The sequence below is a fragment of the Pseudoalteromonas sp. S3776 genome (assembly GCF_005886915.1).
Lineage (GTDB): Bacteria > Pseudomonadota > Gammaproteobacteria > Enterobacterales > Alteromonadaceae > Pseudoalteromonas.
In genome coordinates this window covers 1-230,686 of sequence record NZ_PNCU01000002.1, presented here as the reverse complement: position 1 = coordinate 230,686, position 230,686 = coordinate 1, and the positions used below count along the sequence as shown (strand labels likewise).

Genomic DNA, 230,686 nt, shown 5'->3' with positions numbered 1-230,686 from the left:
AGGCTTGGTTTATCAGCCTATGGAGCTCAAACTTAACAAGGCAATGCACGCGACAAGCGCGTGATTGCGGGGTTATGAGGTGCTCTAGATAGTATGCAGAATATAAATCCATGGCTTTGGTCAGCTTTTGTTTTGTCTCTTTCAGGAATCTTTTTTAGATGGGTGTTTGGTAATACGTTTGTGAGCTTTTTTCTTGCCGTATTGCTAGCTTTAGCGATAGTGCCTTTAGTTAAAAAAATTCAGAAAAAGAATTAACAAAACACCCATTTTAAACTTTGCGTTTTTTGATGCCTACATTCTAATAGGTTAAATAAAGTGGGTGCCATTATAATTTGGTGTCTTGGCATAAATTAAAAATTATTCGTAAAGAGACCCATTAATAAAAGATAAACCCTGAATCTGTATGGCAGGTTTAGTTGCACAGTGTTGTTTGTTTTATTAAGGTGGCTACCTAGTTTATGAGATTCAGGTGGCTGTTTAGTTTATATGATTATTAGTATATTCAGCACCTTAAGTAGAGGGAAATATGTTTTTTGAATCGTGGAGTGAAATAGCGCGCATTGTTACCACAACCTTGATTATTTATCCCTTTTTAATCCTAGCGACGCATTTATTGGGTAAACGCTCATTTGCTAAAATGAACAACTTTGACTGGATAATTACCGTGGCGGCGGGCTCCATCTTGGGTTCTGCGATCTTATTGAAAGACGTGGTGATAGTTGAGGTTTTAGTCGCGGTAAGCCTACTTCTCTTTTTACAATATCTACTCACTTGGATCAGCGCCCATTTTTCGACGTTCGACAAAGTAGTCAAAACCGCTCCACAATTAGTTTTTTTCGACGGTGAATATATAGAGGCTGCTATGAAAGACACTCGTCTCACCAGCACCGAAGTGGAAGCGAGTGTTAGAAAAGCCGGTTTTGGTGATTTAAGTACAGTTATGGCGGTGGTTTTCGAGGCCGACGGTGAGTTAAGTATTGTGCCTAAAAGTGAAAACTATGATCAACTGATTATGAAGTTACGAAATCCCCGGGATTAATTGGACAGTTTTTAGCGGCCAAAGATTAGCTTCAAGCACCAAAATTAATTGGCATGGCTTTTTTACTGTATCAGACACATTGCTCAACTACTAAATAAGGTTGGCCGATTTTTAAGTTTTAACTTAGGTGCCAGGTATGTATTTACATATGTACCTTAAATCGCTTTTTTAGTATGGTTAATGAACAATAACCTACCAGTAATTTATTTTTAGCTTAAATGGATTTTCATGACTATAAAAACAAAAATAACCAATTATTTATTGCTCCCAATTTTACTACTACCAGCATTTGTAAATGCCGCACAAGAGCCGATTATACCTACTACACCTGAGCAGTGGCGCAGTATAACAGATCGCGATATTGAGGCAGCATATAGCATTACTGCACAAAATCACCCCGGTATGTTTGATGCTAACAACCCCGCGTTCCCTGACTTATTAAAAAAAGCAAAAGCAGAGGCGCTTGCACTCTCGTCACAAGCGAGCGGTCCGCAAGTTCATCTTGCGTCAATTGCACGCTTTAGTACTATTTTACAAGATGGCCACGCCGGTGCGTTTTCAAGCGTAGATAGACCCGCGCGCCGCTGGCCCGGCTTTAGAGCTGTATGGCGAGGTGATGCGCTAAAAGTGTATTACAGCGAAACCAAAAATATTAGCAAAGGCGACATTGTAAGCCAATGTGATGGGCAAAGCACTGATACCTTAATGCGTGAGAGAATATTTAAGTTTCATGGTGAAGTTGCACAACCTGGGCATTGGTGGCAGCAAGGTTGGCGGTTACTAATTGACGAGGGCAATCCATTTTTAACTCCCCTAAAAGAATGCGAATTTGTTAAAGCCAATGGCGATACCTATACACACGTATTAAATTGGTCAGTAAAGCCTAAGTCAGCAAGCAAGCATTTAGAAAATGCTTATAACGGTGATGAACTCCCCATTGATTTAACGTGGCCTGAAAAAAACATTGGTTGGATTGCTATGCCTAGCTTTTCATCAACCGATAAACAAACTGCTGCCTACAATAAAGTATTTGAAAAAATACAACAGCAGCGTAGCAAGCTACTTACTGCAAAAGCCGTGGTATTAGATTTGCGCCATAACCAAGGTGGCTCATCTTATTGGAGCTCACAAATAGCAAAAGGATTATGGGGCCAAAAAGTAGTAGAGCAAAAAGCAAATAATACTTCTCAAAACACGCAAGTATGGTGGAGAGCATCAAAAGATAATACTGACTATGTAGAGTCTTTATTTAGCGTTGTAAAAGATCAACCCGAAGTACTGAAAATAGTTAAAACTGTAGCAGCGGGTATGGCTTTATCGCTTAAAAGTGGTGAACCATTTTATGTAGAGCAAGAGACTAATACGCTAAATCACGTACCACAAGAGCCGTTAGTGAGTGATTTTAAAACTAAGGTGTTTGTTATAGTGCCGCCGCAATGTGCGAGTGCTTGTTTAGATGCGCTAGATAAGTTTAAGCTTTTTGAAAATACAACGTTATTCGGTGCACCAAGTAGCGCAGACTCACTGTATATGGAGGTACGCTTAGCTGATTTACCTTCAGGGTTGGGGAAAGTGATTGTGCCAAATAAAGTATATGTAAACAGAGCGCGTGGGGCAGGGGACTTTTACAAACCTGATGTGGCTTATAACGGCCTTGATTGGACAACTAACGTGTTGCTTGAGCAAATAAAAACGTTGTAAAAAAAGCCGCTTGTTGTAAAAAGCGGCTTAACTATTCTAACTAGGGAATAGCTTAAAACGTGTAACGGGCACCAATTGAGTAACGTGGACCGTACTGATTAGCAAATAAGAATTGCTCTTCGTAGCGGCCGTAGCCTTCTTCGGTGGCATTATTTAAGTTTATGCCATCAAAAAATACGGTTACGTTTTCGTTTACATCGTAGTTTACGCTCATATCCCATTGGCCGTAGGCTTTAGCATATTGCGGTGGCGCATCGGCTGAGCCTTGTGCTTGGCCTACACCAATTAAGTACGAGTCGCGCCATGCGTACGTAATTTTGATTGATAGGCCGTCTTTTTCGTAAAAGCCTTGGAAGTTAGCTGAGTCACTTAAACCTGTAAGCGGCGCTTGTTGGTCTAGGCTTTCGCTATCAAATTCAACGTCGCCATCTACAAACGTGGCGTTAACACCTACACCAAAGCCGGTTTCGCCAATTAAGTGCTGAACAGCCACTTCAAAACCATCTACCGATTTGCTGTCGGTGTTTTGTGGCTGGCTTATGTTCCATACCATAAGTGGGTCATCGCTATTTGGCTCAATAATGCCATTCGCATTGCCATAACCATTGCTAATCATTTGTGCAAAAATAGCGTCGGTAGTTGCTTGCTCGCCGCGCGATTCAATATCGCTTACTGCTTGTGAGTAACGTGGGCCATTTAAAATATCGTATAGGCCATCAATCGTGGTTTGCGTAATAGTTGTTTGAATAAAGTTATCTACGTCTTTTTTAAAGTAACCAACAGAGGCGTAGCTGCCTTCTGCGTAGTAATACTCTAATGATAAATCGAGGTTTGTTGATTCAAACGGCAGTAAGTTTGTATTACCTTGGCTACCCGTACGCGAACCCGGTTTTGGGCTACCAGTTAAGCTGCGGCCACCGGCTAAATCACCCAGTGGTGCACGCGACATAGTTTTACCCCAAGAAACACGGGCTACAACGTCTTCGGTTAAATCAACACTTACATCGATTGACGGTAATAATATGTCGTAATCGCCTTGCTGCTCTAAGAAGTTATCATCGCCGCCGGCTGCATATTGCATTATCCACTCTGAGGCGCTGATCCAGTTTACTTGTTCTTCAACACGTTGGCGTACTGTGCTGGTTACATCTGTTTGCTCGTAGCGCAGGCCTGCGTTTACTTTTACGTAGTAATCGCTTACATCAAACTCCCAGCTTGATTGAATATAAAAGCTGTTTGTGATTTCTTCTACGTAGCTTTCGCTATCAATACCATCCATGTAAGCATTAGCTGCGTATGCATCGCCACCGGTTACATCTGCTGTTAAATAAGCCATTTGGCGAGCTACGGCTTCATCAAAATCAAAGGTGTAGTAGTAGCTTGGTTGTAAGTCGCTGCCGCCGCCATCAAATTGATCTAAAAGGCCTGATGTATCGTGGCGAGTAAACATGCTGTCTGGGAATATTTCTGTGTACGATGGGCTAAAACCAGGACCACCCACTAGTCCACTCCATGCAGTGTAACCGCCGGTGTTTTGCTCAGTGCGTGATGCACCAAATTTTACTTTAACCAGGCCAATATCAAAGTTTTCGTTGTACCACGTGGTGTGTAGTTGCAACTGCTCAATGTTAGATTCACCTGGCGAGTGCGTAAATTGGCTAAAGTTAGAGTCAATTTCGCCTGGCGTTAATTCGCTTGTGCCGTTTAACCAGTTAACTTGAGCACTAGGGATTTCGCCTGTGCGGTAATCGTAAATTTTATTTGCTAGCTGATCAGAGCCTAAAATCACTTGGCCGGTACTGCCTAGGCCGCTGTCTGCGCCGTTATCGGTTTCGTTTTTAGAGTCGTGGTAATCAAGCTCAACGTGCCACGTGTCGTTAATTTCCCACTCTAGGTTTAAACCAATAGAGCGTGCTTTAACTTCTGTGGTGCCTTTGTTGGCTGTAAACGAGGCATCGTTACCGCTAATATCGGCGTAAACGGCTGTGCCATTTTCATCAAGCTCGTAGCCATTAATATTGCTACCAAAGTCGTTCCAAATACCCCAGCCAATACTTTCGGAGCCCGTAACCGCTTTACTTGCTGTGTAATCAAGTGTGGCTACAAAGCCATCTACTGGCTCATATTGGAAAGTTACTTGGCCGTTAGTACGTTCACGCTCTACATCTTCAATAGAGTAGTTCATGTCTTTAGGGAAGTAGTAGTTACCTGTTGGGTCAGTACGGTTATCAACCACGTTACTGCTATCTAATTCAGGTAAAGCTACGTTGGCTTGCCAACCTTGAATATTGGCACGTTGCTTTTGAAAGTCGCGTTCTTGGTGCGAAAACGAAAAACCAAAACCAAATCTGTCATCTGCAAATGTGTTGCTGTAAACCGCCGAAAGCTCAGGAGTTACATCATCACCGGCTTCGTTAGACGAGTCGTGATTTGCTTTAACTGTGGCTGAAAAATTTTGACCTGGCTTTTGAAAAGGGCGCGCAGTAGAAATATTAACTGTTGCACCTAAACCACCGCTTGGTACATCGGCGCGAGCTGTTTTAAATACTTCTAGTGCACTTACGCCTTCAGAGGCAATGTTTTCAAGGTTGTACGAACGCGTATAACCTGTGCCTGGCATTTGGCGGCCGTTTAGCGTAATTAAGTTAAACTCTGGGCCAAAACCACGTACGGTAATTTGGCTACCTTCACCGTTTGCACGGCTCACCGATACACCGGTAATGCGTTGTAATGATTCTGCTAAATTGGTATCTGGAAATTTACCCATTTCTTCAGCTGAAATGGCATCTACCACGCCTGATGAATCACGTTTCATATCCATAGAACGAATAAGTGAACCACGAATACCCTTTACTTCAATAACTTCTACATCAGGAGATGCTGCTGTGTCTGCCTCGGCGGCAATAGCCGTATTTAACGTGCTTGCAGCAATGATAAGAGACACAGAAGCCGCGAGTTGGCTCTTTTTAAAATTGAATGTGTTCATAATAGCTCTGCTTTATAAAATGTTGTTGTGTAGCAATAGGCGCCATGCGCCTATTGTAGTGTGTTTTTATGGATTCGCGATAATCACGTTATCTATGCGGTATAGTGCGCCGTTGCCCATATCCCACGTAGGAAAAACCATGATCACGTTTATAGCGCTAATATCTAGGCCCGCATCAAACAGTTGCTGAATAGGGAAGGTGTATGTTTTCCACTCACCTGTAACCGGTGTTTGGCCTTCAACGCTTTGATTTAATGCCAGCTCTACTGCGCTTGAAGCGCCAATTGATTCAATTTTAAATAACCATTGAGCATCTACATTTGAGGGTGCTGTTATTACTTTTAAATCAAACTGTACAACGCCATTTTCTAACAGGGCTGATGCATCAAACGATACGTCTTCATCGGCTAAAAAGCCCATTACAGTAGGTGTTGCATCAATGCTAAACTGTGCCACTGCGCCGTGCTGATCATCGTCGGTTTCTGTAGTCGGTGTAGAGCCGCCACAACAATCCCAAATACTCCACTGATCGGCGACTGTATCTGTAAATACGTTAAGTTCACCTGAGGCAACGGGCGCTGCATTAGGGTTGTAAATTTTAACGTTATCTACACGGTAAACCGCGCCTTCACCTGCGCCCCATGCCGGAAAAATCATAAGTACGTCAATAGTGCTTACATCAAGGCCTGCACCCGCGAGATCTGATAACTTAAACGTATAGGTTTGCCACTCGCCTGTAACTGGCGCTACACCTTCAACACTTTGTGTTAGTTCAAGCTCTGCAAACGATGTTGCGCCATTTGCTTCGACTTTAAATAACCACGGTGTAGCAGGGTCGCTAGGGGTAGACGTTACTTTTAAATCAAATTGAATAACGCCTTCATCTAAAATGCTGCTTGCATCAAACGATTCACCTGCACCACCTGCTTCAGTGCGGCTGTTAAACCCCATTACTGTAGGCTCTGCACCAATGCTAAACTCGGCAGTTAAACCGTGTTCTTCATCGTCCATTGCTTCAACAGGTGTTGAGCCGCCACAACAATCCCACATTGGCCATGCTAGGTTTTGCTCATCTTCAAAAATAGTCAGCTCGGGTGATGCACCTATGTTGTCTTGTGTAATTTCAACATCATCAATTAAAAAGGTTGCACCTTCGCCCGTGCCCCACTCAGGAAATACCATAAGTACGTCAATTGCACTTACATCCAAATCTAAGTCAGCCAGATCTGAAAGTAAAAATGTATAGGTTTGCCATTGGCCTACAACAGGCGCTTGGCCTTCAACACTATTTGAAAGCGGCATATCTGCATCGGTTGAGGCTTCTGTGCTTTCAAGTTTTACAAACCAAGGTGTGTCTGGCACGCTTGGTGCGCTTGTTACTTTCATTTTAAAGCGTACGTAGCCTTCTTCTAACATAGGTGATGCATCAAATGGCGTTGCTGCGCCGTTTTCGTCAGTAATAAACGCATCGCGGCTAATAAAACCAACCACTGTAGGCTCACTGCCTATTGTAAATTCAACAACGTCGCCTTGTACTTCATCACTTACAATTTCAGGTTTAGAGCCCGCACAGCAATCCCATGCAGGCCAGTTAGGGTTAAAGCTGTCGCCAAAAATAGTTAACGGTGTAGCAATGCCGGTAGATGGTGGGCTAGGAATAGGCGCTTCGCCCTCTAGCAGGGCATCGTCTAGGCTATCGTAACCTGGGCGAATAGTTTCACACCCTTTGCCGGTATCTGGGTTTGATGCACATTGATAAACACGTACGTAATCAACTGCAAACGTTTGGCCATTTTCAAATGCGCTTGCATCGACGCCTAACTCGTTTACGTTTTCAGGCCAATCGCCGCCTACTGCTAAATTTAATAGTAGGTGAAAGTCTTTATCATAAGGAGCGCTATCCCAATGGGTTTCAAGCTCACCAGAACCTTGTTCAAAGTACTCGGCAAACCAACCTCGATGTTTCAAACCTGCGGCTTCGCCTTTGGAATTATATAATACTTCTGATTGGCGCTGCGTTGCATATAGATAGCCATCTACGTACCAACGAATTTCACCTTCTTGCCATTCAATAGCATAGGTATGAAAGTCATCGGCTGGGTTAGTATCTTCAGGAAATTTGTACTCTTTGCCAGTGCTGCTGTTATCTGGCCATGCACGGCCGTAATGCAATGTGCCGTGAATGCTAGATTCAATACCGCCATCTTCATCAGCAGTTTTAAGGTTTACAGACTCTAATACATCAATTTCGCCTGAGCGTGGCCATGTACCGTATTCTTCATCTGTTGGCAGCATCCAAAATGCTGGCCAACTTCCTTGACCCGAAGGTAGCTTTGCACGTACTTCAAAGCGGCCATAAGTAAAATCAGCATTATAACGAGTATTTAAGCGTGCAGAGGTGTATGGCTTTTCAGCACCTTCTGTCGCTGGTAGGGCAACAATGTTTAACACACCGTCTTGTATAAAGGCGTTTTCTTCGCTGTCGGTGTAACATTGTTTTTCGTTATTACCACCGCCATCGCAGTTTAATTCAAAGTTCCATTTGTTAGTATCAATGGCTGAGCCTTCAAACTCGTCGCTCCAAACTAATTGCCAATCTGAAACTGGCTCAGAAGCGTCGATATTTTCAAAATTAGATGTTGTGGCAGAGTCGCCACCACAGCCTGCTAAAGATGCTAATGAAATAGCAGCCAGTAAGCGAGCAATGTGTGTTTTTTCAATGTTCATAGCTGAACCCCGGTTTCACAGATTGTTGTCAGAATGTGTGTTTATACTTATTTAAAAGAACTCTATTTATTTTTGTAAGCGCTTACATTTATTGTGTATTTTTGTAAGCGCTTACAAATAATATTGCGCGCTACGTAAATGGTCAACATATTTGTGTACTTTATTTACATTTAGTTTACGGTAAGACCAGTTTACCAAGCCGGCTATTTATTAAAAAATTAGTTTAATCATGGGGTTGCATTTTCACTCTAGGTTTTTTGGTCAGCTAGTATGCAACATTTTTAAAGCGCAATTAGCGGAGTAAGAGAGTCATTAGATGGGTTTTTAATCGGTACATTTGTAAGATTATAATGCGTTATTTTACCTACTTACGGTGTGTAAGCAGGTAAAATATAGTTACAGGCTAGTTATTTTTAAAAGGCATAATGAGCAACGCCCAAAGGGAGGCATTTTGTTTTTGGCTTGGATATTCTTTTAAGCCTATGTCGATGTCGTTATCGGCTTTTTGCGCTTTATTTTTGTAACTACCAAACAGTTTATCCCACCAAATAACACTAAATCCGTAGTTAGAATTGGTTTCGCTCACGCGTTGGCTGTGGTGAATTCGATGTAATATTTGGGTCATTAATATTAATCGAAGAGGCTTTTCTATTGCATTTGGCAAGCGAATATTTGCATGGTTAAACAGCGCTAAACCGTTAAGTGCTATTTCAAATATTAATACTGCAATAGCGGGCACACCTAAGGCGGTAACGGCAATCAATTTTATAAGTATGCTGAGTACAATTTCGATAGGGTGAAACCGCAAACCTGTGCTGGTATCTACGTGCGCATCGGCGTGATGCACGCGGTGCAAGCGCCACAAAATCGGCACTTGATGAAACAGCCGGTGCTGCCAATAAATAAGTATATCAAGCAGTAGCATGCTTAAAATAATGGCGACGATACTTGGTATGGCTATTTGGTTAAATAAACCGATACCGTGCTCTTGGTTATAAAGCGCTACGGCAGTTAAGCCTATTGGCACACTTAAGCGCGCAATTAATGATGAAGCAAACACCAGCCCAAAATTAGCCAACCACCGGGTGGTACTTTTTATAGGCGATTTACGTGCGGGCATTCGTGATTCTAGCAGCATCATAATAACCAAAATGCTAAAAAAGAACCCTAAACGCCACCAAATTTCATGACTCATTTGGTTGTGTAACCTTATCGGCTTCTTGGAGTTTTAGCGTGTTATAACCACCATGTATACGTGTAAAAATTGTAATAGCGCACGCAGCGGCAAAAATACTTGCCATGATGGTAAAGTGTTGCGGCCAAATACAAAAGGCAATAAACAGCGCGATGGTTTCTGTGCCTTCGGTTAAACCATTTAAATAGTAAAAGCTTTTGTATTTAAATTGAGGTTTATCGAGCTTAAATTTTTCGGCGGCTATGGCAAAGGCTAAAAAGCTTGAGCCTGTGCCTATAAAAGTGGCCAGTAATATGCTACCTGCAATGGCGTTTTGCTCGGGATTTGCCAAAATAAAGCCAAGCGGAATTGCGGCGTAAAATAAAAAGTCGAGGGTAATATCTAAAAAACCGCCAGCGCTAGAACTTAAATTTGCATAACGTGCCAACGCGCCATCAAGCCCATCTAAAATACGATTTAAAGCAATAGCCGTTAACGCTGCATACCACATTTCAAATGCAATTAATGGCACAGCTAATAGCCCTATTAAAAAACCGACCACAGTGAGTTGATCGGGCGTTATACCGCGCTTGTGCATTAACGCTACAACAGGGGTTAACAGTGGTTTTATTACCGGGGTGATGTATTTGTCTAACATGCTTGGTGCCTTGTGCTTTTACTTATTTGGCTAAATTTAAAGTGATCAGTTTGCCGTTTGCAGCCTCTGAATCGCTATGATCGTGGGTGACCATAATAGTGGGCAGTTTATGCTCGCGTATTTGGCTAAATACCAGTTCGCGGGTATCTACTCTTAATTGGGTGTCGAGCTTGCTAAATGGCTCATCAAGTAATATGGCTTTTGGTTCGCTCAAGAGCATACGCAGTAAAGCAACGCGGGCTTGTTGCCCCCCTGAGAGATTGTCGGGGTGGCGGTTTGCCATCCCTTTTAAACCTACTTGCTCAAGCGCATAGTCTATTTTTTCAAGGCGCTGTTTTTTATTGCCTTTAGGCATAGCAAAGGCAATGTTACCGCTTACCGACAAATGCGAAAATAATAACGCGTCTTGGTAAAGTACGCCTATGTGACGCAAATGAGTAGGTAAGTTATTAATGTTTTCACCGTTAAGCCACACTTCACCATTTGCGCTAAAGCCGCTGGGTAATGTGCCTGTAAGCCAGTTTAATAAACTTGATTTACCACTACCCGATGGCCCCATAATGGTGAGTATTTCGCCGCCTTTTACTTGCTCGTTTAAACTAAGTAATTGTTCGTTTTGACGATAAAGCTCACAATTTTTAATCTCTAAAGATGACTGCATTAAAAACCTTTTAATTTATGGGTTAGCGTTGTGCGCTTTTAAAAAAATATTTAGGTAAAACCCACGCCAGTATAAAGCCAATTAATGGCAATGCCATTTGCATAATGGCATACACCGCACTGGTACGCCTACTTGCGCCATTAGCAAGGGTAACCGCTTCAGTTGTTATGGTTGCAATGCGCCCGCCACCGGCTAAAAGTGTAGGTAAATATTGGCCAAAGCTAATGGCCAAACCAAGTGCTGCCGCAATTAAAATAGGGGCAAATAACTGGGGTAATTTTACGTGTAAAAACACTTTACAGGGCGTTGCGCCAAGGCTTGCTGCTACATGAGCAAAGCGAGGGTCTAATCGCCTATAACTGCTCGCAAGCGATAAAAACACATACGGTAGTACAAACAATAAATGGGTAAATACCACATTTAAAAACGCCGCTTGGTTATTTACTAGTTGTTGCAGCCACACTAGGCCGAATAAAAACGCAATACTTGGTACAAGCAGCGGTAAATAAATAATTAAACTGGTAAAGCGCGACATGGGTTTTGCACTTAATTGCTCTGACTCTAAGCACAAAAGCGTAATTATAATGGCAAACAACGTTGTTACTAATCCTATAGCAAGGGTATTAAAAAGCGGGCTTTGCATTTGCATTAGCGCGCTTTTAAAGTGAAGTAGTGTAAGCTGCTCAGGCAAAGCCGCCGGAAAGCGCCAAAAACCAGCGACAGACCACATAATTAAGCCAATTAATGAGAGCAAAATAAAGCCAATTACAAATACCGTAACTACGGTTGTTATTTTTTGCCAATAAATGCCGCCGTATTCTCGCTCGCCATTGGTGAGTAAATCATTAAATAATGCTTTTATCGCTTTTTCGCCGCAAAGCCAAAATGCTAACAACCCAGCAGTAAGCACAAGCTGCAATAACGCCCCAGCAGACGCTTTAATACGCAGGTTTAAATCAACGTCGTTAAACCAGTGCATAATCGCAACTGCGAGGGTTGGCGGGGTGTTTGGTCCCAAAATAAGAGGCATTTCTACACTTGCACTGGCATAAGCCAATACTGCGAGAATAGGTAGACGCAATAATGGGTAAAGGCTTGGCAATATTACTTTAAAAAAAGCAGTCATAGGGCAATAGCCTAAGTTAAGCGCTACTTTATGTTGCTGGCGCAGCTTTTTACCAAGTTCAGGTTGAGCAAGTACACCGAGTGCCATTAGCAGCAAAAAAGGCAGTTCTTTAAGCGTTAGCCCTAAAATTATACTAATGCCAAACGAGTCGTGAGGAAACATACCGTTAGGCGCAAGTTCCCAACCACTTAACCACGGCGATACTAAACGTGAAATCATACCCGAAGGAGCAATTAAAAAACCAACTGCGATAGCCGCTGCTGCGTGGGGTATTACCAGTATTGGGCTCAATAAGCGCTGAATATGATTAAGCCACGGGCTATTAAAAAATGCCGCTAAAATCATTAACGTAATGACAAAGGCAAGTAAGGTACTTATTAATCCGGTGCCAACACTTAGTATAACCATATGTGTTAGGCCGGGTGTTTGCATAAGCATAGTAAAGCCATGTAGGCCAAATGTTGTGTGTTCAAGTACCGGTGCATAGCCAAAAGCGGGCAATAGTACGCTGATTAATCCGCCTATTACGGGCAAAATTAGCAATGCTAGTAAAAAACGTGGGCTCAATTTTACAATGCGCGTAAACATATCGGTACTGCAATGCGTTGTAGCTTTAGTATTTACAGCTACACTTTTTGAAATAACGCTCATTGGCTTACTCCATAACGCGCTTGCCAACCTTGCATAATAGCATTTACCCAGCTCGGGTGCGGCTCACTCAATGTACGTTTTATACTGTTAAAAGGCAAAGCACTTGGATGAGGTTTGGCTGTTTTAAATAATGCTTGCTGCTGCGTATTTAAAGTTGATTGAATAAGTACTGTTTTATCGCCCCATATGTGCGCTTGTTGTTTTTGAGCTTGCGCCTCTGGGCTTAATAAAAAGTTAGCTACTATTTGAGCACTTTGCTGGTGGCTTGCGTTATAAGGAATGGCTACAAAGTGGGTGTTACTTAAGCTGCCATCTTGCATTGCGTAGCTACGAATGCTTTTTGGTAAATCATAACGCTTAACTGCGGCGGGTACTTCGGGTGCTGAAAACGTAAACGCTATGCTTAGCTCTGTGTCGCCGACTAAACGGCGCATTTGCGCACCACTTTGCATGAAATGGCTGCCATCGCGCCAAAGTGTTGGGTGCAGTTTATTTAAAAAATTCCATAATGGGTTTAATACTTGGGCTGTATTTTGTGCTGTAGCACGTTGATTTAACTGCGCTTTAAGTGTGTCATCACTTTGTTGATGTAGCATAACAAGCGCGTATTTTAAAAAGCTCATGCCTAAAAAATCAGGCGGTTTGGGGTAGCTAAAACGCCCCGGATTTTGTGCGCTCCAACTAAGTAATTGGTTTAGGGTTGTGGGTAGTGTGTTATTGGCAGTGCCGTCAATTGCTAAGCTGTCGTAGTAAAAAGTGAGTGATGCTTGGCCCCAAGGTGCTTCCATTCCATTAGTGGGTATTCCAAAATCAAAATTAACAGCGGGGTTATTGCTAGGGTCGGTGTAGCTAAAATTAGGCAGCTTATTAGCCCATTGTTTAAGTAATAATGAGTGCTCGCTCATGGTGGCAAAGTTAGCACCGTTTATCCAAATTAAATCTACGCTGCCTTTATCGTTATTGTTTGCTGATTTTTCGGCCAGAACGCGGCTTACAGCTTCGCTGGTATCACTGAGCTTTACATGTACTAAGTTTATGTTGTATCTAGCTTTTACTTGTTTTGCAGCCCATTGGATATACGCATTAATTTGCGCATCACCGCCCCACGCGTAAAAATACACGCTTTGGTTTTTACCTAAGCTTTCAACTTGATGCCAACGGCTTTGTAATTGTGTACTTGCAAGGCTTTTAAAGCTAATAACAAGGCAAATGCAAAACGCGACACAGCATAAGCTGTATCGCGATAATGTTTGCCACAATTTATTGTCGAGCATTTAAATCCCAGTCGTAATCTAAAAACTTAACCTTCATGTTATCGTTTTTAAGGGCTTTTTGCTGTGCAGGGGTTAAGTTAAGTGCTTTAGGGTATTGCAAAAAAAACTGCTGCAATGTGTTTGCACCTTTAAAACCTTGTTCAAAATCCTCGCCATACCATTTAAATATTGAAGACACACTGAGCGTGTTGTCTTGCGCTATATTACGGGTTGTGTCTGATAAAAAACGTACCGTTTGCTCTTGTAGTTGTGCTTCTAAAGTATCAGCAGTATACGCTTCTTCACGAAGTGCAGGGCAACCAATACTCGCGCAATTTACAGCAAAGTGAATACGTGGATCGTTGTATTTACCACTGCCACGTATTAAACCATGCTCAATATCATCAAGGCTGCGAGTTTTACCATGTAATGGCACAAACTCCTTGCTCCATGGTGAGCTAAAAAAGCTGCCTAAATCTTTAATCGATTTAAGATCTGGGTACTTAGTTAATATAAGCTCAACAGTAAAGGCATTATACGCATTGATTAAAAACGCAAGTTGCTTTGGTTTTTCCCACGTATCAAACTCGTTTTGTGTAACCGCCGATAACGAATCTAAATAGGTTTTAAGTTCACTGTGCTTAGCTTTAATTGCTGCATAATCAACCTCTGTGCTGTGGCCATGGTTAATAGCCACAACATGGTTGTTTAATAAAGCATTCCAGCTGTGGTGCATGTTTTGAGCGTTGCTTGCAAACGATGTTGCAAGCAATGCAGACCCTAACAAGAGCGCTTTTAAAGGTGTTTTAAACATATTAGCCTCTGCGCCATGTGTGGTATTTTTCAAGCATGTTAAGTACTTTTTCAGGTGCGTGAGCGCGTTTCCACTCACCCGCTGCGTACTTATTACCTTCAGCCCACGTAGGATAGCTGTGAATTGTGCCTAGTATTTTGTTAAGGCCTAAACCGTGTTTCATTGCCAGTACAAACTCAGCAATCAAATCGCCAGCGTGCTCAGACACCACAGTAACACCGAGAATTTTGTCTTTACCTTTAGGGGTAATTACTTTTATAAAGCCTTTGGTGGCGCTGTCGGTAATGGCGCGGTCTAGCTCTTCAAATTCAAAGCGAGTAATTTCATAATCTATGCCTTTATCAATAGCATCTTGCTCGTTTAAGCCAACACGTGCTACTTCAGGGTCAATAAATGTAGTCCACGGAATAACACGGTAATCTACTTTAAACTTTTTAAGATTACCAAATAAGCCATTTACTGCTGCGTACCAGCCCTGATGAGCGGCTACGTGCGTAAATTGATAAGGGCCTACAATATCGCCAGCGGCAAAAATGTTAGGGTAGAGCGTTTCTAGGTATTCGTTAGTGACTACAGTACGATTAGTTTCTATGCCTAGCTCTTCAAGGCCGTAACCTTTAAGGCGAGCGCTTCGGCCAACAGCACATAGTAGTTCATCGTATTCAATATCGATTTCGGTATCGTTATGTTTTACCACAATGAATTTTTTACCGTCGCGCTCCTCACAGCGCAGTGCCTGATGCGAGGTTAAAATGTTTACGCCGCTTTCGGTTAGCGCTTCATGTGCAAATTTAGATACTTCTAGGTCTTCTTTGATCATGATGCGTTCGCTCATCTCGATTTGCGTAACGCTTGAGCCTAAACGGGCAAAACTTTGAGCAAGTTCGCACCCAATTGGGCCGCCGCCAAGTACAACCAGTTTTTTAGGGGCTTCATCAAGCTCAGCAAATTTAGTCCATAACGTATCGCTTGTTACATAGCCTGTTTCTTCAATACCAGGAAGTGGTGGTACAAATGGGCGTGCGCCGGTTGCAATAACAATCGTGCGAGCGGTTAACGTTTGCGTGCCGCCATCGTTAAGTTTAATTTCTACAGTCCACGGGTCTAATAACTTCCCGTAGCCTTTAACCACATCTACACCAAGGTTTGTGTAACGCTCAACGCTATCGTGCGGTGCTACGTCGGCAATTACTTGGTGTACACGTGCCATTACTTTTTTAAACGAAAACTGCGGTGCCATGTTTTCAAGGCCGTAGTGTTCACCGTGGCGAATTTGCTCAGCAATTTTAGCACTTTTAATAACGGCTTTACTTGGCACACAACCGTAGTTTAAACAGTCGCCGCCCATTTCGCCGGCTTCAATTAGGGTTACTTTGGCTTTAACTGCCGCTGCAATGTAGCTTGTTACTAAGCCGCCAGCTCCAGCGCCAATAACAATCATGTTGCGGTCGAACTTTTTAGGTTTAGTGTAATTTTTGTATACGCGACGTTTTTTAAACACGTTTAGGATTCCTTTAGCAATAAATGGGAATACACCCAATAAAGCGAACGATAAAATAAGATCGAGCGATAAGATGCCTGATAAGCTTTCAATTTGCGCAAGTTGCGTACCTGCGTTTACAAATACAAATGTACCCGCCAGCATGCCTACTTGGCTTACCCAGTAAAAGGTCCATGCTTTAATTGCGGTAACACCCATCAATAAGTTAATTAAAAAGAACGGAAATACTGGCACTAGCCTAAGTGTAAATAGGTAAAAGCCACCTTCTTTTTCAACGCCTGCGTCAATAGCGTCTAAACGCTCAGGGAAACGTTGTTTAATTGTATCGCGCAGTAAATAACGCGATACTAAAAAGGCAAGCGTAGCACCTACAGTCGAGGCAAACGATGCAACCAATAAGCCTTCAACTAAGCCAAATAGCGCACCTGCGGCCAGGGTTAATATTGCCGCGCCCGGTAACGAGAGAGCTGTTACTACTACGTACAGTAAAAAGAAGCCACCAAAAACCAATAATGGTGATTGCTCTTTATATTGGTTAAATTGCTCCATAGAGCCTTTTAAGCCTTCAAGTGTAAGTAGCTGATGTAAATTAAAGTGAAAGAACATGCCTATTACGACCGCTGCAATCAATATCAAAAATAGTTTTTTTATCATGTTCTCTCTCTTAAAACGTTCTTAAAAATTATGTGTAAGTGTAAGTTTTGCGTTAATTGGTAACTCTGGAAAAGCCAGCGTTGCACCAAAGTAACCACCTTCAAATACAGGGCGCCAGTTTTTTTGATTAGTGACGTTGTTTACATCTAATCGCAACTTAGTGCTAGGCGTAAATGCGTAGCTAGTATTAACGTTTAGTGTGTATTGATCACGAATTTTAACTGTTGCCAAAAAGTCTAATGGGTAACTCTTTGTATATAGACCTGAAAAACCCATTTGCCATTTCGAATTAATTGAATAATTTCCATTAAAACTGAACGACTGCTCAGGAATGCCCTGAACTTGGCGGTTTGAAGGTGCAAAAGCAGTAAAGTTAGGCGCGCCAACACTGGTACCTGCGATAATATCTGGTCGCGAATTATCAAACGCGTCGACTACTTGAGCAGAATCTTGGCTGCTTGCAGAATTGTCGTAACGAGCATCTATGTAGCTGTAACCCGCACTGAGCCAATAAGGGTAAGCATCGTAAAATACTTGGCTTTCAAAACCTGTAGTACGAATACCTGTATTGCTGCCATCGCGATTACGTAAACTGCGGCGCTGACTAAATACCGCGCCATCGGCGTACCAATCGCTGTCGGTTGGGGCGTACTTTAAGCCAAACTCAACTAATGTGTTTTCGGTAGCAAAATTTTGTGCGCTAATGGTGTTATCGCTGCCAAGCGATGTACCGCCAGCCATACTGTTTGACGTTGCTTCGTTATAACTTGCTGCACCGTAAGTGGTGTAGTCGGCATTTATTTTGTAGTTAAAGCTAACTTGGCCAGAATGCAGTGTTTCGTTAATGCTATCGCTTGCAGCAACTTGGCCTTGCGGTGCTATAGGGTCGTTTGCTTCTACATCGTAAAAATCAATGCGGTAACCCACACTAGTATGAAGCTTATCACCCCAATCTGAGTCTTGTTGAATAGCAAGCCCTGTTTGCCATGAGCGTGAGTCGGTTGTGTCTGATAGGTTAAAGTCGCCGCTGCCATCGTTATCTAAATCGTATTGACCACCAGGCGATACAAACACACCTGGGCTTAGCTCTACTAACCGCGCCTTTTGTGCATCGGTTAAAGGAATGCGGCGGTTTGAAAGTGGACCTGTTAAATCAATTGGTAAATCGGCTTCGGTAGTAAATTGGCTGTAGCCGAGCACTTTATTGTAGCGCACGTCAAAAGCAAAAATTGTTTGCTGGTCACTGTTCCAGCGGTACGTAAGCTCCGTTCGGTTTTGCGCTGTATCAGCGCCGTCTATAATTTCTACAAAGCTGTTTTGGGCTATTTCTTCACGCTGTAAATGCTGAAAATACGTAATGTTTTTAAGTGAGGCATTTGCACTAAGCTCACGTTTATAAATGCTGTGAATTAAGTAGGTTGTTGCTTCGTTTTGATTATCAGGATCGGTAAGTACGGTGCTGCGATCTATTTTTACTTGCCCAGTAGGCGATACAATTGAACCCGCCGCCGGTACTGTACTGCCATTGGCTTGTACGCCTTGGCCCGTTATGTAAAGGCCATCATCAATTAAGGCTTGAGTAGGGCGATTAATACCTGCGTTATCGGTAAATTCAACTTGGTATAGTTCAAAGTTAATGTCCCAACTGCTTTTATCGTCTGGCAATATTATAACTGCTGCAAATAAGCTGTCGCTTTTAGTACCTGAATAATCGTAGTAGCTGCCTTCATCAAGGTGCTCGTAACTTACTCTTAGGCCTACTTTGTCTTGAATAATTGGCGCTGTGTAATCTACTTGTGCACTGTATTGATCCCATCGTCCCGCTGAGAGCTTAACTTTACCTTTACTTTCATCTGTAGAAGCAGTCTTTGAGTGTAAATTTACAAAACCACCGTTACGTTGGCTTGAGCCAAATAAAACAGGTGGTGCACCTTTTACTACATCTATTTGTTCTATAGAGTTGAACGATAACGGCACACCAAAGCCATTGTTACCTGCTTGACGACGCGTACCGTCTTGAAAAAGCTCTCCGAGTTGGCCACGAATAGTAGGTAAACTGGGCGCACCAAAGCCACTTGCAGAGTATGTGTTTGGGCTAACTGCAAGAACGTCTTGTAAGGTAGTGATGTTAAGTTGTTCTATTAACTCGCTTGAAATAGGCGTTACTGAACGTGCGATATCTTGCAGTGCCAAATTATCCCCGAAAGGGCCGTCTACAGTGGCGTCTTTTACAGATAAACCTTGAGATTTAAGAACTTGGCCAGCTACTTCTATATGCTCAATTGCGCTTTTAGTTGTTGCTTTTGGTTCTTCAGCTGCAAATGCTAGCAATGGTGTGTTTAATATAATGGCTAGCGTGATTGCTAATTGTGCGTGTTTCAAACGTTTTCTCTCTACGATTAAAATGTTGTTGGCGATAAAGACCGAAAGCCTTAAAAATAACTTTCAATTAATTTAGTCTTCTTTTTATTTTTTAGAACGAAAGCCAATACTCTATTAATAAATTCATACTTAAGTACCTAGTTTTAAAATATAATGTAAGCTGCTGCTTTGTATGGTTTTTTTAAGCATAGTCTATTTTAATGAAACCTGTGTGTTATTAATTTATTTTTATAAACTTAGAGGTCTATCAAACATGTATTGAAAAAAATTACTCTTTTCTGAAATAAAAGCTCAGTTATACGGTCTAGCTTACTTCAACGTTTATTAATATTTTTTAAGGAAGTTTTATGACAGGTACAATTAACTCTGATGTGCAAAACCGTTTGCAATGGTCACTCTTCTCTTTACGTTTAGGGGTGTTTATTGTAATGATAATGTGGACATTCGATAAGTTTGTTAACCCTGGACATAGCGCACGTATATTTGAACATTTTTATGGTATCAGTGGTTCTACGGATATAATTGCTTACGTTATAGGTGCTGTACAACTTGTTTTGGTTTTAGCATTTATGGCGGGCATTAAAAAGCGCCTTACGTACGGAATCATTTTTGTAATGCATGGCCTTTCTACACTTTCATCTTATAATCAGTATATTGATGGCTTTAATAATTTATTGTTTTTTACAGCGTGGCCAATGTGGGCAGCCTGTTTTGCACTTTACTTATTACGTGATCAAGACGTTAAATTTACAATTAAGTAGCAGGGCAAAAAAAATGGTTATAAGCCGTAAGGCTTATAACCAATAAGTACACAAGGGAGTGTATGGAAGTTGGTTTAAATTAAAACTAATGCATGGCATCGCTATAATGTTTAGCTAGGCTTTCTTTTTGCCCCTCAGTTAGGGCTTTACCCGCTAATTGAAATACCTCATGTTCTTCTTCATCTAAATGGTGATGTACTAAGTGGTGCAGTTTTTTAGCTGCAACTAACCACGCCGATGAACTCATTTCGGTGTCTTCAAGTTGTTCTATTAGTTCGTCAATTTCATGATGCTCGGCAACGCTGTGGCGTGCTTTTTCATGTGTTAAATCTTCAAACATAAGTGGGTTATAAAAATAACGCTCTTCAAATTTTGCGTGATCTTCTAATTCTGCTTTAAGCTTGTCCATTAGCTTGTGGCGTTCAGTTGTATCGCCGTGCGTTTGAATAAGAGCATCTACTAACTCGCGTTGTTTGTCGTGATCGTGTCGTAGTGCTTCAAAAATATTCGTAACTCTTTCCTTGCTGTAATTGCTTTATAAACTTAAAAGCAAGCGAAATGCCAAAGTTTAAGTTGTTGATATGTATGGGTTAAATGGGTTGAGAATGCTTGCTATGGAATTGCTCTGTAACTTTTACACATAAAAAGCTGCAATTTTTTCAGATTAAAAAAGAAGGTTGCTTATCACGCTACATAAGCTTACATATTTTTGCTGGTTGGGTATTTTAAAGGGGTGTTAAAGTGGCGCATTATTTAGGTACAAGTTGAAAATACTCGCCTTACATATTTTTTATAAAACTTTAGATATTAGGATAGTTAAAGGATGAACTTAAAAAGCCCCACTACAGCATTAATATTGTGCGTGTTATTAAGTGCATGTACTACAGCACCGCATTACGGTAGCAATTTATGCAGAGAAGAAGCTGAAATGACCGAGCTAAAGGGAAACCAAACAAGCTCAAAGGTTTACAATGAATGTATTAGCGCTCAAATAAAAAAAGGATGCTAAAGACGACGCTTTTATTGATGAAATTGCAGTGTTTTTTATTGATCTACTTGTTTTGATAACCGACTAACTAAGCAAACTTACAGCTATAATCTAAAGCAAAAGGGTGCATAAAATAGGATTGATGATGAAAGCGGTTTTAGCTTTATTGTTGCTGAGTATATTTTTAACGGGCTGTGCGGCAAAGCCTTATGCGGGCTCTGCAAAGTGTATGGAGCAAGCTGATATAGCTTATGAAACCAATATACATAAAAATGAGCCGCTAAATAATGAATGCAAAGCTACAAAAGTAAATACGCCTAATAAAGAGTTTGAGAATCATAGTATTGTTGATAGAAGTCTTTTACAGCTAATTGTTAGTTTTTTAAACGGTATATTTAGATAATTAAAATACAATTAAATAAGGTATGTATGCAGGGAGAACTAAAAGCAAAAATTATAGCTGTATGCGATAAAAAAATAGCAGCCAAAGGCGAAAACGTAGGCCTTTCTTTTTACGCTTTTTTTGCAAATAAAAACGACAATCCAGAGCTGCTGATGCAAGCCGCTACGTGGTGGATACACACCCATAAGTTAGATCACTTTGAAAAAGCGATAAAAATAAAACAAATGATTATAGAAGGGCAGTAATAACGTATATTTACGCGATTGCTATTTGGTTTCTGCCATTTTCTTTTGCTTTATAGAGCTGTTGGTCTGCACGTTTAATGAGCTCGCTTAGTGAGTCGCTTTTAGCATGACTTATTGCCACACCAGCACTAAAGGTAATGTGTGTTTTACTTGGCAATGCTTCAATATCGCTGCAGTATTGCGCTAACTTATTTTCAAGATTTTTGAAAAAGTTGTTTATTTTATCGCGATTTTGCGTTTTTAAAACAAATAGCCACTCTTCGCCGCCATAGCGTCCAAACTTGTCAGTAGTATTTAGAGTGTCTTTTGCTGCTTGAGCAAAGTTTATAAGTACTAAATCTCCTATATCGTGGCCAAATTTGTCGTTAATAGCTTTAAAGTAATCTAAATCGACAATAGCTATTGCTAGGCTCTGCTGGGATAAGCACTCATCAGCTTTTTGTAGTATGCCACGTCGGTTTAGGCTGTTAGTTAGGTAGTCGGTTAATGCTATAGCATGGTATTTTTTACGTTGGCGCATTTGTCGGTAAAATAAAAATAGCGATACGATCACCACAATAAAGGCAATAGATGCACTTAACCGCCAAATTATTTTTTGTTGGTGTTCTTCTGTAGCTTGCAATTTGTTTATGTTTTTTTCGTATTCTAGCTGTAAAATCTTGTCTTCTTTTTCTTTTACTTCAAATTTAACCTGCAAGGTTTTTATATTGGTTTCGCTGGTGGCTTCGTAATGTTTTATTGTATAAGCAAGCTCATCTTCAATGGCGTTAAAGGCATCCTCGGTGTAGTTAAGTTGACGCTTTAATTTATAGCGTTTGCTTAAAAAATCAGCCTTATAAATGCTGCGACTAAATTTATCGAGATTTAAAAATACCTCGTCGTTTACTTGGTTGGCTTTATTTAATAAATTTTGTTTAATGTAAATATCTGATAATAAAATCATTGAGGCTAAATGCATATCGTTAATGCCGGCGGAGCTTGCAAGTGCAATGTTTTTGTTTACAAGCATTAAAGCCGTGTCGTAATTACCCTGCAGGTATTGAATATTTGCAATAGAATATTGAGCAAAGGCTAACCCTTTTTTCATATTAACTTTACTAAAATAAGCCAGCGCTTTATTTAAGTATACAAGCGCGTTTTTAGGCTGGCCGACCTCCAGTAATACATTTCCTAAGCTCCAATAAGCCTTTGCAGTAAATAGAGCATCGCTTGTTTGCTCGTAGGCATCGACCGCTTTTTGGGCATAATAAATGGCTTTTTCTTTATCATCTTTGTAGAGGTAGTTATAAGCGTCGGCAATTTTTCTATAAAAGTAGCCCTGCGAGGCCATGTCTTCTTCTTTTATAGCAAGCTCTAATCCTATTAATGCTGCATTTAATGTTTTTTTAAGTTCGTCGGTTTCGGTGTAGTAATAGGCCATAGCACGAAAAACAATAATTTTATCGTTAGGAGCGAGCTGTTTTACCTGCACTTGAAGCTGCTTAGCAAGCGATTGCGCATTACTTAGCTCTTTGTTAATTGCATAAAGCTTAAGCTGAACCTCTAAAAGTAGCAGGTGACTACTTTTATAATTAATAAGATCAGTATTATTTAAGTACTCAAGCAAATGAGTACTCAGTGCGGTGTATTTTTCTTGCCTAAAAAGTAGCTCTGAATATAAGGCTGCCGCTTCAAGGTGCAACTGTTTGTGCTTTCTATGTTTAGTGACATTATAAGCGTAGGTTAGCTCTTTTTGGTGCAAAAGGTAATCTAGCTTGTTGGCTTTAATATCACTAAGCAGGCTTTGGATTGATTTTATATCAGATGAAGTTAGTGAAGAGCTATTGGCATATGTAGCACTACTTGTTAGTAAAAATAACAGGAGCATAAAAAAGCGAAACCACACTATATTGATTTTTATTATTATATTGTTCGTCATTTATTTTTTATTGAATCAACACCTAAAACGATATAACTAACTATAGCATTGCTTGTAAATAACAAGTTAATACTTTATTGGGAATACACCACCACATCCCTTTGAAAGTCCACTTTCCAGTAAATAAGTATGAAAAGCATTAATAAAATAATCAGGATACCCATCTAAAACTTAATTGTGACACCCATCAAAATAGTTGTATAAAACACAAGGCCTAGATTCTAATTGGAAGTGCACCACCTAATTCATTATAGACTGCCAGATTCACGCTTATAAAATCAATAGTAACTATAGTGATGAAGAGCTGGCCTCTTTTCCGTGCTCATATTCTACGGCCGAAAACATGCTATTTCGCTCAAACCCACAGCCAGGGGAAACTGTTTTAATTACGGGGGCCTCGGGCGGGGTTGGCTCTGCAGCGGTGCAATTAGCCAAAGCGCGTGGTGCTTTTGTTATTGCTATTACAAGTAAAAGTAAGGCACAGCAGCTTGAAGAGTTAGGTGCTGATAAGGTTATATTTCGTGAAGATGATTTAATTTAAGCTATAGGTAAAAACAGTGTTGATGTAGTCATTGACCTCGTTGCTGGCGAGCAATGGCCTACGCTTTTGGAAGTATTAAAGCCAAAAGGGCGTTATGCGGTGTCAGGCGCTATTGGCGGGGCATTAGTAGAGCTTGATATACGTACTTTGTACTTAAAAGATTTAACTTTTTTTGGGTGTACAGTTATAGAGCCTGAGGTATTTAAAAGCTTAGTTAACTTTATTGAACAAGAAAAAATTAAGCCTATTGTGGCAAAAACTTTTCCTCTTAATGAAATCGTGACGGCGCAAAAGGTGTTTGCACAAAAACAACACGTAGGAAAAATTGTACTAACCATCCCCCATAACGAATAGCAGTTTAAACAACACAGCCCGTTACAAAGTTAACGGGCTTATTAGTTACAACAAGCTTATAAGCTTTTTTTAGGCGGTAAAGCCACGTTTGCAAATATAAGCCCTGCTACAAGCGACATAAATATTAAAAACGTTTGCTGGCCTATATGCTCAGCATAAACAAAATCTTGGCCTTCAATAAGCGAGTTTAAGCCAATATAAGTTTTACTGCCGGGTACCAGTACAATTAAGCCCTGCATGGCAACAATGGAGGCTGGGGCATTTGCAACGCGATTAAATAAGTTACTAAACACACCGACCGAGAGCGCCCCAACAAATGTACCTAACGTGTAGTCAAGGTACATTGCCGAGCCAATACTCGTGCCATAGGCTATAAAACCAGATGCGATAGACCAACCCGCATGCTTAATTTTAGTTCTAAAAATAACAACTAAGCTGCTACAAAGCAGAAGTATTGCTAGCCAAGCTGTCCATTTAGGAAGAGGCTCTGGTTGCACAAAGTCTGCTTGGCCAAAAATGGCAAAGCCAATGCCTATGCCAATAAATGCACCAAAGTACAATTTAAACAACAGCATAAACGAGTCCATTACCCGCGCAGTTCCCGACACCAAATGCCTAGCTGCCAGTTCGGCTAAACCAAGTGCAAGGGCAAGGCCTGGTATAAATACAATAATGGCTGAAAGCACCACTAAACGTATATTAATTTCGGGGGTTATATACACACTTACCGCACAAGCTAATATAGCTGAAATAATGGCTACAAGTGGCTCAAGCATATGTGCAACACGTTTAGAGCGACTTGACCATAACACAAATAAATATACAACTAAGGTGAGTAACCCAGACCAAATAACATCTGTCCAACTGGTGCCCATTAACATAGCAAACGCGCCACCCGACGTTGCAAACGCAATACCGGTTACGAGTTTGTTGTACGGATTTGGCATGTCGTAAATGGCATCAAGCTGGGCATCAACCTCTTGTAAAGTGAGCTTGTCGTCGAGCATTTGATTTACCAAATCGTCGGTATCGGCTAGTGAGCCTAAGTCGTGATCGCCTGGGTCTACGCGTGCCACGTGGGTGTATTCGTCTTCGTGGCCATCAGTCCAAATTACAAACGTTACTGAAGTTGGCGACATAACAAAAGACGATTTAAGTCCTAAGTAGGTGGCCACTTCCATTAAATGTGCTTCTAATCGGTACGCAGGGGTGCCGTACTTGTGTAGCATTTTACCTAATTTAACGATAAATTTGCGCTTTTCAGTAAAGGTTGCAGTTTTCAAATCTTGTATGGACCAGTGAGTAAATAAATTAGCTAAAAGTATAGGCTAAAACGCCCATTTGTAATGGGCGCGATTTTAAACACAAATTTGTAGGAGTCTAGTCATTTTTAATCTAATTTTTTATTTTTTTCAGCAATCCATTGCGCCATATATTGCGTACTGCGCATAGTATGGTGTTTTAACATTTGTCCTGTGAAGTTTTTTTCCCTATGCGCTTTTAAATCCTTGCTTATTGAGTCAATTTTATTAATTAACCCCGTGCTTAATTTTACTTTGTCGTACAGGGTATTAAGTAGTGTTTTGCCAGCTTGTTGCGCGTGTTCAAAATCGGCTTGATTGGTGTAAAGCTCAACGGCTGCATTTGCAAAATCGTCGGTATTATTAGCCACTTTACCAGGCCAGGGTAAATCGTTGTGCATTCCCTCTGCACCAATATTAGTGGTAACGCTGGGCGTTTGCATTATCATCGCTTCTAGCAGCTTGCCTTTTATACCTGCGCCAAAACGAAGCGGTGCTAAACACACGCGTGCGCTTTGCATTACCTCATAGGCATCGTCGGCCCAGCCTTTTATTAAAAACCCCGTTTTAGGGTTATTAAGTGCAGTTGCTTTTGGGGGCGGGTAAGAGCCATAAATGTGTAGCTCGGCTTTTGGTAATTGCTTGCGAATAAGTGGCCATATTTTTTGTAAGTACAGCACGGCATCCCAGTTGGGGGCATGTCTAAAGTTACCTATGGTCATAAAGTGCGCGCGTTCAACAAAGCTTTTTGTGGTTTTAGGTAATGCACTTAAATCGACCATAAACGGTAAATGGTGTAATAAGCTTGGTTCGACCTTAAATACACTATTGAGCAATTCCATTTCGTAGCTTGAAATAATTAAGCTGAGGTCGCAGCGCAAAATAGCCGCTATTTCGCGTTTTGCTATGTCGGAATGTAAATCGCTGGTGGTAAACTCGCGCTCGCCTTTATGCGCTTCGTGGCGCGCATTTCGTAGGCATTGTAAATCTTCGGTATCGAGTATTTTAATGGCATTAGGGCAATGTTTGTCTACACGCCAGCCAAATTGCTCTTCCATCATAAAGCGGTCAAACATCACTATGTCTGGGTTGTACGCTTTAACGTACTCATCAAAGCTTTCGCAGTTTAGGGCTATGCTTTGGCTGGTAATACCGTACTCATCTAGGTTTACCATGTGCTCGGTGCGTTGTGCTGGGGTGGCAAATTCTACTTGCCAATTTTGCGCTTTAAACGCGTTTAATAACGACATCATGTGCGTACCCGCAGCAGACGAATTTGGCTCTGGCCATACGTAACCAATTACCAGCACTTTTTTCATTACGGTGTTTCTCTAATTTGTAAGTTTACATTTACCAGCGTTTTTACTGGCGCTGTGTGTGTTTGGAGTTGTTCTTGCAGCACTAAAATACTGCGTTTAGCAAGCTCTTGTGTGCTTATATTGGCGCAAGTAAAGCGAGGCTGCATTTCGGTAATATCAGGAATATGTAAGCAGCTCACTATATTGTTTTTTAAATGCGGGGCGGCGCTTAAAACGCCATGTGCAATAACAGTGTTAGCGCATACTACCGCGTCAATACTCGGCTTATTAAGTAATGTGTTACTAAATACTTGCTTAGCATGTAATGGGGTGCTTTTTGTGCACGTAATTGCAGGCTCGGGGGTTATATTGTGTTTTTGACACGCGCTATTAAAGCCACTTAATAAAGCCTGTGCCGATAAGCTTTCATCCCCCATAAACAGCATGCTTTTAGGCGACTCATTTATTAGCTGCAATGTGACTAGGTGGCTTGCTTTAGTGTAGTCGGGCAAAACACACGGGGCTGAGCTGTAGGGCACTTCGTGCATTAGGCTAATGACAGGGTAGGCAGTAGTAAGGTTGTCGAGCCACTGTGCACAGGTATTTGCCACAGGGCACATTATAAATGCAGCTACTTTGTATTCTTTTAAATTATTTATTAGCTGCGTTTGGCGCTCTACACTGTTGTTACTACTAACAATAATGGCTTGAAAAAAAGCCTCGCTTAATGCCTGCTCTATACTTTTAGCAAGCAATGCCATAAGTGGGTTTGTTAAATCGTCAATTACTACAACCACTAGGTTAGTCCGCCCAGAGCGCATAGCTGCAGCATCACGATTATACACATAGCCTAGCTCTTCTATGGCTTGTAACACTTTTTGTTTGCTTTTATCGGCTACCTTATTGCTGTGCGTAAGCACCAGCGACACAGTCGATTTAGACACCCCCGCGTGGTGAGCAACATCAAAAATAGTGACCGATTTAGCTTTATTAGGCATGGAATTTTAAGCGCACAGTAATGAGTAAATAGCTGCGTAGTGTAGCGTATATAATGCATTTAAGTCATCTTTTAGCCCTGCAATTTAAAGCTTAATACTTTATGAACAGAGCAAAACATGTTTATATACCTTTTATAATCTTAAAAATAACAAAAGGATAAAAACATGAACGCATTTAGGCTGTTAGTTGCCTTTATTTGTTGTGTTGTAATAATGCCAAGCAGTTATGCTGAGCAAGGCTATCAAACACCTTCGCCAGAGCTTGCCGCTGTGGTAGATGCCAAATTAGCACCGACTAGTTTTTTATCGAGCGATGGTCAATGGCTTGCTTTATTTGAGCGAAAGCGCGTAGTAACACTAGATGAGCTTGCCAAAGATGAGCTTAAGCTTGCGGGTATTAAACTTAACCCTGCTAACTTTTCGCGTTCACGTGTTAGCGCAAAATACAGCGCAGTTGAGCTAAAGCACGTGCAAAGCGGCACGGTTATTAATATTAATAACTTACCAAGTGGTATTATTCGCTCACCCAAATGGTCATCAAACAGTAAGTATTTAGCGTTTGTTGTAGAGCAACAAAACCAAGCAAATTTATGGCTTTACAGTGTAGAGACAAAGCAAGCAAAAATGCTCTCAAACGCAGCGCTTAACTCGGTTATTACCGCTACGCCCTACCAATGGCTGCCCGATAGCAGCGCACTGGTTGCAAATTTAGCGGTTAATATAGGTAAGCCCGCGCTTAAAAACAGTAGTCAAAATGTAGTGCCTGTTATACAGCAAAGCACAGGCGAAAAAGCCCCTGCGCGTACCTATCAAAACTTATTAACCAGCCCTTTTGACGAAGCGCAGTTTAAATTTTACGGCCAAGGGCAATTAGCTTACGTAACGCTTGATGGCAACACACAAGCCATTGGCAGCCCTGCATTATTTAAGTCATTTTCGGTATCGCCCGATTCAACCAATATATTAGTGGCTGCGATAAACGAGCCGTTTTCGTACCAAGTACCGTACAGCCGGTTTGCGAGTACGTGGCAAATATGGGGCATGCGCGGTTATGCATTAGCCGAACTTGTAAAACAGCCACTTGCCGATAACATTCCGCAAGGCTACGACAGTGTTCGCACTGGCCGACGCGACTTTGAATGGCGCGCGGATCAAGGCGCAGAAGTTATTTGGGCCGAGGCGCAAGATGGCGGCGACATGAAAACCGATGTTAAGCACCATGATTATATTTACAGCCTACGCGCGCCGTTTAAACGCGAGCCTAAGCTGTTTGCTAAAGTAGAGCGCCGCTATGCTGGTATAGTTTGGGGCAATCAAAATATTTCCATCCTTAGCGACTGGCGCTTTAGCGACCGCCAAGTGCGAACCTATGTTATTCAACCACGCAATGCAGACAAAAACCGTGTGCTTTTTTCTGAGCGAAGCTATAACGATGCGTATAAAAACCCAGGTAGCTTTATATACGAGCGTAACGATTTAGGCGCCAACGTGATTAAAATTGTTGGTGGGCGTTATATGTACCTGCGCGGCAATGGCGCATCAGAGCAAGGTAATATTCCGTTTTTAGACAGGTACGATGTAAAAACAAATAGCAGCAAGCGTTTATGGCAATCACAAGCTCCATACTACGAGCGCGTTCGTGCATTACTTGACGATGAAGGCGAGCGCTTTATAACTGTGCGAGAGTCTAAAACCGAGCAACCTAACTTTTTTATTCGTGATTTAGATAACGATACACTTACCCAATTAACTAACTTTGCTCATCCGTACCCTGCATTTAAAGGCGTGACAAAAGAGCAGCTACGTTACAAACGTGATGACGGAGTTGAGCTTTCTGGCACGCTTTATTTACCGCCAGGTTACGATGTAACCCAAGGCCCGTTACCCGTACTTATGTGGGCATACCCGCTTGAATACAAAGATAAAGCCGTAGCATCACAAGTGCGTGAGTCGCCATACGAATTTACCTACATTGGCTATTGGGGCCCGATGCCTTACCTTGCAAAAGGTATTGCCGTATTTGACGACCCTAAAATGCCAATTGTAGGCATTGATGGCAGTGAGCCAAACGATAACTTTAGAAAGCAGTTAGTTTCAAGTGCACAAGCAGCGGTTGATGTATTGGTTAAAAAAGGCGTTGCCGATAAAAACAAAATAGCTATAGCAGGGCATTCGTACGGTGCATTTATGGTGGCAAACCTATTAGCACATAGCGATTTATTTAAAACCGGTATTGCCCGCAGTGGCGCGTACAACCGTACGTTAACGCCGTTTGGTTTTCAGGGTGAAGAACGTGATTTTTGGCAAGCTCAAAGTGTATACGCTAATATGTCGCCGTTTTTTCACGCTGAAAAAATCAATGAGCCAATGCTGATGATCCATGGTCAAGAAGATCCGAATTCGGGCACCTTCCCAATGCAAAGTGAGCGTATGTACGCTGCGCTTAAAGGCCTAGGTAAAGACGCTCGTTTAGTAATGCTTCCTTACGAAGCCCACGGCTACCGCGCACGTAAAAGTTTATTACATGTACTGTGGGAACAAGAGCAGTGGCTAGATAAGTATTTGATAAATGATACAGCAGAGCCAGTAGAAGTAATTACTGAACCAGTGGCAAGTACTGGGCAAGAGTAATCACATAAGTAAGCAGCAACGCGGCTACTTATAGCCGCGTTTTTTTGTTTTTAATACAAGGTAATTTAATGATTGATGTAGCAGCACTTGCGGTTTTTATTCCAACGTTCTTTTTTGTGTCTATTACTCCAGGTATGTGTATGACCCTTGCCATGACACTCGGCATGAGCATCGGTGTGCGCCGAACCTTATGGATGATGATAGGTGAGCTATTAGGCGTAGCAAGTGTTGCCGTTGCTGCGGTACTCGGTGTAGCAAGTGTAATGCTAAATTACCCTGATGCGTTTGCTATTCTAAAGTGGGTAGGCGGCGCGTACTTAATTTATATTGGCGTAAATATGTGGCGCGCTAAAGGTAAAATGTCGGTTAATACACACAGCCCAAGCGATGTAAGTAGGCAGTCGCTTTTTACGCAAGGGTTTATTACCGCTGTTGCTAACCCAAAAGGCTGGGCGTTTATGATTTCACTACTCCCACCGTTTATTAATGTTGATCAGGCCGTTGCGCCACAATTAGTGATTTTACTTAGCGTAATTATGGTAACCGAATTTGTAAGCATGTTAGCTTACGCAACGGGTGGTAAAAGCCTGCGTCTGTTTTTAGCCCGAGGCGATAATATTAAATGGATGAACCGTATAGCAGGCAGTTTAATGATGCTTGTAGGCGTTTGGTTAGCCTTAGACTAATAAAAAGAGCCCTAGGCTCTTTTTATATTATGCATATTGCTTTTAACATTTTAATTAGCGCGTGCGTCATTTAACTGCGCTTTTAAAAATGGTGCCGTTTTACTTTTTTGTGATTCAGCGACGCTTTCAGGTTTACCTTGTGCAACTATTACTCCGCCTTCGTCGCCGGCTCCTGGGCCAATATCAATAACCCAATCACTGTTACTGGCTACTTGCATATCGTGCTCAACCATAATCACGGTGTTGCCCGCATCAACTAAGCCATTTAACTGTGTCATTAACATAGCTACATCTTTTGGGTGTAGGCCTGTGGTTGGTTCATCTAAAATATAAAGCGTATCGCCGCGCTGTGTGCGTTGCAGCTCTGTGGCAAGTTTGATGCGCTGGGCCTCGCCGCCCGAAAGCTCAGTAGCAGGTTGGCCTAAACGTAAATAGCCAAGGCCCACTTGTAAGAGCGCATTGAGCGCACGTAAAATAGCGGGCTCATCGGCAAAAAATGTATGCGCAGACTCAACGGTTAAATTAAGTACATCGGCAATGGTTTTATCTTTATAGGTAATCTCGAGTGTTTTTTGGTTGTAGCGCTTGGCGTTACACACAGGGCAAGGTGAATACACGCTAGGTAAAAATAACAGCTCTACGCTTACAAAGCCTACGCCTTCGCAATTTTCGCAGCGTCCTTTTTTAACATTAAACGAAAAACGGCCCGCGTCGTACTTACGTGCTGTTGCCTCTTTGGTATTGGCAAACAGTTTTCGTACGTGATCGAACAAACCCGTATAAGTTGCAAGGTTTGAGCGAGGTGTGCGGCCAATGGCTTTTTGATCAACCGTTATTAGTCGCTTTATATGCTCAATGCCCCCTGTTATTTGCCCGCCGGTTGTTATATCGAGCTCTTGCTCGAGCAACTCGGCTTCATCGGTAGGTATTTGTGGCTGCGATTTTAGCCCTAGTGCGTCGTAAACCAGCTCAACAAGCGCTTGGCTTACTAAGCTTGACTTACCTGAGCCAGATACTCCTGTAACACTTGTAATAACCCCAAGCGGAAATTCTACATTAAGCTTTTGTAAGTTATTACGCTCAACATTTTTAAGCGTAAGCCATGCTTTTGCTGGGCGTTGTTTACTTTGAATTTGAGCTTGCTGAGATTCGTTATTTTTAAATAGATACTGGCTCGTGTGTGAGCGGCTAATTTGCTTTAAGCCCTCAACAGGGCCGCTATAAACAATATTACCGCCACGAGAGCCCGCATTTGGCCCTACATCAACCACCCAATCGGCATGGCGAATAACACTTACGTCGTGCTCAACCACAAACACTGAGTTACCCGCCGCTATTAGTTCATCTAATGCGGCTAATAATGCTTGCGTATCGGCAGGGTGTAAACCTGCCGAAGGTTCATCTAATACATACACAACGCCAAATAATTTTGAGCGAATTTGCGTTGCAAGCCTTAAGCGTTGTAATTCACCAGGCGATAGCGATGGGGTAGTGCGCTCAAGCGATAAATACCCTAAACCAAGTTTGGTGAGTGCTTCAACGCGTTTAAGAATGTCGTCTGCTATACGCTTTGCAACTATGGCTTTTTCGGGGTTTGCTGCGTTACTTTTAGCGGGGTTACTAGCGGCAAACCTTAATTTATCTGCCAGCTCATTAAGCGTTAACTGCGAAATCTCACCTATATCAAGCCCTGCTACTTTAACCGATAACGACTCTTTTTTAAGCTTTTTACCTTCGCACTGCGGGCATTGTGATATTTGCATATACTGCGATACGCGCTTTTTTGTGCGTGGGCTTTGCGTACTGGCAAACGATTGTAAAACAAAGCGTTTAGCACTTATAAATGTACCCATGTAGCTGGGGCTTTCTTCATTTTTAATAGCCGCTTGGGTTTGCTCAAGCGTGTACTCAGGAAAAACGGGCACTGTGGGTGTGTCGTCGGTAAATAAAATCCAATCACGGGCTTTTTTAGGTAGGGTATTCCACGGTTTATTAATATCGTAGCCTAACGAGGTGAGAATACGGCTTAGGTTTTTACCTTGCCAAGCTGGCGGCCATGCGGCTATAGCGCGCTCTTTAATTGATTTAGTAGGGTCGGGCACTAACAGCTCTTCGGTTACGTTAAATACACGGCCAATACCGTGGCATTCTGGGCAGGCGCCTTGTGGCGTATTAGGCGAAAACGCATCGGCGTACAGTATGCCTTGCCCTTTGGGGTATTCGCCTGCGCGTGAGTAAAGCATTCGCAGCGCGTTAGAAATAGTGGTTACACTACCCACCGATGAGCGTACCGAGGGTGCACCACGCTGTTGCTGTAATGCGACCGCGGGTGGCAGTCCTTCAATTGAATCTACATCAGGCTCGTCTACCTGATCGATTAATCTGCGTGCATAAGGGGATACCGAATCAAGATAGCGATGCTGCGATTCGGCAAATAATGTTCCAAAGGCAAGCGATGATTTACCCGAGCCTGATATACCGGTAAAAACAACAAGTGAATTACGGGGCAAGTTTACATCCACATCTTTTAAGTTATGAACACGCGCGCCTCGTACTTGAATGCTGTGCTCTGGGTTTAATAAAGTCGATTGCGCATTACTAACCTCATGTGACTTTTTAGGTGTGGTTGCCATGTAATTTACTCCTGTTTAATAACCGTGTGTTTATTAACGTCCTGCAAAGTGTTAATACTAATGGGGTGTCACTGAATGAGCGCTTAGTTAATTTACTGAGCGTTTAATAGAGTGTTTACATAATAGGTAAAAACTGCGAGTATAAATTTTAATCAAGCAGCTAAATTTAAAAGGGCTTTAATTGTGGTAAAAATTGTAGGCAGCTTTTTATTTTTATTAATACTTAGCGGCAATGTGTTTGCAGCGCAAAATAATGTACTAAACGTAGACCGAGCCATACCAAATAGCATGCAGTTGTCGTTTCCAAACGATAACAATATAACGCCCAAAAAGTCTGACTTTTCAATTGTAAACTATGTACTTATGAGTAACGAAATAGGAGAGCGTTGGGCGGTTATTACCCTTACTAATTTAGCTTCTGGCAAGCGTGAACTTAATCAGGATCATTTATTAGCGCTGTTTGCAGATGGCAGCAGGCTAACACCAAGTGAGTTTAAGTTAGGCTTTAATGGCAACCAAACACAGTCGGTAACGATATCGTTTGCTGAGCATAAGTTTCCTATTTTAAGTGTGTATTCGAGCAATGATTAGTAACACATTTTTAGATAAACTAAATGTGTAGTAATTGCTTTAGTTTATCGGCACCGGCTTTGCTGGTGCTTAGCTCAGATTTAATATCATCATTTACAATCACCATCAATTTGCCGTTAACTGTTTTGTAATAATGTTCATGACTGTATTCCTTATCAAAAAATAGGTGTTTGGCGTTTTGTTGATAAGAAATTTAGCGAGTTTTTTAACCTGCTTCATTAATGTTTATCTGAATCGACATTATTTACAGTTGAACCGACACAAAAGTAAATAAGCGTTGTGGTGGGGTGCTCAAGCTAATTAAATTGAGTTTTTAAAAGGGCCGCTATGAGCAGTCATTGAGATTGGATAAATATAATAGTTAATTTAGTGGTCAAACTGTGCTTTGCGCATATATTCAAGAAAATGAGCGACGCGCGCATATTGTTCTATTAAACTTTTCTTTAAAGTTTAGAAAACTTAGTGATAGTAATACCTTAGGTTATTTGTTAAAACATATATTATGTAGAAAAATGAACGTGGCGTCGGCAGAAATATACGCGATGAGCGCACTATTAAATTGTTACGTGTCTGACGAATAAGGAACCAATATGGAATAAAGCCTTAAAGTTGATTTAATTAAAGTGGTTTTAACTAAATTGAAGGAAGAAGATCCAGAAACTTACTCAAAGATCACATCCTTTATAGAGCTTATTAAAATTGATGATGTTATAAAAGATCGATACAGCATACTTTTCCTATTTGATTTGTTTTCTTTATTTGAGAGAGGCGTATTAAATATAGATACAGTTATGCATGAAGTAAAATTCCTTGAAGGCGTGGAAGATACAAGTAGAACAAAAGAAGCCTCAGAATTTCGTCGTCCGCCATTACAAGGACTTTGGCACAAACATTACTTTGATGGAAGCCTTTAAGCACTTGCCCAAAATGCTAAAAATGCACTTAATAATTATGGAATGCCTTATGTTGAAGAAAAAGTTGAGGAGGCTCGTTCAAGCAATGAAGAGCGGTTTATGACACTAGAAGTATTCCTCACATTGTAAATGATGTTATTACATCTAATTTACAACGACGCCAAAGCGATCAAAAAACAACAGGAGAATGGTTGGTATACGCAACCCATGAAAATTGTAAATATTACCTATGCTTAGCTAAACATGATGATGGAGACGAAAACATTCGCAATAAAATAAATTCTTCATGCATCCATGAATTTCCATTTTTACAGCAAGTTTTACCCTGAAACTCACATTACACGTAACAAGGCGTTTAAATCGCCTTCGGCTGGGACGGCAAAAAGCGCCGCCCTTTAACGCGGCGTTGGCTGATTAAGTTGTGCCTCAGTCAAGGAAGAAGAAATAATGAAAAAAAAAATAATTCAAGTTTTTCTGATTTCACTTATCTATTTAGCAAGCACACCTGTATTTAGTGGAGTTCATTCTCAAGATAATAAAGACGCTCTTGTAGACAAGTTAAATTTAATATTATCAAAGCAAAAAGAAGATCAGCCAGGAGTTAGTGTTTTAGTTAAAAAAAATAATGAAATTATTTATCAGTTAAGTAAAGGGCTTGCTAACAAAGATAAGAATTATCCGATTCGATCTCATACAGGGTTTAGAATTGGCTCAATTAGTAAACCTTTTACTGCATTGGCAATTATGCAGTTAGTTGAGCAGAAAAAGGTTTCTCTAGACGACCATATAACCAAATACATTCAAGGGTTACCCACCGATTGGAAAGATATTACGATAAAGCATTTACTATCTCATAGGGTATATATTTCTGACGACTTCTTCTCAGACTCAAACCTAAACTTAGCAAATTTATCGACAAACCAAGATGTTATAAAATTTATTTCCTCAAATAAAATTAAGGTTAAATCACAAACTTTCGATAAAGCGATTTATTGTAATAGTTGTTACGTATTGTTAGCTGAAGTAATTGCAAAAGTTAGCGGAGTTAGTTTTTCCGATTATTTGAGTGATAATATTTTTATTCCTGCAAATATGAAAAATAGCTATATTGTCGAGAAAGGCGTCACTATTAAACCGAATGACGCCCTTAATTATGCTAAAACGGAATCTTTTTTTGGAATAAATCAATATACCACTGGAGCAATGGCACAAGTCAGTAGTATTGAAGACCTTGATAACTTTATAGTTGCATTGAAAGAGGGAAAAATTATTAGTCAAAAGTCGTTAAATTTAATGACTAAAGTTCATAGTGATGCAGGTGATGATGGCACCTTTGGTTTAGGTTGGATTATAGGTTGGGGTGAACAGCCTTTTTATTCTCATGGCGGTTCACAAGATGGCTATCAAACAGAATTATTTTTTCATCCGAAGTACGATCTTGAGATTATTATTTTAACTAATGGCGGTGATGAGACTTATGAGCTTCAAGCAAAGATAATGAGAGCAATTATTACCCACTATAATTAAACATTGTTTAATGCTGCCTAACAAGGGGTTTCAAGTCGGACACGTAACAGCTTGCTCGGTTTCACTTCGTTTCACATTTTAGCAAGCTATTACTCGCTGCTTAAAACGGCGTTAGGCATACCAAAAGGCACGGATGTTATTTAAAATTTTCGTTACATTACCAATAGCAATTACTTTTATTGGTTTATTATACCGTTCAACTTTGTATTGGTCATTTTCTGTAGTTCAAGGAGAGCCATATGGCGGTGGAGATATAATAGAAATGCTATTAGCTCTCCTGTTAATACTTTCATCATTTCTAGGCCTTATTTACACTTTAATTTTGCTTTTGGTACCAAAGTACCGGCACTATTTTAAAGCATTAAAATTAGTCGTAATATGCATAAGCTCCCCTATTTGTTATTATTTTTTGCACGCATTAATGCCTAAATTGATGTAGGGTAAGCCTAACAAATAACTAAAATCATAAGTGTCTTTAATTGGCACTTTCCAGCCACTCGACAACATAAAATGAGATAATAATTGGCAAGGTATTTTACTGTGTCGGATGGCGCTTCGCTTATCCGACCTACACTTACACAAAGCTGCTTATTTGGATTCTGCCCTGCCCAAAATAAAACGTTTATTCAACACTTATACCTTGGCTTAAAAGGTACTCAACTGCTGCATCAGTATGGGGTTTAAACGCCTTCCAACGGCCAATTGCTTTGTTATTAAGTGGTTGGCGTACTTGTACTTTACTGGCCGTAGATACCGGCGCGGTGTTTAAGTGAAAGTCTATACATTGTGCTTGCCACTCTAAATTACAAAAGCTGACTAGCTCTTTTATTTGCTGCTCGGGCTTTGCGACTAATTCTTCGTATTTTACTAATTTTATATTGCTATGTAGGGAGCTAAAGTGCTGCATGAGTTTGTAAAAGCGGCTATAAAATTTGGCTGTGTCGAGTAAGTCTAAGGAGTAAGCATAATACGGGTTATTAATGGTAAATAACTGGCGAAAGTTACCAATACAGGTGTCCATTGGGTCGCGCAGCATACAAATAATTTTAGCGTTTGGCAGCGCTTTAGTAATTAAGTCGATATAAAAAAAGTTAAACGGGAGTTTATCTATAAAGTGTTTATGGTTGCCAGTGGTTACGCGTGTTGCGTTTAAATAGGTTGTCCCAAGCTGATTAAAATCAAGCTCGTAGGCTTTAGTGAGTGTTTGAGTATCGAGTACATGGGGTGTTTGTGTTTGGCTTAACTTTTTAACGCTTAGGCCAAAGTCTTGTAACTCACCGGCAGATTGTACGTCGCTGTGGCTCGATAAAATACGCTCAACCAATGTGGTACCAGAGCGGGGCATACCTAATACAAAAATAGGCTCTGGCGTTGGGTTTCCTTGTGTTAGCGCGTGTTGATGCTGCTTACTTAAATGTTTAATGTGTTCAAATAATGCGGTTGAGCTTTTATGATCAAATGGCTGCATAGCACGTTTTGCTACTTTACCTTGCTCTAGGCTTTTAAACGCATTATCAAACTCACCTATGTCTTGGTACTCTTTTGCAAGTGCGTGGCCAATGTGTAATTTTGCATCGGGATTAGTGGTTTGCTCAGCTACGGTTTTTAAGCGCGCTATATGATTAGATTGCGCGGTGGCTTTGGTTAAGTCACTTAATGCAAAATGGCTTTGGTGATGCAGCGGGTTTAGAGTAATGGCGCTTTCAAAGGCATTTTTGGCTTGTTCAAATTGGCCTACAAATTTAGCGCTTACCCCTAAATTATAATAAAACTGTGGTTGTGGTTTATTTGCGTGTTTGGCCAGTTCAATTGCGCAGTTAAAGTAATTTAGTGCGTGTTCGTGAAGGCCTGCTTGTGTAAGTGCAACACCTAGGGTGTCGGCATCAAGCGGCTTTTTTATTTGCTCAACGGGTATTGCTAAAGCGGTGTTTTTGGCTTTAGTTAGCTCGCCTGTAATTGCGTAACACTTTGCAAGTTGGGCGCTGTATTCAATGCTTTTACCAAAGCTAAGGGCTTTTTCTATTAGCTTTATGGCTTTGTGTATTTGCCCTACGCGTAAATTAACCATGGCCAGTAAAAAGTAGCCATCAGCAAAGTCGGTTTTTTGAGTCACCAATTCAACTAATGCTTTATGAGCAAGCTCAATATTGCCTTGGTTTAAATGTTTAATTGCACTTTGATGAAGTTGTTTTAAATTTGGCTGCATTGTTTAATTTTTATTATTTAGTTACGCGTTTATAAAGAAAAAAGGCTCAAATAAATTTGAGCCTTACAACATTGTTTAAAAGTGACTATAAATTATATTTCAAATTTGTAGTTAAATTTAACGCCTACCGTAAGCGGGCGGTTAATATAGTGGCCGTAGTTACGTTGTATGTCGGCACCGTTTGCAGTTGTTATGTCTGCATCTGAGCGACGAACTGATGTAAATGCATATTTATTAAATAGATTATCAACATAAAGAGTTGTTGACCACTCATCGGCTGTTAACTTAGCAGAAATATTACTTAAGCTATAACCTGGTAGTGTTTCACCGCTGTCATGCAAACCTACTTTTGAAAGTACATCGCTTTGCGCGGTTAAACCGTAGTTAATATCAAGGGTTTTGTCGCTAAATACATCTGTTTGATAGTTTACACCCATTGAGAACTGATGCTCTGGCGAGCCAGGTAAACGGTCGCCGTCTTCTGCGCCATCTGTGCCATCGGCATTAAATAAAAATGGTGCATCTGAGGTTAGCTCTGCTTTTGTATAAGCATAGGTTGCGTACACGGTAAACGAGTCAGATAAAATAGCACGGGTAGATAGCTCAACCCCTTTTGCGTTTGCACTGCCTGCGTTTGAAAGATAAGTTAATTGGCCTACATCAGTAGCGCCCGTAATTTGTGCATCATCCCAATCTACGTTAAATAACGCGGCGTTAAAGTGTAGCTGGCTTTTAAGCCAGGTGCTTTTAAAGCCTAACTCGTAGTTTGTTGTAGTGTCGGCTTCAAATAATAATTCGTCAGGTTTACCACAGCCTGTTTGTTGATCTTCAGGGATTGGATCTGGGCAAGACACTAAACCGTTTGAGCCGCCAATTCTAAAGCCTTCACTCACTGTTACATAAGCCATTACTGAATCAGTAAATTGATATTTAGCATTAAATTTAAATAAGTTACCGTTATCGCCGGCTTTGTCTTTTTCGTAAGCAACGGTGATTGCATCAGGGTCTGCATCGCCATAAAGAGTATTTGCAAGCGGGAAGTCAAAAGCCGCTTGCGACTCTACGTCGTATTCGTAAAAACGCGCACCGATAGTAATATCTAACTTTTCGGTAACTTGATAGCCAACTTCACCAAATAGTGCGGACTCAGTAACTTCACTTTTTGTAAGCTCTAAGTATTCTAATGAGTCAGGTCTTAGCTGCGCGCCGCCAAAGTTATCGATAGCGAATTGGTCAAACCCAGGTGTAAACTCTCTGCTTGATGCTTCTGTTTCGGTTTTGTTGTAAAACGCGCCTACAATCCAATTTAGGTCGCTGTCGCTTTGCGATACTAAACGCAGCTCTTGCGTTAAGGTATCTTCTTCATCAACCTCTCGGGTAAATGCTGAGAATGAAGGGAACTCTTCATAACCGTAATCTAGGCGGATAAGTAAATCGGTTTGGTCGCGTTGGCCGTCGGCATCAAAGCTCGAAATACCGGTTGCCGATACAAGCTCTGCAAAACCTAAGTCGGCTTTTAGCTCGAGGCTTAGTAGTTGATCTTCTTTTTCGCGCGGCTCTTCATAACGATAAGCCGACTCGTACTTACCTACAATATCGCTTAAACCGTTATCATCGTTTAGGCTGTTGTAATGAACAATTGAACGGCCTTCGCTGTCTTGGTTTTGATAAAAGTAATTAAGCGTTCCTTCAAATGTTTCGCTTGGTTTGAAGCGTACCGAAATGCGCCCAGTCGTGGTGGTTTCGCCGTTAGCATCTTCAACATTTTTAATATTGTTGTTTACTTCGTCGGCGTTGCTCCAATCAGGGTCCGGTAGCGATACACCTGGTTCGCGCACTGTATAAGCATAATCAATAAAGCCTGGGTCTTCGTATACGTTTAAGCTTGCACGTACAGCTAATTTATCTTCAATAATTGGCAGGTTAACAATAAAGCCACCTTCGCCGCCTAATGAGTCACTTTCTTGGGTTTGAAATAGGTCACCAAATACTTCTACTGAGGTAAAATCAAGCTCTGGCTCTTTAAGCATGTAACGAATTGCACCGCCGAGTGTTCCCGCGCCATATAATGTGCCTTGTGGCCCAATAAGTACTTCTACGCGTTCTATGTCGACTAAACGCATATCTACAGACACTGGAATTTCGTTAACGTATGTGGCTACGGTACCACCATCTGATGAGGGACCTGACGAGTTTGTGTTTAAACCACGTACAATAATTGGCGAGCCTGAGCGACCACCTTGATCGGTAATTGTTAAACCAGGTACCCAACGCGCTACATCGGCTAATTCGCCAATGTTTTGATCTTTCATTACATCGGCATCAAGTGCGGTAATGTTTAGCGGTGCATTTTGTACAGAGCCGCTGCGTCTGGTTGCTGTAACTTCGATTACTTCGAGCGATTTGTTTTGAGCTATGACTTCTTCTTGCGCCACTGCAGAATTAGAAAATATAAATGCGCCAGATACAGCGCTCGAAATAGCCAAGGTTAGTAAGCTTGGTTTAAACATAAAAAGTGATCCCCAGATTTAAAATTTAACACCAGTTAATATAGGTTAATTAGTTTATCAGGGAGTTAAAGTGGTGGGAATGCCAAAATGAATTTTAATTCACTTTTTTAGAATAAATATAGGTTGGCTTTAGCAGAAGATAATATAAATATGTATAACATCCAAACAATTGGCTAATTAAGGTACAAGCGAGCATGTTTTACTCGTTGAGTAAATGTAAATAGCCGCTCACATTGTTTTATTACCTAAATGTGTTAATACAGTTAAAAAACCTATAAGGCCCTGTTGAATATTTTACTAAACAGCATTTATTCACGTTTTAGCACTATAAAAGTGAAGTTTGATCCCCATTAACCCTTCATACCGTAAGCTATAGCATTTCGTACTAAAGTACGCGTATTAAGGAATATTTATGAGCCAATTATTCTCACCTTTAAAGCTCGGTGAACTCACTCTAGACAACCGTATTATTATTGCGCCTATGTGCCAGTATTCAGCACACAATGGAGCTGCCAGTGATTGGCACACCATTCATTTAGGGCAATTGAGCTTAAGTGGTGCCGGGTTATTAATATTAGAAGCCACCGCGGTAAGCCCAGAGGGGCGCATTAGTTACGGCGATTTAGGGCTTTGGAACAGCGAAACCCAGCAAGCATTAAATAAAAGTTTAAAAGCGCTTAGACAATATAGCCCAATGCCTATTGGTATTCAGCTTGCGCATGCTGGGCGTAAAGCATCTACGGAAAAACCATGGGATGGTGGTGGCGCATTAAGCCCAACGGATGAAAACGGCTGGCAAACGCTCGCGCCTTCAGCAGTTGCGTATGACGATAATAGCCCAGTCCCCAAAGCTATGAGCCAATCCGACATAGACTCATTAATTAAAGACTTTGTTAGCGCGGCTAAACGTGCTGATGAGCTAGGCATTGATTTAATTGAGCTACATGCTGCACATGGTTATTTGTTACACCAGTTTTTATCACCTTTAAGTAACAAGCGCGATGATGAATATGGCGGCAGTTTACAAAGCCGTATGCGTATTGTGTTAGACGTATTTAAAGCTGTGCGCGCAGAGTTTAACAGTAGCAAACCCGTGGGTATTCGTATTTCAGCGACTGATTGGGTTGAAGGTGGTTGGGATTTAGAGCAATCAATAGCGCTTGCCAAGGCACTTGATGAGCTTGGTTGCGATTTTATTCACGTAAGCACAGCAGGGCTAAGCCCAGAACAGAAAATACCAGTAAAACCTAACTTTCAGGTGCCATTTGCAACGGCTATTAAAAAGGCCGTTAGCATGCCTGTTATAGCCGTTGGTTTAATTACCGAGCCACAACAAGCCGAAAATATTGTTAGCGAGCAGCAAGCAGACGGCGTGGCCCTTGCCCGTGGTATTTTATATAACCCGCATTGGCCTTGGCCTTGGCATGCCGCAGCCGAGCTTGGCGCAACTGTTAAAGCACCAAAGCAGTATTTGCGCTCCAGTCCGCATGGGCAGCCTTCACCAATTAAGTAACTTATATTTTTACATTTACCATGCCTACCCGCTGCATTTATTTGCAGTGGGATTTATTTTTATCAATTAGAGTGTTTCATGAACCAAACTGCTGCACACCCTGTGCAAATAAGTAATACCTTAGTGAGCATTATTGCGTTGTGCTGTGGCCTTATTGTGGCAAATATTTACTATGCCCAGCCAATCATTGAGTTATTAGCGCCCGATGTTGGCTTAAGTGCACATAGCGCAAGTTTTATTGTGTCGCTTACTCAAATTGGTTATGCGTTAGGACTGTTTTTTTTAGTGCCATTGGCTGATTTAGTCGAAAACAAACGCTTAATGCTAATTACCTTAGCGATAACATTTTTAAGTTTAATAGGCGTAGGTTTGGCGCAAAGCCCAGGTGTAATGCTAGTTTTATGCTTACTCGTTGGGGCAAGCTCTGTATCGGTGCAGGTATTAATACCGCTTGCTGCGCATTTATCGTCAGATGAAAAACGTGGGCAAGTACTGGGTAATATAATGGCGGGGCTGTTATTGGGTATTTTATTAGCGAGGCCAGTTTCAAGCTTAATAGCCGATCATTTTGGTTGGCGAGCTGTATTTTACTTTGCCGCAGGTTGTATGGCATTTATAGCCAGTGTTATCTATTTTGCGATACCGAGCAGGCAACCAACACAAAATACAACGTACTTTAAGTTATTAAAATCGCTTAAGCAGCTAATAATACTGCAGCCAGTGCTGCGTCAACGGGCGCTGTATCAAGCGCTTATGTTTGCCTCTTTTAGCTTATTTTGGACCAGTGTACCGGTTGTATTAGCCAGAGAGTATGGTTTATCGCAAACACACATCGCGCTCTTTGCGCTTGTTGGGGCCGCAGGTGCTATTGCGGCCCCCATTGTTGGGCGTTTAGCCGACAAAGGCTATACACATCAGTTATCGTTATTGGCAAAAGTGATTGCCGCAGCGTGCTTTTTACCCAGTATATTTGAGCTACCACACGGCGTGATTATTTTAGCGCTTACGGGTATGTTTATTGATTTTGCTGTGCAGGCAAATATGGTGCTGGGCCAGCGAGTGGTATATTCATTAGAGCCACAAAGCCGTGCTCGCTTAAACGCCATTTACATGACCAGTATTTTTGTAGGTGGGGCGCTTGGCTCGTTAATAGCAAGTCCACTATACGAAGCTGGTGGCTGGCAAAGCGTGGCGTTAGTGGCAGCGGGTATGCCAGTTATATCACTAATCGGCTATTTAATAACAAGTAGAAGGTAGCGCGATATAAATCATAAAAGGGTTTATTATTTAAGAGGCCAGCGAAGTTATGTGCCGGCCTTTTTACAGAAGCGATTATTGTTTTTTAACACTCGAAAATGAGCTACCCACCGAGGCTATAATCACCAACAAAATAGCCAACCATTGCCACAGGGTTAATAACTCGCCAAGTATAATAAACCCAGCAAGGGCAGCAAATGCAGGCTCTAAACTTAGCATAATACTAAACCCTTGAGCGGGCATATTGCGCAGGGCAACCATTTCAAGCGTATAGGGCAGCGCGCTTGATAAAATAGCAATGCCAATGCCCAGCGGTATTACACTCCATGTAAACGCACTGCTTTGTAATATGCCGCCATAAGGTACAAGTACAATGGCTGCAACAGTCATACCCAAAGCAACCGTTGCGCCGCCCGAGCTTTGCGTGCCTGTTTTTTTACCAAATAAAATATAGGCTGCCCAACAGGCACCAGCACCTAGCGCAAGTACTACGCCTATTGGATCTAGGCTCTCTTGGCTACTCATATCCGGTAGTAATAGTAAAATACCCGCAATGGCACACGCTACCCAAAACAAGTCGCGCTTTGCGCGTGAGCTAAATAACGCCACAGCGAGTGGGCCGGTAAATTCAAGCGCAACACCTATTCCTAAAGGGATACGTTCAATGGCGTAATAAAATAAAATGTTCATTCCGCCTAAGCTTAAACCGTATATTACAATTGAAAGTCGATTACCTTTAGCCGGCAGCTTTTTCCATGGTTTAAATATTAAACACAGAATAAGTGCAGAAAAGCCAAGCCTAAGCGCGGTGGTGCCTTCAGGTCCTATAATCGGAAATAACTGCTTAGCAAACGAAGCGCCAGATTGAATAGTGATCATGGCTAAAATTACGCACACAAGCGCGAGCAAAAAGTTTTTAGTGGATGATTGCATTGTTTTCCTTGGTAACAACCGTCTAGTTTTGCGCAGTGTATCTGTTTTTTATTAGCTAAGTAATAGCTTATATGGCGTACAAATTAAATTTGGGAGGGAGTAACTAATATGTGCGATGAATTAGCGTAACTACTGATGAATAATCAAAAGCATAAGCTGGGTGCCTTAAAATAAAAAAGCCAGCGAATAGATCACTGGCTTAAAAACGTTTAGGTTGTTTTAGTGTGTTTTGCTGGCACTTTTAACTAGGCCATCTAAAGAATAAAGGCCACGTTTTTCATCGTTTTTACGTTTTATCTCTTCAAGCGCACGTGCTTCAACAGCATCAAATAATGCATTAATTAAACGGTTAAAGTGTTTATGCATTGCCGTTCGTGCGGCGCTTGCATCGTGGGTTTGCAGCGCATTATAAATAGCGGTGTGCTCATCCATTACGCAATCGTTATTGTTTTTACACACACTGCCGTAATCAGCCACAATTTGTGAATTGTTTAAACGTAAATCCCATAAATTTGCCACCGCATACTCAAGGGCTTTGTTACGTGTAGCTCGCGCTATTATTTCGTGAAACTCGCGGTCTGCTTGTTCTACATATAAGCCTTTTTCCATGGCTATTAGCGTTTGCTTTAATTGAGCTAGTTCTTCATCGGTGATTGATTGAGCGGCAAGTGCGGCTATTTCACCTTCAATGAGTGCGCGAGCTTGGGTTAGTTCAAACGCGCTGATCTCTTTAGTTTTTACAGATGTTTCTTGTTGTTCTATGACATAGACGCCAGAGCCGGTTTTAACCTCTACGCGGCCTCGTACTTCTAATGCAATAATAGCTTCACGAATTGTTGGGCGGCTTACGTCAAACATGTCGGCAAGTTCTCGCTCTGGTGGTAAACGACTCCCAGCAGAAAACTCTCCTTGGTTTATCAAAGCTTCAACTTTATCAACAATGCGCCAAAATAAGCGACGGTTTCCCATATTCTACCTTTATTACCTTAAGGAATAGCGGCTAATAGGCCTCAATAGCCTAAACCTACTGTTATTAGCAGAGGTTACCCCAAAATTCACTATTATGTCAAAATTCTAAAGTGTTGTAACGGTCATATAATGTTATAAATGAGTGTTAACCTGTTTATATTACCAATTTAGTATAAATTTTAATAATTGGCTAGCTTGATTGGTCATGTTTTTATGTGGTAAATTAGCTTTACTCTTTTAGTAAAGAGAAGTTAGGGCGTATTAATTATCTGTACTCGATAAAAATAAGTAAGCCGATAATTTTATATTTGCCCTAACCTTGATTGCCCACGGATGGGGGTCAACTTTAGTAAGCTTAAGCGCTTGTGTCATTAGGGTAAACGACCCCAAGCTGTTTTCTTGCGGTATCAAGTACGTTCATTACGTCGCGGGCAAGCTTATGTGTATTAACATCTGACTCTAGCTTTTGCGCGTTGGCGGTTTGTATAAAGTGCGCAACTTCGTACTTCATAAAGTGCTCATCAAACTCATCAGAAATAACTTCAACTTCTCCGCTATTAGAAACAAACTCTATGTGTTTTAACTGCGACACGGCATGTATTCGCAAACGGCCGCGCTCGCCTTGTATTTCGGTAATGTTATCGCCTTGAGAAACTTTTGAATAGCTAATAACGGCTTGTTTATCATCGTAATTTAATAAAACATCGCCTGCGCCATCTACGCCCGTATCTAATAGCACACCACTGGCACTCACGCGCTGTGGGGCGCCCCAAAGCGCGATAAGTAGGTAAAGTGGATACACGCCTAAATCGAGTAAAGCGCCATTGGCAAATTCGGGTAAAAAGGTATTTGGACGCTCGCCGTTTTTGTATTTATCGTATCGTGATGAGTATTGACTGTACTGCCCAATAAACTTGCGCGGTGTACCAATTTTTTCAAGCGCACTTTTAAGTCGCGCAAAGTTTGGCAAATGCGTGGTCATCATTGCTTCCATATAAAGGCGCTTATTGGCTTTGGCTGCAGTTAAAATAGCATTTAGCTCTTGGCTATTTGCAGCTGAAGGTTTTTCGCCTAGTACATGTTTGCCTGCCTCTAGGCACATTACTGCATATTGCTTGTGTAGGCTGTTTGGCGCTGCAATGTAAAGCGCATCAACATTAGGGTCTTGGCATACCTGCCCAACAGAGGTGAAAATTTTTACATCGGTATTGGGGTGATTAGATAAAAAGGCTTCGCCGCTTGATTGCTTGCGAGAGCACACACCGTATAAATTAAATACAGGTAACGTATTAGCTGCGTTTAATAAGGTATCACTAATAAAATTTGTACCTACAATGACAAAGTTCATGCCTGCTCCTTAGCTTAAATAATAAGAGCCGTTACTTTAACATTTTTTAGCCCTGTATGCGCGTGGAGAGTCGCCAAACCAGCGTTTAACACTTGCGCATAAGGTTGCTTGTTCTTGGTAGCCCAAAAGCATTGAAATAGTGCTGATAGAATAGTGTTTTTGTAATAAATAATGCGCCGCCAGCGCACGACGTGTGGTGTCTTTGAGCTTTACAAAACTGGTGTTATGTTTTGCCAATTCTCGGTGCAAAGTACGTGGGTGCATGTTAAGAGCCGCAGCGATAGTTTGATTTGAACACTGATAAATAGGCAGCATTGGTCTTATTAATGCGCTTACTTGGGCAGGCAACGAATGGCTATGCGCACCGCGTTTAGCTAAAAAGCTTAACGCGGCATCGGTTTTATTGAGGCTACTGTGGCTAAGTTTAATTGATAAGTCGGCTTTGTTTATTACAATGCCAGCGCTATTCCGATGCTCTATTACTTTACAGCCAAAATAGGTTTTGTATGCGTGTGTATTAGCAGGTAGCTTTTGCGGTAAAAATACAGTGCGGGGCTTGCACTGATTATTACTTAATTTCTTAATTATGCTCATGGCTAAGCCTAACGTCAGCTCTATCGCTTGGTTTATTTGTGGTAGTGGCTTTAAGTTAAATTCAAATGATAAAAATAAGGTCTCGTCATTATCTAATGCGTGGGTTGTTAAACATAATGCTGGACTGTGTAAGTGTAAATATTTTACAACCCAATCGAGCGCTTCTTTTAAGTCAGTGCCACTTTTAGCGGCTATGGCTATGTGGCCTAAAATATCAAAGTTTTGTTTATTTGCTAATTTAAGTCCAAAGCTTGGGCAGTTAAGTGTGTGGCTGCAGTATTCTAATAAGTTTGCGTAGCTGAGGTAGGGTAAATAGTGGTTTTCAAGGTTGTTAAAGTCGACATTGACCTTACATTTTTCCAGTATGCTTGCTGGCTCTGCACCAAGCTCTTTAATTAACGAATCGATTGAATATAAAGAGGTGGCACGTATTGGGCTGCTCATACACTGGCGCTGTAAATTAAAAGGGTGTCTAAAAATATCAAGTTTTGTGGCGTTAATCTATGCACTATAGTGTTTTGTGCAGTGTTAATTTAAAGGTGCCCATGGTTAAGCAGACATTCGATTATATTATTATTGGCGCAGGCAGTGCAGGATGCGTGCTGGCTGCACGCCTATCAGAGGATCAGCATATAAGTGTATGTTTAATCGAGTCGGGCGGGAGCGATAAGAGTGCTTTAGTACAAATGCCCGCGGGTATAGCGGCCAGTGTGCCATATGGCATAAATAGTTGGCATTATAATACGGTACCGCAAAAAGCGCTAAATAACCGATGTGGCTTTGTGCCACGGGGTAAAGTACTTGGTGGGTCTAGCTCTACTAATGCCATGGTGTATATACGCGGTAATAAATACGATTACGATAATTGGGAAAAAAATGGTAACCCTGGATGGGACTATAACAGTTTATTACCGTACTTTATAAAAGCCGAAAATAATAAAACATTTAATAACGCGTTACATGGCACGCAAGGGCCATTGCATGTACAAGAGCTAACTGAGCCAAGTGCTGTAAATGACTGCTTTTTAAACGCCTGTGTTGAGCAAGGAATACAGTTAAACGACGATATAAATGGCGCTGAGCAACATGGAGCACGGCTTTCGCAAGCTACACAACATAATGGTGAGCGCTGCAGTGCTGCTAAGGCGTACTTAACACCAAACTTAAACAGGCCAAATCTTAGCGTGTATACCCACAGTCACGTTAACAAAATTATAATCAATAACAATATTGCTTGCGGGGTAGAGCTAGAACACGGCGGTAAAACCACGACGTTGTTGGCAAAAAAAGAAGTGCTTTTAAGTGCTGGGGCGATTAACTCCCCTCAGTTGTTAATGCTATCAGGCGTTGGGCCTAAAGCGCACTTAGAGGCGCATAACATTGCGCTTAAGCATGCACTAGAAGGCGTTGGGGCTAACTTGCAAGATCACCTAACTGTGGTGCCTTTATGTAAAGCAAATACAGCAAAAGGCACCTTTGGGGTAAGCGTTAAAGGCGCTGCAAGTATTATTAAAGGATGTGCGCAGTGGTTTAATAATCGTAGGGGAGTGTTAACCAGTAATTTTGCTGAGTCACATGCGTTTATTAATGTGTTGGATAATTCGCCCGCGCCAGATATTCAACTTGAGTTTGTTATTGGGCTGGTGGACGATCATAGCCGCAAGATTCACCGAGGCCATGGCTATAGTATTCACAGCAGTATTATGCGCCCCAAAAGCCGAGGGACAATAAGGCTTGCCAATAGCAACCCACGCAGTGCGCCACTTATCGACCCTAATTATTTAAGCCACCCAGATGATTTATCGCTTATGCTTGCGGGGCTTAAAAAAGCGTTACACATTTTGCAAAGCAGTGCCTTTGATAAAATTCGGGGCAATATGGTTTACCCGCTTGATGTAAACAACGATGCCCAACTTATAGAGTTTATACGCCAAACGGCCGACACCGAATACCACCCTGTTGGCACTTGTAAAATGGGTAACGACAAAATGGCGGTAGTCAATAGTAAGCTACAAGTTCACGGTATACGCAGCCTAAGGGTTATTGACGCTTCGATTATGCCAACCATAGTAACAGGTAATACAAATGCGCCGGTTATTGCCATTGCTGAAAAGGCCGCTGATTTAATTAAATTGAGCTATAAGACAGGGTTATAAGGTGCGGTTGTAAAAGTCAGTAAGCCACGCCTGCCAGTCATCTTCTAGTTTAAGCATTTGTTGATGCTTTTTAGCGTTAAGGTGTTTGTTTTCATCTTCGGTGGCAATAAAAGGGCCTACCCGACAAAGCGAGCAATAATTTTCACCTAAGTACGCAGGTTTTTTAAGGTGAGTGCTTAGCTTGTCTGTGTGTAGCGAGGTTGCTTTAGGCGTAAACACATACGTAATGCCGCTGGTGTCTTTTACGTGCTTATCACGGTCTACATTTCTTATTTTATAGCCATCAAACTGGTTAATATCAAAAGGCATTTGGCCCGCGTATTTAGCTTCAAGGCCAATACTTAAGCTGCCTTCAATATTCCACTCGCGGTAGGGCTTTACATCTTTTGAGGTTATGTAGCATAGCATAGGGCCGCTTTTGTCGAGCGCATAATGGTTAGCATATTTAATAAATTGATGAAGCAGGGCACGATTAAGCACGTTCATACTGGTTTTCTGCGTGTTGCTTTCAAATGCTTCGCGCCCTACAAAGGCAGGAATAAGCGGAAACTGAAAAATAACCACATCAAAGCTGTGTTGGTGGGCCGCTAATTTTTGCCAACATAGTGGGTCAGTTACATCAAAGCTATTAATAACTTTAACATTGCATTTTTTTAAACTACTGAGCGCATTATGTTGGTATTTTTGCTCTATTGTCTCGGCGCTATCATAAGTAGATGCGACTAACTTTGTCGGTTTTATATGGTTAACCACCGCATGTGAAAACGATAGATCGCCATCGCCTACGGTGAGAATTCGCCAATTAGGATTTAAATACATAACTTAATTAGGTGTGTGAGAGTTTTGATCTGAACTTTGCGCATGTTGCGCTGTATTAGCACCCTGCAAACGATAAAACGCAAGGCGTGTTTTGAGCCCTTCAATGGCTATTTGTTTTAAAATTAAATTAAAGGTAATTAAAATAGCAAACACAATATGAACAGGGCCATGTGTAAAACCCGCTTCTGGGTTATAAAGCGTAAGCCCAAACAACATAAATAATACCACTAACAGTATTTCTATTAATTGATTTGAGTAAAAGCTGAGCCGGCCTTCATTTTTGTGATCTTTTTTAATGCTAATAGCGCAAAAAAACGGAATAACTTTAATTTTAAAAGCGGCGTTTTTTTCTACGTAGTTTTCGCCAAGCTCGTTAAGCTGCTGGCGTAATGTATCAATCATGGTGCGTCCTTAAATAGCAGTGCGCGGATGTTACACTATTACGCCTAGTAGGTTAAGCAGCGCAAGGTTATTTTGGGTAAAGGCTCATACCAATGGTGAGTATGTGACACACAAATACCACTGAGGTAAGAATAAAGCGCATTTTTTGATAATCACGATGGTAGGTTTGCCACTGTGGTGTGGCTTTCTCAAAGATAAGCACTAACCAAAAACTTGCCCCTAACCAGGCAAGCGCCCACTCCAGCGGAATAAACGATAAAAATGGTATGGGTATAACGGGCAAAACCGCTTTAATTGCATCGCTGTAACTTTGCATGCCAGCGCGCCATAAATTGCCCGCCATAAATGCCAATATGGCAATGCTGTAAAAAGTAAAAAACTCAAGATTAATACTGTTGCTACCAAACATAAGCGGCCAAGCTACACAGCCTAAAAAGGGCAGTAACCCCAAATAGCCAAGTTGAATATGATTAACAAATTTTTCCATTACAGCATGCCTTATGTTTGTGTGTTTTTAAGCTCCGCTATTGTAGCAGTATTCTTATCACATATAGCTAATTAATCACTTACGAATAGTACAGTCAGATAGTTCAATCCTAAAAATCGATTGTTTTAATCTAAACAATCAATTTTATTTAATTTATCAATGGGCTTATTGTATTAATCAAGCCAGCAGAGCTAGCCGATAAATTTAGCTTTGCTTGGTAACTTAAATTAATACATTAAATATAAATGAGGAATACTATGAGCACTTCATTGATCAACACAAAAATTCAACCTTTCAACGCAACTGCATACCACAATGGTGACTTTGTAGAAGTGTCTGAAAAAGACGTACTAGGTAAGTGGTCAATCTTCTTCTTTTACCCTGCAGATTTCACATTCGTATGTCCTACTGAACTTGGCGACGTTGCTGATTACTACGAGCAACTACAAGAAATGGGCGTAGAAGTTTACTCAGTATCAACTGATACTCACTTTACGCACAAAGCATGGCATGACACGTCAGACACCATTGGTAAAATTAAATTCCCAATGATTGGCGACCCAACTGGCCGTATTACTCGCAGCTTTGGCGTTATGATTGAAGAAGACGGCCTTGCACTTCGTGGTACGTTTGTAATGAACCCAGAGGGCGAAATCAAAGTAATCGAAACGCATGACCTAGGTATTGGCCGTAGCGCTAAAGAGTTAGTACGTAAAGTACAAGCTGCACAATACATTGCAACGCATGACGGTGAAGTTTGCCCTGCATCTTGGCAGCCAGGTGAAGACACACTTGCTCCTTCACTAGACCTAGTTGGTAAAATCTAAATACAGGTTTACCCACTTTTATAGGGGCAGGCAACTGCCCTTAAACCAACATCATTTCGTTTGTTGGTGCCTCCTATTTCAACTCGGACTCATTAGCACATGCATTAGTTGGCATGGGAGGCTTGCTGTTTAAATTTTCCTAAAAAGGGTTAAGCCATGTTAGATAACAACATTAAAAATCAATTAAAAAGCCATTTTGAATCGCTTACTCAACCTGTTGAGCTGCTTATTGCCTTGGATGACAGCAAAAAATCAGCAGAAGTAGAAAGCTTAGCAAACGATTTAGCCTCGCTAAGTGACAAGTTTACGGTAGTTAACAACCCAGATTCGAGCGCACGTCGCCCATCTATGGTTGTGCATTCACCTGAAAAAAACACCCACATTACGTTTGCTGGCGTACCTATGGGCCACGAATTTACAAGTTTAGTGTTAGCGCTTTTACACACTGGCGGTCACGCAAGTAAAGCCAAAAGCGAAGACATTGAACAAATACAATCACTCGAACAAGAACTTAATTTTGAAGTATACATAAGCTTAAGTTGCCAAACGTGCCCGCAAGTAGTGCAAGCGCTAAATACAATGGCCGCAACAAACAGCAAAATTAAAGCGACAATGATTGACGGCGCACTATTTCAAGACGAAGTGGAAGAGCGCAATATATTAGCAGTACCCGCTGTGTACTTAAATGGCGAACCATTTAGCCAAGGTGCATTAAGCTTGACCGACATTTTAAATAAAGTAGACACTAAAGGCGCAGCTAAGCAAGCTGCAGCACTAAGTGAAAAAGATGAGTTTGATGTACTTGTCGTAGGTGGTGGCCCTGCGGGTGCCTCAGCCGCTATTTACTCTGCTCGTAAAGGTTTAAACACCGGTATTGTAGCCGATAGATTTGGTGGTCAAGTTGCCGATACGTTGGCTATCGAAAACTTTATTTCGGTTAAAGCCACTGAAGGTCCAAAGCTTGTTGCTCAGCTAGAAGAGCATGTTAAGGAATATGATGTAGATGTAATGCATAACCAACGCGCAGCAGGGCTTAGTCGCGGTACTAATGGTTATGAAATTACCCTTGAAAACGGTGCGACTTTAAAAGCTAAATCGTTAGTACTTGCCACCGGTGCACGCTGGCGTGAAATGAATGTACCTGGCGAGCAAGAATACCGCGGCCACGGTGTCGCTTACTGCCCGCATTGTGACGGCCCTTTATTTAAAGGTAAGCCAGTTGCCGTTATTGGGGGCGGTAACTCAGGTATTGAAGCGGCAATCGACTTAGCCAACATTGTAGAGCATGTAACTGTACTTGAGTTTGCTGATACGCTGCGCGCTGATGAAGTACTCGTTCGCAAAGCGAATAGCTTAAGTAACATCACTATTATTAAAAATGCACAAACCACTGAAGTGGTAGGCGATGGTAAAAAAGTAACCGGACTTAATTACACTGACCGTGTAACAGGCGAGGAGAAATCATTAGCACTTGCAGGTATTTTTGTACAAATAGGTTTGATCCCTAATACCGAATGGTTAAAAGAGAGTGACCTTACACTAAGCAAATTTGGCGAGATAGAAATTGATGCTAAAGGCGCAACCACGTTACCGGGCGTTTACGGTGCGGGTGACGCGACAAATACGCCATTTAAACAAATCATTATTGCAATGGGTAGTGGTGCAACAGCAAGCTTAGGCGCGTTTGATTACTTAATTCGCCACAGCGAGCAAAGCAATCAAGACCAAAATGCAGCTTAATAGACAAATCGTCTCTTGATGTAACAGCTAAAGGTACACCCAAATGCTGTTTGTTAACCCAAGCCGCCCTCTCCAAAGGCGGCTTTTTTAATGTTTATAACAATACCTCTATTAATCACAGCCACCAGAATCCCCACCGCAATCATTATTAGAGTGTGAGTTATTGCTAACATAAATTGAAGAGTCAGTGCTTGTATAAGTTGAACGGCCTTGTGCTGCCTTACCACTGATAAACGTAACTAATAGCAATACGCTTGATACAATAACAACGGTTATTGATGACCCCCATTGCCCTGTAGAAATGCCTTTAAATATGGCTAAAAACAGTACAGTAAAAAGTAATGTTCTTATTATATTTCTCATAGTATGTCCTTACTAAATTATAGCGAGTTAACGTTAGTTGTATGCTCGAGCGCATTGGCAAGCGCTTTTTCAATCTGCGGCAGCTTAAACGGTTTAGAGACAAACATATCCATGCCCGCTTGTTGGCAAGCTAACTTATCTTGCGAGGAGGTGTTGGCTGTAAGGGCTACAATGTAGGTGCTTTCTTTAGGGCAAATACGCTGCGCTCTTAGTGTTTTGGTTGCTTCAAAGCCATCCAAGATCGGCATAATGCAATCCATAAAAATAAGGTCGTAATGCTTTTGCTTGCACTTAAAAATAGCGTCTTGACCATCAATGGCGCAGTCGGCTTTTACGTTTAACTTATCAAGAGAGGCATCAAGCACACGGCGGTTTATATCGTTGTCATCTACAATAAGCACACTGAGCGAGTGGTTGTTTAGCTCAATTTTTGATTGAATATCATCTATTATTTGTTCTTTACCAAGCTCTAGCGGAATATTAATGCTGAACGTAGAGCCTTTTGTTAGCTCGCTCGTCACCGTGATTGTGCCGCCCATGTATTCTACAAGCTCTTTTATAATTGCTAGGCCAAGACCAGTGCCTCCTTTATTGTTTTTAGCATCAACCTCTTGTGTAAACGGCGAAAATAAAGACTCTAAAAAAGCGGGGGTCATTCCACGGCCAGTATCAGAAACTGTGATACCAAGAGATAACGCATCGTTATTATTTATGAGCTGGGTGCTGAGTTTTACTTGGCCTTGCTCGGTAAACTTTAATGCGTTACTTAATAAGTTAGAGGTAATTTGGCTAAGGCGGGTACTGTCGCAAAAAGCCCAGCAGCTATCATCAATCGTATTTTCTATGATTAGCTCAACACTGGTTTCTTTAAATAAGGGGGTATATAAAGACGCTAAGTCACTAAATATGGTTTTTAGCAGTACATCGGTTGGCTCTAGCTTTAACTCACCATGATTAATTTTAGAAAAATCGAGTACTTCATTAATTATGTTAAGTAAAATGTCAGCGCTGCGTAGCGCTATTTTTATTTTTTCGTCTCGTTTTTCAGTGTTTTTTTCATCTATTAGGGTGGTGAGCATGCCGGTTATGCCATTTAGAGGGGTGCGTAACTCATGGCTAATTTTAGCAAATAGCATACTTCTATCTTCTAACATATGCTCTGCTTCGGCTTTTTTCTTTTTAAGTTCTTCTCTAAGTAAAATAGATTCGGTTATGTCTTGAAATGTACCAAATAGCCTTATGCAATTGCCTTCATGAAATTCGGCTTCTCCAAAGGTCGAGACCCAAATTTCTTGGTTTTGTGCAGTAATAACCTCAAGCTCTAAATTCCACTTTTCTCCTTTGTTGATAGCATTTTCAACTGCTTGATTTATAGCATCTTTGCTTGAGCCGTCTTTGTAAAACTCAACTGCATTATCAATGATTGGCTGATAGTCATCGGCAACCTGGTGTATACGTTTAGTTTGCTTACTCCAATACACTTTATTTTCGATTAAATCGACTTCCCAAGTGCCAATGTTGGCGATGTTTTCAAGCTTAGATAGGGTGTAGCTATTTTTTAAAAGCTGCTCTTTAGTGTCTATTTTTGCAAATTCAGATCCTAGCCACTGTGCAAATAGCTCTATGTAATCGTACGCTTCGTCGCTAAATGCAGTTGACTCGTTAGGGGATGAAAAGTTAACGGTGCCAAATGTTTCATCAGCTATTTTTATGGGTGCACCAATGTAGGATTCAAGTTGAAAGTTTATGTAACAAGGGTGGTTTGCAATCGTGCTTTGTGAAGCTTTATGAAACGAAAGCGCTGAGCCTGCAGATAAAGTATGAACACAATAGGTGCCGTCCAACTCAAATTGTGTACCTGTAACTAAACTGTTATCGGGTGTTATAGCGTGGAGTACTGTGTAGGTATTAGCTTCAATTTTACTAATTATTGCTATATCAAGGCTAAACACTTCTAGACCAAACGCAAGTAGACTTTTTATTTTGGAGTCAAAATCTAGTGTTTGGTTTGAGACTATATCGTGAAAACGCCTTAAAAAATTCACTGCAATTACCTTAGTTTTATTTTTATATCGCTATGCGTATCGGCAGATAGGCATAATTGTTTAGCCAGTTTGTTACAGTTTATACTAATAGAGACAAACCGTTGAAAAATTTATGAAGTAAAGACGGTTATGCAATTAATACACGCGCTTAATGGATGTATGTCATTAGCAAAATTTAGCTTACTTAATATGTTGAATTAGGCGTGTATTCTGGGTTTATGTCGCCACCGACTTCCTCCGGATCAACATCGTTAATAAGTAGTACTTCGCGCACAGCTTCAATATGGTCAAGCACCGTTTGATAGCGCTCTCCATATTCGTATTTTGTTACTTCAATCGCTTGTGGCATGTAAGTGAATGCAATTTTTAGCGCGTGTAACGCTTCTGGATTAATTTTATCGCTCATAATTTTCTCTCATATAACCAAATGTATAACGGTTAATTTTACAGCTTATTGAAGGCGTAGCCCAGTGGCTTTTAGCTTTTATTGCCTAGGCGCTCACAACGTAACAATTATTAGTAATAGTGACACTAAAAATTAAAGCTTACCTTTTAACGTGGATTCTTAATGTGCTCGATAGCGCCATACTATTTAAGCCCATTAAGGGTACATACTTTGTACTATTTAAAAGTAGCTGCCCCATGCATTGTTGTCTAACTACTTACAAAGCAGTCAAGCTCTGGCTGATCATTATTGTTGTAGTTGGTATTGGACTGTTACCTACTTTTAGTTTAAGCGCATTGAGTTTGCTATTGATGGGTAATTGTATGCTTGTTTTTTATTAGAACGATAAGTTGTTGCATATATTCACAAATACGCAATATAATGCGAACAATTGTTATTTGCATGCGCAAAGGTGTGCGCTTGCTACTTTTTTAAACGAGCTAAAAATGAATAATAAAAAAATATTTAGCGCTACAAAGCGTCGCCATTTTATGGCGTGCGTATTAGCACTGGTGACCGCTACGGTAATGATCACCGGTATGACTACCTATTTACCCTTTCAAATGAGTGAACAAATTTTACTGCCTATTTTACTGTTTCCCATTATTTGGGTAGGGCTATTTATCTATGCCTACATTAGCGAAAAAGCATGGCAACCATTTTTACTCATGATCACTTTGTGTTTAGTGCATGGAGTTTTAAGTTATTTAGCATTAATGCAGGGGCAAGGATGAAATCAATTACATTAAAAAAGCTATTCCTATTACATAGCTGGGTGGGTGTAGTTACAGCTGTTCTATTATTTATTGTAGCTTTTACTGGTGCGCTTGCAGTACTTGCCAGACCCGAGCTTAAAATTTGGGCTAACCAATCGTTGCATCAAACTCAACATATTCCTAATAGTGAAATTAATTCGTTAGTAAATACCTACCACGCACAAGTACCCGAAGAGTTTGGTGAAAATATTCATGTATTTATGCCGACCGGGCATAATTTTCACTTACTTGCTTTAGTATTCGAGTCTCACCATGGTGATGAAAATTACCAGCAAGAAGTACTTAGAGCATTTGAATTTGACCCAGCAAGCTTAGCATTGGTAAATACCTACTATGGTCCAAGTAAGCAATATTATGCCAACAGAAAAACAGATGCAGCTAGTTACATTGCTGAGTTTCATGCTGACTTACATTTAGGGCGCCCTATAGGCCTTATTTTAACTGGCTTTTTGGGCTTAACGTTATTAGTAAGTACGGTAACGGGGCTATTTATTCACCGTAAATTAATTAAAGAGCTGTTTACCTTTAGATGGCTCAAAGGTTTTGATGTCACTATTAGTGACGGCCACAAAGTAATGGGCATTTGGGGCAGTATTTTTAATATTGTAATTGGCTTTAGCGGCGCATTTTTAGGCCTGGCCACTGTAATTTTACTACCTGCCGCCGCTTTTGTTAGTTTTGGTGGCGACCAAGATAAGTTAATAGAAACCTTTACAGCTATTCCTGAGCCTATAATTAGTCATATAAATCAGCCAACTGACATAACCGCTATTTTAGGTGATGCGCAACAACGCTACCCACATGCGGTTATTTTAGATGCCACGGTAATGGCGCATAACGATGCTAACGCACAAGTGTATTTACGTCTTTTAGGAGGCGAGGCTGTGGCTTCTCAGCTATTGCATTACAATGGACAAGGGAAATACATCGCTTCAATGAGTAGCTTTGGCGATATAGCAGGGGTATCAATTAAAATTATTGAAATACTCTTTCCACTACACTTTGGTAATTTTGCTGGATTATTTGTGAAACTACTTTGGGTAATGCTTGGTTTAGCATGCGCCTTAATGCCACTTTCAGGCATGATGATGTGGTTAGCAAAGCGTAGCAGAGGTAGCACACCAACGCTTAGTGCTGGCGTATATGCAAAGTGGAACCGCTTTATTATAGGTAGTTGCGGCGGTTTAGTGCTTGCCTGTTGTGTATTATTCCCTATGCAAATACTTTTAAATTATGCCGTGGCAGGTGCTGAGCACAACGCTTACTTTGGGCCGTTATTTTTTTACTCGTGGTTAGTTTGGCTAATTATTGCCATATTTTGGCAAAACTATAAAAGCTACTTTAAAGCCACTGTGCTATTTTGCGCTCTGTCACTAATGAGTGTTTTACCACTTAATAGCGTGTTAGGTGTAAATAATGTTATTAACGCAAACAGTACCTTGGTAGTAGTTACCGATATCAGCTTTTTAATTGTTGGGCTGGCGTTTTTATGGGGGTACTTAAAAACACACTCTGCAGCAATGCCACTTACAGAGGTAAAAACAGCATGAATACTTTGGTGATAGTGATTGCATTAATGTGTTTACTAGCTGCTTTATTATTAATGAGAAGTAAGCACTACAAAGTAATCCATAAATGGCTGTACTGTTTTGTTTTAACAGCTATTGCCTTGGCATGTTTTATACATGTTTACGCTATAATAGCGGGTGTTGTATGCACCATTGCAGCGTTTACCGTAATGGGCATACTGGTTACGGTGTCTTTAGGTAAACAGCGCTTAAGTTAAAAAGGCTTTGGCTGTATCAATTCCCATTTTATACCCATCGTTGAGCCGTTTAACGTTTTTGGTTGTACGGCCCACTCTAAATTGAGGCGGTGGGGCAATGACATTTATTTTGCAATCTTTAGGCGGGTTATTAATAAAATCTATGCTCCTGTTGTAAACGTGCGCTCTGTTCGTCGCGCTTTTTATGAGAGCTGGGTAGTTTTTATATAGTTTTTTAGTTAACCACTGGGATTTACTTGGCTTTTTTCTATAACCTAATGGCTGAGAAAGTACGACGGTTATTTCTTCAGCGCCCATTTCGTAAGCTTTTATAACAGGAATAGAGTCTGCTACGCCGCCATCGGTCATCGCAATGTCATTAATAATAGGGTAGTTGCGATACGCAATAGGGATAGCACACGATGCCTTAAGTTGCTCTATCATTAAATCGCTCGTTGCTTTTAGGTATTGAGGTTGCCCTGTGGTGATGGCGGTGGAGACGATATAAAATTCATGAGCCGCTTTTGCAAAAGTGTCTGTGTTAAGCGGTATCTCATCAATAGTTGCTTGCCATAGCCAGTCTAAATCAAACAAGTGTCCGCCTTTGATAAAGCGCGCTAAGTTAATAAATTCTGGCCGACACGAAAAATCGGTAATCACATGGTAATTTCGTTTAGGTTGTTGGCATAAATAAGCGGCTATATTGGTAGCGCCAGCAGAGACCCCAAAATAATCAGTAAAAGGCTGATAACGCTGCGCTAAAAACTCATCAAGCACCCCGGCGGCAAAAATACCGCGCATTGCTCCTCCCTCGACCACTAAAGAATGTTTATTGTTATTATTAATCATACTATTACCTCCCTTTAGATGATATTACCAACTAACTAAGTAAAGCGCGATCAAATGCTTAAAATAATTAACCCATTTGTCATATACTTAATTCATTTAAGGAATTAAACGTGATGCTAACGGCGCTAAAAAATTTTGATATAAACAGACGAATTACTAAACTTTAACCCGTCATCTACATGTTTATTATTTGAGACTAAATTACTTAGTTAAGTTATTTAGTATTAGTGCACTGTTTAGCTTAGAAAACGCGCTTAGTTGTTAATGTGTTTTGATTAATCGTAAGTGCTGGGTATTTCTGATAAAGTATTTATTAATACAAGACTTTGTTAATAATAAAGAATCGTTATTTATGACTGACTCAAATGTGACCGTATTTAGTAATCTACAAAATAAGTTAGGTGAAAGCCCGCTTTGGCACCCTTTGCTTGAAACGCTATTTTGGGTAGACATAGAAAAAAATCTCTTGCTGAGTATGTGTTTAACAAAACCTGACTCATTAACTCAAGTTGAAATGCAAGATACGGTTTCGGCCTTAGCGTGGCTTGACAAGGCACACCTTATTATTGGCACCAGTACGGGTATTTATAAATATCATATAGCTTCTGGGGTGCGCCAAACGCTTACATTTTTAGAAAACACCCAGCCTACACGACGCTCAAACGATGGCCGAGCCGACCCTTGGGGTGGGTTTTGGCTAAGTACTATGGATAAAAGCGCCCGCTCAGGCGGGGGAAAAATTTACCGATTTTATCAAAATTCGCTTAATTGTGTGGTGCAAGGGTTAACCATCCCCAACGGTCTTTGTTTTGATAAAGCACGCTCACGCGCGTATTACTGCGACTCTAAAGCCAGTTGTATTTTTTCTTTGAATGTACACCCACAAAGTGGTGAGCCTATTTTACCAGCGAGTGTTTTTTATCAATTTAAAAATACTGAAGTGGACCCAGACGGTTGTGTGATTGATGCACAAGGGAATTTATGGCTTACAGTGTGGGATATGGGCTGCGTTGTGTGTTTATCCCCAAATGGGGAAGTTTTACAAACACAACCATTACCCGCTAAAAAGCCTACAAGCGTGGCGTTTGGTGGCAATAACGCACAGTGGCTATTTGTAACGTCCGCAGATGATAGTAATGTAAAAACTAACCAATCATTACAAGGTAATGTATTTAAAATAACAGGCATACAAAACGGGCAGCTTGAGCCGCCCGTGATGCTATGATTGAATTTAGTTATTTAAATTGGCACACCTTATTTCGTCCTGTTTCTTTTGCTTTGTAGAGTGCTTGGTCGGCTTTATTTATAAAGCATTGCGGTGTGCTGTTTTTATCCGGCATGGCAGAATAAAAACCAATACTTAACGTTAGGTACTCACTTACACTAGATTTATTGTGTTTTATGCCTGCCGCTTTAATTGTTTGTTGAATTAAGCGGGTAAAGTGCAGGCAGTCTTGCTCATTAGTTGCCGGTAAAATTACGGCAAACTCTTCACCTCCATAGCGTGCGGTTAAATCGCCCTCGCGTCGGCATTGCGCCTTAAGCGCAGCTGCTACTTTTACTAAGGCTTCGTCGCCTTGCTGATGGCCGTAACTGTCGTTGTAGTTTTTAAAGAAATCTATATCGCACATAATTAAACTAACGGGTTGTTCAGCACGTGCGCAGCGCTTAATTTCACTCTCTAGTGCTTTGTCGAAACATCGCCGGTTTGCAATTGAGGTGAGGCTGTCGGTATTTACAAGTTGGTTGAGCTTTTGATTCGCAGTTATTAGCTGCTGTTGTATGCGTTGAAGTTCTTGCTTGTAATTTAAATTTTTAAATGCGTTAGCAATTATCTCGCCTACAAGCTTTATTCTAATTAAATCTAGGTCTGTCCATTCGCGTTTTTGTTTTACACAGTCACAACCTATAAAGCCTACCAGCTCTTTATCGTAGCGAAGGCCAATACATAATACTGATTGAATCCCTTCACGCTCGAGTTCTTGTTTTTCTTTAGTTGCTTTTATAGGGAGACTGGCAACATCATTTACTTTAAATAAGTGCGTGGTATCCATTAAATTGGCGAAGTAGGGGAGTGAGTTTGTTGGGACATGTTGTAGCTGTTCTTTAAACGCTTGAATGCCTTGATTAACCCATTCATGAGTATTATGCATTGACTTACCATCTTCAGAGAATTTAAATAAGTAGCTTCTATCGGCATGGCAAACAGTGCCAATGGCTTTAAGTGCAAACCCTATATGCGTATCAATATTGTCATTTTGAATATCTATTAAATCAGTAGAAATTTTTGAGATTATTTTATCAAAGTTATATTGCGCATCTTGGTTGTGCTCAATAACTTCAAACGTTGCTATATGTAAGTGTTTATTTAACTGGGCGAGTTTGGCATTTAGCAACAGGCTTTTCGTTTGTTTTTGTAATAATACGTGGCAGTTAGTATTTATCACCAAGTATTTTTCAAACAATTGCTCAATTGTAAATTGTTTTCTACTCTCAGGGCTGCTGAACTTAAGGTGCTCAAAATCAGCCTTGTTTAGGGTGTGTTTTTCAGATAGGTCAAATATAAGCTGGGCTTGCGAGTTTGCTTTATAGGTGTGCTTTTTAACGTCATAAAGTACAACAGCAAATGGAATAAGCTTAACAGTACTCCAAATATCCTCTAATTGTTTTAAGCCCACTCATTGCTCCAGTTGCTTGTTTATAGAATGTGTTATTCCCTTTATATATTGTTTAGTACAGTTTTAGCAATTTTGCTAAGTTTTTAGTGCGTTTAAAGGTGCTTCGTATTACAATTGCAACTGTATATCATTGCCCTTTTCTACTCTAAGCCATCTGCCGGCTTATTTGCAATTTAAGTATAGGTTTTTCAAGCTTTTCATGACAGAAATCACTACACACCAAGCGTCTCGTCGTCGGCTACTTATCGCTTTGGCGATCACATGTTCATTTATGGTCATTCAAGTTATTGGCGCTTTTTACGCAAATTCGCTTGCTGTGCTTGCTGATGCGGGGCACTTATTTGTGCATAACAGCTCGCTATTTATTGCTCTTATTGCCTCTACCTTAGCCATTCACTTTGCTAAAACTTATAACGATGGCTACCAACGCGCTGAACTTATTGGTGGTCTTATAAATGGTCTGCTGTATTTGGCTATTAGTTCCGTTATTTTATATGAAGGTATTGAAAGAATCTCCCATCATAACGATGGCCATGATTTAGAAATAAACAGCTTTTTAATGTCGAGTATTGCCTCTGTAGGGTTTTTATTTCATGGTGCCGCAGCGTGGGTACTTTACAAAGGGCGCAAAGCGAGCATTAATGTTTACGCTGTGTTTTTACATTCGTTTTTCGATATTATATCGACCATTTCTACGTTTATAGCCGGTGTACTCATTTATTATACAGGTTGGAGCATTATTGATATTTTATCGAGCATGTTGATAGCCTCGTTTGTGCTCTTTACAGGCGGTAAAGTAATTACTAGTTGTATTAAAGGTCTGTTTTTTAATAGTGCTAAATTGCCTAAAGTAAAAGACATTGAGCAATCTATTACCGATTTAGAGCATGTACATAATGTACATAATGTGACGGTACTGCGTAAAGACAATGATATTATTGTCGGCGCTCACGTAGTGTTAAAACAGCATTGCACCATTGAAAAGCACGACGAAGCTTGTCGCTTAAAAATAGAAAAGCTCCTTGCGGCTCGTTTTAATGTTAAAAGCAGTGTATTGCAAATAGAAAGCCACGAATGCCAACTTATTCATAGCTAATTGTTTATTAAACTCTGAATATGCTCATTGGTTTCTGGGCTTTGCAATTGCTGCGCGCGCATTGGTTTGGCAAAATAATAACCTTGCACAACATGACAGCCTAAGCCTTCTAAAAACGCTTTTTGTTGCTTAGTTTCAACGCCCTCGGCTATGCAATAAAGCCCAAGGTTTTGGGCCAAAGTATAAATGGTTTTGATTATAGACTCATCACTCTTATCACCCCCAATACTGTTAACAAAGCTTTGATCTATTTTAATAACATCAATAGGGAACTGACTTAGATAGGTGAGTGATGAGTAGCCAGTACCAAAATCATCCAGTAAAAGCTTAAAGCCAGCAGCCTTTAATTTTTGTAATTGTTTAGCGGCTTTTTGCTTATCTTCGAGCAATATGTTTTCAGTTATTTCTAAGCGCAGCTGCACTGGGCTGATTTGATGTCGTTTTAAAATATTAATCAGTTTGGTGGCTATATTGGTTCTCAAAATGTGTTTTGGTGACAAATTAAGCGAGATATAAAATAATGGGTTTTTAGCTAAAGTAGGTGCTAGTTCAGATAGCGCACGCTCTAGAGCTTGTTCAGTTAACGCTTCAATAAGGCCTGTTTCTTCTGCTAATGGGATAAATAAAGCCGGTGAGACAAATTGACCGTTATTTTCCCAGCGCATGAGTAACTCAACGCCATTAATTATTTGCGCTTGCGTATCGATAATGGGTTGGTAATGATTAAATAACAGCTGATCTTTAGCGGCATCTTTTAAATCGTTTTCAAGGATGAGTTTTTGTTTTATTTTCTCGTTCATCGAGTCATTAAAAAACTTAAAGCCGTTTCTGCCAGCCTGCTTTGCATGCATCATGGCTACGTCTGCATTTCTGATCAATAAATCTGTTGAACTGGCATCAAACGGGTATAAAGCGACGCCTATACTTGCAGATATATTTATAGAAAAATCTTCAATAATCACTTTATTAGCAAGTTCTGAGCTTATGCCTTTAACTGTTTGATTAAGAATCGAAATGTCTTCAACATTATCTATAAGGACTAAAAACTCATCACCGCTTTGGCGACCAAGTGTGGCATTACTTGGCAGCATTGAACTTACCCTTTGGGTAATATTACATAGAAGCTGATCACCAACAGCGTGGCCAAACGTGTCATTTACCGGTTTAAATTTATCCAAGTCAATAAATAATAATGCGCTTTGCGTTAGTTGCTCACGCGCATTCTCAATAGATTGACTGATTTTTTGATGCATTAAACTGCGGTTAGGCAACTGTGTGAGCGGATCGAAGTTAGCTAAATAACGTAGCTCATCTTCGGCCTTTTTTTGCTCGGTTAGATCGGATATAACAATTACATAATAGCTAATGCTGTTTGCTTCTTTCGCGATTGCGGTAGCACTTATATGGATAGGGTGGTGCTGATTAGTCGCGGTTTTAATAATGGTATCTGTTCGCCAGTTTTGCTTAGCGGTTAAGGTTTTTAATGTGTTGGCATAGCGTTTACATTGCGCTTTACCTATCGCTTTAACAAACACTTTTAAGCTTAGTGGTTGCGTATGACTTTGTGAGAAGGTTTTTATAAAACTGTTGTTAGCGGAAACCGGCACTAAATTATTATCTAAAATAAGCAACCAGTCATTTATCTGTCCAAACGCCTCACCTAAAATGTTGGCTTGCTGTTCATTGGCGCGTTGCTCAGTAATGTTGGTGTATATACCAGATACAGAGACAGGCTTATGTGTTTGTTCATCATAAATAATTTGCCCTAAATCTTGATACCATAGCCAATGGCCCAACTTGTGCTTTAACCGGTATGTTGCTTGCCAATGCTCTTGCTTTTTTTTCTTTGTAAAATTTAACCAATGAGAAATCACTCGTGGTTTATCTTCAGGGTGAATCAAAGCTAAATAGTGCTTTAGTGGTATGCGTTTTGGTAAATTTGTATAGCCAAGTTCACTACCACGGTTAGTATTTACCGACTCGTCGTGGTAGTGGTAGTCCCAAATGCCACTTTTATTGTTTGTAAGGGCAAGCTCGGTTTGTTTTTGCGAATGTATAGTCGCTTTTTGCGCATTAGCTATAGCTAGCTGCCTGCTTCTGTATTGCCAAAAAAGTAAACACAATATAGTGCTTATAATTAAAATATAAGCCGCATACGCATAAGGAGACTTCCATGGCGCGTACGCCACTTTAAAATTTAACAGCGCCGGCTTCGACTCTGTCGCACTATTAAAATTAAATGCGCTGGCCGTTAATTGGTAATTACCTGGCGGTAGCGTTGTAAAAAATATTTTATTTGTCTTTAAATTATCATACTCGAGTGAAGTAGGCCCTTGAAGCGTAATTTTGTAACGTGTTTCCGCGCTATTTTGAAAATCAAAATTTGAAAAGCTTACCTCTAAGCCCATATCTTCATGTGTTAATTCCAACGCAGAGACGGCAAACTGACTGGGTTTATAGTTTAAGTCGCGCGACATTAACTTAATATCGGTTATTGCCGTGGTTGTTTGTTTGCTTTGCTGTAAAAACTCAGCTGGGTCAAACGAAATCGCACCATAACTACTGCCAAACATAATATTGTTGTTTTTAAGCGTAATGGCCCCTAAGGTACTAAATGAATTAACCGACAAACCATCTTTTACCGTAAAAACTCGCAGCCTCAACGTGTCGGTATTTAAGCGGTACAAACCATTTTTGCTGCTAAACCATAAATACCCATAGTCATCCCTAATAAGTGAATAAATAGACTGCGTTTTTAGCGCATTAGTGACGTTAAAGTGGTGTTTTTTTTCATAGCTTTGTGCATCAATTCCCACTAAGCCTTCACTGGTTGTGGCAAGCCATAAAATGTTGTTTTTATCCATCAACCAGTTTTCTACTGTGTGGTAACTTTGGTTGCCTTTTTTACTGGTTTTATAAATAGCGGTTAAGGTGTTTGTTTGCTCGTTATATCGATAAAAATGGGTGGTTGTGCTTATTACAAACTCATTGGGGTAATCGTTAAAAGGACGATGAAAAGTGTATGCATTTAAGGGGTCTATATGCTGTTTTAAACCTTTAATTTCTCGTGTTAATCCCGTTTTACCATTGTAAACATAAAAGCCGTGATCATTATAAAACGCAAATGTATCTGGAGCTATCTCTGACACACCATAAATAGTTGCATCTTTGGACATAACGTTATTTAAATCTTTTTTTGCAACTGTGGTCCCCGTTTTTTTATCAAATAAAATTAAATTGTAGTATCCCGTTAGCCATAAGTACCGCGACGTGGGTTCTAAATGTGCTTTATTAATGGCAAAAATTGCGTATTCGCCATACACCGCTTTTGGGTCTCGCGAGGTTAGGTAGTAAGTGGTGTGATTGTCAGCATTTACATGAGCGAGGCCATTATCGGTGCCATACCACATAGTTAAGTCAGCATCTTGGAAAATACTATTTATGTGGTTGTTTTTGGGTAAGGTTACTTTTTTAAAACGTCGTGTGTTTATTGACCAAGTAAGCACTCCTTGCGTGCGCGATGCAAGCCAAAACACGCCGCTTGAGTCAACCATTAAATCGTTAATGGTATTTTCGGTAATATTAAATTTGCTTTGATCAAAGCTAAGTACCAGCTCAGTCGTCCCTTTTGCTCGCTTAAATTCGAACAAGCCATGCTCTGTGGCAATAAATTCGCCATAAGGTGTATTGGTGTAATCCCAAATATTGTAATCAGCAATAACACGTTTAGTGTTTCGATATGCAGGCACCTGTGCTGTTTTATCTAAACTTAACGCGTACATGCCTTCAACTGTGCCGACTAATAACCCTAGCATTGGGTCGATAGTTAAAAACTTAACATTATTATTATCGGCTGTTTGTTTATTGGGGGCTTGTAAACTAAGAGAGCGTAAAGATTCTGTTTTTAGGTCGTAACTAAATAAGCCTGCTTGTGTGCCTATAAAAAGCGTGCCTTGGTAATATTTTAGCGCGCGTACCATGGTCTCTTCACTTTGTGCTGTAAACTCTAAGGTGAGTGAATTTGTACTAGAACTCAGTGAATACACGTTGTTTAAAATGGCAAAGTAAAAAGTATCCTGATACTGTTCAACAGCTTCAATTGAGGCGTAGTTTGCTGTATTTCCAGCAAGGCTACCTGAAAATATATTGCGAGTAGCTAACGTTTTAGGATCAACCAAAAAAGCGCCTGCAAGCTCAGTTGACACAATAATATTGCCTTCATGAGTTTTAAAAAGCGTAGTAATGAAATTTTCGTTAAGATTAAATCCGCCATCAAAGGGAGTGACAGTGTAACCATCAAAGCGGTTTAGGCCTTGCGCTGTGGCTATCCAGATGTAACCTAAATCATCTTGTAGAATTTTAGTTACGTAGTTTTGGGATAAACCTTCATCGGTAGATATTCGTTGTAGTTGTTGAGCATAATTTGTGGAGGCCGATACGCTATTAATACAAAGAAAATAAACAGCGGTGAAGAGAAAAAACAAAATACTCAATCGCACTAATAAACTCGCTCTAGGGCAGGAGAAATGTACATTTAAAAATTAAATATAGCACACTTTTTTGAATTGTGGATTACAACTTATATCAACTAAACTTAGTCATTAATAGCTACTTAAGTTACGCTTGCTAACTATAATTACGTAAAAAGTGGGGTGTTATAATGAGTCACAAAAATTTATCTGCCGATAAAAGCATTTTATTAGTAATAGATATTCAAGATAACCTCTCTCCCGCAATTAGCGAATTTCCTGATTTATTGCAGTGGTCAATAAAAATTGCCAAAGTTAGTGCCATTTTTAAAATTCCTAGCATTGTTACAGAGCAATACCCACAGGGGCTAGGTAGCACAAATAGACGATTAAAAGACGCGCTTATAAATGCGCAGACTATTGAAAAAACACATTTTAGTGCATGTAACGAGCCGACATTTAATGCTACGTTTAAACAACTTACACGCACGCAAGTTATAGTAATAGGCACAGAGTCACATGTATGTGTTTTACAAACCTGTTTAGATTTAATAGCGCAAGGGATTGAAGTATATGTGGCTGCTGACGCGGTAGGCTCACGAAATCCGGAGCATAAATCATTAGCTTTAATGCAGCTACAACAAGCAGGTGCTATTGTTACCAGCGTAGAAAGTATTATCTTTCAATGGACAAAAAACGCCGCATCGCCAGAATTTAAAGCGGTTTTATCAATTATTAAGTAAAGTTTGCAGGCTAAGCTATAGTAATAAAATGTGGTCGTAATTATCAGCTAATACGTACAAAACTCGATTGTATTATAAAACTAATAACTAAAGGTATTTATGAATAGTGTAAGTCGTTTATTCACCATAATATTCATTTTTTTGTTTGTAGAGTCAATAGCTCTAGGGGTGTACTTTGGCACACTTGCACAAGCATTTATTGTTGGCTTACCTTTAAGCTTATTGCCCATTTGGTTACTTAAAACTCAGCAAAATAACCCCGTTACTGGTCACGTGGTTGCAGCAGCAATCATGATGTTTTCTTTTTTGCACATACAACAAGCCTTTGGATTAATAGAAATACACTTCGAAATATTCATCTTAATGGCCATGTTAATCATGTTTGTGAACTGGCGCGTGTTTATCACTGCCATTATTTTTGTGGCCATTCATCATTTAAGCTTTTATTTTTTACAAATACAAAACACTGGTTTTTATGTATTTGACCCAGATAGGCTCGCCTTTACTACGGTACTTATACATGCTGGTTATGCAATAGTAGAGGTGTTTGTAGCCGGTTATATTGCTAAAACATTGCAGCAGGAGCGGCGTGCTGGGCTGTCTTTAACCAAAGCGACAGAAGCTATTATGCACGACCCAGAACATATACAACTTTCGCTTAGAGCGGATGATAAAAATAGCAATGCCGTGGCGGGTTTTAACACCTTATTAGGTTATTTATCGGATGTGATTAGTCAAGTACAAACCCAGTCTCTTTCACTGCAGCAAAACTCTCAGCAATTAATAAACGTACATGATGAGCTAGCAAGCGGGGCTGAGCAAAGAAAGCAACAAACTAATGATATAGCTGACTCAGGCGCGCAAGTTGCCCAAGGCTTTAGTTCAGTTGAGCATGAAAGTAATGTGTTAAAGCAACAGGTAGATAGCATTTCTCAAGCTGCCAACAATGCATCTAATGATGTTATGCAAACTGCGACTAAAAGCACAGAGTTACTTAATTTACTTAATCATACCGAAGAGCAAATAAATCATTTAGTGGCAGCAGGCGATGTAATATCAGGTTTACTCAATGAGATATCAGGTATTGCAGAGCAAACTAACCTACTTGCGCTAAATGCCGCCATTGAAGCTGCAAGGGCCGGTGAACATGGCCGAGGGTTTGCTGTTGTAGCCGATGAGGTAAGAACCCTTGCTACAAGCAGTAAAGCGACGACAGACAAAATTGCATTAACGCTAAAAGATTTAGTTACTAACAGTAAAACCTCAACCCAATCTATGAGCCAATGTGTTGATTTTGTGGTTGATTTAACGCATATAAGCACCACCTTGAAAGAAAACATAAGTGCGATGAGTGAGCAAATTAAAGCTGTAAACCACAGTACTCACTCTGTCTCACAGGTTGTTGCTGATCAAGCGGTTAACACAAAACAAATAGCCTCAAGCACAGAACAAATGCAGCAAAGCCAATATCAAGACACCAAGGTGGTCGAAAAGTTAACCGCCAAAGTTCAAATGATAGATGTAAGTATTGCCGTGTTAGAGCAGAGCATTGCCAAGTTTAAGTAAATCCGCCATAAAAACGAGTATAGTAATAGTTTTGTGGCTAGTTGTGACTGTCTCAGGGCTGGTTTATTATCAATACAACCAGTTACGTGTATTTGATAGTGTGGGTGTACTTGAGCAAACTGGGTGGTTTGCCAATTTTAAGCAACACATAGGGTTTATAACCACTAATAAAAATGCGTTGATTATAGTCACCGACCCTGACTGCGGCTGTACCAAGCAAGCTCAACCTCACTTAAAGCAATTAGCGGCATTTTCTAAAGCGCAAAACTTTGCGCTTATCAATATTGAGCAAACAGCCTCTTTACAAAAGCTGCTCCCAGCTACCCCCGCGGCAGTAGTGATAAATGACAAGGGTGACTTTGTTTATGCAGGCCCTCTTTCTCAAGGGCTTGGCTGCGCGCAGGGCAGTGGATTTGTTGAAACGGTTATAAATAATCTTGTAGCTGGTTTTAACAGCCAACTGTTACTTAATAAAACCAGTGGTTGTTACTGCACTGCTTAATATTTGTAAAAAATGAATCGTTTCTGAGATTTTCTATTTAAAAAACGTATCTCATTACTGACTCAAGGTAATGCTTAATGTTATATAAATTTAATAAAGTATACAGTGTGAGTGTTGAGCCTGATGAGTTTCTCTTACTTAATGAAACGGGGTTAGGACAAACAATTCAATTGACCGAGGACCAGTTGTTAATGTTCGACGGTATGAGCATGAGAGATAATTGGAAAGCGTTGGGCGTTGATTGGTTAGCTGAGACAAGTACTGTACAACCAAGCTTAAAAAAACCTGATATAGCCGGTTTGGTTGCCTTAACTATTGTAGTATCCCCTAAGTATTCACCGTTATTTTTAAACGGTTTTAGCAACAACGTTGAGCTGCTTGAATGCAATTTAGAAGGTGAGAAGTGGTTTGCATTTAATGTTGTAGGCTTTGACAAAGCCCTTAGTGAAGAACACTCCATCCGAAATATTAAAGATGGCATTAAGATGGTTTAAAGAGAGGCAATATGATGAGTAATCTAACAAACCCGTAAACTAGGACGTTCGTAAACTCACGTCTATTATGCGGGCGTTACCACTTTATGTAATTGGCACAGAGCCGTCATTCGACTCTAACTCATTTGTGTTGTTTAATAGTTTTCCCTAAAACGATGAGGGGTTCGGCTTTTTTACCCAAACGGAGCTTAAGCAAAAGCGTTTTATTACTATATGCCCAATAAAATAGTGGCATATTTTATCGTGCATTATTAGGTACATTAAAACAATAGCTATTTTGATGAATTACCAGCGATTGCTCTATGCACTATGAGTAAGTAATTTAATCCATTCATCTGCGTTTGACACAATGAATTGATATTTATTGCCATCTTTTAATACGACTTCAATTGCATCATGTGTATAAGGCAAAATACCCGCAACTTTACCATTGCACTTACTCACTTTTACAATTTCACGCCGTGAAAACGTATAAGGCCCTAACCCAAATTGTGCATTAAACGGCGCAAAATGAATATCAGTGTTGGTTAGCCAAAATCAGCCGTCGGCTTTGATTGCCCCTTGTTGAATCGTGGCGATTGTCGATTTGATTGTTATTGCATGCATAATAGTATCCCTTTATGTAGCTCTTAATGTGTCAGTTTTGCTGCTTTTAAGTCATTACCAAGTGACGACATTTAAGCTGACTGTATTATCTTTCTCTTGGTTTGCCTACCGTTAAGTAGTGCGCCCAACCAGGTGTTTTTAACTAATAATAAATAACTTATTTGACCTATAAGTAATGTAACAACCACACTAACTATAAACTTTACTAAAACTGGCAAATTAGTATTAATCAATGGCATCTGAATATAAATCAGCACTGGCACATGTATTAAATAAATCCAATATGATGCATTTGATATGCTACGACTGAGCTTACTTTTGTGATTTAAAAAACGATGCCCAAGTAAAAACGTTATGGCGGTTAACAAAATAACACTCAGTCCTTGTGATAAAACATGCAATACATGTAGCTCTCCCGCTGCGGCAAAATAACCCGTAGTTGCGGCAGCAATCACTTCATCTAAGCTTGGCGCGGCTGGTAATAAAGAAAAATAACCAGTCAGTGATATTGCAGCACCTAAAGTAAGAGGCCATAAGTACTTATGATATGACGAAATGAGCTGTTGTTTTTTATAAAGCCCCACTCCTAAGCAATAAAAACTGCCGTAAAAACCATACGACCAGAACTGTGGCGTGAGTTTATCGGGAGCAGGAAATGGAATAGATTGCCCCATCAAAGAAAGCGTTAATACGATGGGAAGTACAACCCACATAAATAAAGGGTGAGCGCTAAGCGCATCAAATTTATTGCCTAATAAGTTAGTTGTTTTCAACAACCAGTGAAATAAGCAAAACTGGAATAAGTTCCACAAAAACCATAAGTGCATAGTGCTAACAACAGGCTCTTTAATAACTTTAAACACAGCAAAAATCGGCGGTATTGGATCAGCTATACCGGCTCCAAAACTCAAGGCATGGTAGTAAACGGCAAAGCTGAACGGTAAAAATACAATAAAAGGCAGTAGAATATGTTTACTGCGATGATGTAAAAAGCGCGCGTTGCTCGATTTATCTATTAAAAGTGTACTGCAAAACCCTGCAATAATAAAAAATAATGGCATCCGAAATAAGTGCAGCGTATGCGTAATATAATCAAATAGACCATGTGTGCTTGGGTCTGCCGTAAACCAAATATTGCGAAAGAACGGACTGTAGGCTAAAGCGGCATGAAATACGATGCCGAGCAATAGCGCGAGGCTGCGTAAATTATCAATGTAGTGTAATCGACTGTCTTTATTCATTAATGTGCCCAACTAACTTTTATTAATAAAGCATAAATGAATGAGGTTTCATGACACTAGTCACAAAGCTCATAGCCCGAGCTATGACAGATGTCACTGTTTTTACAACGCGAGTTCTGCAATAATTGCTAAAAAAATATGGCCACAGTAATGGAATCAACTATACGACATACAACCGATTGGCATTTCTCAACATTGGCATCGTGGCTTGGGGTGACATTGGCGTGTGCCTATTATGCCAACTCAGAATTAGCGCTATATTTGCAAATCATAGTAAGTGGTTCCATTTTAGCTATTTTGCTGTATGTGTTAAAACAGCCTAACAAATTTGTTCACGGCGTAGCACTTGGCTATTTCCTGCTTATTTTGGCAATAATACAACTGAGTTCAACATCCTTAGTTTTTATCCACCTAGTGATGTTTACCGCGGTTTTTAGTCCTCATTTTTCGCTTCCTAAGATACTGGCTTGTGTTGTGGCCGCCATGCTGGTGTATGGTTTAACGCATTATGCGCGCTGGGAAAATGGCATTCCTTGGATCACGTTTACAATTTGGTTTTTCTTTTGCTTGATGAATTGGTTTGTTAGCCGGCGTATTGTCGAAAGTTTAAATACACATTACCAATCCCGCCAAAACTACAAAGAGTTAAAAGCCACCCAACACATGATGGGGGCGATGCATGCAGCGCAAGAGCGACAAAACATATCACGCGAGCTCCATGATTCGCTCGGCCATAAGCTTACCGCGCTCAGCATTAATTTAGATTTTGCTAAAAGAGCTGCAAATGAAGCCACCGTTGAAACCCTCTCTCTTTGCCACCAACTTAGCCAAGAAGTATTGGCTGAAGTGCGCGAAATCGTTTCCACTCAGCGCAATGACAAAACGATACTTAAGCAAGCTCTTGAGGCCATTTGCGAACTGACACCTAATTTACACTGTGATCTCCAACTAAGTAAAGAGACAGAGCAGCTCCCTCAAAACTACGCCCTGTGTGTATTGCGGTTTACCCAAGAGATGATCAGCAACACCCTTAAACATACCCAAGCAAACCATTTTACTTTGCATGTGAATGTCTCTCACGTTGGTCAACATCCGCTGTTAGTTGCAAAAGCGTATCACAATCAAGCAGAGACCCATTTACCAAAACAAGGGAACGGATTAACAGGACTAAATGAGCGAATGGCACAATTTGGCGGTGAATTTTCACAACACCTTGAGCAAGAAACATTGATCAATACCATGACACTACCACTAAATTTAGAAGAAAAAAGCCATGATAAAGTGCCTACTAGTTGAAGATCAGACATTAGTTCGTTTAGGCCTCGCTAATTTACTTAACCTCGATAGCGCCATTAATATCGAAGCCCAAGCTGAAGATGGCTTGCAAGCGCTTACACTATTAGCTGAGCATAGTTTTGACATTGCTTTACTCGATATGAGAATGCCGAATTTAGATGGGCTCGGCGTGCTGCAAAAAATGCGTGAAAAGGGTGATAAAACCCCTGTGCTGATCATCACCACATTTGAAGATTGTGATGTATTAGTCAAAGCCCTTAATCTAGGTGCTCGTGGCTATGTGCTTAAAAACATTGAACTTGAAGAGCTCATTAGCGCTATCAAGCAGGTCGTTGCAGGTGAGCGAGTATTGCAAATTGCGGTGACTGATTTTTTACTCAAAAAGCAACTAAGCCCTCAGCTCTGCTTAACAGGCAAAGAACAAACCGTATTGCAGTGTTTGTCTTTAGGCATGCCGAATAAAGTGATTGCCAAAAAGTTAGATAACTCTGAGGGGACTATTCGTAATCATGTGTCACAAATCCTTGCTAAATTAGAGGTAAAAGACCGCACTCAGGCCGTTATAAAAGCCATTAATCAAAACCTAATTTAACACGCGAACAACACCGAATTACTATTTTTGATTAGGCTTAAGTGGCGCAATCAACATAAATAAGAGTAAATAAAACTAACTAATAAACAAACAGGCGACTATCCAGGCGAGCTTTTCTTGGCGTTCCACTTTTTGTGACCTAGCAATGAGTATGATTGGCATCACCAAATCTTGGTTTCAGACATTAAAGACCTTCAGTGTCTGCTCATGGCACAGAGCATACCGCCGGTAATTATTGATTGCAGAAATCCACGGCAATAAATGGCCATGAATAGGAGTTCTTTATGTAATGAAAAATAAAGATACGATGCCGATACTCTGCAAAGCGTCGGCCTAGAAAAACTCTACCTTCAAGTAAGCCAAGTCAGTTTTCGTAGATTAAATATCCTAATTATCACTTCAAATCACTTACTTTAATAGACGTTTGTAAGCGATTTTACGTTGATTAAGAAATTTACCTAATAAAAAACATAATTATTTTTAGAGTGTAATTCAGCTAATAAATCTCAATTTAAGTGCTGCATTTCATTCTAAATCAATAACTTCTCAACGTGCCGTGAATTCTCAATTTAAGTGGCTCTGATCTAAAATTTTTGAAAAATAAGCTTTTCTACTGCGAAACAATTGATAACCATTACTGTTTAGATTAATATGCCCCTACTAAATGAAATTGAGAGTAGTTTGTATTCATGTATATTTGTCTTTGTCACGGGGTGACTGATAAAAAAATTGAGCAAACAATTGACGATGGTGCAACTACCATGCGTGAATTAACTAAAGAGCTTAAAGTAGGCAGCCAATGCGGTAAGTGTTGTTGTTGTACTAAAAAGATCTTAAATCGCAAACTTATTGAGATTGCAGATATTACCGATCAAGTCGCTTAATTCGTTATTACAAAATTCAGATACAAAAAAAGCAGCTTTCATAAAGCTGCTTTTTTTATGACCTAAATTTACCTTACAGTTGAGACTGTAAGTAATTTTCAAGCCCCGTGTTTTGAATAAGTAATTGCTGGGTTTCTAGCCAGTCAATTTGTTCTTCCTGCTCGTTCAAAATATTATCAAGCGCTTCACGGCTAATATAATCTTTTTTGTTTTCAGCTAACTTAATTGCACTGCGCAAGTCATCAATTGTATCAAGCTCAAAGCTCATATTTGCAGCAATCATTTCTTCGCTGTTTTCGCCTATGCGTAATCGGCCTAAGTCTTGTAGGTTAGGTAAACCTTCTAAAAATAAAATACGCTCAATTAAACGGTCGGCATTTTTCATTTTTTGAATTGAAACTTTGTAGTCTGCTTTGTCGAGCTGGCTAAAACCAAAATCTTTAAACATACGGGCATGCAAAAAGTATTGATTAATACCCACAAGCTCATTAGCAAGTACCTTATTTAAAGCAGCTATAACGTCTTTATCGCCTTTCATACTTTATGCTCCTTACTCGCCCATTTGTGCTTGATGGTAGTTTTGTGTACCAATTTTATCAATTAGACCTAGTTGTTGCTCTAACCAATAAACATGGTCTTCTTCGGTATCAAATAATAGCTTTTCTAATACTTCGCGAGACTGATAATCCTGCTGTTCTTCACAAATAGCAATTACGTCTTTAACACATGCAACCACTTCAAGCTCAAGTGTTAAGTCGTTCTGCATCATGCTTTTTACATCGTTACCAATCAAAAGATCACGGCGTTTAGTCATATTAGGCACACCTTCTAAAAACAAGATGCGTTTTATAAGCCAATCGGCGTGATCTTTTTCTTCTTCCATTTCATGGTTAAGGCGTACATATAATTTATCTAAACCCCAGTCATCATACATGCGTGAATGAATAAAATACTGGTCAATTGCGGCTAACTCATTGGCTAGCAAAGTATTAAATGCATCGATTACTTTTTGATTACCTTTCATGATAAATCACCTTAACTGTTTTAATTGTGCACAGTGTAGTTGAAATTGTGTGTTTTGCAAGTTTTTCTATAAAAATCATTGCTTTACAATTGGTTTTGATTCTTATTTAAGTTTGCGTTACTGCTTGGTTTATGAACAGTTTTGCATTTTTGTTTAACTATGAAATGTGATTTATTTGTAGTATTTTCACCAAAAATTTTCAAATGTGGCTTAGGGTTTATACGTGTAAACGCACAATTGTATGTAAGCGCGAGCGTTGTTATACCAAAAACTTGCATAAATTTAAGCACATTTTAAGGTTCTAGATAAGTAAAAGTTCGTATAAATAGTGAGCTTTAGTTTTTAACAATAAAATATAAAAAAGAGAAAGGTTAAAATTGCTGTAATTTAAACGTTTAGTCTATTTGAGTAATTAATTTTTAATTGCAACTTACTGATGTTTAAACTGTAATTAAGTGGTGTATTTTTCCCACTTTGAGGGCTAAAACTTGCGTCTTTTAGGTTTTAGTGCATTAATGTAGGTAACAAATAATGCATTTACAGTTATTGGATACATAGCATGGTTGAAGGAAAAAAGTATGGGCTGCTAAGTGGCACAGCTCAGTCTGTGCGTAGTAAGCTGATCATTACTTTTTTGTTTATGGCTATTGTTCCTCTTTGCTTACTGACCTGGTTCAGCTTACAGCATGTAAATAGTACCTTAAAAAAAAATGCAGATGCAGAGCTTCACGAATTAAGCTCTATTGCATCTGAGTTTACTAATTTATGGTTTGATGACCATCTTACTGATTTATATACCTTTAAAAACCAGCTTGCTAATTACCCTCTTGAACAAAGCAAACTAATAAACCATTTTGTTACTCACTATGATTTTGTAAATAGTATTGAGGTTATAGCTGCATCTACATTCGAGCAGCCCATTATCTCGCCATATGGGCAGATAGACAAAGGTGAACTGAGCCAGCTTATTAACTCTGTAAGTACCTCAGCGCAAGCCACTTTCGGCTCTGTTGAGTTTAAAGGTAAACAGTTTAATATTGTGGTTATACCTTGGCTTAGTGATGTGCAAAAACTAGAAGGGGTAATGTTAGCAGAAGTAAATATGCATGGTCTTTTAGAAGGCCTAAGCACCATTCATAGCACACATAATGATGTTAGTTTTTTTGTACTTCATAACAATAAAATAGAGCGTTCTTCAGTAACGAATGCAGAAGAGGCTCCTGTTCTTACGCAAATCACACTGACTAATAAACAAACGTTTGAGTACAGCAGTACTCAGGGTACCACTTATAATGCTCACGTTAGCGAGTTAGATTTTTTGGGCGTAGAAGGGTGGCAACTTTTAGCGGCAAAACCTTCACACATAATGCTCAAAGACTTTGGTTATTATAAACGTTGGGCAATTTTAACAAATGCAGTGTCTTTGTTGCTTATTTTATGTGCAGCTTGGTGGTTAAGTCGGCGTTTATCCAAACCTTTAATTGAACTTACCGCAGTGATGGCCAAAATTACTGATGGCGAAAAGATAAAGGTTCCTACCTTAACTGATAGTCATGAGTTATATAAGTTATCAGTCGATCTTCAAAAAATGGTGGCAGTGAAAGAAGAGCAACAAATCGTATTGCAAAAGCAACGTTCAGCTTTGCAAATAGCGTTTAAGCAATTGGATGAGCAAAAAAGTGCACTTGATGAGCATGCGATTGTTGCGGTAACAGATTTAGCAGGCACTATCACTTTTGTTAATAAGAAGTTTTGTGAAATTAGCGGCTATGAAGAGCATGAGTTAATTGGGCAAAACCACCGTTTACTTAATTCCAAAAAGCACGACAAACAATTTTTTGCCGCCATGTATAGTACCCTCCAGCGAGGTGAGGTATGGAACGGACAAATATGTAATAAAGCAAAACATGGGGGTTTTTATTGGGTAGATACTACCATAGCGCCATTTTTTGATGAGCACGGTAAACCACAAAGCTACATTGCTATTCGCACCGATGTAACACCATTGAAACTACAAGAGCTTGAACTTGAACAGCATAAAACCCAGTTGCAGTTAGTTATAGATACCACCGCTGTAGGAATATGGGATTGGTTTATAGATACCAGTAAAGTAACTTTTAATAATCGCTGGGCAGAAATCATAGGTTATAAACTCAGTGATTTGCAGCCTACGACTATTGATACCTGGTATAAATATGCTCATCCCGATGACTTGGTTATTTCAGAGCAAAAATTAAAAGCGCATTTTAACGGTGACACTGATTACTATGTCAGCGAGGCGCGAATGAAGCATAAAGATGGCCACTGGGTTTGGGTGCTCGACACTGCAAAAGTGGTCGAGTGGAACTTAGATGGTTCGCCTCGGCGTATGATCGGAACGCATTTAGATATTACCGAACGTAAGCAGATTGAATCTGAACTACAGTACAGCCGCGACCGCTTTGCTTCGTTAGTAGATAATATTCCAGGCGTGATTTATCGGTGTAAGTTTGATAAAGCATGGACCATGTTATATATGAGCGATCAGGTAAAAGGTATAACAGGTTATACGCCAGATGCGTTTATAAATAATAAAACACTGAGCTTTGCTTCAATGATTCACAAAGATGACAAGGAGGTTGAGCTACAAGTAAGTACCTGTATTGCTCAAAAACTTCCTTGGTCGATTGAATACAGAATAAAAAGAAGTGATGGCAATATTCGTTGGGTACACGAAAAAGGTCAGGCCATTTATGGTGATGACAACCAAGTACTGTATTTAGATGGTTTTATTTCAGATATTACTGAGCGCCATAATACTCAAGCAGAAATTACCCGCCAGCAAAATTTGCTTGAGGCAATGAGTAAACAAGGTCAAATTGGTGCATGGGAAATAAATTTAGAAAACCAAACCATGTATTGGTCAGACGTAGTAAAAGTAATACACGAAGTACCAGAAGGGTTTGAGCCTAGCATTGACACAGCTATAAATTTTTATAAGCCAGGAGAGCATCGAGAGAAAATCAGCACTTTATTTGAATGTGCAGTCACTTTAGGTGAAACCTGGAGTGTTGAGCTGATCATTTTAACTTTTACCGGTAAAGAGCGCTGGGTTAAGTCGATGGGGCAGGCGGAATTTAAAGACGGTAAATGTGTGCGTGTTTTTGGGTCATTCCAAAGTATTGATACACATAAACGCCTAGAGTTAGAAAGCGAAAAAGCAAACGCCTATAACAAAAATTTAGCGTCATTAACGGTTTCGCCTGAGGTACAAAATAGCGACGTTGCACAAGTTAAAAAGCTGGCGATAAAGTCGATGGTAGAGGTGTTAAATGTGGAACGTGCCTCTATTTGGATACTTAACAAACAGTGCGACGAAATGGCCTGCCATGGCTTATATACTCGGCAAAACGGATTTGTAGATTTTGACGGTGTGCTCAAAAAGGCTGATTTTCCAAGTTACTATGAGGCAATTTTTGATCAAAACCTAGTGGCAATTGACGATGTGTATACGCACAAGGCAACGGTTGAATTTACCCAAAGCTATACTCAACCATTAAATATTGAGTCGATGCTGGATGCGGTTATTTCATCCGGAGATGGTAATTTAGGTATTTTATGTGCAGAGACAGTCGGGGAAAAGCGCATTTGGGCGCATAGTGAAGAAACGTATTTACGCTCGCTGGCTACGTTAGTAGGGAGTACGTTGGTTTCTCAAAAGCGTAAAGAAACGGCAGAAAAGTTAAAAGTTGCTTTAGTACAAGCGCAAGAGGCTGCGGTAGCAAAAAGCCAATTTTTAGCCACAATGAGCCATGAAATACGCACACCGATGAATGGCGTATTAGGCATGTTAGAATTGGTTGAGTTAGAGCCATTAAGTAAACCGATAGAAAAAAAAGTCGCTATTGCAAAAAGTAGTGCTCATTCTTTGCTTGGTGTTATTAACGATATACTCGACTTTTCTAAAGCGGAAGCAGGCAAGATTGAGCTTGAACATATACATTTTAATGCTCGCGAGTTAATTGGCGAAATAGCGGAGGCGCAGGCCTTTACCGCACAAGAAAAAGGCATTGAGATTATCTTAGATTTAGTCGCGCTAGAGCCCTCACATTTAATGGGCGACCCCGGGCGTATACGCCAAGTGGTAACCAACTTAATTAGTAATGCGGTTAAATTTACCAGTCAAGGCGAGGTGGTGGTGAGTGCCTCTGTAGAAAAAACTGAGCAAGATCTACTACTTAATATAAAAGTAAAAGACTCAGGAATTGGCATAACTGAGGCAAAACAACTGCAATTATTTACCCCTTTTTCGCAAGTGGATGCATCAACCACACGTGAGTACGGAGGCACGGGCCTAGGGCTTGCTATATGTAAACAGTTATGTGAGCTAATGAATGGCAAAATTTCACTGGTGAGCGCACCTGGCAAAGGCAGCGAATTTACTGCAACCATGCAAGTGGCTGAAGGGGAAGAAAAAGAACGTACTATCCCTAATATAAATATGAGTTCGTTAAATGTACTCGTAGTTGATGATAACGAGACTAACCGCTTAGTTATTTCTCAGCAGTTAGGGCATTGGGGGGCAAATGTTACGCTTGCTAGTAGTGCAAAACAGGCGCTTGAGCTATGTGAAAAGCGCATAGAAAACAATCAACCTATGTTTGATATTGCTGTGCTAGACATGCAAATGCCAGAAATGGATGGTATGGAGTTGTGTAAAGTGCTTAAAGCGCATGATGACTATAAAGCCATGCCACTGGTAATGATGACCAGTATTGCAGGTATGGAAGGTGCTCAGCGCTACTCAAAAATTGGTTTTCAAGCGTATTTTCCTAAACCAGTTACAACCGCTGATTTAATTTCTGCGTTATCGGTTATTACAAGTTCAGACAGCACCGAGCCCCTTCCTCTGGTGACTCCAGGGTATATTTCGTCACTAAGAAAAGAAAAATCAGACACACCTGCAAAAATTTTATTAGTTGAGGATAACCCCGTTAATCAACATGTTTCTACACTGATGCTTAAAAAGCTAAATTGCGAGGTGATACTAGCCCAAAACGGGCAAGAAGCCATAAACACCTTAAGTGAGCACAACCAAGGGTATTTTGACTTAGTATTAATGGATTGCCAAATGCCGGTAATGGATGGCTTTGACGCCACGGCTAATATACGAGACGGTATGGCAGGGGATGAGCACAAAGCAATAAAAATAATTGCCCTAACCGCCAATGCAATGAACTCAGATAAAGAACGGTGTATTAATGCTGGTATGGACGACTACTTAACTAAACCCATTCAGCTTGATATTTTAAAAGAAAAAATAGAGCAGTACTTTTAGGATTAATAACATGAGTAAGCAAATACAAATACGCGACGCTAAAAAAAGCGATGCGCCAACCATTTTACAGTTTATTACCGAACTGGCCATTTACGAAAAAGAACCCGATGCAGTAAAAACAGATGAGCAGGCAATTATAAACACGCTGTTTAGTGAGGGGGCAACAGCACACAGTGTTATTTGCCTTGAAGATGATGAGCCTATTGGCTTTGCGGTGTATTTTTATAATTACTCTACGTGGCTGGGTAAAAATGGATTGTATTTAGAGGATTTATACGTAAGCCCTGACAGCCGTGGCAATGGCGCGGGCAAACTAATAATGAAGCACTTGGCTAATAAAGCCATAAAAAACGACTGTGGTCGCTTTGAGTGGGTAGTACTGGATTGGAACAAACCCGCTATCGATTTTTATAATAGCATTGGGGCAAAAGCCCAAAACGAATGGATAATCTACCGCCTAGCAGGCCAAGACTTGCTCGATTTTGCAGAGCAATAGTGATACTTACACGCTTAATTAACTAAGTGGGTTGGTATGATACTTTTAAAAGCAGATGAGTGCCGAAAATGGCCAGTACTGGTTTAAAACATTGCTATGCTAAGGTACGTTTTATTGACTAAGCTCCTTGATGAATAATCAGTATTGGCAAAAAGCGCGGCAAAGCCGTGATGCCCGATTTGACGGTTTATTTTACGTTGCCGTAAAAAGTACCGGCATTTATTGTCGGCCGATTTGTCCCGCACCTACTGCACATGAAAAAAACGTGTTGTACTATCAATACGCGCACAATGCCGCGCAAGCGGGCTTTAGGCCGTGTATACGCTGCCGGCCCGATAGTGCGCCAGGTAGCGCGGCTTGGCTGGGAGTAAAAACCACTGCACTAAGAGCTAAGCAATTAATTGACCTAGGTGAGGATGATAATTGCGAAATACTTGCTACTCGCTTGGGTATTACGAGCCGTTACTTGAGGCGTATATTTAACCAGCACTTTGGTGTGTCTATTACTCAATATCGTTTATTTAACCAATGTCAGTTTGCCAAAAAGCTTATTCAAGAAACCACATTACCAATAACCGATATTGCCTTTGCAGCTGGGTTTAAAAGTGTGCGCCGTTTTAATGATGCCTTTTTACAACAATTGCATTTAGCGCCATCAACGCTCAGAAAAACAAAAAAAGAGTCAAGCCCTGTGATTATATTAACGTTTCCTTTTAGACCCCCCTACAATTGGCAAGCCTTACATAGCTTTTTATCAAAGCGACTAATATCGCCTATGGAGTGGATAACCCCAAATAGTTATGGGCGAACATTTAAGTTAAATGGGGCCGTAGGCCATTTTAACGCGCACTTTAAAGCGAAAAATAACCATTTTAAAGTTGAAATAGTGATAGACAATACTGAGCATTTACATAAAGTTATTAATAATATTCGTCGTGTGCTCGATGTAGATGCTGACATAAACCATATAGAAACTCACTTGAAGGGAAGTATAAATGGTGCATTTAATTTAAGTGAAGGATTAAGATTGCCTGGAATATGGTCGAGCTTTGAAGCGGGGATCCGCGCTGTGCTAGGTCAGCAAGTTAGTGTAGCAGCCGCACATACTTTAGTTACAAAGTTAGTCGCAGAGCGTGGTGATCAACATGCTGATAAAATATATTTTCCACAGCCAGAGGACTTAGCTACCTGCGACTTTGAATTTTTTAAAATGCCGCAATCGCGCAAAAATGCATTAAAAAATTTATCCAAGTACTGCGCCGATAACCCTGAAAATAGCCTTTTAGATAATTGGCTTGAGATAAAAGGGATAGGCCCATGGACCGTTAACTACGCCAAACTGCGCGGGCAAAGTAACCCAGATATATTGTTAGCTGGCGATCTGGGCGTAAAAAAAGCGTTAGTAAATACGCAGCAATTTAACCCTGAACTGAGCGCCCCATTTCGCTCATACTTAACCTTTCAGCTATGGCAACAACTTTCATGATTATCCAAACCGCTATTTCGAGCCCAATTGACGACGTTATCATTCAAGCAACCGAAAACGGCGTGAGCTATGTCGGTTTTTATCCAAAAACACACTACACACATACACCCATTGAGCAGGTGACGAATGAACCGGCTTTAATTTGCGCAAAGCAATTAAACGAATACTTTAATGGCAGACGAACAACCTTTAATGTGCCATTAGATACGCATGGTACGCCTTTTCAAAACAGTGTGTGGCAAGCATTACTCAGTGTCCCTTTTGGTAAAACCAGTACTTATGGTGATATAGCCCGGCTGTTAAACAATCCAAAGGCGGTAAGAGCTGTAGGGGCTGCAAACGGTAAAAACCCTATTAGTATTATTGTGCCGTGCCACCGGATCATAGGCGCAAACGCAAAGTTAACAGGCTACGCTGGTGGGCTTGCAAGAAAGCAATGGTTGTTAAAGCATGAAGGTTTAATATAGATTATAATCATTAACTTAGGCATTTATAAAACGACGCGCTACACTTTAGGTAACTCAGCTAAAATAAAAATATTATGAGAATATATAGACTTATCAGCTTGTTTTGTGCTTTTACATTTGCAGCCCCTGCGCTGGCTGACCCAACGAATTTAGTGTTTTGCTACGAAGACAAAGACGTAGCACCTATGTTTTTAGGGGTAGGGCAGGAAGTACCGATAGATAACCCTGGCGCTTCGATTGAAATTTTAAAGCAATTAGATGCCGACATACCCAATGTGACTATTTCATTTGTTAGAAAACCATGGCGCAGGTGCCTAAACGATTTAGAACTTAACCGTGTTAATGCGGTTATTGCCAGTTATCGTGCTGGGCGTGAACGTTTTGCTGTGTACCCTACAAACGAAAAGGGCGTATTGCTAGAAAGATTTGCAGTGAGTCGTTTTAGTAGCTGCTTAATAGGGCGAGCGCGTTTTCATAAACAATGGAAAACCCGCGAAGTATTTCAAAATAAAGCATTCACTATCGCCATTCCTAATGGCTATGGCTTGAACAGCGCGTTAAAAGAAGAGCCTTTTTACATCCATAATACGTTTTCTAAAGATAAAGCATTTGAATTACTTGATAAAGGCGTTGTGCAGGCAAGTGTTGACTTATGCCAAGTAGATGACTTAAAAGTGTCGAGCTATCAACATAAAGGGAGTGATGTGAAACCCCTTTACCCACCTTATGAAACAACGGACGGTTATTTAATTTTTTCAAAGCAGTTTTATCAGCAAAATAGCCAGCTTAGTAAAGAGATATGGCAATGGCTAGCGCACTTTGATAGTGCTGAAATTTACATAAAATACTTGCAAGCTGTTGAGTAATAAGAAAATCAAAGCGCTTATTGACTAAAATAGCGATATGAAATTGGTATTAATCGTATATTAAGGTAGCATAAGCGCACTTTTTATCTTAAGGCACGGCAATGGCTCAATTATACTTTTACTACTCTGCGATGAATGCGGGTAAATCAACCACCTTGTTACAATCTGCGTTTAACTATCGTGAGCGCGGCATGGAGCCCGTTATTTTAACGGCTGCCATTGATAACCGCTCTGGTGTAGGGAAAGTATCGTCTCGTATCGGTCTTCAAGCTGATGCACATATATTTGATGAATCTAAAAATGTATTTGATTTGATTCAAAACCTTCAAAACGAAAAAAAACGCCACTGTGTCTTGGTCGACGAATGCCAGTTTTTATCTAAAGAGCAAGTTATGCAACTAACTGATGTGGTTGATGAACTTGGTATTCCAGTATTATGTTATGGCCTGCGAAGCGACTTTAGAGGCGAGTTATTTATAGGCTCTCAGTACTTGCTAGCATGGGCCGACAAGCTGGTTGAACTTAAAACAGTATGTCATTGCGGCCGTAAAGCCAATCATGTGTTGCGCACAGATGAAAACGGCAATGCGATTGCCGATGGTAACCAAGTAGAAATTGGCGGCAACGACCGATACGTTTCGGTGTGCCGCAAACATTATAAAGCAGAATTAAATATGGGCCGCTAAGGCATTTAAAAATGTATCAATATCTTCGCGCGTAATATCTAAATGCGTTACTAGCCTAAGCTGCTTGCTTGGGCTAAATAATATACCTTGCAGCTTAAGCGCTTGTGCAAGCTCTTCAATATTAATACTACTGTACGTAGCATACACCATGTTGGTGGTGTTACTCATATCTACAGTAAAACCGCTTAATTTATTTAACTTTTGAGCTAAATAACGCGCATTAGCATGATCATCTTGCAAGCGATTTACATTGTGCTCAAGTGCATATTGACCAGCGGCTGCAAGCATTCCTGCTTGGCGCATGCCGCCACCGAGTACTTTTCTCCAGCGCCTAGCTTTGTCAATTAATGCTGGTGAGCCCAATAATAGCGAGCCGATTGGCGCACCTAAGCCTTTAGATAAACAAATTGAAACAGAATCAAAGTGCTTTGTAATTGCTGTTATATCTACATTTAGATCAACCGCTGCATTAAACGCGCGCGCACCATCTAAATGCAGTGCTAAATTATGCGTATCAACAAAGTCGCGAGCTTGGGCTAAGTACTCAAGCGGGAGCACTTTACCACCAATGGTATTTTCAAGGCTAAGCAAGCGCGTGTTGGCAAAATGGCAGTCGTTAGGTTTTATAGCTGCGGCAACCTTGTTAAAACATAAGCTGCCATCTTTTTCGTTTTCGATAGGTTGAGGTTGTATTGAGCCAAGTACGGCAGCGCCACCGCCTTCAAATTTATAGTTATGGGCATTTTGTCCACAAATATATTCATCCCCGCGCTCACAATGCGCCATTAAAGCTAATAAATTGGCTTGCGTGCCAGAGCTACAATAAAGCGCAGCGTTAAAATTAAAGCGCTCACATGCATATGCCTCTAATTCGTTTACGCTAGGATCATCGCCGTATACATCATCGCCAACAGGAGCATTATGCATTGCATCGCGCATGGCTTTGGAAGGTCGAGTAACGGTGTCTGAGCGAAAATCTATCATTGTTATTATTCCTTTATTAGCCTTATTATTTTATGGGTTTACATAAACTCTTCAAAAATGTGTTCTCGGGTAGCTTTATCAAAATAACTCCACGCAATAAAGCGACTTACTTTTTGCCCCTGCGCCATATCTATAATTTTATATTCAGCAATAGGGAGTGTACTGAGTTTTCTTTCTAACGTAGCAAGCGTTTCTTTTTTTGAAACCAGTGACGTAAACCATATTACTTGCTCCGCAAATAGCTCGCTTTCAGTAATCATATTACTGATAAACTTCTCTTCACCCCCTTCGCACCACAACTCGTTATTTTGGCCACCAAAGTTAAGCGCGTTTTGGGGCGTTTTACCTAAATTTTTCCATTTGCGCTCAGTACCTTTGCTAGCCTCATCAGCACTTGCGTGAAACGGGGGATTACACAGGGTTAAATGAAATAAGTCTTTTTGGTTAATAATGCCTTTAAAAATAGAAGAAGCATTTTTTTGATGTTTTAAAGTGATTTTTAAACCGTTAAACTGCGCTATTTGCTTTGCAATTTTTATTGAACTTGCATCTATATCACTCCCTGTAAAGTGCCAGTTATACTCGTGGCTACCTGTAAGAGGGTAAACTAAGTTAGCCCCTGTCCCAATATCAAGCGCTTTAATTTTACGTCCTGTCGGTATGTTTTGTTGGTTATCTGTGCTTAATAAATCGGCTAAGTGATGTATGTAATCTACTCGCCCTGGAATAGGGGGGCATAAGTTTTGATCGGGTATATCCCAAAATTCTATATTATAGTGCGCTTTTAATAGAGCTTGGTTAAGCGTTTTAACGGCTTTGTTATTGCTAAAATCGATGCTTTTACTGCCCGCAGGAGTTGTTATTATAAAAGGTGCTAACGCATTATGTTTTTCACATAACATGTCCAAATCGTAGCCATGTAAGTGTTGATTGCGAGGATGTAACTTGTTGCTGTTTGATTTTGATTTCATAGCTTAAATTTAGCAATTCAATAATAATGTAATTGTATCAAATGCCCCGCTAAAAAGTGCAACCATTTACTTTAGAATTAACCATGCTACTGGTAGGATGAGTAAATAAAAATAACAAAGGAAAATTTGTGGCAATCACTCAGCAATCACATTTTGTTCAATTAAACAATCAACAAACTTTGCATCTACGCCGTATAGCAAACGACAAGCAAGCAGGCCCCGTCGTGTTTTTAATGCATGGAGCAGTAGAAAACGGCAAAATTTTTTATACTCACAGTAATAAAGGTTTAGCGCCTTTTTTGGCGGAGCAAGGATATTGTTGTTATGTAGCAGACCTGCGTGGGCGTGGTGAAAGTAAGCCGCTGATTTCACGTCATGCTAAATATGGTCAAACGGAGGCGATAGTTGAAGATATTCCCGCCTTTATTAATTATATAGAGGAAGAGGAGGGCAAAAAGCCTGACTATTGGGTCGCTCACTCTTGGGGAGGCGTTTTAATGAATAGCGTTTTTGCTCGTTTTCCTGAGTATGTAACAGACGTGAAGGCTTGTGCCTATTTTGGCTCAAAACGTTCATTATTTAACAACCACCCTAAAAAGTTACTGCAAGCGAATGTGATTTGGTACTTTATGGCGCCATTACTCGCTAAAAAGCATGGTTACTTAAACGCGAAAGGCTATAAGTGGGGCAGCGATAACGAATCGCAAAAGTCGCATTATCAAAGTATGCAATGGGCTAAAAAAAGGCCTTGGGTTGATAGCGATGATGGTTTTGATTACGCAAGCGCGTTAGCTAAGCTGCATGTCCCCCCTACACTTCATATTGGCGCAGTAAACGACAAAGCTCTGGCGCAGCCTATTGATATCAAAAAGTTTATGGCAGAGTCAGGGCCTGGAAAACAAACCCTCAAAATTTATGGCAAGCGCTATGGCCACAGTGTGGATTACGATCATATTAATATGCTTACGCACCCACAGGCACGAGATGAACAGTTTAAAGATATTTTGGACTGGTTTAATGAGCACAGTTAAGCCATTAGGCTTGCTCAAGTTGCTTTAAAAGCGGTGTTTTATAGCGTTCCCAATGCGCAAGTGCGTGTGTATTAATTGGCTGCCTAATGGCGTGTTTGCTTAATGTGCTAACAGCAGCTTTACGCTTATAAAATGCTAAGCATTGCGATTCATACTCACACCCTAAAAATGAAAACAAAGCACTTAGCTGTGCCTTTGGCTCAACAACTATTTGCTCATAATGCATATCGTATAGCGGCAAAGAGGGCAGACTGCGCCAGTGATTCATTAGTTTTGTATACAACGCATGATAAAGTTTAAATTCTTTTAAATCGCAAAAGTACGGTTCATTTTCAGCGAAATAGTTACTAAACACAGAAAAAGCGGTGGCGTTGAACTCTCTACTTAAGTTAATAAATTTAGCGTGAGGAAACAGTAAATAAATTAAGCCTATAGATTGGTAGTTACTTGGTAGTTTATTAATAATAAAAGGGCGTATAGGCTGAGCTTTTTTTAGCTCTTCAATATAAATATTGCGCGCTTTTGTAATTAAATCAGTATTTAATATATCTAAGCATTGGGGATAAGGCGTTTGTGTTTGTTGCTCTATAAAAGCCACTACTTGGATACTTATACTGGTGTTTTCACCTAACGTGGCAAATTGTGAGTGGTTAGCCAACATCTGCTCAAGTAAGGTAGAGCCACTTCGGGGCATGCCTATGATAAATACGGGCGTAATAGTACCGGTAAAAGTCTGATCGGCAGATGCAACTAAAGTCTGTGTATTGTGCATGATTATTTGTTCATAAAAAGGCACTAAATCACTGGTTTTAAAGGAAGCGAGCTTTTTTTGAAGTTTGTTGGCAAGCACATAATAGTTAAACGCTTGCTCTGTGTCCTCTAGTTTGTCGTAGCTTTTGCCTAATGCGTAATAACACACCATTTTTAAGCGCAGGTTGTTAGTTTGTGTCAAAAAGTGGTGTAGGTTACTCACATAGTTGTGTTCTTTATTAAAACGGCCCAATTGAACTAATTCAAATAATATATAAGCCGTTACAGGATAAATCCCCATACTTAGTGCATGCGCAAATGTAGTGTGCGCCTTGTCTAATTCACCGTAGTTTAAATAATGCTGGGCTAAGTAGTAGTGAGGCTCCGGGTTATGGCTTGCAAGGCTTTTAGCATATTCGAGTACTTTAAGCGCATCAATAGGGGATTGAACACCATTAAAAGCATCGGCAAGGGCGTGTAAAGGTTCTAGCATATGAGGTAAACGTTCGCATGCTTTTTGTAATAAGTATACCGCTGCATCAAAGCGCTCTAGCCTAAGCGCTATTCTACCCAATCCAAAAAATGCCTCGCCGCTTTGTGGGTCACTATTTAAAATTGCTTTAAAATGAAACTCAGCTTCTTTGAGTTTATTTTGCTGTAATAATTGATTGGCTTTTTTAATTAGCATGATGAGACATTATTGTTTTTTAATTAATATAAAATAAAAAAGGCGAAATGTCTTACCATTTCGCCTTGGTTTATCATGAAAAAATATTAGAACGTATAGGTTGCTTTCGCGTAGTAAAAGCCACCGTTAATACCGTATGGAGACGTTTCGTAGTATTGCCCGCCCCAGTTATTGTTAGGAATACCGGTACGGTCTTCAAAATCAAGTTTTTCAGCGTCTTGGTCAAAGATGTTTTGTGCACCTACCGAGAAACTAATAGATTCGTTTAAGAAGTACGTTATTTCAGCGTCAATGGTCACCGCTGCGTCAGCTGTTTTTGCTGTTGCATCGTAATCTACGTGAACACCTTGGTATTCGCCGTAGTAATTAGCACGGGTAAACATTGAAAAAGATTCCCACTGCTGTGCCCAAGTAAGCGTTGCACGGTGGTTAGGTAAATCTTCTTCTAAGCGCTTAACTTTAAACTCACCGGTAATGTCGCTGAACTTAGTTACTTCAGTTTCATTCCAGTTGTAAGCAAGGCTAAATGTAGAGCTTCCGCCTAGCATGTCAGCTGTGTAGTTAGCTACTAAGTCAATACCTTGCGTTGTAGTATCAAAGTCATTAGTAAAAAAGCTTACTTGCGCATAGCTTTGTGCATTAGGTACACCTGCTGCTTCTAACGTGTCTTTATCAGCTTGGCTTAATACGATTTTTTCTGATTGGCTGATGCGATCTTCTACGTCAATGTTGTAGTAATCAAGCGTTAAGAATAAATCACCAATTGTGTATACTGCACCTAATGTGTAGCTTTGCGATTCTTCAGGTGTTAGCTCTGTACCACCGAGTTGCACAGCAATTGGGTTTGTAGGTGGTAATAATGCAGAATCTTGTAACACACCGTCACTTAGGTTGGTTTGTACGTTACTTACGTTTGCTTGGCCAACAGTAGGCGCACGGAAACCTGTACTTACAGAACCACGAATATTTAAGTCTTCTGTAAGGTGGTACTGTGCCATCACTTTATAGTTGGTAGTTGAACCAAAGCTGTCGTAATCTTCAAAACGTACTGCAAGGCCCATTAAGAACTCTTCAGTAAAAGGTGCTTCTACATCAACATAGGCTGCGTAGTTACGGCGGGTGTATTCGCCGGCATCCGACGGTTTAAAACCAGGGAAGCCGTTAGAGCCAATACCAAAACCTTGATCAGTTAAAGGACCTGCTGTAAATGACGCTTCGTCACCAGAAATAACAGTAAATGTTTCTTCGTGCCATTCTAAACCACCGGCAATATTTACATCGTACGCTAGGTCAAAATCAAAGCCTTTTGAAAGGTCAAAGTTAAAGTTTTTCTCTAGTTGCTCGTATTTACCTGGGCTAAAATCACGCGGGGTGTCTGCCCCTAATGAGGCATTAACTGTGTCGTAAATAAAGTAGCGTGATTCATTTAAGCCCACCGTACCACTTAAATCATAAAAAGCACCTTTAAAGAAACCACCTGTAAACATACCCTTTGTACCAATGGTCAAAGAGGTATCTGTGATGTTACCACCAAAGTTAGGTGTAAAACCGCCAGGGATCACTTCGTTAAATGCAAAACAATCAGGGTTGTTAGCCACACCGCTAATGTAGTCTGGGTTATCTAAAACGTTATCGTCAATCGCAATGGTAGGACAGTTAGCGCTCATATCTTCTGTTAAATCAGCAACTAAAAGCGTTTCACCGCCGTCATTTGAGTAAACACCTGGGCGAGTATGTGGGTTACGGTAGTAAAAGCCACCACGTACATCACGCTCAGAGTAGTTACCAAACATATAAAATTCAGAGTCGTTTGTTAGCTCTAATCCGACATTACCAAAAATTGAAATGTCGTCATCAACTTCAGGTGCACCCCATACTTGGGCAAGCGAAGAAACGTCAGGCACACCTGCAGCAGCGAGTCCTGCGGCATCTGGGCGTTGCACAGAGCGGCTTGTTGCATCTGCTGTTTTATATTGAAAGCTTAAGTTAGCAAAGCCGTTATCGGTAAATGGTAAGCCCACATTACCTGAAATCTGTGTTGTGTCACCATCGCCTTCATAGTATTGGCCATGGCGTACTTCGAACTTACCCCCTTCAGAGGCATCTTTTAGTTGGAAGTTCATTACACCTGCGATTGCATCAGAGCCATATTGTGCTGCTGCGCCATCGCGTAGTACTTCTACTTGCTTAAGAGCAATACTTGGGATTACTGAAATATCAGCACCTTGTGCACCATCGTTAATACCACCACCTAAAAATGCAATAACTGAAGCACGGTGACGGCGTTTACCATTTAAAAGAATTAACGTGCTATCTGATGGCAGACCACGTAAGTTAGCTGGGCGTACTAGTGATGCTGCATCACTAATAGGGTTTTGGTGAACATTAAAAGAGGGAACAGAGCCTTTTAGTAGTTCAAGCATGTCAGTGTTACCTGACTTTTCAAGCTCTTCACCGCCAATAATATCAATAGGAACTGGTGAATCACCAATAGAGCGTGGCGCTGAGCGCGTACCTACTACGGCAATTTTTTCAACATTTTTGTTTACTTTGGTTTCACTTTCTTCTGCTGCAATAACAGACCCTGATATAAACAAACCAGCTGTGGTCGTTGTAGCTAAAGCAAATCTAATTGCTTGATTTAGCGTGTTGCTTTTAAGTTTCATTCTAATTTTCCCCAGTTAGAATATATTCTGTACGTAATGCAGTAATTAACACTACTTATTTATTATTTGGACGTGTTCACATGGGGATAAAAAGTCAACCTACTCGACTTTTTAGAGCTAAAAGCTCACCCCATGTGAAGTCCTATGTACAGCCTATACATAAAAAACTTTGAGGGCAATTAATAATTAACGCTTTAATAACAAAAAGTTCAAAATAAAATATATTTGCAATAATGGTGCAGTATGTAACTAATTTGAACTAATAAAGTGCGGTTTTAGTGTTTTTTAGAAGATTTAATGCGTGAAGTAGGTAGGTGAATGTTATCAACTTGTTTATTTAAGTTAGTTTGAAGGTGGGTTTTGCGCTTGCCAGTCACGATACTTTTGCCTGTATTCGTCCCACACGCAAGGGCAGCAGCTGCCTCCACCGCAACATTCATCAGGCTTAGGTTTTTGGGGTTTAGGGGTGGCTACTTTTGGTTTGTTTTGCATAGAAATGAGTTTATAAGCACTGATATGGTGCAAAAGCATAAAGTATAGGGCGTATTAAGTAAATTATTCTTGTGTAAAACCCTTTATGTGTGAAAATACACGCTATGCGATTATATAAAGTTATTCACCGTGCGCCTTGGCGGGTAGTTAAAATTAGTAAAAAGCGCCAACAGCTTCGCTTTCGTCGTGCCATGGTGGCGCTTAAAATTGCGCTCGAGCAAGAAAAGCAAGAAACCATAGAAATGCTCACTATTTATAAGCGTTACACGCAAGGGCATACCAGCAAAGAAGAGTTAAAACGTGCTAACGAGCAGTTTGTTGATATTTTAAAGGGGCTTGGTCTTGGTGTATTTGCCGTACTGCCGTTTGCTCCTATTACTATTCCTTTGGTGGTTAAGCTAGGCCAGTTAGTAGGCGTTGATGTGTTGCCAAGCTCGTTTAACATTAATAAACCCGTCAAAGATCTCGACGCCGAAATTATTAAAGAGGATTTAAAACAACATACTAAAGCACCTAATAAAGAATAAACTAGGTTAAATTAGCTATACCTTTTGGTCACTCTTATTGATATGCTTTGAGGTACCATTTTTTATTTTATGAGCTTTTCAATGAGTGCATTACTTCGTCATACTTCTTCTGGTATTCCTTTATCTTTTATTCTCAAAAACGAGTTCACTGACTGGCAATCTCAACAACCGACTTTTATACAAACATGGTTAACTAATAGTGGCTTTGAAAAGCAAGGTTTAGCGCTTGTGCCGGATGCACAAACCGGTGAGTTAAGCCACGTATATTGTTTATTACAAAGCAAAGATGATTTTTGGGCCGCAGGCGAGCTTGCCAATAAATTACCGCTGGGCACGTATCAAATTCAGGGCGATGATACCTTTGTAGAACAAGTAGCACTAGGTTTTGTGTTAGGCGGCTATGAATTTAGCGAATATAAAGAAAAACCAACTGCCAAGGCTCAACTGGCCATTGCCGATGAAGCATTGTATCAACGTATCAAGCAACAAGCCGATGCTATTTATTTGGCGCGTGATTTAGTAAATACACCGGCGGTCGATATGATGCCGCAGCACTTATCGCAAGTAATGGAAGATTTAGCCAACAATTATAATGGTGAATTTACTCAGTGGATTGGCGATGAGCTACTTGAGCAAAATTACCCAACTATACATATGGTAGGGCGCGCCAGCGAAAACAAACCGCGTTTACTTGATTTAAAATGGGGCGACAAAAACGCACCGCTTATTACCTTAGTCGGTAAAGGGGTATGTTTTGACTCTGGTGGGCTTGATTTAAAACCAAGCACAGGCATGCGTAACATGAAAAAAGACATGGGCGGTGCAGCGCATGTTATTGCATTAGCTCAGTTAATTATGACAGCTAATTTACCAATTAGATTACGCGTTTTAGTGCCTGCGGTTGAAAACGCGGTATCACGAAATGCATTTCGCCCAGGTGATGTAATTAAAACGCGTAAAGGCATTATGGTTGAAATCGACAATACTGATGCAGAAGGGCGTTTAGTATTGTGTGATGCACTTAGCGAGGCACAAAACGATAACCCTGAACTAATTATTGACTTTGCGACCTTAACAGGTGCTTGTCGTGTCGCTTTAGGGACTGAGTTACCGGGCTTTTTCTCAACAGAGCGCGATGTAGCAAATGGGATTATTGATGCAGGTATGGATGTAAACGATCCTGTATGGCAATTGCCTTTATTTGATCAGTACAAAAGCTTTTTAAAGAGCGATGTAGCCGATATGGCTAACTGTGCCAGCACACCGTTTGGTGGGGCCATCACCGCAGCGCTTTATTTAAAAGAATTTGTAGAGCCAACCACTCCATGGGTACATTTTGATGTAATGGCGTGGAATTTACGTGCATTACCTGGTCGCCCAACAGGTGGTGAAGCGTTAGGGATTCGTGCGGTATTTACTTACCTGCAAAGTCGCTTTAAATAAACCTTGTTATACGAGGGCTATACCTCGTATAACTCAAGTGGCAGGTTATCTGGATCGGCAAAAAAGGTGAATTTCTTGCCGGTTATTTCATCCACTCTTATCACTTCCACTGTTATATTTTGTGACTCTAAATACTGCTTTGCTTGGGCAACGTTTTTAACTTTAAATGCTAGATGCCTTAAGCCCTGCGCTTCTGGGTAGCTTGGTCTTGCAGGGGCTCCATCAAACGAAAAGAGCTCTATTTGGCTGCCATCAGGCATGGCTAAATCTAACTTATACGAATTACGTGCCGCTCTAAAGTGCTCGTTAATAACGTCAAGTTTAAGTATGTTGCTATAAAAGTGTTTAGAACGAGCGTAGTCACTGCAAATAATAGCAGCATGATGAATACCTAATAGTTCCAAGTTAGTTCCTTAATTTTATTGTCCTTAAAAACAAAAACGCACCAAAAAGTGCGTTTATGCATAGCTTGTTACATGTGTTTTTAGTTTGGCTCAGCTTCCTGGCATGCTTTAACGGCTGGAGCTACAAGCTCAAGGCCTGTTAGCTCACAAGGTGGCAAGGTTGCATCACTTACTTTAATAGGTGTTACACGCTCGCCCCATTTTATGTAGCTTGCGGCCCATGTTAAACCGGCCCCAAAGGCTGCCGACATAATATTTGAATGTGGCTTGATCAACCCTTGTTCTACGGCCTCACACAATGCAATAGCAATTGTAGCGGCTGAGGTATTACCGTAATCAGCAATGTTAACCATGACTTTTTCATCCGGCACTTTCAAACGCTGCTGAATCGCTTGGATTATACGTAAGTTAGCTTGGTGCGGGACAAGTACGTTTATGTCATCAAGGCTTAAATTAGCTTGCGTTAATACATCATCACACGCTTCACTCATGCCTTTAACGGCACGTTTGAAAATTTCACGGCCTTCAAAGAGTAAGTCTGATGGACCAATTGGCTCATATTTATTTAAATCACTACCAAAGTTGGTGATGTGTAAAATGTCTCTGTCTTCACTGTCACAACCGGTTTTAGTGCCAAGTAGGCCAGCAGGTGTGTCTGCGGCTTCTAGTACTACGGCGCCAGCGCCATCCCCAAATAATACAGCACTGTCACGGCGTGCCCAGTTTACATACCAAGTCATACGCTCAGCAGCAATAACCACGGCCTTTTTTATCATTCCCGCTTGAATTTGTGCGGTAGCAGCCTGAAGGGCATATAAAAAACCAGAACACGCAGCATTGGTATCCATCGCTGCAGCGCCTGTAGCACCAATATTTTTTTGTACCAAAGAGGCCGTATTTGCGACTACGGTAGAGGGGGTACACGTTGCTAGAATAACTAAATCGATATCTTTTGCGTCAACGCCTGCACAATCAATAGCATGCTTAGCTGCAACGGTTGCAAGTTCTGCGGTGCTTACATGGCTAACCCTACGAGATTTAATTCCGGTACGTGTGGTGATCCACTCATCGTTGGTATCAACTATTTCGCTAATTTCATCGTTGCTAATGCTTGCTGGGGGAATGCATTTACCCCAACCTGTGATATGTGCGTAGGCCATAATGTGTTCTCTTAAATGGTGGTCTGACGTGTATTGCTAAAGGATGAGTTATATCAAAAATTGCCCTTTAAGAGAAGTTATTACCCTGTTTTGTCTTTTAAAGTTTAAATTTAATGTAATTTTAAATGCCCGTTGCTGCATTTATAAATATAACCGTTCGAATTTAAAGCAAATAAAGGTATTATTATCTTAGGTCTGTACTGATAAAAGGGAAGTGTATGGGTAATAAAATTAAAGCATTACTATTTAATCACTTAATTGAGTCTGAACGGCAATTATTAGACCCAGAAGTACGCCAATCAAGCGATGCATTAAATGCCTTGCTTGATGATGAATTTATTGAGATTTCAGCTAATGGCACCGTATTTGATAAGCAGCACGTACTGACTCGTTTACCTACTGAGGTTGTTCCACAGTTTTATAACCAGTACTTCAAGGGGCGAATGCTAAGCGAAGACATCGCGCAAATTAGTTACCAAGCAGCTTACAGGCGCTCAGCCCGAAGCGAGTTCAACTACTCCTTACGTATGTCGCTTTGGCGCAAAAGTAATGAACAATGGAAAATGGTGTTTCATCAAGGAACACCGTGCGCGCTTTTTACTATATCAATGGATGATTGAGTGCTTTTATTAACGTATTAAATTTTATAGGTAAACCGTACCTTGTTTATGCAAACCGACCCGACCATTAGCCGCCTTTTAATGCTGCGAAGTGGTGCCATTGCCGTGCAGCTAATTGCTGTACTAAGCGTGTATTTTTTATTAGAGCATCAAATAGCGTTATTGCCTTTATTAGTGGTAATAGCGTTAGAGGCTATATTTCAATTAGTGAGCGTATTTGCTTATCGCAATGTAAGTCGAGCGCGCCCCGTTGGTATGTTGATGCAGCTCACTGCAGATGTTCTGTTTTTAACTATTTTGCTTTCATTAAGTGGTGGCGCAACCAATGCATTTGTATCGCTATTATTGTTACCTATTATGATTGCAGCGGTAACACTTCGTGAAAAAGGACTCGCTTATATCGCTGTGCTAGCCATTGCCGCTTATAGCTTTTTACTGATTAGGATGCCCGATCACAGTATGCATCAAATGAACATGAGCGGGCACTTTATAGGCATGTGGGTAAATTTTGTTTTAAGCGCAAGCGTAATCGCTTTGGTTATTGGTGCTATGAGTAGAGCATTAAAAGAGCGCGAACGCACAATAGCTAAAGCTCGCGAGCAACAACTGCGTAACGAGCAACTGGTGACCCTAGATGGCGCAGCGGCGCAAATTACTCATCAACTAGCCAGTCCTATTGCTAACTTACAGTTACTATTTGAAGAGCTTTTAGAAGATCAACCGAATAACCCTGTTGTTGTGCAAATGCAAACGCCGCTTAAGCAGTGTGCGTCGCAGTTAAACGACTTTAGAAAACTCTCTGCTCAGCTTCGTAATAAAAATACCATCGAGCACATTACAGTAAAGCAGCTGCAAACACAGATCACCGATACGTTATTACTGCAATACCCTGATCAGCATATTAACTGGTTAAGTGATCCCATAGCAGCCACTTTAATAAGTGATGCAATGCTATTGCCCGCCATTCTTAATTTGCTACAAAATGCATGCATTGCTAATAAAAAAAATAACCAAACCCAGTTAGAGTTAAGCTGGCAGCAAAATAACCAACATAGTGAATGTGTATATCTGCTGATTCGTGATTTTGGCAGCGGTTTTAGCCAATCACAATTAGCAGAGCTTGGCGGGCAACTTATGCCTAGTAGCCAAGGTATGGGGCTTGCGGTTTTGCTTTCTAATGTAACGTTTGAGCGCCTAAACGGATCGTTAACTTTGTATAATCATGCTGGTGGTGGGGCGGTTGCTAAAGTAAAATTAGCCATAGTAAATAATGAGCAGTCACATACATGAAATTACTTATAATTGAAGACGATATAAACCTAGCCAGAACACTCGCTAGGCGTTTAACAAAACAAGGCTTTAGATGTGAAGTTGCGCATAATCAAAGTGATGCATTACTTAGTGCACGTAAACACTTGCCAGATTTTATTTTGCTCGATATGAAATTAGGTGACGATAACGGCCTTGCCCTAATTAAGCCGCTTCGCAGCTTATTACCGCAGGCGCATATTGTATTACTAACAGGGTTCGCCAGCATAGCCACCGCAGTTGAGGCCATGCGTTTAGGCGCTAACGATTACCTTACTAAACCCGTTGATATGGCCACATTATTAAAGGCGCTGAACAATGATTTAAATACGCAAAATGTGAGCAGTATTGTAACACCAGTTATGTCGCCAGAGCGTTTAGAGTGGGAGCACATTCAACAAGTGCTGCACAGTAATAATGGTAATGTATCGGCCACTGCGAGGCAGTTAAACATGCATAGGCGCACATTACAGCGTAAGTTACAAAAAAAGCCGGTTCAGAAGTAACCGCTTAGGGGTATAAAATGAGTGATGATGCGGCTACATTAGTGCGTAATCAAAAAATTATATTATTCGATGCGCAGTGTAAATTATGTAGTGCGTGGTGTAATTTTATTATTAGTAACGATGCCAATGTTATTTTTAAACTATGCAGCGTGCAATCTCCAAAAGGTGCACTGCTGTTAACTCACTTTGGTTTTTCAACCACACAATACGCCTCAATGGTTTACCTACAAAACGGCAAAGCGTACACGCAAAGTCATGCTTTTTTTGAAGTAGTAAAGCAGCTAGGTTACCCCTATAAATTAGCCACTGTATTTAGTGTTTTACCTAACACCTTTAATAATTGGCTGTACGATAAAATTGCTTTAAACCGCTATACCTTATTTGGCAAGTACAACTATTGCAGAATACCCAGCCCAGATGATGCAAAACATTATTTATAAACTAGTCGTTCACACATTGCAGTATAAGTAGATGCCAGGTTTATGTGGCTGTGCTAAAATCGCCGCGTTTTAAATTATCAGGGCTTTGAAATGGCAAGTACAGCGCACGCACTCCACATATTGGTTAAACACAAAGAAATAGCAGAAGACATTATTAAGCAATTAGGTAAAGGTGCAAAGTTTCAAACCTTAGCTAAAAAATACTCGTCGTGCCCATCGGGTAAAAAAGGTGGTGACTTAGGCGAATTTAGACGCGGGCAAATGGTCCCGCAGTTTGACAAAATAGCCTTTAATGGCGCTATTTTAGAGCCCCACCTAGTTAAAACTAAATTTGGCTGGCACGTTATTAAAGTACTTTATCGTACTTAATAAGCTTGCTGATAATTACTAAAAAGGCTGCACACTGCAGCCTTTGAGATATAACCTTACCCGATTATTAATTATCCAAATTAAACTCAATTGTCATTTCTAAGTTTTTGTCAGGTACAGCAACACCATTAACAACTTTAGGTGAGTATTGCCATTTAGATAGTGCGCGTTTGGCTTCGCTATTAAACACTTGCTCAGGTTTAGCGTTAATAACGTTGATATTATTAGGGCGCCCATAACTATCTACATCATAAGACATGGTAACAAAACCTTCTGTTTTATTACGTACCTCTGCAATAGGGTATTTAGGTGGAACTGTTGATTTTACCGTTGCTGCAGGCCTGTCTTGAAGTGGAGTTGAAGTACAGCCAGTAATGATTAGAGCGGCAATGATAGACAGTAAGTATTTCATTTTAAATCCATTTATTATTTAGTCCCCTTTTTTACACTAAATGACCAGCTATGTAAAATAAACCGTTTAGTTATTAAGCTCATGATTTAACCTTAATTAAGATTACTTAATAAACATCCAGACACATGCGGCAATCATAAACAGGTTTTCAGTCAGAGAGATAAACCCCAGCGGTACATTACTATCTCCGCCAACGCAGGCACACTTAAGCTCTCGTTTGTCTATGTAAACAGCCTTAATCACCGACACGGCGCCAATACCCCCAATAAATAAAGAAATGGGTGCAACAATATAAGCAGAGAGACCCGCAATCATGCCAATACTTACAAATGCTTCTAAAAATGGGTACACATAAGCATATCTCACGACTTTCATTGCAAATAAATCATAGGTTATAAAAGAATTACTAAAGCTGTATAAGTCACGTAATTTTTGTATAGCCAGTACGCCCATTGTTAACGCGACAAACAGCATAATTGTATGCATAGAAAAAAGTGCAAAGCCAGTGGAGTAGCTAAATGCAAAGGCAAGTAATAAGGTAACAGCAAAAATGGCCGTTACGGGAGTGTAAGTAGTACCTTGTTGACCAGGCTCCGATTTATTAAAGTAAGCGCGCAGGTCGTCATACCCGCCAATGCGTTTGTTATCGATAAATGTTTGTGGTGTGGTATCAACATTGTGCTTTTGTTGAAATGCATCGGTTTCTTCGCGCGAAGTCAGCGGCTTATCATCTACCTTATAGCCTTTTCGCTTCAGTAAATCTTTTGATTTAAGACCAAATGGGCAAATGTGCTCATTGGTTACCATTCTGTATAATGTTGCTGACTTAGCCATGCTTGCTCCTTATGCGTATTTAATCGCTCGTTAGTCTTTAATAAATAGAGAGTGAATCGCGGTATGAAAGAAGTTAATGACACATTGTAATATTTACGTGCCATTCGAAACTAAATAGCGCGCAGCACACTCATTAAAGACACGTAATAGACAGTGCATGTATAGTGCCAGTACTTTTATAACAGCGTAGCGAGTAAGGTTTTTGCGCTTACAAATCTTGGAAGCAAAAGGCGGCAACAGCCAATTAGGTTCTCGGATGCACAAAGGGCAGCGCGTTCAACAAGGCAGCACCTCTTATGTACAGTCAGTGTTTGACAACATGAAGCGAGAGTACCAAAAGGCGGTTGCTTCGGGCAACAATAGCGCAGAAATACAAGCCTTGGGTAATACTCTGGAAGTATTTAAGAATTATTCTGGTAATATTGAATTTCGTAAAGTGCAGCAGAAGTTTCAAACCGGTAGCAGCTTAAAGCCAACGTTTGATGTGACAAATTACACCATTGGAAAGATCACGTTATGAGCCAATTGAAGTACCACAATGACCATTATCAATTAGTGAATTTGCAAAATGCCTTTCAAATTCACTTAGACACTTATAATCATAGATGGCAACGTTACCTTGAGCTAGAGCCTAAGATATATGAAAAGCCACAAGCACGGTTAGGCTTGGACGCAATGGATTGTATAAACCTAAGCTTTCAAGCACAGCTAGCTCAAAAAGGGCTTAAAGGCGTACCGATTATGCGCTTCGGTTTAGATTTATTACACGCCCATTATAATCTAGTGTCAAACCCTGGGCAGCGCCATATTTTTACTTTAAAAGATCACGTGTTTCGTTTAGAGGGGTGCGCTGAGCACCGCGAAATTATGGTTGATAATTGGTTACTACAATTAAGTTTAGCCCTGTGCCTAAGAGATGCTGATGCGACAGAGCTAATCTGTCGATGCGAAGCTGATTGGTTGGAATTTAAAGAACCGTTTAATGTGGCGATGTTTAACTTTGTGCGAAATATATTTGTACAAGAAACTGATCAAACAAAGTTACTACGTGAGGTCATGGAAAAATCAGGCCCTGAGCATGTGGATGAATTTAGAGCGCCTTATGTGAACAAGCTTTTTTTGCCTTACTTGGATGTGTGGGTGGCGCTTTTATCAAACGATGAAGCCCATTATAAACGGGCAATCCACACAGCCATTGAGTTGCATTATAAGTTTTACATTGACCCACCAGAGGGCGCAGTGACCTGGGAAGGCGATGTAGCTCTGCTGATAAGCGCAGTGGCTAGCCTTGCCTATGATAAGCATGGCTGGCAGGTGCCCGACACCCCTTACCTGCCAAAGTGGTTAATTTATAAAGAGTTGAAAATGCTTAAATTAGCCTTGTTTGGCTACGAGTTAATTATAAAAGGTGGGTTGGGTGTATAATCATTTATTTAAACTAGGCTAAAAGGCTGCACATTGCAGCCTTTAATTTTGCTAGCTAACTAAACTTCTTGCTTAGCCTCTTCTTCACTAATTTGTTTTAGTGCTTGAATAAACGAGTCGCTTGGTTGTCCGCCACTGATTGCATATTTATCGTTGATGATAAACGTTGGCACAGAGCTAATACCTAGTTGCTTAAAGCGGTCTTGCTCTTGGCGCACTGTTTGTACGTACTTATCTGAGTGTAAAATACTACGCGCCTCTTCTTTATCAAGGCCAACACTTGCCACTACATCAAGCAAAGTGTCTTCTTGATTTAAGTATTTTAAATCGGTGAAGTGCGCTTCAAAAAAGGCGAGTTTTAACTGCGTTTGTTTGCCTTCTTCACGTGCCCATGTAAGTAGGCGGTGTAAATCAAAGCTGTTGATCATGATGCGTTTGCCATCAAAATTAAACGTAAAGCCAGCACGCTTTCCTGCTTCGAACATGTTTTTACGATTTTCATCGCCTTGTTCCTCAGTTAGGTTGTACTTTTGCATTAAGTGTTCGTTTAAATCTTGACCCTCAAGTGGCATATCAGGGTTTAGCTCAAAAGGATGCCACGTAATATCTGCACTCATTTCGTCTTTAAGTTGGCCAAGCGCTGTCTCTAGGTTTTTATAACCTACCACGCACCATGGGCACATTACGTCTGACACGATATCAATTTTAAAGTTTTTCATATTCATCCTTTTGCGGATTGCTTTGGTATAAAAGGGATATTGGGATGAAGTATGTATTATCAATCCTTAAACTAAAAAGAGCAGCTAATGGCTGCTCTTTATTAAAGGGTTTAAGCGTATAGCCCAAACGGATCGTCAATACTATAACTTGGCTGTGTAAACCAATGCGGTCCGTTGTCGGTCATATAAAAGTGATCCTCTAAACGCACGCCAAACTCATCGGGTATAACTAACATTGGCTCGTTACTAAAACACATGCCAGGTGCAAGTGGGGTTTTGTCTCCACCGACTAGATAAGGCCACTCGTGAATATCTAAGCCAATACCATGACCAGTACGATGCGGGCAGCCGGGTGTTTGATACTGTGGCCCCAATCCTTGAGCCGCTAAATATTGACGAGCGCCTGCATCAACCGCTTCACACGTAGCACCAATCTTAGCTGCATTAAACGCGGCGAGTTGCGCTGCTTTTTCGTGATCCCAAAACATGCGTTGGCGCATTGTTGGTTCGCCAAATACATAAGTACGGGTAATATCCGATAGGTAATCGTGTACTTTACAGCCGGTATCGATTAATACCATATCGCCTTTTTTAAGTACTTGCGCGTCTTTAACACCGTGCGGAAAAGACGTTGCAACTCCAAATAAAACAATACAAAAATAGTTACCTGGTGCGCCTACCTTTTGATGCGCTTTTTTAATAAAGGCCTCTACTTCTGTGGTGGTAATACCTTCGTAAAGCATACTTGCGGTTGCTTGATGTACAGCTAAGGTCATGTCCATTGCACATTGCATAAGCGCTAATTCATTTACCGACTTATGCATTCTACAATGTGCAGTAACGCTTTGTGCATTGATTAGATTAAAGCCTTTTTGCGCTGTGTTAATACCGTCAAATATAAAAAACTGCGCGCTTTCATCAATGCCTATAGTGGCGGTGTCGCTTACGTTAAGCTGCTTTAATACATTTACAAAAAGCGAGTAGGGGCTCTCGTGCTCTTGCCAACCATGAATAGGCCCCTCAACCACTTTAAAGCCATTTAGGGTGCCAATTTCAAAATACGGGGCAATGTATTGTATTTCACCAATAGCAGGTAAAATTGCACCAACCATGCGCTCACTTGCGTACCATTTCATACCTGTAAAGTAGGTAAGATTAGTGCCTGCATTTAAGTATATGGCATCGATGTTCTTGGCTTGCATGTATGCTTGTGCTTTAGCAATACGCTGCAAATATTCATCTACTTGTATGGGGGTCACTTTGCATGCCATATTACTTAAACTTGCCAGTGCTTGTTCACTTGTTTGCGTACCAACGCCTACTGTGGCCATAAATGTCTCCTTGGTTTTTAGGCATTGTGTTTAATCTAAAACAGTAATTCAACATTATGCGACAATATACATATTAAGGCTTTTTAGCATAAGGTAAACGAGATAGTTTGTTGCCTGTATGGTAGCTATCAAGCCCCGTCACAGCAACTGTTTCAATAGCCTGTAAATCTAAAAAGCCATCGCTTTGCAAGGCAACTTCATCTAAGTAAACATCGGTAATTTCACCTATAACCAGCTCAGTGCCATTTACGGCTAAGTGTTGGTGCTCAACATAATTTACCGCATATTTTAATCGCGACTCTTGCACAAATGGTGCTGTAAAGTCATTTAGGTATTCTGGCGTTAAACCGGTTGCATTGAACTCTGATTCGCCTTTAGGGTAACGGGCCGATGTTTGATGCGCTTGTTTATAAATAGCTTGGTTAACTTGGTTAATGGTGTAGCTACCCGTTTCGATTATGTTTTCGAATGTATGGCGTGGCACACTGTTTGGGCGCATTATCATGCCAACCACCGGCGGGTGTGCGCCCAGGTGAATGACAGAGCTAACAATGGCGAGATTGGTATTGCCTTGCTTATCTTGGGTGCCAATTAAATTGGCGCTTTTATAACCCGAAAGCGAGTTAATTAAATGAGTACGGGTGTGTTTTTCAAGTGCGTTTATCCGCTCTTTAGTAAAATGCATTAAAGTTCCTTACCACGGTATGGTTTCACCTTGCCAGTCTAAATAGGCAGGCGCACCATTGAGTTCTAAATGAGGGTTATTAAATGTAAGTGTAAAAAGCTGTTTTGCCACAAATTCGGTACTAAAAAGCTTACCCGCAGGTACATTTTTTTGAAATGGCTTTGAAAGGGCTGTATCGGTAGTACCTGGGTGAAATAAAACGAGCTTAGTATTTTTAGCGCGCCGTGCAAGCTCAATCGCAGCGGTTTTGAAAAGCATATTTAAAGCAGCTTTGGAGGCGCGATATGTGTACCAACCACCTAACTTGTTGTCGTTAATGCTGCCTACACGCGCACTAAGTGCGGTAATGGTACACTGGGTTTTATGTGTTAAGAGTGGCGTTATACACTGCAAACATAGCACAGGAGTGAGTGTGTTTGCGTTTAAAACGTGGCTGAAATACTCAGCGTTTAAATCTTCAAGTTTTTTTTCGGGCATATGAGATGTGCTATGCAGCATACCGTTAAATATAACAACCTGTTCAATTTCAGCGCTTTGCTCCTTTAAGTAAGCACTAACGCGCGCTAGGCAGTGTGTTGTGTAATCAGTTTTAAAATGTACAACACTTCCCTCAAAATCAATACTCTTTGAGCTAACACAAACAATTTGATGAGTGGGTGTATTTATTTGTAGCTGCTCTATATAAGCTTTTGCAATGGCACTACTTGCGCCAAATAATACAATTGTTTTCATTTAACACCTTTTGATTTAACACGGCATTGTCCGTTGGTGCACTGTGTATTTGGCATTAATAATCGGCTTAGCGTTTGTCTGTATTTGGCAAAAAGTAAATAACCACAGTCAGCGAAAAAACTAATTATAGGCAAGCGAAAAATTTTCAACCACGTGTGTTTTCCAACGGTTTTCCATGCGAGATAAGTCACATCTAACCCGTAAATCATTTCACCGGAAAATGTTTGTGCTTGTAAATGATTCATTGCTTTATTTTTATCAATATATGAATAGCGGTCACTAAAATCGGGCGCATTTAAATCTTCAAGCTGAATTTTATTAGCGGTGTCAGCCTGTTTTAATTTTGTCATCTCAGTGCTACATAATGGACAATTGCCGTCATAAAAAATGATCATAAAATAACTTAACGTTTATTTTTCATATACTTTTTTACGACATACCATTGCAAATGGATCTATTAAATATGCGCTCATAATGATATTAATAGCATTCCATGAAACAAAGGAGACTGAGAAATGAGTGAACAATATGCCGCCTTGCGAGGAAATGTTAATTTACTAGGGCAGTTATTAGGACAAACTATTAAGGACGCCCAAGGACAAGCGATTTTAGATAAAGTAGAAGAAATTCGTGCTTTATCAAAGTCATCTCGCAGTGGTAACGAAGACGACAGACAAGCGCTAATTGAGGTACTACATGCGCTTAGTGATGAAGAGCTTTTACCGGTTGCCCGTTCATTTAATCATTTTTTAAATTTAGCTAATGTAGCAGAGCAGTTCCACACTGTTTCGCGTTTTAATGATGTTGGCTTTTGCCAACTAAACCCTCTCACTCAAACATTAAAAACGTTAACTGCAAAAGCAAAAGAAGGCCAATTAGACAGTAATCATCTGGCCGAAACACTCTCAAAACTCCACATAAACTTAGTATTAACGGCTCACCCAACCGAGGTGACACGCCGAACAATGATCAACAAACAGGTTGAACTCAGTGAATGTTTAGCATCACTTGAACGCAAAGATAATTTAGAGCAAGAACGCACTGCTATTTTAAACCGTATTGCACAGCTTATTAGCCAAGCGTGGCACACAGACGACATTCGTCGTTCGCGCCCGACGCCAATTGATGAGGCTAAATGGGGTTATGCAGTCATTGAAAATAGCTTGTGGCATGCTGTGCCGCGTTTTTTACGTGAGTTTTCAGATCAAGTAAAAGAGCATTTAAGTTTAGAATTACCCATCGATTACAGTCCTATTGAGTTTACCTCTTGGATGGGGGGAGACCGCGATGGGAACCCGTTTGTGACTGCGCAAGTGACTTCTGAAGTACTTGACCACGGTCGTTGGATGGCGCTTAATTTATATATTCAAGACTTAAAAACATTGTGCGCTGAGCTTTCTATGTCTGATGCAAGCGATGAACTTATTGAACTTGCGGGGCAAGAGTTTGAACCATACCGTGCAGTAATTAAAAAGCTTAAAACGCAAGTCGCTGAAACTGTGGCTCATTTAGGCGCTAAAATTAAAAACAAGCGCAGTGACTCACAAGACTTAATTACTGATATTAATCAAATTAAACACCCAATAGAAGTATGTTACCGCTCGTTATTAAAGTGCAACATGAAAGTAGTCGCCGATGGCTTATTACTTGATTTATTGCACCGTATTAATAGCTTTGGCCTGCGTTTAGCAAAATTAGATGTGCGCCAAGATTCAGACCGTCACAGCGATGTCTTTTCAGAGCTAACACGCCACTTAGGCTTAGGTGATTACAACCAATGGCAAGAGCAAGACAAACAAGCGTTTTTGCTTACCGAGCTTAACTCTCGTCGCCCGCTCATCCCTAAAAATTGGCAACCAAGCCCAGAGGTGCAAGAAGTACTCGACACCTTCGATGTTATTGCAAAGCAAGATGAAAAAACATTTGGCTTATACATCATTTCAATGGCGCGTACTGCCTCTGATATTTTAGCGGTACAACTACTGTTAAAAGAAAGCGGTTGTCAGTTTGATTTACCTGTTGCGCCATTGTTTGAAACACTTGACGATTTAAATGCAGGTAGCGATGTAATTACTACACTGCTTGATAACGTGTGGTATCGCGGGCACATTAAAAACACGCAAAATGTAATGATTGGTTATTCAGATTCAGCTAAAGATGCCGGCATGATGGCTGCAGGTTGGGCGCAGTACGAGGCAATGGATAAATTAGTACAGCTTGCCGATGAGCGTGGCATTGAACTTGTTTTATTCCACGGCCGTGGCGGTACAGTTGGGCGTGGCGGTGCACCTGCTGCTCAAGCGCTACATTCACAACCACCGGGTTCTTTAAAAGGCGGCTTACGTGTAACAGAGCAAGGCGAAATGATCCGCTTTAAGTTTGGTTTACCTGATGTTGCACTGCAAAGCTTAAATATTTACGCAGGTGCAGTACTGCAAAGCAACTTATTACCACCGCCGGAGCCCAAACCGCAGTGGCGTGAAGTAATGAAGTTAATAAGTGAGGAGTCGTGTGAGCACTACCGTAATGTAGTTCGTCATGATGAAAACTTTGTACCTTACTTTAGAATGGCAACGCCTGAGCTTGAGCTGTCTAAATTACCATTAGGCTCACGCCCTGCTAAGCGTAATCCAAACGGTGGCGTAGAAAGTTTACGTGCCATTCCGTGGATTTTTGCATGGAGTCAAAACCGTTTAATGCTACCTGCATGGCTAGGTGCATTAACAGGCTTAAAAGCAGCGCTTGATAAGTATGGCCTAGAAACACTTCATGAAATGAGCCTGCAATGGCCGTTCTTCAGAGCGCGCCTAGAAATGCTAGAAATGGTATTTAGTAAAGCTGATAGCTGGTTAAGTGAGCATTACGATAACGCGCTGGTGGAGGATATGTACAAACCACTGGGTGTGTCACTGCGTAAAGAGCTTGAAGAGGCGATAAGCCTTGTACAGTCACTCAGCCCGCAAAATAGCTTATTAGCGGACCAACCATGGATCAAAGAGTCTATTGGGCTTCGTAATCCGTACACTGATCCGCTTAATGTACTGCAAGTTGAGCTACTAAGACGTGCACGTTCAAGCGAAAAAGGCAGCGAAGGCGACATTGATAATGCATTAATGATCACCATGACAGGTATTGCGGCAGGTATGCGTAATACAGGTTAAACTTTAGCTTGTTAATTTTGTAAGGGAACACGCTGTGTTCCCTTTTTTATTTAATAACTTAAGGATTAACTTTTACAGCCTACATAGGGGGCGATAAGGTGTGTGAGCTGGGTGTGGATACATTACTTAGTTTTACTTACTCTTACTTAATGTAAGTCGTTAAAATAGCACAGGAGCTGTTATCGAGCCCACTAGGCATCAAAGTTCAAGGCGCGCTTAAATCAAATCTAGTATGAACAAATGTTAACCATAAAGGTCAATAGTCCTAGTAATTCTAACCTTAACCTTTTACACTACTTGGCCATTAAATAATTATAATATGTTATGGCTTCAGCAACTTTTACTGTGCAACAAGACACAGCCCTTACAAACTCTCATATCGCTTTAAGCGTAGCGCAAACTCAAGCTTTACGTGTTCAGCTAAAAACCCAACGCGGCATATTAAATTCTAATAATATAAAACAACTATGTGCGCAATTTAATGTATCCGATGATGCGTTATTACAAGGTTTGGTACCGCTTGCCTCTGAATTTTCGGTGGCTCCCGTTTCACACTTTCATGTGGGTGCAATTGTTAAAGCGCTTGATGAGCAAGGCGATGTAAATTTTTATTTTGGTGCTAATGTAGAGTTTGACCATCAAGCACTTAGCCTAGTGGTACATGCTGAGCAGTCGGCTATTAATAATGCCTGGTTAAACGGCGCTAAAAAAATAGTTAAAATAGCAATTAGTGATGCACCATGCGGCTATTGTAGGCAGTTTATGAACGAGCTGGCCGATGCTAAAGAGTTTGATATTTTACTGCCAGAGAAGCATTTTAAACTCGCTGATTTACTACCACATTCATTTGGGCCTACCGATTTAGGTAACGAATTTAGTTTGTTTAATCCAAAGCCTCATCAGCAAGCGTTTGCTAATACTGAGCTTGATGGCAAATTAGCAGCCATGGCGCTAAATGCGTATGTACCCTATAGCCAAAATTTTAGTGCTGTTAAAATTAGTACCTTTGCCGATGGTGATTTTTACGGCAGTTATGCAGAAAACGTAGCTTATAGCCCAAGCCTTTCGCCACTGCAAAGTGCGCTTAGCCAGCTGTTTTTGGCGGGACTTAGTTTTAATGGTAATACGGTTAAATCAATCACCCTGTTAGAAACACAAGGTCGTGAAAACCAAGGGGGAGTAGCGCGTGCAGTACTTGCAAGCTTTGACAACCTACCTGAAATAAAATTGATTAGCGCACCGCTGGGTAATCAGAGTTTAAGTTAAGCTAAAAACAATAAAGCACAGCAATTGCTGTGCTTTATACGATTAATTAAAGTGCTAATAAGGATTAGCCTAATAGTACTTTTGCGGCTTCTAATACCACTGCTACAGATTTTTTCTCAATTTCACCGTGGTCAACATTTGGAATTTCTTGACGAGTACGGTTTACCAACACACCGGCAACACACGCAGCTTTAAGGCCAAGGGCTGCACACATGGTAAATAATGTAGCCGACTCCATTTCGTAGTTCATTACGCCTAGGTTTTGCCATTCTTCACAGCTACCTTGTAATGACTTTGGTACATAGCCAGAGTGCGTATCGTAACGCTCTTGACCTGGGTAGAACGTATCGCTTGATGCTGTAATACCAATATGAAAATCAATGTTTAGGTTTTTACATGCTTGCACCATAGCTTGCGTAGCAAAAAAGTCTGATACCGCAGGGTAGCTAAGCGGCGCAAAGTGCTGGCTTGCACCATCTAAACGCACTGATGCTTGGCTTACTAAAATATCACCTTCGTTAATATGTGGCTGTATCGCACCTGTAGTACCAATACGTAAAAAAGTACGTACACCAAGTTGCGCTAGTTCTTCTACTGCAATAGATGTAGACGGGCCGCCAATACCGGTTGAACAAACCACTACAGAGTGACCATTCAACTGACCTAAATAAACATGAAACTCACGTGTTTGAGCAAGGCAGGTTGGGTTGTCTAGGAATTGAGAAATGCGTGCAGCACGATCCGGGTCACCAGGGACAATAGCAAGCTGCGCCCCTTTTAAATCGTCAATACATAATCCTAAGTGAAATACCTTTTCCATAACTAAGCCTTTTTATAAAAATTTGTTGTCAATTTAGCATCATTGCGGCAAATGTAAACTATGTACAGGACGTATGTCCGATGTTGAAAAATACACGTATATGCTGGCTTTATTCATCCACACTGAATATTAAATCATAGGCTTAAAGGGTGTTAAAACAAGAGGAGTTGACTTGTTAATTTAGAGCCTATATGTATTGTTTATGGTGATAATTTCAATTTATCAGTATGTGGTTTAAAACGTTTTTAATTGTTTTATAACAAGTGGTTATGCCTTAATTTTGGCTTTATTTAAACATCGATTTTTTAAGCGTGTATTAATTGCTAGTTCAATAAGTCAGCGCGTAGGGTGTTTTAGGTAATTAAGCCGATAATTTTAATATTTGCATAACTAATCAAAACCGCATGAATAAAAACACAAGTATAGGATTTATTATGAGCACACAATTTGACGCGTTTAAACGTAAAGTAGAGCACTGTTTATGTGCCCCAGGCGACGGTGTATTTACCGTGAATACCGCCAAAGAGCGTAAAGCGGCATTACGTAATAAATTATATGGGCAAAGCGAGAATGTTGATGTTTTGTGGCGAAACTCTTTAACACAGCTACCTGAGTCTCCTCATAAAGCGGTTATGTTAGGTATTAGCTCAGATTGTGGCGGTGGCATTCTACGTGGAGCAAACTGGGGGCCATTATTTTTGCGCTCTGCGCTGATAGATCAACAACCGCAGTGTCACTCATTCGATTTAGGCGATGTGAGGGTAATTCCTCACTTATTGCACGATAAATACTTAAACGATGCAACCATTTCTAATTGTCAAAAAGCCCTTTACGGTGATGAAAATGATGACTATTACGTAAGCCCGCTTTCAATTACTGAAGACGTGTGCGATAGCTTTTATGCAACGTTTAAAGACAAGGGTATTTTTGGCATTGGTGGCGATCATTCAATTAGCTACCCACTCACTAAAGCGTACTTAAAAGCAAAGCGTGAGCAAGGTAAGCGTACTGCTATAATTCATTTTGACGCACATACTGACTTATTAGTAGAGCGCTTAGGCATTGATTTATGCTTTGGCTCGTGGTGTACACATATATTAGAGTTTTTACCAGCGCCCCATCACCTGATCCAGTTTGGTATTCGTTCAAGCGGTAAACCTAAGTCGCATTGGGAAAGCACTTTTGGTGTAAAACAACATTGGGCGTCAGAGATTATAGAGCGTGGCGCAAAAGCGGTTGCGGCTGAAACCATTGCACAGCTCAAAGCCGATAACGTAGATGAAGTGTATGTAAGCTTTGACATAGATGCACTTGATGCGGAGTTTGCCTCAGCAACGGGCACGCCAGAAGATAACGGTTTAACCCCACAGCACGCACTTGATATTTTATCGGCTATTGCTGATGAGTTTCCTATTACCGGCGCTGATATGATGGAAATAGCCCCGTTTACCGACAGCTCGTTGGTAGGGCAAGCAAGCTCGGAAACTACATTACGTGAAGGCGCAAAAATCTCAGCGTTTTTGATCGGCGCAATGAATAAATAGTTATAAAAAATCTAGTCCTATCAGCGTATAGGGCTAGATTAAAAACTAGCGGTTCAGCTACTCTCAGCTATAATTTGTTAATATCTGTTTAGTTTTGAGGCGAAGCTGAATGAAGTTGTATGTACTTTTGTTGTGCTTTGTATGCATAAGGCTCAATGCAGCTGAAATTACAATAGTGACCGAGGTATTCCCCGATTTTCAGTATATTGATGAGAACAATCGGCTAGCAGGGCGTTCTGTAGACAAAGTAAGAAACGCACTTGCCAACACAGATATAAAATACACTATGCTAGCGCAAAGTTGGGCTGTGTCTTATAACGCAGTTTTAAGAGACACAAATACCTGTATATTTTCTATTGTAAGGCTGCCTAAACGCGAAGATAAATTTAGCTGGGTGGCTGAACTTGAAAGTTTTGACTCTGCTATTTATGCGCTCAAATCGCGCAATATTCGCTTAAAAACGCTTAACGATGCTAAACAATATAAAACAGCGGTGCTTAGGGACAATTTTAGCCACCATTATTTGTTAGAGCGTGGCTTCAGTGAGTCTAAAAACTTACTTATAATTGATAGCTTAGACAAAATAGATAAATTAATAAGCACACGGCAAGATATTCTCGACTTTGTTATTTTAAGTAAAAAACAATTTAACTACCGAGCACAATTTGAGCCAAAGCTAAAGTTATTAGAACCTATATTAACGCTCAATACACAAAATTCCCCTTTGTATTTTGCCTGTAATAAAAACATGCCACAAAGCCTACAAGATAGACTCTCCCTCGCTTTTGATGAAGCTAAATATAAAAACAAGTGATTTATAATCAATGACTTACTGGTTTTTTTGTAAAGTCGCAAATATAAATTGCCGCGTTCAAAAAAGCGTCTATAATCAGCTGCTTTTTATTGAAAAAAGCGCTAACTTTTGGAGCGTTAAATGGGTGATTTGATCGGGATTAGCTTATTGATCTTGATGAGTGCGTTATTTGCTATGTCGGAAATCGCCATTGCAGCGTCGCGTAAAATTAAGCTACGTGTGATGGCCGATGAAGGCAGTGATAACGCGCGTGCAGTATTAAAGTTGCAAGAAAATTCAGGGGCGTTTTTTGCAATGATTCAAATTTCCCTAAACGCCATTGCTATTTTAGGTGGGATTGTTGGTGAGCAAGCTTTATCGCCCTATGTAAAAAATGTATTGATGCTTTTTTATCAAGGCGCTCACCTTGATAAAATCAGTTTTATATTTTCGTTTTTTACTATTACTTCTTTGTTTATCTTATTTGCTGATTTAATGCCGAAGCGCTTAGCTATGATCATGCCCGAAGCAGTTGCAGTGCGTGTGGTAATCATTATGCGTTGGGTTACGTTTGCACTTTCACCATTAGTTATGTTTTTTAATGGTTTAACTAATTGTGTGCTGCGCCTATTTAAAGTACCTGCAGAGCGAGAAGATAGTGTGACTACAGAAGACATTGTGGCGATGATGGAGGCAGGTGCAGAATACGGTAGCTTACAACAGCAAGAGTACGAGCTAATCGGCAATGTGTTTGAACTAGAGGCGCGCTTTTTATCGAGTGTGATGACTCCGCGAGACCAAATAGTGTATTTTGATTTAGATGAAAGCAGCCACGATATAGCCACTAAAATTATTGAAAGCCCCCACAATCATTTTTTAGTGGTATCAGGGAATTTAGATAAATTACGCGGCTCTGTTGAGTTAAAAGATATATTACGCCAAGTGCTTAAGGGTGAGCTTGCAACCATTAAACAAGAGCTAGTAGAGACTGATATTTTTTACCTGCCCGAAACTTTGAGCCTATCTGAGGCGTTAAATGCATTCAAAAGTGCCGCTAAACCGTTTGCGGTAGTGGTAAATGAGTATGCGTTATTGGTTGGCATTGTGACTGTAAAAGATTTAATGAAAGGCTTTATGGGCGATTTAATTACCCACCAAGGCGATGAACTTATTGTAAAGCGTGATGATTGCTCATGGTTGGTAGATGGCTTAACCCCCATTACTGATTTAGCAAAAGTATTAGATATTGAAGAGTTTCCTGAGCAAATGCATTATGAAACGGTGGCCGGATTTTTAATATACACAATGAAGCGTATTCCTAAACGGGCTGAAGATTTAAGCTTTAACGGGTTTAAGTTTGAAGTAGTTGATGTTGAGGGGATTAGAGTAGAGCAATTACTGGTGTCCCGAATTAAGAACTAGACCTAAATTTACGTTTAAAGCCAAGCTTAGCTTGGCTTTTTTGTTGCGCGTAGGTAATTAGCGAATCGCTTTTAAGTTTATTTTTCATACTGTTTTATTTAATTTTCATCTAATTAACACCAACTACCACCTATGGCGTAGTTTAATTATGCAACTGTAAGTTAGTGTAAATTTGAAGCTGTTTTAATTTATTATCCTTTAAATTTACTTTAGAATGATCGTTCACTCTAGACATAAATAGATTAAAAGGTATTTATCATGCAGCGTTCTCGCACCGCTTTATTTGTATTAACAGCTCTTATTGGGTCTGTTGCTTTAACAGGTTGCGATCAAGCAGCTGAGTCGCAACAAGCTTCAGCGCCACAAGCAGTACCTGTCGGTGTTATTACTTTAAAAAGCCAAGCGCTTACATTAAAAAAGGAACTTCCTGGTCGCGTTAGTGCTTTTCAAATTGCACAGATCCGCCCGCAAGTAAGCGGCATTGTGCAGTCTCGGTTATTTAAAGAGGGGGCTCAAGTAGAAAAAGGCCAAGCGCTATACCAAATTGACCCCGCGACCTTTGAAGCAGATCTTGCAGCAAGCGAGGCGGCTGTAGCCCGCGCTGAGGCAAGTATTGCGAGCACTAAATCAAAAGCGTCACGTTATAGCGAGCTTTTAAAAATTAAAGCCGTAAGTCAACAGGACTATGACGAGGCCGATGCCGCGCAAAAACAAGCAAAAGCCGAACTATTAACAGCAAAGGCCCAGCTTAAGTCTGCACAAATTAATCTCGATTACAGCCACGTATCTTCACCAATCAGCGGACAAATTAGTAAGTCGAGTGTTACCGTTGGTGCACTTGTAAGTGCAAACCAATCGACAGCACTTGCAACAGTGACTCAGCTTGACCCTATTTATGTCGATTTAACGCAATCAAGTAACGAGCTAACCCAACTCAAAAAAGCCATTGCATCAGGCACTTTAAGTGTTGATTCACAATCACAAACTGATGTTGAGCTGCAAATGGAAGATGGTTCAGCTTACCCGCTCAAAGGCACATTACAGTTCTCAGAAGTGACTGTAGACCCAAGCACGGGATCCGTTACTTTACGGGCTAAATTCCCAAACCCTGACAAATTATTGTTACCTGGCATGTACGTGCGTGCCTCAGTGGTTGAAGGCGTTAAACAAAATGCTATTTTAGTGCCGCAACGTGGAGTTAGCCGTAATACAAAAGGCGAGCCAACAGCTATGGTGGTAAGCAAAGAAAACACCGTTGAAAGCCGCGTGTTAAAAGTAGATAGAACGATTGGCTCTGACTGGTTAGTAACCGAAGGCTTAGCTGATGGCGATAAAGTAATTGTTGAAGGCTTACAAAAAATTCGCCCAGGTGCACCAGTTAGCCCTTCAGAAGTTTCACCGTCTGCAACAGCCGACAAAGCGTAATAACGGAGAGTTTTAATGTCACGATTTTTTATCGACAGACCCATCTTTGCGTGGGTACTTGCCATCGTGGTTATGCTTGCAGGTGTGTTGGCTATTCAAAGCTTACCCATAGCACAATACCCGTCAATTGCACCGCCAGCAATTAGCATTACCGCTACTTACCCTGGGGCATCAGCTCGTACATTAGAAGATACGGTCACTCAGGTTATAGAGCAAAAAATGAAAGGACTTGATGGCTTGTTGTATATGTCATCTACATCTGAGTCGAGCGGTTCAGCTACGCTTACGCTTTCATTTAGCGCCGACACAGACCCAGATATTGCCCAGGTGCAAGTGCAAAACAAGTTAGCCACAGCGACCCCTTTACTCCCTGAAGAAGTACAAAGACAGGGTGTATCGGTGGCAAAATCTGCACGTAACTTTTTAATGGTTTTAGGTTTTGTATCAAAAGACGGCAGTATGACCAATATCGACATTGGTGATTATGTCTCATCGAATGTGCAAGATATTGTCTCGCGTGTTGAAGGGGTAGGTGAAGTTCAGTTATTTGGCTCTCAATATGCTATGCGTATTTGGTTAGATCCAGCTAAGCTGCAAAATTATAAATTAACACCTGCGGATATTAGCACTTCAATTAGTGCCCAAAATGCGCAAGTATCGGCTGGTCAATTAGGCGGCATGCCAGCGGTTGAAGGCCAGCAGCTCAATGCAACGGTGACAGCGCAAAGCCGTTTGCAAACCGCAGCAGAGTTTGAACAAATTATAGTAAAAGCAAACGCTGATGGCTCGTTTGTACGCCTTGAAGATGTAGCGCGTGTAGAGCTCGGCGGCGAGAGCTACCGTGTTGTAGCACGTTACGATGGAAAACCTGCATCGGGCTTAGGTATTAAGCTTGCCAGTGGTGCAAATGCCCTTGATACAGCCGAAGGTGTAAAAGCTGCAATTGCAGAGCTTAAGGCGTTTTTCCCTGAAGGATTAGACGTTGTTGTACCATACGACACTACACCGTTTGTATCGCTATCGATTGAAAAAGTGGTTCATACGTTAATAGAAGCAGTGGTACTGGTTTTTGTAGTTATGTATCTGTTTTTACAAAACTTCCGCGCTACGCTTATTCCAACGATTGCTGTGCCAGTGGTGTTGCTAGGTACTTTTGGTATTTTGTACACATTTGGTTATTCAATAAATACATTAACCATGTTTGCTATGGTACTTGCCATAGGCCTACTGGTAGACGATGCCATTGTTGTAGTAGAAAACGTTGAACGTGTAATGAGTGAAGAAAAGCTTTCTGCGCTTGAGGCAACACGTAAATCGATGGATGAAATTAAAGGCGCGCTTGTAGGTATTGCCATGGTGCTGTCGGCGGTATTTATTCCGATGGCGTTTTTTAGTGGCTCAACCGGTGTTATTTATCGTCAGTTTTCTATTACGCTGGTATCAGCAATGGGGCTATCGGTATTGGTGGCGCTTATTTTAACACCAGCATTGTGTGCAACGCTTTTAAAACCAAGCCATGTTCATGATAACAGCTCGTTATTCGGTCGTTTTTTCAGCGGCTTTAACCGCGGGTTTGATAAAACTAATTCAGGCGCACAAAGCTTTGTGAGTCGTATGATCCGTTTATCTAAGCGCTATCTTTTATGTTATGGCCTTATTGTCGCGGGTATGGTGTATATCTTTTCAAGCTTACCAACGGCATTTTTACCAGATGAAGACCAAGGTATTTTGTTTAATCAGGTATCACTACCAGCAGGCTCAACGACGGAAGAAACACTTGAAGTCGTTAAAAAAGTAGAAAAGCACTTTTTGAACGATCAATCGGATGCTGTAAATGGTATTTTCACGGTAACTGGATTTAGTTTTGCAGGTTCTGGTCAAAACTCAGCAATTGCTTTTGTGAACTTTAAGCACTGGGATGAGCGTCAAGGCGAAGGTTTATCTGTACAAGCAGTGGCAGGTAAAGCAATGGGCTATTTTTCGACCATTAAAGAAGCGTTTGTGTTTGCCTTTCCGCCACCTGCAATTGTTGAGCTAGGCACGGCTAATGGCTTTAATATTTTCTTACAAGACCGTGTTGGACTTGGCCACGATGCACTACTGGCCGCGCGTAACCAGCTATTAGGATTAGCAAGCCAAAGCCCAATTCTTGCGGGCGTACGCCCTAATGGTCAAGAAGATATGCCAGAGCTACAACTTGATGTAGACCTTGCTAAAGCTCAGGCACTGGGCGTTTCGCAAGCTAATATTAACAGCACCCTAGCAACTGCGTGGGGTAGTAGTTATGTAAATGACTTTATTGACCGCGGCCGTGTTAAAAAGGTTTACCTACAAGGCGATGCCGATTCACGTATGGTGCCAGAGGATTTAAATAAGTGGTATGTACGTAATGATAGCGGTGATATGGTGCCATTTTCAGCCTTTGCAAGTTCGCATTGGACCTATGGCTCGCCACGTCTTGAGCGCTACAATGGCTTTTCAGCAATGGAAATTCAAGGTACTGCTGCGCCAGGTTACAGTACAGGCCAAGCAATGGACGAAATGGAGCGCTTAGTAAAGCAATTACCTAATGGTATTGCCTCTGAGTGGACCGGTATTTCGTTTCAAGAGCGCTCAAGTAGCGGCCAAGCGCCATTGCTATATGGTTTATCACTGCTGTTTGTATTTTTATGTTTAGCAGCGCTTTATGAAAGCTGGTCGGTACCGTTTGCTGTAATGCTTATTGTGCCACTAGGTATATTTGGCGCTATGGTTGCAGCACTTACGGCCGGATTATCTAACGATATATACTTACAGGTTGGTTTGTTAACCACCATAGGTCTTGCCTCTAAAAATGCCATATTAATTGTAGAGTTTGCAATTCATAAAATGCAAGAAGGCCTGAGCTTAGTCGATGCAGCTGTTGCTGCAGTTCGCTTGCGTTTACGCCCAATACTTATGACATCTATGGCCTTTATTTGTGGTGTTATTCCACTTGCTATTGCCTCAAGTGCCGGCTCAGGTGCGCAAAATGCACTGGGTATTTCGATTATTGGTGGTACGCTTGCCTCTTCTATTTTAGTGGTGGTATTTGTGCCGTTATTCTTTGTATTAGTTCGTCGTTTATTCCCTATGGCAAATAGCGAAGACAAAAAGGAGCGCGCGTAATGAGCAAAAAACGTCTAAGTTTAAGCGCCATAACGCTTGTTATTTTAAGTGGTTGCCAATTAGCGCCAGAACAAAAAGAGCTTACTTTACCAGTGCCAGATGCTTATGCATCTGACACTGAGCGAGCATCAGCACAGCAGTTACATTGGCAGCAATTTTTTAACGATGAAAAATTAAAAACCCTGATAGGCTTAAGCCTTGAGCACAATAAGGATATGCAAATAGCGGTACTTAATGTACAGCGCGTTCGTGGCTTATACCAAATCGAAGACTCGGCTTTATACCCATCGTTAGATTTTAACGCCAGTGGTACACGCCAGCGTTTGCCTGCTGAGTTGTCAGGTAGTGGCGAAGCCACAATTAGCTCACAATACAGTGCTACAGTGGGTATTACTTCTTATGAGCTGGATATTTGGGGCAAGGTACGTAACCAATCAGAGCAAGCTCTGCAAAACCTTTATAACACTGAGCTTACTCAGTACAGCACGCAAATTTCACTTATTGCTGAGCTTGCTAATGCGTGGCTAAACTACGCCACCGACTTACAGTTATTAGAACTCGCTAAAGAAACATTAAGCTCGCAACAAGAGTCACTTTCGCTTACGCAAAAAAGCTTTGATTTAGGCGCTACATCGGCCATTACGCTTGAGCAGCTTAAAAGTACTGTCGCCACTGCAAAAGTGGATATAGCAACGTATAAACGCTTGTTAAAACGTGATAAAAGCGCATTAGATTTACTGGTAGGGCAGCCTGTATCGAGTGATTTATTGCCAACTAATTCGTTAACCAATTTATTGGATTTACCAGAAGTACCGGTTGGTTTACCCTCTGATTTACTTACGCAGCGCCCTGATATTAAAGCCGCTGAACATGCTTTATTAGCCGCGAATGCGAATATTGGTATAGCGCGTGCGGCTTTTTATCCTAGCATTAGTTTAACGGCTAATGCGGGCTCTGCCTCAAGTGATTTAAGTGGCTTGTTCGATTCAGGCTCGGGCACGTGGAGCTTTGTACCATCGATAAACTTACCTATTTTTACTATGGGGCGTAATCAGGCAAACCTTGATGTAGCAAAGGCCGAACAAAAAATTGCAGTGGCGACGTACCAGCAAAAAATTCAAAATGCGTTTCGTGAAACCGCTGATGCATTAGCAGATAGAGAAGGCTACAAAGAGCAACTTGATGCCCTTGATATGCTAATTAGTTCGCGTGAGCTTACTTACGATTTATCAAAAATGCGTTACGAAAAAGGAGCTGATAGTTACCTACAGGTACTTGATGCCCAACGTACGTGGTACTCGGCTCAACAGCAGTTAATAACGGGTCAGCAGGCATACCTTGCCAGCCAAATCAACTTGTATAAAGCCTTAGGTGGTGGTTGGAATATAGCTAAAACTCCTGTGCAAGAGCAGTAAAATGAAAGGTGCTATTAAATTAAGCTGTGCAATTAGCTTATCGAATATTATGTATGCCTTTAATACTGGAGTCGGGTTATGAGCACTAAGGCTAAAAGACATTTAGACCCAGCCTTAGCTCAAGCTAGGCGTGAACAGGTGCTCAGTGCTGCCGCAGAGTGTTTTAGACGTAAGGGATACCACGGCGCGGGTATGGCCGAAATTTCCCGAACTGCAGGTATGAGCGCTGGGCATATATATAACTACTTTGAAAGCAAAGAGGCAATAATTGAAAGTATTATTGCTAAAGACATGGAAGAAATGTTCTCTATCTTTCAGGAGTTTGAAGATCACCCGGGTGATGTTTTACAAGCACTTATAGATGGCTTAAACATTGGTGTGCAAAGGCATATGGATACCGGTGCTTGTGTGATTGACTTAGACATGATGGCGGAAGCAGGTCGCAATAATAAGGTGGCCTCGCTTTTGCGCGATATGGATACTCAAGCACGCTCTCGCATGCGCCAACTGCTCACCAGTGAGCGTAGTGCGCTTAAAAACACGGATGAACAAGAGCTTGAGAGCCGTATTAATGTTATTTTTTCGATGATGGCAGGGTTACTGCTTCGTAAGATGCTCTACCCAGAACTCACTGAAGAAACGGTGTTAATTGCACTGAGGCCTGCAATGAAAACTCTGTTATTGCCGTTTGATAAAACCAAGTAATAGACAATCAAAAAGCGAGTCATCGCACTCGCTTTTTAGCATTAAATTCGCTCTATACACCACAGTAAAGCCATTGCTGCTATTGCAAGCGAACCTATAGGCATTATCCATTTTATGTAGATAGGCTTATCTCGCACTATAAGTAACAAGGGCAGTGCTATACACAAAATACTCAACTGTCCCAGTTCAACCCCTAAGTTAAATGCTAAAATGCTCAATAGCTGATAATCACTCGATAACCCAAGCTCACCCAGCACACTGGCAAAGCCCATACCGTGTAATAAACCAAATGCAAAAGTTAGCCAGCCAAGGCGCAATATAACTGGCCATACGTTATTTAAAGCTGCAAATAATACTGAAATTGCAATACCAAGCTCTACCCAGCGGCTATTTGGCGACACCATATTAAGTGCTGTCGCTGTTAAAGTAAGTGAATGGGCAAGAGTAAATGCCGTTACAATCCAGGCTGTGTGCTTAATTATTTGTTTTTTAGAAGCGATTGCCTGCCATTGTTTGTTAGTGCGATACAATACACAGGTTAAAAGTAAGGCAATTAAAAATAAAATATGGTCAATACCAATCCAAATATGTAATACACCTTGGTAAACATATTGGTTAAATGTATTTAGGTAACTTGCTTGCTGTGTAGAAAACGTCTGTTGTTGCTCGGCTTTGGTAAATACGCGCGATACGTGGTTTACGTTAACAATCACCTTGTGATTAGCATCGTGCTCAAAAAAAGCACTGTAGTTAAGGGTGATATCGGCATTATTGGCACAGCTAAATAGCAGCGGTAAAACTAAATAAGCCTCATTAAAATGGTTATCTAATTGGTAGTTATCAGCAATTGTTAGCGGGCAAGTTTGCAAGTTTTGTAAAACAGTAAAATTAGTTTTTGCATAGCGATTAATGGTTTCGCTTTGTGACTTAAGCTCGCCCCAGCTTATTTGTTGGTCTTGGTTTAAATCAAGCGCAACGCTTTGTTCTAAGTCGTTAATATTTATTTGCCATGTACCTGTATATTGCTGCGGATTTTGCGCGTTATCTAATGTGATGTAACTGGTACTTAGTTGGTGTGCTTGTGCACTAAAAGTGCAAATTAGTGTAACAAGTAAAATGGTTAAAAAAGAGCTTATTGTTTTCATAAGGTGTCCCTAGCCATGGCATTAGCTTGGTGTAATAGGTGTTGATCTATGCTCATTTTTGCTTGCTGCCAATTTATATTTGCCCAATATTGTGCCTTGGCTTTATCTACTTGTACATGAATATAATAGTTAGCTAAATCATTGGCATGAAAAGTATCTTGTCGTTGTTCTCGTAAGTTAACGCGTTGCTGCATACGCGTTTGCCACAGCTCACTGGCTTTATGTGTGCTGCGTTTTTCAGCTATGGCGAGCCTAAGTAAAACAGCATCTTCAAGTTGACTCTTTAAATTGCTAAATTGACTCAAGGTATTAAGTACCTGCTCAGAGTTGTTTTGGCTTAGCTGTATATCAGCCCACAACACAATAAGGCTTACAGGTGCTTTGCTTAAATCAATACTGTTAATGTGCTCAAGCGCTTTATTGAGCTTATTAAGCCTAAACGCCATCTCACTAAGTATCTGCTTGGTTGTTAAGCTTATGTCTTTATTTTGAGTAATATTAAGTAATGATTGATAGCTTTGCTGTAATTGGCCTTGCTGACTTTGAATATCAAGCACACAAGTTGTTGCGGTGATAACGCTTGCTGCTCCAATAAGAGACACACAGTGTCGCTTGGCTTGTTCAAACTTACCTTGTGTCATTAACATATTTGCCAATAAAAGGTGGGTATTGACGTGGTGCGGGTGTTTTTTTATTACAGTATTTGCAACTTCAATAGCGTGAGTAAATTGATGCTCTTTTTGTAACACTCTTGCATATAAATAGCCTATTTGTGCCGTGGGCTGTTGTTTATAAAGTGCCGCTAAGCGGTTTTTTAGCACTCCTTGATACAGCTCGGTTTGCCCTATGTATTGGCTATTTAAGACCAAAGTGTTGAGTTGCTCTATTGTTAAATCAGCGCTAATTGATGAATTACTGGTTGCAACAATATCGTTATCTTCTGGAATTATGGGCTCTGCATCAACATTACTTACATACAGTGCAGCGCAAAAAACAAAGAGCATTTTTTTATAATAACCGCGCATCGTTTTATCCTCTTAAAAAAGCCATCCATGGCCATCAGCTTAAATTATTTAATTAGGGCGTATTGAACTTTGCGGATTGAACTTGTTCAATCTAGGGGCGATTAAATCGCGGCGCGAGGTTTGTAACCTAGTGGGCTCGATAACTGCTCCTGCGTTATTCTAATGACTTACATCCATGTAAGAATAAGTAAAAACCGAGCAACAAAGAGTTTATCTCCCCTAGAAAGAACCCGAAGGGCAGCGCATGCTTGGCATTTATGCTTCGTTATCGCCTATTTATGAGGAATAACCACACTTCATAGGCTCTGCCTTGCCTAAAAGCCAAACATACTGCTGCAAATTCAACCATCAAAGAGCAACACGCCCTTTAGTTACCTGATGAAATAGTACTTACATCGGTATCTGTATTGGTAAAAACACGTCCATTGGTCGATAGTGGTTCATCGTTAGGGCTTTGATTAAACGCATCACTGGCAAATTGTGCAAAATCTACTTGCAAAGCCTCAATGGTAATATCAACCATGGCCGTCACTTGCTGGTTTACCCCATCAGATACGCCAAACATAAAGCTGTCACTGCCTGTTGCTTCTTTATTGGGTGTATAGGTAAAACTGCCATCACTATTAACTACTACATTGCCCAGTGTAGGCTCTGTTGTGAGTTCATAGGTGAGTGAGTCGCCATCGGCATCACTCGCTACTAACGTGTCGTTAATTTCAACTTCTGTTTGTGTGGTTAACATTACATCGCTTGCACTGGGGGCTGTATTTACCACCGGTGTAGGCTGCTTATTGTCATCATCGTTGCTACATGCGCCAAGCGTTAGTGCGCCAAGTAGTACACCGATGTGAGTAAGAGTTAAATTATGCATACATTACTCCTTATTTAGACCCTGCAAGTGGGGTGGCTAAGTATGGGAAAGCGGCATCCATCATGCTTGCATCAACAGGCGCACCATCAGTAAATGGCACTGTACCTACATCAGCATCTTCTGGTGTACACAGCCCTAAGTCGGTGTCTTCACCATTTACTGGGATAGGGTGACACAAACGACCCATTACCACGCGAAGTGCAATATCTACTACATCATCACCTGGACGACGGCCATTTGGAAAGCCCGCTAAATCATCACCCGCAACACCAAATGCAGATTGATCAGCCTGTGCTGTGGCTGCAATTGCGGTATTTAAACGTAACATTTCTGAAGGCGTTACTGTTGCTTGTTGGTTTACACCAGCAAAACCGGTTAAAAATGCGGTGATTAAATCGGTACGCGGAAAATTAGTGGGGGCGAGGGTTTCTAAGTTAGCGCCAAGCGTGGTATTGACTGCATCTTTAAATAAAATATTTAAAAGCTCTGGTAAAGACGGGTGCGAAACATAATCTAAAAATTGCGCATCATCTTTAGGGTGAGCTGTTGAGAAGGTATCTTTGTCTTTAATACCAATAACAAGCTCGTTAACTAAAGGGTTACCTAAGCGTGAAACCTGTGTTAAAGCGCCGCCATTTACCGCGTTGTTTGCAAATTTAGCGTTGGGGTTTAAAATGCGTGCTTGCGGCAGGCTTGCTGTTGTCCATGAGCCAATTACGCCGTTGCCTTCACCCACAATACAGCTTTTAGGCATTTCAATGGCAATTGATGTCACATTTTTATCAATAAGGTCATCATTATCGGCAGATTGCGTAATACCCCCAGGAAAACCACCACCATCGCCCGCACCTGGCGCACTATCACCTTCTACAGGCACATAGTTAACTAAATCAAAAGTTTTACCTAAGTTAACAACAAATGGGTCTTTGCGCTGGCCAACAAACACTTTGGCCATATTGTCACAGCCCGGTACAGACACTTGATAAACAAACTGATCGGCATAAGTTTGGTAATCAGTCATTGAACCAAATGTTTTATCGCCTACATAATCTAGCGGTTTGTTGAACGTGGTTGAGCTGGTGGTGGTATTGCTTAGTGTGGTACTGGTACCTGTGCGTTGTGGGCCGTTAATCATGCTTAGTGTATATGACTCACTAAAATTTGCAGCGCTATCATCACCAGCTGCAACGCCACCTACATTTTTAAGCGGTACAGATACAGTGCGTTGATTACCTTCTGGGCCAACAGTTAACTGCACACCCTGGTTATCGTTTGGCAGCATACTGGTAAAATTAAAGGCAAAAGTAATATCTTCTACTGCATCACCATCATTATCAATATGAATACTGTAGGTTGCATCTGGGCCCATAGCGAAGTAGTTAGGGCCGCCATAGGCATCTTGTAAAGGAATATAATTGGCAATAAACGTAACGTAATCGTCTCTGCCTGCTTCATAACTATTAAATACGTAAAAGTCGGAAGAGTCTAAGGTTGGAAAGCGGCTAATATTTGGCGCTTCACGATGACTTGATGCCTCGCTAGAGGTGCTTACTAAGGTACTGCATACTACTACTGCGAGTATAGATGGAGTTAAAGCTTTCATGACTTTTTCCTTTAGTTTTGATTGGAGTCATAACTAATAACGAAGCAAAAAGCACATTAGATGCAAAAAAGTTAAAATATTTTTAAATTTGTTAAATAAGTGGGGTGGGTTGGCCTAAATAGATAAGCCAACCTAATGCGATTATTGAGTTATAAAACCACTAAATCTGTAGTATATAGTACTTGGGTTGGTAGGCCGTTAGGCGAGCCACCTAACGGCTCTAAACTTACTGCAAGTAGAGCAATATTTTGGGCATTAAAACGAGCGTCTTTTATTAAAAGCTTTTCACCTTGTTTAGGTAATAAACCAAGCGAAATAGGCGTGTCCTGTCCTTGTAAAATCATCCACAGCTCGTAGTCTTTATCTGTTTGCGCAACCAATTTGGTACTCGCTTTAATTGATAATGCTTGCTCGTCCACATTAATAATCCACAGTGATTGCTTATCTTGGTTTTGTACAAGCGCAATCTGCTGGCTATCTTGCAGTTGTGTTACTGGTTTAATAACTACAAATGCTAAAATAATACAGGCCGCTGTGGCTATAAACGACCAAGTACGCCATACCGATGGCGCCGGTTTTATAACTGTTTTAATCGGCTGAGCATTGCTTTCTATTTTATCTAAAATGTGCAGCCAAACATGCTCATCGGGTGCTTGTGGTGTAATTGCACTGGCTAAACCATTTAAATTTTGCTCCCACATCATAGTGGCTTCTCGGGCTTGCGGTAAACTGAGCATTAAGCGTTGAAAACGTTTTCGGGCAAGGCCATTTAGAGTACCTAGCACATATTGCCCAGCTAAAGCATCAAGTAGTTCTGGTTTGTTATAGTTCATAATGTTAAACACCTCTGCAATTGCTGCAAACCACGCCTTATCCAGCTTTTAACTGTGCCTAAAGGCGTTTCTATATGATTGACCAGCTCACCATGGCTTAAGCCTTTGTAATACGCTAGGTGAATGGCTTGTTTTTGCTGTGGGTCGAGTTGCTCAATGCAATTTACAAGTTTGGTTTGATCATCGTAGTTAATGTCTATGTCTTGTTCATCATATTCCTCATCGCCTATGGCTTGTTCTTTTCTGACCTTATGATAGCGCAGCGCGTCTAAGCTTCTGTACCGTACTATGCTTATCATCCAACTTATTACGGTGCCTTTTGTAGGATTGTATTCTGACGCGTTATGCCAAATTTTTATAAATGCTTCTTGCAATACCTCTTCAGCGTGCGCTCGATTTGAGAGCATATTTAAACTTGTTGCAAATAACTTAGCGCTTGTTTGCCGGTACAAATCGGCAAACGCAGCTTTATTACCTTGTGCTGTTTTACACAAAAGAGGAAGTAGATTGTCGTTTTCCATAGGGTTCCTGTTATTTTTATTATTATTGAGGCGCATTGCGCTGTATTAATTAAATTTTTACCTAGAAACATATTAAGTCTCGCGTGATAAACACTTATCGACTAGATATTAATGTAAATAAAATATAAACACACTCTCAATAAACGTGTGAGAAGGGCGATTGGATGCAAAACGTTGAACTGTTATTTATCTTAGCTGCTCTTAACTAAGAGACAAGTTTTAGCCATAAAACAGACGCATAAGGCGAGTGAGAAAAAATGACCCAGAACTGTGTAAAAAGCGGCTAATATGGCCAATTTCTTAAAGTTGAAGATTTTAATCTGTTTAATATCAATCGGTTATATTTATTTTCAAGTTCTAAATACAATTTTTGTTGGCCTGTAAATTGCAACTATACTTATAAACAGCTGTAAAAATTTGCCAAAACAGTAAAAATAAAGGAGAAAATATGTGGGCTGCAACGAGTTATTTAATTTTAGCGTTAATTTTTATATGGATAGGCTGGGAGGTTAACTCGGTTTACTTTGCAGTGGTGTTTTACTGGAGTGCCTTGTCGTTAATACTCGTCAGTGGCGCTTATATTTTTAATCTGGCAAAAATTTTTAGAAAGCGCGAAAATGGCATCATTCCTTTTTATATTCGTTGGGCTTTTGTGCCCTTTTTATTAGGTGCCCAAATTTACAATGCGTACTCTCGCAAGCACGATAAAGTCCCTCCCATTCAAAAAATTAACGAGCATTTATTTTTAGCATGTCGATTGTTTCCCTCTGATATTGATACGTTAAAAGAAAACGGTATAACAGCAATATTAGATGTAACGTGTGAGTTTGATGGCTTGGAGTGGAGCTCAACCCAAGAAAATATTAGCTATTTAAATATCCCAGTGCTTGATCATAGTGTGCCTACTCATTCGCAATTAAACCAAGCCATTAACTGGATACATCATCATATTAAAGAAGACCGCCGAGTGGTCGTTCATTGCGCACTAGGAAGAGGGCGTTCAGTATTTGTGATGGCTGCATATTTGTTGAGCCAAGATAAAAATGCAGATGTACATCAAATACTTGCACAAATTAAAGAGACACGTGAAACCGCAAACCTTAATAAACACCAACTTCGCCATTTGGCTAAACGACATAAAAAGGGGGAGCTTGTTATAAAAAACAAAGCGGTATTAATAGCAAACCCAGTGTCGGGCACTAAAATGTGGCAAGATAAAGAGCCCTTAATAGTGGCTAGGCTGTCGGAATATTATGATTTAAACGTTTTAACTACCTCTAAAGAAGTAAATGGAATTGAACTTGCTAAACAAGCTATTAAAAATAAGCCAGACATAATAATTGCCTGTGGCGGTGATGGAACCGTGACAGAAGTAGCTAGTGTGTTGGTAAACACTCAGTGCAAGCTGGGTATTATCCCAATGGGTACAGCCAATGCTTTAGCCCATGTGCTTATGGGTATTAGCTCTAAAATAATTCCTGTCGAGCAGGCCTGCGAATTAATTATAGATGGGCAAACACATACAATAGACACCGCCTACTGTAATGACGAGCTTATGCTGTTGTTAGCGGGAATTGGTTATGAGCAATCGATGATTGAAAAAGCCGACAGAGATTCAAAGAATAAATCGGGTCAGCTTGCTTACTTAAACGGCTTTTTTCAGGCATTTAGTGAGCAAAAAGCGCAAACACTCTATGTAACTCTTGATGATAATCAAACCCAAGAGGTGCAAACAAATAGCTTTATTGTTGCTAACGCAGCCCCTTTTACCACGTTGTTAGCGCAAGGGGGAGGACAGCCTAATCACGAAGATGGTTTATTGGACATAAATTGGCTGATACCGAGCGAAGAAAACACAACCAGTGTGCTTAGTATTGCTGAGTTGATGTTTAGTAGTATTACGCAAACGCAATTAGCTATTAGTTCGCATCATACCAACGCTAAAAAAGTAACGATTACTGCAGATGAAGAAATTAAGTATGTATTAGATGGTGAAATAAAAACAGCGCATACGCTTACTCTTACAGTTGACCCTGCCTCATTAAATGTAATTAGTAAGGAATTATAAAATAAAAAATGCACGTATTTAACGTGCATTTTTGTGTATTACTTTTTAATGCTTGGCCAAACAAAACTACTGCTATTGCTTGAGTTAGTAGGCTTAGAGCGCTGAGCGCCTTTGGGTTTACGCAGCGGTTTGTTACTTAGTGTATGTAAGTAGAGAGCTTCAACTTTATCGCGTGCCCAAGGGGTTTTACGTAAAAATTTTAAGCTTGATTTAATGCTTGGCGAGTCGGTAAAACATTTAATTTTTACTTGCTCGCCCATGGCTTTAAAACCTAAACGTTGTTCAAGCTCTACTAAAATTTGTTCTAATGTTACCCCGTGAAGAGGATTCTTTGGTTGATTATCCATAGCCATACTACTTATTTAAACTGTGCGCATTGTAGCGTAAATCCGCATTTAGCGCTAATTGACCCTAATGGTTTTAGGTTTTGCGGGGTACACAAGATTGCCTTTTTTATCTAATTTTAACCAAATGAGCTTACTGTTATTATGCTGAGGGTTACTAGGGGCGCAAACTAAGGTAAAAGAATGTATTTGTACCAACGCACCTTCACTATAACGTTTGTTATCGTACCAACAAATATTACCAGCGTTAATAACCTCGTTAGTGTCAATAATAGAATATGTTTTAACTGTTTTAGCATCGCTACTAGGGGAAAGAGTTAACGCAATTGTAAAAATAAATAAAACCATAATATGGCGCATGGGCGACCTCGAATGTTGATAGTTTAAAAATAGTACACACGATTAAAAAACATGCTAGGGTAAGTAATAGCGTTATACAACACTGACTTAAACACACAACTATAAAAAGGTGAAGACATGCGATTTAATCAAATAATGATAGATGAATTTACGTTATTAGCTAAGTTTCCTAGGGATAGCAAAATGCAGGGGATAAAGTTACATTCTGACGCAGAGCCTAATTTATTAAGTGCGGCGCAACGGTTATTTGATAAAGGCGTAATAGATAGCCCAGATGGTGGCTATTTGACCGATTTGGGCTTAGATTTAATAGAGCATGTAAGTGTTATTCACAGCGCTTTAAAAAGTTAAACTGCATCGCGTTGATTTTGCGGCGCTGCTTCATTAAAAGCGGGCAGTGCATTACAGCGTGCATAAATGGCTGCAATTTTCGGATACGCAGCCATATCTACATTAAAACGCAACGCATTAAATACCTGTGGCACTAAACAAATATCAGCCAGTGATGGTTTATCGCCTACACAAAAATCACAGTCTTCGCTTAGCATTGATTCAATTTTTTCAAACCCGACCTCAACCCAATGTCTGTACCATTTATTTTTCGCCTCGTCATTGACGTTCAGTTCACTTGATAAATACTTTAAAACACGTAAATTATTTACAGGGTGAATATCACACGCTACGGCATAACTTATGTTACGAATCTGCGCTTTTTGCCATGCATTCCCATAAACCAGAAGCGTTTGCGGATAGCTTTCATCTAACCATTCTAAAATAGCAAGTGATTGCGCTAATACACCGTCCTCTGTTTCAATAGCGGGTAATAAACCTTGCACGTTTTTATCTAAGTAAGGCTGAGCTGACTGTTCAGATTTCAGTAAATTAACAAATTGCATATCGTGCTCAATGCCTTTTAAATTAAGTGCTATGCGAACACGGTATGCAGCAGATGAGCGAAAGTAGCTGTAGAGTTTCATTGTCATTATTCCTCGCCTGTAAAGTGTTTAGTGATACTACGCCAGCATTGAGTGTAATTAGATTGACGTTCTTTTCCTTCAAGGGCATATTTCGTGGGCGATATTATGTAACGAGACTCAAACATAAAGGCCAGTGTGTTCTCGTATTTTTGTGGTGTGAGCTCAGCATTAGATGCTTTTTCGAATACCTCGGCTTCAGGCCCATGTGGGGACATACAATTATGCAAACTAGCGCCTCCTGGTACAAACCCGTGCTCTTTTGCATCGTAAACTCCTTCTATTAAGCCCATGAACTCACTCATAATATTGCGATGATAATAAGGAGGCCTAAATGTATTCTCTGCTACCATCCAACGAGGTGGAAAGATTACAAAATCCACATTTGCCATGCCCTCAGTGGCTGAGGGAGAGGTAAGTACAGTAAATATTGAAGGATCTGGGTGATCAAAACTTACAGTGTTAATAACATTAAAGCGGGCTAAATCGTATTTGTACGGGGCGCTGTTACCAGTCCATGCAACCACATCAAAAGGCGAATGAGTGACCGGGCAGCTAAAGAGATTACCATTAAATTTAGTCACTAATTCAAAGTCACCTTCTTTATCTTCAAATGACGCAACAGGGTATTTAAAGTCTCTGTCGTTCGCGTAGCCATTTGCACCAACGGGGCCGCGCTCGGCAAGCTCAAATGCATGGCCATAGTTTTCACAAATGTACCCACGTGCGGTTTCATCAATTAAATCAACCGAGAATTTAATCCCGCGAGGAATGACGGCAATTTCCCCCGGTTTTACGGTCAGCTTTCCGCACTCAGTGTGTAATAACAATTCGCCATGCTGAGGCACAAACAACATCTCACCATCGGCATTACAAAAGTAGCGCCCTTGCATAGAAATATTAGCCACATAAACATGAATACCAATACCCGATTGACCATTGGCATTGCCATTTGCAGCTATTGTAATTAACCCATCAATAAAATCAGTAGGCTTTGAGGGAATATCAATCGGGCTCCAGCGCATCATCGTAGGGGGCGTAATTGCTTCAGTTATAGGTGCTGTTCTGATTAGTGCATTATCTATTGCAGTATAGTCACCTTGTACCACCGATGGACGAAGGCGGTACAGCCACGTACGACGATTAGCGGCACGCGGCGCTGTAAAGGCTGTGCTGCTAAATTGCTCGGTGTATAAATTATATTTAACTTTTTGTGGGGTAAATTGCCCAACAGGCAGTGCGCCGGGAAGCGCTTCGGTTTCAAACTCATTGCCAAAACCGCTCATGTAGTTTATTTCGCTGGCCATAATATGATCCTGTAAGAGTGACAGTGTTTTATCTTTCTAGGGCTGTTTATCTTTCGAGGTTGAATTTACAGCAGTCTGTTTAGTAATTAGGCAAGGCAGAGCCTATGCAGTGTGGTTGTTCACCATGAATAGGCGATAACGTAGCATAAATGCCAAACAGGCGCTGCCCGAAGGGTTCTGCCTAGGGGTCATTTACTCTTTGTTGCTCGGTTTTTACTTATTCTTACATGGATGTAAGTCATTAGAATAACGCAGGAGCAGTTATCGAGCCCACTAGGTTACAAACCTTGCGCCATGATTAAATGGCCCCTAGATTGAACAAATTTCAATCCTGAAAGGTCAACAGGCCCTAATTAGTTTAAAGTACTCTCATGTGAGAGTAATTTCAAATGAGCACAGGTTTTAGCCTGTAAATTAAAATGCACAGTTTTCATGGTGTGTAAATATGATGAGAAAGCAATAATGGAAATAGATTTAGAGCACTTTTTGCCCTATCAGTTAAACCAAATGGCAAATCACATAAGCGATGATTTTGCGCGTGTTTATCAGCAAAAATACGACTTAACGATTCCTCAATGGCGGGTGTTGGCAAACTTGGCGCAATATGGCAAAAGTAATGCTAAAGATTTATGTACACAAGCCAATATGGACAAGTCAACGGTTTCGCGAGCTATTAAATCATTGCTACAAAGAGGGTATATACAAGCTGAATTAAATCAGCAAGATAAGCGAGTAACTCAGGTTATGTTAAATGAGCAGGGCAATGCAATTTACAAGCTGATAGCGCATGATGCACAAAACTGGGAAGCGCAATTAGCTAAAAAATTTACCAAGCAACAACAAACGCAATTGCTTAATTTACTAAAAGAGCTTAAAGGGGCTTTATAATCCCAACCCTTAAATTCGATCAGTTAATCAGGTGGATTGGTATAAAAAAAGCCCATCAGTTGATGGGCTTTAATAAACATTTAGTCTTTACACTAATAAGATTAGAAGGTGTAACGTACACCTACACGCATTTGCCATAAAGACGCATCAGTTTGTACTGATGTATTTGCATTGTTTTCGTTAAAGCCAGAGTATACGTAACGGCCTTGCTCATCAATTGATGTTGAAATCATGCTAGCGCCAACGAAAGGACCTTTTTTAAGTACGCCCCAATCATCGTTTAATAGGTTAGTTAAGTTATCAATTACGAAGAACGCTTCCCCTTTATGTCCATCCATAAAGCCTGGTAATTCTTGAGTAACTTTAAAGTTAAATTTAACAAACCAATCTGAGTTTTCAGCATTACGGCCAGTGATTTCACCGCGCTCTAAACCGTTAGACGCGATAAAGTCGTTAAACGCGTTAATTTCATCAGCGCTCATGTCGTAAACAACGTTAGGATCGTTTTCAAGTGGTACGTAAAGTAATTGACGATCGCCGTTCCAGTTAGCATCGCCCCATACATTTTCGTCGCTACCATCAAATGTGTAGCTGTATGGTAAGCCTTTGTATGCTTCACCGTATAGGTTAAAGCGAGTAGCAAAACCATCAACAAACTCATGCGTGTAGCCAAGCGTCATAGTAAAACGATGTGGGATTTCGTAATCTGATGATGCAACACCAGGGTTACCAGGATCCGTTAGCGCAATATTACCGTAGTTTGAGCCCGCAACAGAGCTTGTCATTGGGTTAACATCATCTGAATCTGTGTACGCGTAACCAAAGTTAACGCTTACGCCATTGTCAAACATTTTGCTTACAGCTAATGAAATAACCGATGAATCACCGCTATCACCACTTACATTTGTAAGAAGGTATTCACCATCACGGCCTTCGATTGACTCGTAAATAGGACGACCATCAAATGTAGTTTCGCCCGAATCCTGAAGTGCGATGTCGCGCATTAAGGCAGCATCTTTCTTCTTAGAGTATAAGTAATCAAGTGAAATTACATACTCGTTTTCAGTTGTGTATGTTGCACCAATTGAGTATTTCCACTCCGAAGGGATTTCAAAGTCTGGGTCAACTGCATTTACTGTAGCATCACCTGAGCCAATTACAGTGTTAGCAACTTCATCAAACATTTCTTGTGGTACTTCAAAACCTGGCGTGCCACCATTTACGTTTGGCGTGTTGAATAAATCAACCGAGCTGCGGAATGTACCGATGTTTGTAATACCATCGTTAGAGTAAGAGTTAGATAACCAAACATTTGGGTTACCACCAGAGAATAAGCCAACACCAGCACGAACTTCTAACTCGTCTGTTGCATACCACTGGAAGCCAACGCGTGGTTGAAGTAAATCAATACCATCAAACGTGCTTTGGTTACTAAAACCATAGCGGTCAGTATAGTTTTGGTTAAAGTTTGGTACGTCATCACTTGTGTATTTGTCGTAACGTAAACCAAACGTGATGTTTGCATCTAGGTCTGTAAATGCGTATTCATCTTGAACATAAAACGTATGCTGAGCGTATGAGAAGCTTGCAGCCGCATCGTTAGGATCATTAGTACCGGCAGCATTGTTGTAGTAAACAGCGTTTGCGATACCTTGTTCAAAGTAGTCAATACCAGTTAAGCCAGCATCATCATTGTTATAAAAACGGTATTCGCCTTCAGTATGTTGTACGAATAAGTTAAATACGTCTAACTCTTCAAACTCATAACCAGCGGTAATAGTGTGTTGGTCAAGGTAGTAAGTACCTGCTACTTTAAATGTAGTGGTATCATAGTCTAAATCGTTAGATTGACGAGAGTCATCTGGGCCAATGTAAACTGTACCACCGTTATCAGTACTAATTTGCATTTCACCAAAGCTGCTAGCAGCATCAAGTGATTGTACCGTTGCGTCTAATTCTGATTTACCAATGCGAACTTCAGTTGAAAAATCATCTGACCAATCTGAGTAAACTGAAGCAATGATTGAAGTAAATTCTGCACTTTGGTCGTAAAAGTGGTTTGATAGTGAAACACGGCTAGAGCCAGTGTCTGATTGTGAAACCGTATTACCATCGTTGTAGTTGTAGATTAAGTTTGCACGGTGATCTTCGTTGATGTTCCAATCTAATTTAACTAAGATTTTTTCATCTTCAACAGGCATACTTGAAGGCATACCGCCTACGTCATAGCCATATACAGTTTGAGCAATGTTTGTAATACGAGCAATATCATCTGCAGTTACACTGCCGCTGCTTAAACCGTCGTAGTTAAACTGTTGCACACCTTCAAGCTTTTCGTATGAAGTGAATAAAAATAGTTTATCTTCGATTAATGGTAAGCCAACGTTAAAGCCGTAACGTTTTTCGGTGTAGTTACCGTTATCAACGTCTTCGCCTTCGATTTTATCGCCTTTTAATGAATCGCTTGTGTAATCATAGAAGATGCCACCGTGAACTTCATTTCCACCTGACTTAGTTACCGCATTGATGTTACACGAAGTAAAGCCACCGTACTGTACGTCAAATGGTGCTAGCTCAGCTGAAACCTGTTCAATTGAATCAAAAGAGAAAGGTGCACGAATAGTTGGGTACCCGTTAGAGCTTAAACCAAAGTTATCGTTCATACGAACGCCATCAAGCGTTAAGCTGTTATAACGAGGGTTACCACCACCACAGTTAATTGAACCACGGCTATCGTCAATTGTGATACGCGGGTCAATACGAATGATATCTTTTAAATCACGGTTAATAGCAGGCGTGTTTTCAAGATCAGTTAATGTAAATGTAGATGCTGGACCAGTTCCACCAGACATAGAGCTGATAGGCGCGCCAGTAACTACAATTTGCTCCATGCTTGATTGTGGCTCAAGTGAAGCATTTACTGGGTAATCGTTACCGATATTAAGGATAATGTTATTGAATTCTTGATCAGCATAGACATCAGAATCAACAATTACCTTGTACGGGCCACCAACACGAAGGCCTTTAGCAGTAAAGTAACCCGCATCATTCGCTTCAGTTGTTTTAACTGAACCAGACGGTACGTGTAAAATTGTAATTTTAGTACCTGGAGCAGGGTTACCATTTGGACCAGTAATTTGCCCTTTAATCGCAGAGGTGGTTTCGTTGGCGAATGCAGCGCCACTTACACTAACACATGCAGCGATAGCAAGTGAGAGTGCTGTTTTTTGAAGTTTAGTCTTCATTTTCATTTCCCGTGAAAGTTATAATTAAATTGTTATTTTAAGTCGTATAACCCCAGCGTTTTCCACTAAGGGTATACTCTTGTAATATGCAAAATTAATTTGCACAATTTATACTTGTATACTTAACTAAATATGGATTAATTACTTATTGTTATGTTACCGACATTATATGACAGTATTATGAAATGTAACTTATATAACTCCCTCTATAGTTAATTACACTTTGTAATCAATGCATCTCCAGCTTTATTATTTTAGCTATACTCTAAACCGTGTATAAACATAAATTAATTCCCGTGTGTAGGTTTTTATTTATAGGTTGATTGTTATTTTATCGTTATTTTTAAGTTTTTATTATCTTCTGATGAATCAAATAAGTAGTTTAATACACCCGCAAGTCTAATGCCTGCTTTTTGTAAACGCTGCTTAACAAGTGGATTGTATTTGAAAACATAACTATAGCTCACTTCATCATCGGTAGAATTATAAATTTCTTCAGCCAATTTGTGAGACTCCATCAGCCACGTAGTAGGGCTGCTGTTTAAGTATATTTTAATGAGTGATGCATCGTTTGTATCTATAAACTTAGCGTATTCAGTATAAGCTAAATTCTCATTTTCTATTAATCCAGTGTCCCAAAGGCTATGCAAATTGGTCTCGTTATCAAAAAAATCGACCTTAATTAAATTGCCGCCTCTATCTTCACTTCGCCCAGCATGAAATGGTTGATGGCTGTCGCCAACCAAGTGAACTAAAAACTTTAAAGCAAACTGTTTTTCTTGAAGTGAAGTAGTCGATGTCTGGAGTGTATTAATAGAGAAGTAGATACCTTCTAGAATGTTTGTAACATCGTCTTTGCTGCGTGTGTGTGCGTGATTTAGGGAAAGCGTTTTATTTTTGGGCAGATTTATGTAGTGCCAGCGTGAAGATTTTTTACGCCAAAATAGCTCAGGGTTAGATCGCATTTCATCAGCCCAAGTCGCTATTTTAGCTAATGATTGTCCTTCCAAAAGTGGTGCTAAATTGTGAACGGCTTGGTTGGTTAAGTGTTGCTCAGCAATATAACCAACGATACGGTGGCCATTTTGGCCCCATGCATACGATTTACTTGTTGTAAAAACAGCACTAATTATTAACGTTGTTGCTACGAGAGTAGCAATTTTAATGCGCATTAATGTCTTCTGCATTTATTTTTATTCACCTATTAGCTGGTATGGGTATTGTGATTGTTTTTACTTAATATAGGAAGGAGTCAAGAGTATTCATTATTTCTTATTCATAACCTTTTAATTTCAGTTAGTTATGTTACATGGGTAAAATTACCTATTGTAATAAGTAAGAAATATTGTTCAAATATAGCCTTTGCATTGTTAGGTACACCTTATTGGTGGGGTTTATAAAGGTCATGTTACATAAACTGTCGTTTGTTACACTTTTGTTTCTGGTTATGGTTGCTGCGTGGTCTGTAGGAAAGGTAAGCGTAAACAGTGACGAAATTACTTTTCCAGAATTAATAAAAACGTCAACACAATGTTATACCACGGCAAGTGAGAACAAAAATCAGCTCATTGTATTTACGCCCTCGCAAAGTGTTGCAGAGCGACTTACTGAGTCGCTTTGTGTTGATTCAGTAGTAACTAAGCAATATGGTTCTGTTAAAGGTTATTGGGGCGATAGCACAACTGAAAGCTTTGACTTTGTGGGTAAAGGGATAGCGGATCTGGTACTTGCAAAAAATAATATAATGAACGCTTTTAATGCTGAGCTTACCTACAACTACCAAGCCGTTGTGGGCTTTTCTGATTATACAGCGTACTTTATTTCCTCAAAGGAAAAACCTCGTTTAACAAAACAGTACTTTTTAGATAAGCGCATAGGCTTGTTGGATTACCCTACAAGCCGCTCTGGTCATATATTACCCAAAAAAGTGTTTAAAGATTTAAATATAAACCAAAGCAACTTAGACATTACTTATGCAAGTTCACACAGCGAGCTTCGTGATTTATTAGCTAATGGGCAGGTAGATATTATTGCATCTTTTTGGAAAGAGAGTGACGCCGAGCGTTTTTCAAAAAATTATATAACGCCCTTAAGTAACAAAATTTCAGGTTCACGTTGGTATTTAAAAATGCAGCAAAATAATACTGACCTATTATGCGCTGTGCAGCGTCATATTCTTGATATGTCTAAAGAACAAACGTTAAGTTATTACAAAGAAGCACAATCATACTGGGATTGCAGCTCAGAACACGTAACAGCAAAAGATGAGAGCATTAAAAATGGATAAGTATAAATATGTTGTTTTTGGCTGTGCTGTTTTTTTTATTAATTGCTTTGTATTCTACGTCTCTGTCATTAGCGAGCAGAATCACGTCATTAAACACCAGGTTATCGAAACGGAAAAACAAGTAGCCCTTGACTTGCCGTTAATTGCGCTTTCTAACGCTCTTTTAAAGCACTCGGGTAATCAGCATGCAGTGCAAGACTATTTAATAAAGCTTAACGATTATTTAGGCAACAACTTACGTTTAGTTAAAATTGTACCAAAGTCTGCAAAGCCTTTAGTTTTAAAACCAAATCAATTTGTAAGAACACTTAAGTCGAGTACCACGCATGTCTCTTTAGTATTCGAGAAAAACGCACAATTTTGGTCAGAAACTCGGTTTTTGATTTGTTTGTTATTCTTAGTCTTGAGTGTTTTGTTCAGTAAATGGTTAAAATCTATTACACAGATGCCTGCTGAGGTAAAAAGTACGCCACAAAACGCCAATACAGAGGTAAGTACGCCTAAAGAGCTTGTACTGATTATTGATTTAAACACTAAAACGCTCAGCAATAATTACTTACCAGAAAATACGGTGTGTTTAGCAAACAAGCCGCTATGCTTTTATTTAGCCTTGATAGAGTTTTGCAGAGATAACCGTGATGTTGTGCTAAATCAAAATAAATATGTGCCAGATGAGCTTATAGAGTTGGCTAATAAGTACTTTTACAGGTTGATTGAGCTTGGGCACACTATACGCAAGCGCCCAAATTTTAATAGCAGTTTAGAAAAAACATTAAGCGAGATACGTGCAGCTTTAGATGAGGTATTATCAGAGCACCCTGATATGAAAGATATTTACTATCCGCCTAAAGCCTATGGCGAAGGTTCGAGGTCTCGATTACATAGCTATGCGTTAATAAATATTGCAAAGGGAAATATCGAAATAAAAGGAAAGTAGCTAGCTACTTTCCTTTTTAAAAACTTTTTTATTTAGGTGCAAACTCCGCAGCTTTAAGTGGGGTATGTTGCATGATAAACGTTTTAAGTGCCTGTGCATCGGTCTCGTCTGTGCTCACAAAGCCTTTAAGTTTATTTATTGCAGGGTAACCATCACCACCTGATGCGTTATAACTATTCAAACTCATTCGATAGGTTTTATTTTTATCAAGCGGTTTACCGTTAATAAATACACTGACTAATTTGCCATTTTTACGAGTGAATGCCAATTTGTGATATTGCAAATAGGCCCCCGCATCAACAGGGAAGCCAGTGACTGTCTCTAAGTAATCCCATAGATCATTTCCTTGCCAGTCCATATAGGTAATGCGATTTTTAAACGGGTGCACTTTTAAAATATCTTTATAGCTAATATCACCGGCTTCAATTGAACTTCTGATCCCGCCACCACTAATAAGGCCGAAATCGGCACCGACTACATTCATTTGTGCTTGAATGATCACGCGTGCTAAGTTGGTTTGTTGGTAACGTACTTTGTTTCTATCGCCCTGTAAGCGCGCATCAACACTGCCAATTTTTCCAGCAATTTGTTTTGCGCCTTTGGCTTGGTACGTAGCCAAAAAAGCCTTTAAAGTAGGATCAGGCTCAATGTATTCATTTGCTAATACTTGTTTACTTGATCCATCGGCTTGAACTTCATCTACATATAAATTAACTGGCATTAATTTGTAATCTAGTAAGGTCAGCGTGCCATTTTCTAGCTTGAACTCCGCTTTACCTACATATTTACCCCATTCATGCGCTTGCATAATCCATGTGCCGTTTTGCTGATCAGGCTTACATGCAAGTCCAGGTTTAAAATTGTCGTCATTTTTATTTTTTCCAGCCATACAAACAGGCTCTTGCGAATGACCGCCAATAATCATATCTAAAGTATTTGTAGGTAGAGAGCGCGCAAGCGTCACATCACCTGGCGCATTAATACCAAAGTTTGCATCTACATAATGGCCCATGTGTGTCACTGCAATCATAATATCGGGTTTATATTGCGCCTTAATTTTTTTAGCAAGGGATGCGGTGACCTCAGCAGGGTTTTTAAATTCTAAATGCCCAATATATTGAGGGTTAGCTATTTTAGCTGTGTCTGTGGTAGTAAGCCCAATAACCGCGATTTTTAAGCCATTTTTTTCGAAAATTTGATAAGCTTGAAAAGCGTTTTCTCCGGTTGCTTTATCAAAAATATTTGCAGACAGTAATGGAAAGTTAGCCCATTGTTGCTGCTTACTTAAAACGCTAAGCGGGTTGTCAAATTCATGGTTACCAATAGCCATAGCATCGTATCCCAGTAATGACATACCCTTAAAATCAGGCTCAGCATGCTGCAAGTCTGACTCAGGTATACCGGTGTTTATATCACCCCCTGATAGCAGTAGAACTGCATGGCCTTGCTGTTGTGCTTTGTTGCGTAAAGCGTCAATTAACGTTTTACGCGCTGCCATACCGTACTCGCCTTTTTCGTTATGCCAAAAGCGCCCATGATTATCGTTAGTATGTAATACAGTAATATACTGTGGGGAAGGGGCTGTGTTTAAAGGCGCGCTTGTACAACCTATGACAGATAAAATAACTGAAAATAAAATAATTATACGCATGAAATACCCGTTTATTATGCTGTGCTTAATTTATTAGGCGGTTAGTTTAAACTAATTTTACGATAAATAACGTACTTATTTTATCCTTTTTTATTTGCAGCTAATAAAAGTAATATTAAATTATTAATAACTTTTTATTTAGCAAATAAAGTGAGTGTTATTTAAAATAATATGTAATGAAATGTAACTAAAGCGGTGCTATTTGTAGTTGCGCTCCATTAATGCTCTAGCATGGCGTATAGTGTTGTCTAGGGCGTGTTGATCTTTGATGGTTGAATTTGCAGCAGTATGTTTGGTTTTTAGGCAAGGCAGAGCCTATGAAGTGTGGTTATTCCCCATAAATAGGTGATAACGCAGCATAAATGCCAAACATGCGCTGCCCTTTGGGTTCTGCCTAGGGGTGATAAACTCTTTGTTGCCTACATGGATGTAGGTAAGGGGCGTGAGCAGGATGCGGAAGCTTTGCTCGATTTTTACTTAGCCCACTAGGTTACAAACCTCGCGCCGCGATTAGATCGCCCCTAGATTGAACAAATTTCAATCCGCAAAGGTCTACACGCCCTAGTATTAACACTTACTTTAAATAACAATAACAAAAGGACTCATAATGAAAAAGTGTCTGATTGGCTCGCTACTTGCGTTTTCGTGCTTTACTAGCCAAGCCACAATTGTTGAAATGCAAACCTCGCACGGTGTAATAGAAATTAACTTGTTTGATCAACAAGCCCCCAATACGGTTGCTAACTTTTTAAGTTATATTGAAGATGACGCATATAACCAAACTGTTATACACCGCTCAGTCAGCGACTTTGTAATACAAGGCGGTGGCTTTACTTTCACCGACGAATTAGTGCCAATAACCACTAAACCTGCTGTTGTTAATGAGCCTGTTTTATCTAATGTGAAGGGCACAATCGCGATGGCTAAATTAGCCAACGATGAAAACAGCGCAACGAGCCAGTGGTTTTTTAATATGGTTGATAATAGCGAAGCGCTTGATACTCAAAATGGCGGTTTTACAGTATTTGGACAAATTACAGCGCAAAGCCAAGCGACGCTCGATAATATTACAGGGTTGGTACACTGTGGTGATATTCCGTTAGTTGATATAACCAGTGAACAATGCTCAAGTAGCGATGTCGCTTTGAGCAGCGCTAACTTTGTCACTATTAATAGTGTGGTGGTATTAGATGACGACCCGCTTTCATCTGCCAGCTTGAACCCAACAGCTAATACATTAATAAGCCAAGAGGATTCACCTTCTGAGGCTGGTTCGTCAAGTAGCTCGGGTGGGAGTATGGGGGTTGGCTTTTGCTTAATTGCACTGCTTGGTGTGGGTAAACGCTTAAATCGCGCCAAATACTAACTATTTGTTAAACAATAAATAAAAAGCGGCTAATAAAGCCGCTTTTACTAAAATGCTAAAATTCGCCAAACAATCGCAAGCCATAATGCAAACACGCTGGCGCAGCCAAGTAAAAAAACATTAAAGCGCATTCTTATATTGTTACTGCCAATATGAATAACCGTATGCACAATACGCGAAATAACAAATAAGCATGCAAGCGCGGTTATTAAGTAGCTGGCGCTGTTAAGTTGCAGTGCAACAATACACCCGATATAAAAAAGCACAGGTATTTCAAACTGATTAGTAAAGTTTCTATCGGCTACGCGTACGGTATCGCCTGCGTTATCAAGGCGCATGGTTTTAAAATCACTCAACTGTAATTGTCTGTTTTTTGCAGCCGCAAAGCGTCGTTTGCCCATAATTACCATTACAATTAGCGATAACGTTACTTGTGCAAACATGGCGAGTATTATTATTTTTTCCATCCTATTTCCTTCGTTATTATTTTACTGACTTTAAGTATGCAGGTGTTTTTCACAATGTGTTACATAAATTAGTATTATTTTGTGGTAAACCCTTAATTGTTAGTGTTAATTTAGTCCTGTTGTGTTGTTTTTAGCGCATCCTAAGCGCAATTTTAATGGAAAAACAAAATGAAAAAAATTCTTGGTTTTAGCGCCATCGCTTTAGCAGTTTTAAGTGGCTGTACAAATACATCATCTACCTCACCGGTTGCTAGTTCTTCGCAAAACACCTTACTCTCAGACACATTAGTTGTAAGCCCAAATGACACGCGTGAATATAAAACTCTGAAGCTTGAAAACGAAATAGAAGTCATTTTAGTCTCTGATCCAAGCGCTGAAAAATCGGCAGCATCGCTAAGTGTAGGTGTAGGTTTACTGCACGACCCTATGATGCAGCAAGGTATGGCACATTACTTAGAGCATATGCTTTTTTTAGGCACAGAGCGCTACCCAGATACCAAAGGCTACTCTGACTTTATGACTAAAAATGGCGGGGTAAATAATGCGTATACCTGGCTCGATATTACCAACTACATGTTTAAAATTAATAACGACGCTTTTGACGAAGCGTTAGACCGTTTTGCTGATTTTTTTAAAGCCCCTAAGCTTTACCCAGAGTATGCAGATAAAGAAAAAAACGCTGTAAATGCCGAGTGGTCTATGCGCCGAGAAATGGACTTTTTTGGCCAGTTTAAACTTGCCCGTAAAATGATGGGGGATCACCCAGCTAATCGTTTTTTAATTGGTAATCTAGAAACGTTAGGAGACAAAGAAGGTAGCAAATTACACAAAGAAACAGTCGATTTTTACAATAAATACTATTCATCTAACATTATGAAAGTGGCGCTTATCTCAAACTTGCCAATTGAGCAAATGGAGCAAAAAGCGAGAACTTATTTTGCCGATATTGAAAATAAACACATTGAAAAACCATCTGTTACCGCAGAGCTTGATTTTGATAAAGCCGGTGGCAAAAAAGTATATTACTCACCTAATGAAGACGTAAAACAACTGCAACTTGAGTTTACTATTAATAACAACAGCAGCGATTTTGCGGTTAAACCTAACCATTATGTCAGTTATTTATTAAGTAATGAAATGCCAGGTAGCCCTGCACAATTACTACGCGACAAAGGCTGGGTATCGCAATTAACAGCATCTCCTTCTCCTAGTCAGTACGGCAATTACGGCGCGCTTACTATTTCGCTAGAATTAACCGATGAAGGCATGAAAAACCGCGAAACAATTGTCGCAACTATTATGCAATACATTGAACTGATTAAAAAAGAAGGTGTAGATGCTAAGTACTTTAATGAAATTCGTACATCACTTAGCAATCAATTTAAGTTTTTAGAAAAAGGCGATGAGTTTAGCTATGTCAGCGCGCTTACAGGCAGCATGCAAGATTACCCATTAAATCATGCCATTGATGCGCCTTATTATTATGCCAAATTTGACGCAGAGGCAATAAACGCAGTACTTAAACAATTAAATCCCGATACGCTGCGCGTATGGTATATTTCGCAACAAGAAGAAACCGACTCGCAACTGCATTTTTATGACGGTAAATACCGCATTGAAGATATTAGCGATGCCGAAATTGCCAGTTGGAAAACATCAAGCGAGTTTAAGCTTGCTTTACCCAGTGTAAATAACTTACTACCAGAAAGCTTTGCCATTAAAACAGCTGAGTTTAAAGAGCAAAAACACCCTGAATTGGCTTACGATAAAAACGGCGTAAAAGTATGGCGTCAAGCAAGCCAAAAATTTGCAGCTCAGCCGAAGGGGCTGGTTGAGGTATATATTAATACTCAACCTGGCTTAAACGATATTAAGGCTGAAGTACTATACGCAGTATGGGCTGACTTATATAACATGCAACAAAGCCAACTAAGTACCGAAGCGGCCATTGCCGGCATGAGTATAAACCTTGCGCCAAGTAACGGTTTAGTTTTATCAATGAGTGGCTTTACCGATAAGCAAGATGTACTTTTAAAACAAGCGCTAAGCGGGTTAAAAGCCGAGGTAACGGCACAAGCATTTAACCAAGCAATTGATCGCTACAAACGTGGCTTGTTAAATCAGCAAAAGCAATTTCCGTATGCACAAGCATTTGGCGCTTACTCTAAACTTATCCGCACAGGCAGCTTTGATACAGAGGCACTGATAAAAGCGGCAGAAGCGTTAAGCGTTGCCGATTTAAACAAGCTAAAAACAGCCACGTTTGCCACCAATGATTTACGTGTATTTAGCTACGGTAATTACAATCAACAAGATATAGAATCGATAGCCAATGAATTAAGTGCCACTCTACCAAGCAATCATACATCGAGTGAGTTTGCGCGCAGTAAAGCATGGTTACCGCAGCCAGGCGAAACATGGGTACTTCAAAAAGACATTGATGTAGCTGATGTAGCTGTTGTAGATATGAGCGTACACCCAATAGCCGGCTATAAACAAAAAGCACAAGCTGCAGTACTACAAAGTCACTTTAGAACGGTTGCGTTTGACAAAATGCGTACCGAAGAGCAGCTTGCATATGCAGTAGGTGCGTTGGCTCGCCCAATAGAGGATTACTCGGCAATTGGCTTGTTCATACAAACGCCGGTTAAAGGGCCAAAAGAAATTCAGGCACGTTTTGATCAATTCAAAAAAGAGTACGCGGTAGAGCTTGATAATATGAGTTTAGATACCTTTACCCAACTTAAAAACGCTACGCTTGTATCTCTCAAAGAGCAACCTAAAAACTTAAGCGATGAGATGGGGCCTCTCATTACTGATTGGTACCGCGAAAACTTTAATTTTGACTCTAAACAAAAACTAATTGATGAAGTCGAAAAAGTAACGCTTGAAGATATTAAACAGTATTACAAACAAACTATGTTAAACCCGCAAGCTGCACGTTTAAATGTTCAACTACGTGGTACTAAGTTTATAGAAAGCGACTTTGCAGATTTACCAAATCAAACGAAAATTAAATCGCTGGAAACCTATTACAAAGGTATAAAATTACAAAAATAATTTTGTATAGATTATTTATTTAACGCAAAACCCAGTGCAAATATGTACTGGGTTTTTTTATATTTTCTTTAGGCTATACACATCAATTAGCTGATAACTTATACCCATGCGCTATAATACGTAATCATTTTATGGGGCTAAATATGTCGCTATATGCGTTATTAATTCTCTTTTATAACAGATAATTAGAAATTTTTGGCCAGCTAGCAATACGCTCTGCCAGCATTTAAAATGGTTCACTTAATTAAGTAAATTGGCATTAATACGGATGTTAGATTGATAATAGCTTGAGCATAGGTAGCAAAATTGGCTACATTTTACCCTGTTTAAATAAAAAAGGGGAGGGGGGCGATTTTTAGTGACCATAAAACCGCCCTATAGTTAGTGTTTAAATACGTGCTTTCTCTATCGCTTTTGCCACATCTAAATTTATGTTGTACCAGGTTTGCTCAAGGGTGGCCACCAAGCCATCGTAACCGTTGTCATCTATAGGCACTATATGTGAAAAATTATGTACGCTAATCAAGCTGCGGCCAGTTTCTGGATGGGTGTAATATAAGCGCCATAACCCTGAAATATCAGCGTTGCCTTGCATATCACCATTAAAGTGGTGTACTTCATACTCAAGCTCGTAAAACGTTTGCTGATCAAGTTCGGTAATTACCGGTAAACCCTTGATGACCATCCAATTAGGCATGGCATTAAAAAGGGTTTGTTGCGCTGTAGCGGTAAGCATAACATCGGGCGATTCCCCCCACAGGTTGTAATTTGCTGCGTGAATTTGATTGTTATCAATTTTCATCGCTATGCCTAAATTATTTAATGCGCCTCTAAGGGCCACAGTTTGTACTCTAAGCTGCGCATCTGTTTCTTTAACATGACGGGATGATGAAGCAATGGGTTGTTCAAACTGATAATACTGCGTTGCTGTTTGAATTGACGCACCGCATCCTGCAAGAGTGATTAACACAGTGATGGCTAAAAATAAGTGTTTCATTATTGCTTCCTTGGTTGTGGATCAGCAGGGAGTGCTTTATCAAAAATAAACATATTTGGTTGTTCATTTAAGCCGCGTGTCAGCGGCTGAATTTCCTCACTTAAACGTTTAAATTCAAGTAATGTTTGCTGTAATTGATGATGAAACTCAGAGCCTGCCTGATAACTAGCCATGGTTTTATCAAATTGACGCATGGTCACTTCAAACTGCTCCATACTTTTAGTCATTTTATCAAAGTTACGATTAAAATCGCCGGGCAAGTTTTGTGTCTCTTTTTGGCTTAATAACGCGCGCATTTCGTTAGCGAGGGCTTGGTAGTCACTAAATGTAGCCTGCATTTGCGCGAGACTGTCTTCGATTTTTAAGCTGTTTACCTTGTTAAGCACATCCGAGACCTGATCGGCAAGCACGGTAATGCCGCTGGATATACTTGGAAAAACATCATACTTCGCAAGCTTTGCTAAATGCGCTTTAGGGGCGTCGGGGTATATATCAAAATCAACATACACTGCGCCAGTTAAAAGATTGCCGGGCTTTAAAGAGGCGCGCATACCACTTTTTATCCAACCTGTTAGGCTGCTTTGCCAAAATTCTCTGGCCTCTTCGCTATCGTGATATAAACGGCCATACTCTATTTTAATCAGTACAGGCACCGCTGTATTGTGGTTTTTAAAGTGCGCGGGTTTACCATCAACAATAACGTTAGCGGGCGCTTCTACCACTGTACCAATTCGAGTGCCGCGATATTCCACCGGGGCACCGGGGCGTAGGCCGCGTATTGATTGTTCAAAGTCAATAATGTAGTAATCAAAGTCGTAAAAGCGCTCTTCCAAGGCTTCTTTGTAGCTTTGACTCAACGAGAAGTTGTGGCCGTTTTGTGCAATATCGCCAGGAGCTTGTTGATCGGGTAAGCCAACCGAAATACCGCCTTTGAGGAGCTTGCTTAGTGAGCCAGTACTTATATTAATACCATCGGCTGATAAGTCGATTTCAATTCCGGCATTAACCCAAAAAATAGAGTTTAATGTTATGAGGTTTTGATACGGCTCATTAATAAAAATGCCGTACTTCATTGCTTGGTTTTTCCAGTCAAAGGTAGCGGTTTCTATTTGGCCTATTTTATAATTTTTAAAAAATATGCCTGTACTAACTTCGAGTACCTCAGCATTGTAGCTGAGTAATTGAAAACGCCCACCTTTTACATCTTTACCAATAAGGGCGGGCTCGTCTTGTAATACAAAACGCTCTTTAAGTTTTTTACTCTCCCCTGGGGAAAACTCTAAATAAACACCCGACAAAAGCGTACTCATGCCGCTAATGCCTGTCTCGTCTATACGGGGTTTAACAACCCAAATTTTGGCATCTTCGGTGAGCAGTTCATTATAGTTTCTGTCTATTTGTGCGCGGGCAATTACGCTATCTTGCGAGTCAGAAAGGCGTATAGCGTCAATTTGACCAATTTTAACACTGCGCACCTTTATTTCTGTTTTACCTGCAACAATCCCCTCTGCATGGGGCATTTTTATATAAATAGTAGGGCCTACATTTGCTTGATATTGATACAACATCCAAATACCAACTAATAAGGCTATTAGCGGTATAATCCAAATAGCTGAGATTTTTGGTTTGTTTGTTACATTAGCCGTTTCGGTCATGCTTTATTCTCTGAATGTTTGTTTTTTGGTGTATCCCACAACAAGCGTGGATCAAACGCATGTGCAGCCATCATTTGGCATATTACCATAACAGTAAAAAATACAATGCCTAGCCCTGGGGTAATTGACATTAAGTTGCCTAATTGCACTAAGGCGACGAGTATAGCAACAACAAATACATCAATCATTGACCATTTGCCAATAAATTCAGTAAGTTGATAAATTTTAGTATAGCCTTTTGTATGCTTGTTAGCAGGTTTTGCCACCATAAAACATAAAAAACTAAGCACAAGGGCTTTGGCTAAAGGCACCACCACACTGGCTAAAAATATGATGGCGGCAATGGGGTAGGAGCCACTTTTCCAAAGTGTTAGTACGCCGCCAATTAAGGTTGATGGTGACACATCACCCAGACTTGTAGTGTGCATTATTGGTAATAGGTTTGCAGGTATATAGCATAGCACTGAGGTGGCTAACCAAGCTGTCGCTTTTTGGACGCTATTAGGGTTTCTAATATGTGTTTTGCTGTGACAGCGAGGGCAGTATTCCTCTTTACAAAGTTGGTGGCATACATGGCAGGCTTTTATATTTTGATCAATTGCCCGTTTAGCGTTTGCTGCATCTTCGATAGATGTTGCTGGTTTAATATGTGCCCATAAACGCGGCTTATTTACATGAGCAAGTGCTGCAATATACATAATAACAAAGCCAATATAGGCCCAAAAACTGGCGCCAAAACTAATGTCGGCAAGCGACATAATTTTAACCATGCTTACTAATACGCCAATTAAAAATATTTCCGACATGATCCACGGCTCAAGAGCCAAGGTAAACTTGAGCAATCGCCTTGCTATACCCTCTGGCAATGTTTGCAAAAGACCAAGATGTAAAGGGATCAGAATGATCAGTAAGCTCATTGGCAGCGCAATAATGCTTAAATCAATAAATAAGCCAAGTAACTCACTGTCGTAATTAAATAAAATTCGGGCCGCATCGGGCAAGGTAATTGTTTGCGTTATGCCGCTGCTACTAAATGAAATAAACGGGTAAAACATGCTACTTAATAGCATAAGTAATGAGCCAATACTCAGCGCGACTACTTTACTATCGTTGTTTACATCGCCTTCGCACAGCTTATGGTGACAATGCGGGCACACGGCCATTTGCTTATCGGCTATTGCGGGTATATCTATTATTAAATCGCAACACGGGCAAATTGTTTGCAAGTTATAACCATTAAAGAAGAATGTTTACGCAATTTTGCTATATTTAAGTTATTAATACAACGCGATTCATCATTAAGCGCAATAACAATTCGTAAGGATTAATGTGAGGCTGTTATTACTTTGCTTTATTAGCTATTTTTTTATAAGCCCCCCAGTGCCTGCCGCTCAGAAAAAACAGCCAGTTGTGATTGCTGCTAGTGCGACTATTCCTCCCTATGTAATAGAAAAAACAGATACGGGTATACAGCTTAATATAATTAAAGCAGCACTTATTGATCAGGGCTTAGATAATATTGTGGTTATTTATATGTCTAACAAGCGCGCCGAGCAGCAGCTGCATAGTGGTAAGGTGGATATCTTGCTTAATTACGCAGGAAAGCGCGATTCAGGTACTTACCCAAGTCAGCCAGTATTGAGTTATAAAAATGTGGCGGTATCACTTAAAAAACGTGACTTTGCTATTGAGAGTGTAAATGATTTAAATAACAAAAGTGTATTAGGGTTTCAACATGCAACGGCTTATTTACCGCCTTCATTTGCAAAAGGAGTTGCTCAGTTTGCAAGTTATGAAGAAGTAGTCAATCAACGTGCACAAATTGATAGGCTAATGAAAGAGTGGGTGGATGTAATTGTTCTCGATGAGCGTATTTTTCATTATTATAACATTAACTATTCGCACTCATTACCCGTTAATATTCATGCTATTTTTCCAAAAGCGCCAAGGCCCGCTTATTTTAATAACCCGTTACTGCAACAAAAATTTGATAAAGGCCTAGTTGCCATAAAGCAAAGTGGTAAATATCAGCAGCTATTAAATGTAAACGGCCATGCTAAATAGCATGGCCGTAGGTGTAATTATACCAATCCGCATAATTAAGAGATCTATTTTGAGGATGGATAAACGTGTTGATAGCAAAGCAAAAATTCGCTATTTAGTTGTTATCGGCAATTGCCTCTGCATTGCTCTACCTTCTGCATCCATGCAGTCGTAAATGAGAATTTTTTAACACAGATAGCGACACGTTTAGCCCCTGAAAATGATTAAGTATTATTGCTGATTGGTATTAGTCAAATAAGGCAACTGTTTGGCGGGTAAGGGCGATAAGTTCGCCTGATTGCGACCAAATACAGCCATCTTCTAATCCGTAGCCACCTTTTGCATGATGTGTGATTGCTTCAAAGCCTAACCACTCTCCAGGTGTAAGTGTTGGCTCTTGCACAAATTCTAAATACCACGACATGCTACTTGCTGGCGCAGGTTGCTTAAACATTTGCAGTAATGTGGGTGGCCAAGCATCTGTTAGTGCAATGATATGCGCTTCTGTAATGGTTTCGGGAGTGTGTTTAAAACGCATCCAACCACCTAAATGCGAAGTCTCAGCAGCACTAAATGGCATAGCGCCTTGCTGCGGGCATAAATCAACATGCTGGAAAAACTCAGGCATTTGCCCTTGAATAAATGGCAATGTATGTCGTGCATCTACAGGCTTTAATCCCATTTCTTTACTTACTGGTACGTTAACACCTGATTGCCTATCAATAGCGAAGCACGCTTGGACAATTACACACACTTGCTCACTTTGAATCACTTTAGCTAATACCTGAGTACTGCTTTTACCTTGGCGTAAAATTTCAACTGACATCGAAAAAGGCGTGTCAGCAAGCAATGGCCCCACAAAATTAGTACTCAAAGAAAGTAATCGTCTACTTGGGTCAATGTGTTTTCTGATTGCTTGATAAAGTAGTGCAGCAGAAAGGCCACCAAAGGCGGTTCTACCTTGGCACCAATTAGCCGGAAATTCCATTGTGTTGCTGTGAGAGGTGAGCGCAGCCGAAGACGTGCTAGAAATAGCAGAGGCTTGTTTTAATAAGTCATCAAAATGCATCGTTAATATCCTTGAAATTATCATTATTAAACATATATAACACATATCAACTGGTCAGACTAGTTGGGTTGAAGGGGTGTATTTGGCGCAAAAAACATCAAACCCTACTTTTATTAAGGTTTTTTGTTAAATAAATTACAAAAAATGAATTTTTTTTCATTTTTACAGTTGAATTCACTTTGTGGCATCCCTATTTACTAGTCATCGAACGTATTAACGAATTTGAAGTTGGAGAAGATTCATGGGTAAAATTATTGGAATCGATTTAGGTACTACAAACTCTTGTGTTGCAGTACTTGATGGTGATAAAGCACGTGTTATTGAAAATGCGGAAGGCGATCGCACAACCCCGTCTATTATTGCTTACACGCAAGACGGCGAAACACTAGTAGGTCAGCCTGCTAAGCGTCAAGCGGTTACTAACCCAACTAACACGTTATTTGCAATTAAGCGTTTAATTGGTCGTCGTTTTGAAGATGAGGAAGTACAACGCGATATCGGTATTATGCCGTTTAAAATCATTAAAGCTGATAACGGCGATGCATGGGTAGAAGCAGGCGGTGAAAAACGCGCTGCACCACAAATTTCTGCAGAAGTACTTAAAAAAATGAAGAAAACGGCAGAAGACTTCTTAGGTGAAGAAGTAACTGAAGCTGTAATCACAGTACCTGCATACTTTAACGATTCACAACGTCAAGCAACAAAAGATGCTGGTCGTATTGCGGGTCTTGAAGTTAAACGTATCATCAATGAGCCAACAGCTGCTGCCCTTGCTTACGGCATGGACAAAAACAAAGGTGAAAACGTTGTTGCAGTATACGACTTAGGTGGTGGTACTTTCGATTTATCAATCATTGAAATTGATGAAGTTGAAGGCGAGCACACATTTGAAGTACTTGCTACAAACGGTGACACTCACTTAGGTGGTGAAGATTTCGATAACCGTGTAATCAACTACTTAGTAGCTGAGTTCAAGAAAGACCAAGGTATCGATTTACAAAACGATCCGCTTGCTATGCAACGTGTTAAAGAAGCGGCTGAGAAAGCGAAAATCGAACTATCATCTGCACAATCTACAGAAGTTAACCTTCCGTACGTAACTGCCGATGCATCAGGTCCTAAGCACATGAACGTTAAACTAACGCGTGCTAAACTTGAGTCATTAGTTGAAGACTTAGTAACTAAGTCAATTGAGCCACTAAAACGTGCACTAGCGGATGCTGATTTATCTGTAAATGATATTAACGATATCATTTTAGTAGGTGGTCAAACACGCATGCCACTAGTACAAAAAACAGTTGCTGAGTTCTTTGGTAAAGAGCCACGTAAAGATGTTAACCCTGATGAAGCTGTAGCAGTAGGCGCGGCAATTCAAGGTGGTGTATTAGCAGGTGACGTTAAAGACGTACTATTACTAGACGTGTCTCCTTTATCGCTAGGTATTGAGACAATGGGCTCAGTAATGACACCGCTAATTGAGAAAAATACAACGATTCCTACTAAGAAATCGCAAACGTTCTCTACAGCAGAAGATAACCAATCTGCCGTTACGATTCACGTACTACAAGGTGAGCGTAAACGTGCTAGCGACAACAAATCTTTAGGTCAATTTAACCTAGAAGGTATTCGTCCAGCACAACGTGGTACGCCACAAATCGAAGTAACTTTTGATGTAGATGCGGATGGTATCTTACATGTATCAGCGAAAGATAAAGATACAGGTAAAGAGCAAAAAATCACGATTCAAGCGTCTTCAGGCTTAAGCGATGAAGAAGTAGAAAAAATGGTTCGTGATGCAGAAGCGAATGCTGAAGAAGACAAAAAGTTTGAAGAGCTAGTAGCAACTCGTAACCAAGCTGATGCAATGGTACACGGCACTCGCAAGCAAATTGAAGAAGCGGGTGATGCACTACCAAGCGAAGACAAAGAGGCAATTGAAGCCGCAGTTGTTGATCTTGAAGCAGCTATTAAGAGCGATGACAAAGCTGAAATTGAAGCTAAAACGCAAGCACTTGCTGAAAAGTCTCAAAAGCTAATGGAAATTGCTCAGGCTAAAGCGCAACAAGGTGGCGCAGATGCAGGCGAGCAACCACAACAGTCTGCTAAGCAAGACGATGATGTAGTTGATGCTGAGTTTGAAGAAGTAAAAGACGACAAGTAATTGTCGGCTAAGCTTCTAACTAGCCTAAACAACATGATTTGCTCACGTTTTTAGGGTAGGATGAACTTTTGAGGCGCGCAGGCTACAGCTTGTCGCGCCTTTTGTATGTATTTAAGGTTTAAAATTTTCATGATAAATCGATGTGATTTATCGGTTTATCCCGCAGCTTAGCTGCAAATAGAAAAGAGTAGTGTGATAGATATGTCAAAACGCGATTATTACGAAGTTCTCGGCGTAAGCAAAGATGCAAGCGAGAGAGACATAAAAAAAGCGTATAAACGCTTAGCGATGAAATATCACCCAGATCGTACCGCCGGTGATAAAGATCTCGAATCAAAATTTAAAGAAGTAAAAGAAGCATACGAGATATTAACCGACGATCAAAAACGTCAAATGTATGACCAATACGGCCATGCTGCCTTTGAACAAGGCGGTGGCGGCGGTCACGGTGGCTTTGGCGGTGGTGGTCAAGGCGATTTTGGTGATATTTTTGGTGATGTGTTCGGTGACATTTTTGGTGGCGGTGGTGGCCGTCGTCAATCGCGCCAGCAACGTGGATCGGACTTACGTTACAACATGGACCTAAGCTTAGAAGAAGCGGTTCGTGGTAAAGAAGTAGAAATAAAAGTACCGACATGGGTTAGCTGTAAACCCTGTGATGGCAGTGGTGCTAAAGCAGGCTCTAAGCCTAAAACGTGTACTACCTGTCATGGCGCTGGGCAAGTACAAATGCGCCAAGGCTTTTTTGCTGTGCAACAAACGTGTCCAACATGTCAGGGACAAGGTCAAATTATTTCAGACCCTTGTAACAAGTGCCATGGGCAAGGGCGTGTTGAAAAAACGAAAACGTTGTCAGTCAAAATTCCAGCAGGCGTAGACACGGGCGATCGCATTCGTTTAAGTGGTGAAGGCGAAGCGGGCATGCACGGAGCGCCAGCAGGCGATTTATACGTACAAGTATCGGTTCGCGAACACCCAATATTTGTTCGTGAAGCAAATAACTTATACTGCGAAGTGCCTATTAGCTTTACTACAGCCGGTTTGGGTGGCGAAATTGAAGTACCTACACTTGATGGCCGTGCAAAACTTAAAATACCGTCTGAAACACAAACGGGCAAAATGTTCCGTATGCGTGGCAAAGGTGTTAAATCTGTACGTAGTGGTGCTCAAGGTGACTTAATTTGTAAAGTCGTGATTGAAACGCCAGTTAATTTAAACGAGCGTCAACGCGAGTTACTTAAAGAGTTAGACGAGAGCATGGGCAAAGATAGCTCAAAAAACCGTCCTAAAGAGCAAGGTTTTTTTGACGGTGTTAAAAAGTTTTTTGACGATTTAACTAAGTAATTAGTTATCGTAAAAACTAAAAAAACGGTGCTTGATGCACCGTTTTTTTTGGCTCAAATTCATGTAATTTATACCTATCACTGGGCACTACCTAACACTATTATAAAGTGCGTATACTCAATCGATTAATTCACTGAGCTTATTTTGTTGTCTTAGGTAATTAACCTGCGCGTCTTTACCCTTTGCAACTATATCCTCGTCAATAAGCTGCTATTAACGTATCTGCTATTAAGTAACCCTTCAAAATGATTAACCCTTATTGTAGATTAATAATGCGCTTAAATAACAGGGCTAACTTGAATGACCCCAGCAATAGAGTTACTGAAAAAACAAAATGTGCCTCACGATGTACTTAGTTATCAGCACGATGCTAATACAACGCGTTATGGCCAAGAAGCCGTTGAAAAGTTAAACCTTAACAGTGAGCAGGTATTTAAAACCCTTGTGCTTGAAACCAGTGAAGGGAAGTTAATTGTTGCCGTTACACCGGTTTCCCAGCAAGTAAATTTAAAGCAATTAGCCAAATTGAGTTATGCTAAAAAGGTCGCAATGGCAAGCGCGCCAAAGGTACAAGCCGCCACGGGATACATTTTAGGAGGGGTTAGTCCGCTTGGGCAAAAAAAGCGCCTACCCACCTTTATTCATTCAAGCGCTATGGCCTTTAATACAGTGTATGTAAGTGCAGGTAAGCGAGGGCTTGAGGTAGCGCTTTCGCCAGCTGATTTAAAGGAACAAACACGTGCCATTTATGGTGATTTTTAAAAATATCCACGCAAACCAATATGGCCTAAGCCGCAAATTTTAAAGGCGATAATTTGCTGCTTAGGGTATTTTTAACTACAGTCAGAATACCCTTGTACACTATGTATTATGGCAGTATGTATGAATTTTACTGATGTTGATTTTTTTGCCGTGCTTGTGGCGGCACTTTCCTCTTTTATGCTTGGCGGTATTTGGTATTCAAACGCTTTTTTTAAAAATGCCTGGTTAGAGTGCACAGGTCTTACTGAGCTTGATTTACAAACAGCAAAACCGGCGTTAATTTTTGGCGGCAGTATGGTACTTGCACTTGTGTCGGCGGTAGTACTTTCATTATTTTTGGGTAAAGAAGCCGGTATGGGAGAGGGCGCATTTACAGGCTTTGCCATCGGTTTGTTTTGGGTAGGTAGCTCGCTTGGACTTAGTTATATTTATGAACAGCGTCCAATCAAGCTATTTATAATTAATGCAGGGTATTACACATTACAGTTTACATTAATGGGTTTCATTATAGGTGTATGGCCGTAAACGCTTAATTCTGGCCCCCTTTGAGAGCTCAATACAGTAAAGATAATTATGAAAATATTAGTCGTAGATGACATGCCTCTTATGCGCCACGTATTAATTAATATGTTGAGGCAGCTAGATTATAAAAACGTGGTGGAGGCAACTGATGGCTACCAGGCGTTGAAAATACTGAATCAGCAAAAGTTTGATTTAGTTATAACCGACCTACATATGCCTAAAGTAGATGGTGTAAACCTACTCGATAAAATACGTCATGATGAAGCCTTAGTCGACTTACCCGTTATTATGATCACGTGCGAAGATAACGCAGATACAGTAAAGCAAGTTATAAAAGCAAAAGTGTCGGGGTTTATTATTAAGCCATTTAATATGAATGTGTTATCAGCGCAATTAAACCGCCTTTTTTTTAGAGATTAATGTAAACGCTTGTATGGCGTTTTATATTGCACCTATTATTTTAACCCCTGTGTTTTCTCCACCGCTTATTAGGCACTTTGCCTAGCTTCTATAACGTTTTTATTTATTAACTGCTAAAATGCCTGCTTTGCAATTACGTAGGTATGTTAAAGACGTATATGGCTAAGCCAAATAAAAAAGGTCCGACTAAAACAGTCGATATTTTTTGCTCTGCTTGCAAAGCGGCGCTATTTAAATATAGAAAAGGCGGCAAAGGCGCTTTAGTTAAATGTTTTATAGAGCGAATTACCCAAGACTACACAACTACACCGTGTATTTGCCCTAAATGCGAGCGCCCGTTTGCGCGCCCAGCAATAATACGTGGCACGCCAGCCTACAAAATAATTGGTGGTAAGGTTACCTTTAAATAACTTTATTTATCAAAAAACATTTAATTACAATAGATTAGGCTTGATATAGGTTGGGGCGGACAATTGACCTTGTAGCAATAAATAAGGTTGATATACTCGCCCGGTTTTGCTGTTTCAATGATTGAAAAACACCCTCCCCAAGGATAGGGCCAGTTAGTTGGGTTTTTTAAGCAAAGGATAAACGTGTGATAGCACTGTTATTTGATATTGTAGGTATGGCGGGTACTTTCTTAGTTGTTGGTGCGTTTTTTTTATTACAACTGAATAAAGCATCCCCAACGGGGTTATTGTACAACACAATGAATTTGTCAGGAGCAATTTTGCTGCTAATCAGTTTGTGTTACAACTTTAACCTTGCAAGCTTTGTAATCGAGATTTTTTGGATTGCAGCTTCGCTGATCGGCTTATACAAGTACTTTAAAAATAAGCCAGCATTATCTATAAATTAAAAACGTATTAATTTTTTAAAGCTAAATAAGCGCTGCAAGCATCCCTGTTTGCGGCGCTTTTTGTTTTTTATTTTATTTCAAGCCATAAAAAAATAAAGTGCATTTGTTAACAAAAAGTTTATATCCCTGCACCATATAAGTGGTTACACTAGCGCCCTTAAAATTATTTAGGCTATTTTTACGGACAGGCCATGTTTTCGTTTTCAAAAAAAATAATAACCATATGTTTATTATTAGTTCTAGTTTTAATTATAGTTGTTACATTTTGGATTGGACGCGCTCACGATCTAAAAAAAGCAACAGTTCAAGCACAGCTTCAGGTTACTCAGTTAAACGATTATATTGATACTGAACTCGCTCGTTTTTCGGCTATTCCTCAGCTACTTACTTATAACCAGTTGATGATTGAATTTGCAAACGGTGACCAAGACCATTATAGCGCCATAAATAACTATTTAGCTGATATACAACAAGCCAGCGGTGCATCTGATATATTTGTACTTGATGCGCAAGGTGCAGTGACGGCAAGTAGTAACTGGCAAGCCGATTACACATTTTTGGGTAGTAACTTTGCCTTTAGGCCTTACTTTAAACGTGCATTTGCAGGTGAAAAAGTTGCCTATTTTGCACTAGGTATGCGTTCAAAAGAGCGGGGTATTTATTTTTCGCAGGCCGTTTATCACGACAATAAAGCGGTGGGTGTTGTTGTTTTAAAAGTAAATGTAAGCAAATTTGAAAACGATAGAGAGCTTTTAAATACATCTAAAGGTAGCCATTTTTATTTAGAGCTGAGTGATAAAGTAATCGCTATGTCTGATATGCAAACATGGCGTTTAAATAGCTTTAGCGAGTTTGATATAGCAAAACGACGGAATATAAAATTACGCCGCGCTTATTTAGAACACCAACCTGTATATATTGAACAATCTCAATATAAGAGCCAGGGTATTTCGCATTTTAAAATTAATAAAAACCTTTATGTGAGTGCAACAAAACCACTGCGTTATTTTAGCGCACAAATGCACGTACTTGTTGATATTACAAAAGTAAATGCAGCGCAATTAATGCGCTTGTTTTGGGCTTTTAGTATTTATGTTTTAGTTATTATTGTTGGCTATAGTTTACTTGCTCGTTTTGCGGGTTATAAAAAACTAGTTTATTCAAGACATAGTCTTGAACAAAAAGTGATTGAGCGCACTCAAGAGCTAGAAAAAACGCAAGTTGCATTAGTTCAATCAGCAAAGCTTGCAACAATTGGCCAATTAAGTGCAGGTATTAATCACGAAATTAACCAGCCTCTTAGTGCTATTAATACTTACCTAGCAAGCGCGAAACGTTTACTTGCTAAACAAAATTATACTGCACTGGCCGAAAGCATAGCGGTGGTTGAGGGCCTTGTAGAGCGCGTACATAAAATTGTGGGGCAGCTAAAACATTTTAGCAAACCATCACAAACTCAGTTAAGGCCTTACCCGCTAGCAGGTTTATTAAATAACGCTTTAATGATAGCCAGCTCACAACTAAAGCAAGATAACGTACACGTAGAGCAGCCCAATTTAGATAGTGGTTTAATAGTGTGGGTTGATTCACTTAAATTTGAGCAAGTGTTGGTTAATTTAATAACCAATGCTAGCCAAGCTATGAGTGGCGCAATAATACGTAAATTAAGTTTTAATGTTGAGTGCTTTGATAACCGAGTAAAACTCTCAATTTTAGATACTGGGTCTGGAATAGAGCAACATGCTTTTGGTAATATTTTCGAACCTTTTTATAGTACTAAAGAGAGTAAAGGCTTAGGCCTTGGGCTATCTATTTCAAGACAAATTATTGACTCGTTTAATGGCTCTTTAAGTGCGCACAATCGACTTCAAGGCGGGGCTGAGTTTATAATCAGTTTATCAGGTACACAGGATAAAACAGATGATTGAAAACTCTCAGTGTAACCATATTATTGTCGTTGATGATGAAGCGATGATCAGAGACTCATTAAAGCAATTACTTACCCTCGAGGGTTACAAAGTTGAGTGCTTTAATGAGGCAAGTACGGCTTTAACAAAGCTTAATCGTCGTTTCATGGGCGTTATACTGAGTGACATAAATATGCCTGCAATGGATGGCCTTACCTTACTTGAGCAAGTTACCGCATTTGATAGTGAATTGCCGGTTATATTTTTAACGGGGTACGCCGATGTAACTATTGCTGTTAAGGCTATGCAACTAGGCGCGTATGATTTATTTGAAAAGCCAGTAAACGAAACATTACTCGATTGCATAGCAAGAGCCTGTGACAAGCGAAGTTTAGTGATACAAAACCGTGCACTTAAGCTAGCTGTTAAAAAAACCTCAGCACCCGGCGTTCGCATATTGGGCGACACGCCTAAAATGCAAGACATGATGCACTTGCTTAATACGGTAATTGATACGCCAACAGATGTATTGATTGAAGGGGAAACAGGCACAGGTAAAGAGCTTGTCGCTCGTTATCTACATGATCAAAGTATTCGATGTGAAAGTAATTTTGTTGCTATAAATTGCGGTGCAGTTCCAGAGCAATTAATTGAAAGCGAGTTATTTGGAGCCGCTAGTGGCGCTTACACGGGGGCGACGCATACGCGGAAGGGCAAGTTTGAATATGCCCAAGGTGGAACTGTATTTTTAGATGAAATAGAAAGTACACCGTTGTCTTTACAGGTAAAATTACTACGCGTTTTAGAAGAGCGTAAAGTAACCCCGGTAGGTGAAAACACCCCAATTAATTTAGATATACGCATTGTAGCTGCCACTAAAGTAGATTTACTTTCACTTGTTGAAAAAGGTGAATTTAGAGCCGACTTATATTATCGACTTAGTTTAGTAAAAGTTGACATACCGCCACTTAGAGCACGAAAAGCGGATATCGTTTTATTGTTTAAGCATTTTAGCTCTATTGCTGCAACACGCTATCATAAGCCGCCAGCACCACTTAATAGTGAAATACAGCAGCGACTCTTAGCATACGACTGGCCTGGCAATGTAAGAGAGCTCAGAAACCAAGCTGAGCGCGCGGTTTTATTAGGAGCAGAGCTTGCTTTTAGTGTTAGTAAAACGCAGTCTAAAGGCGAGCTTTCACCTGATTTAAGTTTATCTGAAAAAGTCACTTTTTATGAGCAGTCATTAATAGAAGAAGCCTTAGAGCGTAACCATGGCAGCATAAAAAATACGATGGATACACTGCAAATAGCTCGTAAAACCCTTTACGACAAAATGAATAAATACAACTTAAACCGCGATATGTTTATTGACTGAATGTGTGGTTTACGTGACAGTTTTGTTTTTATGATGTGTGGAAAACCGCACATTCGTTCTCTTTTCTATACCCAAAAAAAGCTAACCACCTGAAATTTAATATTATTTTATCATTGGCAGTAAAGTTGCCTTATTAGATCTGACAACAAGTAGATTCTAATAATTAGGACATATAATGATAAAGTTTACACACTCTACTATTTTACTCACCTCAATAAGTAGCTTGGCTTTTTACTCGTACACAGCTTGCGCTACAGAATATAACGTTTACGGAAAAGCCGAAGTGCAAATTGCTAATACTGATTCAGGTGTTATGCGCTACGCAGAGGAGGGCACTCAGATTGAAGCGCCTTTTTCGAGGATTGGTATTCAAGGGCAGCACACATTAAATGACTATTTAAACGTAGTTTTCAAATACGAAGTACAAGTTAATGGCTTTGAGGAAGATGACACTGAAGATCCCTTTAGTTCAAGAAACACTTATCTTGGTTTAAAAGGTCAATTTGGCGAATTAATTATAGGCAGAAACGATACTCGTTTTAAATACTCTGAAGGAAAAGTTGAAAACTTTAACGAAACCCAAGGCGATATAGCCCAGGTTATTGCAGGCCAAGATAGACTTGGTGATACGCTAACATACACTTCTAAGTATTGGCATAATGCACAGTTTTCGTTTACTTACGCGCCAAAAGACGACAATAAAGATAATGAGGCTGGGTTCGCTGCAACCGTTATTTATGGTGATCGGAGCTTAAAAAACACCTCATATTACCTATCAGTAAGCCATGTTGACTCGCTTAATAATATTAATGCGAGCCGAATAGCAGCTGCCTATAAATTTGAACAATTACAGTTTGGTGCACTGTATCAGCATTCTGAGTCAACAGATGGTATAAAATCAGGTAACGGTTATGTATTAAGTGCAAGTTATACACTTGATAAATGGGTACCAAAATTACAGTTCGCCAAAGATGACTCTTTGCTCCGTCAAGCATCAGATGCAACGCAGTGGACTGCAGGTGTAGATTACGTATTTGATAAACAAACCACGGCTTACCTGCTATATACTGATTTAGATCTACAAGATAACGCCGATAATAGCGTTGCACTTGGCTTAAAATACAAATTTTAGGAATTAATAATGACGCAATTAACGCAAAAAAAAATAGATCCTAAAAACCTTAAAATGCAATGGTTATTGCTATTACTTGGGCCAAGTATTATGTTGCTTACGTGTTTAATAGAGCCTCCAATAGGGATGTCGGTAGCCGCTTTTAAAACAGCTGGTCTAGCGTTTTGGATGGCTTCGTGGTGGGTAAGTGAAGTAGTGCCTATACCTGCAACGGCTTTATTACCTATTGTTATTTCCCCCTTAGTTGGTATTGCTGCAATTAAAAGTGTGACTGCACCGTACGCTCACCCACTCATATTTTTATTTTTAGGGGGATTTTTAATTTCTATAGCTATGGAACGATGGGGATTACATAAGCGTATTGCCCTTAGTACGATGCTTTGTGCGGGTAAAAAACCGAGTTTACAAATATTAGCAATGATGTTGGTAACAGCCTTTTTATCTATGTGGATGTCAAACACAGCCACTGCGGTAATGATGTTGCCTATAGCATTATCTATTACACATTTAGTAAAACAATCAGATCCAAGTAATGAAGGGTTTGGCAAAGCGTTGCTACTTAGTATTGCTTATGGTGCAAGCATTGGCGGGATTGCCACTTTGATAGGTACCCCTCCTAATGCACTCATGGCAGCGTATTTATCAGACAGTTACAAAATTGAAATTGGCTTTGCACAGTGGATGCTTGTTGGTGTGCCGTTAAGTATTAGCATGTTGATACTAAGCTGGCTGTGGTTAACTAAATTTGCTTACAAAGTAGATAAAAACGTTAAAAATAATCAAAGTGTTGATACAAAAGCGGTATTCACAAAACAGTTAAGTGAATTAGGCACAATGCAGCACTCAGAAAAAGGGGTTTTGTTTGTATTTGTATTAGCAGCGGTATGCTGGATATTTAGACCCATACTTGCAGATTTAAGCGGTTTATCAATATCAGACACTGCTATAGCCATAGCTGCAGCGCTATTACTATTTGTATTACCAGCCAATAAGGGAAGTAATGAGCGAATACTTGATTGGAAAAGTGCAGCTAATGTTCCTTGGGGTGTACTACTTTTATTCGGTGGTGGTTTAACACTTGCTTCGCAAATAAAGTCATCTGGGTTAGCCGACTACATCGCGCATATGATTGAAGGGGCAAGTGCTATTCCACTTGTGATGAGTGTGTTGGTGGTGGTCGCATTAATTACATTTTTAACTGAGATAACGAGTAATACAGCCACGGCTGCTGGTTTTTTACCATTGCTTGGGCCTGTTGCAGAGTCAATTACGGGTTCACCTTTAGTGTGGGTAATACCTGCTGCTATTGCTTGTAGTTGCGCGTTTATGATGCCAGTAGCCACGCCGCCTAATGCTATTGTGTTTGGCTCTGGGCAAATACAAATGCGTGATATGAACCGCGCAGGTTTTGTACTTAATATTGTCGCTATTGTATTAATTACGTTAGTAACTATGACTATTGCAGCGCAAGTATTTGGCTTTTAATTATCCTCTAAATTAGTTCCAACCAACCCGATGAACAGCCTAAAATTTAATTTAGGCTGTTATTTAATCACATTAGTTAGTGTTATTGCTCGAAAAACAGAACAAGGTTATAGTCTTCTGTAACTTTAAAAATTGAGTAATCTATTTTGAGCACCGACACATCTGACACACTGCCGCTAACTTCCCAATTTGATGAATTACAAAAGAGCTTTAAAAACACGCCTTACTTAGCAATTGATAAACGCATTGTTTTATTGAAAAAACTGCGTACGCGTATTGTTAGCCTAGAGCAAGAGTTGGTAGATGGGGCCTCAAAAGACTTTGGCTACAGAACTGCGTTCGACACTTTGCTTGGCGATATCTTGCCAACGGTTCAGGGTTTAGCACACATAATTAAAAAATTGCCCAAATGGGCAAAGCCAAGTAAACGTTCTACCAGTTTAAGCTTGTGGCCATCAAAAGTGAGTGTGACATACCAGCCACTTGGTGTAGTTGGCGTGATTGCGCCTTGGAATTACCCCATACAATTGGCATTAGTGCCTGTTATTACCGCCATTGCCGCGGGCAATAGGGTCATGCTTAAGCTCAGCGAATTTACCCCGCATACTAATGCAGTCATCGAAAAAGTATTTGCAGGTGAGCTACAAGCGCATTGTAAAGTGGTGCTAGGGGCAAGCGATGTAGCAAGTGAATTTTCTTCTTTGCCATTTGCACATTTACTGTTTACTGGCTCAACGTCAGTGGGCAAGCTGGTGATGAAAGCAGCCAGCGAAAATTTAACCCCTGTTACCTTAGAGCTAGGTGGAAAATCACCTGTAATTATTACCGAGCAGGCGGATATTAAAAAAGCAGCGCAAACATTACTGTTTGGTAAAATGGCAAATGCAGGGCAAATTTGTGTAGCCCCAGATTATGTATTTGTGCCTAAATCCCTTGAGCATCAGCTGGTACAGCAATTGTGCGAGCTTTATAAAAAGCACTTTAAAGATGGGGTTGAAGGAAAAAATTTAACGTCAATTATTAGCGATGCGCATTACACTCGCTTAGAAGGCTATTTAACTCAAGCACAGGAGTTGGGTGCGCAAGTTATTAAGCCACTCAGCCAAAACCAACAAGACAAACAAAAGCATAGAATGGGGTTGCATATTGTTACCGCGCCAAGCGATAATATGACGCTAATGCAAGATGAATTATTTGGCCCCATTTTGCCGATAAAAACCTACGAAAAGCTCGATGAGGCAATTAGCTATATTAAAGCGCATAATCACCCTTTAGCGCTATATATTTTAGGGCAAGATAAGCATGCTCAAGATTACATAATGCATCAAACATTAAGCGGTACAGTTGCTATAAACGACGCCTTAGTGCAGGTGACAGCAGATGATGTGCCATTTGGTGGCGTTGGGCATTCTGGAATGGGCCATTACCATGGCAAAGAAGGGTTTTTAACCTTTAGTCATGCAAAAAACACCTTGGTGTCTGGCTCGTTTAACCCACGTACCGGGCTTTTACTAAAACAGAGTAACCTTATTATTAAGCTGCTTAAGTTTTTATATATTAAGTAAATTGGTATAAGAAAGGGCTTATGCGAGACGCATTTGCCCTTGTGTAATGCTTTATTTAGCTAAGCGAAAATTAAAATAAACGTCCTTCACCGGCGTAAGTGCCCGCGAGTATTTTTTCGTAAATTTTGTCGGCTTTTTCTTTGGCTTCTTCTATTTCTTTAGGGAGCATTTTACGCTCATCTAGCTTGCGGCTATGGCTTGCTTGCATGTTGCCGTTGTATTCGGCAATGGTGTTCCATACATACGATTTCTCTAGATCTTTAGGCATGCCTAGACCTTCGAAATACATGAGCGCCAAATTAAATTGTGCCAGTGAATAGTTATTAGCAGCGGCTTTTTCGTACCATGTTCTGGCTTGTTTGTAATCGCGCGTGACGCCCTCGCCATTTGCGTACATAACACCTAAATTAAATTGTGCGGCAGGGAGGTTTTTTTTCGCTGCTTTTTCAAATAACGTAACAGCCATTTGCTTATCAAGTTTTACACCTTTACCTTCATCGTATAAAACGGCTAGCGCAAACATTGAGTCAGCGTGATTTTTTTTAACACCTTCTTTATAAAGCTCTGCCGCTTTAAAATAGTCGCGCGTAACGCCATAGCCACCTTCGTAAAGTTTACCTAGTTCGTAAATTCCCGGCGCAAAGCCTTTATCAGCTAAATATTCAAATTCTTTTAGTGCTATAGCAAATTTGCCTTCGTTGGCCGCTCTTATACCATCTTCAAGAGTTGCATGTGCAAATGGGCTTGAAAGCAAAACGCCAGTGAGTATTAATGCTTTTAAATTAAACTGTGACATAGCCATGTCTCCAATAGGTAATAGTTGCAATGTGTATGTATAAAAACCTGTTTTATTGCAACGCTTTGTACTTACTATTTAATAGCCACGTATAAAATGGTGCAAGTGCTTGGTTAAAGTAAATTAAAATCGCTTTCATGATTATGTGTGCGTTTAATATATAGCCAAGCTGTAGTGGTAATTATAGCTTAAATAAGCAATTATATTGCTAATAATGCGGTGTTTATAAGCGTAAGATACAGATATTACAGAAAATTTAAAGCAGTAAAAAAGCGCAAGCCAAGGCCTGCGCTTTTAATGTCATATTAACCGTCACTAATATGAGCAATGTAGCAAGTAGAGATGAACTTTTATGCTATTACTTGGGTCGAGTAAATAATAGTCAATAAGCAGTCATGTGCTTAAAACAAAATGCCAGCATCCATGCTGTATTTCTTCCTTGGGCACTGAGGTCGTTACACTTTGTTTATGCGATTAATTATTATTTAGATTTGGCGGCATGTCAACAGTAAATAATAATTATTATCAATTAAAGTAAATTAACATCTTTGCGTATTATGTGAGAGTTTGAGAGAAAGCGTTAGTTGAGGATTTCATGTTTAAAATAAAAAATATAAAAGTTTCGCGCGTAGTCATCGCGCTCAGTCTGCTCTTTTTGTGTAGTTGTTCAGCTTCGTTTACTTATAATAATTTAACGTGGCTTTCGTCGTTTTGGATAGATGACTATATAGACCTTAATAAACAGCAAAATAAACAACTTAAAAATATCATCAATACCACTCAGCAGTGGCACCGCAGTACACAGTTACCAAGGTATAAGCAAGATATATTAAATTTAAAAACCTTATTTAATCAACAGTTAGATTATCAGCAATTAAAGACCCAAGTGGTCTTGGCCAGAGCTCACTTTCAAAACATTCTCGAACAGGCACATATTGAGCTCGCGCAGTTAGGGCTTACGCTTTCGTATGAGCAGCGTGCCGAGCTCATTGCTAATATCCAAGCGCAAATTAACGATGAATACGAAGAGTTTAATGAATTAACAGTGCAAGAGCGTAAAAGTGAGCGCCTAGAAAGGCAGCTAGATTACTATAAACAATGGCTAGGAAACTTAACGCCTGTGCAAACGCAGCTTATTACCCAAGCTAACAATGCTCATTATGACTCTTCACTGCTTTGGCATCAGTACAAGCAAACGCGTTTAAATGCAGCGCAACAGGTACTTTTAAATGAAACTCTCAATGAGACAGACTTTATTAAACAATTAAGCCATGTAATTACTCAGCGAGAAGCGTATATGAGTAAAGAGCTATTAGCCAGTAATGAAGCGAATTTAGAACGTTATGTAAACTTGCTCTTAAAGCTAAATACGACGTTGAGTGAGCAGCAACGAGAACGTGTAAATGAGGAGTTTGATGACCTTGTAAATACGCTCACCGATTTAATAGAGGATTAAAGCCGCCTTGTTGCTTACTAATTAGGCAAGTATGCTGTTTTATAAATTTTACGCTTATTGAGCTAACTACATAAATGCTAAAATAATATTTTAAAGTTGAAAACGTCCTAGCTGATCGCTTTTAAAATATATCACGTACGCTTTTCACTTATTTATTGCTTGTTTAACTTAGCTATGTCCATAAATCTAGCAAAGTGACAGTATTATGATAATCGAAACACACGCATAGTAAGGTTTGTAATGGCAGTAGTTTATGGTTACTGATTTAAAAGGCATACTCAATACGTGGTATCCGCTTCGTAATGAGCAACAATGGGTGCTTGCTACTTTATATAAAATAGAAGGGTCGAGTTATCGAAAGCTGGGGGCGATGATGCTCATTTCAAGCCTAGGACAACGTTTAGGTATGCTTTCGGGTGGCTGTTTAGAGGCTGATATTCAGCGTCACGCCAAACAGGTTATGACCACCTTAAATTCTAAAACAATCACTTACGATGCAACTGATGAAGACGATTTAACGTTTCAGCTGGGTATTGGCTGTGGTGGTGTGGTGCATATTCTTTTGCAAAGTGTTAATCGTGAAAACGAATACTTGCAATTAGATGCCATGTTTAATGCGCTAAAAAATAAGCAATCGGGGCACTACACACAGCAAATTAAACCTTTAGTGGCAAAGGGGGCTGGCGTTTTTAAAACCGAGGCGCAGCAACACAACTTATCTTTAAACCGCAAAGCAACGCTTGTAGAGCAAGATAAAACCCAAAGTTTACAAGTGGCTATTTACCCCAGCGCACATTTATTAATTGTCGGCGGTGGCGCGGATGCAATACCGGTATATGCGTTTGCTAAGCAGTTAGGTTGGATGGTGAGTGTATGGGATAGCCGCGCTGCAAATGCTAAAAGAGACTATTTTACGCATGCCGATCATATTTTGCGTTGTCCCGCTTCACAATTAAAGCAATTTTGCGAACAACATAAAGTGGATGCCGCCGCTTTAATGGCTCACAGTGTAGAGCTTGATGCACAGGCGTTAGCCGCTCTTGAGCAAAGCCCACTAAAGTACTTAGGGTTACTTGGACCTGCACATCGCCGAGCGCAAGTCTTTGAGCATGCAAACACATCTGTAAACAAGGTAGTTGCCCCTGTATTTGGCCCTGTAGGGCTTAATTTAGGAGGAGACACCCCAGAGAGTATTGCCTTATCGCTCATTAGTGAAATACACGCAGTATTAGCGAGTAAAGATGCTACATCGTTAAGTAATTGGGGTAACTAAGGTGCGCGTAGCAAAGGTTATATTGGCCGCAGGACAATCGTCGCGATTTAACGGGTGTAAGCTAATAGCCGATGTAGGTAATAAACCAATGATTTGCCGCGCCGTAGATACCTTACAAGGTGATGACACATTACCCATATACGTTATTAGCGGTGCTTGGCATGCGCAAATTGAAGATGCGTTACATAGCTACAAAAATGTTGAAATACTGCATAACCCACACTGGCAAGTAGGTTTAGGAAAATCCATTGCGCGGGCAACGCAAGTTATAAGTGCTGCGCACGCATTGGATGGTATTTTATTTATGCTGGCAGATCAGGTTGAGCTTCGTACTGCAGGTATAAATACATTAATTGATCATTTTAAAAACAACCCCTCGCGTTGGTGCGCTGATTATGGCGAGCGCATTGGCGTGCCTGCTGTATTTCCTGCCTGTGATTTTAAAACGTTAGCAGCGCTAAGTTGTGATAAAGGCGCCCAACATCTATTACGAGACACAAAGGTAGAGGTAAATACCATTTTACTTAAGCAGGCAAGCACAGATATCGACACTCAGCAGCAATTAAAGCAGTTTATTAATAATAACAACAACCTAACGGCACGCGAATAAACTAAAAATATAGCCTAAACTTAAGGTTTAAACATTCAAATCAAAATTAAATTTTCAGAATTCATTATAGCGCGTTTGTAAATGTGCGCTGTAATGCAAAGGGTATTAACTTCAACGTACGGTGGTGTAAAAAGTAACGTGTATGGGTCATGCGTTATTTTAATTTTATTTAGGCTTAATTAAGGGGCAAGTTATGGTGACGTTTACAGTGAACGGCAAAGAGGTTAAATCGCAAGCAAGTGCAGATACACCTCTGCTGTGGGTTATTCGCGATGAAATAGGGTTAAAAGGAACTAAGTTTGGTTGTGGTATTGCCATGTGCGGTGCATGTACCGTGCATTTAGATGGGCAAGCGACACGCTCATGTGTATTACCCGTGGGCGCAGTGGCAGGAAAAAACATTACCACCATAGAAGGGCTCAATAATGAGCATCCGCTGCAAAAAGCATGGGTAGATGAGCAAGTACCTCAGTGTGGCTACTGTCAATCTGGGCAAATTATGCAAGCTGCTACGTTATTAGCTGACAATCCAAATCCAACCGAGCAAGAAATAGTAAATCATATGAACGGCAACTACTGTCGTTGTATGGCGTACAAGCGCATTAAATCGGCTATACAACGCACCGCTGATGAATCGCAAAGTGCAGTTCAAATGTTTAACCCAAAAGAGCTAGACGTGTAACTGGAGCCGACAATGAAAAAACTATTTCAAAAAAATACCGAAACCGTAGACTTAAACCGTCGCTCTTTTATGATTAGCACAGCAACAGCTGGCCTAGTTATGGCATTCGCGCCGGCTTTATTTTCAGGTGAACTTAGCGCGAAAGAGTCGATTTCACAACAATCGTTTTCACCCACAATTTGGTGGACTATGAACCCGCAAGGTGAAGTAGAGGTGAGCATTGCCAAAGCTGAAATGGGCCAGCACGTAGGCACTGCTTTAGCACGTATTGTGGCAGATGAACTTGAGTGCGACTGGGATAAAGTATCAATCACGTATGTAGATACGCACGAGAAGTGGGGCTACATGGTTACAGGTGGTTCATGGTCTGTATTTCAAAGCTTTAAACCGCTTTCTCAAGCCGGCGCAGCAGGGCGCATAGCTCTTATAGACGCTGGGGCTAATATGCTTGGAGTTAAACCTGAGCAGTGCCACGCTAGTAAAGGGCGTATAATTGCAGGCGATAAGTCGCTCAGTTATGCCGATATTGTTAAACATGGTGAGTTTAACCGTACCTTTAGCAGCGAAGAAGTTGCAAAACTACCGATAAAGCCCGCCAACAAGCGCCACTTAACGGGTTTAAAACAAGACTTTAAAGCCCTCGATATTCCGGAAAAAACAAATGGTACGGCTGTGTATGGCATAGATGTAGAGCTTGAAGGCATGGTGTATGCGCGCCCTGTGATCCCACCAACACGTTATGGTAGTGAAGTCACGCAGGTAGATGATAGCGCCGCAAAAGCAATAAAAGGCTATAAAGGGTATGAGATTTTAAATGACCCAAGTAACACTGTACAAGGCTGGGTGGTCGTTTTAGCTGACAATTACCCCAGTGCAATTAAAGCGGTAGATGCGCTAAAAGTAACCTATAAAAAAGGCCAAACAGCTAATGTTACAGAGGCCGATATTCAATCCCTGGGCGAAAAATTATGTAACGATAGCAACGCTGGCACCTTATTTGTTAATGAAGGCGACACCGCTAAAATGCAGGCTGAGGCAACGCAGTCGCTAGAGTCATTGTATACCACGGCAACAGCAAGTCATTATCAATTAGAGCCGCTTAATGCGGTGGCAGAGTTTAAACAAGGCAAGTGGATTATTCATACAGGTAATCAGTGGCAGTCTTTAACACTACCTGCGTTGGCCAAAGCATTAGAGGTTGAACAGAATAACGTTATTATTCGCCCTTATTATTTAGGTGGTGGGTTTGGGCGTCGTCTATTTGGTGATTGGACTGTGCCCGCAGCGCTAACAGCCAAAGCGATTGGCAAACCTGTTAAACTGGTATTTACACGTGCCGATGATAGCTTATTTGATCAGTCTCGCTCTGCCTCCACAGCTAAATTAACAGCTTCGTTTAATGAAAAAGGCGAGTTAAGCGCTATGGAGCATGCATTTGCAGCAGGCTGGCCAACAAAAGCAATGGCGCCTGGCTTTTTATCACCTGGGGTTGATGGCAAAGGCAAGTTTGATTCGTTTTCAGCCTCTGGAGCCGATCACTGGTACAGCATGGATAATCACCGTGCTCGCGCAATTAATAATGAATTAGCGCAAAGCACCTTTACCCCAGGCTGGCTTCGCTCGGTAGGCCCTGGCTGGATTGTATGGAGCTTAGAATCGTTTATTGATGAAATTGCTCATAAACAAGGGCTTGATCCGGTGGAGTTTCGTTTATCAATGCTCGATGGCAAAGGCAAGCAAGCAGGCAAAGCCCCTGAAAGCGTAGGCGGCGCACTGCGCTTAAATGCGGTACTTAAAAAAGTGTCAGCGAAGGTCGCAAATGTTAAGCTGGGTGAAAACGAAGGCATTGGTTTTTCAGTTAGTTCTGGTCAAGAGCGCCATATGCCAGCGTGGATTGCTACAGCGGCGCATGTGCATGTAAATAAAAGTGACGGCAAAATTACGCTTAAAAAACTGTATGCTGTGGTAGATGCAGGCTTAATAGTTCATCCTGATGGTGCTTTAGCTCAGCTTGAAGGTTCGTTATTGTGGGGCACAAGCCTTGCTTTACACGAATCAAATAATTATCAAAACGGGCAAGTGGCGGCCACTAACTTTAACACTTACTTGCCACTTAGAATGCAAGATGTGCCCGATATGGACATAGAGTTTGTGCAAAGTGACGAGTTTCCTATGGGCTTAGGTGAGCCGGGCGTTATTGGTGTGGCACCCGCTATTGGCAACGCAGTATTTAATGCAGTTGGCGTAAGGTTACGTAATTTACCCATGAAACCGAGTGAGCTCAAAAAAGGCTTAACCGCCTAGTTAAACGCTAATAAGAGTGTATGGCGCAGGCTGTACACTCTGTGTATTTGGCGATGTATTTTAAAATTGTTAAAGGCTTATTTATGCTAGTCGACCCAGCAGGGCGAAAATTTAGTTATCTGCGTTTATCTATTACCGATGTATGTAATTTTAAGTGTGTGTATTGTTTACCTGATGGGTATCAATGCGATCACGACCGAGACTTCCTGTCACTAAACGAAATTAGTAATACTATAAAAGCCTTTGCCTATCATGGCATATCAAAGTTACGTATTACTGGCGGCGAGCCCACCCTCAGAAAAGACTTTATAGATGTAATTCGTGCAGCAAAAGACACGCAAGGCATTACTAAAATAGCCGCTACTACTAATGGCTACTCTATGCATAAGCATATTAATAATTGGGTAGATGCGGGTTTAAACGCCATCAATGTCAGTATTGATACCCTTGACCCCCGTATGTTTAATACGATTACCGGTCACGATAAATTCTCAAGCGTAATGCAAGGTATAGAAAGCGCGCTTGAAAGCGGCATCGAATCGGTAAAAATAAACAGCGTACTCATGAAACAGTACAATGGCCGTGAGCTTGATACCTTTTTAGCCTATTTAAAGCACAGACCCGTGACGATGCGTTTTATTGAGCTAATGCAAACTAACGATAACAAATCGTTTTTTGATGCTAACCATATATCGGGGCAAGCCATAAAAGAGCAGTTGCTCCGCGCTGGTTGGCAGCCCATTATACGCGATGTAACGGCAGGACCTGCACAAGAGTTTTTCCACCCTGATTATTTGGGTAAAATAGGGTTAATAATGCCTTACAGTAATGACTTTTGTAACACCTGCAATAGGTTAAGAATTTCGTCACTAGGGAAATTGCATTTATGTTTATTTTCTGAGCAGGGTATATCACTTAGAGAATACATGAGTGATAACACCAATCATGCTTTAATTGATCAGTTAGCGCGTTATATAAAAACAAAAAAACCAACCCACTTATTGCATCAAGGTAACACGGGGGTCACAACAAACTTATCTATGTTAGGTGGTTAATCCTTATAGTAAGCTGTTTGGTTGGGTGCTCGTGCCTTTGTAGTGAGTAAAGTTAATGCTTCCTTATATCTACTTGTTATATTTAATTTTAGCGTTACACTAAATTTTTTATTATTTTAAGTTTTTTGAATGGATATAGCAGCGCTTAGTAGTACTAAATCATTAAGAAGGAACGTCCTGAAATGGATGTGCTTGTGCTTTGGTTTTGTCTCACTGTTTTTTGCTGCATTTAATATTATTATAAATAGCTTTGCTTTATTAGGGTATTTAGAAATAGCACTCAGTGTATTTTGTGCTTACACCTACTACCGCTTAAACACGCATGCGCTAGAGGTATGGCAATCTGTAGTTATGTGCATATTTGTCACCTTTGTTATTGTATTAGGCAACTATTTAGCTAAACCAATAAATGGCGTGTATGTGTGGTCTTTTGCGTTACCTATATTGTATTACCTGTTGTTAGGTAAGCGTTATGGCATTGTATTATCGGCTTTGCTCTTTGTACTTCAAGGTGCCATATTAGTAACAAAATCATCGCAACTTCCTCTAACTACGCTTAATTTCAGTTTAAATCTTGCCTTTGTTTATATCAGTATTTGGGCTATTTCTCATGTTTTTGAAGGTAGCCGTGCTTTATCATCTAAGCGGTTAAAAAATCTTGCTTTGTTAGACCCACTTACCGGGGCTGCAAACCGTTTATCAATGAACCATTACTTTGAAGTAGAGCTTAGAGATAAGTCGCAACTTTATTTATTTTTACTCGACCTAGACTATTTTAAACAGGTTAACGACACCTATGGCCACGCTGTAGGTGATAAAGTGCTAACTGAAGTAGCCACTTTATTACGAGTCCTATTAGCAAAAGGGTATGTATTTAGAGTAGGTGGGGAAGAATTTGCTTTACTGCACTCTTTTACTTCTCAAAATGACGCTCTAACCATGGCCGAAACAATTAGATCAAAACTTAACAATACGGCACTTGATATTGATGGGTTAAACATCAATGTGACCGCAAGCATTGGCGTTGTAAAATACCACCAAGGCGATACCCTTGAAAAATTTGTTATTAAAGCAGATAAACAACTTTACAAAGCAAAAGAATTTGGCAGAAATAAAGTATACTTTCAGTCAAGTGCCCATTTAAATGAAAAGCCTCAGGTAGCTTAACGAGCAAATTAGTACATTTGTTCAAAATTAGGGATGTTGTTTTCCCAAATTGGTTTGTCTTTCCCTAAATACTCCTTTACTGCATCAAAAAATAAGCGTGTTCTTACTGGTAAGTCTCTGTGCGGGTACAGGACATACATATGGCTAAACTCCTTTAGCTTTACATCCGTTAAAATGGGCACTAATTGGCCTTGTGTTATTTCCTTATCGATAATAAACGCCGGAGCCACGAAGTAGGTAGTCCCTGAAATAGCTTTCATTAGCAGTACCTCGGCATCGTTTGCTCGGTACACACTGTTAATTTTCTGCTCGCATGGCTCGCCCTGACTATTGTAGTAATCTATGGTTTCAACCCGCATTGAATTACTTGCATAACTTGCGGCAGGTAACTTCGCCAGTTCTTCTATGGTTTTTGGCATGCCATAGGTTTGTATAAATTCAGGGGCCGCTACAATAAGTAATCTATTGCGGGCAATTCTACGCGCAATTAACGAAGAGTCTTTAGGCTCTCCAATTCTAAATGCTAAATCAAAGCCTTCAGCTACAATATCAACAAGCCTGTCATCAAGGCGTAGCTCTACTTCTACTTGAGGAAAACGTTTTTGAAAGTCGTTAAGTACAGGCTGCAAATAACGTCTACCAATGAGCGTTGACGATGTGATTTTTAATACACCCTGTGGCTCAAGGTGATAGTTTTCTGCCATGCGTACTGTTTCACCAAGTAGCTCTCTTAGTTCACTTGCTTTTTTTATCATTTCGGCGCCGGCGGCCGTTAACGAAAACGAACGGGTGGTACGGTTTAATAGCCTAACGCCTAGTTCGTCCTCTAACCGACTAATTTGCTTTGATATAACAGAGCGGTCTATGTTTCTTATTTCTGCAGCTTTGGCAAAAGAGCCTTGCTCAACCACCTCTAGTAGCATTAAAAGTCGGCTTGTTGTATCCATCACGATGACTCATTAATTTTTTATTGATGCCATTTTGGCATTAATGAATTTATAAATCTATGGTTTTTGTCCGCAGGTATAGTCCGTAATATGCACGCTAATCAATAAAGGAGCGTCTACATGAACAAACATTTAATTGCTGCTGCACTCGCTGCGGCATCATTATCACTTGCGGGCTGTGCTGATGAGAGCGCGCCTCAAGCTCAGCAACAACAATTGCAGCCTATCGATGTTGCACCTGTACTGATAAAGCCGGTACAAAGCTGGCACACCTACACTACGCGCTTAGAGTCGCCAGAAGAGGTGGCGTTAATGCCACGTGTGTCAGGTATTATCGATAGCATTGAGTTTAAAGAAGGTGATGTGGTTAAGCAGGGCGATGTGCTTTTTCAGCTTGATAAACGTCCTTTTGCTGCTGTAGTAGCAAGTTTAGAAGCGCAAATTCACAGCGCTGAAGCAGCCCTTGAACAAGCTGTAAGTGAAGATAAACGTGCAATGCGATTATTAGAGCGTAAAGCTATTTCTACAGAGCAGGCGCAAGCACGTACTTCAACGCTTCGCCAGCGCGAAGCACAACTTGCAGCACTACAAGCACAACTTACCTCTGCAAAGCTCGATTTAGAATTTACCTCGGTGGTATCGCCAATTGATGGCATTATTTCTCGTGCAAACATTACTAAAGGTAATAACGTTTTAGCAGGGCAAAGTGTATTAACATCTATTGTCTCTAACAAAGCAATGTATGCCTACTTTGATGTTGATGAGCGTACATGGAATAGCGCTTTTAATGATGTAACCGCCCAAAGCCGCCAAACCGTTGTTATGCAAAAAGTAGGGCAAAAAGAGTTTGCCTACCAAGGCCATATTAATTTTATTGATAACCAAATTAACTCAGCGACAGGTACTTTACGTGTTCGCGCGGTATTTGAACAAGACAATAATCAACTTCGCGCAGGTTCTTTTGCTCGCATTAAATTGGCAGCAAACGAGGTCAGTGAAAAAGTAATAATTCCTGAGCGTGCTATTGGCACAGATCTAAAAAACCGCTTTGTATTAACCGTGGGTGAAAACAACGTGCTTGAATACAAGTTAATAGAAGTAGGCGAGCGCTATGGTGCGCTACGTGCTGTTACATCAGGCCTAAATGAAGGTGATGTTATTGCGGTAAATGGCCCAGCACGTGTAGGCCCTGGTATGCCTATTTCGCCTAATACAGTCACAATTGATTCCGATGGGGTTGCCTTTACACTGTCAAGCGACAACGCCCAGTTAATGGCTAAGCAATAAGGTTTATTGATGAAATTTTCACACTTTTTTATTCAGCGACCAATATTTGCAGCCATGCTGTCGTTGGTTATTTTAATTGCTGGTGGTATATCACTGTTTCAACTTCCTGTAAGTGAATACCCAGAAGTGGTACCACCAACGGTTGTAGTAACTGCAAATTACCCAGGCGCAAACCCTACCGTTATAGCGCAAACTGTAGCAACGCCGCTTGAGCAAGAAATCAATGGTACTGAAAACATGCTTTATATGTTTTCGCAAGGTACTAGCGATGGCCGCATGACATTAACGGTAACCTTTGCGTTAGGTACGGATTTAGACCGTGCACAAGTACAAGTACAAAACCGGGTAAACAGTGCATTGCCACGCTTACCCGAGGAAGTCCAGCGTTTAGGTGTAGTAGCCGAAAAATCATCACCCGATTTAACCATGGTAGTGCATTTATATTCGCCTGAAAAAACGCACGATACAGCGTACTTATCTAACTATGCCGACATTCATATTAAGGACGAGATTGCCCGTTTACCAGGTGTAGGTGATATTCGTTTATTCGGTGGTGGCAAATATTCAATGCGCGTGTGGCTAAACCCAGATACATTGGCAGCGCGTGAGCTTACAGCAACCGATGTTGTGGCCGCTTTGCGCTCGCAAAATCAGCAAGTTGCAGCGGGTAGCTTAGGTGCACAGCCAATTTCTAACGACAGCCAATTTCAAATCTTATTAAACGTAAAAGGGCGTTTAAATAGTGTTGAAGAGTTTGAAAAGGTTATTATTAAAGTGGGCGAACAAGGGCAATTAACGCGTTTGTCTGATGTAGCTCGGGTTGATTTAGGCCAAGATACCTATGCACTTCGTGCAGAGCTCGATAACCAGCCAGCACTTGCAATGCCAGTGTTTCAGCGCCCAGGTTCAAATGCAATTGAGCTCTCTGATCAAGTACGCGAAACAATGGCGCGGTTATCTCAAGATTTTCCTGCGGGTGTAGAGTACGACATTGTATATGACCCTACGGTATTTGTTCGTGGTTCAATTGATGCTGTTATAGCAACGCTACTTGAAGCCATTGTATTGGTTGTTATTGTTGTAATTGTATTTTTACAAACGTGGCGTGCATCTATTATTCCATTGATTGCGGTGCCAATTTCGTTAATAGGAACGTTTGCGGTTATGCAATGGCTCGGTGTGTCTATTAATACACTGTCGCTGTTTGGCTTGGTACTGGCAATTGGTATTGTAGTGGATGATGCCATCGTTGTGGTTGAAAACGTAGAGCGTAATATAGAACAAGGGCTTTCGCCTTTAGAGGCAACACGTGTTGCTATGAGCGAAGTAACTGGGCCGATTATTGCCATTGCGTTAGTGCTGTGTGCGGTATTTATTCCTACAGCATTTATTACCGGTTTGTCTGGTCAGTTTTATAAGCAATTTGCGCTTACAATCACAATTTCGACTATTATCTCTGCGTTTAACTCACTTACATTATCGCCAGCGCTTGCTGCATTGTTATTAAAATCGCACGATGCAAAACCAGATGCGTTTACGCGTTTACTGAATAAATTATTTGGTCGTTGGTTGTTTGAACCATTTAACCGCGTATTTAATCGTGGTGCCAAAGGGTACGAAAAACTTGTACAAAAGCTTATTCGTATGAGTGTAATTGTTATGGTGGCCTATGTTGCGCTGGTGGGCGGTACAATTAAATTGTTTGATACCGTACCTGGTGGCTTTATTCCACAACAAGATAAGCAATATTTAGTGGCCATTGCGCAACTACCCGATGCAGCAAGTTTAGACCGCACTGAAGATGTAATTTCGAAAATGCAAAAAATAGCGTTAGAAGTACCAGGTGTTGCACACACTGTTGCGTTTCCTGGTTTATCGGTTAATGGGTTTACGAATAGCCCGAACAGTGGCATTGTATTTACACCACTTGAAAGCTTTGATAAACGCACAGACCCTAGCCAATCGGCAATGGCCATCGCTGCGCAGCTAAACCAACGCTTTGCAGCCATTGATGAAGCATTTGTAGCTGTATTTCCGCCACCGCCAATTCAAGGCTTAGGTACAACCGGTGGCTTTAAATTGCAACTTGAAGACAGAGCAAATAAAGGCTTCGACGCGCTATTTAACAGCTTACAAACTATTATTGGTAAGGCGCAACAAGACCCAGCGTTAATGGGTATGTATTCAAGTTTCCGTATTCAAGTACCGCAAATGGATATAGACATTGACCGTGAACAAGCACTTATTCAAGGTATTCCACTTGATGAAGTATTTGACGCACTGCAAGTTTACTTAGGCTCAGTGTATGTAAATGACTTTAATATGTTTGGTCGTACTTACCAAGTAAATGCGCAAGCTGATGCTGATTACCGCCTTGATCCTGAGCAAATTCTTAACTTAAAAGTACGTAACAGTGCAGGGAACATGGTCCCACTGGGTTCTGTACTAACGGTGACACCAACAATAGGGCCTGACCGTGTAATGCATTACAACGGTTACCCAAGTGCAGAACTAAACGGCAGCCCAGCACCAGGTTACAGCTCTGATCAAGCACAAACCGCAATCGAAACAATACTTGCAGATAATCTACCTACGGGTATTGAATACGAGTGGACAGAAGTAACCTACCAGCAAGTACTTGCCGGTAATACCATGGTTTATGTATTCCCGTTAGTTGTATTGCTTGTATTTATGGTACTTGCAGCGCAGTACGAAAGCTTACGTTTACCACTGGCAATAATATTAATTGTGCCTATGACTATTTTCTCTGCGTTATTAGGTGTGTGGCTTGTCGGTTCAGACAACAACATATTCACGCAAATAGCGTTAATAGTACTGGTGGCCTTGGCTTCTAAAAACGCGATATTAATGGTTGAGTTTGCAAAAGACAGACACGACTCAGGATTAATGCACCTAGAGGCAATACTTGAAGCATGTCGTATGCGTTTGCGCCCTATATTAATGACATCAATTGCCTTTACAGCAGGGGTTGTACCACTAGTACTTGCAACGGGGGCAGGTGCCGAAATGCGCCACGCTATGGGGAACGCCGTGTTTGCAGGCATGATAGGGGTAACCGTATTTGGTTTACTATTTACACCCGTGTTTTACATGTTAGTTGTTAAAAAGCAGCAAAAAGAGCAGGAGTTATCACATGACTAAGTTAATGACTAAACGTGTAAAAACGCGCTTAACGCTAAGTGCTGTGTTAGTGGCTGCTGCTTTATCTGGTTGCGCAAGCAAAATAGATACACGCAGTGAGCAAAATGCCATTAACGATTTTGTAGCACAGGCTAATATTGCAAGCAATGTGGCGACAGCTGATGAAACTAACTGGTGGCAAAAGCTAGAGTCAGAGCAGCTAAATGCCCTTGTTAATAGCGCGCTTGCTAATAACTACGACTTAAAAACGAGTCAATTAACGCTGAAAAGTGCACTTGCAAGATTAGGCGAGCAAAAAGCGCAATACTTACCACAAGGTGGTGTTGAAGTAGGCGCAGCTCGAAGCGATGCGCCCAGTGTGTATGAGCGCCAATCAAGTGCAAATGTCGCTCTTAACTGGCAACTTGATTTGTTTGGTCGAATTACAGCCTTGGTTGATGCCGCAAATGCATCAACCATGAGCCAAGCCGAGCAAGTGCGTTTACTGCAAATTGAAGTTGTATCATCTGTTGTTAAAGGCTTTGTAAGCTACCAAGGAAATGTTCAAAAACAGCAGATCATTGCGATGCAAATTGAAGCACTTGAGCAAAGCATTGATGTATTGCAAGCACGTGTAGACGAAGGTGTTGCTAACGAGCTTGATTTAAACCGTACTATGGCGCAGTTAAGGCAACAAGAAGCCCTAATACCAGCTATAGAGTATGCTAAATACAGTGATTTATCGGCGCTAGCTGTGCTGAGTGGTAAATTAACCAAAGATCTAGCTATTACCGATGAGCAAAGCATACTTGAACACGACTTCAGCGTAGCGCTTAAAAATGCCAATGAAGCTATTGCACTGCGCCCTGATATAAGCCGCGCACTTTATGATTTTAGCCAAGCTAATAGCTTGAGCGTAGCTGCAAGCAAAGCGCTACTGCCAGATATTAGCTTATCGGCCTTTGCAGGCGTGGTGAGCACAGACAGCACAGGATTAAAAAATACTGATCAACAATGGCAAGTTGCGCCACAGTTACAGTGGTCAATATTAAGTTATCCAGCTCTACTTGCTCAGCGCGACGCACAGCAGTTTTTAAGTGAAGCTGCTTACAGCGACTATCAGCAAATAGTATTAAGTGCGGTGACTGAAAGTGAACTTTCACTGCAAATGTTGGTCAACCAACAGCAACAAAAAACATTTGCAGATGAGCGTTTTGACTTTGCTAATAAAGCGTTTTTACAAGCACAAGCAATGTACGAAGAAGGACAAATACCGTACTTAGAGTTGTTAGATGCGCGTCAGGATGTTTTAATAGCCCAAGAAAATGCTGTTGATACAACTATTACAGCTTTGCTTGCGAAAGTTAAAGCTTATCAAACATTTAATGGCCAATGGAGCTATGTACTTAACAGCGCAAAATAAGTAGAGTTAATTGAATGAGCAATACTGAACTGTCAGATAGATACGATATTCCGCAAACAATGCGGGCAATTGTACTTCCTCAACCCGATGAGCAAATTTGCTTACACTATGTTGAAGTGGATGTACCTGATTGCGTCAACAACGAATTGTTGGTAAAGGTGGAATACGTGGGCCTTAACCCTGCGGATGCGTATTTTGCTAAAACAGGCTTTTGTAACTGGCAATACCCACACATACTAGGCCTTGATGCTGTAGGTGTGGTGGTTAAAGCTAACAAAGGCGTGTTCCCCAATGTGGGTGAGCGAGTAATGTGGCATGCCAATATTGGCGAGCAAGGGGTATTGAGTGAGTACACTAAAGTACCTAATTTTGCGGTATCGGTTGTGCCCAATGAGCTCAGTCCTGCGCAAGCGGCAACATTACCTTGCGCGGGTATGGCAGCACTTATCAGCTTAGATAAAATTGCAATTGCCGAAGGTGATACAGTATTAATTGAAGGTGGCTCTGGCGCGGTAGGTCAGTTTGCCATTCAATATGCTAAGCAACGTGGCGCTGATGTATTTGCTACTGCATCAAAACGTAACCACAAATTGGTTAAGAAGCTAGGAGCCGATACTGTTTTTGACTACAACGATAAAAAGTTGTGCGACAAAATTCGCCGTGAGCTTGGTCCACAAGGTTTTGATGCTGTAATTGATACAATGGGCGGTGCATCAACGCTGCGAAATATAGAATTAATGCGCTTTTGCGGTCGTATTGCGTGTTTAAACCCATTGCCTCATTTTGATCAAAATTTAATGTACCGCCGAGCACCTAATATTAGCGTGGTTTCAATTGGTGGTGCGTGGCTTGCAAACAGTTTATGTGCGCAACAGCGTTTAAGTTTTATGGGCAATTTGTTACTTGAAGGCGCGCTTTCGGGCGATATTAAAACACCGGCAATAACTGAGGTTGATTTTACTGCAGAGTCTGTAAGTGCTGCTTTAAACAATCAAATAGCGGGTGGCTTTACAGGCAAACACATAGTGCAAATAAGCAGTTAACTCTCTCTAGTTTAATTTAAAAACGCAGCCCAAGTGGCTGCGTTTTTTTATGGCTAAATAAAATTTGATGTTTTTAGGCATAACTGCGGCTAAAAAATGTATTTCAGCGCACAAGTGTAAGCCTTTTAGTTTCAACAGTTTACGTCACCGTAAAGAAAATAAATTGAAAAAACTGTTAATTAATTGAATAGAGTAATTGATCTAAACCGATTTTTATGACGTAATGTAGGTATTATTTATCTGGTCGGATGAGTTCAATCATGAGTTTACGTACAAAATTAAAAAAAGTATTACCAAGTATTTCAATCACTGAACAAGAAGCGCTAGACGCGGGTGATGTGTGGTTAGAGGGCTCTATCTATCAAGGTAAGCCAGATTTTAGTGCACTACGCGATGTGCCGGCTGCTACCCTAACTGCAGACGAGCAAGCATTTTTGGATGGCCCAGTACAAGAGCTACTAGGCATGATTGATGATTCAGTTATTCAAAATGGTATTCACTTACCAGATGACATATTAGAATTTTTGAAAAAAGAGCGTTTTTTCTCGCTTATCATTCCTAAATCATTTGGTGGTTTAGAGTTTAGCCCTTATGCAAACTCGACCATTGTGGCAACCATTGCAACAAAAAGCTCTGCAGTAGCAGTGACCGTTATGGTTCCTAACTCTTTAGGCCCAGGTGAATTATTACTGCACTTTGGTACGCAAGAGCAACAAGCGCATTATTTACCGCGCCTAGCGAACGGCAGAGACATTCCCTGTTTTGCGCTAACTAGCCCAGAGGCGGGCTCTGATGCAGGCGGTATTCCAGATATTGGTACTGTAACCAAAGGCATGTACAACGGCGAAGAAGTACTTGGCCTTGAAATTACATGGGACAAGCGTTACATCACACTGGCACCAATCGCTACAGTACTTGGTTTAGCGTTTAAAGTAGTTGACCCAGAAGGCCTACTTGGCGGCAAAGAAAACTTAGGTATTACCTGTGCGCTTATTCCTAAAGATCACCCAGGTGTAGAGCTTGGCAACCGCCACGATCCTATGGGTATTCGTTTTTATAATGGTACTACACGCGGCAACAAAGTATTTGTGCCAATGGACTTTATTATTGGCGGCCAGAAAAACATCGGTCGCGGTTGGCAAATGCTGGTTAGCTGTTTAGGCGCAGGGCGTGGTATTTCATTACCTGCACTGGGTGTAAGTACATCACAAGTGGCGTTTAAATCAGCATCTGAATACGCAGCAGTGCGTGAGCAGTTTGGTTTAGCAATTGGCCAATTTGAAGGTATTCAAGAAAAACTAGCAGACATTGCAGGTAAAACATACCTTCAAGAAGCAATGCGTGTGCTTACAACTGAAGGCCTAGGCATGGGCTTAAAACCATCAGTTGTTACAGCAATAGCTAAATACCACATGACAGAGCTTGGTCGCGACGTGCTAGATTCTGCAATGGATATTCAAGCAGGTAAAGCAATCCAAAATGGCCCGCAAAATACCCTTGCAAGCGGTTATGTTGCACAGCCTATTGCAATTACAGTAGAAGGCGCGAACATTCTTACTCGTAACCTGATGATTTTTGGTCAAGGTGTTATGCGTTGTCACCCATATTTACAATCTATGGTTGAATCTATCCATAGTGAAGATAAAGGCGCTGATGCAGAATTTAACGGCATTTTACGTAAAACAATTGGTTACAGCACAGCAAATAGCTTACGTGCGTTCCGTTTAGGTGTTTTACCATTCACTGCAAGTGCAAACTCAGCATTACCAGAAGTACGTGAATACGAAAAAGCCGTACATAAACTATCTGCAAAATTGGCAGTGTATGCGGACTTCTCGCTACTTGTACTCGGCGGTAAGTTAAAGCAGGCTGAAATGCTATCAGCTCGTTTAGGCGATGTAATGAGCTTTTTATACGCGGCAATGGCATCAATTAAGTATTACGAGCAAAAAGTAGCAAGCAGCGAGCGCGAGCAAGCAGCACCGTACTTCCATTACGCAACTCGTTTTGCACTGCAAAGCGCTGAAGAAGCATTGCATAAGTTTTTAGATAACTTCCCTGCAAGTGGCACTCGTAAGTTTATTCGTTTTGTAACAATGAACTACTCAACTAAAATGCCAAAAATTAGCGATGACTTAATTCGCGAACTAGCTAAGCAAGCGCAGCTTGATACTGCATTTAAAGCGCAAATTACGCATTTAGTTAAACCAGTAGAAGGCGATGGTCATTACATTAATGAGCAAGCTTACAAAGCTAAAATGGCATCACTTGGTGAGCTAGCTAAAGTTAAAAAAGCACTGCGCGCTAAAACAATTAAGCCAGGTACACGTTTTGCTATTACGCTTGACAATGCACTAGCTGCAAACGTAATTACCGCGGCTGAGCACGCGCAATTAGTTGATTACAACAAAAAGCGTGAAAAAGCGATTCGTGTAGATGAGTTCGATTTTGATATGAACTTACTAGATGACAACGCACAGCCAGTTAACCCACTTAAAAGTGTAGTTAATCAATAAAATTCAATGATGCTAAGCGCCCGCAGTATCGGCGCTTTTATTCATGATTAAAAAATTAGTGTGGAGCCTCGTTTGTTTAAAACCAAGCGGGGCTTTTTTATGTATTTTTTAAAGTAGAGATAGATAGCGGTATTGGTTTGTAAGCGAGTATGTATGTGCAGAGGTTTAAAAGAGGCACTTATAATCTTGAAAAAGGGCTGATAACTCCGTTGGCATCTTTTATAGGAAGTGGATTGATACCCGCAGTATTGAAATGGATATAGGCAGTAATCAAAACATATGTTTTTAAATCTTTATTAACAGTATTTTTATACAACTTTTGTGTTTTCCTACTGAGTCATGAAATGAGGAAGTTTTCCTTTTTTTACACATTATTTAATTAACAGTCGGGCATAAAATTTAAAGCTGGCATAGTGTTACAGGTTTTGTTACTAATATTATAAAGTAACTATGGGGACGCCCATTGCTCATGAAAAGAGGAAAGTGTCCTTTGATAAAATTGTTAGGTGAAAAAGGAAGTTCAGTGTCTGCCGAAAAAGTAATGTTCGCTTTAGATATCGAAAACGGTTGGCCTCCAGTAAGTGCCGAAGGTGCTTGGTGCGAGCGAATTAATGGTAACTATAAGCTAGTTAATGCACCTTTCTTTATCCCTGATTTGGCTTATGGCGATATATTTTCTGCTATTCCTGATGAAGTAAATGAGCATATATTCGAATTTGAGGTTCTAAAAGAATCAGGTCATTCTGTAATCTGGGTAATGAATAATAATGGTTTAGACACCACATTTTTCATCGACATGCTTAAAAAGCTAGGTTGTAAAGTTGAGACTCTCAACCAGTTTTCTTTAATGTCAGTCGATGTACCGCCAGAATTAGATCTTGATGCACTAGATCCGCTTTTAGACTTACATGAAGAACAAGGTTTAGAATATGCTTTTCCTGTCTGGAGGCACGGTGATTAATTTCACCTAACAAGGCATTAAAGCAGGAAAATTTACAGTTGGCTGTTTTCACTGCGTTCAACATTTTAGCCAACTATAAATTTCCTCTTAATGAGGCGTTATAAGCCAAAAGGAAATTCATGCTAACAGTTGAGAAAGACAAGGATGCTGAACAGGTTTATATCCATGGTTCTCCAGAACAGTTGCGCTGGCTGGCACGCAGACTAGACGCTATTGCTATGCAAGCTGAAAAGTCTGGCCATGCTCATGATTATCTTATGACAGAAGACTGGGGGGGAAATGAACTAACCAATGAACTTATTGGCAACCCAGAATCTCACGCAATAGTGAACCACTTGATTGTGTATGGTCATGCTTCAAAGTAAATTGTCTTATAACAAACCACTTAAGGCTCTCGCTTCGCTCGCTGGGACAGTAACACGTAGGCTCTGTCGCTCCGCTCCTAATTTTAGCCTACGTGTTACTGCCCCTTAGTGGGGTGTTATACAAAACATAGAGAATCGTGAAAATGGAATTCCCCACAGAAATAACAATAAACCTCAATCAATCAAATATTCAAAATATTGGTCAGAAGACCATAACCATCCATGGAGGTGTTACAACTCTATTGGGGCCAAACGGGTCAGGTAAGACACAAATTCTTAGAGGCTTGAAGGCATCGATAAATCAATATGCTTCTAACAAGAAAATTCGATACGTATCGGCTGGACGGCTTGGCCCCATGGAGAACTTTCGGTCCGACTATGACGGCAGACGCGGAAACCCACGATACGAACAGGCTACTTACGGCGCTAAAGATTCAATGCAGTATAGGCATGCCAATGAAACTGTAACTGGGGATTTTGCTACTTTATCAGAGCGCCCAGATATACTAATTAAAGTCCAAGAGAGATTGAGAAAATTATTTAATAGAGATGTTCGTATAGATTGGGACGGTGGAAATCTAAAAGTCTATTTTTCTAGAGTCGATGTTGAAGGAAGTGAGTATTCTTCGGCACGTGAAGCAAGCGGCCTTCTACACTTGGTGTCAATTCTGGCCGGTCTTTATGATGATGAAGTTGGCGTTGTACTAATTGATGAGCCCGAGGTGTCACTACATCCACAATTGCAGTCGTTTTTATATCAAGAAATTTCAAAAGTGGCAGGTGATCCAAGCACACCAGGAAAGAAGCTGGTGTTTTTATCAACTCACTCAACTGAGTTTATTCACCTTCAATCGGTAGACGATTTGGCATCAATTGTTTTTTGTACAGATATATATATTGATGCAGTCCAAATTGACCCAACTATTGATGAGTTTAGAAATAGAAAGGTCAAAGCGCTTTTAGCCCGAATGGGGCAAGAGCATAAGCTTGCACTTTTTTGTAATAGGCCTTTGCTCGTAGAAGGACCAAGCGATCAAATTATCTGCTCAGGGATTAGCCGAGTATTAGATTTAAATACCGAGGCCGCAGGGTCGCAAATACTTCCTGTAACAGGTAAAGGGCAAATGCCAGTTGTTACGAAGTTAATGCGATTAATTGGTAAAACACCATCGATTTTAGCTGATGCAGATGCCTTAACAGACGGTTTAGAATCAATTTCTCCGTTTATCAACCAGCCTCAAGCTGATGATATTGCCATAGCACTTGGCCATAGAAGTGCCGCTCAATTTGCGAGGGATACCTATAGCGATTTTACGCAATGTGTAGATGCAAATTGGAGTGATATTAGTGGGGAAGCGATGAATCACCCCTATTGGGTAAATCGCGATTTGCAGAGGGACGACTCGATAGCAAAAAGGCGATCAGCTTTTTGTACTTTTATGAATGCGGATGATATATCACAAGTTGTTGTTAGCAATGAAGGCCTATGGAGCGGCTTAAAGGGTAGGCTTACTTCGTTACTAGAATTACTCGGGTCATTGGGATGTTTTATATTAAAGAATGGAACAATTGAATCCTACTATCAACATGCCGATCAACTAACAAGTGACGAGAAACCAAATGCTGCGGCCCATGAAGTGGCGCATATGAGTGAGATGAACGAGCAGGAGTTACATGAATCATTTGGAGATATTGTAGAGGCTATAAAGTTCGCTTCTCAAGCAAAAAGCATTGATGAAGGTGCTGCTATTAGAGATATGGTTCTAGCTATTGTGGCTCCAGCTTTAGCTTCAATTACCGAAACAACCACAGAAATTGAGCTAAATACAAACTGTAGAAACCTTTTTGATAAGAAGGCGAGCTTGTTTAGGCTTTCAATAGAAAATGATAATGGTCTATTTTTAATCGTTAACTTGGCTACAAATATTTTAGATGTACGAGGCTTTCCATTACGAATAGCTGTGGGCTCAAACCCGATTTCTACTGTAAATGCACAAATGGAGCTTCAGTAAATGTATAACAAACGCATCAAAGGCGACGCTCGTACCTCGCGCGCTTTATGCGGGCGCTATAATGAAAGGGAGATAGCGTATGAGTGATTTAATCGGATTTCTATTGGTGATACCTGTTTTGGTACTTATCGCTGTTGGGTTTCATTATTGGCTCAGTAACCGTATTTTGGCTATTGTTATTCCAACTTTAGTGGTGTCCTTATTACTACCCATTATTGATTACTTTGTGCTTGGTTATATTGACCCATTCACAATAATTGCAGTAATTATCGTAGCGATATTAATGCTTGTGATTTCCGTAATGGTATTAGTATTTTTTAAAAAACACAGGCAACTTAAAGAGCAAGGACTGTAGCATTTGCAATATAACAAACAAATGTTGCAGACCCAAACTCGCGACCATTGTTCTTGCTTCACAGAGTATAGGCTACAAGGTTGTGCAGCAAATTCGGAAGTTATGTTTTAAATAGGTGAATGAATGACTGAACGGGAAATTGCTCTAACCATATTTATCATCATTGGCATTTATTTGATGCTTACGGGTAAAATTAATGTCTTTGTTTCTATTGGTCAGTCTGGAATTAATTCTCACGTAAGAGCCGGCTCCCCGGAAACACCTATTAAAACTCAAGGAATAGCGGTCAGGATTCTTGGGTTTGCTATTTCTGTAATCTCTTTTTGGTGCTATCTGTATTTATAACATTGTGGTGAAAGCGCTTTGTAGCTATAAAACATAACAATCACATTAAGTCGGTCGCAAGCTTTCTTGAACATTATTGCCCGTAGAAATAAAAAGACACCCATTTTAAATTTTGCATTTCCAATAAGAATTTAGTGCCCGCTTTGGGCAGGTAAATTAAGGTGAGTGTTTCCTTAAAAAGAAAGGTGCTTATTTACGTGCAACTAAGCGTGTCTCATAGATGCTATCGTTTTATTAAAAACGCCCACTAATGTTAAACTACAAAAAATTTAATTACTTAATATTACCATGGCATTTTATATTCCTTTATTAAAATCTCACTTTAAACACATTGAAATTGGCGATACGCTAACATCGCTTTGGAGCGGGTGTGGCAGTATTGTTGAGTGCATGCTTGATGCCGAGCCATGTGTTATTAAAGCGATTAAAATACCACGCTACATAAACCATCCAAAAATTAAGCAAAGCGAATTTGCATTAAATAGAAAGCAGCACTCTTATAAAGTTGAATATAATTTTTATAGGTTATACAGCGCGTACTTACCGACAAGCGCTAAAAGTATTACTTGTATTAATGCAATTAATGATGGTGATGATTATGCGTTAGTATTTAAAAACTTTACTCAATATGGTTTTGCTCAAGCAAGCTCCCAGCATATAAAGGCAATACTAAACTGGTTAGCATTTTTTCATGCCTTTAATTTAAATAAGCCAGCAAAGGGTTTATGGCAACAAGGGAACTATTGGCATTTGAGCACACGGCCAGATGAGTTTAATAAGTTAAAACAAAGCGCTGACGAAAAGTCCGATATTAAAAATGCGGCTCATAAAATTGATAAAACACTACAAGCATCACACTACAAAACCTTGATACATGGCGATGCTAAGCTTGCCAATTTTGCTGCAAATGAGCAAGGTGAAATACTCGCTTATGACTTTCAGTATGTAGGGGGTGGGGTAGGGATTTGCGATGTAATGTATTTTATGACCAGCTGCTTAAGCGACGAGCAATTACATACCTGCGCCGATGAGTATTTACGTTACTATTTTAGCCAATTAAAAAATGCGCTTTTAATGTATCAACCACAAATAAATGCCGATGACGTAATTGCAAAGTGGCATGCATTATGGCCATTAGCTTGGGCCGACTTTTATCGATTTTTAGCGGGTTGGAGCCCAACTCATTTTAAAATAAATAGCTACATGATGGCGCAAGTAAATTTAACGTTATCAGATAACAACTTATAAACATGAAGTAGTGTGTCGCTTGCATAAATATCAAGCAAATCAATACATTTTGGCACGATCTATGAAAACTTATTTAAAATTGCAGGTCAAATGACCTTTTTTAATATAAAATACCGCCAATTCTTGTATCAGTAGGTTTTTATCATGTCAATTCACGTAATTTCACACCCTCTAGTTCAACACAAATTAGGCTTAATGCGCGCTCACGGTATAAGTACTAAAAGCTTTCGTGAATTATGCTCTGAGGTAGGTACGTTATTAACTTACGAAGCAACTAAAAACCTACCGCTAGAAGATAACGAAATTACTGGCTGGGACGGCAATAAATTAAAAGTAGAGCACATTAAGGGTAAAAAAATTACGGTAGTGCCCATTTTACGCGCTGGTCTTGGCATGATGGATGGCGTTATGCAGTTATTACCAGCGGCTAAGGTAAGTGTTGTGGGCCTTGAGCGTAACGAAGAAACACTTGAGCCAGTACCTTACTTTGAAAAGTTAGTAGGCAATATTGATGAACGTTTAAGCTTGGTGATCGACCCTATGCTTGCCACTGGGGGCTCTATGATTGCAACAATTGATATGCTTAAAAAAGCAGGCTGTAAAGACATTAAAGTCATTGTACTTGTAGCTGCGCCAGAAGGCGTAGAAAAAACTTTAGAGGCTCATCCAGATATTGAAATATTTACCGCCTCAGTGGATAGTCACTTAAACGATAAAGGTTATATTATCCCAGGTCTTGGTGATGCAGGCGACAAAATATTTGGTACGGTTTAGGAGTATTCAGTGCAAAATAACGCCACTTTTTCTGTAAAAACCATTTTAACTGGCGCTCAAATGCTGTTTGTAGCATTTGGTGCGTTAGTGTTAGTACCTTTATTAACAGGGCTTGACCCCAGTGTCGCTTTGTTTACGGCGGGTGTAGGGACTTTACTATTTCAGGTAGTGACGAAAGGCAAAGTGCCTATATTTTTAGCATCATCGTTTGCGTTTATTGCGCCTATTATTGCCTCAGTACAAATGTGGGGCGTACCAGCCACCATGGGGGGCTTAATGGCTGCAGGTGGCGCTTATATGTTGTTGGCATTGCTAGTTAAATTTAAAGGGGTGGCAACACTTCATAAAATTTTGCCACCAGTGGTGGTTGGCCCCGTTATTATGGTGATTGGTTTAGCACTTGCGCCGGTTGCGGTAAATATGGCAATGGGTAAAAGTGGCGATGGCAGTATTGAACTCATCGCGTACGATAAAGCCATTATTATTTCGCTGTTTTCTCTTGTTGTAACACTTATTTTTGCTGTGTGGGGCAAAGGTGTATATAAGCTTATACCTATATTAGCAGGTGTTATATCGGGCTATGTTTTGTCGCTTGTAATGGGTGTGGTGGAATTTAGCAGCGTAAATGAAGCGAGCTGGTTGGCTGTACCAAACTTCACATGGCCAGAATTTAAATGGCAAGCCATATTATTTATGGTACCTGTAGCCATTGCCCCTGCTATTGAGCACATTGGCGATATGATGGCTATTAGCCAAGTAACTAATAAAGATTTTTTAAAAAAACCAGGCTTACATCGCACTTTATTTGGTGATGGTTTAGCCACTGCAGCAGCGTCAATGTTTGGTGGGCCGCCTAATACAACCTACTCAGAAGTGACAGGCGCAGTTATGCTGACCAAAAACTTTAATCCTAAAGTGATGATGTGGACTGCCATTATTGCTATTGTGCTGGCATTTGTAGCTAAAATGGGCGCTGGTTTACAAACTATTCCTGTACCTGTAATGGGCGGCATTATGATTTTGTTGTTTGGCTCAATTGCGGTAGTGGGCTTAAATACATTGGTTAAATCGGGTGATGATTTAACTGCACCCCGTAATTTAAGTATTGTGGCACTTATATTAGTATGCGGGATTGGCGGGATGCACATTGGTGGTAGCCAATTTAGCTTAGAAGGGGTTAGCTTGTGCGCCATTTTAGGTATTGTGCTTAATCTAGTATTGCCAAAGGCCGAGCCAGAAACTGATTAATTTTGCACTGTATGTAAAATTTACGCACCAAAATAGCGCATATTAATTGCGCTATTTTTGTAAGTTATTAAAAATATTATAAAAATAATAGTGGTCTAGTACCTGCATTTGTTACTTCATACTATAAGGAGTGACTATGTCAGAGGCCAGTATTGTGGATATAACCCCATTTTTAGCAAAGCACCAATTGCCTTTAAAGTATCAGTACCTTAGCGAGCAATTTTTTATTCCCCTTGCACACGATATTCTAGAATCAAAAAAAAATAATACCCCTATATTTGTCGCAATAAATGGCTGCCAAGGCTCAGGAAAAACCACCCTCGCGGATTTTTTAGTTACTTGGTTTAGTAACAACACCCCCTTTACCAGTGTCGCGCTTTCTATTGACGATTTTTACTTATCCAAATCTCACCGCCAAGGTCTCGCCAAAGACGTACACCCATTATTCGCTACCCGCGGTGTGCCTGGCACCCACGATGTAGGATTAATGAATACCACCATAAGCCGGTTACTTGCAAAGGAAGTGGGCGTACCTTTGCCTAAATTTGATAAGCATTGTGATGACTACAGCCCCGAGCAAACATGGCAATGTAATGATAAGCCCATCGATATTATTATTTTAGAAGGTTGGTGTGTTGGCAGTGAGCCACAACCGTTATTTTCTTTAAGTGAGCCTATAAACGAGCTTGAAACACAGCACGATAAAGAAGGTGTGTGGCGACGCTGTGTAAATAGTTGCCTAGCAAATGAATACAAAAGTGTGTTTAGTAAAATAGATTACACGGTGATGCTCAAAGCGCCGAGCTTTGAAGACGTATTTAAGTGGCGCCAAGAGCAAGAGCAAAAGCTTATTGCCGCTAAAGGCGAGGGCGATGGCACCATGAGTGATAACCAACTGCTGCACTTTATTTCACACTTTGAGCGTATCACTCGCGAAAATTTAAACACCTTAAGCGCTAAAGCAAACGCCCTTATTGAGCTTGATAGTAATCGCGATATTAGTGCTATGCATTTGACCAGCGATGATACTCTGCAACCTATTATATTTACCGATTTAGATGGCACACTGCTCGATCATGGCGATTACAACACTAAAAATATCAGTGGCTTGCTGCAAGATTTGCAAGCCGCCAACATTCCTGTGGTGTTTAATACCAGCAAAACATTTTGCGAAGTGGTTGAACTTAAAAACGAGCTTAATATTCAACAGCCTTTTATTGTTGAAAATGGCGCGGCGGCTTATTTACCCGTAGATTATTTTGAGCTTAAACCCATTGGCTGCAAGCAAGTAGGGGCGTATTGGTGTTATGCATTTGCAACACCGCTGTCTGACTTATTGAGCGATTTAGACTCGTTAAGTAACGAATACAAAGCAAACTATAAATTATTTAGTGACTTATCGAGCGAGCAAATATCATCCCTCACAGGGCTTAATGAAGCGCAGGCAAGGCGCGCTCAAACACGCGAGTTTTCAGACCCACTTTATTGGCATGGAAGCGATGAATTACTAAATTCGTTTGTAAACGATGTAAAAGCATTAGGCTACGAAATAAAAATAGGCGGGCGCTTTATACATATTGCTAAAAACACCGATAAAAGCGCTGCACAGCAGTGGTTAGTTAAACAAATTTCACAACATTTTAGAAAGCCTCTCACGGTAATTGCACTCGGTGATAGTGACAACGATAAGCAGATGCTAGAGCAAGCTGATATCGCGATTATTATCCATAACCCAAGCAGTAAAAAGCCGGTTAAGTTATCTCACAATAAGGCGCGTTATTCACAATCTCCCGCTCCACAGGGTTGGATTGAAGAAATAACCACATTGCCTTGTATTAGCAGCATTTTAAATACTATTGAGGAGCAGAAATCACATGGCTGATTTTTATCAAAATGGCATTATTACAACTTTACATAACATTGCCGATAGGCCGGTAGAAGCACTAGAAGAAGAGCTAATTGGTTTTAGCAAGCAACGGCCTATGGGGTTAATACTCCCTTCGTTATTTAGCGAGCTTGAAGGCCCAGCGTTACAGAATATTGTAAAAGAACTTAGAGATGTACCCTATTTATCACAAATTACCATAGGTTTAGACAGGGCAGATGAGTCACAGTATCGCCATGCTTTGGGCTTTTTTAAAGAGCTGAATCAAAATCACAAAGTCTTATGGAATGATGGCCCACGCTTACAAGCGCTCGATAAAGAATTACAGGCGCTAGGTGTGGCGCCCAGAGAACTTGGAAAAGGTAGAAACGTGTGGTATTGCATGGGTTATAAATTAGCTACCTCAGAGGTGGAGTCGATAGCACTGCATGATTGCGATATTTTAACTTACGATAGAGGGCTGTTAGCACGTTTAATATACCCTGTTGCACACCCTCGTTTTAATTACGAATTTTGTAAAGGCTTTTACCCGCGTACTGCAAACGGCAAAATTAATGGCCGTGTGTCGCGCTTATTGGTAACGCCGTTATTACGCTCATTCAAAACTATTTTAGGCAATACCGACTATCTTGAGTACATGGATACCTTTAGATACCCGTTAGCAGGGGAGTTTTCGTTTAGACGTGATGTGCTAAACGATATTCGTATCCCGAGTGATTGGGGACTAGAAATTGGCGTGCTAAGTGAAATGTACCGCAATTATTCGCATAATCGCTTATGCCAAGTGGATATTGCAGATAACTACGACCATAAGCATCAGGAGCTTTCTCTTAATGACCAAAATGCTGGCTTATCAAAAATGTCGATAGACATAACAAAGGCGTTGTTTAGAAAGTTAGCTACTCAAGGGGTTACATTCACCAGTGAAACTATTCGGTCTTTAAAAGCAACGTATTATCGTATTGGTTTAGACTTTATAGAAACCTACCACAACGATGCAATAATGAACGGGTTAAACCTAGATGTGCACCAAGAAGAAAAGGCCGTAGAAATGTTCGCCAAAAATGTTATGGAAGCAGGGCAGCACTTTTTAGATAACCCGATGGAAGCGCCATTTGTGCCAAGTTGGAACCGAGTTGTATCGGCCATGCCTGATGTGTTTGAGCGCTTAAAAGAAGCGGTAGATCTGGATAATAAAGAATTTAGTGAATAAATAAAACAATAATAAGGGGCGCGTGTGAATACAGTAAGTGAATTATTTTTACAGCGGGTAGAGCAACATCTGCACATCATTTATAAAGATGTTGAGCTGCCATTGAGTATTACAAAGCTGGCTGAGCAGCTTATTACTATAATTTTAGGCGACAGCCCGCTGCGCGACCCTACGCCCCATACTAACCGGTGGGATGAGCAAGATATTGTTTTAATAGCCTATGGCGATTCTATTATTAAGCATGATGAGGCAGATCAAGCCGTTGCAAAACCACTTGAAGCCCCCCTAAAAACCTTGCACCGATTTATAAAAGAGCAGTGCGATATGCAGCTCAACGCTTTACATATATTGCCGTTTTACCCGTATAGCTCTGATGAGGGGTTTGCGGTAATGAACTACGTACAAGTCAATGAGTCGTTAGGGGATTGGCAAGATATAAGAAATATTGCCAAAGATGTAAAACTAATGGCAGATTTAGTAATTAACCACTGCTCTAGCCGAAGTGTATGGTTTGAAAACTTTTTAAACGATTTAGACCCAGGCAAAGATTACTTTAAAACAGCAAGTTTAACCGATGATTTAAGTAACGTAGTTCGCCCACGTACGTCACCGCTATTAAATACGGTAACCACACCAAGCGGCGAAAAACATGTATGGTGTACGTTTAGTCACGACCAAGTTGATTTTGATTTTGGTAACCCGGAAGTTTTAAAAGAGTTTATACGCATTATTCGCCACTATTTAGATAATGGCGTCCGTTTATTCAGGCTAGATGCGGTTGCGTTTTTATGGAAACAGCTCAATACAAACTGTATTAATTTACCCCAGACCCACGAGGCCGTTAGGCTCATACGCACGCTTATAGAGCATACTGAGCCAAGTGTTGTCATAATTACCGAAACAAACATACCAAACCAAGAAAACCTTTCATATTTTGGTAATGCTAACGAAGCCCATAGCATTTATAATTTTGCCTTACCGCCTTTATTACTGCATACCTTACTCAGTGGCGATAGCACAGCCATTAAGCATTGGATGATGAGTATGCCGCCTGCACAAAATGGCACCACCTATTTTAATTTTATTGCCTCACACGATGGCATAGGGCTTAGACCAATAGAAGGCTTGTTACAGCCTAGCGAAGTGGCATCATTGGTGAGTACATCTATGCAATTTGGTGGGCGAGTATCAATGCGCACCAGTAACGATGGTACACACACACCGTATGAACTAAACATTGCACTTTTTGATGCATTACAAGGTACGCACAATGGGCAAGATAAGTTTGGCCTTGAGCGGTTTATGTGTGCACACGCCATTATGTTTGCCCTTGAAGGGATACCGGGGCTTTATATTCATAGTTTGCTTGGCACTACAAACGATTACGAACGCTTTGAAAATTCCCAGCATAACCGCGCTATAAACCGACACCGTTGGCAAGAGTCAAAGTTATTATCGGCTTTAGGTGATAAATATAGCCATCATCATAAAGTGTTTAATGGTATTAAGCACTTACTAGGTATTCGTAAAAAACAAAGTGCATTTCATCCAAATGCCACGCAATTTACGCTGCATCTAGCGGGGGGGTTATTTGGTTTTTGGCGGCAAAGTATAGATAGGCGCCAAAGTATATTTTGCGTTTATAACATAAGTGATAAACCACAAGTACTTACCCTTGCAGATTTAAATTTAATTAACACCCAGCAATGGTTTGATTTAGTGGCTGATGAAACAATAAGCGAAGATCAACTCACCATAGAGCTTGAGCCGTATCAAAGTGTATGGTTAAGTAATATTAAATAAAGAGTAGTAACGCCCATTTGCAAAAAGCACACTTAATTAAGCGCAGTGTTATAAAAAGGCTCGCAGTGCGAGCCTTTAACATAATTAATAAACGTTGTTTCTAATTATAAGCTGTAGCTTAAGTTAATGTAGCCAAAGCGGCCAATGTTATCGTAACTGGCAGAGCCTGCACCTGTACCACGAGTGCCGTACGGAAGTTTACGATTAAATAGGTTATCAACACCTACTTTAACGTCTAAGCCGCTATCGAAGTTGTAACCCACTGTCATATCGGTAATAAAGTATTTACCGTAAGACATTTGGTTACTTGGGTTAGGGTTGCTGGCAAGCTCAACATTTGTGTATAAATCAACTTCGCTGATAAAGCGTGTTTCAACCGTTGAGTAAAAGTTATCCATGGTATAGCTAACTGATAGATTAGTTTGCCATTTAGCTTCGCCAGTTGTACCCGCGTACTCAATATAAGAACTAGGATCATCTTGGAACGGGTAGTCTTTACGCTCAATAAGGTAAGTACCGACTAAACGGGTTTTAAAGCTCCCTTCAAGGGCATCAAAGTCATAGCCTAATTCAAAATCCACACCAGACGCCTTTTGACCAGCTACGTTAAGTACTGAGTTTTGAATTAATGAAATTTCACCACTGGCGTTACGTGTAATTAAATTACAGTATTGGTTGTCTATGCCTGTCGTGCTATCTACACAGCGATCAAGAATGTCTTGCGCCTCAATTGTGTCAATGGCATCTTCTAGATCAATTTCCCAGTAATCAATTGTCAGCACAGCGTTTTCTAAAAACATCGGTTGATAAACAATACCAACCGTTGTACTTGTAGACTCTTCACCTTTAACATCACGGTTACCACTGCTTAAACCATCTAATGATGCAGAGTCATAATCTGAGTTAAAGTCACTCGCTACACCTAACGCTGCACAGTTTGCAGAGCGAGTTGCAGCATTCGATAAGTCACCTAAGTTTTCAGCGCGACACGGGTCATCTACATTGTAGAAAGTTTGGCTTGCTGCACCAAAGACTTCACTGATGTTTGGCGCACGAAGGGCTGCAGATTGCGTTACACGTACACGTAGTTCATCGTTTACAGTCCAATCAAGACCCAGTTTCCAGCTAGTTGCTTCGCCAATTGTACTGTAATCAGCATGACGTACTGCGGTATCAAGTACTAAATCTTGAATAAGCGGTAAATCAGTTAAAATAGGCATAGTCGCTTCAAAAAATACTTCACGCACATTAAACGAGCCTTTATCTTCGCCTAATGCGTTAAAGAACGTACCTTCTGCGTTATCTGGCTCTTTTGTTTCGCTTTCTTCTTTACGGTATTCAGCACCAAATGCAACACCTACATAACCTGCTGGTAATTCAAAAATAGCGCCATTAGCAAGTGAGCCCGAAACCACGGTTTGCTTAATAGTTGATGTGCCTACAGATACTGTATTTATGTAATCAATTGCTTGTTGAGATGGCGCGCCAAAACCCATAATGTTTACCGGTACACAACCATCAGCTTGTGCTGCAGCGCTGCGACATACTATGTTGCCATCGGTATCTTCAACGGCATCAAGGGCATTAAAGTAGTTGGCTAAAATCATGTTAGCGCCGTTTTCGCGCTCAAGATCTGTTTGACCGTAAACAACTGATGTATCTAACTCCCAATCTTCAAACACAGTCCCTTTTAGGCCTGTAACAAAGCGGGTTGTTTCACGGGTATTGTTTTCAACACGGCGACCAAGATCACTCATCATGCGGTTAACCATGATTGAGTCAACGCCTTCCTCTTGCATACGTGCTTTGATAGCTGGGTCTAGGTAAGGGTTATCAATTTTAATGCTGTTGTCGCTATCAAAAAAGAAAAACGCTGGTTGGCCAATGCTTTCACCTTGGCTGTTCACGTATTTTGCATCAAAGTAGACGTTTAAGTCGTCGGTCACATCGTAGTTAACTTTAAAGTTTACATTGTAACGCTCAAACTCAGGTTGTATTTCTTCAAATTGACCTAAATTGAAAAAGTCACAATTTGCACATGAAAGGCCATCTACATTATTGCCAATGTATAAATCGCGAGCGCTGCTATCCGGATTAAAGCTATTAGTATAGCCATCTTCAAGAGCGTAAACACCCGCGCTGTTAATCGCGTAGTAACCTGCATTAGGTGTTAATATTTTATCAGGAAAATCAGCACTATCTTTGTTTGCTTCCGTTTGAGCTTGGTTACGTAAATTCCCAAAAGATGTGCTAGTCCAAGGGTGGTCAAGTGCGTTTAATGAATCCTGACCTGAGTACTCAATAGCAAATGCAGCATTACCGCGGGCATTATCAAAGTTAGAACCGTACGAAAAAGTGGCTTTTTCGTTGTTGTAGCTGTTTAAATCGGCAAAACCACGGGTAACACTAAAGTCCATGCCTTCAATGTTGTCTTTTAATATAAAGTTTACAACACCTGTCACCGCATCAGCACCGTATACAGCTGATGCACCACCCGTAATAATTTCTACACGCTCAACCCATACGCTTGGGATTGTGTTTGTATCAACAGCTTGAGAGCCGGCTGAACTAGATACATGGCGCTTACCATTTACAAGTACTAAGGTACGGTCGGTACCCATGTTACGTAAATCAAGAATGTTTAAACCAGCAGTACCAATAAAGCGGCCTGAGTTAGCCATTGAATACGTATTGCCAAGTGCTGGTAAGTTATTTAGCGCTTCACCAATGTTTACAGCGCCAGTATTAACTAGCTGCTCGCCGCTTATAACTGTTACTGGTGCTGGTGCAATAGCGCCTTCACGTAAAATACGCGAACCCGTTACTTCAACGCGTTCAATTTTTGTCGCTTGCTCATCTTGTGCAAGCACAGAATTACTCGCTGTTGCAGCAGCAGTAATCAATGCACATTTAATGCTAGTAGAAAGTAAATTATGACGTTTCATGTGTTTCCCAAAGGAGATTTTATAATAATTTGATATATTAAATTTTAACTAAATACAGTGTGCATTTAGCCAAAGCCCTATAACTTTTGTTATAGGGCTGGCGATTATTGCATGTGGAAACTATGAATAGAAGCGTCGTAATTTATTCTTTTTCAGTAAGTTAACTCTTTATTAAATTGTTTAAAGTTGAAGTTTGTTGCGTTTGATGAAATAGTTGGTTGTTATTATCTTGTGTTGTTTTGTTAGGAGTTAGAGCGAGTTTTTGGTGTGTTTATTTATTTTTTACTTGGTTTACATCTAATCTTCTTTTAAGTTTGTTTTTTGAGTTTGATTTAACTTTGTAGATATTTTAGTGGTCTTTAGTGCTTAGCTTATTAACCTAATGGTTGGTTAATGCTTGCGCTTATATGTGTTTTTTATGTAACTCCTTTACAGTGCAGGTTCTTAAAAAAAGAACATAATGAAGCAGTTATTAGCCACTTAAAACTATAAATTGAGTAAATTTCATCTAAAAAAAAAGGCCCAATTAAGGGCCTTTCTAGGGAGAGTTAAAAATTAAAAGTCGTATGATAAATTTACGTAGCCAAAACGGCCAATATTATCGTAACTTGCACTACCACTTCCTGTACCGCGTGTACCGTATGGAAGCTCTCTGTTAAATACGTTATCTACGCCTAATTTAACACCCATACCATTATCAAAGTTATAACCTACTGTTATATCTGAAATGATATAAGTACCATAGTTCATTAAGCTATTAGGATTAGGGTTATCTTCAAGCTCTTGCTCAGTATATAAGCTAACTTCTTCAATATAGCGAGTGCTTAAAGAGGTGTAGAAACGCTCATAGCTGTACTCTATATTAATGTTAGCTTGCCACTGTGCTTCGCCAGTTGTACCCGAATATTCAATGAACTCCTCTGGTTCATCTTGAAATGGAAACTCTTTACGCTCAATTAAGTAAGTACCAATTAAGCGGGTTGCAAAACTACCTTCAAGGGCATCAAAGTCATAAGCTAGTTCAAAATCAATACCAGAAGCTTCTTGGCCTGATACGTTTAAAACTGAGTTTTGAATTAGCGTAATTTCACTGTTAGCATCACGTGTGATTAAGTCACAATATTGATTTGAAATGCCTGAAGTACTATCAACACAGCGATCTAGAATTTCTTGAGATGCAATTGTAGAAATCGCATCTTCTAGCTCTATTTTCCAGTAATCTACCGTTAATACTGCATTTTCTATGAAATCAGGCTGGTACACTATACCTATTGTTGTACTTGTTGACTCTTCACCTTTAACGTCTCGGTTACCGCTTTGTAAGCCTTCAAGTGTTTGCGAATCGTAGTCTGATTCAAAGCCAACGGGTACACCAAGTGCAGCACAGTTAGCACGGCGTGTGTCGCTATTTTGTAAATCATCTAAGTTATCGGCTAAACAAGGATCATCTACGTTATAGAAAGTTTGGCTAGGTGCGCCAAAAATTTCACCAATATTAGGTGCTCTTAGTGCTTCTGACTGTGTTAATCGCAAGCGTAATTGGTCATTAACAGTCCAATCTAAGCCAAGCTTCCAGCTTGTTGCATCACCAATAGTGCTGTAATCAGCGTAACGTACAGCTGCATCCAGTACTAAATCTTGAACAAAAGGAAGGTCAGAGACTAAAGGAATCGTGGCTTCAGCAAAAACTTCATTTACATCAAACTCGCCTTTATCCTCACCTAACGCATTGAAGAAAGTCCCCTCAGCGTTATCAGGTTCTATTGTTTCACTTTCTTCTTTACGGTATTCAACACCAAATGCCATGCCGACGTAGCCTGCAGGTACTTCAAAAAGCGCACCATTTGCTAGTGAAGCTGATACAACCGTTTGTGTAATTTCAGAAGTACCGGTTGATACTGTATTAATATAATCAATGGCTTCTTGGCTAGGTGCACCAAAACCCATAATATTAACTGGCACACAGCCGTCGGCACGTGCCGCTTCACTACGACATACAATATTGCCATTGTCATCTTCAATTGCATCAAGCGCGTAAGAATAGTTATCTAAGATCATATTAGCGCCATTTACACGCTCAAGCTCAGTTTTACCACGAACCACCGATGCATCTAAATCCCAATCTTCTAAAACGGTTCCTTTTAAACCTGCTACAAAGCGTGTGGTTTCACGGGTGTTATTTTCGATGCGACGCCCTAAATCTGTCATCATTCTTAACACATTAATAGAGTCAACGCCTTCACCATCATTTGCTTCTTCCATTAGTGTTCTGACGCTGTCATCTAAGTAGGGGTTATCTATACTGATTGTATTTCTCGGATCGCCAAAGAAGAACGCTGGTTGGCCAATACTTTCACCTTCACTGTTAACATATTTTGCTTCAAAATAAGCATTTAAGTCTTCTGTTACGTCATAGTTTACTTTGAAATTGATATTGTACCTTTCAAATTCAGGTTGTATTTCATCAAATTGTGCAAGGTTAAACGAGTCACAATCGGCACATAGTAAACCATCAACGTTATCACCAATATAAATATCACGATGAGAGCCATCAGGGTTAAACGTATTTACATAGCCATTACCTAAGCTAAATACACCTGCATTGTTAATTGCGTAGTAGCCTGCATTCGGTGTGTAAATTTTATCAGGAAAGTTTGGATCATCTTTATTAGCTTCAGTTTGAGCTTGGTTGCGTAAACTCGAGTAAGAACCGTCTGTCCAAGGGTGATCAAGCGCATTTAATGAATCTTGGCCAGAGTACTCAACTGCAAATGCTGCGTTACCGCGACCATTATCAAAGTTTTTACCGTATGAAAAAGTCGCTTTTTCGTTGTTATAGTCACTAAGATCAGAAACGCCTTTCGTTACACTTACATTCAAACCTTCAATATTATCTTTTAAAATAAAGTTAACAACCCCGGTTACTGCATCTGCACCATATACGGCCGATGCGCCACCGGTAACTATTTCTACACGCTCAACCCAAACACTAGGTATGGTATTCGTATCTACTGATTGCGAGCCTGCTGAACTAGATACATGGCGCTTACCATTGACAAGTACTAAGGTACGGTCTGTGCCCATGTTACGTAAATCAAGAATATTTAAACCAGCAGTACCAATGAATCTACCAGAGTTTGCTAGTGAGTAGGTATTCCCCAATGCGGGTAATTTATTTAAGGCTTCACCAATATTAACGGCGCCGGTGTTTATAAGATCTTCGCCAGAGATAACGGTAACTGGGGCAGGGGCTATTGCACCTACACGGCTGATTTTAGAACCAGTTACTTCTATTCTTTCTAATTTCTTTTCCTCATCTTCTGCAGCGAGTGATGAAAATGCTAAACCTGCAGTTGAGAGACAAAGTGCAGCTTTAATACTGTGAGAGACTATATTGAACGTTTTCATTGATATTCCCTAGATGATTATTTGTGATTAAACTACAGCTCTTGTGCAATGCGTATTAATTACTACGAGCTGTTTATTTATTATTTACATTGCACATTAACAATTAACATGGATGCATATAGGAACAACTAATTTCAGGTGAAATCACAATAAAATAAGCTCAAATACTATGTTAATTTAATGAAAATAATTTACTTAGCCATTGTTTTTACAAGGTTTGTTTTGTTTTTTGAAATTATTTTTAGTGTTATTTTTATGGGTACATGACTGTTAAGGCAGGGTTTTTATGTGAAATAATTTAGAAAAAATGCGGCTTAATGTCCCTATTTTGAGTTCTTTTTTTAGTGGTTTTAATTTTTGTTCACCATTTAATTACAACTCTTGTTAGCCATATTTGTTAATCACATGTTTTGTAAAGCCCCTTTACAGTTATTAAGCCTTCTATGCGCCCTAAGTTACTTTATTACGTAAACTTGATACACTTACGCGGTGTTTATAAATGGGTTTTACTATGAAGTTTTTAGTTTTAATTTTTACTTTTGTATTTAGTACTGTGGCATTTTCAGAGCAAGAAGTTGATCTCGAAGTTAATATGAAAAATACGGGTCTTGCTTATAAAAATGCAGTTCAAGCAGTCGATATAAAAGGCTTTAATACGGCTATCGATAAATTTATTACCTTAATTGAAAGCAGCAAAAGGGCGACCTTTCATAAAAAGCCAAAAATGTCTCTACAGGGGCTTGATAAGGTCATTGAGCAAGCAAGACTAGCTAAAAAGTTAGCAAACGAACGGGGACTGGATTCGGCAAAGCCAGCGCTTAAAAATATTGATGATTTACGTAAGAAGTATCATGAGTTACATGAGCCTCCTGGCTTTTTTGACTTATTGTTTGGTAATTAAGGAGTAGTAATGGAAATTTCAGTGTCATTGTTAGACGGCCAAAAACAGCGTGCAAAGTTTGACAGTCTTGAAGTAATAAGCGATCAAAGTATTAATGCGGGTGGAGGTGCCGAACACCCAGAACCATTTGATTACTTTTTAGTAAGCATGGTGCTATGTGCTGGTTTTTATGCGCGTAAATTTTGTGAACAACGAGAAATCTCTACTGAGGGGATGACACTTACGCAAAATAACGAGAACATAGATGAAGAGGGTAAAAAATTATTTTCTATCGAAATTAATTTACCAGATGGCTTTCCTCAAAAATATAAAAAAGCACTTATTGCTGCGGTTAATACGTGTACGGTTAAAAAAGTGATTCAGGCTCAGCCCGAGTTTTCTGTGGTTGTTAAATAAAAAATACGGGTAAACCTGTATCGTTTACCCGTATACTTCACGGAATTAGTGTTACTTTTTCTTCATTCCTTGAACTGCTTTAAAACGTGGATTGTCTTTACATATTACAAAAACACGTCCTTTGCGCTTCACTATTTGACAACTAGGTCTTTGCTTAGCGCTTTTAAGCGAGCTTAAAACTTTCATTACTCACCTTTTTTGGTAGTCGATAAGTTTTTAAAGCGGCGATTAAATTGCGCGACTCGCCCATCGCTTGCCACAGTTTTTTGTTTACCTGTATAAAAAGGGTGTGAATCACTAGACACATCAATAGGCACGTACGGATATGTTTTCCCTTCAAGCTCAATAGTGCGGTCTGTTTTGATGGTAGAGCCAATAATAAAGTAGCTATCGGCAGCGGTATCGTGAAAAGCAACCATATTGTAATCGGGATGAATATTAGGTTTCATAATACGCCTTAAGTTGTTATGTGATAATATAACCACAGGTTATCGCGTTTACGGCACTCATGCAAATGATTTTTACTCTCATTTACGCGGGCTTTTGTTGGCTAATTGCGCAAACAATTCAAAAAATAACCACTTAAACCAAAAATACTGGCTATTAGTTTTTAGGCTGTTATAACTATATAAAAAGTGTTAACAAGAAAATTTTTACGGTTTAGAGGTAAGCTATGAGCGACGCAGCACAACAAGAACAAATAGACCAAGGGGTGATGGAAACCCTAAGAGAGCGCGATCACACTGCCTTATCAGAGCAAATTAACCCTATAGACTGCACACACAACGACATTATTGAGCTTTTAGCACAATATATGGCACTGAGTGAGCAAGATAATGACGAATTATTTGATGATTGGTTTGATAACCTAAATAAAGAGCAGCACACAGTGCTAAAAGTGTTTGAGGTTTATAGAGGCCAATACGAGCATCAAAATTGATATTAAAAGGGTAGGTTAGTATTATCACTTAGCTGCCCTTTTTAATGTACTCATTGCGCTTTAGCACAGCTTTTGTTTGCTAAAGGTGGCGCTAGATTAACATCTGGGTTCCAAATTCTATCCCATACTTTACTTACACGGCTTAAATTAGAGCGCTGGCTTATTTTTTCAAAGTCACCGACACTTACACCTAAGTCGGTTTTTTCTCCCACAACAAAGTTAAATACATAATTACACTCCATGCCCATTCGTAAATCAGAGAGTATTATATTGCTTTTATGCTGGCGTATGTTGTAAAAGCCTTTAGTAAACCACTGTAAGCGTTTAATTCCCCACTCATCGCTAATCTCATTTATTAATAAGGGGTCAGTGTTATAGGCATTGAATGTTACGTCGTTTGGTTCATCAAATAATGACGCGTAACCTACGTAGTATTGACCATCAGACATAACCACAATACGCCATAACAAGGTGGTGAGTGGCGCAGGAGTACTTATATAGTTGCTTACTTGTATTTGCCTGTCAGAAAGAGCAGCAGTGACTTTATCGTCAATAATTACTTTTAAAATAAGTGAGCTACATAAATATATACAGCTAACACCAAGCATTGTCGTGTTGATTTTATAGGCACGCGTACTCGTTATTTTTGGTAATAATGTACACGCTACACCAAATATTAAGGGGAGTGTATAAAGCGGATCGACTATAAACATGTTTGAAATAGCAAAAGGGTACTCGGTTAGAGGCCACAATAATTGTGTGCCATATACTGTAAAGCTATCAAGTAATGCATGAGTTGATAAACATAAAAACACCAGCCAAAACCAGCGTGTTTTATGCATTTGCATACCAGTGTGTATTTTTAAAATAAGCCAAACAATAAGGGGGCTAATCAATAAATGCACTATAAACGAATGGCTAAAACCGCGATGATAAGTAAACGCCTCCACAGGCCCACCATAAGGAATAAAAACATCTAAGTCGGGTAAGGTACCTAAAGCAGCACCCCATAAAGCGGCTTTACGGCCAATTTTATTACCTAATACGGCGTAACCTACTGCACTACCTAAAACTACCTGTGTTAACGAGTCCATTTTATTCCTGTTTATTAAGGGTGTTAGTTATACTGCCCTTGGGCTAAAAAACGTCACTTATAATCTGAGCAGTGGTTTTATAAAGTCTAGAAAAGCCATTATACGCGACGATACAGCACTGTTTTTGTAATACACCGCTTGCACAATTTCGCGGTTGTTTGGTGTGCTGATAGACCCTGGCAGTATTTCTATTAGCTTGCCTGACTTTAAATCATCACCAATCATAAAGTGCGAAAGCAGCGCCACGCCTTGATTTGCCAAACATAGCTGGCGTACCGTTTCGCCACTACTGGCAGCTAAACCAAAATTTAAAGTTGTGGGCGATTTTAGCGGCCAGTTATTTAATTTAGGCGAGTCGGTAAAGCCAATGAGTCTATGTTGCTTTAAGTCGCTGGTTCGCGAAATAGCCGGTGTATGTTTAAGGTAACTAGGGCTTGCAACTAAATGTAATTTACTTACGCCGAGCTTTTTAGCATGTAGGTTAGAGTCTTTTAATTCACCTATACGAATTGCTAAGTCTGTTTTATGTTCGAGCAAGTCAATAATGCTGTCGTGGGAAGTTATATCAAGCGTGATGTGAGGGTATTGCTGATTAAATTCAGCAATTAAAGGCACCAATTGGTGAAGTACAAAAGGGCTTGCTGCATCAATACGTAATTTTCCACTGGGGGCTTGTTTTAAAAGCTTTATGGCTTCTTCACCGGTTTGTAAGGTGTTCAAGCCATCACGGGCATACTTAATAAAGGTGTGGCCCTCTTCGGTTAGCTCTAATCGGCGAGTAGTTCTATTTAACAGCGTACATTGCAATGTGTTTTCAAGGCGAGACACAGCCCGCGACACTTTGGCTACTTGCTGATCAAGTAAATTAGCAGCTGCCGAGAAACTGCCGCTATCTACTACCGTTAAAAACATTTCTAAGTCTTCGGTCTTTGCATGTTGAGCCAAACGTGAGCACCTTACTTTTGCATTAATTACAAAAGTATTTTGTCACTAATGCTGTTTTTTGCAAACACATTTTTAGTCAAACTGTAGGTCTTAACTAATAATGAGGATTTAATTATGCCATTGGCTTTGTGGGCGCTCACCTTGAGCGCATTTGCAATAGGAACAACCGAGTTTGTAATAGTGGGATTAGTGCCAACTATTGCAAACGATTTAGGTGTAAGCCTACCTTCAGCGGGTTTGCTAGTTAGTTTATATGCAGTTGGGGTTGCCATTGGTGCACCGGTACTGACTGCACTAACTGGGCGTTGGAACCGTAAAATTGTACTCATAAGCTTAATGGGCTTATTTGTGGTAGGTAACTTACTTGCATGGCAAGCGCCCAGTTACGAAACTTTAATACTAGCGCGTATTTTAACAGGCTTAGCGCACGGGGTGTTTTTCTCAATAGGCTCTATGATTGCCACAAGCTTGGTGAGTAAAGATAAAGAAGCCAGCGCTATTGCCATCATGTTTACCGGACTTACTGTGGCGCTGGTGACGGGTGTGCCATTGGGTACTTGGATTGGTCAACACTTTGGTTGGCGTGCAACGTTTTTAGTGGTGTCGGTACTGGGTCTAATCGCGTTAATTGGCAGCGCTATTTTAGTGCCAAAAAACTTAAAACAGTCTATTCCTGCAACGTTTAAAGAGCAGCTTCAGGTTATTGTTAAGCCGCGCTTATTACTCGTATATTTAATGACAATTTTAGGTTACGGCGGCACGTTCACTGCGTTTACTTACTTAGCACCTATATTAGAGCAACAAACAGGTTTTGCTTCTTCAGCGATTGGCTTAATCATGCTGGTTTACGGTGTATCGGTAGCCATTGGTAATATTTGGGGCGGAAATCTGGCTGATAAACGCGGCCCAATTAGCGCACTGAGTATTATATTTAGCGCGTTAACAATTATTTTATTGGCATTTACCTTTACGATGGAATCAAAAGTGGCGGCCGTACTGACTATTTTAGTATGGGGTGCCTTTGCGTTTGGTAACGTACCGGGCTTACAGCTTTATGTCGTAAAACAGGCGCAAAAGCATGCTCCTAATGCAGTAGATGTCGCATCGGGCTTAAACATAACGGCGTTTAATATTGGTATTGCGCTGGGCTCAATTATTGGTGGCAGCGTAGTAGAGGGCATGTCAGTTAAAGATACCGCTTGGATTGGTGCAGCAATTTCCGCTTTAGCATTAATTGCAACCCGTTACAGTGGCATGCTTGATAGGCGTGAAATTCAGCAAGCATAAAGTATCTTTTGTTAAGGTTGAAACTTAAATTAATGGCCTCATTACCTATATTGAGGTCATTGATTTACAAATGACAACACAATAGAAGTAAAAGGTGTATTTCGTAAAGCTACAGAGCTTGTTTTTTTAACCGATTATTTTATAAGGATAGAGCCATGACACAACGTGTAATTGAAATGCCAGATTTAGGCATGGGAACATTCCGTTTAGAGGGCGACACCGCCTACAATTCAGTAAAAATGGCGTTAGAAGTAGGATTTCGTCATATTGATACTGCGCAAATTTATGGTAATGAAGAGCAAGTAGGGCAAGCCATAAAAGACAGCAATATTCCGCGCAGCGAAATATTTTTAACCACCAAAGTGTGGAACAACAAGCTTAACAAAACTGACTTTATTGCCAGCGTTGAAAAGTCACTAGAAAAGTTACAAGTAGACTCTGTTGATTTATTACTTATTCATTGGCCGGCGCCTTCAAATGATGAGCCTATGAGTGAGTATTTAACGGAGCTTTTAAAAGCTAAACAGCTTGGTTTAACAAAACACATTGGTGTTTCTAACTTTACTATTGCCAACTTAAACGAAGCAATGCAGACACTCGACTCTCGTGAAATATTTACTAACCAAGTTGAAGTGCATCCTTATTTAACCAATACAAAATTACGCGCTTTTTGTGATCAGCACGACATTCATGTTACAGCGTATATGCCATTTGTAGTTGGTAAAGTGCTCAAAGATCAAACCATTATAGATATTGCAAACAAGCATGATGCATCACCTGCGCAAGTGGTTATTGCATGGATTAATGCAAACGGTATGACCACCATACCATCATCAACTAAGCGTAAAAACTTAGAAGATAACTTTAACGACCATGTTAAGTTAGATGCTGAGGACATTGCCCGTATAGACAGCCTTGATTGTGGCGACCGCCAAGCAACGCCTGATTTTGCGCCACAGTGGGACCAATAACCACAAATGCAATATGATAGTAGGTGCAGTGAAGCTGCACCTTTATTTTTTAAAAAGGACTGCGTATGTTAACGGTAATTGCCACTATAGCGAGCAAAAATATCGATGCCGACGTCGTATTGACCGCGCTCGAAAACCTGCAAAAGTATTCACGTCAAGAAGCGGGTTGCCTGCGTTACGAGTTATCGGTTAAAAATGATGATGATCACACGACTTATTTAGTCAGTGAGCAGTGGGCTTCTAATGACCATTTTGAAGCGCATAAAAATGAGCCACATTTCAAAGCCTTTGGTACGCAGGTAACGGGTTTAGTGACCAGCAGTAACATAGATGTGTACAAATCTATCGGTTAGAATAAGCTAAGTCATTGTTTATATATTTAAATACAGTGGCGGCGTAATTATACACCGCCATTTGCGTTACCTAATCTTTTAAATACCCACCTCGTATTAAAACCACTGCCGTTTTTTATTTAATAGATAAATCGTACTTTAAAATAAGTGCATCTATGTAACGGGAACGCAGTGTGTGCTGCTTTTCATGTTCGGCGCCGTGGCCTAACGCTTTATTGAGTAATTTCATCGCGGGATGAAGCTGGGTGCGCTCTTGTTGATTTAAACTTCCTTTAGTGCGCAATTCGGTTATATCGTCAACCAGTAGGCGGCCTATATCAACACATACTATTTCATCAATTAAACCGTTCTGGGTCAGTACGCCATATTTACTGCATAAAAACTGTTGCCACACTTGCTGTAAATGCTCATCTATTTCGCAGCCAAATAATTCTTCATTAAAACTAAAGCCTTGCTGGGCAAGTTTACTCAGACTTGCCGTGTACTGCTGTGCAAAGTAATTGAAAGCATTACTAGAGGATTCAATTTTTTGTTTTATTAGCCCTTGCCCCCAGTTCACACAGCCGCGCGGGTAATAGTCATCGTATTCTTCACATTCATACAAACCAGAGTACGAGCTGCAACTTAACTGGCTTTTTATACAATAACTTGGTTTAGGAAAAATACTTTGCTGCTGCCATGTATCTAGTTGCTCGGCATCAATATTTAAAGCATGGCAAAGCTCATCGGTGTTATAAAAATGAGTGGCTAAGTAGTCAGATAAACGCATAATGGCTCGCTTAAAGTTAAAAATACAAGTACTGTTTAAGTGTACAGTGTTTGTATTTTGTATTATCAAACTAAATAACACAAGCCATTTTACGTTTATTATTCGCTTAGGCCTGCAAAAATGCGTGCAAGTATGTTACAAATAGCGCAAGTTTTATAAATAATGAATTTTTATGCGCACCCTAGAACAAATTAAACAAGCAAGCTTAATTACCGCCATTAAAACCCCATACTTAGCCAATGGTGATATAGATTTAGCAAAGTACGATGAACTCGTTGAAATACAAATTGCAGCGGGCGTAGATGGCATCGTGGTTGGTGGTACAACCGGCGAAGGCCAGCTAATGAACTGGGAAGAGCATTTAATGCTTATCGCGCACAGTGCTAATAAATATGGCGATAAGCTGTTAATTGTAGGGAATACAGGTAGCAATAATACCCGCGAAGCGATTAAGGCCACTAAGTACGGCTTTGCAAGCGGTATGCACGCCGCGCTGCAAATTAACCCATATTACGGCCGTACGTCTATTGCTGGCGTTAAAGAGCACTTTAAACGTGTGCTCGATATTGGCCCTGCGTTTATATACAACGTAGCAGGGCGCACAGGGCAAGATTTAACCCCAGATATTATCGAGCCATTAGCAAAACACCCTAATTTAATTGGTATAAAAGAATGTGGTGGTAACGAGCGTATTGCCCATTACGAGCAGCAGGGGATTGCGTGTTGGTCAGGTAATGATGACGAAGCGCACGATGCACGCCACACACATAAAGCGCACGGTGTAATATCGGTGACATCTAACCTTATACCTGGGCTGTTCCGCCAGTTAATGGATACTAAAAATGATGCGTTAAATACCTCATTACAACCTTTAATGAACTGGCTATTCTGCGAGCCAAACCCGATTGCAATAAACACCGCAATGATGATGACCGGCGCGGTAAATCCCGTATTTAGATTACCGTATGTGCCACTGAGCGATGAGCAACAAGCACAAGGCGAGGCCTTAATAAACGAGCTTAACGTTGATGATATTGTGGGCAATAAAGCTAACGTTTTAAATAACGATGATGTGCTTATACTTTCTTAGCGTTTTGTTTGTATTTATAAACACTAATCACTAACTGTTGACGCGTTTTTGCTGTATAATTTGCGACCCTTGATAAATGTGGCCGCAGGTTATACAGCATGAATTTTAAATCTTTTAGTTTTTCCCCTGAACTTATTCAGGCGTTAGACGAACTTAATTACCACACCCTTACGCCCATTCAGCGTGCAGCAATCCCAGCTGTTCGTAAAGGTAAAGACGTTTTAGCAAGTGCCCAAACAGGCACGGGTAAAACGGCAGCGTTTGCTTTACCTATCATCCAAAAATTAACTGAATCTGAGTTAAGCACAAGCAATGCTCCGCACGCATTAGTGCTTGCGCCAACACGTGAGCTGGCAGAGCAAATAGCAAATAACTTTAAAGCCTATGCAAAACATACCGCTTTAAAAGTAGTGAGCTTATTTGGCGGTGTTAATACCGCAGGCCAAGCAAATGCACTTAAAGACGGTGTAGATGTGGTTGTTGCAACCCCAGGGCGTTTACTTGATCATATACGTTTAGGTAATGTAAGCCTTGCAAGCGTTAAACACTTAGTACTAGATGAAGCCGACCGTATGCTTGATATGGGCTTTATTGAAGATATGCAAAGTGTGATTAAAAGTTGTGACGAGCAACGTCAAATTTTACTTTTCTCAGCTACGTTCCCTGCGGCTATTAAACAATTTGCATCTAAAGTATTAAAGCAGCCTGAAATTGTACGTGTTGATCAAACTAATAGTACAGCAAGTACGGTACAGCATGTTGTTTACCCTGTTGAAGAGCGCCGCAAGCAAGAGCTATTGTCTGAGCTTATTGGTAAAAAGAACTGGCAACAGGTACTTGTGTTTGTAAACATGAAAGAAACAGCGGATGAGCTGGTTAAAGAGCTTAACCTTGATGGTATTCCTGCTACCGTATGTCATGGTGATAAATCGCAAGGTAATCGCCGGCGTGCACTTCGTGAATTTAAAGAAGGCAAAGTACGTGTTTTAGTAGCTACCGAAGTTGCAGCGCGTGGAATTGATATTGAAGGCTTACCACGAGTCATTAATATTGATTTACCATGGCTTGCTGAAGATTACGTTCACCGCATTGGCCGTACAGGTCGTGCTGGTAATCAAGGCCAAGCTATTTCGTTTGTAAGCCGCGAAGAAGAAAACACCTTATTTGAAATAGAGTCGCTAATTGGCCAAAAAATTAAGCGTGTTTACTTAGAGGGCTATGAAGTAAGTAGCCGTGAAGTACTTATTGATAAAATAGGTAAAAAACCTGCGCATTTACGTCGTAGCCGTACTAACAAGCCAACAGGCCAGGCAACAGGCGAAGCACGTGCGGTAAATCGTTCACGTATTTCAAATGTGCGTAAAAGCTTAAAAGGCGCCAAACTTACCCTTAAAAAGTAAGTGTACAAAGTGCCGTTCTTATAAAAAACCTGAGTTTACTAGGGTTTTTTTATACCTCAGTTTAACTCAAGGTTTAAACAAAAAAACCTCACTTAGTGAGGTTTTTCGGTAAACAACTTAAATGTGGTTTAAGCGTTTTCGATCATCGAAAGTGCAACGGCTTCAGCCGCTTTTATACCATCAATACCGGCAGATAAAATACCGCCTGCGTAGCCTGCGCCTTCACCCGCTGGGTATAAACCTTTAGTATTTATGCTTTGGAAGCTTTTATCGCGCTTGATACTAATAGGTGAAGATGTACGGGTTTCTACCCCCGTTAACAAACCATCGTTAGTTGAAAAACCACGGATTTGCTTATTAAAGGCTGGAATGGCTTCGCGTATTGCATCAATAGCAAATTGCGGAAGCACATTTGCTAAATCGGTGAGCTTTATGCCGGGTGTAAACGAGGGCTGTACATCACCTAAATCGCCCGATGCTTTTCCTTTTAAAAAGTCGCCAATTAACTGCGCTGGTGCATCGTAGTTACTGCCGCCTAATGCATAGGCTTGCTCTTCTAGTTTACGTTGCAAATCAATGCCGGCAAGCGGGTGACCTGGGAAGTCTTTTTCAGGTGTAATACCTACTACAATAGCACTATTTGCATTGCGCTCACTACGAGAGTATTGGCTCATACCGTTTGTTACTACCCGGCCTTCCTCAGAGGTGGCGGCTACAACGGTTCCCCCTGGGCACATACAAAAGCTGTAAACGGTGCGGCCATTATCACAATGGTGAACGAGCTTATAATCAGCAGAGCCTAAAATGGGGTTACCCGCGTTAGGTCCAAAACGACACTCATCAATCATCGATTGCTTGTGCTCGATTCTAAAGCCCACAGAAAATGGTTTTGCTTCTATGTAAATACCTTTATCGTGAATCATTTTAAAGGTATCGCGTGCGCTATGTCCCACAGCAAGTACTACATGGCGGGTACTTAATTTTTCACCGTTTGAAAGCGTTAAGCCGGTTACTTGCCCATCATCTATATGAATGTCGTCTACGCGGGTACTAAAGCGGATTTCACCACCAAGTTCAATAATACGCGCGCGCATTTTTTCAATCATGGTAACCAGTTTAAATGTACCAATGTGCGGCTTGCTTACATATAGAATTTCACTGGGTGCGCCAGCTTCTACAAATTCGGTGATTACTTTACGCCCATAATGTTTTGGATCTTTTACTTGGCTGTATAGTTTGCCGTCTGAGAATGTACCTGCGCCACCCTCGCCAAACTGTACGTTAGACTCTGTATTGAGGGTACGTTTACGCCAAAAGCCAAAGGTGTCTTTGGTGCGTTCGCGTACTTCTTTCCCGCGCTCTAAAATAATAGGGTTAAAACCCATTTGAGCCAGCACTAAGCCTGCAAATAGTCCACACGGACCAAAGCCTATTACTACAGGGCGCTCAGTCAGGTTAGCGGGGGCTTGAGCAACAAATTTGTATGAAGTATCAGGGGCCGGTTTTACGTGCTGATCTTTTGCAAATACGTTTAAAAGCGTTTCTTCGTTGTCTACTTCAATATCGAGGGTGTAAATAAGTAAAATAGCCGTTTTTTTACGTGCATCGTACCCGCGTTTAAACACATTGTAGCTGTGTAGCTGCGCTGGCTGTATTTTTAATTTATCAACTATGGCTTGGCCTATAGCGTCTTCGTTATGATCAAGCGGCAGCTTTATTTCAGTTAAACGTATCATTTTTATCTCTTTTAGGTGTCTTAGCGGTAATAGTATCCGCTCACAATAAGAAGTGTAGGGCACGTAATGGCTATACATTAAGGGCGCATATGTTACGTTAAATTGACCACAGATGGCACATATTTATTGTGTTTTTAAAGGGGTTGGGTATGATCCGCGCTTCAGATAATTAATTACTAGGTTTAAACTATTATGGCGTTTGTGGTCACCGAAAACTGTATTAAATGCAAATACACAGATTGTGTGGCAGTGTGCCCAGCAGATGCATTTTATGAAGGCCCTAACTTTTTAGCAATAAGCCCTATAGATTGCATTGATTGCGGGTTATGTGTACCAGAGTGCCCAGCTGAAGCAATTTACCAAGAAGATGAGCTGCCAGAAGACCAAAAAGAGTTTACCGAGCTTAATGCTGAGCTTGCATTAGTGTGGCCACGCATTGTTGAAGTAAAACCGGCGCCTGCTGATGCCGATAGCTGGAATGGTGTGGCTAATAAGCTTAAATTAATCGAAACCTAGCTTTCAAATTAAGCCTTTAATATAAATTAGTTAAAAAAGCGATTGTTTTTAGTATCAAGCTATTAACAAATGTACAGACTTAAATTACACTGCATAAATAAGTTTACCTTTAAAGGGTAAACACGTCTAAATGGATGTTTATGCAGTACTTAATAATTATAAAAAAACAATGCAGTGCTTTATTTCCCTTCTTAATTGCACTTTTATTTTCTAACCACCTTTATGCCAGTGAAAAACAGCAGCATTCTCTTGTACATATAAATGCAGATATTACTGTAGATGGCGTACTGGATGAGCCCCACTGGCAGAATGCCACTTTAATCCCTGTAGCATTTCAAGATGAGCCTAACGAAAAGGGCACCCCACCGGTTAAAACCGATGCTTACATGTACGAAGATGGCAGCAACTTATATGTTGCATTTGTAGCCGAAGATCCACAACCGAGCGAAATTACTGCGTCACTTCGCGACAGAGATACGCTTTGGCAAGATGATACGGTTATTTTAATTATCGATACTTTTAACGATGAACGTTCAGCTTACGAATTTTATGTAAACCCACTGGGTGCGCAAGGTGATACGCGAATGAGCGACACCGATGGCTGGCAATCAGATCCGTCTTGGGATGCAATATGGGATAGTGCTGGACAAATTACCGACCAAGGGTATGTGGTTGAAATGCGCATACCTTTTAAAGCGCTGAGATTTCCTGAAAATAAAACAGATTTAACATGGGGCTTTGCCCTTATGCGAAATTATCAACGTGATGTACTGTATCAGCTTTCAAACATGGGGTTTGACCGAGATATAAAATGCAGTTTATGTCAGTTTGATAAATTAAATGGTTTTAAAAATATAAAAGCCAGCAAAAATCTGCAACTAACGCCCACGCTTACGGCGCTCAGAAATGATTCAAAACCTACCTTGCCAGGGCAGTGGGATAATGGCGATATAGACACCGAAGCGGGGCTTGATTTACGCTGGGGGGTTACACAAGATGCGGTAATTAATGCCACAATAAACCCCGACTTTTCGCAAATAGAAAGTGATGCATTAGCCCTTGATGTAAATACCACGTACTCAATTTATTATGCAGAAAAAAGGCCGTTTTTTTTAGATGGCGCATCCTACTTTAAAAGCAGTTTGTTTGAGCTATTGTATACCCGCACCATTGCAGAGCCTGAAGTTGGGGCAAAATTAACAGGTAAAACAGGGCAACATAGCTATGCATTTATGTATGCCGATGACAATAATAGCACTATTTTATTGCCTACAAATCAAGGCTCAGGTTTTGCAATGTTAGAGGATAAAACCCATGCAGCAGCGGCGCGTTATCAATACGATATTGGGCAACAAGGCACTATAGGGCTAAGTACGACCCACCGCGAAAGCGATGATTACTACAATACAGTGCTTTCTGTTGATGGCAGCTATTGGTTTAATCAAACAGATCTGCTGGCCTACCAAGTAGCTACAACCGATTCTAAAAACTCTGATTTTTTAAAAAGTAACTATAACTTATCTAAAACTCAATCTGATGAAGCGTACGCTATTGAATTTACCCGTGATAAACGTGACTACAATTTGTTTGCTAGCTACGAAAAAGTAGGTAAAGACTATCGCACTGACTTAGGTTATCAAGAAAAAGTAGATTATGAGAACGTAGGCTTTGGGGGCGGCCAAACCTGGTATGCGGATGAGTCTGGCTTATTAACGTCATGGTCTTATGAGGCTGATTGGGATAAAACATGGGCGCAAAATGGCGACCTACTTGAGGAAGAATACCAAGGGTTTATAACATTAAAAGGGCAAAAGCAGTCTATTTTTGAAATTGGCTTACTGCACCGTTATGAAAACTATAATGATGCTTTTTATAATCAAAATATTGGCTTTGTATACACAGGCTTTAAACCTAAAAATAATATTTGGCTGTCGTTTTATGGTGAGTATGGCAGCCGCATTGATTACGCTAATGAGCAAATTGGCGATTCGTATGCAACGCAAACGCAAGTTACGTGGGATATAAACGATCATTGGCAAGTAGACGCTACGCATAACTACAGTGTTTTAGATAACCCGCAGGGGGAGCGAGTTTATACCGCTAACTTATTAGACTTTAGGCTTTATTATAAATTTAGCATGCGCGCTATGCTCAAGCTTATATTGCAATTTGAAGACATTGATAGAAACAAAGACGCCTACTACTACCAAGTTAGCCACATTAATAAAGACTATGGTAGCCAATTAGTTTACTCGTACAAAATTAATGCTCAAACATTATTTTATTTAGGCTATTCAGATAAAAGCTACCAAGACGACTCCCTACAACACGTTGAAAGAGATCAACGCACATTTTTTACAAAAGTGAGCTATGCATGGCAGCTATAAGTTATTAAGCCAAAATATGTAACTTTAACAAAGTGGTTTATTTTTATTCATCACACTCTATAATTACTTAATTATTAAGCATTAAATTATTCTTATTGAGTACGGTTCTAAAAATTTTAATACATAAGGACTGTACTATGGCTTGCTTAGTACTAAAAACAGGCGATATAATCGCCTTTTAGTAACGGGTTTATAGGATAAGTAATTTAGATGGATTTTATTGATGAATAAATTTAAACCCTTAGGCAGCATTTTTTTTGTATTTATCTTGTTTTGCTTTTGTTTAAACATTGAACTAACAAACCAAATTAACCGCATTAATTTATTCAACCCTGACATAGATTTACGCCACTTTGATATTGCAGATACAACGCTCGAAATGGCGCCTTGGTATAACCCTATGCTCAACGGGCACTATTTAATACACCAGCCCTCTGCCGATTTTTTATTAGTCAAAACTACTGATACTGAATTTATTGCAGCAAATGCCACAAAACTAATACTAATGACTTTAACATCGCCAATAAATTTTATTTTGGTGTGTATGGTATTGTTTGTGGGCTTTACAATTATTCGTAAAGAGCGTAAAAAAATCTCTTATCAACGTGAAATAGCAAAGCTTAATAACAGCGCTAATCAATTGCTTGTTGCCTTTAACCTTCAACCCCAACACGACAACTCGTCGGGGCTTAGCAATTTGAGCCAATCAATAAACAACCTAAATATTCACGTAGCTAACTATTTAAAGCAAACACAAACAAGTATCTGCCAAGACAAATTAACCTTGCTTATTGACCGTCATGCTTATATTGAGCACATAGATAGGCAAATTAATTTTAATGATGAGGAGGATCTTAAGTGTGCGCTGCTGTTTATTGACCTAGACGGATTTAAACAAGTTAATGACTCATTTGGTCACAGTTTTGGTGACGAAATTTTGGTACAAGTAGCTACACGCTTAGCTAATGTATTACGTCACCATAAGCTAAGCAATATCAATTCGGCTAATCAGTTAGAGCAAAATTTATCTCGTTTAGGTGGAGACGAATTTTCGATTTTCATAGAGTCAGTTGATAACGAAAATAAAGTGGTTGATATTGCAAAGCATGTACTCAGTGAGCTTGAGAAAGACTTTGTGCTGGGTAACAAAATAGTCAAAATTAGTGCCAGTATTGGTATTGCTTCCTACCCAGAGAGCGCCTCAACCCCACAAGCACTATTACAGTTAGCGGATGTGGCAATGTACCGTGCAAAAAGCGACGGTAAAGGCATTTTTAAAGTGTACTCCCCAGAAATGGGTAATAAAATGCGCCGTTATCATTATCTATTGGAAGAGCTGCGTTTGGCCGTGGCGTGTAAAGACTTTTACTTATCGTTTCAACCTATCGTCCATGTAGAAGACTGCATGATAGATTATTTCGAAGCGCTTACACGTTGGGAGCACCCTATAGAAGGGATGATTTCACCGGCTGAGTTCATTCCTATTGCTGAAGAATCTAACCTTATTTTAGAGCTCGGCGATTGGATTATGCATGAGTCGTGCAGGCAAATGGCGGCATGGCATAATGCGGGTATGCGCAAAGTAAAAATTTCGGTTAATGTATCAGGCGTGCAATTAAAACATCGCTCAGTGTACGATTGGATAATGAAAAATCTAAAAAACACAGGGCTGCCATCACATTCTTTAATGTTAGAAATAACGGAATCTACGTTTATTAAAGCCAGTAAAAGTATGATTGAAGAGCTTGAGCGACTTCGCGCTGAAGGGGTGACGATTGCGATTGACGACTTTGGTACCGGCTTTAGTTCATTAAGTACATTAGCTGATTTACCCATCGATGTAATAAAAATAGATCGCTCGTTTATCTCTCAAGCTGATAAAAGTCCAAAGTACAATGACATTCTTAATACCATCAGCGAATTAGGTCAAAAGCTGGGGCTTAAAATAGTGGCAGAGGGCGTAGAGGAAATTGAACAGTTTGAGCTTGTAAAACGCATGGGGGTCAGCTCTGTGCAAGGGTATTTGGTTAGCCGCCCAGAGTCATCTATCAATGTGGGTAATAAAGTATTACGAAAAAATACAGCCAATTTATCTGCCGCGGGTACTAGTGCATGGGAAATTGATTAAAGCGTGTATGTTTTAGATGGGCTGTATGAATAGAATGAATAAAGTCGTTTTTGACCTAATGCTTACTATTACGTGATGTATTAGCATTGCTAGTAGACCGACGTTCCTTTATTTAAGATGGTGTTACTAAAAATTTTGAAATGAAAAGCTTTATGCTTAAAGAATAGTAAAATTGTGTTAGATAAAAAAATGCCACTTTTAAAAGTGGCATTTTTGTTTGTAGAATCTAACAACTACAACTTTATAAAGCGAATGTGCGTGATATAGCAAGCACTATACGCTCATCAGCGTAGTCGTAGTCTAGGCTTGTGTCTTCTGCAGCAATCTCAATACCAAAGCCTTCGTAGCTCGTTTGATACGCTAGGCGGTAATGGCTGTAAGATTTATCACCTTTTGGTGCATCCCACTGAAATTTATCGCCATCGAGTGAGTTTGAAATATCAAAGCTTGCACGAATGGCATGATTTGGGGCAATTTCAAAGGTGTGGGCAATCATAGAAATAACATGGCCAGCACCGGTACCAAAGTAATCCCAGCTATACCAAAAGTTAAGCTCTGTTTGACCATACTCACTTGCATAGCCAAACTTTGTGTAGGCTTCTGCGTAGTTACCATCGCTGTTATTACCTTGGTATGTGTAATAAGCAATACCGTAATCAGCGCTCACTTGCTCGTTAAGTTGCACGTATTTACCAAGGTATGCATCAAGTTCAAAATCAGTGTCATCACCAAAATCTACATTAGATGCCCATGCACCCGCATAAACACCGCTTTCGAACGCGTAATCAAGGCTTGCTTGAATTGCAGGGTCGCTATCAGTTTGTGTTACACCGTTAAAAGTATAGTCAGATGCCGCTGTAATGGTAGTTGACCAGTTAGCTGACACCGTTGTTGATAAAAGTGCGAAAGGTAGCGCTACTGCTAGTTGTTTTAATTTGTTATTCATTGTTGATCCCTAATGTACAGTTTCTATTTTTGTGTAATCGATTTTGTTTGCTTTTGGAGAACTGTCTATATTGTTAACCGTTTTAAATTTGCTATAGCCAATAAACGCAGCACAGCCAAAAAACAGTGCAATTACTAACGCGCCAACCCATTGAATTTGTAGAAATTCAAGTTTAAATAACAAGGTAAGTAGCGATAAGGCCACAATATTTAGCAGCATATAGTTCATTTTACCTAAACGTTTAACCGTTAAATTAAGGTTATCAGTGTATAGGCGTATTAATGAATCAAGCGAATTAATAACAAACACTATCCCAACAAATACCATGGCAAAGTTTTTAATACCCGCTGTTGAAATACCCATTTCGTGGTAGTGATAAAGTACGCTAAACCAAATTGCAATCGGGATAGATGGGAATATCAACATTGCACCTAGCACTTGGTATGTTTTAAGGCCACCTACAAAACGAGACGTAAACTGGCCAATCATAATACTCCACGCGAACCACCAAAATAGGTAAAATTCATGGTAGTCGTTAAGCGGTAAAACAAACTCATTTATATTGGCAAAGTAAGTACCAATTTCTGCAAGGTTATTGGTAAATGCCGACATTTCGCTGTCACCAACGACAAATGCACCCACCCACATAAAGGCAATTAACGCGATAAACAACCAAGTTGTAGAAATACTTAAAAAGCGCACGTATTTAATATCTGTACTTGAGTACACAGCAAAGCAAATAGCTGCAAATACAATAAAGTAAAAGGTAGGTATAACGCTCGAGCCATCGCCTAGCTCTGGTAAGTACCAGGGTAAGTTAGAAAGCAGTAGGTAAGCCGTAAAGGCACATGTGCCAATAATAACCACGTTATTAATGAACTTAACCCATGAAATTTCGAAAAATTTAACTTTGGGCTCTATTACACAGAAATAAAAGCACGTAAGAAAGTAAAATCCCCAGATCAAGAATCCCCAGTAGCCAAACTCAATAGCCAGTGGGTTTGCAAACGCGTATTCTGGGCTTGCTTTTATGTCTGCATAACCTGCAAATTCGGTTAATGGAAACATGATTAGGCCAACGTCTAGGCCTGAGGTAAATAAGATTGCGATAAAGGTAAAAGTTCTCACTGGTGTTACGCCTACTACGCGTACGTTACCCCATTTAAATAAAATAGTGATAACTGCAAGTAGCGTAAATATAATGCCAGCACTAAGCCATATAGTCATTATCGCCCTCCCAAAATGAATAAAAGTAACTCATAAGTTCTCCGTTTTTGTTTTATTGCTTGCATAAACACCGCGTAACCAATTTACGCCGTGAGCCACTGCAAGTTGAACGTGCCCTACATCGTGTTAGGCACGTTATGGCTTAATTAAATCTCGCTATTACGTTGCGTTGTTTGCCAATTACTGCTTATGGCAACGTCCACAGATGCTTGCGGTAACGGTGTTTTACCTAAAATTAGATCTGCTGCTTTTTCTGCAACCATAATTGTAGGGGCATTTAAGTTACCATTTGGTACCGTTGGGAAGATTGACGAGTCAACAACACGTAGCCCTTCAATACCATGAACTTGGGTATTAGAATTAACCACGGCCATGTCATCTTCGCCCATTTTGCAAGAACAAGATGGGTGATAGGCACTTTCTACTGCTTGGCGTACAAAGGCATCTATTTCTTCGTCGGTTTGAATGTGCTTACCTGGTTGAATTTCTTCATCGCGGTAGTCATCAAATGCGCTTTGCTCAATAATGTCGCGAGTTAGGCGCACACACGCTCTAAAACCTTCAATATCGTCTTTATGCTGTAAGTAGTTAAATAAAATTTTTGGCGGTTGCTCAGGATTAGCTGATTGAATAGTCACACTACCACGGCTTTTAGGTTTGTTATGACCTACATGAACCTGAAAACCATGACCCGCAAATGCACTGCGCCCGTCGTAGCGCATCGCCGCTGGTAAAAAGTGGTACTGAATATCTGGCCACTCAACGTCAGGTTTTGAGCGAATAAACGCACACGACTCAAAATGATTGGTTGCACCTAAGCCTTTTCGGGTCAGCAGCCATTTAGCGCCAATTAAGCCTTTAGAGAAAAGGCCTAATTTACCGTTTAAGGTAATAGGTTGCTTACACTTGTACTGAAAGTAAAACTCAAGGTGATCTTGCAAGTTTTGACCAACGCCTGGTAAGTGATGTTTTACCTCAACACCGGCTTCTTCAAGTATGGCTTTATCGCCAATACCCGAAAGCTGTAAAATATGCGGTGAGCCAATTGGGCCTGCACTTAATACAACGTCTTTAGTAGCATGCGCCGTTTTAAGCGTACCATTTACTGTGTATTCAATGCCTGTGGCTTTTTTGCCTTCTAAAATTACTTTTTGTGCTAACGCACCTGTAATAACGGTTAAGTTACTGCGAGATTTTACTGGGTCTAGATATTCGCGTGAGGCGGAGCTGCGCACACCGTCTTTTACAGTCATATGCATAGGGCCAAAGCCTTCTTGCTGCGCTGCGTTGTAATCGTCTGTGTGTGCATATCCAGCTTGTACACCTGCTTTTATAAAAGTGGTGTAAAGCGGGTTCTGCATTTCGTTACCGTTATTAACACCAAGCGGGCCTGTGCCACCACGGTGCGCATTTTCGCCTAAATAAAAGCTTTCTGCTTTTTTGAAGTAAGGTAAGCACGACTGATAATCCCAGCCGTTAGCACCGTGTTGCTGCCACTCGTCAAAATCTTTCGCATGGCCTCGTACGTACACCATGCCATTAATTGATGACGAGCCGCCTAACACTTTACCGCGTGGGCAGTGCATTTCACGGTTATCTAAATACGGCTCAGGCTGAGTGTGAAACTGCCACGCGTATTTATCTGTATTCATAGGAATAGAAAGCGCTGTTGGCATTTTTATAAATATACTTTTATCGCTTTTGCCAGTTTCTAGCAAAAGCACTTTATTGTTTGTATCTTCAGACAAGCGATTTGCAAGTACACAACCTGCAGAACCGGCGCCCACAATAATATAATCGTAAGTGTTACTCATAGTTGCCACCTTAAAACGGGCTTTCTATGTCGGCCATGCCCACATAGATAGACTTAGTTTGCGTGTAATGATCAAGTGTTTCTATGCCATTTTCACGGCCAATACCTGATTGCTTATAACCACCAACAGGCATTTCAGCAGGTGAGTTACCATAGGCATTAATCCAACAAATACCTGCTTCTAATTGGTGAATAACACGATGCGCCCGTTTAATATCGCTAGTAAATACGCCGGCGGCTAAACCAAGATGTGTACCATTAGCACGCGCAATTACATCATCTTCGTCTTCAAAAACAAGCACGCTCATAACTGGGCCAAAAATTTCTTCTTTGACGATAGTCATGTCATCGTTGCAATCGGTAAATACCGTAGGTGCTACAAAGTAACCATTAGGCGCTGATTCAGGAGAAAGCGTAGTACCGCCAGTCAATAGTGTTGCACCTTGGTCTTTACCGCTTTGTATATAGCTCATTACCAATTCTTGATGCTTTTTAGAGATTAGTGCACCAAAGTTAGTATTTAAATCTTGTGGATCGCCAGCAATAATATTTTGCTCAGTACGTGTTTTAAGCTCATCAATAAACTGCTGATATACATTTTTATGAACGTAAATACGGGTACAGTTAGTACAAATTTCACCTTGGGTATAAAAGTTACCTAACATAGCTGCACTGACTGCTTGCTCAATATTGGCATCTTCAAACACTAATAAAGGTGATTTACCACCTAACTCCATTGTCACGTCTTTTAATGTGCCTGCAGCGCTTGCCACTACTTTTTTACCTGTGCCTACTTCACCCGTAAACGACACTTTGTCTATTTCACTGTGAGAGGTTAACCACTGACCTACATCACCCGCACCTTGCACAACGTTAAATACGCCGGCAGGTACACCTGCTTCAACAAAAATTTCAGCAAGTTTAATCGCACCTAAAGGGGTTTCTTCTGAAGGCTTAAAGATAAACGCATTACCTGCGGCAAGGGCAGGGCCCGATTTCCAACAAGCAATTTGCAGTGGGTAGTTCCATGCACCAATACCAGCACAAATACCTAATGGCTCTTTGCGAGTATAGTAAAAGTCTTCGCCAACCATTTGTTGCTGGCCAACTTGCGCTGGTGCTAAACCGGCAAAGTATTCAATTACATCTGCGCCTGTTTCTATATCAACGCAGTTAGCTTCTTGCATTGGTTTACCTGTATCAAGCACTTCAACTAAGGCAAGCTCGTCATTACGCTCACGCAATAAAGCAACCGCTTTTAATAAAATACGGCTACGTTCTATTGGGCTCATTTTTGACCATTGAGCAAAGCCTTGTTTTGCACTCTCGATAGCTGCGTTTTGAATAAATTCGTCGGCAACTTCTACCGAGTAAATAACTTCATCTGTGGCTGGGTTTTTTACATCAAAAGTTTCACCACTTTGGTTTGCAAGGAAGTGGCCATTAATAAAGTTTTGATAGACAGGTGTAGTCACGCTAGGCTCCATATTGCTTGATGAGTGAATGTACATAGCTTTTCGCTAATGTTTCACTGTGTTTAAATTGGTTTTCGTCAGATTGACTTAATACTGCTCTTAACCATAGGCCATCAATCATGGCGGCGCTAAGTTCTGCAGCTTGTTTTGCTTGCTTTACGGGCATTAGTTGCTTAAAAGAAAATGCTAAATTACTTTGCAAGCGATTACTGTTTACATTTTGCAGCCTGTGCAGCTCTTGATCGTGCATTGACTGCGCCCAAAAACTTAACCACGTACGTGTGGTGTCATTGCGCTGTTGAACAAGTGCAAAGTTGGCCTCAACAATAAACATCAAACGCTCAATTGCGCTTGTGGATGGCTCAACTTTTTCAATTAATTCATTTTTTAAATTCGATAACAAATACCTAACGGTTGCCTCTATTAACCCCTGCTTGCCACCAAAGTAATGGCTAATAATGCCAGATGATAAACCTGCATTTTTACTAATGGTGTTAATGGTTGTTCCTTGCAAACCGCGCTGTGCTACTGACTCAATAGTCGCGTCAATTAGCTGCTGACGCCTGACAGGTTCCATTCCGACTTTAGGCATAATTTTTATTAATTGAACGTTCAATAAAGATAAGCTTAATGTAATAGCTCTAACAATTCAAGGCGAAAGTAAACAACCAGATACCAAGATGTAGATGGATTATTAATAAAAACGGGTTAATTTGTAGTTGTGCCTCATGCCGGTCTTTATAAATAAAATTGCATACATTCAATGGTTTACACTTAAAATTTTAAATGGTAAAAATAGTAAGGATTTGTTTACGGGGTATGAGTAATAAAAAAGATAAATATTCGTTAGAATGGTAATAGTTAGAGTACGAAGGGTATTTTAAATAGACAAACATAACCATTTTACACGTTTAATTAGTGTACTAATTAAAAATACTAGCAGTGTATACTGGTTAGAAAAGAGAAGCTTAATGTTATAAAAGGCGTGTAAATTAGGTGCTATTAATAACGCCTTTAAATAATAGCGGATAGCGTCTAAGGCGATTACCTATGTAATCATCGGCTAAGATTTGTTGACAGATAAAGTTAACGTCGTTACTGGCTTCAAACACCCAATCAAAGCGTTCTATGGCCAGCAAAAAACCGCGTTTAAGGTAGGTTTGTTCGCGATATTCATCTAGATTTTGACGAACTATATCGAGCTTTTCTGGGTGCGCTTGTAGCTCCGCAATTACCTGGTTTATAAACGAGGTGGTTTGCTTGTTTGTGGTGCGTTTACGAATGCGTCTTGGCTGCATTATTCCTCATTAGCAATGTTATATAGTTTTTTTAGAAAGTCGTCTTTGTGTTTTTCATGCTCATAATCAAGATGGTAAGCATTATGAAATCCAAAGCGCAATAATACGCCGCTACCTTCTAAGTATATTGTGTAGCCGTCAATGTCAGAGTAAGCGGTAACTCCCTGGTAGTGTTTACCAATATCGTTTTGCTTACCGCGCTTTTGAATACGTTCATACACAGAAAGGATCTGCTTATTATCGAGTTCGTTTTTCATCATTCACCCTTAGCTATTTAAATCTATTACGTTTTATATATGAGGGACGATCATCGTAAAAACAATCAAATAATGGATATTTTACGATGACTTTATGAGAGCACTTATCGCTGTTTAATAGCAGGGCGCGTTTATTTCAGCAATGCTTAACGCTAAAGGGGGTTTTAATTGTTAGGGCTTAAACGTACTATGCTGCGTGGCGTAAAGTTTGCGTTATAGCAGTAAAGCGCTTTAAGTGAGTATTTTAGGCGTTTTGGGGCCGGTTAACAGCCATTTGTTTAAAGCTTAGTCAACATTGAGACTTTAATAATGAGCTATTTCCTACAAATAGCATTATTCGGCCCGCAGGGCTCATTTAAAGGACAAGCAACTCTTTTATCTGTTTGAATGTCGATGAGGAGCACTACCTTACCTCATTCT

The 230,686-nt window shown here is 40.4% G+C and carries 192 protein-coding genes and 1 pseudogene (1 of these 193 cut by a window edge); 108 read left to right on the top strand and 85 right to left on the bottom strand.

Translation table 11 applies throughout. From position 1 onward, the window contains the following. The 3 genes from CWC16_RS02210 to CWC16_RS02200 form a co-directional block, all read left to right on the top strand. Positions 1-64: the end of a GNAT family N-acetyltransferase gene (locus CWC16_RS02210; RefSeq protein WP_171037613.1), read on the top strand. It extends 407 nt beyond the left edge of the window; only the last 64 of its 471 coding nucleotides appear in the window; its start codon lies off the left edge, out of view; its stop codon occupies positions 62-64. 462 nt (positions 65-526) lie between these two features. After that, positions 527-1,039, top strand: a complete 513-nt coding sequence (locus CWC16_RS02205; RefSeq protein ID WP_138540327.1) for a DUF421 domain-containing protein — start codon at positions 527-529, stop codon at positions 1,037-1,039. Positions 1,040-1,267: 228 nt separating this feature from the next. Next, complete coding sequence (locus CWC16_RS02200) at positions 1,268-2,740, top strand: S41 family peptidase (protein ID WP_138540326.1); 1,473 nt, start codon at positions 1,268-1,270, stop codon at positions 2,738-2,740. A gap of 52 nt (positions 2,741-2,792) precedes the next feature. Here the strand turns inward: CWC16_RS02200 and CWC16_RS02195 are convergent, their stop codons facing one another. The 10 genes from CWC16_RS02195 to CWC16_RS02150 form a co-directional block, all read right to left on the bottom strand. Next, positions 2,793-5,726, bottom strand: a complete 2,934-nt coding sequence (locus CWC16_RS02195) for a TonB-dependent receptor (protein WP_138540325.1) — start codon at positions 5,724-5,726, stop codon at positions 2,793-2,795. 66 nt (positions 5,727-5,792) lie between these two features. Then, positions 5,793-8,453, bottom strand: a complete 2,661-nt coding sequence (locus CWC16_RS02190; RefSeq protein ID WP_138540324.1) for a glycoside hydrolase family 16 protein — start codon at positions 8,451-8,453, stop codon at positions 5,793-5,795. Positions 8,454-8,856: 403 nt separating this feature from the next. Continuing rightward, complete coding sequence (locus tag CWC16_RS02185) at positions 8,857-9,648, bottom strand: sterol desaturase family protein (RefSeq protein ID WP_138540323.1); 792 nt, start codon at positions 9,646-9,648, stop codon at positions 8,857-8,859. After that, the gene (locus CWC16_RS02180; protein ID WP_138540322.1) at positions 9,638-10,285 is read right to left on the bottom strand and encodes a CDP-alcohol phosphatidyltransferase family protein; all 648 of its coding nucleotides are present in this window, start codon (positions 10,283-10,285) and stop codon (positions 9,638-9,640) included. The genes CWC16_RS02185 and CWC16_RS02180 overlap by 11 nt, the downstream gene beginning before the upstream one ends. A 22-nt stretch (positions 10,286-10,307) precedes the next feature. Next, complete coding sequence (locus CWC16_RS02175; protein ID WP_138540321.1) at positions 10,308-10,946, bottom strand: ATP-binding cassette domain-containing protein; 639 nt, start codon at positions 10,944-10,946, stop codon at positions 10,308-10,310. Positions 10,947-10,968: 22 nt separating this feature from the next. After that, positions 10,969-12,723, bottom strand: a complete 1,755-nt coding sequence (locus CWC16_RS02170; protein WP_138540320.1) for an ABC transporter permease — start codon at positions 12,721-12,723, stop codon at positions 10,969-10,971. Beyond that, positions 12,720-13,997, bottom strand: coding sequence for an ABC transporter substrate-binding protein (locus CWC16_RS02165; protein ID WP_138540319.1), 1,278 nt, complete (start codon positions 13,995-13,997; stop codon positions 12,720-12,722). The genes CWC16_RS02170 and CWC16_RS02165 overlap by 4 nt, the downstream gene beginning before the upstream one ends. Further along, on the bottom strand, positions 13,984-14,790 hold the full coding sequence (locus tag CWC16_RS02160; protein ID WP_138540318.1) for a DUF547 domain-containing protein: 807 nt from the start codon (positions 14,788-14,790) through the stop codon (positions 13,984-13,986). The genes CWC16_RS02165 and CWC16_RS02160 overlap by 14 nt, the downstream gene beginning before the upstream one ends. Position 14,791: 1 nt before the next feature. Further along, positions 14,792-16,945, bottom strand: a complete 2,154-nt coding sequence (locus CWC16_RS02155) for a dihydrolipoyl dehydrogenase family protein (RefSeq protein WP_138540317.1) — start codon at positions 16,943-16,945, stop codon at positions 14,792-14,794. A gap of 21 nt (positions 16,946-16,966) precedes the next feature. Continuing rightward, positions 16,967-19,327, bottom strand: coding sequence for a TonB-dependent receptor (locus CWC16_RS02150; RefSeq protein ID WP_138540316.1), 2,361 nt, complete (start codon positions 19,325-19,327; stop codon positions 16,967-16,969). A 347-nt stretch (positions 19,328-19,674) separates the two neighbouring features. On the opposite strand from CWC16_RS02150, the gene CWC16_RS02145 reads away from it, so the two are divergent. Beyond that, positions 19,675-20,088: a hypothetical protein gene (locus tag CWC16_RS02145; RefSeq protein ID WP_138540315.1), complete on the top strand. Its 414-nt coding sequence runs from the start codon at positions 19,675-19,677 to the stop codon at positions 20,086-20,088. An 85-nt stretch (positions 20,089-20,173) separates the two neighbouring features. Here the strand turns inward: CWC16_RS02145 and CWC16_RS02140 are convergent, their stop codons facing one another. Beyond that, positions 20,174-20,593 (bottom strand): hemerythrin domain-containing protein, encoded by a 420-nt coding sequence (locus CWC16_RS02140; RefSeq protein ID WP_138540314.1) that lies wholly within the window; start codon positions 20,591-20,593, stop codon positions 20,174-20,176. 628 nt (positions 20,594-21,221) lie between these two features. Here CWC16_RS02140 and CWC16_RS02130 point away from each other — a divergent pair. After that, positions 21,222-21,479, top strand: a complete 258-nt coding sequence (locus tag CWC16_RS02130) for a hypothetical protein (protein WP_055014487.1) — start codon at positions 21,222-21,224, stop codon at positions 21,477-21,479. 26 nt (positions 21,480-21,505) lie between these two features. Then, positions 21,506-21,724, top strand: coding sequence for a DUF6500 family protein (locus CWC16_RS02125; RefSeq protein ID WP_138540313.1), 219 nt, complete (start codon positions 21,506-21,508; stop codon positions 21,722-21,724). 10 nt (positions 21,725-21,734) lie between these two features. Here CWC16_RS02125 and CWC16_RS02120 read toward each other — a convergent pair whose 3' ends face one another. Beyond that, on the bottom strand, positions 21,735-23,642 hold the full coding sequence (locus tag CWC16_RS02120) for a tetratricopeptide repeat-containing diguanylate cyclase (RefSeq protein WP_138540312.1): 1,908 nt from the start codon (positions 23,640-23,642) through the stop codon (positions 21,735-21,737). A gap of 262 nt (positions 23,643-23,904) precedes the next feature. Between CWC16_RS02120 and CWC16_RS02115 the strand changes: the two are divergent. Further along, positions 23,905-24,537, top strand: a pseudogene (locus CWC16_RS02115) (zinc-binding dehydrogenase); the annotation flags it as partial. A gap of 56 nt (positions 24,538-24,593) precedes the next feature. On the opposite strand, the gene CWC16_RS02110 reads toward CWC16_RS02115, so the two are convergent. From CWC16_RS02110 to CWC16_RS02100, 3 genes are all read right to left on the bottom strand, one after another. Continuing rightward, complete coding sequence (locus tag CWC16_RS02110) at positions 24,594-25,820, bottom strand: threonine/serine exporter family protein (protein WP_082422665.1); 1,227 nt, start codon at positions 25,818-25,820, stop codon at positions 24,594-24,596. Between the two features lie 107 nt (positions 25,821-25,927). Continuing rightward, positions 25,928-27,157, bottom strand: a complete 1,230-nt coding sequence (locus CWC16_RS02105; protein WP_138540311.1) for a glycosyltransferase — start codon at positions 27,155-27,157, stop codon at positions 25,928-25,930. Next, positions 27,157-28,134, bottom strand: a complete 978-nt coding sequence (locus tag CWC16_RS02100) for a LacI family DNA-binding transcriptional regulator (protein ID WP_138540310.1) — start codon at positions 28,132-28,134, stop codon at positions 27,157-27,159. Before CWC16_RS02100 ends, CWC16_RS02105 begins: the two co-directional genes overlap by 1 nt. Positions 28,135-28,299: 165 nt before the next feature. Here CWC16_RS02100 and CWC16_RS02095 point away from each other — a divergent pair, with 165 nt between their 5' ends. Both CWC16_RS02095 and CWC16_RS02090 read left to right on the top strand, forming a co-directional pair. Further along, positions 28,300-30,765: a S9 family peptidase gene (locus CWC16_RS02095; RefSeq protein WP_138540309.1), complete on the top strand. Its 2,466-nt coding sequence runs from the start codon at positions 28,300-28,302 to the stop codon at positions 30,763-30,765. 68 nt (positions 30,766-30,833) lie between these two features. Then, a complete protein-coding gene (locus tag CWC16_RS02090) occupies positions 30,834-31,451 on the top strand; it encodes a LysE family translocator (RefSeq protein WP_138540308.1) in 618 nt (205 codons plus the stop codon). A gap of 50 nt (positions 31,452-31,501) precedes the next feature. Here the strand turns inward: CWC16_RS02090 and uvrA are convergent, their stop codons facing one another. Beyond that, positions 31,502-34,084 carry an excinuclease ABC subunit UvrA gene (gene uvrA / locus CWC16_RS02085; protein WP_138540307.1) on the bottom strand — a complete coding sequence of 861 codons (2,583 nt, stop codon included), beginning with the start codon at positions 34,082-34,084 and terminating at the stop codon, positions 31,502-31,504. A 183-nt stretch (positions 34,085-34,267) separates the two neighbouring features. Here uvrA and CWC16_RS02080 point away from each other — a divergent pair, with 183 nt between their 5' ends. The 3 genes from CWC16_RS02080 (at position 34,268) to CWC16_RS02065 (ending at position 37,116) form a co-directional block, all read left to right on the top strand. Next, entirely contained in the window at positions 34,268-34,675 is a 408-nt protein-coding gene (locus tag CWC16_RS02080) for a hypothetical protein (RefSeq protein ID WP_171037612.1), read from the top strand. 638 nt (positions 34,676-35,313) lie between these two features. Beyond that, positions 35,314-35,589, top strand: coding sequence for a hypothetical protein (locus CWC16_RS02070; RefSeq protein ID WP_138540306.1), 276 nt, complete (start codon positions 35,314-35,316; stop codon positions 35,587-35,589). Between the two features lie 447 nt (positions 35,590-36,036). Further along, positions 36,037-37,116: a serine hydrolase domain-containing protein gene (locus tag CWC16_RS02065; RefSeq protein WP_138540305.1), complete on the top strand. Its 1,080-nt coding sequence runs from the start codon at positions 36,037-36,039 to the stop codon at positions 37,114-37,116. Between the two features lie 622 nt (positions 37,117-37,738). Here the strand turns inward: CWC16_RS02065 and CWC16_RS02060 are convergent. Both CWC16_RS02060 and CWC16_RS02055 read right to left on the bottom strand, forming a co-directional pair. Further along, complete coding sequence (locus CWC16_RS02060) at positions 37,739-39,322, bottom strand: tetratricopeptide repeat-containing sulfotransferase family protein (RefSeq protein ID WP_138540304.1); 1,584 nt, start codon at positions 39,320-39,322, stop codon at positions 37,739-37,741. Positions 39,323-39,414: 92 nt separating this feature from the next. After that, positions 39,415-41,832 carry a TonB-dependent receptor gene (locus tag CWC16_RS02055; RefSeq protein ID WP_138540303.1) on the bottom strand — a complete coding sequence of 806 codons (2,418 nt, stop codon included), beginning with the start codon at positions 41,830-41,832 and terminating at the stop codon, positions 39,415-39,417. 412 nt (positions 41,833-42,244) lie between these two features. Between CWC16_RS02055 and CWC16_RS02050 the strand changes: the two genes are divergently transcribed. Both CWC16_RS02050 and CWC16_RS02045 read left to right on the top strand, forming a co-directional pair. After that, a complete protein-coding gene (locus CWC16_RS02050) occupies positions 42,245-43,345 on the top strand; it encodes an NADH:flavin oxidoreductase/NADH oxidase (protein ID WP_138540302.1) in 1,101 nt (366 codons plus the stop codon). Between the two features lie 78 nt (positions 43,346-43,423). Continuing rightward, the gene (locus tag CWC16_RS02045) at positions 43,424-44,602 is read left to right on the top strand and encodes an MFS transporter (protein ID WP_138540301.1); all 1,179 of its coding nucleotides are present in this window, start codon (positions 43,424-43,426) and stop codon (positions 44,600-44,602) included. A 75-nt stretch (positions 44,603-44,677) separates the two neighbouring features. On the opposite strand, the gene CWC16_RS02040 is transcribed toward CWC16_RS02045, so the two are convergent. The 4 genes from CWC16_RS02040 to CWC16_RS02025 form a co-directional block, all read right to left on the bottom strand. After that, positions 44,678-45,535, bottom strand: coding sequence for an EamA family transporter (locus tag CWC16_RS02040; protein ID WP_055014469.1), 858 nt, complete (start codon positions 45,533-45,535; stop codon positions 44,678-44,680). Between the two features lie 219 nt (positions 45,536-45,754). After that, a complete protein-coding gene (locus CWC16_RS02035; RefSeq protein WP_004587131.1) occupies positions 45,755-46,504 on the bottom strand; it encodes a FadR/GntR family transcriptional regulator in 750 nt (249 codons plus the stop codon). 355 nt (positions 46,505-46,859) lie between these two features. Continuing rightward, entirely contained in the window at positions 46,860-47,852 is a 993-nt protein-coding gene (locus CWC16_RS02030) for a Gfo/Idh/MocA family protein (protein WP_138540300.1), read from the bottom strand. 36 nt (positions 47,853-47,888) lie between these two features. Next, on the bottom strand, positions 47,889-48,890 hold the full coding sequence (locus CWC16_RS02025) for an AraC family transcriptional regulator (RefSeq protein WP_138540299.1): 1,002 nt from the start codon (positions 48,888-48,890) through the stop codon (positions 47,889-47,891). Between the two features lie 101 nt (positions 48,891-48,991). Here CWC16_RS02025 and CWC16_RS02020 point away from each other — a divergent pair, with 101 nt between their 5' ends. Next, entirely contained in the window at positions 48,992-50,602 is a 1,611-nt protein-coding gene (locus CWC16_RS02020) for a GMC family oxidoreductase (protein ID WP_138540298.1), read from the top strand. Here CWC16_RS02020 and CWC16_RS02015 read toward each other — a convergent pair. The 3 genes from CWC16_RS02015 to CWC16_RS02005 form a co-directional block, all read right to left on the bottom strand. Then, positions 50,597-51,421, bottom strand: coding sequence for a class I SAM-dependent methyltransferase (locus CWC16_RS02015; RefSeq protein ID WP_138540297.1), 825 nt, complete (start codon positions 51,419-51,421; stop codon positions 50,597-50,599). The genes CWC16_RS02020 and CWC16_RS02015 overlap by 6 nt on opposite strands. A gap of 3 nt (positions 51,422-51,424) precedes the next feature. After that, a complete protein-coding gene (locus CWC16_RS02010) occupies positions 51,425-51,823 on the bottom strand; it encodes a hypothetical protein (RefSeq protein WP_055014464.1) in 399 nt (132 codons plus the stop codon). A 67-nt stretch (positions 51,824-51,890) separates the two neighbouring features. After that, positions 51,891-52,310, bottom strand: coding sequence for a DUF3429 domain-containing protein (locus CWC16_RS02005; protein WP_138540296.1), 420 nt, complete (start codon positions 52,308-52,310; stop codon positions 51,891-51,893). 257 nt (positions 52,311-52,567) lie between these two features. On the opposite strand from CWC16_RS02005, the gene ahpC reads away from it, so the two are divergent. Both ahpC and ahpF read left to right on the top strand, forming a co-directional pair. Continuing rightward, on the top strand, positions 52,568-53,137 hold the full coding sequence (gene ahpC, locus CWC16_RS02000) for an alkyl hydroperoxide reductase subunit C (protein WP_055014462.1): 570 nt from the start codon (positions 52,568-52,570) through the stop codon (positions 53,135-53,137). 156 nt (positions 53,138-53,293) lie between these two features. Continuing rightward, positions 53,294-54,877 carry an alkyl hydroperoxide reductase subunit F gene (ahpF, locus tag CWC16_RS01995; protein ID WP_138540295.1) on the top strand — a complete coding sequence of 528 codons (1,584 nt, stop codon included), beginning with the start codon at positions 53,294-53,296 and terminating at the stop codon, positions 54,875-54,877. A gap of 111 nt (positions 54,878-54,988) precedes the next feature. On the opposite strand, the gene CWC16_RS01990 is transcribed toward ahpF, so the two are convergent. From CWC16_RS01990 to CWC16_RS01980, 3 genes are all read right to left on the bottom strand, one after another. Further along, entirely contained in the window at positions 54,989-55,240 is a 252-nt protein-coding gene (locus CWC16_RS01990) for a hypothetical protein (RefSeq protein WP_138540294.1), read from the bottom strand. Positions 55,241-55,257: 17 nt separating this feature from the next. Continuing rightward, positions 55,258-57,285: a hybrid sensor histidine kinase/response regulator gene (locus CWC16_RS01985; protein WP_138540293.1), complete on the bottom strand. Its 2,028-nt coding sequence runs from the start codon at positions 57,283-57,285 to the stop codon at positions 55,258-55,260. Between the two features lie 184 nt (positions 57,286-57,469). Beyond that, positions 57,470-57,691, bottom strand: coding sequence for a hypothetical protein (locus tag CWC16_RS01980; RefSeq protein WP_055014458.1), 222 nt, complete (start codon positions 57,689-57,691; stop codon positions 57,470-57,472). Positions 57,692-58,176: 485 nt separating this feature from the next. Here CWC16_RS01980 and CWC16_RS01975 point away from each other — a divergent pair, with 485 nt between their 5' ends. Genes CWC16_RS01975 through CWC16_RS01965 form a run of 3 tightly spaced genes read left to right on the top strand, consistent with a single transcriptional unit; the run spans position 58,177 to position 60,292 of the window. Continuing rightward, positions 58,177-58,464: a hypothetical protein gene (locus CWC16_RS01975; RefSeq protein ID WP_138540292.1), complete on the top strand. Its 288-nt coding sequence runs from the start codon at positions 58,177-58,179 to the stop codon at positions 58,462-58,464. Further along, positions 58,461-60,056: a PepSY-associated TM helix domain-containing protein gene (locus CWC16_RS01970; protein WP_138540291.1), complete on the top strand. Its 1,596-nt coding sequence runs from the start codon at positions 58,461-58,463 to the stop codon at positions 60,054-60,056. The genes CWC16_RS01975 and CWC16_RS01970 overlap by 4 nt, the downstream gene beginning before the upstream one ends. After that, on the top strand, positions 60,053-60,292 hold the full coding sequence (locus tag CWC16_RS01965) for a hypothetical protein (RefSeq protein ID WP_138540290.1): 240 nt from the start codon (positions 60,053-60,055) through the stop codon (positions 60,290-60,292). The genes CWC16_RS01970 and CWC16_RS01965 overlap by 4 nt, the downstream gene beginning before the upstream one ends. On the opposite strand, the gene CWC16_RS01960 is transcribed toward CWC16_RS01965, so the two are convergent. Beyond that, on the bottom strand, positions 60,284-61,120 hold the full coding sequence (locus CWC16_RS01960) for a patatin-like phospholipase family protein (protein WP_138540289.1): 837 nt from the start codon (positions 61,118-61,120) through the stop codon (positions 60,284-60,286). The genes CWC16_RS01965 and CWC16_RS01960 overlap by 9 nt on opposite strands. Positions 61,121-61,472: 352 nt before the next feature. Between CWC16_RS01960 and CWC16_RS01955 the strand changes: the two genes are divergently transcribed. Continuing rightward, positions 61,473-62,345, top strand: a complete 873-nt coding sequence (locus CWC16_RS01955; protein ID WP_138540288.1) for an SMP-30/gluconolactonase/LRE family protein — start codon at positions 61,473-61,475, stop codon at positions 62,343-62,345. Positions 62,346-62,355: 10 nt separating this feature from the next. Here the strand turns inward: CWC16_RS01955 and CWC16_RS01950 are convergent, their stop codons facing one another. Next, positions 62,356-63,798 carry a sensor domain-containing diguanylate cyclase gene (locus CWC16_RS01950; protein ID WP_138540287.1) on the bottom strand — a complete coding sequence of 481 codons (1,443 nt, stop codon included), beginning with the start codon at positions 63,796-63,798 and terminating at the stop codon, positions 62,356-62,358. Between the two features lie 199 nt (positions 63,799-63,997). Here CWC16_RS01950 and CWC16_RS01945 point away from each other — a divergent pair, with 199 nt between their 5' ends. Next, positions 63,998-64,894 (top strand): cation diffusion facilitator family transporter, encoded by an 897-nt coding sequence (locus tag CWC16_RS01945; protein ID WP_138540286.1) that lies wholly within the window; start codon positions 63,998-64,000, stop codon positions 64,892-64,894. Here CWC16_RS01945 and CWC16_RS01940 read toward each other — a convergent pair. Beyond that, positions 64,891-69,387, bottom strand: coding sequence for an EAL domain-containing protein (locus CWC16_RS01940; RefSeq protein WP_502705066.1), 4,497 nt, complete (start codon positions 69,385-69,387; stop codon positions 64,891-64,893). The genes CWC16_RS01945 and CWC16_RS01940 overlap by 4 nt on opposite strands. 167 nt (positions 69,388-69,554) lie before the next feature. On the opposite strand from CWC16_RS01940, the gene CWC16_RS01935 reads away from it, so the two are divergent. The 4 genes from CWC16_RS01935 (at position 69,555) to CWC16_RS01920 (ending at position 72,668) form a co-directional block, all read left to right on the top strand. Further along, positions 69,555-70,106: a hydrolase gene (locus CWC16_RS01935; RefSeq protein ID WP_138540284.1), complete on the top strand. Its 552-nt coding sequence runs from the start codon at positions 69,555-69,557 to the stop codon at positions 70,104-70,106. A 99-nt stretch (positions 70,107-70,205) separates the two neighbouring features. Beyond that, the gene (locus tag CWC16_RS01930; RefSeq protein WP_138540283.1) at positions 70,206-71,672 is read left to right on the top strand and encodes a methyl-accepting chemotaxis protein; all 1,467 of its coding nucleotides are present in this window, start codon (positions 70,206-70,208) and stop codon (positions 71,670-71,672) included. After that, the gene (locus CWC16_RS01925; RefSeq protein ID WP_138540282.1) at positions 71,656-72,174 is read left to right on the top strand and encodes a DUF6436 domain-containing protein; all 519 of its coding nucleotides are present in this window, start codon (positions 71,656-71,658) and stop codon (positions 72,172-72,174) included. Before CWC16_RS01930 ends, CWC16_RS01925 begins: the two co-directional genes overlap by 17 nt. A 77-nt stretch (positions 72,175-72,251) precedes the next feature. Continuing rightward, on the top strand, positions 72,252-72,668 hold the full coding sequence (locus tag CWC16_RS01920; RefSeq protein WP_249929173.1) for a hypothetical protein: 417 nt from the start codon (positions 72,252-72,254) through the stop codon (positions 72,666-72,668). Positions 72,669-72,968: 300 nt separating this feature from the next. Here the strand turns inward: CWC16_RS01920 and CWC16_RS20380 are convergent, their stop codons facing one another. Both CWC16_RS20380 and CWC16_RS01910 read right to left on the bottom strand, forming a co-directional pair. Then, a complete protein-coding gene (locus CWC16_RS20380) occupies positions 72,969-73,112 on the bottom strand; it encodes a hypothetical protein (protein ID WP_349665938.1) in 144 nt (47 codons plus the stop codon). A gap of 233 nt (positions 73,113-73,345) precedes the next feature. Next, a complete protein-coding gene (locus CWC16_RS01910; RefSeq protein ID WP_138540281.1) occupies positions 73,346-74,515 on the bottom strand; it encodes an acyltransferase family protein in 1,170 nt (389 codons plus the stop codon). 150 nt (positions 74,516-74,665) lie between these two features. Here CWC16_RS01910 and CWC16_RS01905 point away from each other — a divergent pair, with 150 nt between their 5' ends. The 3 genes from CWC16_RS01905 to CWC16_RS01895 all read left to right on the top strand — a co-directional run bounded on the left by CWC16_RS01905 (position 74,666) and on the right by CWC16_RS01895 (position 77,287). After that, positions 74,666-75,811: a sensor histidine kinase gene (locus CWC16_RS01905; protein ID WP_138540280.1), complete on the top strand. Its 1,146-nt coding sequence runs from the start codon at positions 74,666-74,668 to the stop codon at positions 75,809-75,811. Next, complete coding sequence (locus tag CWC16_RS01900; protein WP_138540279.1) at positions 75,789-76,403, top strand: response regulator; 615 nt, start codon at positions 75,789-75,791, stop codon at positions 76,401-76,403. Before CWC16_RS01905 ends, CWC16_RS01900 begins: the two co-directional genes overlap by 23 nt. 689 nt (positions 76,404-77,092) lie before the next feature. Further along, complete coding sequence (locus CWC16_RS01895; protein ID WP_004588794.1) at positions 77,093-77,287, top strand: (2Fe-2S)-binding protein; 195 nt, start codon at positions 77,093-77,095, stop codon at positions 77,285-77,287. A 73-nt stretch (positions 77,288-77,360) separates the two neighbouring features. Here the strand turns inward: CWC16_RS01895 and bfr (CWC16_RS01890) are convergent, their stop codons facing one another. Together bfr (CWC16_RS01890) and bfr (CWC16_RS01885) are read right to left on the bottom strand one after the other, a co-directional pair. After that, on the bottom strand, positions 77,361-77,825 hold the full coding sequence (gene bfr / locus CWC16_RS01890) for a bacterioferritin (protein WP_004588793.1): 465 nt from the start codon (positions 77,823-77,825) through the stop codon (positions 77,361-77,363). Positions 77,826-77,837: 12 nt separating this feature from the next. Beyond that, a complete protein-coding gene (bfr, locus tag CWC16_RS01885) occupies positions 77,838-78,311 on the bottom strand; it encodes a bacterioferritin (RefSeq protein ID WP_055018043.1) in 474 nt (157 codons plus the stop codon). A gap of 559 nt (positions 78,312-78,870) precedes the next feature. Between bfr (CWC16_RS01885) and CWC16_RS01880 the strand changes: the two genes are divergently transcribed. The 6 genes from CWC16_RS01880 to CWC16_RS01855 all read left to right on the top strand — a co-directional run bounded on the left by CWC16_RS01880 (position 78,871) and on the right by CWC16_RS01855 (position 87,629). Next, positions 78,871-83,628 carry a PAS domain-containing protein gene (locus tag CWC16_RS01880; protein WP_138540278.1) on the top strand — a complete coding sequence of 1,586 codons (4,758 nt, stop codon included), beginning with the start codon at positions 78,871-78,873 and terminating at the stop codon, positions 83,626-83,628. A gap of 10 nt (positions 83,629-83,638) precedes the next feature. Beyond that, the gene (locus tag CWC16_RS01875; RefSeq protein WP_138540277.1) at positions 83,639-84,124 is read left to right on the top strand and encodes a GNAT family N-acetyltransferase; all 486 of its coding nucleotides are present in this window, start codon (positions 83,639-83,641) and stop codon (positions 84,122-84,124) included. Between the two features lie 130 nt (positions 84,125-84,254). Then, complete coding sequence (locus CWC16_RS01870; RefSeq protein WP_138540276.1) at positions 84,255-85,610, top strand: DNA-3-methyladenine glycosylase 2 family protein; 1,356 nt, start codon at positions 84,255-84,257, stop codon at positions 85,608-85,610. Beyond that, complete coding sequence (locus tag CWC16_RS01865; RefSeq protein ID WP_138540275.1) at positions 85,607-86,077, top strand: methylated-DNA--[protein]-cysteine S-methyltransferase; 471 nt, start codon at positions 85,607-85,609, stop codon at positions 86,075-86,077. The genes CWC16_RS01870 and CWC16_RS01865 overlap by 4 nt, the downstream gene beginning before the upstream one ends. 74 nt (positions 86,078-86,151) lie before the next feature. Further along, complete coding sequence (locus CWC16_RS01860) at positions 86,152-86,943, top strand: transporter substrate-binding domain-containing protein (protein ID WP_138540274.1); 792 nt, start codon at positions 86,152-86,154, stop codon at positions 86,941-86,943. A gap of 101 nt (positions 86,944-87,044) precedes the next feature. After that, entirely contained in the window at positions 87,045-87,629 is a 585-nt protein-coding gene (locus CWC16_RS01855) for a thymidine kinase (protein ID WP_055013840.1), read from the top strand. Here CWC16_RS01855 and ltaE read toward each other — a convergent pair. Further along, a complete protein-coding gene (ltaE, locus tag CWC16_RS01850) occupies positions 87,612-88,613 on the bottom strand; it encodes a low-specificity L-threonine aldolase (RefSeq protein ID WP_138540273.1) in 1,002 nt (333 codons plus the stop codon). The genes CWC16_RS01855 and ltaE overlap by 18 nt on opposite strands. A gap of 38 nt (positions 88,614-88,651) precedes the next feature. Then, on the bottom strand, positions 88,652-89,584 hold the full coding sequence (gene rlmF, locus CWC16_RS01845; protein WP_138540272.1) for a 23S rRNA (adenine(1618)-N(6))-methyltransferase RlmF: 933 nt from the start codon (positions 89,582-89,584) through the stop codon (positions 88,652-88,654). 128 nt (positions 89,585-89,712) lie between these two features. On the opposite strand from rlmF, the gene CWC16_RS01840 reads away from it, so the two are divergent. Then, positions 89,713-90,615 (top strand): alpha/beta fold hydrolase, encoded by a 903-nt coding sequence (locus CWC16_RS01840; protein WP_138540271.1) that lies wholly within the window; start codon positions 89,713-89,715, stop codon positions 90,613-90,615. 4 nt (positions 90,616-90,619) lie between these two features. Here CWC16_RS01840 and CWC16_RS01835 read toward each other — a convergent pair whose 3' ends face one another. The 3 genes from CWC16_RS01835 to CWC16_RS01825 all read right to left on the bottom strand — a co-directional run bounded on the left by CWC16_RS01835 (position 90,620) and on the right by CWC16_RS01825 (position 95,211). Then, complete coding sequence (locus CWC16_RS01835) at positions 90,620-92,053, bottom strand: tetratricopeptide repeat-containing sulfotransferase family protein (RefSeq protein ID WP_138540270.1); 1,434 nt, start codon at positions 92,051-92,053, stop codon at positions 90,620-90,622. Positions 92,054-92,139: 86 nt separating this feature from the next. Then, entirely contained in the window at positions 92,140-94,719 is a 2,580-nt protein-coding gene (locus tag CWC16_RS01830) for a TonB-dependent receptor plug domain-containing protein (RefSeq protein WP_138540269.1), read from the bottom strand. Positions 94,720-95,061: 342 nt separating this feature from the next. Continuing rightward, complete coding sequence (locus CWC16_RS01825; protein ID WP_138540268.1) at positions 95,062-95,211, bottom strand: oxidoreductase-like domain-containing protein; 150 nt, start codon at positions 95,209-95,211, stop codon at positions 95,062-95,064. Positions 95,212-95,315: 104 nt separating this feature from the next. Between CWC16_RS01825 and CWC16_RS01820 the strand changes: the two genes are divergently transcribed. After that, positions 95,316-95,738, top strand: coding sequence for a hypothetical protein (locus CWC16_RS01820; protein WP_138540267.1), 423 nt, complete (start codon positions 95,316-95,318; stop codon positions 95,736-95,738). An 81-nt stretch (positions 95,739-95,819) separates the two neighbouring features. After that, positions 95,820-97,181, top strand: a complete 1,362-nt coding sequence (locus CWC16_RS01815) for a leucyl aminopeptidase family protein (RefSeq protein WP_138540266.1) — start codon at positions 95,820-95,822, stop codon at positions 97,179-97,181. A 17-nt stretch (positions 97,182-97,198) separates the two neighbouring features. On the opposite strand, the gene gloA2 is transcribed toward CWC16_RS01815, so the two are convergent. Together gloA2 and CWC16_RS01805 are read right to left on the bottom strand one after the other, a co-directional pair. Further along, on the bottom strand, positions 97,199-97,585 hold the full coding sequence (gloA2, locus tag CWC16_RS01810; RefSeq protein ID WP_138540265.1) for an SMU1112c/YaeR family gloxylase I-like metalloprotein: 387 nt from the start codon (positions 97,583-97,585) through the stop codon (positions 97,199-97,201). 80 nt (positions 97,586-97,665) lie between these two features. After that, a complete protein-coding gene (locus CWC16_RS01805; protein WP_138540264.1) occupies positions 97,666-98,745 on the bottom strand; it encodes a ketoacyl-ACP synthase III in 1,080 nt (359 codons plus the stop codon). Between the two features lie 218 nt (positions 98,746-98,963). Between CWC16_RS01805 and CWC16_RS01800 the strand changes: the two genes are divergently transcribed. From CWC16_RS01800 to CWC16_RS01780, 5 genes are all read left to right on the top strand, one after another. Then, positions 98,964-99,365, top strand: a complete 402-nt coding sequence (locus CWC16_RS01800; protein ID WP_138540263.1) for a nuclear transport factor 2 family protein — start codon at positions 98,964-98,966, stop codon at positions 99,363-99,365. A gap of 48 nt (positions 99,366-99,413) precedes the next feature. Further along, positions 99,414-100,655: an ATP-binding protein gene (locus tag CWC16_RS01795; RefSeq protein ID WP_171037616.1), complete on the top strand. Its 1,242-nt coding sequence runs from the start codon at positions 99,414-99,416 to the stop codon at positions 100,653-100,655. After that, positions 100,652-101,179, top strand: a complete 528-nt coding sequence (locus tag CWC16_RS01790; RefSeq protein WP_138540261.1) for a response regulator transcription factor — start codon at positions 100,652-100,654, stop codon at positions 101,177-101,179. The genes CWC16_RS01795 and CWC16_RS01790 overlap by 4 nt, the downstream gene beginning before the upstream one ends. Before the next feature lie 17 nt (positions 101,180-101,196). After that, positions 101,197-101,619 carry a thiol-disulfide oxidoreductase DCC family protein gene (locus CWC16_RS01785; RefSeq protein ID WP_138540260.1) on the top strand — a complete coding sequence of 141 codons (423 nt, stop codon included), beginning with the start codon at positions 101,197-101,199 and terminating at the stop codon, positions 101,617-101,619. 90 nt (positions 101,620-101,709) lie between these two features. Then, on the top strand, positions 101,710-101,988 hold the full coding sequence (locus CWC16_RS01780; RefSeq protein ID WP_004588770.1) for a peptidylprolyl isomerase: 279 nt from the start codon (positions 101,710-101,712) through the stop codon (positions 101,986-101,988). Between the two features lie 67 nt (positions 101,989-102,055). Here the strand turns inward: CWC16_RS01780 and CWC16_RS01775 are convergent, their stop codons facing one another. Then, entirely contained in the window at positions 102,056-102,400 is a 345-nt protein-coding gene (locus CWC16_RS01775; RefSeq protein ID WP_055013827.1) for an energy transducer TonB, read from the bottom strand. 102 nt (positions 102,401-102,502) lie between these two features. After that, on the bottom strand, positions 102,503-103,234 hold the full coding sequence (locus CWC16_RS01770; RefSeq protein WP_138540259.1) for a MauE/DoxX family redox-associated membrane protein: 732 nt from the start codon (positions 103,232-103,234) through the stop codon (positions 102,503-102,505). Between the two features lie 202 nt (positions 103,235-103,436). Between CWC16_RS01770 and CWC16_RS01765 the strand changes: the two genes are divergently transcribed. Then, positions 103,437-103,754: a hypothetical protein gene (locus CWC16_RS01765; protein ID WP_138540258.1), complete on the top strand. Its 318-nt coding sequence runs from the start codon at positions 103,437-103,439 to the stop codon at positions 103,752-103,754. After that, positions 103,751-104,659 carry an immunity 49 family protein gene (locus tag CWC16_RS01760; RefSeq protein WP_138540257.1) on the top strand — a complete coding sequence of 303 codons (909 nt, stop codon included), beginning with the start codon at positions 103,751-103,753 and terminating at the stop codon, positions 104,657-104,659. The genes CWC16_RS01765 and CWC16_RS01760 overlap by 4 nt, the downstream gene beginning before the upstream one ends. Before the next feature lie 59 nt (positions 104,660-104,718). On the opposite strand, the gene CWC16_RS01755 is transcribed toward CWC16_RS01760, so the two are convergent. From CWC16_RS01755 to CWC16_RS01735, 5 genes are all read right to left on the bottom strand, one after another. Next, positions 104,719-105,378, bottom strand: coding sequence for a DsbA family oxidoreductase (locus tag CWC16_RS01755; RefSeq protein WP_138540256.1), 660 nt, complete (start codon positions 105,376-105,378; stop codon positions 104,719-104,721). Positions 105,379-105,488: 110 nt separating this feature from the next. Continuing rightward, entirely contained in the window at positions 105,489-106,709 is a 1,221-nt protein-coding gene (locus tag CWC16_RS01750; protein WP_138540255.1) for a M24 family metallopeptidase, read from the bottom strand. Between the two features lie 73 nt (positions 106,710-106,782). Then, entirely contained in the window at positions 106,783-107,394 is a 612-nt protein-coding gene (locus CWC16_RS01745; protein WP_138540254.1) for a flavin reductase family protein, read from the bottom strand. A 9-nt stretch (positions 107,395-107,403) separates the two neighbouring features. Next, positions 107,404-108,126, bottom strand: a complete 723-nt coding sequence (locus tag CWC16_RS01740; RefSeq protein WP_138540253.1) for an SDR family NAD(P)-dependent oxidoreductase — start codon at positions 108,124-108,126, stop codon at positions 107,404-107,406. Continuing rightward, complete coding sequence (locus CWC16_RS01735) at positions 108,123-108,521, bottom strand: thiol-disulfide oxidoreductase DCC family protein (RefSeq protein WP_138540252.1); 399 nt, start codon at positions 108,519-108,521, stop codon at positions 108,123-108,125. The genes CWC16_RS01740 and CWC16_RS01735 overlap by 4 nt, the downstream gene beginning before the upstream one ends. 120 nt (positions 108,522-108,641) lie before the next feature. Here CWC16_RS01735 and ppc point away from each other — a divergent pair, with 120 nt between their 5' ends. Both ppc and cdd read left to right on the top strand, forming a co-directional pair. Continuing rightward, positions 108,642-111,287, top strand: a complete 2,646-nt coding sequence (gene ppc, locus CWC16_RS01730) for a phosphoenolpyruvate carboxylase (protein WP_138540251.1) — start codon at positions 108,642-108,644, stop codon at positions 111,285-111,287. Between the two features lie 324 nt (positions 111,288-111,611). Then, a complete protein-coding gene (gene cdd, locus CWC16_RS01725; RefSeq protein ID WP_138540250.1) occupies positions 111,612-112,553 on the top strand; it encodes a cytidine deaminase in 942 nt (313 codons plus the stop codon). Between the two features lie 64 nt (positions 112,554-112,617). Here cdd and udp read toward each other — a convergent pair whose 3' ends face one another. Then, positions 112,618-113,373, bottom strand: coding sequence for a uridine phosphorylase (udp, locus tag CWC16_RS01720; protein WP_138540249.1), 756 nt, complete (start codon positions 113,371-113,373; stop codon positions 112,618-112,620). A gap of 434 nt (positions 113,374-113,807) precedes the next feature. Between udp and CWC16_RS01715 the strand changes: the two genes are divergently transcribed. The 7 genes from CWC16_RS01715 (at position 113,808) to CWC16_RS01685 (ending at position 123,824) form a co-directional block, all read left to right on the top strand. Beyond that, positions 113,808-114,917 carry an arginase family protein gene (locus CWC16_RS01715; protein WP_138540248.1) on the top strand — a complete coding sequence of 370 codons (1,110 nt, stop codon included), beginning with the start codon at positions 113,808-113,810 and terminating at the stop codon, positions 114,915-114,917. Between the two features lie 109 nt (positions 114,918-115,026). Beyond that, positions 115,027-115,731: a substrate-binding periplasmic protein gene (locus CWC16_RS01710; protein WP_138540247.1), complete on the top strand. Its 705-nt coding sequence runs from the start codon at positions 115,027-115,029 to the stop codon at positions 115,729-115,731. A gap of 120 nt (positions 115,732-115,851) precedes the next feature. Next, positions 115,852-117,132 (top strand): polyamine export protein PaeA, encoded by a 1,281-nt coding sequence (gene paeA / locus CWC16_RS01705; protein WP_138540246.1) that lies wholly within the window; start codon positions 115,852-115,854, stop codon positions 117,130-117,132. A 258-nt stretch (positions 117,133-117,390) separates the two neighbouring features. Further along, positions 117,391-118,557 carry an efflux RND transporter periplasmic adaptor subunit gene (locus CWC16_RS01700; protein ID WP_138540245.1) on the top strand — a complete coding sequence of 389 codons (1,167 nt, stop codon included), beginning with the start codon at positions 117,391-117,393 and terminating at the stop codon, positions 118,555-118,557. Between the two features lie 15 nt (positions 118,558-118,572). Continuing rightward, positions 118,573-121,704, top strand: a complete 3,132-nt coding sequence (locus CWC16_RS01695) for an efflux RND transporter permease subunit (protein ID WP_138540244.1) — start codon at positions 118,573-118,575, stop codon at positions 121,702-121,704. Beyond that, positions 121,704-123,119: an efflux transporter outer membrane subunit gene (locus CWC16_RS01690; RefSeq protein ID WP_138540243.1), complete on the top strand. Its 1,416-nt coding sequence runs from the start codon at positions 121,704-121,706 to the stop codon at positions 123,117-123,119. The genes CWC16_RS01695 and CWC16_RS01690 overlap by 1 nt, the downstream gene beginning before the upstream one ends. Positions 123,120-123,197: 78 nt before the next feature. Further along, on the top strand, positions 123,198-123,824 hold the full coding sequence (locus tag CWC16_RS01685; protein WP_055019147.1) for a TetR/AcrR family transcriptional regulator: 627 nt from the start codon (positions 123,198-123,200) through the stop codon (positions 123,822-123,824). 41 nt (positions 123,825-123,865) lie between these two features. Here the strand turns inward: CWC16_RS01685 and CWC16_RS01680 are convergent, their stop codons facing one another. The 6 genes from CWC16_RS01680 to CWC16_RS01655 all read right to left on the bottom strand — a co-directional run bounded on the left by CWC16_RS01680 (position 123,866) and on the right by CWC16_RS01655 (position 129,822). Then, positions 123,866-124,969 carry a HupE/UreJ family protein gene (locus CWC16_RS01680; protein WP_138540242.1) on the bottom strand — a complete coding sequence of 368 codons (1,104 nt, stop codon included), beginning with the start codon at positions 124,967-124,969 and terminating at the stop codon, positions 123,866-123,868. Continuing rightward, entirely contained in the window at positions 124,966-125,994 is a 1,029-nt protein-coding gene (locus CWC16_RS01675) for a tetratricopeptide repeat protein (RefSeq protein WP_138540241.1), read from the bottom strand. Before CWC16_RS01675 ends, CWC16_RS01680 begins: the two co-directional genes overlap by 4 nt. A 367-nt stretch (positions 125,995-126,361) precedes the next feature. Further along, a complete protein-coding gene (locus CWC16_RS01670) occupies positions 126,362-126,865 on the bottom strand; it encodes a cadherin-like domain-containing protein (RefSeq protein WP_138540240.1) in 504 nt (167 codons plus the stop codon). A 10-nt stretch (positions 126,866-126,875) separates the two neighbouring features. After that, positions 126,876-128,468, bottom strand: coding sequence for a DUF4331 domain-containing protein (locus tag CWC16_RS01665; RefSeq protein ID WP_138540239.1), 1,593 nt, complete (start codon positions 128,466-128,468; stop codon positions 126,876-126,878). Positions 128,469-128,617: 149 nt separating this feature from the next. Next, positions 128,618-129,301, bottom strand: coding sequence for an anti-sigma factor (locus tag CWC16_RS01660; RefSeq protein ID WP_138540238.1), 684 nt, complete (start codon positions 129,299-129,301; stop codon positions 128,618-128,620). After that, positions 129,298-129,822, bottom strand: coding sequence for a sigma-70 family RNA polymerase sigma factor (locus CWC16_RS01655; RefSeq protein WP_138540237.1), 525 nt, complete (start codon positions 129,820-129,822; stop codon positions 129,298-129,300). Before CWC16_RS01655 ends, CWC16_RS01660 begins: the two co-directional genes overlap by 4 nt. A gap of 448 nt (positions 129,823-130,270) precedes the next feature. On the opposite strand from CWC16_RS01655, the gene CWC16_RS01650 reads away from it, so the two are divergent. Continuing rightward, positions 130,271-131,890, top strand: a complete 1,620-nt coding sequence (locus CWC16_RS01650) for a diacylglycerol kinase family protein (RefSeq protein ID WP_138540236.1) — start codon at positions 130,271-130,273, stop codon at positions 131,888-131,890. A 38-nt stretch (positions 131,891-131,928) separates the two neighbouring features. On the opposite strand, the gene CWC16_RS01645 is transcribed toward CWC16_RS01650, so the two are convergent. Then, on the bottom strand, positions 131,929-132,237 hold the full coding sequence (locus CWC16_RS01645; protein WP_138540235.1) for a VF530 family protein: 309 nt from the start codon (positions 132,235-132,237) through the stop codon (positions 131,929-131,931). Between the two features lie 54 nt (positions 132,238-132,291). After that, positions 132,292-132,582: a DUF1496 domain-containing protein gene (locus tag CWC16_RS01640; RefSeq protein WP_249929177.1), complete on the bottom strand. Its 291-nt coding sequence runs from the start codon at positions 132,580-132,582 to the stop codon at positions 132,292-132,294. Between the two features lie 129 nt (positions 132,583-132,711). Here CWC16_RS01640 and CWC16_RS01635 point away from each other — a divergent pair, with 129 nt between their 5' ends. Then, positions 132,712-132,945, top strand: a complete 234-nt coding sequence (locus tag CWC16_RS01635) for a TIGR02647 family protein (protein WP_055013801.1) — start codon at positions 132,712-132,714, stop codon at positions 132,943-132,945. Here CWC16_RS01635 and maiA read toward each other — a convergent pair. Both maiA and hmgA read right to left on the bottom strand, forming a co-directional pair. Next, positions 132,942-133,571: a maleylacetoacetate isomerase gene (gene maiA, locus CWC16_RS01630; RefSeq protein ID WP_138540387.1), complete on the bottom strand. Its 630-nt coding sequence runs from the start codon at positions 133,569-133,571 to the stop codon at positions 132,942-132,944. The two genes, CWC16_RS01635 and maiA, sit on opposite strands and share 4 nt — an antisense overlap. A 5-nt stretch (positions 133,572-133,576) precedes the next feature. Next, positions 133,577-134,875: a homogentisate 1,2-dioxygenase gene (gene hmgA, locus CWC16_RS01625; RefSeq protein WP_138540233.1), complete on the bottom strand. Its 1,299-nt coding sequence runs from the start codon at positions 134,873-134,875 to the stop codon at positions 133,577-133,579. 462 nt (positions 134,876-135,337) lie between these two features. On the opposite strand from hmgA, the gene CWC16_RS01620 reads away from it, so the two are divergent. After that, positions 135,338-135,763 (top strand): MarR family winged helix-turn-helix transcriptional regulator, encoded by a 426-nt coding sequence (locus tag CWC16_RS01620; RefSeq protein ID WP_138540232.1) that lies wholly within the window; start codon positions 135,338-135,340, stop codon positions 135,761-135,763. A gap of 101 nt (positions 135,764-135,864) precedes the next feature. On the opposite strand, the gene CWC16_RS01615 is transcribed toward CWC16_RS01620, so the two are convergent. Next, a complete protein-coding gene (locus CWC16_RS01615; RefSeq protein ID WP_138540231.1) occupies positions 135,865-139,008 on the bottom strand; it encodes a TonB-dependent receptor in 3,144 nt (1,047 codons plus the stop codon). A 326-nt stretch (positions 139,009-139,334) separates the two neighbouring features. Further along, positions 139,335-140,180 carry a S1/P1 nuclease gene (locus CWC16_RS01610; RefSeq protein ID WP_138540386.1) on the bottom strand — a complete coding sequence of 282 codons (846 nt, stop codon included), beginning with the start codon at positions 140,178-140,180 and terminating at the stop codon, positions 139,335-139,337. 233 nt (positions 140,181-140,413) lie between these two features. Between CWC16_RS01610 and CWC16_RS01605 the strand changes: the two genes are divergently transcribed. Together CWC16_RS01605 and CWC16_RS01600 are read left to right on the top strand one after the other, a co-directional pair. After that, positions 140,414-141,295 carry a type 2 periplasmic-binding domain-containing protein gene (locus CWC16_RS01605; protein WP_138540230.1) on the top strand — a complete coding sequence of 294 codons (882 nt, stop codon included), beginning with the start codon at positions 140,414-140,416 and terminating at the stop codon, positions 141,293-141,295. After that, on the top strand, positions 141,288-142,232 hold the full coding sequence (locus CWC16_RS01600) for a hypothetical protein (protein WP_171037611.1): 945 nt from the start codon (positions 141,288-141,290) through the stop codon (positions 142,230-142,232). The genes CWC16_RS01605 and CWC16_RS01600 overlap by 8 nt, the downstream gene beginning before the upstream one ends. 28 nt (positions 142,233-142,260) lie before the next feature. Here the strand turns inward: CWC16_RS01600 and ushA are convergent, their stop codons facing one another. Further along, positions 142,261-143,883, bottom strand: a complete 1,623-nt coding sequence (ushA, locus tag CWC16_RS01595) for a bifunctional UDP-sugar hydrolase/5'-nucleotidase UshA (RefSeq protein WP_138540228.1) — start codon at positions 143,881-143,883, stop codon at positions 142,261-142,263. A gap of 607 nt (positions 143,884-144,490) precedes the next feature. Between ushA and CWC16_RS01585 the strand changes: the two genes are divergently transcribed. Beyond that, complete coding sequence (locus CWC16_RS01585) at positions 144,491-145,249, top strand: peptidylprolyl isomerase (protein ID WP_138540227.1); 759 nt, start codon at positions 144,491-144,493, stop codon at positions 145,247-145,249. A 47-nt stretch (positions 145,250-145,296) separates the two neighbouring features. Here CWC16_RS01585 and CWC16_RS01580 read toward each other — a convergent pair whose 3' ends face one another. Continuing rightward, positions 145,297-145,716, bottom strand: a complete 420-nt coding sequence (locus CWC16_RS01580; RefSeq protein ID WP_138540226.1) for an MAPEG family protein — start codon at positions 145,714-145,716, stop codon at positions 145,297-145,299. 168 nt (positions 145,717-145,884) lie between these two features. Here CWC16_RS01580 and CWC16_RS01575 point away from each other — a divergent pair, with 168 nt between their 5' ends. Beyond that, positions 145,885-148,776 (top strand): insulinase family protein, encoded by a 2,892-nt coding sequence (locus tag CWC16_RS01575; RefSeq protein WP_138540225.1) that lies wholly within the window; start codon positions 145,885-145,887, stop codon positions 148,774-148,776. 388 nt (positions 148,777-149,164) lie between these two features. Here the strand turns inward: CWC16_RS01575 and CWC16_RS01570 are convergent, their stop codons facing one another. Genes CWC16_RS01570 through CWC16_RS01560 form a run of 3 tightly spaced genes read right to left on the bottom strand, consistent with a single transcriptional unit; the run spans position 149,165 to position 152,591 of the window. After that, positions 149,165-149,773 carry a PqiC family protein gene (locus tag CWC16_RS01570; RefSeq protein ID WP_138540224.1) on the bottom strand — a complete coding sequence of 203 codons (609 nt, stop codon included), beginning with the start codon at positions 149,771-149,773 and terminating at the stop codon, positions 149,165-149,167. Continuing rightward, positions 149,773-151,428 (bottom strand): intermembrane transport protein PqiB, encoded by a 1,656-nt coding sequence (gene pqiB, locus CWC16_RS01565; protein WP_138540223.1) that lies wholly within the window; start codon positions 151,426-151,428, stop codon positions 149,773-149,775. The genes CWC16_RS01570 and pqiB overlap by 1 nt, the downstream gene beginning before the upstream one ends. Continuing rightward, positions 151,425-152,591 (bottom strand): paraquat-inducible protein A, encoded by a 1,167-nt coding sequence (locus CWC16_RS01560; protein ID WP_249929176.1) that lies wholly within the window; start codon positions 152,589-152,591, stop codon positions 151,425-151,427. Before CWC16_RS01560 ends, pqiB begins: the two co-directional genes overlap by 4 nt. Before the next feature lie 247 nt (positions 152,592-152,838). On the opposite strand from CWC16_RS01560, the gene CWC16_RS01555 reads away from it, so the two are divergent. Continuing rightward, positions 152,839-153,492 carry a substrate-binding periplasmic protein gene (locus tag CWC16_RS01555; RefSeq protein ID WP_249929172.1) on the top strand — a complete coding sequence of 218 codons (654 nt, stop codon included), beginning with the start codon at positions 152,839-152,841 and terminating at the stop codon, positions 153,490-153,492. A 226-nt stretch (positions 153,493-153,718) separates the two neighbouring features. Here the strand turns inward: CWC16_RS01555 and CWC16_RS01550 are convergent, their stop codons facing one another. Then, entirely contained in the window at positions 153,719-154,540 is an 822-nt protein-coding gene (locus CWC16_RS01550; protein WP_138540220.1) for a thioesterase family protein, read from the bottom strand. A gap of 241 nt (positions 154,541-154,781) precedes the next feature. Here CWC16_RS01550 and dnaK point away from each other — a divergent pair, with 241 nt between their 5' ends. The 12 genes from dnaK to CWC16_RS01490 all read left to right on the top strand — a co-directional run bounded on the left by dnaK (position 154,782) and on the right by CWC16_RS01490 (position 168,075). Further along, positions 154,782-156,701, top strand: a complete 1,920-nt coding sequence (dnaK, locus tag CWC16_RS01545; protein ID WP_138540219.1) for a molecular chaperone DnaK — start codon at positions 154,782-154,784, stop codon at positions 156,699-156,701. Between the two features lie 201 nt (positions 156,702-156,902). Further along, positions 156,903-158,045 (top strand): molecular chaperone DnaJ, encoded by a 1,143-nt coding sequence (dnaJ, locus tag CWC16_RS01540; protein ID WP_055013785.1) that lies wholly within the window; start codon positions 156,903-156,905, stop codon positions 158,043-158,045. 300 nt (positions 158,046-158,345) lie between these two features. Further along, positions 158,346-158,807 carry a Cys-tRNA(Pro) deacylase gene (ybaK, locus tag CWC16_RS01535; protein WP_138540218.1) on the top strand — a complete coding sequence of 154 codons (462 nt, stop codon included), beginning with the start codon at positions 158,346-158,348 and terminating at the stop codon, positions 158,805-158,807. A 120-nt stretch (positions 158,808-158,927) separates the two neighbouring features. Next, complete coding sequence (locus CWC16_RS01530; RefSeq protein ID WP_138540217.1) at positions 158,928-159,332, top strand: DUF1761 domain-containing protein; 405 nt, start codon at positions 158,928-158,930, stop codon at positions 159,330-159,332. A 48-nt stretch (positions 159,333-159,380) separates the two neighbouring features. Beyond that, positions 159,381-159,749: a response regulator gene (locus tag CWC16_RS01525; RefSeq protein WP_138540216.1), complete on the top strand. Its 369-nt coding sequence runs from the start codon at positions 159,381-159,383 to the stop codon at positions 159,747-159,749. 158 nt (positions 159,750-159,907) lie between these two features. After that, positions 159,908-160,159, top strand: a complete 252-nt coding sequence (locus CWC16_RS01520; RefSeq protein WP_055013781.1) for a hypothetical protein — start codon at positions 159,908-159,910, stop codon at positions 160,157-160,159. Between the two features lie 185 nt (positions 160,160-160,344). After that, positions 160,345-160,608, top strand: a complete 264-nt coding sequence (locus CWC16_RS20190) for a CBU_0592 family membrane protein (protein WP_138540215.1) — start codon at positions 160,345-160,347, stop codon at positions 160,606-160,608. Between the two features lie 191 nt (positions 160,609-160,799). Further along, complete coding sequence (locus CWC16_RS01510; protein WP_138540214.1) at positions 160,800-162,536, top strand: sensor histidine kinase; 1,737 nt, start codon at positions 160,800-160,802, stop codon at positions 162,534-162,536. Beyond that, positions 162,529-163,893, top strand: coding sequence for a sigma-54-dependent transcriptional regulator (locus tag CWC16_RS01505; RefSeq protein WP_138540213.1), 1,365 nt, complete (start codon positions 162,529-162,531; stop codon positions 163,891-163,893). The genes CWC16_RS01510 and CWC16_RS01505 overlap by 8 nt, the downstream gene beginning before the upstream one ends. Before the next feature lie 175 nt (positions 163,894-164,068). Beyond that, positions 164,069-165,025 (top strand): porin, encoded by a 957-nt coding sequence (locus CWC16_RS01500; protein WP_138540212.1) that lies wholly within the window; start codon positions 164,069-164,071, stop codon positions 165,023-165,025. Positions 165,026-165,034: 9 nt separating this feature from the next. Next, on the top strand, positions 165,035-166,510 hold the full coding sequence (locus CWC16_RS01495) for an SLC13 family permease (RefSeq protein WP_138540211.1): 1,476 nt from the start codon (positions 165,035-165,037) through the stop codon (positions 166,508-166,510). A 146-nt stretch (positions 166,511-166,656) separates the two neighbouring features. Further along, on the top strand, positions 166,657-168,075 hold the full coding sequence (locus CWC16_RS01490) for a coniferyl aldehyde dehydrogenase (RefSeq protein ID WP_138540210.1): 1,419 nt from the start codon (positions 166,657-166,659) through the stop codon (positions 168,073-168,075). A 70-nt stretch (positions 168,076-168,145) separates the two neighbouring features. On the opposite strand, the gene CWC16_RS01485 is transcribed toward CWC16_RS01490, so the two are convergent. Next, a complete protein-coding gene (locus tag CWC16_RS01485) occupies positions 168,146-168,871 on the bottom strand; it encodes a tetratricopeptide repeat protein (protein WP_055013777.1) in 726 nt (241 codons plus the stop codon). 595 nt (positions 168,872-169,466) lie between these two features. Here CWC16_RS01485 and CWC16_RS01480 point away from each other — a divergent pair. The 7 genes from CWC16_RS01480 (at position 169,467) to CWC16_RS01450 (ending at position 177,418) form a co-directional block, all read left to right on the top strand. Beyond that, positions 169,467-170,327 (top strand): DUF6279 family lipoprotein, encoded by an 861-nt coding sequence (locus tag CWC16_RS01480; RefSeq protein ID WP_138540209.1) that lies wholly within the window; start codon positions 169,467-169,469, stop codon positions 170,325-170,327. A 253-nt stretch (positions 170,328-170,580) separates the two neighbouring features. Beyond that, positions 170,581-171,600, top strand: coding sequence for an XdhC family protein (locus CWC16_RS01475; RefSeq protein WP_138540208.1), 1,020 nt, complete (start codon positions 170,581-170,583; stop codon positions 171,598-171,600). A gap of 1 nt (position 171,601) precedes the next feature. Continuing rightward, complete coding sequence (locus CWC16_RS01470; RefSeq protein WP_138540207.1) at positions 171,602-172,210, top strand: nucleotidyltransferase family protein; 609 nt, start codon at positions 171,602-171,604, stop codon at positions 172,208-172,210. Positions 172,211-172,403: 193 nt separating this feature from the next. After that, positions 172,404-172,892: a (2Fe-2S)-binding protein gene (locus CWC16_RS01465; RefSeq protein WP_138540206.1), complete on the top strand. Its 489-nt coding sequence runs from the start codon at positions 172,404-172,406 to the stop codon at positions 172,890-172,892. A 12-nt stretch (positions 172,893-172,904) separates the two neighbouring features. Continuing rightward, positions 172,905-175,196, top strand: a complete 2,292-nt coding sequence (locus CWC16_RS01460; RefSeq protein WP_138540205.1) for a xanthine dehydrogenase family protein molybdopterin-binding subunit — start codon at positions 172,905-172,907, stop codon at positions 175,194-175,196. 83 nt (positions 175,197-175,279) lie between these two features. Further along, entirely contained in the window at positions 175,280-176,251 is a 972-nt protein-coding gene (gene moaA, locus CWC16_RS01455; protein ID WP_138540385.1) for a GTP 3',8-cyclase MoaA, read from the top strand. Between the two features lie 129 nt (positions 176,252-176,380). Then, positions 176,381-177,418, top strand: coding sequence for a GGDEF domain-containing protein (locus CWC16_RS01450; RefSeq protein WP_171037610.1), 1,038 nt, complete (start codon positions 176,381-176,383; stop codon positions 177,416-177,418). 8 nt (positions 177,419-177,426) lie between these two features. On the opposite strand, the gene CWC16_RS01445 is transcribed toward CWC16_RS01450, so the two are convergent. Continuing rightward, entirely contained in the window at positions 177,427-178,365 is a 939-nt protein-coding gene (locus CWC16_RS01445) for a LysR family transcriptional regulator (protein ID WP_138540383.1), read from the bottom strand. A 120-nt stretch (positions 178,366-178,485) separates the two neighbouring features. Here CWC16_RS01445 and CWC16_RS01440 point away from each other — a divergent pair, with 120 nt between their 5' ends. From CWC16_RS01440 to CWC16_RS01365, 16 genes are all read left to right on the top strand, one after another. Beyond that, on the top strand, positions 178,486-179,652 hold the full coding sequence (locus CWC16_RS01440) for an efflux RND transporter periplasmic adaptor subunit (protein ID WP_138540204.1): 1,167 nt from the start codon (positions 178,486-178,488) through the stop codon (positions 179,650-179,652). Positions 179,653-179,661: 9 nt separating this feature from the next. Next, the gene (locus tag CWC16_RS01435) at positions 179,662-182,814 is read left to right on the top strand and encodes an efflux RND transporter permease subunit (protein WP_138540203.1); all 3,153 of its coding nucleotides are present in this window, start codon (positions 179,662-179,664) and stop codon (positions 182,812-182,814) included. Continuing rightward, the gene (locus CWC16_RS01430; protein ID WP_138540202.1) at positions 182,807-184,216 is read left to right on the top strand and encodes a TolC family protein; all 1,410 of its coding nucleotides are present in this window, start codon (positions 182,807-182,809) and stop codon (positions 184,214-184,216) included. The genes CWC16_RS01435 and CWC16_RS01430 overlap by 8 nt, the downstream gene beginning before the upstream one ends. A gap of 14 nt (positions 184,217-184,230) precedes the next feature. Then, positions 184,231-185,259 carry a zinc-binding dehydrogenase gene (locus CWC16_RS01425; protein ID WP_138540201.1) on the top strand — a complete coding sequence of 343 codons (1,029 nt, stop codon included), beginning with the start codon at positions 184,231-184,233 and terminating at the stop codon, positions 185,257-185,259. 260 nt (positions 185,260-185,519) lie between these two features. Next, a complete protein-coding gene (locus CWC16_RS01420; protein WP_138540200.1) occupies positions 185,520-187,775 on the top strand; it encodes an acyl-CoA dehydrogenase in 2,256 nt (751 codons plus the stop codon). A gap of 523 nt (positions 187,776-188,298) precedes the next feature. Then, complete coding sequence (locus CWC16_RS01415) at positions 188,299-188,736, top strand: DUF4265 domain-containing protein (RefSeq protein WP_171037609.1); 438 nt, start codon at positions 188,299-188,301, stop codon at positions 188,734-188,736. A gap of 119 nt (positions 188,737-188,855) precedes the next feature. After that, the gene (locus CWC16_RS01410) at positions 188,856-189,101 is read left to right on the top strand and encodes an Imm32 family immunity protein (protein ID WP_138540198.1); all 246 of its coding nucleotides are present in this window, start codon (positions 188,856-188,858) and stop codon (positions 189,099-189,101) included. 143 nt (positions 189,102-189,244) lie between these two features. After that, positions 189,245-191,113 carry an ATP-dependent nuclease gene (locus CWC16_RS01405; protein ID WP_138540197.1) on the top strand — a complete coding sequence of 623 codons (1,869 nt, stop codon included), beginning with the start codon at positions 189,245-189,247 and terminating at the stop codon, positions 191,111-191,113. 79 nt (positions 191,114-191,192) lie between these two features. Then, a complete protein-coding gene (locus CWC16_RS01400; protein WP_138540196.1) occupies positions 191,193-191,468 on the top strand; it encodes a hypothetical protein in 276 nt (91 codons plus the stop codon). A 123-nt stretch (positions 191,469-191,591) separates the two neighbouring features. Further along, positions 191,592-191,813, top strand: coding sequence for a hypothetical protein (locus tag CWC16_RS01395; protein ID WP_138540195.1), 222 nt, complete (start codon positions 191,592-191,594; stop codon positions 191,811-191,813). A gap of 288 nt (positions 191,814-192,101) precedes the next feature. After that, entirely contained in the window at positions 192,102-193,061 is a 960-nt protein-coding gene (locus tag CWC16_RS01390; protein ID WP_138540194.1) for a phosphotransferase, read from the top strand. A 144-nt stretch (positions 193,062-193,205) separates the two neighbouring features. Further along, positions 193,206-193,835 (top strand): uracil phosphoribosyltransferase, encoded by a 630-nt coding sequence (gene upp / locus CWC16_RS01385; RefSeq protein ID WP_055013761.1) that lies wholly within the window; start codon positions 193,206-193,208, stop codon positions 193,833-193,835. Positions 193,836-193,844: 9 nt separating this feature from the next. Beyond that, complete coding sequence (locus CWC16_RS01380; RefSeq protein WP_055019128.1) at positions 193,845-195,083, top strand: uracil-xanthine permease family protein; 1,239 nt, start codon at positions 193,845-193,847, stop codon at positions 195,081-195,083. 136 nt (positions 195,084-195,219) lie between these two features. After that, positions 195,220-196,965, top strand: a complete 1,746-nt coding sequence (locus CWC16_RS01375; RefSeq protein WP_138540193.1) for an HAD-IIB family hydrolase — start codon at positions 195,220-195,222, stop codon at positions 196,963-196,965. Continuing rightward, complete coding sequence (locus CWC16_RS01370; protein WP_055013758.1) at positions 196,958-198,181, top strand: glycosyltransferase family protein; 1,224 nt, start codon at positions 196,958-196,960, stop codon at positions 198,179-198,181. The genes CWC16_RS01375 and CWC16_RS01370 overlap by 8 nt, the downstream gene beginning before the upstream one ends. Before the next feature lie 24 nt (positions 198,182-198,205). Further along, entirely contained in the window at positions 198,206-199,984 is a 1,779-nt protein-coding gene (locus tag CWC16_RS01365; RefSeq protein ID WP_138540192.1) for a sugar phosphorylase, read from the top strand. Positions 199,985-200,088: 104 nt separating this feature from the next. Here CWC16_RS01365 and CWC16_RS01360 read toward each other — a convergent pair whose 3' ends face one another. Both CWC16_RS01360 and CWC16_RS01355 read right to left on the bottom strand, forming a co-directional pair. Continuing rightward, on the bottom strand, positions 200,089-202,929 hold the full coding sequence (locus tag CWC16_RS01360; protein WP_138540191.1) for a TonB-dependent receptor domain-containing protein: 2,841 nt from the start codon (positions 202,927-202,929) through the stop codon (positions 200,089-200,091). A 555-nt stretch (positions 202,930-203,484) separates the two neighbouring features. Continuing rightward, positions 203,485-206,337, bottom strand: coding sequence for a TonB-dependent receptor domain-containing protein (locus CWC16_RS01355; RefSeq protein ID WP_138540190.1), 2,853 nt, complete (start codon positions 206,335-206,337; stop codon positions 203,485-203,487). 511 nt (positions 206,338-206,848) lie between these two features. Here CWC16_RS01355 and CWC16_RS01350 point away from each other — a divergent pair. Next, positions 206,849-207,238 (top strand): cytochrome b562, encoded by a 390-nt coding sequence (locus tag CWC16_RS01350; RefSeq protein WP_138540189.1) that lies wholly within the window; start codon positions 206,849-206,851, stop codon positions 207,236-207,238. A 9-nt stretch (positions 207,239-207,247) separates the two neighbouring features. Then, positions 207,248-207,634, top strand: a complete 387-nt coding sequence (locus CWC16_RS01345; protein WP_138540188.1) for an OsmC family protein — start codon at positions 207,248-207,250, stop codon at positions 207,632-207,634. 51 nt (positions 207,635-207,685) lie between these two features. On the opposite strand, the gene ykgO is transcribed toward CWC16_RS01345, so the two are convergent. Together ykgO and CWC16_RS01335 are read right to left on the bottom strand one after the other, a co-directional pair. After that, positions 207,686-207,820 carry a type B 50S ribosomal protein L36 gene (gene ykgO / locus CWC16_RS01340; protein ID WP_138540187.1) on the bottom strand — a complete coding sequence of 45 codons (135 nt, stop codon included), beginning with the start codon at positions 207,818-207,820 and terminating at the stop codon, positions 207,686-207,688. Next, on the bottom strand, positions 207,820-208,083 hold the full coding sequence (locus tag CWC16_RS01335) for a type B 50S ribosomal protein L31 (protein ID WP_055013751.1): 264 nt from the start codon (positions 208,081-208,083) through the stop codon (positions 207,820-207,822). The genes ykgO and CWC16_RS01335 overlap by 1 nt, the downstream gene beginning before the upstream one ends. A gap of 224 nt (positions 208,084-208,307) precedes the next feature. On the opposite strand from CWC16_RS01335, the gene CWC16_RS01330 reads away from it, so the two are divergent. Then, positions 208,308-208,574 carry a hypothetical protein gene (locus CWC16_RS01330; protein WP_055013750.1) on the top strand — a complete coding sequence of 89 codons (267 nt, stop codon included), beginning with the start codon at positions 208,308-208,310 and terminating at the stop codon, positions 208,572-208,574. Between the two features lie 50 nt (positions 208,575-208,624). On the opposite strand, the gene CWC16_RS01325 is transcribed toward CWC16_RS01330, so the two are convergent. After that, positions 208,625-209,668 carry a metal-dependent hydrolase gene (locus tag CWC16_RS01325; protein WP_138540186.1) on the bottom strand — a complete coding sequence of 348 codons (1,044 nt, stop codon included), beginning with the start codon at positions 209,666-209,668 and terminating at the stop codon, positions 208,625-208,627. A 57-nt stretch (positions 209,669-209,725) separates the two neighbouring features. After that, complete coding sequence (locus CWC16_RS01320; RefSeq protein ID WP_138540185.1) at positions 209,726-210,613, bottom strand: LysR family transcriptional regulator; 888 nt, start codon at positions 210,611-210,613, stop codon at positions 209,726-209,728. Between the two features lie 114 nt (positions 210,614-210,727). On the opposite strand from CWC16_RS01320, the gene CWC16_RS01315 reads away from it, so the two are divergent. The 3 genes from CWC16_RS01315 to CWC16_RS01305 all read left to right on the top strand — a co-directional run bounded on the left by CWC16_RS01315 (position 210,728) and on the right by CWC16_RS01305 (position 213,224). Beyond that, entirely contained in the window at positions 210,728-211,900 is a 1,173-nt protein-coding gene (locus tag CWC16_RS01315) for an MFS transporter (RefSeq protein ID WP_138540184.1), read from the top strand. A 155-nt stretch (positions 211,901-212,055) separates the two neighbouring features. Continuing rightward, on the top strand, positions 212,056-212,871 hold the full coding sequence (gene dkgB, locus CWC16_RS01310; RefSeq protein WP_055013747.1) for a 2,5-didehydrogluconate reductase DkgB: 816 nt from the start codon (positions 212,056-212,058) through the stop codon (positions 212,869-212,871). Positions 212,872-212,936: 65 nt separating this feature from the next. Continuing rightward, a complete protein-coding gene (locus CWC16_RS01305) occupies positions 212,937-213,224 on the top strand; it encodes a putative quinol monooxygenase (protein ID WP_138540183.1) in 288 nt (95 codons plus the stop codon). Between the two features lie 115 nt (positions 213,225-213,339). On the opposite strand, the gene CWC16_RS01300 is transcribed toward CWC16_RS01305, so the two are convergent. After that, a complete protein-coding gene (locus CWC16_RS01300) occupies positions 213,340-213,993 on the bottom strand; it encodes a DUF6058 family natural product biosynthesis protein (protein ID WP_138540182.1) in 654 nt (217 codons plus the stop codon). Positions 213,994-214,165: 172 nt separating this feature from the next. Here CWC16_RS01300 and dapA point away from each other — a divergent pair, with 172 nt between their 5' ends. Both dapA and CWC16_RS01290 read left to right on the top strand, forming a co-directional pair. Further along, positions 214,166-215,083: a 4-hydroxy-tetrahydrodipicolinate synthase gene (gene dapA / locus CWC16_RS01295; RefSeq protein ID WP_138540181.1), complete on the top strand. Its 918-nt coding sequence runs from the start codon at positions 214,166-214,168 to the stop codon at positions 215,081-215,083. Between the two features lie 98 nt (positions 215,084-215,181). Next, complete coding sequence (locus tag CWC16_RS01290) at positions 215,182-216,483, top strand: DEAD/DEAH box helicase (RefSeq protein WP_138540180.1); 1,302 nt, start codon at positions 215,182-215,184, stop codon at positions 216,481-216,483. Positions 216,484-216,611: 128 nt separating this feature from the next. Here the strand turns inward: CWC16_RS01290 and CWC16_RS01285 are convergent, their stop codons facing one another. Next, on the bottom strand, positions 216,612-218,219 hold the full coding sequence (locus tag CWC16_RS01285) for an NAD(P)/FAD-dependent oxidoreductase (protein WP_138540179.1): 1,608 nt from the start codon (positions 218,217-218,219) through the stop codon (positions 216,612-216,614). A 192-nt stretch (positions 218,220-218,411) separates the two neighbouring features. On the opposite strand from CWC16_RS01285, the gene fdxA reads away from it, so the two are divergent. The 3 genes from fdxA (at position 218,412) to CWC16_RS01270 (ending at position 223,250) form a co-directional block, all read left to right on the top strand. Next, positions 218,412-218,735: a ferredoxin FdxA gene (gene fdxA, locus CWC16_RS01280; RefSeq protein WP_029774458.1), complete on the top strand. Its 324-nt coding sequence runs from the start codon at positions 218,412-218,414 to the stop codon at positions 218,733-218,735. Positions 218,736-218,875: 140 nt separating this feature from the next. After that, the gene (locus CWC16_RS01275) at positions 218,876-221,122 is read left to right on the top strand and encodes a carbohydrate binding family 9 domain-containing protein (RefSeq protein WP_138540178.1); all 2,247 of its coding nucleotides are present in this window, start codon (positions 218,876-218,878) and stop codon (positions 221,120-221,122) included. 223 nt (positions 221,123-221,345) lie between these two features. Further along, complete coding sequence (locus tag CWC16_RS01270; protein ID WP_055013708.1) at positions 221,346-223,250, top strand: putative bifunctional diguanylate cyclase/phosphodiesterase; 1,905 nt, start codon at positions 221,346-221,348, stop codon at positions 223,248-223,250. A gap of 241 nt (positions 223,251-223,491) precedes the next feature. Here CWC16_RS01270 and CWC16_RS01265 read toward each other — a convergent pair whose 3' ends face one another. The 7 genes from CWC16_RS01265 to CWC16_RS01235 form a co-directional block, all read right to left on the bottom strand. Beyond that, complete coding sequence (locus CWC16_RS01265) at positions 223,492-224,196, bottom strand: TorF family putative porin (RefSeq protein ID WP_138540177.1); 705 nt, start codon at positions 224,194-224,196, stop codon at positions 223,492-223,494. Positions 224,197-224,205: 9 nt separating this feature from the next. Continuing rightward, positions 224,206-225,423 (bottom strand): BCCT family transporter, encoded by a 1,218-nt coding sequence (locus CWC16_RS01260; RefSeq protein ID WP_055013706.1) that lies wholly within the window; start codon positions 225,421-225,423, stop codon positions 224,206-224,208. A 146-nt stretch (positions 225,424-225,569) separates the two neighbouring features. Further along, on the bottom strand, positions 225,570-227,237 hold the full coding sequence (gene betA / locus CWC16_RS01255; protein WP_138540176.1) for a choline dehydrogenase: 1,668 nt from the start codon (positions 227,235-227,237) through the stop codon (positions 225,570-225,572). A 10-nt stretch (positions 227,238-227,247) separates the two neighbouring features. Next, positions 227,248-228,711 (bottom strand): betaine-aldehyde dehydrogenase, encoded by a 1,464-nt coding sequence (gene betB / locus CWC16_RS01250; RefSeq protein WP_138540175.1) that lies wholly within the window; start codon positions 228,709-228,711, stop codon positions 227,248-227,250. A 1-nt stretch (position 228,712) separates the two neighbouring features. Then, a complete protein-coding gene (gene betI, locus CWC16_RS01245; RefSeq protein WP_138540382.1) occupies positions 228,713-229,288 on the bottom strand; it encodes a transcriptional regulator BetI in 576 nt (191 codons plus the stop codon). Positions 229,289-229,703: 415 nt separating this feature from the next. Next, positions 229,704-230,009 carry a hypothetical protein gene (locus CWC16_RS01240; RefSeq protein ID WP_055013704.1) on the bottom strand — a complete coding sequence of 102 codons (306 nt, stop codon included), beginning with the start codon at positions 230,007-230,009 and terminating at the stop codon, positions 229,704-229,706. Next, positions 230,009-230,266, bottom strand: coding sequence for a DUF3081 domain-containing protein (locus CWC16_RS01235; protein WP_055013703.1), 258 nt, complete (start codon positions 230,264-230,266; stop codon positions 230,009-230,011). Before CWC16_RS01235 ends, CWC16_RS01240 begins: the two co-directional genes overlap by 1 nt. Positions 230,267-230,686: the final 420 nt, after the last annotated feature.

Coding starts and splice junctions, on each gene's coding strand:
- udp (WP_138540249.1), bottom strand. CDS start 113,373: ATGGAAAAGGTATTTCACTTAGGATTATGTATTGACGATTTAAAAGGG.
- CWC16_RS01955 (WP_138540288.1), top strand. CDS start 61,473: ATGACTGACTCAAATGTGACCGTATTTAGTAATCTACAAAATAAGTTA.
- CWC16_RS01335 (WP_055013751.1), bottom strand. CDS start 208,083: ATGAAACCTAATATTCATCCCGATTACAATATGGTTGCTTTTCACGAT.
- CWC16_RS01275 (WP_138540178.1), top strand. CDS start 218,876: ATGCAGTACTTAATAATTATAAAAAAACAATGCAGTGCTTTATTTCCC.
- CWC16_RS02180 (WP_138540322.1), bottom strand. CDS start 10,285: ATGTTAGACAAATACATCACCCCGGTAATAAAACCACTGTTAACCCCT.
- CWC16_RS01500 (WP_138540212.1), top strand. CDS start 164,069: ATGATAAAGTTTACACACTCTACTATTTTACTCACCTCAATAAGTAGC.
- CWC16_RS01895 (WP_004588794.1), top strand. CDS start 77,093: ATGTATATTTGTCTTTGTCACGGGGTGACTGATAAAAAAATTGAGCAA.
- CWC16_RS01400 (WP_138540196.1), top strand. CDS start 191,193: ATGAGTGATTTAATCGGATTTCTATTGGTGATACCTGTTTTGGTACTT.
- CWC16_RS01645 (WP_138540235.1), bottom strand. CDS start 132,237: ATGGATAATCAACCAAAGAATCCTCTTCACGGGGTAACATTAGAACAA.
- CWC16_RS01360 (WP_138540191.1), bottom strand. CDS start 202,929: ATGAAACGTCATAATTTACTTTCTACTAGCATTAAATGTGCATTGATT.
- CWC16_RS01975 (WP_138540292.1), top strand. CDS start 58,177: ATGAATAATAAAAAAATATTTAGCGCTACAAAGCGTCGCCATTTTATG.
- CWC16_RS01270 (WP_055013708.1), top strand. CDS start 221,346: ATGAATAAATTTAAACCCTTAGGCAGCATTTTTTTTGTATTTATCTTG.
- CWC16_RS01755 (WP_138540256.1), bottom strand. CDS start 105,378: ATGAAAAACTTTAAAATTGATATCGTGTCAGACGTAATGTGCCCATGG.
- rlmF (WP_138540272.1), bottom strand. CDS start 89,584: ATGAAATCAAAATCAAACAGCAACAAGTTACATCCTCGCAATCAACAC.
- CWC16_RS01715 (WP_138540248.1), top strand. CDS start 113,808: ATGAGCACACAATTTGACGCGTTTAAACGTAAAGTAGAGCACTGTTTA.
- ppc (WP_138540251.1), top strand. CDS start 108,642: ATGAGTGAACAATATGCCGCCTTGCGAGGAAATGTTAATTTACTAGGG.
- CWC16_RS01315 (WP_138540184.1), top strand. CDS start 210,728: ATGCCATTGGCTTTGTGGGCGCTCACCTTGAGCGCATTTGCAATAGGA.
- CWC16_RS01990 (WP_138540294.1), bottom strand. CDS start 55,240: ATGAGAAATATAATAAGAACATTACTTTTTACTGTACTGTTTTTAGCC.
- CWC16_RS02045 (WP_138540301.1), top strand. CDS start 43,424: ATGAACCAAACTGCTGCACACCCTGTGCAAATAAGTAATACCTTAGTG.
- CWC16_RS01450 (WP_171037610.1), top strand. CDS start 176,381: ATGGATATAGCAGCGCTTAGTAGTACTAAATCATTAAGAAGGAACGTC.
- CWC16_RS01935 (WP_138540284.1), top strand. CDS start 69,555: ATGAGTCACAAAAATTTATCTGCCGATAAAAGCATTTTATTAGTAATA.
- CWC16_RS01520 (WP_055013781.1), top strand. CDS start 159,908: ATGGCTAAGCCAAATAAAAAAGGTCCGACTAAAACAGTCGATATTTTT.
- CWC16_RS02165 (WP_138540319.1), bottom strand. CDS start 13,997: ATGCTCGACAATAAATTGTGGCAAACATTATCGCGATACAGCTTATGC.
- CWC16_RS01750 (WP_138540255.1), bottom strand. CDS start 106,709: ATGGCCACAGTAGGCGTTGGTACGCAAACAAGTGAACAAGCACTGGCA.
- CWC16_RS01355 (WP_138540190.1), bottom strand. CDS start 206,337: ATGAAAACGTTCAATATAGTCTCTCACAGTATTAAAGCTGCACTTTGT.
- CWC16_RS01785 (WP_138540260.1), top strand. CDS start 101,197: ATGAGTGATGATGCGGCTACATTAGTGCGTAATCAAAAAATTATATTA.
- CWC16_RS01510 (WP_138540214.1), top strand. CDS start 160,800: ATGTTTTCGTTTTCAAAAAAAATAATAACCATATGTTTATTATTAGTT.
- CWC16_RS01640 (WP_249929177.1), bottom strand. CDS start 132,582: ATGGTTTTATTTATTTTTACAATTGCGTTAACTCTTTCCCCTAGTAGC.
- CWC16_RS01550 (WP_138540220.1), bottom strand. CDS start 154,540: ATGCATTTTGATGACTTATTAAAACAAGCCTCTGCTATTTCTAGCACG.
- CWC16_RS02065 (WP_138540305.1), top strand. CDS start 36,037: ATGAAAAAAAAAATAATTCAAGTTTTTCTGATTTCACTTATCTATTTA.
- CWC16_RS02100 (WP_138540310.1), bottom strand. CDS start 28,134: ATGCCTAATAAAGCTAAATCGGTCACTATTTTTGATGTTGCTCACCAC.
- CWC16_RS01700 (WP_138540245.1), top strand. CDS start 117,391: ATGCAGCGTTCTCGCACCGCTTTATTTGTATTAACAGCTCTTATTGGG.
- CWC16_RS02010 (WP_055014464.1), bottom strand. CDS start 51,823: ATGATTGATACATTACGCCAGCAGCTTAACGAGCTTGGCGAAAACTAC.
- CWC16_RS02205 (WP_138540327.1), top strand. CDS start 527: ATGTTTTTTGAATCGTGGAGTGAAATAGCGCGCATTGTTACCACAACC.
- CWC16_RS01680 (WP_138540242.1), bottom strand. CDS start 124,969: ATGAAAACAATAAGCTCTTTTTTAACCATTTTACTTGTTACACTAATT.
- CWC16_RS01800 (WP_138540263.1), top strand. CDS start 98,964: ATGGGTAATAAAATTAAAGCATTACTATTTAATCACTTAATTGAGTCT.
- CWC16_RS01325 (WP_138540186.1), bottom strand. CDS start 209,668: ATGGACTCGTTAACACAGGTAGTTTTAGGTAGTGCAGTAGGTTACGCC.
- CWC16_RS01300 (WP_138540182.1), bottom strand. CDS start 213,993: ATGCGTTTATCTGACTACTTAGCCACTCATTTTTATAACACCGATGAG.
- CWC16_RS01465 (WP_138540206.1), top strand. CDS start 172,404: ATGGTGACGTTTACAGTGAACGGCAAAGAGGTTAAATCGCAAGCAAGT.
- CWC16_RS01900 (WP_138540279.1), top strand. CDS start 75,789: ATGATAAAGTGCCTACTAGTTGAAGATCAGACATTAGTTCGTTTAGGC.
- CWC16_RS02050 (WP_138540302.1), top strand. CDS start 42,245: ATGAGCCAATTATTCTCACCTTTAAAGCTCGGTGAACTCACTCTAGAC.
- CWC16_RS01775 (WP_055013827.1), bottom strand. CDS start 102,400: ATGAAATACTTACTGTCTATCATTGCCGCTCTAATCATTACTGGCTGT.
- CWC16_RS01790 (WP_138540261.1), top strand. CDS start 100,652: ATGAAATTACTTATAATTGAAGACGATATAAACCTAGCCAGAACACTC.
- CWC16_RS01440 (WP_138540204.1), top strand. CDS start 178,486: ATGAACAAACATTTAATTGCTGCTGCACTCGCTGCGGCATCATTATCA.
- CWC16_RS01815 (WP_138540266.1), top strand. CDS start 95,820: ATGAGTGCATTACTTCGTCATACTTCTTCTGGTATTCCTTTATCTTTT.
- betA (WP_138540176.1), bottom strand. CDS start 227,237: ATGAGTAACACTTACGATTATATTATTGTGGGCGCCGGTTCTGCAGGT.
- CWC16_RS01605 (WP_138540230.1), top strand. CDS start 140,414: ATGTTACATAAACTGTCGTTTGTTACACTTTTGTTTCTGGTTATGGTT.
- CWC16_RS01670 (WP_138540240.1), bottom strand. CDS start 126,865: ATGCATAATTTAACTCTTACTCACATCGGTGTACTACTTGGCGCACTA.
- ykgO (WP_138540187.1), bottom strand. CDS start 207,820: ATGAAAGTTTTAAGCTCGCTTAAAAGCGCTAAGCAAAGACCTAGTTGT.
- CWC16_RS01370 (WP_055013758.1), top strand. CDS start 196,958: ATGGCTGATTTTTATCAAAATGGCATTATTACAACTTTACATAACATT.
- CWC16_RS01475 (WP_138540208.1), top strand. CDS start 170,581: ATGGTTACTGATTTAAAAGGCATACTCAATACGTGGTATCCGCTTCGT.
- ltaE (WP_138540273.1), bottom strand. CDS start 88,613: ATGATAGATTTTCGCTCAGACACCGTTACTCGACCTTCCAAAGCCATG.
- CWC16_RS02060 (WP_138540304.1), bottom strand. CDS start 39,322: ATGCAGCCAAATTTAAAACAACTTCATCAAAGTGCAATTAAACATTTA.
- CWC16_RS01305 (WP_138540183.1), top strand. CDS start 212,937: ATGTTAACGGTAATTGCCACTATAGCGAGCAAAAATATCGATGCCGAC.
- CWC16_RS01910 (WP_138540281.1), bottom strand. CDS start 74,515: ATGAATAAAGACAGTCGATTACACTACATTGATAATTTACGCAGCCTC.
- CWC16_RS01575 (WP_138540225.1), top strand. CDS start 145,885: ATGAAAAAAATTCTTGGTTTTAGCGCCATCGCTTTAGCAGTTTTAAGT.
- CWC16_RS01390 (WP_138540194.1), top strand. CDS start 192,102: ATGGCATTTTATATTCCTTTATTAAAATCTCACTTTAAACACATTGAA.
- dnaK (WP_138540219.1), top strand. CDS start 154,782: ATGGGTAAAATTATTGGAATCGATTTAGGTACTACAAACTCTTGTGTT.
- CWC16_RS01285 (WP_138540179.1), bottom strand. CDS start 218,219: ATGATACGTTTAACTGAAATAAAGCTGCCGCTTGATCATAACGAAGAC.
- pqiB (WP_138540223.1), bottom strand. CDS start 151,428: ATGACCGAAACGGCTAATGTAACAAACAAACCAAAAATCTCAGCTATT.
- bfr (WP_055018043.1), bottom strand. CDS start 78,311: ATGAAAGGTAATCAAAAAGTAATCGATGCATTTAATACTTTGCTAGCC.
- CWC16_RS01350 (WP_138540189.1), top strand. CDS start 206,849: ATGAAGTTTTTAGTTTTAATTTTTACTTTTGTATTTAGTACTGTGGCA.
- CWC16_RS01820 (WP_138540267.1), top strand. CDS start 95,316: ATGCGATTATATAAAGTTATTCACCGTGCGCCTTGGCGGGTAGTTAAA.
- CWC16_RS02005 (WP_138540296.1), bottom strand. CDS start 52,310: ATGGAAAAATTTGTTAATCATATTCAACTTGGCTATTTGGGGTTACTG.
- CWC16_RS01870 (WP_138540276.1), top strand. CDS start 84,255: ATGAATAATCAGTATTGGCAAAAAGCGCGGCAAAGCCGTGATGCCCGA.
- CWC16_RS01860 (WP_138540274.1), top strand. CDS start 86,152: ATGAGAATATATAGACTTATCAGCTTGTTTTGTGCTTTTACATTTGCA.
- CWC16_RS01615 (WP_138540231.1), bottom strand. CDS start 139,008: ATGAAGACTAAACTTCAAAAAACAGCACTCTCACTTGCTATCGCTGCA.
- CWC16_RS02090 (WP_138540308.1), top strand. CDS start 30,834: ATGATTGATGTAGCAGCACTTGCGGTTTTTATTCCAACGTTCTTTTTT.
- moaA (WP_138540385.1), top strand. CDS start 175,280: ATGCTAGTCGACCCAGCAGGGCGAAAATTTAGTTATCTGCGTTTATCT.
- hmgA (WP_138540233.1), bottom strand. CDS start 134,875: ATGGCCAGCGAAATAAACTACATGAGCGGTTTTGGCAATGAGTTTGAA.
- CWC16_RS01805 (WP_138540264.1), bottom strand. CDS start 98,745: ATGGCCTACGCACATATCACAGGTTGGGGTAAATGCATTCCCCCAGCA.
- maiA (WP_138540387.1), bottom strand. CDS start 133,571: ATGAAACTCTACAGCTACTTTCGCTCATCTGCTGCATACCGTGTTCGC.
- CWC16_RS01600 (WP_171037611.1), top strand. CDS start 141,288: ATGGATAAGTATAAATATGTTGTTTTTGGCTGTGCTGTTTTTTTTATT.
- CWC16_RS01835 (WP_138540270.1), bottom strand. CDS start 92,053: ATGCTAATTAAAAAAGCCAATCAATTATTACAGCAAAATAAACTCAAA.
- CWC16_RS02030 (WP_138540300.1), bottom strand. CDS start 47,852: ATGAACTTTGTCATTGTAGGTACAAATTTTATTAGTGATACCTTATTA.
- CWC16_RS01695 (WP_138540244.1), top strand. CDS start 118,573: ATGTCACGATTTTTTATCGACAGACCCATCTTTGCGTGGGTACTTGCC.
- CWC16_RS01530 (WP_138540217.1), top strand. CDS start 158,928: ATGAATTTTACTGATGTTGATTTTTTTGCCGTGCTTGTGGCGGCACTT.
- CWC16_RS01825 (WP_138540268.1), bottom strand. CDS start 95,211: ATGCAAAACAAACCAAAAGTAGCCACCCCTAAACCCCAAAAACCTAAG.
- CWC16_RS02155 (WP_138540317.1), bottom strand. CDS start 16,945: ATGATAAAAAAACTATTTTTGATATTGATTGCAGCGGTCGTAATAGGC.
- CWC16_RS01330 (WP_055013750.1), top strand. CDS start 208,308: ATGAGCGACGCAGCACAACAAGAACAAATAGACCAAGGGGTGATGGAA.
- CWC16_RS01675 (WP_138540241.1), bottom strand. CDS start 125,994: ATGCGCGGTTATTATAAAAAAATGCTCTTTGTTTTTTGCGCTGCACTG.
- CWC16_RS01620 (WP_138540232.1), top strand. CDS start 135,338: ATGGAAATAGATTTAGAGCACTTTTTGCCCTATCAGTTAAACCAAATG.
- CWC16_RS01740 (WP_138540253.1), bottom strand. CDS start 108,126: ATGAAAACAATTGTATTATTTGGCGCAAGTAGTGCCATTGCAAAAGCT.
- fdxA (WP_029774458.1), top strand. CDS start 218,412: ATGGCGTTTGTGGTCACCGAAAACTGTATTAAATGCAAATACACAGAT.
- CWC16_RS01930 (WP_138540283.1), top strand. CDS start 70,206: ATGAATAGTGTAAGTCGTTTATTCACCATAATATTCATTTTTTTGTTT.
- CWC16_RS02035 (WP_004587131.1), bottom strand. CDS start 46,504: ATGGGAAACCGTCGCTTATTTTGGCGCATTGTTGATAAAGTTGAAGCT.
- CWC16_RS01445 (WP_138540383.1), bottom strand. CDS start 178,365: ATGGATACAACAAGCCGACTTTTAATGCTACTAGAGGTGGTTGAGCAA.
- CWC16_RS02040 (WP_055014469.1), bottom strand. CDS start 45,535: ATGCAATCATCCACTAAAAACTTTTTGCTCGCGCTTGTGTGCGTAATT.
- CWC16_RS01525 (WP_138540216.1), top strand. CDS start 159,381: ATGAAAATATTAGTCGTAGATGACATGCCTCTTATGCGCCACGTATTA.
- CWC16_RS01635 (WP_055013801.1), top strand. CDS start 132,712: ATGCGATTTAATCAAATAATGATAGATGAATTTACGTTATTAGCTAAG.
- CWC16_RS02175 (WP_138540321.1), bottom strand. CDS start 10,946: ATGCAGTCATCTTTAGAGATTAAAAATTGTGAGCTTTATCGTCAAAAC.
- CWC16_RS01655 (WP_138540237.1), bottom strand. CDS start 129,822: ATGGAAAACGACAATCTACTTCCTCTTTTGTGTAAAACAGCACAAGGT.
- ybaK (WP_138540218.1), top strand. CDS start 158,346: ATGACCCCAGCAATAGAGTTACTGAAAAAACAAAATGTGCCTCACGAT.
- CWC16_RS02105 (WP_138540311.1), bottom strand. CDS start 27,157: ATGAAAAAAGTGCTGGTAATTGGTTACGTATGGCCAGAGCCAAATTCG.
- CWC16_RS01410 (WP_138540198.1), top strand. CDS start 188,856: ATGCTAACAGTTGAGAAAGACAAGGATGCTGAACAGGTTTATATCCAT.
- CWC16_RS01665 (WP_138540239.1), bottom strand. CDS start 128,468: ATGAAAGCTTTAACTCCATCTATACTCGCAGTAGTAGTATGCAGTACC.
- CWC16_RS02125 (WP_138540313.1), top strand. CDS start 21,506: ATGCAGGGAGAACTAAAAGCAAAAATTATAGCTGTATGCGATAAAAAA.
- CWC16_RS01265 (WP_138540177.1), bottom strand. CDS start 224,196: ATGAATAACAAATTAAAACAACTAGCAGTAGCGCTACCTTTCGCACTT.
- CWC16_RS01505 (WP_138540213.1), top strand. CDS start 162,529: ATGATTGAAAACTCTCAGTGTAACCATATTATTGTCGTTGATGATGAA.
- CWC16_RS01920 (WP_249929173.1), top strand. CDS start 72,252: ATGTTATATAAATTTAATAAAGTATACAGTGTGAGTGTTGAGCCTGAT.
- CWC16_RS01865 (WP_138540275.1), top strand. CDS start 85,607: ATGATTATCCAAACCGCTATTTCGAGCCCAATTGACGACGTTATCATT.
- uvrA (WP_138540307.1), bottom strand. CDS start 34,084: ATGGCAACCACACCTAAAAAGTCACATGAGGTTAGTAATGCGCAATCG.
- CWC16_RS01905 (WP_138540280.1), top strand. CDS start 74,666: ATGGAATCAACTATACGACATACAACCGATTGGCATTTCTCAACATTG.
- CWC16_RS01780 (WP_004588770.1), top strand. CDS start 101,710: ATGGCAAGTACAGCGCACGCACTCCACATATTGGTTAAACACAAAGAA.
- CWC16_RS01570 (WP_138540224.1), bottom strand. CDS start 149,773: ATGAAACACTTATTTTTAGCCATCACTGTGTTAATCACTCTTGCAGGA.
- CWC16_RS01880 (WP_138540278.1), top strand. CDS start 78,871: ATGGTTGAAGGAAAAAAGTATGGGCTGCTAAGTGGCACAGCTCAGTCT.
- dapA (WP_138540181.1), top strand. CDS start 214,166: ATGCGCACCCTAGAACAAATTAAACAAGCAAGCTTAATTACCGCCATT.
- CWC16_RS01420 (WP_138540200.1), top strand. CDS start 185,520: ATGAGTTTACGTACAAAATTAAAAAAAGTATTACCAAGTATTTCAATC.
- CWC16_RS01945 (WP_138540286.1), top strand. CDS start 63,998: ATGACAGAAATCACTACACACCAAGCGTCTCGTCGTCGGCTACTTATC.
- CWC16_RS02130 (WP_055014487.1), top strand. CDS start 21,222: ATGAAAGCGGTTTTAGCTTTATTGTTGCTGAGTATATTTTTAACGGGC.
- cdd (WP_138540250.1), top strand. CDS start 111,612: ATGGCTTCAGCAACTTTTACTGTGCAACAAGACACAGCCCTTACAAAC.
- CWC16_RS01430 (WP_138540202.1), top strand. CDS start 182,807: ATGACTAAGTTAATGACTAAACGTGTAAAAACGCGCTTAACGCTAAGT.
- ahpC (WP_055014462.1), top strand. CDS start 52,568: ATGAGCACTTCATTGATCAACACAAAAATTCAACCTTTCAACGCAACT.
- CWC16_RS01685 (WP_055019147.1), top strand. CDS start 123,198: ATGAGCACTAAGGCTAAAAGACATTTAGACCCAGCCTTAGCTCAAGCT.
- CWC16_RS01875 (WP_138540277.1), top strand. CDS start 83,639: ATGAGTAAGCAAATACAAATACGCGACGCTAAAAAAAGCGATGCGCCA.
- CWC16_RS01585 (WP_138540227.1), top strand. CDS start 144,491: ATGAAAAAGTGTCTGATTGGCTCGCTACTTGCGTTTTCGTGCTTTACT.
- CWC16_RS02195 (WP_138540325.1), bottom strand. CDS start 5,726: ATGAACACATTCAATTTTAAAAAGAGCCAACTCGCGGCTTCTGTGTCT.
- CWC16_RS01485 (WP_055013777.1), bottom strand. CDS start 168,871: ATGTCACAGTTTAATTTAAAAGCATTAATACTCACTGGCGTTTTGCTT.
- CWC16_RS02185 (WP_138540323.1), bottom strand. CDS start 9,648: ATGAGTCATGAAATTTGGTGGCGTTTAGGGTTCTTTTTTAGCATTTTG.
- CWC16_RS02160 (WP_138540318.1), bottom strand. CDS start 14,790: ATGTTTAAAACACCTTTAAAAGCGCTCTTGTTAGGGTCTGCATTGCTT.
- CWC16_RS01395 (WP_138540195.1), top strand. CDS start 191,592: ATGACTGAACGGGAAATTGCTCTAACCATATTTATCATCATTGGCATT.
- CWC16_RS01690 (WP_138540243.1), top strand. CDS start 121,704: ATGAGCAAAAAACGTCTAAGTTTAAGCGCCATAACGCTTGTTATTTTA.
- CWC16_RS01560 (WP_249929176.1), bottom strand. CDS start 152,591: ATGGCCGTGTGCCCGCATTGTCACCATAAGCTGTGCGAAGGCGATGTA.
- CWC16_RS02170 (WP_138540320.1), bottom strand. CDS start 12,723: ATGAGCGTTATTTCAAAAAGTGTAGCTGTAAATACTAAAGCTACAACG.
- dkgB (WP_055013747.1), top strand. CDS start 212,056: ATGACACAACGTGTAATTGAAATGCCAGATTTAGGCATGGGAACATTC.
- CWC16_RS01345 (WP_138540188.1), top strand. CDS start 207,248: ATGGAAATTTCAGTGTCATTGTTAGACGGCCAAAAACAGCGTGCAAAG.
- CWC16_RS01290 (WP_138540180.1), top strand. CDS start 215,182: ATGAATTTTAAATCTTTTAGTTTTTCCCCTGAACTTATTCAGGCGTTA.
- CWC16_RS01460 (WP_138540205.1), top strand. CDS start 172,905: ATGAAAAAACTATTTCAAAAAAATACCGAAACCGTAGACTTAAACCGT.
- ahpF (WP_138540295.1), top strand. CDS start 53,294: ATGTTAGATAACAACATTAAAAATCAATTAAAAAGCCATTTTGAATCG.
- CWC16_RS01240 (WP_055013704.1), bottom strand. CDS start 230,009: ATGCAGCCAAGACGCATTCGTAAACGCACCACAAACAAGCAAACCACC.
- CWC16_RS02120 (WP_138540312.1), bottom strand. CDS start 23,642: ATGACGAACAATATAATAATAAAAATCAATATAGTGTGGTTTCGCTTT.
- CWC16_RS01495 (WP_138540211.1), top strand. CDS start 165,035: ATGACGCAATTAACGCAAAAAAAAATAGATCCTAAAAACCTTAAAATG.
- CWC16_RS02055 (WP_138540303.1), bottom strand. CDS start 41,832: ATGTTTAAACCAAGCTTACTAACCTTGGCTATTTCGAGCGCTGTATCT.
- CWC16_RS02145 (WP_138540315.1), top strand. CDS start 19,675: ATGACAGGTACAATTAACTCTGATGTGCAAAACCGTTTGCAATGGTCA.
- CWC16_RS01260 (WP_055013706.1), bottom strand. CDS start 225,423: ATGACTATATGGCTTAGTGCTGGCATTATATTTACGCTACTTGCAGTT.
- CWC16_RS01425 (WP_138540201.1), top strand. CDS start 184,231: ATGAGCAATACTGAACTGTCAGATAGATACGATATTCCGCAAACAATG.
- CWC16_RS01735 (WP_138540252.1), bottom strand. CDS start 108,521: ATGATCATTTTTTATGACGGCAATTGTCCATTATGTAGCACTGAGATG.
- paeA (WP_138540246.1), top strand. CDS start 115,852: ATGGGTGATTTGATCGGGATTAGCTTATTGATCTTGATGAGTGCGTTA.
- CWC16_RS01375 (WP_138540193.1), top strand. CDS start 195,220: ATGTCAGAGGCCAGTATTGTGGATATAACCCCATTTTTAGCAAAGCAC.
- CWC16_RS01795 (WP_171037616.1), top strand. CDS start 99,414: ATGCAAACCGACCCGACCATTAGCCGCCTTTTAATGCTGCGAAGTGGT.
- CWC16_RS01580 (WP_138540226.1), bottom strand. CDS start 145,716: ATGGAAAAAATAATAATACTCGCCATGTTTGCACAAGTAACGTTATCG.
- CWC16_RS01660 (WP_138540238.1), bottom strand. CDS start 129,301: ATGAACTATAACAAACCAGAACTACTTGATGCTTTAGCTGGGCAATAT.
- CWC16_RS02200 (WP_138540326.1), top strand. CDS start 1,268: ATGACTATAAAAACAAAAATAACCAATTATTTATTGCTCCCAATTTTA.
- CWC16_RS01760 (WP_138540257.1), top strand. CDS start 103,751: ATGAGCCAATTGAAGTACCACAATGACCATTATCAATTAGTGAATTTG.
- CWC16_RS02020 (WP_138540298.1), top strand. CDS start 48,992: ATGGTTAAGCAGACATTCGATTATATTATTATTGGCGCAGGCAGTGCA.
- CWC16_RS01480 (WP_138540209.1), top strand. CDS start 169,467: ATGTTTAAAATAAAAAATATAAAAGTTTCGCGCGTAGTCATCGCGCTC.
- bfr (WP_004588793.1), bottom strand. CDS start 77,825: ATGAAAGGCGATAAAGACGTTATAGCTGCTTTAAATAAGGTACTTGCT.
- dnaJ (WP_055013785.1), top strand. CDS start 156,903: ATGTCAAAACGCGATTATTACGAAGTTCTCGGCGTAAGCAAAGATGCA.
- CWC16_RS01830 (WP_138540269.1), bottom strand. CDS start 94,719: ATGAAACTTAAAAGCAACACGCTAAATCAAGCAATTAGATTTGCTTTA.
- CWC16_RS02025 (WP_138540299.1), bottom strand. CDS start 48,890: ATGAGCAGCCCAATACGTGCCACCTCTTTATATTCAATCGATTCGTTA.
- CWC16_RS01745 (WP_138540254.1), bottom strand. CDS start 107,394: ATGCATTTTACTAAAGAGCGGATAAACGCACTTGAAAAACACACCCGT.
- upp (WP_055013761.1), top strand. CDS start 193,206: ATGTCAATTCACGTAATTTCACACCCTCTAGTTCAACACAAATTAGGC.
- CWC16_RS01710 (WP_138540247.1), top strand. CDS start 115,027: ATGAAGTTGTATGTACTTTTGTTGTGCTTTGTATGCATAAGGCTCAAT.
- CWC16_RS01855 (WP_055013840.1), top strand. CDS start 87,045: ATGGCTCAATTATACTTTTACTACTCTGCGATGAATGCGGGTAAATCA.
- CWC16_RS02015 (WP_138540297.1), bottom strand. CDS start 51,421: ATGTATTTAAATCCTAATTGGCGAATTCTCACCGTAGGCGATGGCGAT.
- CWC16_RS01610 (WP_138540386.1), bottom strand. CDS start 140,180: ATGCGCATTAAAATTGCTACTCTCGTAGCAACAACGTTAATAATTAGT.
- betI (WP_138540382.1), bottom strand. CDS start 229,288: ATGGAACCTGTCAGGCGTCAGCAGCTAATTGACGCGACTATTGAGTCA.
- CWC16_RS01965 (WP_138540290.1), top strand. CDS start 60,053: ATGAATACTTTGGTGATAGTGATTGCATTAATGTGTTTACTAGCTGCT.
- CWC16_RS02190 (WP_138540324.1), bottom strand. CDS start 8,453: ATGAACATTGAAAAAACACACATTGCTCGCTTACTGGCTGCTATTTCA.
- CWC16_RS01980 (WP_055014458.1), bottom strand. CDS start 57,691: ATGAGCGATAAAATTAATCCAGAAGCGTTACACGCGCTAAAAATTGCA.
- ushA (WP_138540228.1), bottom strand. CDS start 143,883: ATGCGTATAATTATTTTATTTTCAGTTATTTTATCTGTCATAGGTTGT.
- CWC16_RS01405 (WP_138540197.1), top strand. CDS start 189,245: ATGGAATTCCCCACAGAAATAACAATAAACCTCAATCAATCAAATATT.
- CWC16_RS01770 (WP_138540259.1), bottom strand. CDS start 103,234: ATGGCTAAGTCAGCAACATTATACAGAATGGTAACCAATGAGCACATT.
- CWC16_RS01650 (WP_138540236.1), top strand. CDS start 130,271: ATGTGGGCTGCAACGAGTTATTTAATTTTAGCGTTAATTTTTATATGG.
- CWC16_RS02095 (WP_138540309.1), top strand. CDS start 28,300: ATGAACGCATTTAGGCTGTTAGTTGCCTTTATTTGTTGTGTTGTAATA.
- CWC16_RS01435 (WP_138540203.1), top strand. CDS start 179,662: ATGAAATTTTCACACTTTTTTATTCAGCGACCAATATTTGCAGCCATG.
- CWC16_RS01235 (WP_055013703.1), bottom strand. CDS start 230,266: ATGAAAAACGAACTCGATAATAAGCAGATCCTTTCTGTGTATGAACGT.
- CWC16_RS01970 (WP_138540291.1), top strand. CDS start 58,461: ATGAAATCAATTACATTAAAAAAGCTATTCCTATTACATAGCTGGGTG.
- CWC16_RS01960 (WP_138540289.1), bottom strand. CDS start 61,120: ATGATTAATAATAACAATAAACATTCTTTAGTGGTCGAGGGAGGAGCA.